The 230686-nt window shown below is 34.3% G+C and carries 189 protein-coding genes (2 of these 189 only partly in view); 65 read left to right on the forward strand and 124 right to left on the reverse strand.

All coding sequences use genetic code 11. The features are described from left to right. Nucleotides 1–680 carry the 3' portion of a LytR/AlgR family response regulator transcription factor gene (locus H2O64_RS11005; protein ID WP_187562255.1) on the forward strand. The gene continues 76 nt to the left of window position 1, outside the view, so the window shows 680 of its 756 coding nt (coding positions 77–756); the start codon falls outside the window, past its left edge; the stop codon is at nt 678–680. 286 nt (nt 681–966) lie between these two features. Next, complete coding sequence (locus H2O64_RS11010) at nt 967–1146, forward strand: hypothetical protein (protein ID WP_187562256.1); 180 nt, start codon at nt 967–969, stop codon at nt 1144–1146. A 141-nt stretch (nt 1147–1287) separates the two neighbouring features. On the opposite strand, the gene H2O64_RS11015 is transcribed toward H2O64_RS11010, so the two are convergent. The 6 genes from H2O64_RS11015 to hemH form a co-directional block, all read right to left on the reverse strand. After that, a complete protein-coding gene (locus tag H2O64_RS11015) occupies nt 1288–2070 on the reverse strand; it encodes an enoyl-CoA hydratase/isomerase family protein (protein WP_187562257.1) in 783 nt (260 codons plus the stop codon). Between the two features lie 4 nt (nt 2071–2074). Further along, nucleotides 2075–3529 (reverse strand): sensor histidine kinase, encoded by a 1455-nt coding sequence (locus tag H2O64_RS11020; protein WP_235982852.1) that lies wholly within the window; start codon nt 3527–3529, stop codon nt 2075–2077. A gap of 45 nt (nt 3530–3574) precedes the next feature. Next, entirely contained in the window at nt 3575–4120 is a 546-nt protein-coding gene (locus H2O64_RS11025; protein ID WP_187562258.1) for a CopD family protein, read from the reverse strand. Then, nucleotides 4121–7228: a VPS10 domain-containing protein gene (locus tag H2O64_RS11030; RefSeq protein ID WP_187562259.1), complete on the reverse strand. Its 3108-nt coding sequence runs from the start codon at nt 7226–7228 to the stop codon at nt 4121–4123. It lies immediately after the preceding gene. A gap of 300 nt (nt 7229–7528) precedes the next feature. After that, nucleotides 7529–8878 carry an MATE family efflux transporter gene (locus tag H2O64_RS11035; RefSeq protein WP_187562260.1) on the reverse strand — a complete coding sequence of 450 codons (1350 nt, stop codon included), beginning with the start codon at nt 8876–8878 and terminating at the stop codon, nt 7529–7531. Next, nucleotides 8878–9915, reverse strand: coding sequence for a ferrochelatase (gene hemH / locus H2O64_RS11040; RefSeq protein ID WP_187562261.1), 1038 nt, complete (start codon nt 9913–9915; stop codon nt 8878–8880). Before hemH ends, H2O64_RS11035 begins: the two co-directional genes overlap by 1 nt. 371 nt (nt 9916–10286) lie before the next feature. Between hemH and H2O64_RS11045 the strand changes: the two genes are divergently transcribed. Together H2O64_RS11045 and H2O64_RS11050 are read left to right on the forward strand one after the other, a co-directional pair. Continuing rightward, nucleotides 10287–13736, forward strand: coding sequence for a TraB/GumN family protein (locus H2O64_RS11045; protein WP_187562262.1), 3450 nt, complete (start codon nt 10287–10289; stop codon nt 13734–13736). A 527-nt stretch (nt 13737–14263) separates the two neighbouring features. After that, the gene (locus H2O64_RS11050; RefSeq protein WP_187562263.1) at nt 14264–15031 is read left to right on the forward strand and encodes a carbonic anhydrase family protein; all 768 of its coding nucleotides are present in this window, start codon (nt 14264–14266) and stop codon (nt 15029–15031) included. Nucleotides 15032–15290: 259 nt separating this feature from the next. Here H2O64_RS11050 and H2O64_RS11055 read toward each other — a convergent pair whose 3' ends face one another. Then, complete coding sequence (locus tag H2O64_RS11055; RefSeq protein ID WP_187562264.1) at nt 15291–16178, reverse strand: helix-turn-helix transcriptional regulator; 888 nt, start codon at nt 16176–16178, stop codon at nt 15291–15293. A 204-nt stretch (nt 16179–16382) separates the two neighbouring features. Between H2O64_RS11055 and hemA the strand changes: the two genes are divergently transcribed. The 11 genes from hemA (at nt 16383) to H2O64_RS11110 (ending at nt 25864) form a co-directional block, all read left to right on the forward strand. Then, the gene (gene hemA / locus H2O64_RS11060; protein ID WP_187562265.1) at nt 16383–17642 is read left to right on the forward strand and encodes a glutamyl-tRNA reductase; all 1260 of its coding nucleotides are present in this window, start codon (nt 16383–16385) and stop codon (nt 17640–17642) included. Continuing rightward, nucleotides 17639–19216 carry a hydroxymethylbilane synthase gene (gene hemC, locus H2O64_RS11065; protein ID WP_187562266.1) on the forward strand — a complete coding sequence of 526 codons (1578 nt, stop codon included), beginning with the start codon at nt 17639–17641 and terminating at the stop codon, nt 19214–19216. Before hemA ends, hemC begins: the two co-directional genes overlap by 4 nt. A gap of 186 nt (nt 19217–19402) precedes the next feature. Continuing rightward, nucleotides 19403–19918 carry an alpha-ketoglutarate-dependent dioxygenase AlkB gene (locus H2O64_RS11070; protein ID WP_187562267.1) on the forward strand — a complete coding sequence of 172 codons (516 nt, stop codon included), beginning with the start codon at nt 19403–19405 and terminating at the stop codon, nt 19916–19918. Between the two features lie 80 nt (nt 19919–19998). Then, on the forward strand, nt 19999–21024 hold the full coding sequence (gene hemE / locus H2O64_RS11075; protein ID WP_187562268.1) for a uroporphyrinogen decarboxylase: 1026 nt from the start codon (nt 19999–20001) through the stop codon (nt 21022–21024). Between the two features lie 91 nt (nt 21025–21115). Beyond that, nucleotides 21116–21649 (forward strand): GNAT family N-acetyltransferase, encoded by a 534-nt coding sequence (locus tag H2O64_RS11080; protein WP_187562269.1) that lies wholly within the window; start codon nt 21116–21118, stop codon nt 21647–21649. A 23-nt stretch (nt 21650–21672) separates the two neighbouring features. Beyond that, nucleotides 21673–22500, forward strand: coding sequence for a hypothetical protein (locus H2O64_RS11085; protein WP_187562270.1), 828 nt, complete (start codon nt 21673–21675; stop codon nt 22498–22500). A 15-nt stretch (nt 22501–22515) separates the two neighbouring features. Continuing rightward, entirely contained in the window at nt 22516–23286 is a 771-nt protein-coding gene (locus tag H2O64_RS11090; protein WP_187562271.1) for an EI24 domain-containing protein, read from the forward strand. A gap of 67 nt (nt 23287–23353) precedes the next feature. Continuing rightward, nucleotides 23354–23512 (forward strand): hypothetical protein, encoded by a 159-nt coding sequence (locus H2O64_RS11095; protein WP_187562272.1) that lies wholly within the window; start codon nt 23354–23356, stop codon nt 23510–23512. A 140-nt stretch (nt 23513–23652) separates the two neighbouring features. Beyond that, entirely contained in the window at nt 23653–24558 is a 906-nt protein-coding gene (gene hemF / locus H2O64_RS11100) for an oxygen-dependent coproporphyrinogen oxidase (protein ID WP_187562273.1), read from the forward strand. Next, nucleotides 24546–25340: a site-2 protease family protein gene (locus H2O64_RS11105; RefSeq protein WP_187562274.1), complete on the forward strand. Its 795-nt coding sequence runs from the start codon at nt 24546–24548 to the stop codon at nt 25338–25340. Before hemF ends, H2O64_RS11105 begins: the two co-directional genes overlap by 13 nt. A 92-nt stretch (nt 25341–25432) precedes the next feature. Continuing rightward, nucleotides 25433–25864 (forward strand): PaaI family thioesterase, encoded by a 432-nt coding sequence (locus H2O64_RS11110; protein ID WP_187562275.1) that lies wholly within the window; start codon nt 25433–25435, stop codon nt 25862–25864. A gap of 62 nt (nt 25865–25926) precedes the next feature. On the opposite strand, the gene H2O64_RS11115 is transcribed toward H2O64_RS11110, so the two are convergent. Further along, nucleotides 25927–26187, reverse strand: coding sequence for a hypothetical protein (locus tag H2O64_RS11115; protein WP_187562276.1), 261 nt, complete (start codon nt 26185–26187; stop codon nt 25927–25929). Nucleotides 26188–26420: 233 nt separating this feature from the next. Between H2O64_RS11115 and H2O64_RS11120 the strand changes: the two genes are divergently transcribed. Genes H2O64_RS11120 through H2O64_RS11140 form a run of 5 tightly spaced genes read left to right on the forward strand, consistent with a single transcriptional unit; the run spans nt 26421 to nt 31949 of the window. Further along, nucleotides 26421–26891, forward strand: coding sequence for a hypothetical protein (locus H2O64_RS11120; protein ID WP_187562277.1), 471 nt, complete (start codon nt 26421–26423; stop codon nt 26889–26891). A 32-nt stretch (nt 26892–26923) separates the two neighbouring features. Further along, nucleotides 26924–28657: a tetratricopeptide repeat-containing sensor histidine kinase gene (locus H2O64_RS11125; protein ID WP_187562278.1), complete on the forward strand. Its 1734-nt coding sequence runs from the start codon at nt 26924–26926 to the stop codon at nt 28655–28657. Beyond that, on the forward strand, nt 28654–29388 hold the full coding sequence (locus H2O64_RS11130; RefSeq protein WP_187562279.1) for a LytR/AlgR family response regulator transcription factor: 735 nt from the start codon (nt 28654–28656) through the stop codon (nt 29386–29388). The genes H2O64_RS11125 and H2O64_RS11130 overlap by 4 nt, the downstream gene beginning before the upstream one ends. Before the next feature lie 42 nt (nt 29389–29430). Beyond that, nucleotides 29431–30723: an ATP-binding protein gene (locus H2O64_RS11135; RefSeq protein WP_187562280.1), complete on the forward strand. Its 1293-nt coding sequence runs from the start codon at nt 29431–29433 to the stop codon at nt 30721–30723. Beyond that, nucleotides 30720–31949 carry a tetratricopeptide repeat protein gene (locus H2O64_RS11140; protein WP_215907155.1) on the forward strand — a complete coding sequence of 410 codons (1230 nt, stop codon included), beginning with the start codon at nt 30720–30722 and terminating at the stop codon, nt 31947–31949. Before H2O64_RS11135 ends, H2O64_RS11140 begins: the two co-directional genes overlap by 4 nt. A 14-nt stretch (nt 31950–31963) precedes the next feature. Here the strand turns inward: H2O64_RS11140 and H2O64_RS11145 are convergent, their stop codons facing one another. From H2O64_RS11145 to H2O64_RS11155, 3 genes are all read right to left on the reverse strand, one after another. Beyond that, nucleotides 31964–32461, reverse strand: a complete 498-nt coding sequence (locus H2O64_RS11145) for a hypothetical protein (RefSeq protein ID WP_187562281.1) — start codon at nt 32459–32461, stop codon at nt 31964–31966. A gap of 140 nt (nt 32462–32601) precedes the next feature. Next, on the reverse strand, nt 32602–35979 hold the full coding sequence (locus tag H2O64_RS11150; RefSeq protein ID WP_187562282.1) for a beta strand repeat-containing protein: 3378 nt from the start codon (nt 35977–35979) through the stop codon (nt 32602–32604). A gap of 96 nt (nt 35980–36075) precedes the next feature. Then, a complete protein-coding gene (locus H2O64_RS11155) occupies nt 36076–38736 on the reverse strand; it encodes a DEAD/DEAH box helicase family protein (RefSeq protein ID WP_187562283.1) in 2661 nt (886 codons plus the stop codon). A gap of 222 nt (nt 38737–38958) precedes the next feature. Between H2O64_RS11155 and hemB the strand changes: the two genes are divergently transcribed. From hemB to H2O64_RS11170, 3 genes are read left to right on the forward strand one after another with little or no spacing between them, the layout of a single operon-like run. After that, nucleotides 38959–39933, forward strand: a complete 975-nt coding sequence (hemB, locus tag H2O64_RS11160; RefSeq protein ID WP_187562284.1) for a porphobilinogen synthase — start codon at nt 38959–38961, stop codon at nt 39931–39933. 9 nt (nt 39934–39942) lie between these two features. After that, nucleotides 39943–40338, forward strand: coding sequence for a c-type cytochrome (locus H2O64_RS11165; protein ID WP_187562285.1), 396 nt, complete (start codon nt 39943–39945; stop codon nt 40336–40338). A 6-nt stretch (nt 40339–40344) separates the two neighbouring features. After that, nucleotides 40345–40854, forward strand: a complete 510-nt coding sequence (locus H2O64_RS11170; protein ID WP_187562286.1) for a DinB family protein — start codon at nt 40345–40347, stop codon at nt 40852–40854. Nucleotides 40855–40910: 56 nt separating this feature from the next. Here H2O64_RS11170 and H2O64_RS11175 read toward each other — a convergent pair whose 3' ends face one another. After that, complete coding sequence (locus H2O64_RS11175) at nt 40911–42818, reverse strand: T9SS type A sorting domain-containing protein (protein WP_187562287.1); 1908 nt, start codon at nt 42816–42818, stop codon at nt 40911–40913. Between the two features lie 245 nt (nt 42819–43063). Between H2O64_RS11175 and H2O64_RS11180 the strand changes: the two genes are divergently transcribed. The 4 genes from H2O64_RS11180 to H2O64_RS11195 all read left to right on the forward strand — a co-directional run bounded on the left by H2O64_RS11180 (nt 43064) and on the right by H2O64_RS11195 (nt 46208). Continuing rightward, nucleotides 43064–44143 carry a CNNM domain-containing protein gene (locus H2O64_RS11180; RefSeq protein WP_187562288.1) on the forward strand — a complete coding sequence of 360 codons (1080 nt, stop codon included), beginning with the start codon at nt 43064–43066 and terminating at the stop codon, nt 44141–44143. 204 nt (nt 44144–44347) lie between these two features. Then, nucleotides 44348–44833: a methylated-DNA--[protein]-cysteine S-methyltransferase gene (locus tag H2O64_RS11185; RefSeq protein WP_187562289.1), complete on the forward strand. Its 486-nt coding sequence runs from the start codon at nt 44348–44350 to the stop codon at nt 44831–44833. Nucleotides 44834–44918: 85 nt separating this feature from the next. Then, on the forward strand, nt 44919–45443 hold the full coding sequence (locus H2O64_RS11190; protein WP_187562290.1) for a DUF4442 domain-containing protein: 525 nt from the start codon (nt 44919–44921) through the stop codon (nt 45441–45443). 51 nt (nt 45444–45494) lie between these two features. Beyond that, nucleotides 45495–46208: a 3'-5' exonuclease gene (locus H2O64_RS11195; RefSeq protein WP_187562291.1), complete on the forward strand. Its 714-nt coding sequence runs from the start codon at nt 45495–45497 to the stop codon at nt 46206–46208. A gap of 67 nt (nt 46209–46275) precedes the next feature. Here the strand turns inward: H2O64_RS11195 and H2O64_RS11200 are convergent, their stop codons facing one another. Together H2O64_RS11200 and H2O64_RS11205 are read right to left on the reverse strand one after the other, a co-directional pair. Next, nucleotides 46276–46686 carry a DUF1761 domain-containing protein gene (locus tag H2O64_RS11200; RefSeq protein ID WP_187562292.1) on the reverse strand — a complete coding sequence of 137 codons (411 nt, stop codon included), beginning with the start codon at nt 46684–46686 and terminating at the stop codon, nt 46276–46278. 64 nt (nt 46687–46750) lie between these two features. After that, on the reverse strand, nt 46751–47581 hold the full coding sequence (locus H2O64_RS11205) for a helix-turn-helix domain-containing protein (RefSeq protein ID WP_187562293.1): 831 nt from the start codon (nt 47579–47581) through the stop codon (nt 46751–46753). A gap of 303 nt (nt 47582–47884) precedes the next feature. On the opposite strand from H2O64_RS11205, the gene H2O64_RS11210 reads away from it, so the two are divergent. After that, nucleotides 47885–49468 carry a family 16 glycosylhydrolase gene (locus H2O64_RS11210; protein ID WP_187562294.1) on the forward strand — a complete coding sequence of 528 codons (1584 nt, stop codon included), beginning with the start codon at nt 47885–47887 and terminating at the stop codon, nt 49466–49468. Between the two features lie 195 nt (nt 49469–49663). Here H2O64_RS11210 and H2O64_RS11215 read toward each other — a convergent pair whose 3' ends face one another. The 3 genes from H2O64_RS11215 to H2O64_RS11225 form a co-directional block, all read right to left on the reverse strand. Continuing rightward, the gene (locus H2O64_RS11215) at nt 49664–50113 is read right to left on the reverse strand and encodes a hypothetical protein (RefSeq protein ID WP_187562295.1); all 450 of its coding nucleotides are present in this window, start codon (nt 50111–50113) and stop codon (nt 49664–49666) included. Nucleotides 50114–50322: 209 nt separating this feature from the next. After that, nucleotides 50323–51381 carry a ligand-gated ion channel gene (locus H2O64_RS11220; RefSeq protein ID WP_187562296.1) on the reverse strand — a complete coding sequence of 353 codons (1059 nt, stop codon included), beginning with the start codon at nt 51379–51381 and terminating at the stop codon, nt 50323–50325. A 290-nt stretch (nt 51382–51671) separates the two neighbouring features. Further along, a complete protein-coding gene (locus tag H2O64_RS11225; protein WP_187562297.1) occupies nt 51672–55661 on the reverse strand; it encodes an immunoglobulin-like domain-containing protein in 3990 nt (1329 codons plus the stop codon). Nucleotides 55662–56183: 522 nt separating this feature from the next. On the opposite strand from H2O64_RS11225, the gene H2O64_RS11230 reads away from it, so the two are divergent. The 3 genes from H2O64_RS11230 to H2O64_RS11240 all read left to right on the forward strand — a co-directional run bounded on the left by H2O64_RS11230 (nt 56184) and on the right by H2O64_RS11240 (nt 59823). Continuing rightward, entirely contained in the window at nt 56184–57854 is a 1671-nt protein-coding gene (locus tag H2O64_RS11230; protein ID WP_187562298.1) for an ABC transporter ATP-binding protein, read from the forward strand. A 94-nt stretch (nt 57855–57948) separates the two neighbouring features. Beyond that, complete coding sequence (locus H2O64_RS11235) at nt 57949–58173, forward strand: hypothetical protein (RefSeq protein ID WP_187562299.1); 225 nt, start codon at nt 57949–57951, stop codon at nt 58171–58173. A gap of 90 nt (nt 58174–58263) precedes the next feature. Beyond that, nucleotides 58264–59823 (forward strand): class I SAM-dependent methyltransferase, encoded by a 1560-nt coding sequence (locus tag H2O64_RS11240; RefSeq protein WP_187562300.1) that lies wholly within the window; start codon nt 58264–58266, stop codon nt 59821–59823. Between the two features lie 389 nt (nt 59824–60212). Here the strand turns inward: H2O64_RS11240 and H2O64_RS11245 are convergent, their stop codons facing one another. From H2O64_RS11245 to H2O64_RS11275, 7 genes are all read right to left on the reverse strand, one after another. Then, nucleotides 60213–61931 (reverse strand): helix-turn-helix domain-containing protein, encoded by a 1719-nt coding sequence (locus H2O64_RS11245; RefSeq protein WP_187562301.1) that lies wholly within the window; start codon nt 61929–61931, stop codon nt 60213–60215. Nucleotides 61932–62060: 129 nt separating this feature from the next. Continuing rightward, the gene (locus tag H2O64_RS11250; RefSeq protein ID WP_187562302.1) at nt 62061–63734 is read right to left on the reverse strand and encodes a S8 family serine peptidase; all 1674 of its coding nucleotides are present in this window, start codon (nt 63732–63734) and stop codon (nt 62061–62063) included. A gap of 2 nt (nt 63735–63736) precedes the next feature. Beyond that, on the reverse strand, nt 63737–65422 hold the full coding sequence (locus H2O64_RS11255; protein ID WP_187562303.1) for a S8 family serine peptidase: 1686 nt from the start codon (nt 65420–65422) through the stop codon (nt 63737–63739). Between the two features lie 38 nt (nt 65423–65460). After that, on the reverse strand, nt 65461–65961 hold the full coding sequence (locus H2O64_RS11260) for a hypothetical protein (protein ID WP_187562304.1): 501 nt from the start codon (nt 65959–65961) through the stop codon (nt 65461–65463). A gap of 8 nt (nt 65962–65969) precedes the next feature. Beyond that, nucleotides 65970–67661, reverse strand: coding sequence for a S8 family serine peptidase (locus H2O64_RS11265; protein ID WP_187562305.1), 1692 nt, complete (start codon nt 67659–67661; stop codon nt 65970–65972). A 13-nt stretch (nt 67662–67674) separates the two neighbouring features. Next, on the reverse strand, nt 67675–67899 hold the full coding sequence (locus tag H2O64_RS11270; protein WP_187562306.1) for a hypothetical protein: 225 nt from the start codon (nt 67897–67899) through the stop codon (nt 67675–67677). A gap of 115 nt (nt 67900–68014) precedes the next feature. Beyond that, nucleotides 68015–69694, reverse strand: a complete 1680-nt coding sequence (locus H2O64_RS11275) for an AraC family transcriptional regulator (protein WP_187562307.1) — start codon at nt 69692–69694, stop codon at nt 68015–68017. 253 nt (nt 69695–69947) lie between these two features. Here H2O64_RS11275 and H2O64_RS11280 point away from each other — a divergent pair, with 253 nt between their 5' ends. From H2O64_RS11280 to H2O64_RS11310, 7 genes are all read left to right on the forward strand, one after another. Continuing rightward, a complete protein-coding gene (locus tag H2O64_RS11280) occupies nt 69948–70436 on the forward strand; it encodes a hypothetical protein (RefSeq protein WP_187562308.1) in 489 nt (162 codons plus the stop codon). Continuing rightward, a complete protein-coding gene (locus H2O64_RS11285; protein WP_187562309.1) occupies nt 70433–70717 on the forward strand; it encodes a hypothetical protein in 285 nt (94 codons plus the stop codon). Before H2O64_RS11280 ends, H2O64_RS11285 begins: the two co-directional genes overlap by 4 nt. Before the next feature lie 781 nt (nt 70718–71498). After that, nucleotides 71499–72911, forward strand: coding sequence for a hypothetical protein (locus tag H2O64_RS11290; RefSeq protein ID WP_187562310.1), 1413 nt, complete (start codon nt 71499–71501; stop codon nt 72909–72911). Between the two features lie 23 nt (nt 72912–72934). Further along, nucleotides 72935–73435, forward strand: a complete 501-nt coding sequence (locus H2O64_RS11295; RefSeq protein ID WP_187562311.1) for a hypothetical protein — start codon at nt 72935–72937, stop codon at nt 73433–73435. A 158-nt stretch (nt 73436–73593) separates the two neighbouring features. After that, entirely contained in the window at nt 73594–73761 is a 168-nt protein-coding gene (locus H2O64_RS11300) for a hypothetical protein (protein ID WP_187562312.1), read from the forward strand. A 50-nt stretch (nt 73762–73811) separates the two neighbouring features. Then, nucleotides 73812–74513, forward strand: coding sequence for a helix-turn-helix domain-containing protein (locus H2O64_RS11305; protein ID WP_187562313.1), 702 nt, complete (start codon nt 73812–73814; stop codon nt 74511–74513). A 31-nt stretch (nt 74514–74544) separates the two neighbouring features. Then, a complete protein-coding gene (locus H2O64_RS11310) occupies nt 74545–74703 on the forward strand; it encodes a hypothetical protein (RefSeq protein ID WP_187562314.1) in 159 nt (52 codons plus the stop codon). A gap of 174 nt (nt 74704–74877) precedes the next feature. Here H2O64_RS11310 and H2O64_RS11315 read toward each other — a convergent pair whose 3' ends face one another. The 8 genes from H2O64_RS11315 to trhO form a co-directional block, all read right to left on the reverse strand. Next, nucleotides 74878–77109, reverse strand: coding sequence for a M43 family zinc metalloprotease (locus tag H2O64_RS11315; RefSeq protein WP_187562315.1), 2232 nt, complete (start codon nt 77107–77109; stop codon nt 74878–74880). Nucleotides 77110–77406: 297 nt separating this feature from the next. Then, nucleotides 77407–78063 (reverse strand): CoA transferase subunit B, encoded by a 657-nt coding sequence (locus H2O64_RS11320; protein ID WP_187562316.1) that lies wholly within the window; start codon nt 78061–78063, stop codon nt 77407–77409. A 270-nt stretch (nt 78064–78333) separates the two neighbouring features. Beyond that, nucleotides 78334–78687 carry a four helix bundle protein gene (locus tag H2O64_RS11325; RefSeq protein ID WP_187562317.1) on the reverse strand — a complete coding sequence of 118 codons (354 nt, stop codon included), beginning with the start codon at nt 78685–78687 and terminating at the stop codon, nt 78334–78336. A gap of 174 nt (nt 78688–78861) precedes the next feature. After that, on the reverse strand, nt 78862–79563 hold the full coding sequence (locus H2O64_RS11330; protein ID WP_187562318.1) for a CoA transferase subunit A: 702 nt from the start codon (nt 79561–79563) through the stop codon (nt 78862–78864). A gap of 111 nt (nt 79564–79674) precedes the next feature. Further along, nucleotides 79675–82023: a penicillin-binding protein 1A gene (locus tag H2O64_RS11335; RefSeq protein ID WP_187562319.1), complete on the reverse strand. Its 2349-nt coding sequence runs from the start codon at nt 82021–82023 to the stop codon at nt 79675–79677. An 18-nt stretch (nt 82024–82041) separates the two neighbouring features. Then, nucleotides 82042–82530, reverse strand: coding sequence for a gliding motility lipoprotein GldH (locus H2O64_RS11340; RefSeq protein ID WP_187562320.1), 489 nt, complete (start codon nt 82528–82530; stop codon nt 82042–82044). Further along, nucleotides 82514–83809 (reverse strand): PSP1 domain-containing protein, encoded by a 1296-nt coding sequence (locus H2O64_RS11345; RefSeq protein ID WP_187562321.1) that lies wholly within the window; start codon nt 83807–83809, stop codon nt 82514–82516. The genes H2O64_RS11340 and H2O64_RS11345 overlap by 17 nt, the downstream gene beginning before the upstream one ends. A gap of 100 nt (nt 83810–83909) precedes the next feature. After that, a complete protein-coding gene (gene trhO, locus H2O64_RS11350) occupies nt 83910–84941 on the reverse strand; it encodes an oxygen-dependent tRNA uridine(34) hydroxylase TrhO (protein WP_187562322.1) in 1032 nt (343 codons plus the stop codon). Between the two features lie 832 nt (nt 84942–85773). Here trhO and recA point away from each other — a divergent pair. The 4 genes from recA (at nt 85774) to H2O64_RS11370 (ending at nt 89621) form a co-directional block, all read left to right on the forward strand. Next, nucleotides 85774–86775, forward strand: a complete 1002-nt coding sequence (gene recA, locus H2O64_RS11355) for a recombinase RecA (protein WP_187562323.1) — start codon at nt 85774–85776, stop codon at nt 86773–86775. Nucleotides 86776–86869: 94 nt separating this feature from the next. Then, complete coding sequence (locus H2O64_RS11360; protein ID WP_187562324.1) at nt 86870–87289, forward strand: hypothetical protein; 420 nt, start codon at nt 86870–86872, stop codon at nt 87287–87289. Nucleotides 87290–87316: 27 nt separating this feature from the next. Then, on the forward strand, nt 87317–87859 hold the full coding sequence (locus H2O64_RS11365) for an RNA polymerase sigma factor (RefSeq protein WP_187562325.1): 543 nt from the start codon (nt 87317–87319) through the stop codon (nt 87857–87859). Then, nucleotides 87852–89621 (forward strand): hypothetical protein, encoded by a 1770-nt coding sequence (locus H2O64_RS11370; RefSeq protein WP_187562326.1) that lies wholly within the window; start codon nt 87852–87854, stop codon nt 89619–89621. Before H2O64_RS11365 ends, H2O64_RS11370 begins: the two co-directional genes overlap by 8 nt. A 90-nt stretch (nt 89622–89711) precedes the next feature. On the opposite strand, the gene H2O64_RS11375 is transcribed toward H2O64_RS11370, so the two are convergent. Continuing rightward, nucleotides 89712–90458, reverse strand: coding sequence for a lysophospholipid acyltransferase family protein (locus tag H2O64_RS11375; protein ID WP_187562327.1), 747 nt, complete (start codon nt 90456–90458; stop codon nt 89712–89714). A gap of 116 nt (nt 90459–90574) precedes the next feature. On the opposite strand from H2O64_RS11375, the gene trpS reads away from it, so the two are divergent. Further along, entirely contained in the window at nt 90575–91543 is a 969-nt protein-coding gene (gene trpS, locus H2O64_RS11380; protein ID WP_187562328.1) for a tryptophan--tRNA ligase, read from the forward strand. Between the two features lie 113 nt (nt 91544–91656). On the opposite strand, the gene H2O64_RS11385 is transcribed toward trpS, so the two are convergent. Further along, nucleotides 91657–92595 carry a C1 family peptidase gene (locus H2O64_RS11385; protein WP_187562329.1) on the reverse strand — a complete coding sequence of 313 codons (939 nt, stop codon included), beginning with the start codon at nt 92593–92595 and terminating at the stop codon, nt 91657–91659. 71 nt (nt 92596–92666) lie between these two features. Next, nucleotides 92667–93773, reverse strand: a complete 1107-nt coding sequence (dprA, locus tag H2O64_RS11390; RefSeq protein WP_187562330.1) for a DNA-processing protein DprA — start codon at nt 93771–93773, stop codon at nt 92667–92669. Between the two features lie 102 nt (nt 93774–93875). Here dprA and H2O64_RS11395 point away from each other — a divergent pair, with 102 nt between their 5' ends. Both H2O64_RS11395 and H2O64_RS11400 read left to right on the forward strand, forming a co-directional pair. After that, nucleotides 93876–94823 (forward strand): HU domain-containing protein, encoded by a 948-nt coding sequence (locus H2O64_RS11395; protein ID WP_187562331.1) that lies wholly within the window; start codon nt 93876–93878, stop codon nt 94821–94823. Between the two features lie 460 nt (nt 94824–95283). Beyond that, nucleotides 95284–95793: an acyl-CoA thioesterase gene (locus H2O64_RS11400; RefSeq protein ID WP_187562332.1), complete on the forward strand. Its 510-nt coding sequence runs from the start codon at nt 95284–95286 to the stop codon at nt 95791–95793. Between the two features lie 176 nt (nt 95794–95969). Here H2O64_RS11400 and H2O64_RS11405 read toward each other — a convergent pair whose 3' ends face one another. The 3 genes from H2O64_RS11405 to H2O64_RS11415 all read right to left on the reverse strand — a co-directional run bounded on the left by H2O64_RS11405 (nt 95970) and on the right by H2O64_RS11415 (nt 99023). Beyond that, entirely contained in the window at nt 95970–96149 is a 180-nt protein-coding gene (locus H2O64_RS11405; RefSeq protein ID WP_187562333.1) for a hypothetical protein, read from the reverse strand. A 128-nt stretch (nt 96150–96277) separates the two neighbouring features. Then, complete coding sequence (locus tag H2O64_RS11410; protein WP_187562334.1) at nt 96278–98257, reverse strand: tetratricopeptide repeat-containing sensor histidine kinase; 1980 nt, start codon at nt 98255–98257, stop codon at nt 96278–96280. Between the two features lie 31 nt (nt 98258–98288). After that, nucleotides 98289–99023, reverse strand: coding sequence for a LytR/AlgR family response regulator transcription factor (locus H2O64_RS11415; protein ID WP_187562335.1), 735 nt, complete (start codon nt 99021–99023; stop codon nt 98289–98291). A 204-nt stretch (nt 99024–99227) separates the two neighbouring features. Between H2O64_RS11415 and H2O64_RS11420 the strand changes: the two genes are divergently transcribed. Beyond that, nucleotides 99228–99365 carry a hypothetical protein gene (locus H2O64_RS11420; protein WP_187562336.1) on the forward strand — a complete coding sequence of 46 codons (138 nt, stop codon included), beginning with the start codon at nt 99228–99230 and terminating at the stop codon, nt 99363–99365. A 111-nt stretch (nt 99366–99476) separates the two neighbouring features. On the opposite strand, the gene H2O64_RS11425 is transcribed toward H2O64_RS11420, so the two are convergent. The 21 genes from H2O64_RS11425 to porW all read right to left on the reverse strand — a co-directional run bounded on the left by H2O64_RS11425 (nt 99477) and on the right by porW (nt 120074). Continuing rightward, entirely contained in the window at nt 99477–100670 is a 1194-nt protein-coding gene (locus H2O64_RS11425; protein WP_215907156.1) for a murein hydrolase activator EnvC family protein, read from the reverse strand. 38 nt (nt 100671–100708) lie between these two features. Then, a complete protein-coding gene (locus H2O64_RS11430) occupies nt 100709–101479 on the reverse strand; it encodes a DUF4292 domain-containing protein (RefSeq protein ID WP_235982857.1) in 771 nt (256 codons plus the stop codon). A 29-nt stretch (nt 101480–101508) separates the two neighbouring features. Continuing rightward, on the reverse strand, nt 101509–102438 hold the full coding sequence (locus H2O64_RS11435; protein WP_187562338.1) for a tetratricopeptide repeat protein: 930 nt from the start codon (nt 102436–102438) through the stop codon (nt 101509–101511). After that, nucleotides 102435–103070: a hypothetical protein gene (locus H2O64_RS11440; RefSeq protein WP_187562339.1), complete on the reverse strand. Its 636-nt coding sequence runs from the start codon at nt 103068–103070 to the stop codon at nt 102435–102437. Before H2O64_RS11440 ends, H2O64_RS11435 begins: the two co-directional genes overlap by 4 nt. A gap of 19 nt (nt 103071–103089) precedes the next feature. Next, nucleotides 103090–104106, reverse strand: a complete 1017-nt coding sequence (locus H2O64_RS11445) for a sugar phosphate nucleotidyltransferase (RefSeq protein WP_187562340.1) — start codon at nt 104104–104106, stop codon at nt 103090–103092. 216 nt (nt 104107–104322) lie between these two features. Next, complete coding sequence (locus H2O64_RS11450; RefSeq protein WP_187562341.1) at nt 104323–105294, reverse strand: tetratricopeptide repeat protein; 972 nt, start codon at nt 105292–105294, stop codon at nt 104323–104325. A 255-nt stretch (nt 105295–105549) separates the two neighbouring features. Then, on the reverse strand, nt 105550–105984 hold the full coding sequence (gene dut, locus H2O64_RS11455) for a dUTP diphosphatase (protein WP_187562342.1): 435 nt from the start codon (nt 105982–105984) through the stop codon (nt 105550–105552). A gap of 123 nt (nt 105985–106107) precedes the next feature. Then, the gene (locus H2O64_RS11460; protein ID WP_187562343.1) at nt 106108–107571 is read right to left on the reverse strand and encodes an MATE family efflux transporter; all 1464 of its coding nucleotides are present in this window, start codon (nt 107569–107571) and stop codon (nt 106108–106110) included. 517 nt (nt 107572–108088) lie between these two features. After that, nucleotides 108089–108601 carry a hypothetical protein gene (locus H2O64_RS11465; RefSeq protein WP_187562344.1) on the reverse strand — a complete coding sequence of 171 codons (513 nt, stop codon included), beginning with the start codon at nt 108599–108601 and terminating at the stop codon, nt 108089–108091. A gap of 210 nt (nt 108602–108811) precedes the next feature. Then, nucleotides 108812–110533 carry a helix-turn-helix domain-containing protein gene (locus tag H2O64_RS11470; protein WP_187562345.1) on the reverse strand — a complete coding sequence of 574 codons (1722 nt, stop codon included), beginning with the start codon at nt 110531–110533 and terminating at the stop codon, nt 108812–108814. Nucleotides 110534–110915: 382 nt separating this feature from the next. Beyond that, nucleotides 110916–111776, reverse strand: coding sequence for an ATP synthase F1 subunit gamma (atpG, locus tag H2O64_RS11475; RefSeq protein ID WP_187562346.1), 861 nt, complete (start codon nt 111774–111776; stop codon nt 110916–110918). A 30-nt stretch (nt 111777–111806) separates the two neighbouring features. Beyond that, the gene (locus tag H2O64_RS11480; protein WP_187562347.1) at nt 111807–112148 is read right to left on the reverse strand and encodes a four helix bundle protein; all 342 of its coding nucleotides are present in this window, start codon (nt 112146–112148) and stop codon (nt 111807–111809) included. A gap of 36 nt (nt 112149–112184) precedes the next feature. Then, nucleotides 112185–113762 (reverse strand): F0F1 ATP synthase subunit alpha, encoded by a 1578-nt coding sequence (atpA, locus tag H2O64_RS11485; RefSeq protein ID WP_187562348.1) that lies wholly within the window; start codon nt 113760–113762, stop codon nt 112185–112187. Nucleotides 113763–113774: 12 nt separating this feature from the next. Then, complete coding sequence (gene atpH / locus H2O64_RS11490; protein ID WP_187562349.1) at nt 113775–114311, reverse strand: ATP synthase F1 subunit delta; 537 nt, start codon at nt 114309–114311, stop codon at nt 113775–113777. 10 nt (nt 114312–114321) lie between these two features. Beyond that, nucleotides 114322–114822 carry a F0F1 ATP synthase subunit B gene (locus tag H2O64_RS11495; protein ID WP_187562350.1) on the reverse strand — a complete coding sequence of 167 codons (501 nt, stop codon included), beginning with the start codon at nt 114820–114822 and terminating at the stop codon, nt 114322–114324. Between the two features lie 93 nt (nt 114823–114915). Then, nucleotides 114916–115104: an ATP synthase F0 subunit C gene (atpE, locus tag H2O64_RS11500; protein ID WP_013993139.1), complete on the reverse strand. Its 189-nt coding sequence runs from the start codon at nt 115102–115104 to the stop codon at nt 114916–114918. 35 nt (nt 115105–115139) lie between these two features. Next, entirely contained in the window at nt 115140–116264 is a 1125-nt protein-coding gene (gene atpB, locus H2O64_RS11505) for a F0F1 ATP synthase subunit A (protein ID WP_187562351.1), read from the reverse strand. Between the two features lie 82 nt (nt 116265–116346). Continuing rightward, the gene (locus H2O64_RS11510) at nt 116347–116745 is read right to left on the reverse strand and encodes a DUF6168 family protein (protein ID WP_187562352.1); all 399 of its coding nucleotides are present in this window, start codon (nt 116743–116745) and stop codon (nt 116347–116349) included. Next, a complete protein-coding gene (locus H2O64_RS11515) occupies nt 116738–116959 on the reverse strand; it encodes an AtpZ/AtpI family protein (protein ID WP_317173826.1) in 222 nt (73 codons plus the stop codon). The genes H2O64_RS11510 and H2O64_RS11515 overlap by 8 nt, the downstream gene beginning before the upstream one ends. Nucleotides 116960–117108: 149 nt before the next feature. Next, entirely contained in the window at nt 117109–117516 is a 408-nt protein-coding gene (locus H2O64_RS11520; RefSeq protein WP_187562353.1) for a bactofilin family protein, read from the reverse strand. A gap of 38 nt (nt 117517–117554) precedes the next feature. Continuing rightward, nucleotides 117555–120074, reverse strand: a complete 2520-nt coding sequence (gene porW, locus H2O64_RS11525; RefSeq protein ID WP_235982859.1) for a type IX secretion system periplasmic lipoprotein PorW/SprE — start codon at nt 120072–120074, stop codon at nt 117555–117557. A gap of 187 nt (nt 120075–120261) precedes the next feature. On the opposite strand from porW, the gene H2O64_RS11530 reads away from it, so the two are divergent. The 3 genes from H2O64_RS11530 (at nt 120262) to H2O64_RS11540 (ending at nt 122989) form a co-directional block, all read left to right on the forward strand. Beyond that, on the forward strand, nt 120262–121149 hold the full coding sequence (locus tag H2O64_RS11530) for a LytTR family transcriptional regulator DNA-binding domain-containing protein (RefSeq protein WP_187562355.1): 888 nt from the start codon (nt 120262–120264) through the stop codon (nt 121147–121149). A gap of 114 nt (nt 121150–121263) precedes the next feature. Beyond that, nucleotides 121264–122421 carry an aspartyl protease family protein gene (locus H2O64_RS11535; protein WP_187562356.1) on the forward strand — a complete coding sequence of 386 codons (1158 nt, stop codon included), beginning with the start codon at nt 121264–121266 and terminating at the stop codon, nt 122419–122421. A 103-nt stretch (nt 122422–122524) separates the two neighbouring features. Next, nucleotides 122525–122989 carry a hypothetical protein gene (locus H2O64_RS11540; RefSeq protein WP_187562357.1) on the forward strand — a complete coding sequence of 155 codons (465 nt, stop codon included), beginning with the start codon at nt 122525–122527 and terminating at the stop codon, nt 122987–122989. Between the two features lie 250 nt (nt 122990–123239). On the opposite strand, the gene H2O64_RS11545 is transcribed toward H2O64_RS11540, so the two are convergent. Further along, nucleotides 123240–123962 carry an ABC transporter ATP-binding protein gene (locus tag H2O64_RS11545; protein ID WP_187562358.1) on the reverse strand — a complete coding sequence of 241 codons (723 nt, stop codon included), beginning with the start codon at nt 123960–123962 and terminating at the stop codon, nt 123240–123242. A gap of 18 nt (nt 123963–123980) precedes the next feature. Continuing rightward, nucleotides 123981–125459: a DUF5687 family protein gene (locus H2O64_RS11550; RefSeq protein WP_187562359.1), complete on the reverse strand. Its 1479-nt coding sequence runs from the start codon at nt 125457–125459 to the stop codon at nt 123981–123983. A 383-nt stretch (nt 125460–125842) separates the two neighbouring features. On the opposite strand from H2O64_RS11550, the gene H2O64_RS11555 reads away from it, so the two are divergent. Continuing rightward, nucleotides 125843–126883, forward strand: coding sequence for a ferredoxin--NADP reductase (locus tag H2O64_RS11555; protein ID WP_187562360.1), 1041 nt, complete (start codon nt 125843–125845; stop codon nt 126881–126883). A 59-nt stretch (nt 126884–126942) separates the two neighbouring features. On the opposite strand, the gene H2O64_RS11560 is transcribed toward H2O64_RS11555, so the two are convergent. From H2O64_RS11560 to H2O64_RS11580, 5 genes are all read right to left on the reverse strand, one after another. Beyond that, nucleotides 126943–127980 carry a glycosyltransferase family 9 protein gene (locus H2O64_RS11560; protein ID WP_235982860.1) on the reverse strand — a complete coding sequence of 346 codons (1038 nt, stop codon included), beginning with the start codon at nt 127978–127980 and terminating at the stop codon, nt 126943–126945. 32 nt (nt 127981–128012) lie between these two features. Continuing rightward, nucleotides 128013–128618: a DUF4254 domain-containing protein gene (locus H2O64_RS11565; RefSeq protein WP_187562361.1), complete on the reverse strand. Its 606-nt coding sequence runs from the start codon at nt 128616–128618 to the stop codon at nt 128013–128015. Nucleotides 128619–128730: 112 nt separating this feature from the next. After that, on the reverse strand, nt 128731–132312 hold the full coding sequence (locus H2O64_RS11570) for an SdrD B-like domain-containing protein (RefSeq protein WP_187562362.1): 3582 nt from the start codon (nt 132310–132312) through the stop codon (nt 128731–128733). Nucleotides 132313–132768: 456 nt separating this feature from the next. Further along, nucleotides 132769–138225, reverse strand: a complete 5457-nt coding sequence (locus H2O64_RS11575; protein WP_187562363.1) for an SdrD B-like domain-containing protein — start codon at nt 138223–138225, stop codon at nt 132769–132771. 242 nt (nt 138226–138467) lie between these two features. After that, nucleotides 138468–139391, reverse strand: coding sequence for a DUF6427 family protein (locus H2O64_RS11580; RefSeq protein WP_187562364.1), 924 nt, complete (start codon nt 139389–139391; stop codon nt 138468–138470). A gap of 46 nt (nt 139392–139437) precedes the next feature. On the opposite strand from H2O64_RS11580, the gene H2O64_RS11585 reads away from it, so the two are divergent. After that, nucleotides 139438–139665: a DUF6341 family protein gene (locus tag H2O64_RS11585; RefSeq protein ID WP_187562365.1), complete on the forward strand. Its 228-nt coding sequence runs from the start codon at nt 139438–139440 to the stop codon at nt 139663–139665. On the opposite strand, the gene purD is transcribed toward H2O64_RS11585, so the two are convergent. From purD to H2O64_RS11785, 40 genes are all read right to left on the reverse strand, one after another. Then, on the reverse strand, nt 139660–140931 hold the full coding sequence (purD, locus tag H2O64_RS11590) for a phosphoribosylamine--glycine ligase (protein WP_187562366.1): 1272 nt from the start codon (nt 140929–140931) through the stop codon (nt 139660–139662). The two genes, H2O64_RS11585 and purD, sit on opposite strands and share 6 nt — an antisense overlap. Then, on the reverse strand, nt 140928–141698 hold the full coding sequence (locus tag H2O64_RS11595; protein WP_187562367.1) for a glycosyltransferase family 2 protein: 771 nt from the start codon (nt 141696–141698) through the stop codon (nt 140928–140930). The genes purD and H2O64_RS11595 overlap by 4 nt, the downstream gene beginning before the upstream one ends. A gap of 2 nt (nt 141699–141700) precedes the next feature. Next, nucleotides 141701–143107 carry an exopolysaccharide biosynthesis polyprenyl glycosylphosphotransferase gene (locus tag H2O64_RS11600; RefSeq protein WP_187562368.1) on the reverse strand — a complete coding sequence of 469 codons (1407 nt, stop codon included), beginning with the start codon at nt 143105–143107 and terminating at the stop codon, nt 141701–141703. A 3-nt stretch (nt 143108–143110) separates the two neighbouring features. After that, nucleotides 143111–144097, reverse strand: a complete 987-nt coding sequence (locus tag H2O64_RS11605; RefSeq protein WP_187562369.1) for a UDP-glucuronic acid decarboxylase family protein — start codon at nt 144095–144097, stop codon at nt 143111–143113. A gap of 22 nt (nt 144098–144119) precedes the next feature. Further along, nucleotides 144120–145430, reverse strand: coding sequence for a UDP-glucose dehydrogenase family protein (locus H2O64_RS11610; RefSeq protein ID WP_187562370.1), 1311 nt, complete (start codon nt 145428–145430; stop codon nt 144120–144122). Between the two features lie 75 nt (nt 145431–145505). Then, nucleotides 145506–147515, reverse strand: a complete 2010-nt coding sequence (locus H2O64_RS11615; protein ID WP_187562371.1) for a nucleoside-diphosphate sugar epimerase/dehydratase — start codon at nt 147513–147515, stop codon at nt 145506–145508. 57 nt (nt 147516–147572) lie between these two features. Further along, entirely contained in the window at nt 147573–148706 is a 1134-nt protein-coding gene (locus H2O64_RS11620; protein ID WP_187562372.1) for a DegT/DnrJ/EryC1/StrS family aminotransferase, read from the reverse strand. A gap of 2 nt (nt 148707–148708) precedes the next feature. Beyond that, nucleotides 148709–149320 (reverse strand): acetyltransferase, encoded by a 612-nt coding sequence (locus H2O64_RS11625; RefSeq protein ID WP_187562373.1) that lies wholly within the window; start codon nt 149318–149320, stop codon nt 148709–148711. Then, entirely contained in the window at nt 149313–149918 is a 606-nt protein-coding gene (locus H2O64_RS11630) for a sugar transferase (protein ID WP_187562374.1), read from the reverse strand. The genes H2O64_RS11625 and H2O64_RS11630 overlap by 8 nt, the downstream gene beginning before the upstream one ends. After that, a complete protein-coding gene (locus tag H2O64_RS11635) occupies nt 149918–151162 on the reverse strand; it encodes a glycosyltransferase family 4 protein (RefSeq protein WP_187562375.1) in 1245 nt (414 codons plus the stop codon). The genes H2O64_RS11630 and H2O64_RS11635 overlap by 1 nt, the downstream gene beginning before the upstream one ends. A 3-nt stretch (nt 151163–151165) precedes the next feature. Further along, nucleotides 151166–153043 carry an alginate lyase family protein gene (locus tag H2O64_RS11640; RefSeq protein WP_187562376.1) on the reverse strand — a complete coding sequence of 626 codons (1878 nt, stop codon included), beginning with the start codon at nt 153041–153043 and terminating at the stop codon, nt 151166–151168. Between the two features lie 34 nt (nt 153044–153077). Then, on the reverse strand, nt 153078–155189 hold the full coding sequence (locus tag H2O64_RS11645) for a bi-domain-containing oxidoreductase (protein ID WP_187562377.1): 2112 nt from the start codon (nt 155187–155189) through the stop codon (nt 153078–153080). 72 nt (nt 155190–155261) lie between these two features. Continuing rightward, nucleotides 155262–156455 carry a hypothetical protein gene (locus tag H2O64_RS11650; RefSeq protein ID WP_187562378.1) on the reverse strand — a complete coding sequence of 398 codons (1194 nt, stop codon included), beginning with the start codon at nt 156453–156455 and terminating at the stop codon, nt 155262–155264. Further along, nucleotides 156452–157807: an O-antigen polymerase gene (locus tag H2O64_RS11655; protein ID WP_187562379.1), complete on the reverse strand. Its 1356-nt coding sequence runs from the start codon at nt 157805–157807 to the stop codon at nt 156452–156454. Before H2O64_RS11655 ends, H2O64_RS11650 begins: the two co-directional genes overlap by 4 nt. After that, on the reverse strand, nt 157808–159040 hold the full coding sequence (locus tag H2O64_RS11660) for an O-antigen ligase family protein (RefSeq protein ID WP_187562380.1): 1233 nt from the start codon (nt 159038–159040) through the stop codon (nt 157808–157810). It abuts the gene before it with no gap. Beyond that, nucleotides 159041–160159 (reverse strand): glycosyltransferase, encoded by a 1119-nt coding sequence (locus H2O64_RS11665; RefSeq protein WP_187562381.1) that lies wholly within the window; start codon nt 160157–160159, stop codon nt 159041–159043. It abuts the gene before it with no gap. A 15-nt stretch (nt 160160–160174) separates the two neighbouring features. Beyond that, a complete protein-coding gene (gene asnB / locus H2O64_RS11670) occupies nt 160175–162019 on the reverse strand; it encodes an asparagine synthase (glutamine-hydrolyzing) (RefSeq protein WP_187562382.1) in 1845 nt (614 codons plus the stop codon). A gap of 156 nt (nt 162020–162175) precedes the next feature. Further along, nucleotides 162176–163627, reverse strand: a complete 1452-nt coding sequence (locus H2O64_RS11675) for a hypothetical protein (protein WP_187562383.1) — start codon at nt 163625–163627, stop codon at nt 162176–162178. Between the two features lie 15 nt (nt 163628–163642). Then, nucleotides 163643–165148 carry an MATE family efflux transporter gene (locus H2O64_RS11680; RefSeq protein WP_187562384.1) on the reverse strand — a complete coding sequence of 502 codons (1506 nt, stop codon included), beginning with the start codon at nt 165146–165148 and terminating at the stop codon, nt 163643–163645. A 135-nt stretch (nt 165149–165283) separates the two neighbouring features. Continuing rightward, nucleotides 165284–166111, reverse strand: coding sequence for a hypothetical protein (locus H2O64_RS11685; RefSeq protein WP_187562385.1), 828 nt, complete (start codon nt 166109–166111; stop codon nt 165284–165286). Between the two features lie 11 nt (nt 166112–166122). Further along, nucleotides 166123–168066, reverse strand: coding sequence for a heparinase II/III family protein (locus H2O64_RS11690; RefSeq protein ID WP_187562386.1), 1944 nt, complete (start codon nt 168064–168066; stop codon nt 166123–166125). Nucleotides 168067–168199: 133 nt separating this feature from the next. Then, nucleotides 168200–169651, reverse strand: coding sequence for a glycosyl hydrolase family 28-related protein (locus tag H2O64_RS11695; protein WP_187562387.1), 1452 nt, complete (start codon nt 169649–169651; stop codon nt 168200–168202). A gap of 89 nt (nt 169652–169740) precedes the next feature. Then, nucleotides 169741–171339, reverse strand: coding sequence for an SGNH/GDSL hydrolase family protein (locus H2O64_RS11700; protein ID WP_187562388.1), 1599 nt, complete (start codon nt 171337–171339; stop codon nt 169741–169743). After that, nucleotides 171339–172778, reverse strand: coding sequence for an MBOAT family O-acyltransferase (locus H2O64_RS11705; RefSeq protein WP_187562389.1), 1440 nt, complete (start codon nt 172776–172778; stop codon nt 171339–171341). The genes H2O64_RS11700 and H2O64_RS11705 overlap by 1 nt, the downstream gene beginning before the upstream one ends. Nucleotides 172779–172795: 17 nt before the next feature. Beyond that, nucleotides 172796–173347, reverse strand: a complete 552-nt coding sequence (locus tag H2O64_RS11710; protein ID WP_187562390.1) for a hypothetical protein — start codon at nt 173345–173347, stop codon at nt 172796–172798. A 19-nt stretch (nt 173348–173366) separates the two neighbouring features. Then, on the reverse strand, nt 173367–174566 hold the full coding sequence (wecC, locus tag H2O64_RS11715; RefSeq protein WP_187562391.1) for a UDP-N-acetyl-D-mannosamine dehydrogenase: 1200 nt from the start codon (nt 174564–174566) through the stop codon (nt 173367–173369). 8 nt (nt 174567–174574) lie between these two features. Then, nucleotides 174575–175699 (reverse strand): non-hydrolyzing UDP-N-acetylglucosamine 2-epimerase, encoded by a 1125-nt coding sequence (gene wecB, locus H2O64_RS11720; protein WP_187562392.1) that lies wholly within the window; start codon nt 175697–175699, stop codon nt 174575–174577. Nucleotides 175700–175817: 118 nt separating this feature from the next. Beyond that, the gene (locus H2O64_RS11725; protein WP_187562393.1) at nt 175818–177077 is read right to left on the reverse strand and encodes a nucleotide sugar dehydrogenase; all 1260 of its coding nucleotides are present in this window, start codon (nt 177075–177077) and stop codon (nt 175818–175820) included. Continuing rightward, on the reverse strand, nt 177067–178062 hold the full coding sequence (locus tag H2O64_RS11730) for an SDR family oxidoreductase (RefSeq protein WP_187562446.1): 996 nt from the start codon (nt 178060–178062) through the stop codon (nt 177067–177069). Before H2O64_RS11730 ends, H2O64_RS11725 begins: the two co-directional genes overlap by 11 nt. 282 nt (nt 178063–178344) lie before the next feature. Next, nucleotides 178345–179751 (reverse strand): hypothetical protein, encoded by a 1407-nt coding sequence (locus H2O64_RS11735; protein ID WP_187562394.1) that lies wholly within the window; start codon nt 179749–179751, stop codon nt 178345–178347. Nucleotide 179752: 1 nt separating this feature from the next. Then, nucleotides 179753–181216: an MBOAT family O-acyltransferase gene (locus H2O64_RS11740; protein ID WP_187562395.1), complete on the reverse strand. Its 1464-nt coding sequence runs from the start codon at nt 181214–181216 to the stop codon at nt 179753–179755. 173 nt (nt 181217–181389) lie between these two features. Beyond that, nucleotides 181390–182187: a 3'(2'),5'-bisphosphate nucleotidase CysQ gene (cysQ, locus tag H2O64_RS11745; protein WP_187562396.1), complete on the reverse strand. Its 798-nt coding sequence runs from the start codon at nt 182185–182187 to the stop codon at nt 181390–181392. A 343-nt stretch (nt 182188–182530) separates the two neighbouring features. Beyond that, the gene (gene rfbD, locus H2O64_RS11750) at nt 182531–183376 is read right to left on the reverse strand and encodes a dTDP-4-dehydrorhamnose reductase (RefSeq protein WP_187562397.1); all 846 of its coding nucleotides are present in this window, start codon (nt 183374–183376) and stop codon (nt 182531–182533) included. 87 nt (nt 183377–183463) lie between these two features. Continuing rightward, nucleotides 183464–183997: a dTDP-4-dehydrorhamnose 3,5-epimerase gene (rfbC, locus tag H2O64_RS11755; RefSeq protein WP_187562398.1), complete on the reverse strand. Its 534-nt coding sequence runs from the start codon at nt 183995–183997 to the stop codon at nt 183464–183466. A gap of 8 nt (nt 183998–184005) precedes the next feature. Further along, nucleotides 184006–184863 (reverse strand): glucose-1-phosphate thymidylyltransferase RfbA, encoded by an 858-nt coding sequence (gene rfbA / locus H2O64_RS11760; RefSeq protein WP_187562399.1) that lies wholly within the window; start codon nt 184861–184863, stop codon nt 184006–184008. Between the two features lies 1 nt (nt 184864). Beyond that, nucleotides 184865–185887: a dTDP-glucose 4,6-dehydratase gene (rfbB, locus tag H2O64_RS11765; RefSeq protein ID WP_187562400.1), complete on the reverse strand. Its 1023-nt coding sequence runs from the start codon at nt 185885–185887 to the stop codon at nt 184865–184867. Beyond that, nucleotides 185880–186947 (reverse strand): hypothetical protein, encoded by a 1068-nt coding sequence (locus tag H2O64_RS11770; protein ID WP_187562401.1) that lies wholly within the window; start codon nt 186945–186947, stop codon nt 185880–185882. Before H2O64_RS11770 ends, rfbB begins: the two co-directional genes overlap by 8 nt. 5 nt (nt 186948–186952) lie before the next feature. Next, a complete protein-coding gene (locus H2O64_RS11775; RefSeq protein WP_187562402.1) occupies nt 186953–188650 on the reverse strand; it encodes a DUF6909 family protein in 1698 nt (565 codons plus the stop codon). A gap of 42 nt (nt 188651–188692) precedes the next feature. Then, nucleotides 188693–190192 carry a GH3 auxin-responsive promoter family protein gene (locus tag H2O64_RS11780; RefSeq protein ID WP_187562403.1) on the reverse strand — a complete coding sequence of 500 codons (1500 nt, stop codon included), beginning with the start codon at nt 190190–190192 and terminating at the stop codon, nt 188693–188695. Nucleotides 190193–190261: 69 nt separating this feature from the next. Then, complete coding sequence (locus tag H2O64_RS11785) at nt 190262–191134, reverse strand: M23 family metallopeptidase (protein WP_187562404.1); 873 nt, start codon at nt 191132–191134, stop codon at nt 190262–190264. 128 nt (nt 191135–191262) lie between these two features. Here H2O64_RS11785 and tatA point away from each other — a divergent pair, with 128 nt between their 5' ends. From tatA to H2O64_RS11815, 6 genes are all read left to right on the forward strand, one after another. Further along, on the forward strand, nt 191263–191448 hold the full coding sequence (tatA, locus tag H2O64_RS11790; protein WP_187562405.1) for a twin-arginine translocase TatA/TatE family subunit: 186 nt from the start codon (nt 191263–191265) through the stop codon (nt 191446–191448). Nucleotides 191449–191617: 169 nt separating this feature from the next. Further along, nucleotides 191618–192742 (forward strand): Fic family protein, encoded by a 1125-nt coding sequence (locus H2O64_RS11795; RefSeq protein WP_187562406.1) that lies wholly within the window; start codon nt 191618–191620, stop codon nt 192740–192742. A 108-nt stretch (nt 192743–192850) separates the two neighbouring features. Beyond that, nucleotides 192851–193351: a Crp/Fnr family transcriptional regulator gene (locus tag H2O64_RS11800; protein ID WP_187562407.1), complete on the forward strand. Its 501-nt coding sequence runs from the start codon at nt 192851–192853 to the stop codon at nt 193349–193351. A 66-nt stretch (nt 193352–193417) separates the two neighbouring features. Continuing rightward, nucleotides 193418–194272 carry an acyl-CoA thioester hydrolase/BAAT C-terminal domain-containing protein gene (locus H2O64_RS11805; RefSeq protein WP_187562408.1) on the forward strand — a complete coding sequence of 285 codons (855 nt, stop codon included), beginning with the start codon at nt 193418–193420 and terminating at the stop codon, nt 194270–194272. Between the two features lie 74 nt (nt 194273–194346). Further along, nucleotides 194347–195600, forward strand: coding sequence for an alpha/beta hydrolase-fold protein (locus H2O64_RS11810; RefSeq protein ID WP_187562409.1), 1254 nt, complete (start codon nt 194347–194349; stop codon nt 195598–195600). A 25-nt stretch (nt 195601–195625) separates the two neighbouring features. Then, nucleotides 195626–196273: a hypothetical protein gene (locus tag H2O64_RS11815; RefSeq protein ID WP_187562410.1), complete on the forward strand. Its 648-nt coding sequence runs from the start codon at nt 195626–195628 to the stop codon at nt 196271–196273. A 49-nt stretch (nt 196274–196322) separates the two neighbouring features. Here the strand turns inward: H2O64_RS11815 and H2O64_RS11820 are convergent, their stop codons facing one another. The 6 genes from H2O64_RS11820 to H2O64_RS11845 form a co-directional block, all read right to left on the reverse strand. After that, nucleotides 196323–196583: a hypothetical protein gene (locus H2O64_RS11820; protein ID WP_187562411.1), complete on the reverse strand. Its 261-nt coding sequence runs from the start codon at nt 196581–196583 to the stop codon at nt 196323–196325. 93 nt (nt 196584–196676) lie between these two features. Further along, the gene (locus tag H2O64_RS11825; RefSeq protein ID WP_187562412.1) at nt 196677–198803 is read right to left on the reverse strand and encodes a Tex family protein; all 2127 of its coding nucleotides are present in this window, start codon (nt 198801–198803) and stop codon (nt 196677–196679) included. 349 nt (nt 198804–199152) lie between these two features. Further along, nucleotides 199153–200139: a DUF4837 family protein gene (locus H2O64_RS11830; RefSeq protein ID WP_187562413.1), complete on the reverse strand. Its 987-nt coding sequence runs from the start codon at nt 200137–200139 to the stop codon at nt 199153–199155. Between the two features lie 26 nt (nt 200140–200165). Continuing rightward, on the reverse strand, nt 200166–201821 hold the full coding sequence (locus H2O64_RS11835) for a LysM peptidoglycan-binding domain-containing protein (RefSeq protein ID WP_187562414.1): 1656 nt from the start codon (nt 201819–201821) through the stop codon (nt 200166–200168). A gap of 208 nt (nt 201822–202029) precedes the next feature. After that, entirely contained in the window at nt 202030–203217 is a 1188-nt protein-coding gene (locus H2O64_RS11840; protein ID WP_187562415.1) for a phosphoglycerate kinase, read from the reverse strand. A gap of 17 nt (nt 203218–203234) precedes the next feature. Next, nucleotides 203235–204296: a DUF2652 domain-containing protein gene (locus H2O64_RS11845; protein WP_187562416.1), complete on the reverse strand. Its 1062-nt coding sequence runs from the start codon at nt 204294–204296 to the stop codon at nt 203235–203237. 406 nt (nt 204297–204702) lie between these two features. On the opposite strand from H2O64_RS11845, the gene H2O64_RS11850 reads away from it, so the two are divergent. Beyond that, nucleotides 204703–205863, forward strand: a complete 1161-nt coding sequence (locus tag H2O64_RS11850; protein ID WP_187562417.1) for a DNA polymerase III subunit — start codon at nt 204703–204705, stop codon at nt 205861–205863. A 172-nt stretch (nt 205864–206035) separates the two neighbouring features. On the opposite strand, the gene H2O64_RS11855 is transcribed toward H2O64_RS11850, so the two are convergent. The 5 genes from H2O64_RS11855 to H2O64_RS11875 form a co-directional block, all read right to left on the reverse strand. Next, nucleotides 206036–208636: a carboxypeptidase-like regulatory domain-containing protein gene (locus H2O64_RS11855; protein WP_187562418.1), complete on the reverse strand. Its 2601-nt coding sequence runs from the start codon at nt 208634–208636 to the stop codon at nt 206036–206038. 59 nt (nt 208637–208695) lie between these two features. After that, nucleotides 208696–209613, reverse strand: a complete 918-nt coding sequence (locus H2O64_RS11860; RefSeq protein ID WP_187562419.1) for a FecR family protein — start codon at nt 209611–209613, stop codon at nt 208696–208698. A 53-nt stretch (nt 209614–209666) separates the two neighbouring features. Next, nucleotides 209667–210179 (reverse strand): RNA polymerase sigma factor, encoded by a 513-nt coding sequence (locus tag H2O64_RS11865; protein WP_187562420.1) that lies wholly within the window; start codon nt 210177–210179, stop codon nt 209667–209669. Between the two features lie 905 nt (nt 210180–211084). After that, nucleotides 211085–211933 (reverse strand): DUF4249 family protein, encoded by an 849-nt coding sequence (locus H2O64_RS11870; protein WP_187562421.1) that lies wholly within the window; start codon nt 211931–211933, stop codon nt 211085–211087. Nucleotides 211934–211937: 4 nt separating this feature from the next. Further along, nucleotides 211938–214316, reverse strand: a complete 2379-nt coding sequence (locus H2O64_RS11875; protein WP_187562422.1) for a TonB-dependent receptor — start codon at nt 214314–214316, stop codon at nt 211938–211940. Nucleotides 214317–214770: 454 nt separating this feature from the next. Between H2O64_RS11875 and H2O64_RS11880 the strand changes: the two genes are divergently transcribed. Genes H2O64_RS11880 through H2O64_RS11895 form a run of 4 tightly spaced genes read left to right on the forward strand, consistent with a single transcriptional unit; the run spans nt 214771 to nt 217493 of the window. Continuing rightward, a complete protein-coding gene (locus H2O64_RS11880; protein ID WP_187562423.1) occupies nt 214771–215313 on the forward strand; it encodes a hypothetical protein in 543 nt (180 codons plus the stop codon). Between the two features lie 23 nt (nt 215314–215336). Further along, nucleotides 215337–215954 (forward strand): hypothetical protein, encoded by a 618-nt coding sequence (locus H2O64_RS11885; RefSeq protein WP_187562424.1) that lies wholly within the window; start codon nt 215337–215339, stop codon nt 215952–215954. Then, complete coding sequence (locus tag H2O64_RS11890) at nt 215933–216745, forward strand: sensor histidine kinase (protein ID WP_187562425.1); 813 nt, start codon at nt 215933–215935, stop codon at nt 216743–216745. The genes H2O64_RS11885 and H2O64_RS11890 overlap by 22 nt, the downstream gene beginning before the upstream one ends. 1 nt (nt 216746) lies before the next feature. Next, nucleotides 216747–217493, forward strand: a complete 747-nt coding sequence (locus H2O64_RS11895; protein ID WP_187562426.1) for a LytR/AlgR family response regulator transcription factor — start codon at nt 216747–216749, stop codon at nt 217491–217493. 269 nt (nt 217494–217762) lie between these two features. Here the strand turns inward: H2O64_RS11895 and H2O64_RS11900 are convergent, their stop codons facing one another. The 7 genes from H2O64_RS11900 to H2O64_RS11930 form a co-directional block, all read right to left on the reverse strand. Beyond that, nucleotides 217763–218287, reverse strand: a complete 525-nt coding sequence (locus H2O64_RS11900) for an OmpH family outer membrane protein (protein ID WP_187562427.1) — start codon at nt 218285–218287, stop codon at nt 217763–217765. Nucleotides 218288–218550: 263 nt separating this feature from the next. Further along, nucleotides 218551–219393: a class I SAM-dependent methyltransferase gene (locus tag H2O64_RS11905; protein WP_187562428.1), complete on the reverse strand. Its 843-nt coding sequence runs from the start codon at nt 219391–219393 to the stop codon at nt 218551–218553. Nucleotides 219394–219441: 48 nt separating this feature from the next. Continuing rightward, complete coding sequence (locus tag H2O64_RS11910) at nt 219442–219999, reverse strand: hypothetical protein (protein WP_187562429.1); 558 nt, start codon at nt 219997–219999, stop codon at nt 219442–219444. 40 nt (nt 220000–220039) lie between these two features. Next, nucleotides 220040–220867: a GNAT family N-acetyltransferase gene (locus H2O64_RS11915; protein ID WP_187562430.1), complete on the reverse strand. Its 828-nt coding sequence runs from the start codon at nt 220865–220867 to the stop codon at nt 220040–220042. Nucleotides 220868–220900: 33 nt separating this feature from the next. Then, nucleotides 220901–222772: a tRNA uridine-5-carboxymethylaminomethyl(34) synthesis enzyme MnmG gene (gene mnmG / locus H2O64_RS11920; RefSeq protein WP_187562431.1), complete on the reverse strand. Its 1872-nt coding sequence runs from the start codon at nt 222770–222772 to the stop codon at nt 220901–220903. A gap of 50 nt (nt 222773–222822) precedes the next feature. Further along, nucleotides 222823–223245: an rRNA maturation RNase YbeY gene (gene ybeY / locus H2O64_RS11925; RefSeq protein ID WP_187562432.1), complete on the reverse strand. Its 423-nt coding sequence runs from the start codon at nt 223243–223245 to the stop codon at nt 222823–222825. Then, the gene (locus tag H2O64_RS11930) at nt 223238–226663 is read right to left on the reverse strand and encodes a DUF4175 family protein (RefSeq protein ID WP_187562433.1); all 3426 of its coding nucleotides are present in this window, start codon (nt 226661–226663) and stop codon (nt 223238–223240) included. The genes ybeY and H2O64_RS11930 overlap by 8 nt, the downstream gene beginning before the upstream one ends. Before the next feature lie 110 nt (nt 226664–226773). Between H2O64_RS11930 and H2O64_RS11935 the strand changes: the two genes are divergently transcribed. From H2O64_RS11935 to H2O64_RS11945, 3 genes are all read left to right on the forward strand, one after another. Continuing rightward, entirely contained in the window at nt 226774–227601 is an 828-nt protein-coding gene (locus tag H2O64_RS11935; protein WP_187562434.1) for a transporter, read from the forward strand. An 83-nt stretch (nt 227602–227684) separates the two neighbouring features. Further along, the gene (locus tag H2O64_RS11940) at nt 227685–228734 is read left to right on the forward strand and encodes an alkane 1-monooxygenase (RefSeq protein ID WP_187562435.1); all 1050 of its coding nucleotides are present in this window, start codon (nt 227685–227687) and stop codon (nt 228732–228734) included. 226 nt (nt 228735–228960) lie between these two features. Then, on the forward strand, nt 228961–230686 hold the 5' portion of the coding sequence (locus H2O64_RS11945; protein WP_187562436.1) for a T9SS type A sorting domain-containing protein. It continues 293 nt past the right edge of the window; the window shows 1726 of its 2019 coding nt (coding positions 1–1726); its start codon is at nt 228961–228963; its stop codon lies beyond the right edge, outside the window.

The following is a 230686-nucleotide window of genomic DNA, read 5'->3' on the forward strand; positions in this document are numbered from 1 at the left end:
ATGGAATCAACATTGTAGGAACTGCCGAAAAAGTACAGGATGCAATTACGCTGATAAAAAAAGTAAAACCCAAATTAGTTTTTTTAGATATTGAATTAACGGATGGCAAAGGTTTTGACGTTTTAGATCACTTTTCTCCAACCGAATTTGTGACTATTTTTATTACTGGTTATGATAATTATGGTATTGAAGCCATGAAAAGAGAAGCACTAGATTATATCCTAAAACCACTTTCTTTAAAAGAATTGCTTAGCGCCATTAAAAAAGCAAAAAAGAGAATTAAAGAACAAGGAATTCTTTCAAAAATATATCATACCAAAGACATTGACACTTTACAAAATGAAGTACTTATTGTAAAAGATGGAAAACAGCATAAAGTACTACCGTTTCATACGATACTTTATTTGGAAGCGTACGGGAAATATACCAAATGGCATACGTTAGATCATGAAGTATTTATTACCAGAAATGCACTTAGCTATTATATGAATTTTTTATCAGATGATTTTTTTCAAATTCACCGATCGTACATTATAAATCTTCAACACCTTATTTCTTGGGAAGAAGGTGCTCACAGTACTGTAACTATTTATCCTAATCACCAACTTTCCATTTCTACCAGGAAGAAAACTGCTTTTCTAAAACATCTTCAAAAAGTAGCACGCTTACACCAAAAATAAGAACGCTTGTTCCCTTTCCTGTTGTCTTTTTTTTCTTTTAAATAATGGATGCTTATTATCGTATCTATAAACTTTAAATATTTTAATTATGAAAGAAAAAAAGAATCTCAAAAGCTTAAAGCTTAACAAAAAAAGAATCTCAAAAACACACAATTTTTTTGGAGGAAAAGAACACAGTAATCATTGTCATACAAGAGCCGAAACCTTAGATTATTGTAATTCCTAATTGTAAACCAATAACAAAACCTTAAAAAACTATATTATTTTAATCTTAAAGCTTAAAACCATGAAAACAAAAAAATCTAGACTTTCGTTGCAACAAAATGTGATTTCACAATTGCAACAAAACATTAAAAATCAAATTATTGGTGGGCAAAGTGGTTCAGCTTGTGACTGCCCTCCACCAGACGAAACTTTTGAAACCACCTGTGCATATTCAGGTCGTGGACTTGGATGTCCTAAATAAGTTTATGAAAAGACGACTGCCTAAAAAGTAGTCATTAAAACCTAAATGAGGTAATCTGTTAAATTCAAGTTGTTGATTTAACAGATTACCTCAAAATTAAAATTCTTCTTAATAATATTAAAAGCTTTTAAAAAGACTTTTTTACTTTCCAGGAAAATCAGCTTTGCGCTTCTCTAAGAAAGCTGTGGTTCCTTCTTTAAAATCTTCGGTGCCAAAACAGTTTCCAAATTCCTCAATTTCAGTTTCATAACCGTTTACGCCATCTTCAAAGTTTGCATTAATCGCTTTGATTGCACCACGAATGGCAACTAACGAATTTCGCATGATTTTGCTTGCTAATTTATGTGCTAATGGCAATAATTCTTCTGGTGTTGTCACATGATTGACCAATCCACATTGCTGTGCTTCTTCTGCGCCAATCATTCCTGCGGTCATAATCATTTCCATGGCTTTTCCTTTGCCAACTAATTGTGGCAAACGTTGTGTTCCGCCATATCCTGGAATCACGCCCAAAGAAACTTCTGGCAAGCCCATTTTTGCGTTATCACTGGCAATTCTAAAGTGTGAAGCCATCGCCAATTCCAATCCGCCACCAAGCGCAAATCCGTTTACGGCAGCTATCACTGGCGTTCCTAAATTTTGGACGAAATCGAACAACAACTCTTGTCCTTTTGCAGCTAATTTTCCACCATTTTCTACTGAGAAATGAGCAAATTCACTAATATCAGCACCCGCAACAAATGCTTTTTCGCCACTTCCTGTTAAGATAATTACTTTTACATTTTCATTCGCGTTTAACGCTTCAAAAGCATCGTGTAATTCTTCAATAGTAGCACGGTTTAATGCATTTAATTTTTTTGGACGATTAATCGTAATCGTTGCAATTCCGTTTTCCTGCTGTACAAGTATGTTTTCGTAATTCATGATCCTAGTTTTTTGGGAACGTTACTATAAATGTGGTTCCTTTATTTTCTTCTGATGTAAAAGTAATACTTCCGTTATAAGTTTCTACTATATTTTTTACCATTCCAAGCCCAAGTCCCATTCCACTTGTTTTAGTTGTAAATTTTGGTTCAAATATTTTAGGTGTATTCTCTTTCGTGATTCCGATTCCGTTGTCTTTTACGGTAATCACCACATTTTCATTTTGTTCAAATACGCGTACATCAATATGTGGTGTACGATCATTTGGAATGGCTTGAATAGCATTTTTGACCAAGTTTGTAATGACACGGATTAATTGTGTACGATCAAACTTTGCAATAATTTCTTCTTCTTCGCTTGAAAAATTGATGTAATCTTCATTAAAAATATCCATTGCCAAACGCGTAATTTTTACCACGTTCAACATTTCGTTTTGCTGTGCAGGCATTTTTGCAAAGTTTGAAAACGCAGAAGCAATACTACTCATGGTATCAATTTGCTGAATCAATGTTTTTGTGTATTCATCTACTTTTTGATGAATGTTTGGATCTTCTGGATCAAATTTTCGTTGAAAACTTTGTACGGTCAAACGCATTGGAGTCAACGGATTTTTAATTTCATGCGCCACTTGTTTTGCCATTTCGCGCCAAGCTTGTTCACGTTCGCTCATGGCTAGTTTTACAGCACTTTCATCAAGTTCATCAATCATTCCGTTATAGGCTGTTATTAAGTTGTAAATTTCTTCTCCTGCACCATCAATGATGATTTTTTCATTTCGTTTATTAAATCGGGTTTGATCGAGTTTTTCTCCAATACTTTTCAGCGAACGCGTAATGTATCTAGAAATAAAGTATGCGAAAACAATCGCGATTAAAAGCATTAAAATATACGTATATCCTAAACGCTTCAAGAATTCTCTCAATTCCATGTCACTGAACGAGTTATCTCGCTCGTATTGCAAATTCAAAATTCCTAGCGGTTTAGATTTTGCGTCGGTAATAATGATGTAAGAAGATTGAAAATCTCCTTTATCCGTCACAATTTCTTCCACGTAACGTTTGTCAACTGTTGCCCGTAAATTATTAAGAATTTCAGCTGATAAACATTCTGTGATATTGTCGTTTCGAATAGAAGTATCTGAAGTAATAATAAAGTCTCCTTCCGGATCGTACAAGTTGAAAGCTACATTGTGAATGTCGGCAATTTTATAAATTTCATCTTTAAAAATTAAGCCTAAATTCTCCGTACTCACCACATACGTAGTTTCTTTGTTGATCAAATATTCTACGTTTGATCGTACTTGATTTTCTTTTCGTTCGAGTCGTTGTTTGTGATAATCGTTGGATTGATCACGGTATTGATAAATACTCACCAAAGCAATTAAAATAGAAGCTACTAAAATTAGTAGAATCATATAGGCAAATATTCGGGAACGTAATGAAAGTCTTGTAGGCTTCATAAATGTTTATTTATCTTCTGTGCTTGGATCAATAATCAAGCCAAGTTATGCTTCCGGATTTTTCTCTCGGACTCGTTTATATAACTTAAATCCTAGCATGAGTACAATTCCTAATACTAAAATTCCGATCACACCAAAAATCCAATTGATTGCACTTTTTAGAATGACTAAAAATACAACTGCAAAGAGAATAAACGTAGCGCCTTCATTCCAAATTCGCATAAAATTTGAGGTATACTTTACTTCATCACGCTGCAATTGCTTAAACATTTGATGGGTTTTAAATTGATACAGAAATAGCAAAAATACGAACGCAAGTTTTACATGCATCCAACCTTGATCTAACCAACTTGGAATTAAAATAAGTAACCAAATCGCGAAAATAGTTGCCAAAATAGCCGAAGGCCACGTGATGATAAACCACAAGCGTTTTGCCATTAATTTGAGTTGTTTTCCTAAGATTTCTTTCTCTGGCGAAGGTTTATGAAACGCTTCAATTTGATATACAAATAGTCGTGGAATGTAAAACAATCCTGCAAACCACGTCACAACAAATATGAGGTGTAATGATTTTATATAGTTGTACTCCATTTAGTCTTCTATAAATAGATAGTTTAGTTTTTTCGCGTTAAATGCATCATTAAACGCTTTAATTTCGGTGTCAACCAAGGTATTGAAGGTATTCAATTCTTTATTAATTTCTTGCGATAATTCATTTTTCACAGCAATATCTTGTTCGGTTGGTGCAAAATCGCCCATACTTACCAATGAATTTAAGTGCCCTAATTTGTTCGTCAGACGAATTGGGAAATTCAACGGGTCTTGTCCACTACGGTTTTTTGTTTGATATAATGCTTCTTCAATCGTTGTGAACTTTTTCTTTAATTCTTTGGCTTGTTCTACCAAATCTTTCACGTTCTCGTCGTCTTTATATTGCGCTGCAAAAGAAGTTAATTTTGCATTAATCTTTCTAATTTTCTTGATGGATTTGTGTGCGTTGTCCATTGTAGCATTGACATCTTTGATAAAATCGAACTGCTTTTGCATATCAAGCAAGGTGCTTTCGGCTCTTGGATCTGCTAAAATGGTTAACGGTTTTGTAATTTCAACTGCATCAACACCTTCTTTTTTTACCGTCAATTTCACTTTGTATTGACCTGGAACTGCTTTTGGACCTTCTAAACTTGCCCACCATAAAATCATTCCTTCTAGCTTTTCAGTTCCTTTATAGCTCATGTTCCACACAAACTGATTTGCTCCTTTTTTAACTTCAAGCTTGTCTTTCTTTTTATTTTTTGTGCTGAATGTTTTAATAACTTCTCCACTAGCGTCAGAATAAGTCAACGAAACCTCATCTTTTTCATCGTAATCATTCAGATAGAAATACGTCATGACACCATTTGGATGATTTGTTCCTTCTGTTTTGCTTCCTTTTTCGGAGCCACCACGCATTCTGTATGTATCTTTTGGTGTGTAAAGAATATTCTTATTTTTCTCAATGTTATATTGTTGATGAATCACGGTTAAATCGTCAATAATCCACAAACTTCTCCCTTGTGTTGCCACAATTAAATTGTTGTCTTTGATGGTTAAATCTGTAATGGGAACGATTGGAAGATTCAACTGAAATGGTTGCCAATTTTTTCCATCGTTAAACGAAATATACATGCCTGTTTCCGTTCCTGCGTATAACAATCCTTTACGTTTTGGGTCTTCACGAACCACTCGTGTAAAATGTTCTGCGTTGATTCCATTCGTGATTTTTGTCCACGATTTTCCGTAATCAGTTGTTTTGTATAAATACGGCGCAAAATCGCCCGTTTTGTATTTTGTTCCTGCTATATAACACGTTCCTGCGTCAAACGTACTTGGTTCTACCGTGTTGATCATCATCCATTCAGGCATTCCATTTGGCGTGACATTGTTCCACGTTTTTCCACCATCTTGCGTAATATGAAGCAATCCATCATCACTTCCAACCCACAAAAGACCTTCTTTCACAGGTGATTCTTGCGCAGCAAAAATAGTACAGTAATATTCTACGGAAGTATTATCCTGTGTGATCGGTCCACCAGAAGATTTTAGTTTTTCTGGATCGTTTCTGGTTAAATCTGGACTGATAATGTTCCACGATTGCCCTTCATTTTCTGTGACATGCACACGATTTGAAAATGTATATAATCTATTCGGATTGTGTTTTGAAAAGATAATTGGAAAATTCCATTGAAAACGATATTTCATGCCTTCTGCGCCATGTCCCATCGGATTGTCTGGCCACACATTGATTGCTCTAACGGTTCCTGTTTTGTGATTTTTTCTTGTGAGGAAACCATCATAACTTCCACCATATACAATGTCATTATCTTTTGGATCTACCGCAATATGAGCCGATTCGCCACCTGCTGTGCTTTCCCAATCGTCATCCGAAATAGAACGTCCGTCAGTTCTGTGTGGAATTCGTATGGTAGAATTATCTTGTTGTGCCACATAAATTCTATATGGAAAACTATTATCAGTTGTCACTCTATAAAACTGCGAAGTTGGTTGATTGTGATAGGTACTCCACGTTTCGCCACCATCATAAGTAACTTGCGCGCCACCATCATCACCAATAATCATACGTTTCGGGTTTTCGGGTGCAATCCATAAATCATGATGATCGCCATGTGGTGCATTGTATGTACTAAATGTTTTTCCACCATCAGTACTTTTATGATAGCGAACATTTAATACATACACAACATCTACGTTTTCTGTATCTGCATACAAACGTGTGTAATACCAAGCACGCTGACGCAATTTACGTTCGCTATTGACTTGACTCCACGTTTCACCGCCATCATCACTTCGGTATAAACCACCTTTTTCTTTGTTTTCAACAATTGCCCAAACACGTTGATTGTTTAATGGAGAAACTGTCACACCAATGATTCCTAACGTATCAGTTGGAAACCCTTTCTTTTTTGAAATTTCTGTCCATGTTTCACCGCTATCGGTACTTTTCCATAAGGCTGAACCATCACCACCAGAACTTAAACTATATGGAGTTCTGCGTATTCGCCATGTTGAAGCATATAATATTCTCGGATTTGTTGGATCTATTAATAAATCGACAACACCAGCATCTGCATTCGCAAATAAGGTTTTTTTCCATGTTTTTCCGCCATCGATACTTTTATAAACACCTCTTTCGTCTGTTGATTTGTATAGATTTCCCATCACGCCAGCGTATACTATATCTGGATTTGTTGGATGAATCGCCATTCGAGGAATGTGTCTTGAATTTTTTAAACCAGAAGCTGTCCATGTTTTTCCTGCATCGACACTTTTCCATACGCCATATCCTGAAGATACATTTCCACGCACGGTTTTTTCGCCGCCGCCAACATACATTACATTCGGATCACTTTTGGAAACGGTAATGGAACCGATACTTCCACCAAAATATCCGTCAGAAATGTTTTCCCAACTACGTCCGCCATTGGTTGTTTTCCAAACGCCACCGCCTGTTGCGCCAAAGTAGAAAAGGTTTGGTTTGTTTGGAACACCAGTTACTGCGGCACTTCGTCCGCCACGAAATGGCCCGACCAATCGGTATTCTACATTTTTGTAATACGCTTCATCAAAGGTTTGTGCTTGTGTGTCAAAAGTGCTTCCTACGGTAAGTAGCAACACGGCTAGTAAGGTAAAAATTCGCATTTTTTAGGTTGGTTTGGTTTCAGGTATTAAAAATAAGGATATTCTTTTTTGCTTGCTAGCTTTTGAAGGTTTTTATGCGTATTAGGTATTAGGTTGTTGGTCGCTTTGCTCCTGTTCTTTGTTGATTTGTTTGTTCGTAGGTTTGTTTTCACTCTTAACTTGTTTGTTTTGGTCGCTTTGCTACCGTTGTCTGTTGTAAGTTCGAGTGCAGTCGAGAACCTTTTATAACCTTGGGTCTTGGGTCTTGGGTCTTGGCAAAAATACTTTTCAATTTAAAATTTTACATTCAACATTTAGAATTTATAATGCTGTTTTTAAATTTTGTCGAATTTCCCTGTTGAGATAAACGCCTGTGAGAAGGGTTGATAGCAAATCGGCAATTGGAAATGAAACCCAAACACCAAAGATTCCGTAGTAATTTGGTAATATCAAAATTAACGGAATGAGGAAGAATCCTTGTTTTGTGAGTGTGAGTAATAATGCAGGAACCGCTTTTCCAATGGCTTGAAAATATCCTGAACCAATCATCTGAACCGCAATTAATGGTGTGACTAAGAAAACCCAACGCAAGGCACTTGGCGTTTCGCGCAGAATGACTTCATCATCTGTAAATACAGAAACAATTTGCTCTGGGAAAAACATAATAATTGCAAAGATCGCAAGCGCTAATCCTGTTCCGTATTTTATAGAAATATTGATACTTTCGCGAACGCGCTGATATTTTTTTGCACCGTAATTGAACCCAGCAATTGGTAAAAATCCTTGTGAAATTCCCATGACAGGAAATAAGGCAAACATCAACATGCGACTAATGATTCCGTAAATCGTCACAGAAGTTTCACCGCCATACGTAAATAGTGTATGATTTAGAATGATAGATAGAATACTCACCATTCCTTGTCGCGCAAGCGTTACGCCACCAAGTTCTGTAATTTCTTTTACGATTTTATGTTCTAGTTTGAAACATTTCAAGCGTATTTTGAGTTCACTGTGTTTTGAAAAGAAAAACCAATAGATAAATACAAAGCAGATAAAGTATGAAATACACGTTGCCCAAGCCGCGCCCGCCATTCCATAATCCAACACATTGATAAATAAATAATCAAAAAATATGTTTCCTATTGCGGGAAGAATCAAGGCAATCATCGCAAATTTTGGTTTTCCTTCCGCACGCACCACAGGATTTCCGGTCATGCACAAGGCTAAAAACGGAATGCAATACATGATGATTTCATAGTAAATTTCGGCTGGACCGAGAATTTTACCATTCGCACCAAAAAGTGCTAACGCTTCTTCTTTAAAAATGAGGCCGATAATGACAAAAAAGACCGACAAACCAAAAGACATCACAATTTGATTTCCAAATGTGCGCTGTGCTTTGTCGTGATCTTCAGAACCTAAAGCTCTGGAAATGATGGACGCGCCACCAACTCCAATTGCCATTCCAATGGAAGCAATTAAAAATGTAAGCGGAACTACTACCGTAATTGCGGCAATTGCCATAGGACCAATCCATTGCCCAACAAATATGGTATCTACCACCATATTCAAAGACATCACAAGAATTCCTATAGAAGCAGGAAGTGCTTGTGAGATCAATAATTTACCTATGGGCGCATTACCGAGTTCGGCAGAAGCTTTGTGAGCCATTAAGCCGTTACTTCCTCTTTAGAAGTTACACTCCATTCGTTGATCCAGCGTGTCATTACTTTTACCCAATCGTCACTGTCGTTTAAACAAGGAATATGTTTGTAGTGTTCGCCACCAGCTTCTTCAAATTGTTCTTCACCTTCCATGGCAATTTCTTCCAACGTTTCTAAACAATCTGATACAAAGGCAGGTGTAATAACCACTAAGTTCTTTTTTCCTTCTGTTGGAAAACGCTCAAATTCTTTGTCTGTATACGGTTTTAACCAAGGATCACCACCTAAACGTGATTGGAATGAATCACTATATTTTCCTTCAGGTAAATCTAAATATTTTGCGATTTCTTTCGTCGTTTCAAAACATTGATGTCTGTAACAGGTTGCATGTGCTTTGGATGCGGTTTCACAACAACTTCCATCTATTTTACAGTGTGATTTTGTTGGATCGCTTTTGCGGATGTGTCTTTCAGGAATTCCGTGATATGAAAATAAGATATGATCATAATCAACACCTTCTAGATGTGATTTTATATTTTCGGACATTGCACGAATGTAGTCTGGATGATTGTAAAACGAAGGAACAATCGTTAATTCCATGTTTGGAAAATGCTTTTTTTGTTCTTCTTTCGTTTTTTCGATCACTGTTTCGGTAGAAGACATTGCATAATGCGGATATAAAGGTACTACCAATACGTCATCAACTCCTTGATCGTGTAATTCTTTTAATCCTTTTTGAATGCTCATAGAACCGTAACGCATTCCTAAAGCCACAGGAACTTTAGCGCGCTCTTGTACTTTTTTGTGAAAACGTTCAGAAATGACAATAAGCGGAGAACCTTCTTCCCACCAGATTTTTTGGTAGGCTGCTGCCGATTTTTTTGGTCGTGTGTTCAAAATAATTCCTTTGACTAAAAATGTACGAAGCCATTTTGGAACGTCAATCACGCGTTCGTCCATTAAAAATTCACCTAAATATCTTTTTACGTCTTTAGGGTTTGGGCTATCTGGTGAGCCCAGATTAATCAGTAATACACCTTTCATAGTATGCTTTTTTTGTCTTCTTTTTCAGGAATAACAAAATTACAATTCTATCTTCAATAAATGAATATGCTTTCATAGGAAATCTTTATACACTCATTCAAAAGGCATTTTTACGTGCATACCATCTCTACATTGAAATCAATATAGTAAACTGTCCTTTTTTCCTTTCTCCTTCAACATAAAAAGAAAACGTAACTAAGGCTATGCTTTATTTTTCTATTTTGTATAAAGAAAAAAAGATTCACTTTCTTTATGCCGATTTCAAAACAGAAATGGTATTATGATTCTGTTAACATGAAAGAATTCATATCTTTAGTACATTGTTACACAAATTACCGATTATAGTTACCATTTAATTTTCACCCGTTTTTATGAAATTTTATCTATCATTCTTGTTCCTGTTTTGCACGTCTATACTTTTATCTCAAGAAAATAAACAAAGTCTTCTTTGGGAAATTTCCGGAAACGGCATGGAAAAACCGTCTTTTTTATACGGAACCATGCACGTGAGTAAAAAAGTAGCTTTTCGCTTAGATGATGTGTTTTTTAAAGCATTGGCAGAAGCAGAAACTGTAGCCTTAGAATCCGATCCGACAACGTGGTTGGCACACAATTATGAAAGTATGAGCAGTTCGTCGACACGAGCTTCTGGCAATGGAAAAAACTTTTACGATAAGAGTTTTAATACGCAGTTTTCTAAGAAAGAAATTGTGCGACGTATTATTCGTTTTGACAACAGAATTATCAACGGATATTTATACAGAAAGCAAGCTGGCGCAGATGATTTTGAGGAAGAAACGTATTTGGATATGTTTATTTATCAGGCAGGGAAAAAGAATAATAAGCAAATTATTAGTTTGGAAGATATTGAAGAATCACAGTATTTGACATCGCGTGCGGCTTTTAATATGCTAAAGAAGAAGCCCGATGAATGGGTTCAAAAAATGTTCAAAAACGAAAATCGATATACCTTACAAGAAGATGTCTACCGAGATCGAAAAATTGATTTGCTCGATTCTATTGGAGCCGCTGTAAATACAGAATTTTACCGTGAACACATGTTGTTTAAACGCAATGAAAATATGGTCATTGTGATGGATTCTTTAATGCAGCATAAAACGGTTTTTGCAGGCGTTGGTGCCGCACATTTGGCAGGCGAAAAAGGCATGTTGCAAATGTTGGAAGAAAGAGGTTATACTGTAAAACCATTAACTTCCGAACAGACTGATTTTGCGCTAAAATCAAAAACAACCTTAGAAGATTTACACGTAAAGCCCTATTTAAACACGTACAGTACGCCCGATGGTTTTATTACGATAAAAACCTTTGATGAACTTCGCGAATTTGTATATAAAGATCAAAAATTTTACTTAGCGCCCGATATGACAAACGGTGCTTATTTGACAATTACACGTTTGAATACGTACGATCAGTTTCCGAATGAAGAAAAAATTACGCTCGAAGAAATTGATCCGTTATTGTATGAAGATATTCCGGGTGATATTATTTCAAAAACAGCGTTGACAAGTCCGTTTCCGGGATTTAGCATTGTGAATAAAACCAAAAAAGGCGATTACCAAAAATATCATATTTACAAAACGCCGTTGGAAATGATCATTATCAAATTTGGTGGAAAGAAAGATTTTGTATTGCAGTATGAAAAAGAAATTTTTGATTCTATAACGTTTCGTTCCACATCGGAAGACATGAAAACATATACTTCTGAATATAATAAGTATGAATTTTTATTTCCTGCGAATTTCATTTCAGACAACACAAAAAACGTTGGAAATAAGTTGTTACAAGCCGAAGTAAACGATCAGTATTATTTCTTTAAAGAAGTGTTTAATAACGATATTTCATATATTGAAGAAGATGCTTTTGAAGCAGAATATATTCACGATAATTTCTATAAAAATTTAGACATTGAAAAGATTGATGGCAAGTTTGCAGATTACAAATACACAAGTTATGAATCGTCTGCAATTATTGATAGCAGCACGAAAAAGCGAATTTATCTAAAAACAATTATCAAAGATGAAAGCTATTATTTGCTCGGTTATATTGGCGATCACGAAGCAAAAGCAACAACTTATTTTAATTCATTCAAACTAAAAACACCAAAATATAAAAAGTTTAAAACGGTTGTTGATACGTCGTTACATTTTTCAGTATTGACAAATACCAAACAACCTTTTACACGTTCGTACAGTTCGTATCGACGCTACAAAGCGGATAAAAAAGCATACAACCAAGAGAAAAAATACATTGTATATACGTCAAAAAGTAATGAAAAAATCTATGTGCGCCGTTTAAAGTATCATGATTTGCAAATGTTTCATAATGTAGACAGTTTGTGGAGTGCTATGGAAAAAGATTATACTTTTAATTTTGTGATTGAAGATAAAAAATACACTCAAAAAGACGACACATTCATCAGTACTTATGTTCTTAAAGATACCGCAAGCACGAAGCGAATTTACACAAAAAACATCTTAAAAAAAGGCGTTTTATTTGGCTTAAGTACCTTAGAAGATTCTATAGCATCACCTTCTAAATTTGTACAGAATTTTTACGAAACTTTTACACCCTTAGACACATTACTTGGAAAAGATGTGTTTGTTGATAAAACGGATATTTTCTTTGATGGAATCAAGAATAATGACAGCATTGTGTTGAAATCGTACGCAAAAATAAAGTTTGCAGACAAGCACGCAAATACGATTATTTCCATCTTGAAAGAACACGATTTTCCAGACGATCGGAAAAACATCAAAAACTATTTGATTACGTCACTTGGAAAGCTCAAAAACAACCGAATTCATCCGTTTTTTGAAGAATTGTATGTAGCAGCTTACGACAAGCCAAAAACGCAAACAACCATCTTAAAATCGTTATTACAACAGAAAGACAAAGCTTCGTATGCATTGGTGCTTTCCTTGTTGGAAAAAGATTTCCCGTTAGATTCAAGAAACACCAGCAGATTATTTAGAACTGGCATCAATAACTTATCGTTGAAGAAAGATTTATTTCCAGAATTGCTGAAATATTCGAGCATTCAAGAATATAAAACACCTATTTATTCGTTGTTAACACAACTCAGCGATAGCAGTCTCATCAAGCCAAAAATCTATAAAAAGTATAAAGGTCAGTTATTGAATGACGCCAAAATAGAAATCAAGCGAAACTTAGGAAAATCATCGTCCTATAATTATAGCAGTAGCCGAGCGTTGGACAATTATGTAAAATTATTATTTCCGTTCCGTAACGATAAAAAGGTTCAAGATTTCTTCCATAAATTAATTAAAACGGAAGCGCGAAATGCGTTAACAACGTATATCACATTGTTGGCAGAACACAACGAGCCGATTTCACCAGCATTAAAAGAGAAAACGATTTATAATGAGGAATCATTGGCTGCGACCTTGGAGAAATTAGCTGCAAAAGACTTGCTTTCCATCATTCCTGATCCGTTGAAAACACAACAACGGTATGCAAAAGCAAAACTACTCAGTCGTGTAAGTTTTGACGAAGAAGAAGATACAATTTCGTTTCTAAAAGCGGAAGATGTCACAAATGAAGATGGTACAATTACAATTTACTTTTTCAAGATTAAAGAAGAAAACCGCTATAGAAGCAGCGCAAAATTATACTATATCACGTTTTTAAAAACGCCTACATTAAACACAAAAACGTATTTGGTGACCAAAAACTTTAGTAGTGAACGAATTTACGGTGAAGAAATTGACGATGAATTGTTTGAAGATGCTATTGAATTGGTTAAGTATAAAAAGCGGAAACGAATTAGCGGGAGAAGATAGACTTCTTAGACTGGCTTAGAATTTTAGACTGCTTGGATTGTTGGACTTTCAGACTGACTTAGAGTACTGAACGTCAGGTCGAGTGATTTTTTTATAAAGTGAAACGATATAAAAAATTGTATCGAGAATCTTTAGATGTAAAAAATACATTTATGTTCCGAAGTACTTCTCGATACAATTTTCTTGAGAAAATCACTCGAAGTGACGGTTTGGATTGTCATTCCTTGCTTGACACGGAATCTATAACTCGTGGCAAAAAACTACAAATAAGACTATCAACTACACGCTTCCTTTAAAATTTTCAACATTACATTTTATAGAAATTACATGCAACGCACATTAATGATTTAAGTTATATGTGTAGTGACTTTAGGTTGGTTTATATCTCCAATTGAGAAACTATATTTGATAAAAAGCATTACTTTCATATTTTAATAGTAATGCTATTAAATATTTGTTAATAACGAATATGCTGATCGTTGTTTTTCTTATTTTTGCTTAAGAAATAACAAATAAAACGAAACAGTATGAAAAAGCTTTCATTACAATTATTAGCAGTATCAGTAACACTACTTTTAACATCGTGTCAAGAAACAAAAAAGACTACACCAGTTGCTAAGGAAACTAAGAAAGAACTCGTAGAAGAAAGAGTTGTTGGAAGTATTTTAACAGCAGAAGAACAAGCAAATATGACTCCTGAGGAAATTATTGGGAGACTGAAAAAAGGAAATGAGAACTTCATCAATAATAATTTAACACAACGTGATCACTCTATGCAGCGTAGAAAAGCAATGATTGGTCAGTTTCCTAAAGCAATCGTACTTTCCTGTGTGGATAGCCGCGTACCCGTTGAAGATGTGTTCGACTTAGGAATTGGTGATATTTTTGTTGCGCGTGTAGCTGGAAATATTGAAAATGCTGACATTGTGGGGTCTATGGAATTTGCTACTGCGGTTGCAGGTTCTAAAGTCGTAATTGTAATGGGACATACTGCTTGTGGCGCTGTAAAATCTACCATTGATAATGTGGATGCAAAAGCACTTGGAATGAATTCACTTGCTGATTTGATCAACGAAATTCAGCCAGCTGTTACAGAGACAAAATCAGAAGGTGATCGAACTTCAAAAAATGAAGAATTTACCAATACGGTAATTACAAATAACGCAATGCGCACGGTAAAAAACATTAGAGAAGTTTCGCCTACAATGGCTAAAATGGAAGATGAAGGGAAAATCATGATTGTATCAGCAGTGTACGATATGGAAAGCGGGAAAGTAACTTTTAACAAAGACTAATTCAGTAAAAATAAAATAAGTAACAAATCCTCACAAGCGATCGTTTGTGGGGTTTTTTTGATTATTACACTGCTTGGATTATTGGACTTTCAGACTGACTTAAATTACAAAACGTCAGGTCGAGTGAAATCTTGAAAAGATTTTGTATCGAGACCTTATGGCAGCAGAGGTTTTTAATTCGTGGCAAAAAAAGGGAAACCGCAAAACATCAAATTTTAAATGTAAAAGTCAAAAGTAATTTTCAATCTTTGAATTAAGACTAATTCACACTTGCCTGAGTATACTTTTTCGGTGTAGTTCCGTATTTCTTTTTAAATGCTGCAATAAAATGACTTGCCGTGCTGTAGCCAACTTTGTGTCCAACTTCGTTTACATTGTAACTTCCCGATTCTAGGAGTTTGCGTGCGTATTCCATTTTATAATCAAACAAAAAGCTAAATACCGAATCACCATAAATTTGCTTAAAGCCTTCTTTCAGTTTTTTAATATTCAATCCAACTTCATTTGCCAACTCTTGCAATCCTGGCGGCTCTGCCATATTTGCGATAACAATATCTTTTGCACGACGAATTTTTAGCACATTTTCTTCATCCACCAAAAACGGACATTGCTCAATATCGGCATCTTCACTTCGATTAAAATACAAACTCAACAGTTCATACGCTTTTCCTTTTAAGTATAATTTTTTGATAGATTCGTGCATGTTGTAATTAATCATCTGATTCAACACAACTGCCATCATCGGCGTAATTTCTTTATTATCGTAATACTTTTTATCTTTCTTATCCGCATTCAAAAAGTGAATATAATTCGCTTCAAGCGAAAACAAGGAATGGAATTTTTTAATAGGAATCAACAAAGAAATCAACCATGTTTTTGATTTCAACTCAACATTAATTGGTAAATCGGTTTGCGGATTGTACAACAATAAGGCATGTTCATCCAACACATCAAACGAATAGCGTCCATTATTAAAATTAAACTTGCATTCTCCTTTAATACAAAAATGAAATTGTATAAAACTACTATCAATTTCTCGCACAAGTTGTTGAGTATCATTGCTCTCATTTTGAAGCTTCAAAATATAAAAGCCTTCTTCCACTTGAGTCTCTTGTAAAGTTCTTTGAGCGTTGTTTTTTTCTTCCATAAGTAGAAATACCTGTTTTCACTTTATTTAGAATGATTCTACGTTAAACCACCTAAAAAGCCTTCATTTGCTGTAAAATTACAACATTTCACTAGTTTTTTAAATGAAATGCAAATAAAAAACTTAGAGCGATACTAAAAGTCCTTTGAGCGTTATTTTTATTAATCCTTGAATGATACTTTTGTTAACGATTTAAGAATCTCCATGAAGCAATATAATATATCAAAACAAAATTCTTTCTACTGTGTAGGTATGAGCTATCAGAAAGCGGATGCTCATATTCGTGGAAAGTTTAGTTTGCCCGATACCGCGAAAGCTTCTATTCTCAATACAATCAATGTTGAAAATATTGGAGATGGTGCCTTAATCATCTCTACGTGTAACCGAACCGAAATATACGGTTTTGCACAACATCCGTGTCAATTCATTAAATTATTATGTGACAACTCTAACGGAACTGCGGAAGAATTTGAACAAGTAGCATACATTCATAAAAACAAAGATGCCATTTCACACCTATTTAAAGTAGGTACAGGATTGGATAGTCAGATATTAGGTGATTTTGAAATCATCTCACAATTAAAAAAAGGATTCAAAGCTTCGCAAAAAGCTGGATTGATCAACGGTTTTATGGAACGTATGGTCAATGCAGTAATTACAGCAAGCAAACGCATCAAAAACGAAACGGAAATTTCTTCTGGGGCGACTTCAGTTGCTTTTGCATCTGTACAATATATCTTAAAAAATGTAATCAATATTTCTGAAAAGAACATTCTATTATTTGGAACAGGAAAAATTGGAAGAAATACGTGTGAAAATTTAGTGAAACACACGAAAAATGATCAAATCACATTGATCAATCGTACCAAAGACAAAGCAGAAAGAATTGCAGGAAAGTTTGATTTAATCGTAAAAGATTATGAAGACATCACTTCTGAGATTCAAAAAACAGATGTGTTAATTGTGGCTACAGGCGCGCAATTGCCAACTGTTTCTAAAAAAGACATTCATACAAACAAAGAACTGCTCATTTTAGATTTATCAATTCCGGAAAACGTTTCTAAAGATGTAACGGAATTAGCGAATGTAACCTTAGTACATTTAGATGCTTTATCGCAAATTACAGATGATACGCTTGAAAGAAGAAAATTACACATTCCAAAAGCGGAAGCAATCATTAACGAAGTAAAAGCAGAATTCATTGCGTGGTTAGAAACTCGAAAATTTGCACCAACAATCAAAGCGTTAAAGCAAAAATTGACGGCAATGAAAAATGCTGAAATCAACTTTCAGCGCAAAAAAATAAGTGATTTCGACGAATCTCAAGCAGAAATCATCAGCAACAGAATCATTCAAAAAATAACTACACATTTCGCCAATCATCTCAAAGATGAAAGCACAACTTCAGAAGAAAGTGTAGCATTGATACAAAAAGTATTTCAATTGGAAAATAACTCAATATGAGTAAAATCATCAGAATCGGGACTAGAGATAGTGAACTCGCATTGTGGCAAGCTAAAGTAGTACAAGACATCTTAGGAAGTCTTGGTCACAAATCTGTATTAGTTCCTGTAAAAGCTACTGGAGATTTAGTACTAGACAAACCACTATACGAACTCGGAATTACCGGCATTTTTACACGAACGCTAGACATTGCCATGCTCAATAATGACATTGACATTGCGGTGCATTCACTAAAAGATGTTCCTACGGCATTGCCAAAAGGTATTGTACAAGCTGCAGTTTTAAAACGTGGAAATGTACGTGATACATTAGTTTTTAAAGACAATGAAGAATTTTTATCGCAACGCGATGCAGTCATTGCCACTGGAAGCTTACGCCGAAAAGCACAATGGCTCAACAGATATCCAACGCACACCATTGAAGATTTACGTGGAAATGTAAACACGCGTTTAGAAAAATTAGAAACTACCAAACATTGGAATGGTGCTATTTTCGCTGCCGCTGGATTGGGACGAATTGATCTTCGACCTGATGATGCTGTCAACCTAGAATGGATGGTTCCTGCGCCCGGACAAGGTGCAATTATGATTACAGCACTTGAAGAAGATGAAGAAGTAAGAGCAGTCTGCGCTGAAATCAATCATGAAGAAACAGAAATTTGCACAACGATTGAGCGTACCTTTTTACGATTACTAGAAGGCGGTTGTACGGCTCCAATTGGCGCAATTGCCTACATAAAAGAAGAAGTAGTTACACTTGAAGGTGTATTGTTGAGTGTTGATGGAACGAAGAAAATTTCCATAAGTCGCTATGACAAACTTGGCGAGCATCACGAATTGGCAAAATACTGTGCAGATTTCATCATAGAACGTGGTGGAAAACGCTTGATGGAAGAAATCAAAACTTCAGGAAAACAAACCAATGTATATTCTACGAAGTTATTGACTGAACCGCAACGCCAACTATTTAATGAAGGAATTGTGGCCGAAAGTAGCGATTTCATCAAAATTAGCTTGAATAGAATCAAACCGCAAGTAGTTCGTAAACCGATTAAAAATGTAGTCATTACGAGTAAAAATGCTGTAGCTGCATTATTGCAAAATTTCTCGGCTGCCGAATTGCAATTTCAGAATATTTATTGTGTCGGAAGACGTACCAAAAAACTCATTGAGAAAAAAATTGGTCCAGTTGCAAAAGCTGCACGAAACTCAAAAGAACTAGCGGAATATTTAGTTGAATATATCAGTGGAACTTCGGTAACCTATTTTTGTAGCGACATTCGTTTGGATGCCTTGCCAACAATTTTAGAAGACAATCACATCGAAGTCACAGAAGTTCACGCATACAAAACCATGTTGGATGCTGAGAAGCTTCAAGATGGTGTAGAAGGCATTATGTTTTACAGTCCATCAACCGTGCAAAGTTACATTTCAGGAAACAAAGCCAACGGAATTGCCTTTTGTATTGGAGAAACAACAGCGAAAGAAGCTTCACAATATTTTGAAGATGTCCGCATCGCAAAAGTACCAACCGTAGAAAGCGTGATTGAATTGGTGAATGAGCATTATATCTAGCTTTTGGGTATTGGGTATTAGGTATTAGGTATTAGGTATTAGGTAAAATAAACAAATCGTCACTTCGAGTGATTTTTGATAAAAATTGTATCGAGAAGTGCTTTGAAATAAAAATAGACTTGAGATATTAGTAGTGAGCAGTGAGATTTCTCTCAATCCTAAATACTAACAACTCAATACTGAAAAATGAACGGAATAACATACATAGCGGATTTTATCACAACTCCTGACGTGTTGTTTAAATTTTTAAAAAACAATGTCGTTTGGGATGAACGCATGTCAGCCAGAAAAACAGCTAGTTATGGAGAAGCGTATAATTACTCTCAAATCAGTTATCCGTATCAAGCATTCACAAAAGAATTAGAAGAAATTATTGATCTAATTGAAAAAACGTTGAATTTTGCACCTAATAATTGTTTGATTAACTATTATTTAGATGGAAAATCTAGTATGGGATTTCATTCTGATCAAACAGATATATTAGTAGAAAACACAGGCGTTGGAATTGTTTCTATTGGAGAAACAAGAATATTACGATTTCGAAACATAAAAGATAAAACCATTATAAAAGATTTTGAATTACCTTCTGGATCTTTTATTTATATGACAAACGAAGTACAAGACGAATGGCAACATGCAATTCCAAAATCGGACACCGAAAACGGAAGAATGAGTTTGACGTTTCGTATGATGACAAAATGATCAACGGATTAATAAATAGAATAAAAAACGGCTAAAAGCAAGAAGCCAACAGCTAATAGCTAATAGCAAAAAGCCAGAACATGCTAAAAAACGATTTATTTTTAAGAGCTTTAAAAGGAGAAGTAGTCGAACGTCCACCAGTATGGATGATGCGACAAGCAGGAAGATATTTACCTGAATTCATGGAAATAAAAAAGAAGTATGACTTCTTTACACGTTGCCGAACACCAGAGTTGGCAAGTGAAATTACAGTGCAACCCATTCGTCGTTACGGAATGGACGCGGCAATTCTATTTTGCGATATTTTGGTCATCCCGCAAGCGATGAATATTGAAGTGCAAATGAAGCCAAACTTTGGACCCTATTTGCCAAATCCTGTGCGAACTCAAAAAGATGTCGACAACGTAATTGTTCCTGATGTTACGGTGGAATTGGATTATGTATACAAAGCCATCAAAGCAACGAAAGAATTGTTGAATGATGAAATTCCATTAATTGGTTTTGCAGGTTCGCCATGGACAATTTTATGTTACTGTGTGCAAGGTCAAGGAAGTAAAAACTTTGACAAAGCAAAGGAATTCTGTTTCACAAACCCGATTGCTGCACATCAATTACTACAGAAAATTACAGACACAACAATTGCATATTTAAAAGAAAAAGTAAAAGCTGGCGTCAATGCGGTTCAAGTATTTGATTCTTGGGGCGGCATGTTATCTCCAACGGATTATCAAGAATTTTCTTGGCAATATATCAATCAAATTATTGAAGCCTTAAAAGATGACGCACCCGTAATTGCCTTTGGAAAAGGATGCTGGTTTGCATTGCAAAATATGGCTCAGTCAAACGCTTCTGCATTAGGAATCGATTGGACATGTTCGGCACGAAATGCACGCTATTTAACAGGAGGAAATATCACACTTCAAGGAAACTTTGATCCAACACGTTTATTCTCGCCACCAGCGGAAATAAAGAAAATGGTGCATCAAATGATCAACGAATTCGGAAAAGACAAATACATCGTTAATTTAGGTCACGGAATCTTACCAAACATTCCATTAGACAATGCAAAAGCATTTATTGACGCAGTAAAAGAGTATAAAGCGTAAACAGTTTTATTCAAAATATATCAAACCAATCCGTTACTTAGATAAGTAACGGATTTTTTTATTGAAATGGATTTTAGATTACATTTACAATATGATACACATTAAAGGTCAATTTGTAATATCATTATTGGAAGAAAAAGACGCAGGTCCACTTTTTGAGTTAATTCAAGCGAATGCGAAACGATTGCATCAATACTTTCCCATCACAGCAAAAGAAAATTGCTCGTTAACCGCAACAGAATATTACGTTCAGAAGAAAATTCGCGAAGCAAAACAAAAAGAAAATTACACCTTTAAAATTGTAACAACAACTTCACAATTGCCCATTGGTTTAGTAATCATTAAAAATATTCATTGGACAACAAAAGAATGTGAACTTGCCTATTTTATTGACAGCACACATGAAGGAAAAGGAATTACCTCAACCGGAATTGGGCAATTAATAAACTATTGTAAAGAAGAATTACACCTACAAAAAGCGATCCTAAGAATTGGAGAAGACAATCCTGGCAGTCTTCGCATTGCAGAAAAACACGATTTTATCTTAACAAAACGCGTCAAAGATGGACACGAAGATTTTCACGGAAACATTATGGATGTCTTACATTTTGAACGTACTTTATAGCCTAACAATCGTTTTGACCGTTCATGAATATTGATACCATTGCAAATATAAAATTCGACAAAAAAATAATCAATTATTTATCGGTTTTAAAACCCGCAGCTACGGCTATTTTATTAGCGCCAACAGAAACCGATCTTAAAGACATTATACAATATACTACAATGGATTTGACGTTGAAGAAAGTACTTTCAATTCAACATAAAAACATCAGATTACATCCAAGTGATCCATACGAAAGAGCGCGAACTATTGTTGAAACAGATAAAAATTTTGCAACGTACCGTAAAAGTATTTACGAGAGTTATTTTTTGGGGATTATTAATGAGCAAAGTTACTTTCAACTATATTCGTATCTACTCCGAATTTACCACGAGCTGCCTTTAGACAATAAGGTGAAAAAAAGTATTTTGAAAGAACACAAAATCCTAAATCTATTTTCTTTTTCATTTACATTTGATTCCTTTAGTATATTTCGATTAAACAGAAACGGTGAAAAAGTTAGGAATGAAATACAACGTTATTTTGTGACAATTGAAGAAAATTTGCCGCACATTATTGAAAATTCGCCATTGCAGGTATTGCATTTATTATCTTTTTTAAAAGGAAATTTTTTCTTGTTGAAAAATATATCTGTTGAACTCTTAGAAAAAATAAACGCATTAATTAAGCTCCACAAAGAGGAGGTAAGAGATGAATACTTTGATTTGTTTGATCTCTTTGAGTTTTCGGATATATTTTTATCGGGTATTTCTGAAGAAATAGGAGAATCGATGCAAACTATTGAACGAACATACAACAGAGGCAACCCAAGTACTGATAATGTGTATGACCCTACAGATTTCTCAGATTAATTGTAACTTGCAGATATGATTAAAGATATTTTTAACGGAATTCAAGCGTATTTTTCAGCGTATACATTGCTGAACAAGCTCAATTTGTGGCGATTTTTTGTGGTTCCTATCGGGATTAGTTTTTTGTTGGGTATTTTCATCATTTTTACTGCATACGGATTGTCGGATGATCTTGGAAATTACATTGCGAGTATTTGGGGATTTACCTGGGGAAAACAAACGGTTACGACCATCAGTCATTTCATTGGTGGCTTGATTGTTCTCGCAATAGGAATTGTTATTTTCAAACATGTACTCATGGCAATTGTTTCGCCTTTTATGGGTCCAATTTCAGAAAAAATAGAACAACACTTTTTAGGAACTATTCACAAAAGAGGAAAAGGTTTAAAGGCACAAACTTCAGCATTTGCAAGAGGAATCAGGCTTAACATTCGAAATTTGATTGTAGAAATCTTGTGGATCATTCCGTTTTTTATCTTCAGTTTCATTCCCGTTATTGGAATCGTTTTCTTGTTTCTTATCTTTTTTATACAAGCCTATTATGCAGGTTTTGGAAACATGGATTATACCTTAGAACGTTACTTTCCATACAAAAAAAGTGTTGAATTTGTTCGAAATCACAGAGGAATTGCCATTGGAAACGGCATTGTTTTCATGCTCATTTTACTCATCCCAATTGTTGGAATTTTGATCGTTTTGCCATTATCCGTAGTTGCTTCAACCATCACAACTTTAAAAGCTTTACATCCTGAAAAATTCAATAAAAAAAAGACAACGCTGCAATAACTTAAACACGGATTTTTAGCTATCTGTTTTTACTTATATTTACTACTTAACCAAAATTATAAGTATTATGAAAAAAAGTAAAGCAAAATTAACATTAAGCAAAAGTACCATTGTCTCTTTAGAAAATATCCGTGGAGGACGTTCTGAAACTTCTTATAGTTGTCCAGGAGATCATTGTCCGACTGACGCGAAAACCTGTGCCAACGGACCTTGTGAAAATCAATAACGCTAAGTATTCTATAAAAAGAAGAAGTCTATAATGGCTTCTTCTTTTTGCTTAAAACTTAGGCTATATTATTTCTAATATAAAAAGTACATTTGCATAACTTAAAAAAACACAGCGTTATTTACGCAAAAAAGAAAACAATGAAAGACCTTTTCCTCAACTATATCCATCAATTACAAGACACCATTACATCAAAAATAGAAGAAATTGACGGAAAAGCAAGGTTTCAAGAAGACTTGTGGAAACGTCCAGAAGGCGGTGGCGGACGCACGCGCGTGATTGAAAAAGGAGCAATTTTTGAAAAAGGTGGCGTAAATATTTCGGCGGTTCATGGAGAACTTCCTGAAGCATTGCGCAAAAACTTCAAGGTGGAACAAGGCGATTTTTTCGCTTGCGGATTGAGTTTGGTTTTACACCCAAAAAATCCTTTTATTCCAACAGTGCATGCCAATTGGCGCTATTTTGAAATGTACGACGCAGTAGGAAATGTGGTGACACAATGGTTTGGTGGCGGACAAGATTTAACGCCGTATTATCTGTTTAAAGAAGACGCAACACACTTTCATCAAATATGTAAAAATGCTTGCGACAAACATCATCCAGAATTCTATCCAACACATAAAAAAACCTGTGATAATTACTTTTGGAATGCACATCGTGATGAAGCGCGTGGCGTTGGCGGATTGTTCTTTGATTACTTAAAAGAAACCGACGAATTCTCAATGCAAGATCGATTTAACTTTGTCACCGAAGTTGGAAATAGCTTCTTAGAGAGTTATGTTCCTATTGTAGAACGTCGCAAAGAAATAGAATACACACAAGCGCACAAAGATTGGCAAGAAGTTCGTCGCGGGCGTTATGTAGAATTCAATTTGGTACATGATAGAGGAACTTTATTTGGCTTAAAAACCAACGGACGCATTGAAAGTATTTTAATGAGTTTGCCACCAACGGTTCAGTGGAAATATAATCATCATCCTGAAGTTGGAAGTGAAGAAGCAAAATTGATTGAAGTTTTAAAAAACCCGAAAGAATGGATCTCCTAACAATACCTGTATATTTCGGAATTGCCGCAGTTATTATCATGTTTCTGTTTAATATTTTTCATTACTCATTCGCAAGTATATTTGGCGTACGTGTGGAAACTTTTGGCATGTTCATCACCATAGGTAATACCTATTTTTTAAAATTTAAACGTAATCATACGGATTATACGTTAGGTTGGATTCCGACTACTGGTTTTGTGAAAATCTCAGGAATGTTTGATGACAATATAGACGGTGAACCTGTAAAAGAGGAAGACTATATGTTGTCTTCCAAAACACCTTTTGTACGTTTTATTTGTACGGTTGGCGCACCATTATTATTATTGATCCCTTTTGTTGTGAGTGCAATGTTTATTGACCCAAATGGTTCGCTTAATGCAAATTTCAACGTATTAAACGACGTAATTTACAATCTATATCAATTAGTCATTGGTACTATTGAAAGTGTAGAAGCCCACGAAAACTGGAATGCAATTGCAAACACATATGCTGTTTTTCCGATCATTTTATGCATCATGTCTTTATTCACGGCATTTGTAAGTATTACAACATTGCTCACCAATAGCATTGGCCAAAAAATAGAGGCGTTTAATGTAATAGGATCTATAGGATTATTAATTCTATACCTTTATATTTTGTACAAAATAGGTTCACTTTATTTTAGCGTACACAACTTTACGGATGCTTTATTTTCCTTTGTTCAGTTTATAATTACAACATATATCATTTCGTTTGTGTTGATGTTATTGATTAAAATTTTACCGAAGAATAAATATATCTAGCTTTATGATTCGGTTTTCATTTTAGTGCTTTTCAGAATTGTTATTTCGTAAAATCACACTTGTTGACACGAAAAATTCACTAATTTTATACAATGGAACACTACCGAAAGTTAGAGCGGATGTATTTGGCGGCAAATATGAATACGCAATTGTATGAAACGACAGAAATACGCATTGATGATGAAGTTGCAGAAATCAAGTTGACCATTGATCCAAAATATTTTCATGCGCTTGGCGCGATTCATGGCTCGGTATATTTCAAACTCTTGGATGATGCGGCTTTCTTTGCTGTAAGTTCTATTATAAAAGATGCATTTGTCCTAACAACTTCATACAACATCAACATTACACGACCTGTAAGCAAAGGCGTGATTACCGCAATTGGAAAACTAAAATTCAAGTCGCGAAATCTATTTGTTGCTGAAAGCAGTTTGGTAGATGAAAAAGGCAGGGAGATTGCTTTCGGAACTGGAAATTTTGCCAAAAGTAAAATTCCGTTGACGGAAGAAATAGGGTATAAATAAAGTTTCCACCAACATGTCTATTTCATTATATGCTGGTGAAAATTTTAAAATAAGTTCTGCAATTAACTTTTTGTTTTTGTAATTGTAAACGTACACGTTTTTCCTGCTTTAAATGAAGGTCCATTTCTAGGATCAGAAATCCAAACGCCTCCATTTTGAGCTTGTACTCCAACACCTACACGTGAAAAATTACCAATTTTCATCGATTGTGAACTTCCTCCTTTAATCCAATCGGCATAAAATGGGATGCCCGCACCTCCTTGTTTAAAAATTGAAAATAATAATGTGGCTTCGCTGTCGTTTTTTACGGTGATTGTACTCATAATACATTGTTTTAAGTTGATTAGCTACTCTCTTTAGGCTTTTCGCTTTCTGCCTTTTGTTGATACAAAGATGGATTGAGAAAAGCGCTTTTTGAGAAAAACTTATACAAGTGGTTATTTCTGTATCACAAGAGGCTTACAATGTATTACAAGCTGCATTTTCCCCTAAAAAAGTAAAAAACAACCTCTTTTTTTGTTAAATTGTAGTACTAACTTTAACAAACCATATGAAAATGAGTACCAAAAAAAACAAATACGTCGAATACTGGTGTGAAACAGATAATATAGCTCCGTACATACTCAGAAACCGAGGTGTACGTCCGCACAATCCAATGGTAGAGTTTTATAAAGACCCAGAACAAAATCTCTACTTTATCAGAATTTTAGCCATTATTCCTGATTGTGTTGACAAAATAGATGCAACAGCTCCAGAAGCAAGAGAAGCTATCACTACGAATCTTGGAGAAATTGAAACACGCACTATTATCATAAAGTGGGAAGAAGATGTACCACCTGACGCTTCATCACCGTTTAACTTGTGGTCTATTGATTTAGAGTACAAACTTTTAAATGAAAAAGATGGAGAAGATAAAGCCATTAAGGTTGATTTTGAATACGGAGATCCAAAATTATCACGCGGAACCGTGACTACTTCTGGAACGCCTGCTTCTGTAGATATAAATAGCGAAACAAAATGTTCTTAATTTTATAAAACCATCACAAAAATTCAAAGAATATGTTTTTGAATTCATCCAAATGGATATATGTATATTGTTGCTGTTTTTTAATTTCTATTACTGTTGTTTTTGCGCAAAAGCAAGAATATTCAGAGGAATTCAAAAAAGAAATACTAGAAACTTGTCCACAATGCGCTCAAGATACTAGTGTATTTCAAAAAGCAAGAAAAGATAAATTTCATCAATCTCACTATTTGTTTTCTAAAAATGAAATCGATTCTTCTTATACGATACTCACGGAACTTTTAAGTAATACACATAATAAAGAAGTTCGAAAATTATACATTCTAAATACGATAAGAGGACGTGTTTTATTAAGGAAAAAATTATTTGATGAAGCAAAACAAAGCTTTGAAACAGCTATTAAAATTGGAAAACAATATCAAAGTCCATCCATTAATAATCAATATGCGTTGTTGGGGCAGATTTATTTTGAACAACTAAAGTTTTCGAAAGCTGCCGAAGTGTTTGAAACTTGGAAAGCTTCTTATGTAAAAAATGAACACAACAACCGTATCAATCTACACAATCTTGGTTTGTGCTATTTACATTTGGAACAATATGATAAAGCACAAGAAAACTTACTTGAAAGTTATCGCCTAAACCAAAAATATAAAGATACGCTTGGCTTGGCGCGATCAAGTTTAGACATTGCCAATTTATACTATCAACAATACAAAGATGAATTGGCTATTGATTATTTTGAAAAAGGACTCGGGTATGCTAAAAAGGCTCATGATTTAGAAATATTGCAAAACGCACTCCTAAATCTTGCCGTTGTAGAAGAAAATCGGAAAGACTTTTCCAAAGCATTGAAGTATCGAAAAGAATATGAAAAAATTAAAGATAGTATCTGGAATAAAGACCAAATATGGAAATTTGCGCAAAACGATAAAGAAACCGCAAGGCAACTAAATGAAGAGCAATTAAAAGCCGAAAAAAAAGAAAAAATATTCTTCATCGTTATCGCACTATTAGCATTGATTTTACTATCATTCTTGAGTTATTTTTATCTAAAAATTCGGAAACAACATACGATCATCAGAGAATTAAATACTACCAAAAATAAACTCTTCTCCATTCTCACACACGATCTGAAAACGCCAATTCATACACTAAAAGCAAAGCTTTACACCATTTTACATCAACCAGGAAAAAATAAATTACACGAAAAACAACGCACTTCGATTTCAGAAAGTTACGATTTGGCAAAAAACACTTCTTTATTGATTGACAACACATTACACTGGACATTACAAAGTCAGAACAAACTTTTATTTCATCAACAGAAACTAAACCTTTCTTCTATTGTAGCGCAAGTTGAATATGATTACATTCCCATCATAGAAGAAAACAAACTAGCATTACATACAGATATTGACGCAACTATTTTTGTGTTTGCGGATGGAAATTCGCTGAAAATTGCATTACGAAATGTGCTCGATAATGCCATTAAATTTTCCTTTACAGAAGGAATCATCAACATAAAAGCAACAACAGAAAATAATAGCTGTACATTAAAAATTATTGATGAAGGCGTCGGATTTGATACCAATAATTTTTCCCGACAAAACTTTTCTTCCACACCAGATACCAAAGGAAGTACAAGTACAGGTTTGGGAATACAATTGAGTCATGAACTCATTGAAAAAAACGGCGGAAGTTTTGAAATTTCTAGCGTTCCCAACAAAGGAACTACCGTTTCTATTACGTTACAAACGAACAAAACATGACGACAAAAATCAAAGTACTCATTTTTGAAGATCGCGCAGAAGATGCGTTAATATTAAAAGAAACGCTTTCGCAACAACACATAGAAATTGCAGGAATTGCTTCTTCCTATACAGAAGGAATTGCATTGTTGAATTCGGTCGATTTCGATATTGCATTGCTTGATATTTTCGTCAAAGGAAAACCTGAAGGCATTCAGTTTGCGAACGAAATCGAAGACGATAAACCTTTTATATTTATCACAAGTTCCATTGAAGCTACTGTTTTTGAAGAAGCAAAAGACACGAATCCGCACAACTACCTCATCAAACCGTACAATCCGTTAGAATTATTGTTTGCCATTGAACTCGCCATTGAAAAAAGTGCTGCGCAAGAAGGTGCATTTTCTCAAAAAATTCCGGTGCATCACAACGATGCTATTTTTATCAAAAAAAATAAAGCACTTGTAAAAATCGATCTGAAAAACATTAATTATATTTCAGTAGACGGACAATATTGCAATATGTACACCGACGAACAACCATTTTTACTTCACACTTCATTAACCCAACTTATCAAGGAATTTCCAGAAACTCAATTTATAAGAGCGAATAGAAACTTAATTGTTAATACGGACAAAATCAAAATCGTTTACCCTGATGATAATTTAATTGTGTTGACCAATGGAGAAAAAGTATCACTTAGTAGAAGATATAAAGCTGCTTTTTTTAAAAACTATCGTATTTTTAAATAATTTTGAAGAATACAAGTTTTATCTTGATAAAAAATTAAGCTAATGTTAGAAAGTTTACTAGAAGCCTTACGGTTTTCTCCCAATAATATTCCACTCAAATTTCAAATTGCCAAACTATACATGCAAGAAGGAAGTTTTGCAGAAGCAGAACAACATTTCATTCAAATTATTGATTTAGATGGAAATCACTTAGAAGCAAAATACGAATTAGCCAGTTGTTTTTACAAACAGCAAAAAATTACCGCAGCCGAAGTGTTGTTGGAAGAAATTATAAAAACAAACTCCGATCCGAAGTATTTAGAATTGTTGTGTTACTGTCAAATCAATCAAGAAAATTACAGCGATGCGCAGCAAACCTATAAAGAACTCCTGAATCTTGATCCATCATACAAAAATGAAGATTTTGACAATGTGTTAAAAGTAAATACCACGCGTGAACCCGATTTTATAGATGAAGATGGTTTGTCATTCCTAAAAAAACCAAATACAAATTTTGCAAGTATTGGCGGCATGGAAAACATCAAAAAGGAAATTGATCTGAAAATCATCAAGCCATTAGCACATCAAGATTTGTACAAAGCATACGGTAAAAAAATTGGTGGTGGAATTCTTTTATACGGTCCGCCAGGATGTGGAAAAACACATATTGCACGTGCAACTGCTGGCGAAATCAACGCGAATTTCATTAGTATTGGAATCAATGATATTTTGGACATGTGGATTGGAAGTTCTGAGAAAAACTTGCACGAAATCTTTGAAACTGCCCGCGCAAATAAACCGTGTGTTGTTTTTATTGATGAGATTGATGCGCTTGGCGCGAATCGGAATGATGTAAATAAAACCTCTGGCAGATCGGTGATTAATCAGTTTTTAGCCGAACTCGACGGAATTGACGCTGACAACGATGGAATTTTAGTGTTGGGTGCTACGAATGCTCCTTGGCATTTAGATCCCGCATTTCGCCGTCCAGGACGTTTTGATCGCATTATATTTGTGTCGCCACCAGACGTAGCAGCAAAAGCGGAAATATTTACAATTCATCTCAAAGAAAAACCAACAGAAACCATTGATTATACAGCGTTGGCGAAAGCTTCCAAAGAATTTTCGGGCGCAGACATTCAAGCAGCGATTGATGTTGCTATTGAGGAAAAATTAGAAGCTTCTTTCAAAGATGGCATTCCAAAACCACTAAGCACGAAAGACATCCTAAAAGCCATCAAAAAAGTAAAACCAAGTACAAAAGAATGGTTTGTATCTTCCAAAAACTATGCGTTGTACGCAAATGATAGCGGATTGTACGATGATATTTTAGCGTATTTAAAAATCAAAAAATGATCGAATCAAAAAATCATCTCAGAGGTGTACAACTGTTTGAATTAGGACGTTTTAAAGAAGCTATTCCGTTGCTTCAAAAAGCAGTTACGGAAAGTGTAGATAATTATGTGAGCAAATATTATTTAGCACTTTGTTTTTTTAATGTGGATGCATATGACAAATCATCAATAATTATTGACGAATTACTTCAAAATACGCCAAATGAAGGAAATTTATTTTTCCTAAAAGCACAAATTGCATCGCGTTTGGATAAAATCCCAGAAGCCTTAAACTTAGTGAATCAAAGTATTGCACTCGATCCATATCAAGCAGATTATTTTGGGTTTAAAGGTGCATTATTGATGGACAAGAAAAAGTTTGAACCAGCCTTAGAATTTGTGAATGAAGGTTTAAAACTCGATCCGAAAAATACGGCATGTTTGAACATTCGCGCACGCTTATTAACCAAACTAAATCGAAAAGAAGAAGCCGAAGAAACGGTGGAACATATTTTATACGATAACGCAGAAGACGATTATGCACACGCCAATGTTGGTTGGGTTGCCTTAGAAAGTGGCGATACACAAAAAGCATTGCATCATTTTAGACAAGCATTGCAAATTAATCCCAACATGCAATATGCGCGTGAAGGAATGTCAACGGCGTTAAAATCGAAGAATTTCTTTTACAAATGGTATTTAAAATATGCCTTTTGGATGAGCAATCAATCATCTCGAAATCAGTGGATTTTTATCATCGGATTGTATCTTGTGTATCGTTTTGGAATTAGGTTATTGCAAGCGTCCGATTTAACATTTTTAATCATTCCATTGGTCATTGCCTACTTATTGTTTGTACTTGGCGGCTGGATTATGGAACCATTATCCAACACCATTTTATTAGCCGATTCGTATGGAAAATATTTATTAAAAGACCGAGAAAAGTATAGTGGGTACGCTTTTGGCGGATTGGCCTTAGCGGGATTATTATCCGTTGGTGCCTATTTTGCGCTCGGAAACGAATTGTTCATGTTATGGGGATTTACGTTTTTCTGTGCGTTATTACCATTGCCAGGATCATTTTTAAAAGAAAAGAAAAATGCACGAATGATTGGACTTTTCTACGGAATTGCGATGATTTGCGTGGGACTTTTGGGTGTTTTCTTTACTGACGATATTATGCTCAATGGCGGAATCGTTTTAGGAATGATGGTGGTGTACACGTGGGTTTCTAATTTTATTTCTTGAGGAATATATTTCTTTTATATTCCTCCATTTTGAGTTTCCGCACACTTCAATTTTCCGTTTTTAAATTCAAAAAATACAATTGTCCAATCACTCAATGCTAAATCCAAGTGCTTTCTACTCTTTAATTTTGCAAAATAAGGTGTCAGCCTAACTTGGAATCGTCCATCTTTTAATGTTAATGGTGTCATTATAACTAACCTTAATCGGTTCTTATTCTTTCTGAAATGTTTTTTTCTATTTGCCAAACCTAACTTTATTATTTCATATCCACTTATTTTATACGGTAACTTAAAAAGGTAGTCTTCGTATTGAATATAAATTTTTTTAGGCTGTTCATTTTGAGAATATGTATTGTAAAAAGAGTCAAGTTCAATTATATATTTTTCTACTGCTTTTAAGTAAATAGAATCAGTTTCTGTTAGCTGTAAATATTTAAGAATTGATTCTTTTTCTTGTGAATACATAAAAAATGTGGCGAAAAGAGAAAGCATTGAAATTGTATACCTGTTCATTTTAATGAATTTTTATACCTCGAAAATACTTCAGTTATTGTAACCAAAAAAACGGCAATGAGTCAATACTCCTTTTGATTGAGTGAAGATGATCACTTCCAAATCACTTCTTTCTTCGTGCTCTTTCCTTAGCTTTTTTTTTAATTCTCTGGCAGTTGTTCTATAATTTGATGCGTACTTAAGTTTAAGAAGTTTCCAGGATCACTTAGTATGTTTTGTAAGATGAAAGGTGTATCCGGATTGGTTCCTGTGTATTGTGTATTTCCATCCATGTTTATATCATTAGTACTGTAGCCAGTAATATTAAATGTTGGCAGGTTTAAAAAGTTCCCTATATCATTCAAAGCTTGTGATAAAATAGAAGGCGAATCGGGCGTTGTCCCTGTATATTGTATTACCGTATCGCCATTTACATTTCCAGACCATAATGCCATGATTCCTGTTTCCATGTCTTTTTGAGCATTGGTTCCAAAGGTTATTTGGCTTGCACTATCTGTAAAATCTATTGTAGTTGTTTGACCTGTTAATGAGAAGACAGCAGCAGCCATTACTGCTAAATGATTTCTATGATAAATAGAAATATAATAATCAGTAAAAGGAACTACCAGTTCTAATACTGAAATTCCATCTAAAGCAACAACATCGCCATCTTTTTGAAGCAAAGCAGCTGAACCTTTAATCATATTGGTATTATCATTGGCGTCTCTTAATTCTACCCAAATCCAATCTACAATATCATCATTTATATTACCTGTTCCACTGGTACCGCCAGTATTAAAAACAGAAGCATCACAAGAAATTCCATCACCATACGGAGATGTTGTTGGTAAATATCCAGAAGCTCTTAAATCGTCTCGCATTAAACTCGTATTTCCACTAGATACTAAAGCGCCTTGAAGAAATACTTTAGGGCTAATTTTAATAAAACTTACTGCTGTGACTTCTAGTGTCACTGCTGTTGCGGTATAGTTTATAGACCAAGTATACCCTACTGGTAAATTGGTAGTATCAAACGTTCCTGTAACAGTTGCTGCTGTTAGTATAGTAAACATATCTCCAACACTTGCTATATAACCGTTTAGTAAACTTAGCTCTAGTGTGCCGCTTAAAGTTGCCGTGCCAGTTACTGCTACTTTATCAAAACTTGTAGCACTTTCCAATTCTATGGTTAAATTTGCTGTATTTTCATGCGTATAATTATCATCAAAAGTATATGTGCCAGAAGAGTTCCCTGGGCTTAGTATCCCTAGATTGCTAAAATTTTCCGCATGAGTCGTATTTGTTCCAGATAAAGTCCCAGCATTCGTAATCGTTCCTCCTACATTGGCTAAAGACCCATTATTAATTAGCGTTTCATTATTCGTTAGGATTCCTCCAAGACTAATCGCTATTGTTCCAGAATTGTCTAGAAGTCCATTATTAATTAAAAGTTTATTGTAAGTTAACGTTCCAGAATTAGTTAATGCTCCTAAGTTATTTAGGGTTCCGACATTAATTATTGAAGAAAAATTATTTAATGTACCAGCATTAGTTATCGTTCCTATATAATTACTCAATACATCAAAATTATTTATGATTCCTTCATTCGTTAGGATTCCTGATCCTTGCGTCTGTATTTCTCCAGAATTATTTAGGGTTCCATCAATAGTGTTCGTAAGTATTCCTCTATTTATAACAGGTCCGTTCATATTTAGCAGGTTCCTATTCGTTAGGGTTCCAGTACTATTATTCATTAATGTATTGGTGGTTGTTAGTATCCCTTCATTAATTATAGTACTGAAATTAATTATTGTATAAGTACTAGTGATCGTTCCGCCAGCCTTATTTTCTATGATTTCATTATTCGTTAGCGTCTTGGAATTACTCAGTATTGCACCTGCTTTATTTTCTATTGTTCCATTATTAGTGAGTGTTTCGAAATTACTTAGGGTTCCTCCAAGGTTATTACTTAGGGTTCCTCCAAAATTGTTAGTTAGGATAGCTCCAATGTTGTTAGTTAACATTCCGTCATTAGTTAGGATTCCATTAGTAGTCAGTGTAGCTCCACTATTACTTTCTAATATCCCGTGATTAGTTAGGGTTCCACCATTAACGATAGTTTTTAAATTCGTTAACGTTGCGACACTTGTATTTTCTAGTGTTCCATGATTGGTTAGTGTTTCATAATTAGTAAATGTTCCAGCATTTGTGAGTGTTCCTCCACTATTATTAGTTAAGGTTGCTCCAAGATTGTTATTTAGAAATCCAAAACTAGTTAAAGTGCCATTTGTATTTAAAATTCCATAATTAGTTATTCTTTCTTGACTAATTAACGTTGCTCCAAGATTGTTTTCTATGGTTCCGTTATTATAGAGTGTTTGGAAATTATTTAGAGTTCCATTATTAGTTAGAAGCCCATCAGCATAATTATTTATCTGTGTATAAGAAACAATACTAGTGATCGTTCCTAAATTTGTGAGCGTTCCTAAATTAGCTATACGAAAATTAATTGTGAGCGTTCCATCTAAATTATTAATTAGATTTCCTCCAGGATTGTTAACTATAGAACTAATAGTAGTGAGTGCCGAATTATTAGTGAATGTACCTCCAGTATTATTTTCTATGGATCCATAACCAGTTGTAGTTGCTCCTATATTATTAGTTAAGGCTCCACGGTTATTTAGTAAGTTGGAATTATCTAAGACTCCTCCGCTATTGTTATTTAAAGTTCCTCCACTTGTATTAATTAACGTTGATAAATAACTAATGTTTAATATTCCTGAGTTATTTAGTGTTGCATAATTATTTAGGATTCCACTAAGATAATTAGTTAACGTTGCTCCATTATTATTTGTTAGAAGTCCATAATTATCTAGCGTTATATTGTTAGTTAGGGTTGCTCCACTAGTATTCGTTAAAGTTCCATTAGTAGTATTTGTTAGCGTTCCATCATTAGTTAGAATTCCTGAACTATTTAAAATTCCATCATTAGTTAATGTGTCTATATTAGTTAAAGTTCCGTTATTAGTTAGAGTTCCTCCACTAGAATTAGTTAGGGTGCTTATATTATTTAGGGTTCCGTCATTCGTTAGAATTCCTCCGCTAGAATTAGTTAGGATGTTTATATTAGTTAGGATTCCTCCATTAGAATTAGTGAATATTCCAGCATTTGTGAGAGTTCCGTCATTATCTAGTGATCCGTAATTAGTGAAGGTTCCTCCAGTATTATTATTTAGGGTTCCAAAAAAATTAGTGATCGTTGCTCCAGTAAAATTAATGAGGATTCCAGAATTATTTATGGTTGCATTATTATTTATGGTTCCGTTATTATTTAGGGTTCCAGTAATAGTAACCTGATCATTTATCTCAATAATATCTCCAGAAATTATAGTTGTACCTGGATAAGTATCCCAATTAGCGACATCTGTCCAATCACCAGGTCCTGTAAACGTATACGTGGTTTGTGCAGTGGCATAAAAAGTACTAAATACCGTTAATAGTACTATAATAATAGTTGTTTTCAGGGGAGAAAAGTTCATAATATGATTTTAATTCGATCGAAGGTAAGTTATTAATGAGTAACAAAATAATGAAGAATACTTTTTGATTTTATCAAACAGTAATACAGCATACCATTACTTCCAAATCACTTCTTTTTTAGTGCTCTTTTTTAGCACATTTGTCACATGAAATAAGCGTGCTTTGATAAGTATTTTTCGCCCTTCTACTGTTCTGGTAAAATGTAGTTTTCCTTGGCTAACATACATCTTCCAATAGGCAAGAAAAACAGTCGCATCTTTCTTTTTTGCACCAAAAATAGTAGGAACAGTAACGTAATTTTGCCAATCGGATGTGGAACCAAAAATGCTTGACTTCTCAATTAAATACCGTGGATTTTCTATCGGGTTTAAGATTTCTTCCATAGCTTTCACAAACAGTGAACTTTCCACACGCGTAGCTCCGTAAATATTACAAACAGTGTCGCCAACGAATTGTTCTGATCTTATTTCAATTTCGGAAACATCCGTTGTCAAATACCCAAGTCTGTCTAACGTTAGCAAAACGGCTTCGCCAATCGTATTCATATTTTTATGAATAAATCGCGATTGTGCATGCGCTCGAATTCTGTTAAAAATCTTAAACCCAACCGCAATTCCAATCACAGATAATACACTATATGCAAAATACAAGAAGCCAAATTGTGCCATTTTAAATGCACTTTGCAGGTAAATTTCAGAAAATACAATCGCCAATCCAATAGAAGCTTCTGCGGAAATATACTTTACCAAATCACGGTGGTATATTTTCTTTTGCTTGGCTTCTATGCGTGGATTATCGGTGAAATATTGAATTTCGGTTGCTAAGGAATTTCCTTTTGCAATAGCAGTTTCCCACTTGGTTTTTATATTCTTTCTATTCGTTGCTAACGCGAATGTTTGTTCGTTTATATTTTGAATAATTTCACGATCAAACGATGCTGGTAGCGCCAATCGACCAATTCCTGTACTGATGTAAACAGGTTCCGTATTTGAAACACCCACAAACGCATGAAAACGGCGTTCTAACATTTCTATATCGCTTCCGCCATCATCTACGGTTGGATCAATGCATGCTAAATGCCAAATATTACTGACTTTCGTCGGATTTCCTTCTTGCGATCGAATGGCACGTCCACGCATTTGATTCGACGAAACATACGAACCAACAAAAGATGCTAACACCAAACTATTGATAGCTGGCGAATCCCAGCCTTCGCCAAGTAATGATTTTGTTCCAACCAATACATTAATATGTCCGAGTTCAAAAAGCTTGGTAATATCCGATACCAAATCAGATTTCACTTTTGTAGTAATGGATATGCTTACATAGTTATCATCGCAAAGTAACGATGTATGTGAATATTTTTTGTTTGGATTTAATTCTTCTAAAATTAGCAAACAATCTTTTGGAATAATTACCATCGTTCCCGAAAGTACTCCGATGGAATTCATGCGCTTCAAAGACGTTCGTACATGCTGAAAAATTGGCAATACACCTAGTTGATTTACGTCATCAATATGTGAATAGCTTAGAAATTCTTTCCGAATATAATCAGTCAAAATTACAGCGCGAAGTTTGGTGTCTAAACTTCTATATTCATGTTGAATAATGTCTACAATACTTTCCAGTTTGCTTGGACTATTTGCTAAAGTTGTATACAGTTTTCGATTGCCAAAAACAGAAACCCGTTTCTGATTGATCATTCCGTATTTCCGCAATCGATTCTCCAACTTTTGCAAAAATTCTTCATGCGCAAGTAATTCTTCTCGATCGGTAAATAGTATAAATTGCAGTAATTTCTCTGTCCATTCATACGTTAAGTTCGGGAAGTTTACTTTTTTGTTTCTTTCAAAACCTAATACTTCAAACAGATACGGATCAATGATTTCTCCAACCGATCTTAAAAAGATTAGAATGCTCGAAAAACAACTTGGATCTTTATAAATTTCTTCTAAAACCTCGTCTGTATTTGTCAAAAAACGATGCGACTTTAGCAATGCAATAAACGGTTCATTTTGTTGCAAACTAGTTACAAAATCTGCTATCTTTTTTCGATACGAAGCAATGGATTCTATTTCTTCTTGATTGGGTTCAGAGAAATGTATAAAATCTTGATGTGGACATAAATCGCCTTCTTTCACTAAATCGGGCACGGCAATTTCTTCATCAATCGGACCGCACAATTCAAAATATCGCGACAATTCTTGATCTGTACTATCAATCGGCGGCGTTGCGGTCAACGCAATTGTGGTGAGTTTTCGAGCGTCTTTTAGTGCAAACAAACATTTCCACCATTCGTTTTTCAAATGATGTGCTTCATCTAACACAATGGCTTCAATTCCATAGGTTTTAAAAAAAGCTAAGAAAGCTTCTTTCGTGTCAAACGATTTGTAAAACGCATGCAAAGATTGATAGGTGACAAACGTAAGCGCAGCAGGTTTTTTAATGTCAAAAGAAAAATCTGCGAAAGCATTATCTTCCGTAAAAAACGTCAACAAGCGATCTTTCCATTGATTCCGAATCGTCAAAGTTGGCGCAAATACAATGGTTTTCTTCTGAACTCTGCGCAGCATTTCCAGTCCTAAAATGGTTTTTCCAGAACCTGGCGGTGCCACTACATGCAAATGATTGTCATTCAAATGTGTTTCAAAATGGTTGAGAAATTTCTCTTGATAGTTTCGCCAAGAAAATTGAAATCGCAATGATTCAAATGGCGTGTTCGATATGACTTTTGGTGTATTATGTATTGAACTCATTTTAACTTTTTCTATTTCCTAAAAAATGGCTAAAATTCGCCCATATTTCAGCTATTTTCTCATGCGTAGCGATGCTATGCTTTTTAAAAATAGTTTTATCTGAACAAATTTTTGACTCATTTTAGGTTAAAAACAAAAAGTCAAGATGAGTTCATTATCTTTGTGAGGTCTAAAATATAAAAGATATTTTAGCTATTGTAATTTATCTTTAAATAAGAATTTATGTTTCCACTTCGAAGAAATAGACGTTTACGCTCCAATGTTGCCATTCGTGGTTTGGTGAGAGAAAATATAATTACTGCCAACGATTTTTTAGTGCCGCTTTTTGTCGTAGAAGGCAAAGGAATTAAGGAAGAAATTCCGTCCATGCCAAATTATTATCGACATAGTTTGGATACCTTGGTGACTGAAATTAAATTGCTTTGGAGTTTAGGATTAAAATCAGTTTTACTATTTGTAAAAGTACCCGATAATTTGAAAGATAATAAAGGAACAGAAGCGTTAAATCCGGCTGGTTTGATGCAACGTGCTATTAAAACCGTTAAAGATACGTGTCCGCACATGCTAGTGATGACGGACGTTGCGCTTGATCCTTTTTCTTCGTACGGACATGACGGAATTGTAGAAAATGGAATTATTGTGAATGACGATACCGTAGAAGTGTTGGCTGAAATGAGCGTTTCGCACGCCGAAGCTGGCGCCGATTTTGTAGCGCCAAGCGATATGATGGACGGACGTATTTTGAGCATCAGAGAAGCCTTGGAAGATGAAGGTTTTGTAGATGTTGGTATTATGAGTTACAGCGCAAAGTATGCGTCTGCATTTTACGGACCCTTTAGAGATGCGCTAGATTCTGCACCTGGATTTGGCGATAAGAAAACCTATCAAATGGATCCTGCAAACCGACATGAAGCGATGCGTGAAACCGAAATGGACATTGACGAAGGCGCAGATATTGTGATGGTAAAACCTGGAATGGCATATTTAGATATTGTTCGGGAAGTGAAAAACGAATTTGATGTGCCTGTTGCGGTGTATCAAGTGAGTGGCGAATATGCGATGATTAAAGCTGCGGCTGAAAAAGGTTGGCTCAATCATGATGAAGTCATGCTAGAATCAATTATGGCGTTTAAACGCGCTGGCGCAGATGTGATTGCGAGTTATTTTGCCAAAGATGTGATTAAATTGTTGTCCTAAAATAAACAAATGAAAATTGCGGTTTCCATATTCATATTTATAATTTCTGCTGGAATGGCTATATTATTTCTTGTGAATGTGAAAGAGCAAAAAGAGATATACGCGCAGCAACCCGTTTTTGTCTGTGGGAATGCTTTTTTTGATACTGAAACTTCAGAAGAAGCAAGACAAGGTAAAAGTTTGTTTAATGCAAATTGCGCTGCTTGCCATAAATTAGATACTCAATCTACTGGTCCGCCATTGCGAAATATTAACGAGCGTTATACTTCAGAAGCTATTATTAAGTTTATTAGAAATGATTTTTCTGGAGAAATTAAATATACTAATGAGCGTGGTTATAAATGCACTTCGTTTCCAGATTTATCAGATGATGCTATTAAAAATATTCTCTCATATACAAATTAAACTTTCATGAAAAAATACATCCTTTTTATTGTTATTCTCGCGAGTGCATTCGCGAAAGCACAAGACACACCAATTTCAGCTTTTTTAGAGAAATGGGAGAATTCTAAAAATTATTTGTTAGAAATGGCAGCTGCCATGCCCGAAGATAAGTACGATTATAAACCTACCGAACGTCAAAAGACATTCCGAGATCAATTGCTGCATATTAAAAGTAATATGGATTGGTTGAGCGGGCGGTATTTTGAAAAAGATGAAACGAAAGAACGTAAGGAGGAAACATATACTACAAAAGCTGAAGTGATGAAAGCTATTACAGAAGGTTTTGATAATACGGCAAAGATCATCAAAACGGCTACTCCAGAAGAATTGAAAGATATGGTTCCGTTTTTTGCAGGTCAAAAAACGAAGCTTCAAATCTTAAATTTATTGCAAGATCATGTCACGCATCACAGAGGACAACTGATTGTGTATTTGAACCTCAACGGTATTAAACCGCCAAAGTATCGTGGTTGGTAATGAAAAAGAGCCTATAAAAATTATAGACTCTTTTTTGATTGTAATAAACTTATTCGTTATTCTTTAATTAATTGCTTGACTCCCACGTGTTCTCCATCTGTTATTTTGCAGAAGTAAATTCCCGTTGGCCATCTTTGAACGTTTACTGTGTGAAGACCATCTCTTATTTCACCGTTGTAATAAGAAAGTCCTCTAACGTCAGTTATCTCTACTTGTAATGTTCTAAATTCTCTATAGTTTTCTACTTGAATTTCTACATCTACTCTTCCTGGATTTGGTGACATACTGAATCGAACAGGATCTGCAACTGCATATAATTCATTTACAGTGAAGTTAAAAACACCTGAAAGCATTGATGTTCCGTTTTCACAAATAGCACGAACCGTGAAGGTATAATCTCCAGGTGCTAAGTTTACTGTAAAGTTGGTATCTGTAGTCGAAAAAGTATGTATTAGTACTCCTGAACTATTGTATACTTTTACTTCATAGCTAGATACATACATTTGTCCATCCCATGATAAGTGTGCTGGTCGTGTATTTGTACCTAAGTTAAGTCCTGTAGCGCTTACACTTAAACCTGTAATTGGGTCAATTCCACAAATAATACATTGGTCAGCTTTTATTGCATATCCAATATTTGTGGTCACATTCACATTTCCATCACCAGTTGTATCTGTTAAGTTGTCCCATGGTGCCCATAATGTTTGGTGAGCTCCAATTGAATTTCTTAATCCGGTTGTTCCTTGCACTCCTAAAGATCCTGAAACCCATTTTCCGTACTTTTCCATACAACATTCAGGATTAGAATCGTCAAAAGGTAATACTGCTGATATGAAGTAATCACTTTTATGTTCTGAATCACTTACAAATTTTCCATCTCCTTTTCCATAGATATATCCTTTAGAAATCATTGAAACCGTTAAAATATGGTTTGGCTCTAAGGTAATTCCACCATCATAACTCACCGAATAACTTCCGTTCTCTGAACCATCTTCTTCTTCTTGATAGTGAATATCAACAGGTGTTTGCAGAACAGTTACAATTTGTCCTCCTACATCAGTAATTGTATCACTCCAATCAATTCCGCCATCAAAATCTTCTACAACTCCTGCAATTGATGAAGCTAAATCAACAATGTTCATCCAAAATTCTGGATTCCAAGTATCATCTTGTGCTCTTGATAATTGAAATTGTCCAGCTTTCAAAACCGTCACTTGTGTATCTGTCAAATATTGATCAATTGTAAACAATGCTACATCATCTTCAACCGCAGCAAAACATGAATGTGTTCCCCATCCACCACTCGCAGAGGTAGAAACCCACGAAGAACTATAGTATTTAGCTCTTAGGTAAATATTTTTAGAACATCCACAATCTTCTGGTAATAAACTTCCATTTGTACAGATATAGTTGAATGACATTCTTGCATAACTATCCGATGAAACTTCATCTCCACTAACCGATTTCCCATATTCGTATTGGTTATTGGTATCAGGTGAATTCAATTTTAATCGTTGACGCGTAGCCGTACCTAGTATAGATTCTGCATACCATGTAGTAAGTCCACCTTGATTTTCTGGTGGCGAAAATTGATTGTATAAGCTTGGTGCAACGTCGTACGATGAATTTACAGTAACTACCGAACAGTTACAATCAGTTTCTCTGTCGCCACCGTTGCTTCCACGTAATTCTTTTAAAAGTCTCGTTACTTTTTCTTGCATGTTTTTCGCAACATTTTTTGTTGCTAGAAATTCATTTAAAGGCAATTGCTTTTCTCTGTTATTTTGCCAATCTTTTAATTGGTCAAATAGTTCTTGTGAGACTTCTATATAGTCTCCTTCAACACTTGTTCTTTGTATCTCCTGCGCTGAAAGCTTGAAAGTTGCAAGATTCAACAGATTTAGAACAACCAACATAACAAAATATTTTGTTAGTAGTTTCATTTTAAAGTTACTTTTTTTCATGATATTTTTGTTTTTGTTCAATACAAACTTAGTACGTCAAATCGCCTAAACAAAGTGTATATACTGACGTTTTATAAAGGATAAGGTGACGTTTTATAAAATATCACTTGCTTTTTTGAACAAGAAAATAAGCCATCTCACAAATAAATAAACCCAAAGAACAGAAACTTGAAGGATTCGACACACATATTACAATATTGAGCAAAATATTCTCTAAATTCGCTGTACACAATTCTTAAAAAGCCATGACACTATTAATACTTTACGGAGTAGTTTCTATTTTCTTTTCATTTTTATGTTCTATTTTAGAAGCTGTTTTACTGAGCGTTACACCAACATTTGTAAATATCAAGAAGAATGAAGGGAAACCGTATGCAGATGCTTTAAAAGCATTAAAACAAGATGTTGATAAACCGTTAATCGCGATTCTTACCTTAAACACAATTGCACACACAGTTGGTGCTATTTTAGTAGGTACAGAAGCAAAAAAACTATATAGCGACGGAGATAGTTACGGTGTATTTATTATTTCTGTTGTAATGACCATTTTAATTTTAGTTGCTTCAGAAATTATTCCAAAAACGATTGGTGCTAAATATTGGAAAGAACTTGCAAGTTTTACCACTAAAACACTTGGAATTATGGTAACGATTTTAAAATACACAGGGATTTTGTGGGTTTTACAATTGTTCACAAAAATTATTGGAAGTAAAGGACATGGTGAAAGCATTTTAAGTCGTGAAGATTTTAGCGCCATGACGGAAATTGCTACGGACAAAGGTGTTTTTCAAGAATCAGAAAGTAAAGTGATTCGTAATTTATTAGGCTTTAAAGACATTTTAGTAAAAGATGTGATGACGCCACGATCTGTGTTAAAGATTGTTGCTTCCAATAAAACCATTCAAGAATTTTTTGATGAAAATCCAAATTTAAAATTCTCTCGAATTCCCATTCATGGGGAAAAAGAAGATGATATTTCTGGATATGTCTTAAAAGATAAAATAATGGAAGCCATTATTCATGGACGCGGCAAAGAACCGTTGGAAGCTATTAAAAGAGAATTGTTGGTAACTGATCGTAATTTACCAATTCCTGAATTATTTGAAAAACTGATAGAACAACGCGAACATATTGCGTTGGTTGTCGATGAATACGGTTCGGTAAGTGGTTTGGTAAGTCAGGAAGATGTTATTGAAACGCTTCTTGGTTTAGAAATTATGGATGAAAGTGATAACGTTGCCGACTTGCAACAATTGGCGCGTAAAAGCTGGGAAAATAGAGCAAAAAAATTAGGATTGATTGAAAAAAATAACCCAGAAGAATAAAATCTTCCGGGTATATTTATCGTTGATATATGTACCAACTACTAACAACTTTCTTAATGCTGATCTATACCATAAACTGAGATTAGTAAATAGGATTAAATAATTAAGTTCATAGTGATATTTCGGGCGTGACAAATCTATAAAAAAAATGCATTTCAACTGTGTTTTTATACTTTTAATCGATGAAACACCCCTTTTAGTTCGATGAATACACATACAGCACATATAAAAACGCCTTTGGGCATTGCTAAGGTAGTTTCTGATGATCAAGGAATTCTTGAAATTTCTGTTTTAGACGATACAACTCCTTTTTCTAATGCTGAAAAAATACCCGAAATACTTCAAAAGTGCATCACGCAACTTCAAGAATATTTTGAGGGAACACGTACAACGTTTGATTTGCCATTAACACCAAAAGGAACACCTTTTCAACAAAAAGTATGGAATGAACTGAATCAAATTCCTTATGGAAAAACACGTTCGTATTTGGAACAGTCTAAACGCTTGGGCGATGTAAAAGCAATTAGAGCCGTAGCTTCCGCGAATGGTAAAAACCCATTGTCGATTGTTATACCTTGTCATCGCGTTATTGGAAGTGATGGTTCGTTAACTGGCTACGCTAGTGGATTGTGGCGAAAAAAGTGGTTGTTAGAACACGAAAGCCCTGTCAAACAACAATCGTTATTTTAGTGAAACTCAATTTTGAGAAGCTTGTGCTGGACTAGATTCAGTATCTTAGATGCACTCAAATTTGACACATTATATTTGAAAAATCATGTACAAAACTGCTACCAACTTCTTGAAAAAATTCATGTCAATTTCGACAATTTACAAGCATGGATTTAATATTTCGCCAATGTATCGTCGGACAACGGCGCGTATCATTCATATTAGCAAAGATTTAAAAGAAATCAAGATTAAAATCGCGTTAAGCTATAAAAACAAAAATTATGTAGGCGCTATTTTTGGCGGAAGTATGTTTGCAGCAACCGATCCGATTTATATGACACAACTCATGCAAATTTTGGGCGATGAGTATGTGGTTTGGGACAAAGCAGCAACGATCAACTATAAACGTCCGGCAAAAGAAACCTTGTTTTGCGAATTTACCTTTACAGATGAAGAAATAAAAATCATTAAAAAACGCATTCAAGACGAACACGAAATTACCATTGAAAAGACAACGCATTTAACCAATACCGAAAACAAAATTTTTGCAGAAGTCATCAAAATCGTATATATTGCTGAGAAGTCGTTTTATAAAGAGAAACTTAGAAAACGCGCAAAAGCAATGTCTTAACTGAACACTTATTGAAATTTTACCCTTTTTAACGTGCTAAAGTAAAGACTTATGTTACAAAAAATGAACCTGGAACATGTTTTATTTCTTGATATAGAAACAGTTCCTGAGCATCCTAATTTTAATGATTTGGATGCAGAAGAAAAAGCGCTTTGGGAACAAAAAACTAAATACCAACGCAAAGACGAGTTTACACCTGAAGAATTTTACGATCGGGCTGGCATTTGGGCAGAATTTGGAAAAATTATCTGTATTTCTGTTGGGTATTTTGCCAATAAAGGCGATCTCAGAAATTTTAGAACGACTTCTTTTTTCGGTGAAGAAGAACAGTTACTACAAGAGTTTAAAACCTTATTAGAAACACATTTCAACAGACCGCATCATGTGTTGTGCGCGCATAACGGAAAAGAATTTGATTTTCCATACATCGCACGCAGAATGATTATTAATGGAATGACATTGCCCTTTAAACTGAATTTATTCGGGAAGAAACCTTGGGAAATTGCACATTTAGACACGATGGAATTGTGGAAATTTGGCGATTATAAACATTATACTTCCTTAAAGTTAATGACTAAAGTTTTGGGCATTCCGTCGCCAAAAGATGATATTGACGGAAGTCAGGTTCGGAATGTTTTTTATGAAGAAAACAACATCGATCGGATTATTGTGTATTGTGAAAAAGATGTAATTGCCGTTGCGCAAGTGCTACTCAGATTGCGCAATGAACGTTTGTTAGATGATGATGAGATTTTGCATGTGTAGGTGATTCTAGTTGTAAGGATACAAAAGTAATAAAGCCCATTTAAGGGCTTTATTACTTTTTTTATTTTTACCAAGCACCCAAAATGATGCCCATTATTGTTAATGATACAATACAGTATCCTGCATTTATTATATATGCTTTGAGTGATCTCATTTCAAATAAGTATAGAATCCCTAACATGGTTGCAACCCATCCAAATCCTGCGAAAAAACCTGCACTCGCGCCAACTATTAAATTAGCTTCTGCACCAATAAACATTTCTAATACGAATGCGGCGACGAATGCCAAAAAGAAGGAAAGTCCAAAAGTTTTAGACATGCTTCTTTTTTTTAAATCTTCTTCGGTGAAACCAAATTCGGTCATCCAACTTTTACCGAAAATTGGTCCATACCAAATTCCTCCTAGTATGAATGCAGAGACTGCTGCTATCAATACTGAGAGCCAATTAATGCTTTGAAATGCTGTTGCTAAGTCCATATTTTATTGCGTTTAAATTACAACACAATAGTATCTTAATAAAAATTCTCAGGATAGTAAAAAATTAACCTTTCCTATCTAGCGGGAAAAAATTAGGTTCGTCTTTATGGAAATTTTGTTTGATAAATTTTTGCGGATTTAGCCCAGAAAAATGTTTGAATTCTTTTATGAAATGTGATTGGTCTGCATATTCACATTGATAGGCAACTTGCGACCATTCAATTTTTTCTGATTGATGTATTTGCTGCAAGATTTCATTAAACCTCAAGATTCTTTGATAGTATTTAGGCGTTAAACCAATATATTTTTTGAATTGATCAATTAAGTGTTTTTGTGTTTTAGAATAGCTGTCAATAATTTTACCGTAATTAGCGACTGATTCCGTTTGTAGTTTTTCTAAAATCCCTAATAATTCAACTGATGGTATTTTGTCTTTGTGAAATTTATCTAGCAACCATTGTTCAACAATTTTAAACTTTTCTTTGGAAGTTTTCTTGGTTAAAATTTCTTCTCTTAATTCAATAATTTTGTTTTCAAATAGTTGCACAGCAGCAACTACTTTTTCATTTAATTCCTGAATGGGAAAGTGGAAAAATGGATGTGCTCCATAAGGCTTAAATTGAATAACCAACATTTCCGATTTCTGATGCGCTGAAATTGAAATGTAATTTTTGTGCATTCCCGAAACCCAAACTTTTGTAAATGTGTTGTTTGGTTTTAATGTTTCATTATCAAAAGTGTTTCGAGTAAAACCATCTAACTCAAAAATAATAAAGATATGACCTGTTGGAACAACACGCTCAATTGAATGGTCTGGCATAAAATCTTTAAAATGAAATATTGATTCAACGTATTGATGTAATACTCCTTCTAGTTTGTGTGTTTCAAAAATCATCTGCGTTTTTTTCGTATTAGCTACAATGTCCATAGCGTTTGCATGACTGCCCACTCTAATTTTATTACTTTAAATCTATAAGAATTTTAATTAAGATCAAAATCACCCTAAGGGTTTTCAATATTTTGTAAAAGATATAAGCGATGTACTATTTTTGGATTAAAGTGTTGTATCTGCTGATGTTGTACTAAAACAGTTAAAATATTCGCTTATTTATTGTTGTGTATAGGTCATGTATAGTTTGAAAAGAGCATTATGGAAGTAAGAAGCTTTATTTTTATGGACTTGAAAATATATATCCCTATGAAGAATCTCTACGCGAATCTATTTATTGTCTTTTTGTTTGTATCACAACTCTCTTTCTCTCAGCAAATGCCGATAGATTTTTCAGATTCCTCAGACAATTTTACTGCTTTTTCAGGAAGTGGCTTTTCGTTTAATACAGATCCTATGGATGCTGGAAATGATGTCGGGCAATTTTTTAATGATGGATCTAATGCGTGGCAAGGTTTTTCACTTGATTTGATAAGGGCTATTGATTTAGATTTTCAACAGACAATTTCTTTATCATTTTACGGATTTGATCCGAATGCACATACCATCGTTTTAAAGTTAGAGAATGGTACAAACCCTGATGTTGAAGTGACTCAAAATGTACCTTCTGGCGGTGGATGGACACATAATATTATCTTCGATTTTTCAAATGCAGTATTAAGTTCAGATGGCGTAACAGCAGTGAATGCGAGTGGCATGTATGACAGGTTAACCATTTTCATTGATGGAGGCGTTACAACTCCCGGAACGTATTTGCTAGATACTATTGACGATGGTTCAGTAGGAACCGATCCAAATGCAATTGATGTAGAATACACCTATTTAGTTTGGGAAGATGAGTTTAACACGCCAGGAGTTGTAGATCCAACCAAATGGCATCATCAAACGCAAGTTATTATTCCCGGAGTTGGTTGGGCTAATGGCGAAGCACAACATTACACAGATCGCATTGATAATTCATTTGTAGATAACTCAGGCTTTTTAAACATTGTAGCAAAAAGTGAAACCTACACAGATCAAGGTTTGACAAAAAATTATACCTCAGCGCGTTTAAATTCTAAGTTTGCCTTTACGTATGGTAGAATAGATGTAAGAGCAAAATTACCTTTAGAATCTGGAACTTGGCCAGCAATTTGGACGCTGGGGAAGAATATTAATGAAGATGGTGCTTTTTTCGATTCCAGCTTTGGAACGACCAATTGGCCTGCTTGCGGCGAAATAGATATTATGGAACACGGAATTTTCCCTGGTGAAGACATCAATTATATTAACAGTGCGCTTCATACGACTTGTTGTCATGGTGGCAATCCAAATCAGGGAGGAATTATTGCAAATGATCTTGCCAATGAATTTCATGTGTATTCTATAAATTGGTCTCCTGATCAAATCACATTTTTGTTAGATGGAGTTGGTTTTTACACTTATAATCCAGCAGTTAAAAATGTGAGTACATGGCCATTTTTTGAAGATCAGTTTCTATTGTTAAATGTTGCCATGGGCGGACTTGCAGGAAATGTAGATTCAGGATTTACGCAAAGTGCTATGCTTATAGATTACGTTAAAGTATATCAAGAAAATCCATTAAGTGTGGAAGACAATTCTAATTTAGACAGTGCAATAAGTATCTATCCTAATCCAACAAGTGATACGGTTTATATAAATGCTAAAGTGGCGCTAAGTAGCTTAACATTGTATGATGTCTATGGAAATCTTATCCTTCAAAAAGAAAAAGATACAAGAAGTATAGATGTGCGTAGTTTAAAATCGGGTGTTTATTTTCTTGAGCTATATTCAAACACTCAAAAAGTAGTGAAAAAAGTGATTGTTAATTAATGTAAGTTTGATAAAAAATCAAGTATTTCTTGAAAACTTCGAACTAAGTATTTCATTTTTTTCTTTTTTATTCAAGTTCATTTTTTAGAATTTTGATTTTTTCAGCGTGTTCGTGTATGGTTGATTACACTGTTTTGAACTAAGCTAGCAAAAGAAAACAAAGTAAAGTCCTGCGAATTTTCACACTATGCAATGTTAATGTTCGTTATTTTTTTCCAACTCAAATACTATTCCTATAAAGTCTAAATAAATTTTTCCATTCAGGTATTTAATGAGTATTCTTTTTAGCACAGTATTGCTTGATATTTCGATAATTTCAATTTTTTTTTCATTAGTAATAGCCCAAGTATAATCATATAATCCAATAAAAGGAATTGTGTTTTTTTCGTCTTCTAGTCGATTTTTTTTGTCTCGATAAAGTAATTTTTTGGTTTTTAAAAATTCAATGGATGCGCCTATATAATTTTGTTTCAATTTAGCTTCTGTTTCAGATTTTGATTCCGCATTTGGCCCACAGATTGAAACTATAGCCTTATTTGTGACATCTGTAATAATCCATTTTCCAATTATTTTGGATTCAGTAGGTTGTGAATATCCTATTCTAGTAAAGAGCAATAAACAAAATAATACTAATCTTGACTTCATATAGTAATGACGACTTGCATTTTATTTTGTTACAAATAGTAGTTCAGGAACGCTAAAATTCGGATTAGTTTTTTACCACATATGCATAACAGAAATTTTTGCTGTTTCTATTACAACTCAACCTTGAGCATTCATTAAAGCTTATGATTGTTAAAACTATACGGTTATGAATTAAATATAAAATCATTAAGATATATCCAGCAAGCTACCTAAAATATCAACGATATATAAAGCACAATCATAATGATCGTATACACAAGCGGAAATCCGTACCTGAAGTGTCTTAGTAACCGAATCCTGTCTTTCTTATCTTCTTCCCCATTAATTCGATGATTGATAATCACGGCTAAGATGCCTAAAAAGATAAAAATATAGCCTACAATGATTACGTATTCAATGAAGGTATTATACGGAAGTTTTGGTAGAATGGATGCCGAATAGAAGTTAAACGCAACCACCGTCAGCATTAACGTAAATCCAACACCAATTTGAGATCCAAATTCTTTGATCCAAAAAATAGAGAACGATGCCAAGATGATAATGAGCAATGGAAATAGTACCTGCCACTCGTAATATCCGGATAAGCGTTTTGCTTTGACTTCAAAAATGACTCTAGAATATAAATTCTTTTCAGAATTCACATTTTCATCCATAAATTCATATTTTTTTGTGATCACGCGTGCATCGCTATTTACAAACTCCCAATCTTCTCCAAGATAGTCGCTGTGATCATGTTCTAGAAATAACTTCGGATTCTTAAAAGTAATTTTCTTGCTCCCATACGAAAACGCCTCAACTTCTATTTTGTACACTTGTGTATCGAAAGGAAATTTTGTGAAATCCATATTCGTGCTGCAAGTTGCGAAAAAACGTTCTTCATATTCAACCGTGCCATCCGAGTAGATTTCAATGCGAATATTGGGTCTTTCTCTACTGCCTTGTACATTTATAAGCTCAAATGCAGGAATCCATAGTTTGCCATTTATGATTTCGCGTGCTTTATCATTTTCAAAAATGATGGAATTAGCCAGAGAATCTTTAAGGTATGATATGGCGCGTTCATTTTTCCAGGTATACATAAAATAACCATCAATTTGATAGGTTTCCTGTACGGAATTGATATTGTATATTTTATTAATCCGCAAATTCACAGAAACTTCTAGCGGTTTTGTTTCTGTTGAAATATTCTGATGTTGCTGCTGACCTACAACTGATTGTACAGATAGTAACAAAATAAAGATGTATAGGATACTAGTTGGGAATTTCATTTTGTACTTATTGAGGATTTTAAAACACTAAATTTAGTAAATACAAACTTAATAGAAAACACTTGCGGGTTTTTCTATGAAGCTTTTAAATATTTAAACCGAAAACGAAGTTATAAAACAGCAAGCGAAAATGAGAATCTACTATGAAACAATATGAATTCGTGCCTGCATCTCGACTGCGCTCGATGTGACAAGTATGAATGAAAAACTATCTTTTTATACATAAAAAAGCCCAAACACGTTATGTGTTTGGGCTTTTAAGCACTCATTATTTACTAGTTATCTGGGTATTATTCTTTGATAAATTTCTTAGTCACAGTTTTTGATCCAGCTTCTATTTGAATCATATACACGCCACTTTGTAATCTTTCAACATTAATAGCTCCCGAAGTAATTTTTCCTTTTGCTACTTGTTGTCCCATGATATTCATGATGGTATAATTTGCATTGTTCTCCAACGTTCTTACATTTAATACGCCTCCTTTTACAGGATTAGGATAAATCTGAACTTCAAAAGATCCGCCAATAGTATCATCATTTGTTGTTACATACCGTGTATCACTCGTAGAAGTTGTAGCCGTCAAACAGAAGTTTGTTGTGTCTGATGTTGTAAATGAACCTCCAGAAGCTAACGTTGCTCCTGTCTCATTGTTTGTAAGTGTGAATGAACCATTACCATAAGCACAGCAAATTCCATCGCCATACGCATCTGTAATTGTAAAGTCATAACATCCATCGTCTAAACATCCAACAGCAATGTTTAATGTTGATCCGTCAGCTTGAGAAGCATACGTTCCGCCTGAAGCAACAACACTTCCTCCACTATTAGTAATTTGCCAGCTTGTTTCTTCTGGGTAATTATCAAACGTAATTGATAATGAAACATCAGAACATGATGGTCCACTTCCACCACCTGTAGTAAGACTTACATCATCTACAGCAATATCTGCTTGCCAAGTAGCACCTGTAGTTCTATTGAACCTTAGTTGTACGTTTCCACCAACATAAGCTGCTAAATCTACACTCGCAGATAACCAAGAATTTCCTTTATTTCCTGTTTCACTCCATAATGTTGACCATGAAGCTCCGTTGTCATCACTTGCTTGTAATAGAATACTTCCCATATCAGCTGCTCCATACATGTGGTATTGGAAACCGAATGTAGCCTGCGTTTCTCCACTTAAATCAAAACAAGGAGAGTTTAAAATCGCTTGTTTCGTTGGATACCCTGTTCCGCTTCCTGATGCTTCAACATATACATAATATGTTCCTTGAGAAGCACTAGATGGTCCTGTACTACCAGAAGGTGTTCCAGAAGCATCAACTGTCCAGTCAATATCATCTGCACTAGATTGTGTCCATCCACCTAACGTATTTTCAAATCCTTCACTATATGGATATGATGTAATTCCGCCTGAACAACCTCCAGTACTTGGTGCTGTAACAATTACGGTTCTTGATACTTGTGTTGCTGCATTTCCTGCTGCATCACTTACATTATAATTTAAAGTATAGCTTCCTGCTGTTCCTGTATTTACCGAACCTGTTACAACAATACTTGATGTTAAGTTTCCATCTACGTTGTCAGTTGCAGTTGCTCCAGCATCTGTATACGAATCTCCAACTGTTAAGTTTACTGTAGCCGAACCAGTTAAGGTAATTACTGGCGCTGTGCCATCCGTTACATTTACTGTTCTGCTCACTTGTGTTGCTGCATTTCCTGCTGCATCACTTACATTATAATTTAAAGTATACGTTCCAACGGCGTTTGTATTTACCGAACCTGTTACGGCAATACTTGAAGTTAAGTTTCCATCTACATTATCAGTTGCAGTTGCTCCAGCATCTGTATACGAATCTCCAACATTTAAGTTAATCGTTGCTGAACCAGTTAAGGTAATTACAGGTGCTACTGTATCAGCAGCTCCGCTTGTAATATTTACAGTATAGTCTTCAACTTCTCCATAAGGGAAAGATTCACATGCTGTTGGTATTGCATTATATTTTAAAGATACACGCATACGTGTTGCTCCATTTGTTGCAGAAGAAGGTACTGTAAAAGAACCACTTACAGGAGTTGTTTGCGTTGCAGCTTGCGTCCAAACTTGTTCTCCAGCATCGCTAAAGTCTCCATCTTGATTGTAATCAATCCAAACACTATATCCTTCACTGTATACAGTTCCTGTCCAAGTTGGTGTAACTGTAATGGTATGTGCTACACTTTTCGCTAAAGAAGTTGATTCTGATGTATGATCTGCATAACCACCTGCTGTAGCGCCTGTGCTATTGTCTATACTTCCAAGTTGTACTCTACTAATATATTCATCAGCTACACTGTTTCCATTGGAAGCACAGTAGTTTAATTGTACTTCTGTAGTTGTAAAGTTTACAGATGCACTGTATGATGAGTTTCCACTTGTACATTTGCTACGCACTTGCACTTCATATTGTGTAGTTACTGCCAATCCAGTTAATGTTGTTGATGCTCCAGCAACTGCATTTGTTGTCCAAGTAGAAGTTCCTGCTACACGATATCTTACATCATACGTAGCTGCAGGAACTGCCGTCCAAGAAACTGTTGCTTCTGAATCTGTTACTCCTGATGTTGAAACTCCTGTTGGAGTCGTTGCATTACAAACAACTGGTGTTCCTGTTAATCCAGTTACAACTAAAGAGAAGTTTTGGCTTCCTCCAACTAAAGAACCTTTGTTTGTTACCGTAATTGTATAGGTTCCAGATGCTCCTGAAACGTCTACTCTTTCATAAGGATCTACTGTATTATCTCCTGTTCCATTCGTTGTAACTCCTGTCAATCTCCATGGATTGTAAGTTGTTCCACCTTTAGAAACTCTAATATCTAAGTCATTTACTAAAACTGCTGTTGAAGAGTTTACTAATGTATTTGCTGTTCCTGCTCTATCTGTCCAAGAAATAGATGCTAGTAATGGATTTATTCCATCAGAATCAACTGTAATTGTATACGTTTGACCAGAAGTCAACGTTAATTCTTCAATTTTAGCTTCATTACTATTATTTGTAATCGCTTCTGCAGCTGCTTTTGTATTCATTAATCCCCATCCAAAAATTGCATCAGGTCCATTTGACCCTGCATCATCTGCAGTATGCAATGCCAACCCTTTTAAAGTTGCTGCACGCATAAATGAACCATTTGTATTATTAGCATGTTGTTGTAATAATAATAACGATCCTGCTACGTTTGGCGAAGCCATTGATGTTCCTGTAATTGAGTTGTATGCTGTATCACTACTTTCATACGTAGAGTATACACTTGTACCATTTCCAGTAATATCTGGTTTGATACGGAAATCATCCGTTGGTCCTTCACTACTACTACTATTAATAGATACGGAAACTAAGTTTCCACTTCCATCAATATTTGCATCTTGTGCATTGGCAACTACTAAGTTATTCTTTGATGTAGAATGTCCTGTTAATTTATCGTACGAACTATTTCCGCCTAAAGGACTTCCATTATATCCGTTTTGATTTCCATCATTTCCAGCAGCAACTACCATTAGATAGTTAGGTGCGTTGAACATCACATTATCCCAATCGCGAGAATCTGTAATGTATCCTCCAAAATAATGATCAGGAACTAAATCACCTCTAAAACCATACGAATGGTTAGAAATTAACATTCCGCCTGCAGCAGCACTTGTTGCTTCTGCAATATCACTATTCCAGTCATAACCTACCGCACTTGCGTGTGGCGCCATTCCTTTTGCATTCGCAACCACTCCAGAAGCCATAATGGTTCCGGTAACATGTGCAGAATGATAATTTAAAGCACCTGAATCTCCAGTAGAAAAACGATTGTTTCCTCCTGCTCCATCATATTCTTGGTGCGAAGCTCTTGCAACTCCTCCATCCCAAACATAGGCTGTCATGTTTTGTCCCATAAGGTTTAATCCTAAAGAACCTCCATTATTCAAATGGTCTGCTCTTGTAGATCGTGCCGCCGCTACATTAAATGTCGTGTAATATATTGGTGTTCCGTCTGGAGTTACTTTTTGGAGCTCAATGAGTGTTCCATCTGGTAATGTTTGTCGAATTTCCCAACCGTTTTGTTGTGCAAGTCGAACTGCTCTTTGCTTTTCTAAGGCTTGTGCAGCTGTAAATTTGTTTTGTAATGTTTCAAGCTTTTGAACATCATATTGACTCACAATTTGTTGCTTTTCAGCAGTTGTTTGTCCAAATGACGTTTGCGCAAAAAACATTCCGAAGGCTAATAAGCCCATTGAAAGGTATTTGTTTTTCATGTGTTAATTGGTTAATTAGGTTAGTAACAATGTTTTAGCGAAAACGTTTTCGTAAAAATCATTTAAAATTTGAAGAAAATTTATCTTTTTAACTTCTAACAGGTGTACTATTTTATTCAAATGACTTTTTGAAATATTTTCACTAAAGCGGAGCAAAAATGTTAATTTTAAGTTAACTTTCTATGTAATTATTGATTTATTCGATGAATTACACGTTTTTTTCTAAAATTATTACATTTTCCACATTGCAAGCAAAGAGTATTAAATTGCTTCAAAACACTAAATCTGAAAAAACACATGCGTTTTAAAATGGCTGTCTAAAAAGTTTCAACAACTTCATCCCGAAGATTTTTTAATTTTTAAATGCGCTGTAAATCAATGACTTCATTTTAAAAGAATGCTTCATTATATTCGAAATGACTACTTTTTAAACAACCCTTCACTTACAAGTTTGAGTGCGCCTTTGTATGCTTCTCAACGTTGAGTTTCACTAAATTCATTTCGTTTGTGTATTTTTGAGTGATGAATACATTATTAGACATACAAAACTTAACCATCTCCTTTAAAGGAAACGAAGTGATTCACGGAATTTCTTATGCACTTGCTGCGAATGAAATTTTAGGAATTGTTGGTGAGTCTGGTAGTGGAAAATCGGTTTCTTCGTTAGCTATATTAGGCTTATTGCCGAAAAAGAATGCAGAAATTACGGGTACGATTTTATATGAAGATCAAAATTTAGTTTCACTTCGTGCGAAAGATTTTCAACGCTTGCGCGGGAATGAAATTTCGATGATTTTTCAAGAGCCTATGAGTTCCTTGAATCCGTCAATGACCTGCGGAAAACAGGTGGAAGAAGTATTGTTGCAACATAAATACTGCACAAAGAAAGCAGTGAAAGCAGAAGTATTGGGGTTGTTTGAAAAGGTAAAACTCCCAAGAGTCGCACAAATGTATAGTTCCTATCCGCATCAATTGAGTGGCGGACAAAAGCAACGTGTGGTTATTGCCATGGCAATTGCTTGCAAACCGAAGGTATTGATTGCCGACGAACCTACAACAGCATTGGATGTAACCGTTCAGAAAGAAATTATATTGTTGTTGAAAGAATTACAGCAAGAGAACCAAATGGGCATTATTTTTATTTCGCATGATTTGTCATTGGTGAGTGAAATTGCCGATCAGATTGTGGTGATGTATCAAGGAAATATTGTAGAACGTGGAGAAACGGCTACCCTATTTTCAAATCCTCAGCATGAATATACCAAAGCATTGTTGAAGTCAAAACCTTCTTTGGATGTTCGATTGAAGAAGTTACCAACCATTCAAGATGTGCTTGCAGGTACCGTTTCGGATGTAGTTGTCACAACAGCCGAACGGCAACTTCGCCACGAGAACATGTACACGAAAGCGCCATTATTAGAGGTAAAAAACGTATCCAAATCATTTTATAGCAACGCCAGTTTGTTTGGAAAATCTACGGAAGTGAAAGCCGTAGACGATGTGAGTTTTTCGTTATACGAAGGTGAAACTTTAGGTTTGGTGGGCGAATCAGGTTGTGGAAAATCTACTTTGGGAAATGTTATTTTGCAATTGCACAAAGCTACTGAAGGGCAAATTTTATATAAAGGTGTAGATATTACTAAGATCTCTAAGTATGAAGTGCGCGCCTTGCGGAAAGAGATTCAGATTATTTTTCAAGATCCTTTTGCGTCATTGAATCCTAGAATTCCTGTTGGAGCTGCTATTTTGGAACCGATGAAAGTACACGGATTGCACGCTAATGATGCCGAACGAAAAGAGAAAGTTATTGAATTGCTAGAACGTGTCAGACTCGATGCTTCTTACTACGGACGCTATCCGCATGAGTTTTCGGGTGGACAACGCCAACGAATTGGAATTGCGCGTACGATTGCGTTGCAACCAAAGTTGATTATTTGTGACGAATCAGTTTCTGCATTGGATATTTCGGTGCAGGCACAAGTGTTGAATTTGTTGAACGAACTGAAAGATAATTTTGGTTTTACCTATATTTTTATTTCTCACGATTTGGCAGTTGTTAAGTATATAGCAGATCAATTGTTGGTTATGAATGATGGACGCATTGAAGAATTGGGTGAAGCCGATGCTATTTACGCCAATCCGAAATCATCCTATACACAAACTTTGATTGATGCCATTCCAAAGGGGATTTAATTCCCGTTAATTTCTTCTTATGAATTAGTGTTTTCACGCTACACCATGTTTTTCTATCACTGCATCTTTGCAACGAACAAAAAATAGAAATATCATGAGAAAAAAGACTTTAAAAAATTTAGCATTGAACAAAAAAGTGATTTCAAACTTAAAAAATATCACAAGTATTGAAGGAGGAAGAAAAAATCATAGTGTACTTACCGATATTGGCTTCATTTGTGAGCCAGCAGCGCCACAACCACTACCGCAAGAACCGATACCAGCTTCAGATCCTGCTATTTGCACAGGAGGTTTTGGAGATTGTCCAATTAATCTTTAGAAATTTAAAAAATCATGCAGAAGGAACGTGGCAAATTCCTTCTGTTATTTTTCTTTGCAACTACATTTGAAAAATCTGTATCTTACGGATATGAATTTAACCAAAGAAGAAAGAAGAGCATTCCGATCGTTGTTGTTTAAGCATCAAGACGGAATTGCCATTACCGCAATTATTGCCATATTAGACCGTCATAGTATTTTTGATTTTTTAGCGACAAAGAAAACTACTTCTGTTGCTGAGATTCTTCAAGAACATCCACAGTTTCATGCAGGTTATTTGAATATTGCCTTGCGCAGTTTGGCTTCGCAAGGAATTTTAACTTATACAGTTACCGACACAGAAACGCACTTAGAAACCACTTCAAAGTTTATCGCATTTCAGCGTCATATTACGCATTACGCTACCTTCAATCAGTTGTTTGCCTATTATTATGAGTTGTTTCAACAGCCTTTTCAGTTTCCATTACCAAATCCAAGAAAATTGTATGAGTTGGCTTCTTATTTGACAAATGCTCGAAAAGCATTGAGTACAGACGCGTATTTTCAGGTAGAGATTGCTACACATTTGGAAGGTGTTTTGTTAGCGCCATTGTTAGTGTATTTAGGCTATAATGCAGATTTAGAAAGTGTAGAAGAAGCTACTTTTTTAGAAGATCCTTCTATTCAAAAGTTGTTTAGTTTGCTTGAATTGTATGATGGAAATTCATTGACGAAGAAAGGTTCGTTTTTGTTTACTAAGAGTTATGCTTACGGAGTTACGGTTTCGTACACACCAATTATGTGTCATATAGAAACGTATTTGACAGGAGATTTTCTTCCGTTTTTTCAGCAAGATCATTTGGGCAACGAACAACATGTGTTTAGAGGTGTGAATGTTTGGGGAAGTGGCGGAAGTCATGCAACGTATTTTAATAAGTTTGATGCTGTCCTTGTTGATATTTTTAATAAACCACTTGCGGAGCAACCCAAAGGGATTATTGATGTGGGTTGTGGAAATGGTGCATTGCTAGAACATATTTTTGATTTGATTTGGAATCAGACACAGCGACGAGACGATTTGGGCGCCAATAAACTTATTTTGGTTGGTGCCGATTATAATAAGGAAGCCTTGTTGAGCACGAAACGAAATTTGGAGAAAGCCAATGTATGGGCGGAAGTCGTTTGGGGCGATATTGGAAATCCTGCTGAGATTGACCAAAAGCTTCAAGAATTGTATGGTGTAAAACTAGAAGAGTTACTGAATGTGCGTTCTTTCTTAGATCATAATCGACCATTTAATGCGCCTCATGGCGATTATAAAGGCGAGTTGCTTTCTACAGGTGCATTTTCACATCGCGGGAAGCAATTACATAATAAAGACGTTGCACAGAGCTTGGTAGAACATTTCCAGAAATGGAAACCTTATATTAAAAACCATGGATTGTTGTTTATAGAGTTGCATACCGTTGCGCCAAATGTTGTTGCCGAAAATTTAGGCAATACACCGTGTACTGCGTATGATGTGACACATGGTTTTTCTGATCAGTATATTGTAGAGTTGGATGTGTTTTTGGAAGCCATAGCCAAAGCCGGAAGTACTATTGATCCAACACATTCGTATCGTTTTCCGAGTTCGGAAATTTCAACGATTAGTATTAATCTGATTCGGTAGTTTTTATTGTTTAAAGTAACGTGAGTTCAACATAAGTTTCATTTAAATAAAATTTAGTAAACACTTAGGCTTTAAAATTCTGAAAATCAATTTTTTATTTTAGTTCGTGTCATTTTTATTTCAAATTGCAGAACTCCTGAATCTTCGTTTTCGTTTTCTTTGCTCGCACAAAGAAAAGAAACAAAAGAAAGTGCGCTTTTCCAGAGGTATTTTTAGTTTTTTCTTATTAAAAAACTAAAACCGCATGAATTTTTCTAAATTTTTTCCAAGGCTTCAAAAATTTTTAACGAAAAATCCCTGCTATACTGCGGAAAAGAAGAAAGTGGCTTTTAGATTTTATATCGAACTCAGGTTAAAGTAATGCTGAATAGCCATTTTGAATTATGCACTTAGTTTTTTGATTCATTTATCTTCTTTATAAAATATGAAGGATAGATTCCGGTTTCCTTATGAAAAGCATTTGAGAACGATTGCGAATTGCTGAACCCAACATCATAGGCGATCGCTTTTATGGTATACTTTCTAAACGTTTCATCAATTTTTAATCTTGCTATTGCATGATTGATTCGCAAGTCACTTAAGTAGTTTGAAAAGTTTTTATTTTTATACTCGTTCACAACTTGAGAAATATATCTAGGGTTTGTCTCGAAGTCTTTTGCTAGTGACGCTAGTGTTATTTTACGTGCGATATAGTCTTTGTTTTCTTCAAAACGCTGTAATGAATTTAGAATTTTTTTTAGAATTTTTTCATCTATGTTCATAGACTTATTTTCTGGTTTCTTATTTTCAATTTTGATTGGTTTGTCTGTATTGATTAGTTTTTGAAATCGTTTTTTGTGTAATTGTTGTCTTCGGTAATAAAACCAAATTACAATTCCAGAAAAGAGTAATAAAAGGCTTAGTGTTAGTAAACCGTTGAAGGATTTTTTCCTGTATTCACGAAGTTTAGAAATTATTTCTTCTTTTTCCTTCAAAAGATTCGGTACATCAAACTTTTTATTCATAGATGCATTTAACATCTTATAATCACCTTGAAGCAAGCTGTCTACAATTAGTAATTTTTCTATGTAAAGTAATTGCTTTTCCGTGTTTTTTTCCTCTTTGTAGTTTTCTATTAATAGTTCATACGCTCTTTTGACTTCCGTGCTTGGTAACTTGTTTGCTTCAAAGCAGGAATCTATTTTCTTTGCATACTGAATCATATTTTCTTTGTCATTTATTTTATGGTAGTTTTCAGCTAGGTAATAATAGGCTTCTGGGAGAAATTCTTCATTAGTATATAGTATCAAATTACCATTCTTTGTAAAACGAATACATTCATTTAGTATGTCAATTGACAAACCATAATTCCGTTTGTGGTATTCATTAAGCGCTTTATTAAATTTCGATAGATAAAAAACTCCCTCTTTCTTTTTGGATAAAAAAGGCATGACTTTTTCTGTATAATATTCTGATGAATCTATTTGACCTTTTAACGTGTATGTTTTTGCGAGTTCAACAGCTGTCATTGCATAACTTAAAGAATCTATATACTTTTTTTCCTTTTTTGCATCATCAAATTCCATACATTCTTTGAGGATTTTGATTGCTTCTTCATACTCTCCTAGTCTTCGTTTGAGCAAACCTACATTGTGTAAAGTAATATAGGCGAAGTTTTCATTGTTATTCTTCTTTGAATGACGAATGGATTCCAAATAATTCGTTAAGGCTTCTTTGTATTTCCCCTTTTCATTTAGTTCAACACCTTTATTTGTATATAGAATTGCAGGATATCTATAATGTTTTAAATCTTTACTAATGGCAATTCCGCTATCAAGATATTTTAATCCTTTTTCATAGTCAGTTTCAACAATAGAAAGCAATCTATACCCTCTGGCTATATGTATTTTTACAGTATCTTCTTTTCCTTTTTGCAAATATACTTTGGCATATAATTTATATAGTTCCTTATTACTTGTGTTGCTATTGAACTTTGTTATAAGTTCTCTGTATGTTGCATTTTTGAGCGAATCGGGAATTGAAAAACCGCTTTCTTGAGCAAAAGAAAGAAGAGGGTAAAGCAATATGAATAAAGTCGAAAGAAGCTTAATAGGTTTAATTTTTTTCATTGAGTGGAAATAATTTACTTTCAAATAACGTACATATCCTAGAATCAAAAAATAATAGGTAGTCCATATTCTTGAATTTACACTTGTACTTTTAGTAAATTACAATATTTTTCTAACTATTTATAGCGGTTAATTGCGTTTCTTCTTTTTTGAAACTTCTGCTGCTAGTACTAATGCATTATACGCATTGACTATTTTGCCTGATTTGGAGAGTGAGCTGAAAGGTACCAATTTTTTTTCTTTACTTGTAGACGGCTTATTAACCATTATGTCATAAGAAACACCCGACTCCATAATGATTTGTTTTACTTCTGATGCTGATAGGTTTGGATAATAGGAACGGATTAATGATGCTATTCCAGCTACAATTGGCGCTGACATAGAAGTGCCACTTTCATATCCATATTCATTATTCCTGAGAGTTGTATAAATACTTTTTGCAGGTGCAAAAATATCAACATTACGTTTTCCATAATTAGAAAAGTCAGCAACTAATTCTTCATTTAAAGAAGAACTCGATCCACCTACAACAATTACATTATTTACATATTCATTATTTTGTTCATTAATGTCATTAGGATATGTAATTTCTAAATCTGAATCTTTTGCAGAGTTCCCCGCCGATAAGACGATTAGAACATCTTTACTTGAAGCATAATTTATAGCATCCATTAACCAATCTTCTCGCTGAACTATATATTTTGTAAATGTTATGATAATTATTTTTGCGCCATTATTAACTGCATATTTTATTCCTAGAGCTATATCTTTGTCTTGTTCATCTCCTGAAGGAGAAGTACAAACTGGCATAATCTTTAAAATGTTGGAAACACCCTTAATACCAAGCCCATTTACTCTGTTAGCGGCTAAAATTCCAGCAACTTTTATAGCATGATCATGGCTAGACGTTTTACTAGCAGTAATATTTCCATTACCATAGTCTGCATCTTCAATATTATCAACATTATCTCCAATTACAGAACGCTCCTTAGAATTTAATCCTAGGTAAATATCTAGATATCTACTCTGTACTTCCCGTGTACTTGAACTCCAACCCGAATGCTTAAGATAATAGCGATAACTCGCAATTTTAATATTGATTATGCTATCTTTTGAAAGTAGTTTTGCTATGCTCTTTTCAGATAATAAAGAATCATGATATATTTTAGAAAGATCATTATATAAATCTTTTTTTCTTTTATCAAATGAGTCAAGTGAAGCTATCCTTTTCTCTGTAAGATTCAAATAATCATCATAAATTCTTTTAGCTTTTCTATACAAGTCAAATTCTTTTTTCAATTGTTGGGGAATATCTTCAATTTCTTTTGATTCAAAAACATCCTTGTATTTACGAACTATTCTAGTTGCTTCAAAGTTAGCTCTATCAACATTTTCTCCTTTCCCATTACCCAGAAAATTCCAACCATTTACATCGTCTGTATAACCGTTCTTATCATCATCTATTCCATTATTTGGAATTTCTTTATTATTTACCCATATGTAATCTTTAATTTCTTCATGTTCAGAATCGATCCTGTTATCTAGCAATGCAACAATTATAGTATCTCCTAATTTTTCTTTTATGAGTTCATTATATGCCTTATCTAAACTTATTCCAGGAATGGTATCTTGAACAATATCTTTATGTATCCAGTTTCTCCATTGCGGTATGGTTAATTTACTTTTCTTAAGTGTAAGATTGGGAACTATTATTGGTTTAACAATTGTGCTTTTAAGTGAAGTACAGGCAATGATGCAACAGCAACTCAAGAATATGATGAGAAATGGTTTGAGAAATTTCATGTTTAGTTGCGGTTTTTCTTTTTCTTAGAAACTTTCTCTGCTAGTACTAACGCATTATACGCATTGGCTATTTTACCCGACTTAGACATGGAACTAAACGGAATTTTTTCAGCATACGGCTCATCTCCATACGGATAGGGTCGTTCTACATCAATTTCAAATGAAATACCCGATTTCATGATAATATCTTTTACCTCAACAGCAGATAAGTTTGGGTAGTACGAACGAATCAAAGCAGCAATACCAGCTACTATTGGTGAAGCATACGAAGTGCCTGAACCAAAAGAAGGCTTTCTTCTTGACAAGCTATAAATTTTATGTCCAGGCGCAAAAATGTCTACGTTTTTGTTACTGTAATTAGAAGAAAGCCACACCATTGTAGAATCTGCTGTAAAGGAACTAGCTCCTACTTTTATAAAATTATTGACATATTCACCATCTTCATTATAATCATCTGGATAATCAAATTCATTATCTAGGTTATAACTCTTATTTCCTGTAGAAGAAACAATCAACACATCATTTTGTTCCGCATATTTAATTACATCTTCAAGCCAATCAGGATGCATTGAAAACTCTTTACCTATACTCATATTGATAATTTGAGCACCATTATCAACTGCATAGCGAATTCCTAATGCAATATCTTTATCATGTTCATTTCCAAGAGGTGCAACACCCAAAAACATCACTTTCAATGAATTACTTATTCCATTTATTCCAATATCATTATTACGAGTAGCCCCAAGAACGGACATTACTCTTGTTCCATGGCTTCCTCTTAGCGTCCCTTGTACATTATTATTCCCATACGGAACATCGTTTAGATCATCTACATTATCTCTTTGGTTTTGTCGATCATCATACGTAAAACTTAACCATGTATTTAGTTTTTTATTCTCACCTTTTATACCTCTATCCGCCCATTCAGGATTCATATTATTTTTTAAATAATATTTCATAAATCTTATTTGAACCTTTGTTAAGGAATCATTTGTTATTTTAGACAAGGAATCTAACTGAGAAATAGTGTAATCTTTTCTAGAAAAATATTTGGTTAGCAAAGAATCTGCTTCAATAAACTTATTCTTTATTCTATTATACGTAGCAATATCTTTTTCTATTTCCTTTTTTTCTTTTTTATAAGTCTTGATAGCTCTGAGATACTCTTTAAATTCTTTCTTTTGACTTTCAGAAATTTGCTTCTCTTCCTTATCTTTAAAAAGCAAATCATATTTTTTCATGATTCTTATAAAGGAATGATTAGCATATAAAACAGGACCTTTTTTCGTTGTTTGTAAAAAATTCCAGCCATGAATATCATCTACATACCCATTGTTGTCATCATCAATATTATTATTAGGAATTTCCCCTTTGTTAATCCAAATCTGATCTTTTAAATCCTCATGATCTATATCTAATTCTGTATCTATAAGAGCAACAATAATCGTATCGCCTTTTTTTCCTTTTAAAAACTTATATGCTTTGTCAAGGCTCACCCCAGGAATAGAATCTTCGTAAATATCTTTAAAATGCCAATTCTGTTTTTCCGTTTCGGTCAATGCTTGCTTTTTAGCAAAAGCTGCGGTAACTATTGTTGGTTTTGTTGTTGTGCTTTTAAGTGAAGTACAGGCGATGATGCAACAGCAACTCAATACTGTGATGAGAAATGGTTTGAGAGATTTCAAGTGGTTTTATTTTTTAAGTAATATAAATGCTTTGTCGGTTATTCCAAAGTTCCTTTGAAAGTTTTACTTTGCGTGTATATTTTTATTCCGAATAGATACCAATGCATTGCACCGCTCATTTGGTAGGTATAGGTTCCATCTTCCTGTTTGTCAACATCAACATACGTAACTTCCCAATCGTGCCCATTTGTAAACCCTGACATATCACTGTGACTATCACTTGCAACCAACTCACCTTTATCATTTTTCTTAAACAATACGGTAAGGTGTAATATAAATGGAATCGTTTCTTCTACGTGTGCATCAAGTGATGTAACATTGTTCCCTTTTAAATTTTTAGCATTATGAAACGAATAGTGATTGTCAAAGTCTCTTTCTTCTGCGCCAAGCATTCCAATAACACCCAAAACAAACACCACAATGATTGCATTACCGTATTTGTTATTGAATAGTTGCTTTCCTTTTGTAAAAAGTGTTAGTACCAACCCGAAAAAAAGGATGACAAAAGCGGTGTTTATGAGTGCCCAGATGAGGTGCATAGTTTTGTTTAGCTACGTTTTTTCTTTTTCTTCTTTTTAGAAACTTCTTCTGCCATGAGTAGTGCGTTGTAGGCGTTGACTATTTTTCCTGATTTTGAGAGTGAGCTGAAAGGGACTAATTCTTTTTCTTTACTTGTAGAAGGTTTATTTACCATGATATTAAAAGAAGTTCCCGATTCCATGATGATTTGTTTTACTTCTGCTGGACTTAGGCATGGATAGTAGGAGAACAGTAAACTTGCTACACCAGTTGCTACAGCAGAAGAGAAAGAAGTTCCAGAATCTGTCGTTGTGCGTTTTCTACTTAAACATGAAATTCTTGTACCTGGCGCAAATATATCTACTTCCTCCTTTCCGTAGTTTGAAAAACTATTTATTAACTTTAAGTTTAATCTATATGATGTATTTCCTACCTTCATAAAGTTTTTGACAAATTCAATCCCATCATTCTTATTATCATTTGGGTAATTTTCAATTTTATCTAGATTATAACCATCATTCCCCGCTGAAGTTACAATTAAAACATTATGCTTTTCAGCATACTTGATTGCATCGTATACCCATTCCGGATGTAAAGAGAAATCCTTTCCAATACTCATATTGATAACTTTAGCTCCATTATCTACTGCATATCGAATAGCTAATGCAATATCTTTATCGTGTTCATTTCCTGCCACAGAAATACTTAAAGGCATTATTTTTACTTTATCATTTATTCCTTCTACTAAGGTATCATTTCTTTCAGCAGCAATTATTGAGGACATTTTAGTTGAATGGCTAAATTTTCTTATTCCTTGAACATCATTATTACCATATGGAAAATCATTTAAATCATCAGTATTGTCATTTGTCAGATAACGTTCATCAAAATCAAAATTCAATTTATACTCTATTATTTCTGAAAGCAACCTCCTTCTATTTCTTATGGAGCTTAGGGTATGATTATATTTTTTATAAATTATTAAATGTTGTAATTTCTCTATTTCTTCTTCATTTTTTAACATTTTTTTTAAAGAATCTAATCTTGTTTTATCGTATGGCTTCTTAATATTAGGGAGATAAAGTTTAACGACATTCACTCCTTCTATATAACGATTTATTGCAACATCAAATCTTTCAATATCACCACTAACGGTTTTTAATTTCTCATTATATTCAGAATATGCTTTTTGGTATAAGTTAAATTCTTCTTTCTTATTTATAGGAACATCAATAGTAGAAGTAATATTTTTAAAAAGAGCATCATATTTCTTAATAATTCTAACATATTCAAAATGACTGTAAGGAACTTTATCTCCTTTTTTTGTTCCCACATAATTCCAGCCATGAATATCATCTATATATCCATTGTTATCATCGTCTATGTTATTATTAGGTATTTCATCTTTGTTAATCCAAATTTGATTTTTTAAATCTTCTTGAGCAATGTCTAATTCTGTGTCAATAACAGCTACAATAACTGTATCTCCTTTTTTATCTTTTAAAAAATCATATGCCATGTGAAGGTTAATACCAGGGATGGAATCCTCAAAAACATCTTTAAAATGCCAATTCTTTTTTTCTGATTCAGTAAGGTTTTTTTTTCTCTTGAAGGAAACTGTATCTTTCTGTATTGCAACTACTATGCAATTACAAGACATAATCAAAAAAAGACTTGAAAATAATAAAATGCATGCTTGTGCTTTTCCTCTAAATGACATATGATTTTATTTGTTAACAGTTTTGGTTGTTCATACTTGTACATTGTAAAATACTTCCTGTACAGACATCCTCATTATTGGATGTTGTGTTACCTTGTGTTACCTCTGGAATACATTGTGCTTCGTCACAACTATCTGTATCGCAGAAATCTGATTCAGCTCCTCCAAACATTCTATTTAGAATGTTTACGTTTGCAATTTTCACTTTTCCCAGTTTTAAAAATTTGATTTTTTTCATTTGATTTCTATATTTAAATTTGATTCAAATATACCTTCTTCTTAATTCAAAATAAAGAAACATATTTCTCATTTCACTGAAAAGAGAAATATTAAACAGATTAAATAAATGATTATCAGTCATTTATTTTTTTTAAAAAATATGACACATTTAATCCAGTTTTCTTAAAAAACGCTCTAGTAAAAGATTCTGTACTAGAAAATCCTGCCTCTATAGCTATAGCATTTATTGTATAATTTCGTAAAATATTATTATTGTATAGTTCTTCAACTATATATACTATTCTCAAATTATTAACATAATTTTTAAAAGTTTGAGATTTATAGTCATTAATTACTATTGACAAATACTTAGTATTTGTTTCTAATTTCTTTGCAAATAAATTTAATGTAAGTTTAGGAGTTAGAAAAGTTTTATTTTTTTCAAACTCATCAAGACCATCTAGTATTTGATTAAGTGTTTTATTGTCAATTGGAAACACTCGCTTTTTTTCCTTGTCCTTATTTACTTCTTGATTAACAGATTTAGTTTTTAAAGATGAAATTATTTCTTTAAACTTTTGCTCATTTATTTTTTTTCTCCTGTAAAGAGAAATTAATATTATTAAAACTAATATTAAAATAACTAGTAAAATATAAATTCCATATTTAAAGTCTTTATTTTTTTTATTTAATTCTGAAATTAATACTTCTTTACTTGCAACTAATCTTGGGGTATCATATTCATAATGAAAAGTTCTTGAAACATTACGATATTCTTTGTTAATAACAGTATCAACTACTAGCAATCTATCTGTGTAATAAAGTTGATTTTTTAAATCTCCCTTACTCTTGTAGTAATTAATTAAACCTTCGTAAGCTTTTCTTGGTTGAGGAATAATATATTTTTTAAATTTGAATATACTATCAACTTTCTTATAATATTCAATTTTAGTTTCCTCTACTTTAGAAATTGAACCAAGATAAAAATATGATATAGCTAAATTTGGATAATCTTTACTGGCTTTTAAAAAAGGTACTGATTTCAACAAACTATCTTTTGCGATAATAAAATTACCTTTAGTATATTGTAAAGCTCCCTCAGCTTGAGTAAAATATAAATGACTAAAGCCTTTTGTTTTTTTTGCTAATTTATAGCCTCTCTTATTAATAATTGAAGCTGAGTCTTTCTTATTATTTGAGATATACGCAATACTCAAACCATAAAGTGTATTCAAATATAGATCACCAAAATTTTCTTGTCTTTCAAAATATTTTAAATTTTTCTTAAAAATACTTAATGCCTCTCTACTAGAACCAATTTTTAATTTGAGTAAAGCTATATTATGGTTTAAAACATAACTCGTTTCATTATTTTTATCGTGATAATATTTATTAGCTTCTAAATAACTTTTTAAAGAATAACCATATTTACCTGAATTAAATAAAACTATTCCTCTATAAAAATGACCTTCAGCTAGTAGTTTTTCTAACTTATATTCTGTTGCATATAAAATACTACTATCTGTATACTTCAATGCTAATTCAGGGTTATCATATGAAACTCTACATAATCTAATAAAACTATTTACAATAGCTTTTTTATTTCCTTCAGCTCTAGCCTTAGATAATGTGTATAAAGCTACTCTTTTTCCTGCTTTAGTCTTTCCTAAATTCTTATTGTGGTAAAAAATTTTCTTTAGTTCATCAAAACTCTTTTCGTCTAATGTATCTTTTAGAATAGTTTGTGCATGCAAGCGTGAAGAAAATGAAAAACATATTATAATTACATAGCAAACCCTAATTATAGTATTCATTTTCAATAAATTAAATTTATTTTTAAAAAAAGTATTCATTCTCATTTCGCGGAAAATAGATTCTCAGTTCACGGAAAGTAGAAATACACTGTTTGATTTACTGTATTTTCAAACTTACATTTACACTATCAAAAAAATCTGACTACTAAAATAACAGTTTTAATTTTAACAAGCGAAATCTTAAATTAAAAATTGCTACTGACTACAAAACTCAGATTTGTAAAACAAAGTATAATTCTTAATAAAAAACAGTATGGCATTAGAAAATTTAATCAGCATCGAATTCACCTCTGAAGAACTCACCGCACTAGACGGACATTTAGACGGCATACAACAAGTGCTCGCAGGAAAAACCGTAAACCTCACTCCCGACCAACGCCAACAATACGGAAGCATCGGCAACCAAAACAAACTCATTGTAGATAAGGCAAAAAACTACATGGAACAACATCCTAACTGGATTCCTAACTTTTTAGATAAAACAGAGTTTGACAAAGACTACACCGCACGGCAACAAATGGAGCAACGTACACAACGCTTACAAAACCTCACACAGCAATTGCTCGACACTAAAACACTCCTAGACCACGACAACTATACCAATTCACTCAGTTTTTACAGAATGATGCGCTACTTGGCGGGCGAAAACGAGCCAGGTTCTAAAACCGTATATGAAGATATGAAGGTACTCTTTAGTAAAAGTGCTAGGACAGCTAGCACCGACGAACAAACGAGCGCATGATACACAAGGAGCAACGCAAAAAGCTCAAAGAAGTTTTAGGATATCATTATACAAAAGATGTTCTAAAAATTTTAAAAGCTAAAAACATAACCACTAGGAGAGGCACAGTGTACGGAGCATCCATGATTCGGAATGTATTTACGGGGCTTAATGAAAATAAGGAGATTGAAGATGCTATTATGGAACTTTTTATTCAAACCCAAGAGGACACTAAAAAAACCTTTGAAAAAAGAAATCAAATACTAGGTTTAGCGGGTTCCGAAAACAATACTAGCGGTTAATTTTAGTTGATTTGGGGTTGTACAAACAATATTTCGGGTTGATTATAGCATGTTTTAGGTTGCACAAAGAATGTTTATGGTTATCTAAAGAATAGTTTGGGTTGATTATAGAAATTATCAGGTTCGGTAAGGGGTATCACCCCCTAAACAACCCCAAATATTGGTTAAACAACCAAATATAAGCTTTAATGAACCGAAACAAATGATTTACAAAAGGGCTGACAATGATAAATGAACCTAAATTAACGATGAATCAACCTCAACGAAATATTTGTGAACCGAATTTTAATGCTGAATTCAGAATTAGAAGTACAAAACGTCACTTCGAGTGATTTTGTAAAACAAAAAAACTCCCACCAAAGCGGGAGTCCATAAGTAAACAAATAAATAGTTGCCTACGATCTGCAAATCAAAGATACGTATTTTTTTAATACACCATTTGGTGTTTGAATTTGCTGTAAAGAAAATGAAGATTTTTTTCTTTATACAAAATTTAAAAATAAAGCATAGCCTTAGTTACGGTTTCTTTTTCAATTGAAGAAGAAAGGAAAAAAGGGCGTTTTATCACAGTAAATTCAAATGATAAATGGTGTTCGTATCGCGGCAACTGTTTTTTTTGTAAAGGAATGCTTCCTATGAAAGTGAAAATATAAAATACAAAACGCTAAATGTAAAAGTTAAGATTGAAATTTTACATTTAAAATTTAGCATTTAAACTTTCAAAAAACGCCGTGGAAGCCGAAAAACGTATGAGTAGGTGTATTAAAAAATAATAACAATAATGAAAATAGTAAGAAATTTAATTCGAGTTTTGTGTATCTTAACCATTGGATCGTCATTGACCAATTGTCAAAACGATACCATAACAGAAATGCAAGAAGAAGCAACTGTACAAAAAGAGTTTCCTTTTAAATCAACCTTATTAACAAGGCAAGATTTGGAAGCCAACTCAAAACTAAGTAATCAAATGAGAAGTTTAGCAACTATACAAAATAGCAGTATTGCGGAAAGCACGTATAATGAAACGTATAACTTTACCGTGCATACAAACATTGTAAAGTTTGTGGAAAGCACCGAAAATAACTCACATTCGTACACCTTTCCTATTGATCGCGATAATAGCACTGGAAGTACATTAGAAAATTTAGTGTTTTCATACAATGTTACTACGGATGATTACGAGGCAAGTTTGGTAACCTATCATTTTAGTGCTGCTCAACAACAAGAGTTTGTATTAACACAACATGTAGCTACACCTCATGAAATAACATACATGCCTATTGCTGTTAATTTATCGGATATAGTAGCAGAAGATATAGTAGGAATGCCATGTACTACTATCTATACAGTATATCATATAACACCTGGACCAGATTCAGGAACTTTTTTATATTCAACAAATGGAAACGTACAAAACACGTGTGAGCATGAATTTGATGATGATCCATGTGACACGTATACTGTTATAGAAATTAATTGTCCAGATGGTGGAAGTGGATCGGGAAGCGGAACTGATGATAACACGAGTACAGATCCATACAGCAGTCCAAATAATACACCAAGCGGCGGAAGTACAGCAAGTGACGACAACACCACACCACCAAATGATGATGACAATAATGATATAGTGACCTCGCCAATAAGTAAAGAGGAATACTTAGAAATTACTCAACAACTTGATGATGCATTCGGGGAAGATGGTTGGGAACTTGCTGAAGAACCATTAGTAGGAGAAGAGAGTTTTGATAGTGTTGAAGAACTTGAAGCCTATATGGATTCAATGCCTACTAATATCAGTGCATCACAAACATCAACCCAAGCTTTGCAAAACGGTGATGTAATAACAAGGTTTACGTTTCCAACAACTCAATATGTTAACTTAGCAGACCTTAATGTTGAAATAGTATCTAAAACTGAAAATTTTCAAACAGGACAAGAATTTGAAGTAGTTGGAGTAAATTCATATCTAAGTGGCTTAACGGTTGTGAAGGATTGGGAAGCAAATGAAAATTATAGTGTTTCTACAAGTAGTAGTAATGGAAATTACAAGGTAGTAATTATGACAGGTATTATTAAAACTGGTACTAGTGTTGGCGGTATTGAAATTCATGTTAAACAAACTGCTACAATACGAATGGAAATCAATAAATACAATGGGGATGAAGGCTACTCAAATATGACATTAGTTTTCTAATTATACACACTAAATTTAACAAAATGAAATATAGAATTTTAAACATTGTCGTAACGTTTACAGTACTTATGCTTGTTTACAATTGTGGTGCTCAAAATAAAGTTGATACAATTAACAAATTGCCACGTACAGGAAAAATTAAGTTGTTAAAATCAAAATTGAACCTAACGGATATTCAAATCAATAAAATTATTGACAATGATTCTATAATGGATCAAGTGGTTTTATCGCTTAAAGATTCTATTGTTTCTAAGTCAGTTAAAGTAAAGTTAGATTCTTTTTATGCTGGAAAATATGATACAAAAAAAACGTGGCTATTTTTAAAACTGCAATTACGATACAAAAATGCTTCTTTTGAATCTGCCAGTAAAAAAGAGAGTGTCCATTTTCCTAAATTTAAAACTGTCGAAGAGTTTGAAAAATATTATGATAAAATAGATTCTCTTCTCAGTAAGCCTGTAGAAATGGTAAGAGTTGATTCCATTAAAAACGATTCCACCAAGAAAAAGAAGCAAAAGCAATGATCTTTTTCTCCACTAAAAAGCAATACTAAACAGTTCACTTTTTTTCATGATTACCCTTAAAAAGCCATGCCGTAAAAAGCATAGCCTGCTATACACATGGCTTTTTTTAAACCAATTTTATTGCTGTTAATAGCCATTAACATTGATAACAATATGTAATGGATAGTAATAGAACATTTCTAACAGGAATCATTATTGTAGAGCTTATACTGATTATCATTTTCGTAATTGTATTTGTAAAGATGCTTTTGAAATTGAAAACGAAACCGAAATTGAAAAATGAAGTAGATGATGAAATTGAAAACGAGTTGAAAAATAATACGTAGTAGATTCCTGCCTTCGCAGGAATGACAATAGACAATAAATATATTTTACAATGAAATTTATATATAATAGCATTCTTATAGTATGTGTATGTGCTTCAAGTTTACTCCAAGTACATGCTACCGAACAGCATAGCACAAAGTCACTTGAAGTAGCTTTGGTAACAACAACTAATCAAAATACGGATACTATTCAAGCACGAGAAACACACGAAAATTTAGTGGCTGCATTGCAAGAAAAGCAACGAGCGTTTGAAACTCGATATTATGTGTTGGCAGGAATTACCTTGTTGTTGGTATTAGTTTTTGGTTTGTTGTGTTTTTTGAATAAACGAGGCGATAAACGACTTGAAAAAATTGTTTCACTACTAGAAAAAAACAGGGAAGAAAAACATCCTAAATCTGAAATTGATGAAGCAGTTGTTGCCACTATTTTAGAAAATCTGCAAGCATTTGAGAAAGAAAGAGGGTTTTTGGTGTCAAAGATAACACTGCATGAATTTGCGAAGCAACTGCAAACGAATACCAAATATTTATCGAGAGTGATTAATACGCATAAGTTAAAATCGTTTCGGAATTATATCAACGATTTGCGCGTTCAATACAGCATTCAGAAATTAGAGAATAATGCGAGTTACCGGAAATACACGGTAAAAGCCATGGCAAAAGAAGCTGGTTTCGCAACCGCCGAATCGTTCACAAAAGCATTTCAGAAGAAAACAGGCGAGACTGTTTCTGGTTTTTTAAGGCAGTAGAATCAAATCCTAAGCAAATAAAATTGATACAATGACAAACACCATAGATGATTTTAGTTGGCTATTCATACTAGCACAATTATTTATAATCCTAAAAATTATTTTTTGGATAGTAGTTGGATATTATACTATTAAACTCTACAAAGCTATTTTACGGTATGTAACACGTTTTGATAATGGAGTTGAATAAAGAAAAGCTACTATTATTCAAAGGTTTTATTGCAGGGTTTTTAACTGCAATTATATGCATCATCCTTTTTGTAATGGCAGGTTTGTATATAATCAATAAATGAACAACATAAAAAACTCCCAAGCTTTTACACTTGGGAGTTTTCATTTTATAAAATTATATAGGAGTTGCGGCTTATTGCTTTACAAACTTCCCAATGATTTTTTCTTCTTCATCGGTTACTTCTAGTAAGTAAACACCCGCTTTTAATTCACCTACATTCAGTCTTCCATCTTTCAATGTTCCTGTTTTCACAGTCTGACCTAATAGGTTCAAAATTCTGTATGATGAATTTACATTATAGCTAGCTAAGTTCACCGTAATATCTCCACGTGTTACCGTTGGTGACATTAAGAAATCTCCCGTATCTGATCCTGGAGGACCTGTACGTAATTGCTGGATTCTATTTCCAGATTCCGTTCTTGCACCTCCATTGATACCAGTAATTGTTACTTGGTCAATGTATACTTGATCTGAGTTTGTACTCGCATCACACTGCACTCTAAATTGTGAGTTTGCAGCGAAATTAACAGCCGAACTATCAAGCGTTACTGTTGCTGTGTAGAAGCTACCATTTGTAAAGCTACTTCCACTAGCGTATGTTGCTACCGTACTCCAAGATGATCCGTTGTAATATCTAACCCAGAAATCTTCACCATTTTCCATTGAATTTGGATAGAAGAAGAATGTAAATTCTACTTGATCAAATCCACGTAAGTCAAATGTTTCAGAAGTCATTGCCGAAGCAGTTCCTGAGTTATCTCTTAATCGAATAGAATAGTTTCCTTCAAATGAACGACCTCCGTTATAACGGAAACAATCGCTTCCACCATCAGCCCATCCGTCTAATCCAGTTTCGAAGAATCCTTCGTGTAATACCGTAGTTCCTCCTGTTTGACATGGTGCGCATGATGAACCTCCACAGTCAATTCCTGTTTCGTCTCCATTTTGAACTCCATCTGTACACGTTGGTGTTGGTGGCGGTGTGCTTCCTAAGCAGAAGTCAGTTGCTTCAGAACTTGTAAAGCTACCTCCAGATACGATTTGTCCACCTGGACCTGTTAATGTATATGATCCGCTTCCATACGTACAGCAAATACCGTCTCCATACGCATCATTGATTGTAAATGTATAACAGTCATCTGGTAAACAGAATTCTTCTGTAACTGTAGAACCATCAGGATTTGCCGTAGAATAGCTTGCAGAAGCTACCGTAGTTCCTCCATCTGTAACTAAAGACCAAGAAGTTTCTTCTGGATATTGATCAAATGTAATTGTTAAGGTTACTTCATTTTCTGAACAACCTGATTGACATGGTGCACATGATGAACCTCCACAATCGATACCAGTTTCATCTCCATTTTGAATTCCGTCATTACATGTTGGTGCTGGCGGTGGTGTAGAACTACACTTGTCTGATAATGCTAAACTTCTTCTTGAACCTCCAACGTCTAATATAGCTCTCATACGTGCTTTTTGCCCAGCAGTATACAAGTTCATACATCCATCATCAGAGTAATCCATATAGTTTTGTACCATATCTGTACTTGAACAAGAAACATGTGTTGTAGCACATCCGTAGTTTGGAGCATCAGAAGTTGGTGTATCAGATACGAAATCATCCGCATTACAGTTTCCATCACCCCAAATATGGCGTAAGTTTAAAAAGTGACCTACTTCATGTGTTGTAGTTCTTCCTAAATCAAAAGGAGCCGATAAGTAAAAACCTGTTCCTTTTTGACTACTTCCAAAGTATTGAGGTCCCATTACAACTCCATCCGTAGCTGCGCTTCCTCCAGGAAATTGTGCATATCCTAAGATTCCTCCTCCGATATTACAAACCCACATATTTAGGTATTGAGATGTATCCCAAGCATCTACTCCACCAGAAGAAGATCTTTTCATTGCATCGTTTGTTCCCCAAGCTGTCGTTGATGAAGATTTTCTTGTGATCCCTGTTGTTGGGTTTCCATTATCGTCAACAGATGCTAAACAGAATTGAATTTCTGTATCAATAGCTTGCGACCAACGGTTGTCAGCATCAGCATTTGTTCTTCTAAAATCTTCGTTTAATACATCTAATTGTGATTGAATTTGTGCATCACTAATATTTTCTTGAGCAGTTCTATATATCACATGTACTACCACAGGAATTGTAATTATATTTCCTGAAATACTTTCTTGTGGCCCCATTTCTTGAATTCGCTGCCTTGTAAATTCTTCAATTTGCTGCATGCGTGCTTCCAATTGCGGATCTTGCTGTTTTCTGTATTCTAAGTTATCCATGGTAGAGCAATCGCGCTGTTGCGCTGATAACATTCCCACAAATAAGAAACTCAGTAAGAGTAAAGTAATTTGTTTTTTCATAAAAAAGTTTATTTAGGTTGATTAGAATAAAGTCTTTGTGTACTAACAAAAACCTATCAAATATGTTAATTTTTTATCAATTACACGTCAAAAGGGTGTTTTTTTCGATGAAATACACGAAAGTTTTCGGACATTGTTACATTTATAACAAAAACTAAATTATTGATTTCCTGATTACTACCCCACAAATTCTACTTCTTTACTAGGTTGCTAAAAAATTTACAAAACCGCACAAAAAAAGCGTCATATCTGTGAAATATGACGCTTTTTTAAATGTTTTTATATTTCCCTGAATGCTTATATGAGTTGCATTTCTGGAATATCGCCTTCTATGAGTAAGTTTCCTTCTGTTGCCTTTTTGATTTCAGCTACAGAAACACCTGGTGCTCTTTCTAATAGTTTGAAACCTTCAGGCGTTACTTCTAATACTGCTAAGTTGGTTACGATCTTTTTTACACAGCCAACACCTGTTAGTGGTAAAGAACATTTTTTTAATAGTTTAGATTCTCCTCGCTTGTTGGTATGCATCATGGCAACAATGATGTTTTCTGCGGAAGCAACTAAATCCATAGCGCCGCCCATTCCTTTGACCATTTTTCCTGGAATTTTCCAATTGGCAATATCTCCTTCTTCGGAAACTTCCATGGCACCCAAAATAGTTAAATCGACATGTTTTCCTCTAATCATTGCAAAACTAGTTGCAGAATCAAAAAAACTAGCACCCGGTAAGGTGGTTATGGTTTGTTTTCCAGCGTTGATAATGTCTGCATCTTCTTCGCCTTCAAAGGGAAATGGTCCCATACCTAATACACCGTTTTCACTCTGAAATTCTACTTCTATATCATCTCTTACAAAGTTAGCAACTAGCGTTGGTATTCCGATTCCTAAATTTACGTAGTAACCATCTTGTACTTCTTTTGCGATTCTTTTCGCGATTCCATTTTTATCCAACATAGTTTTTTTTATTTCTGTTTGATGATATTTCTCTGTGTAATAACCATCTTTCTAATTGACTTATTTTTGAACCTTTAAATACTTTTTCTATTTGACAATGAGGCAATTTGAAAATTTGATAATAGTTCTCTATATGATAACCTTCTTTCTAATTCACTCACTTTTGAACCCTTGAACACCTTTTCTATTTCACAATGAGGCGATTTGAAAATGGTTCTTACATACAACATTTACAAATTGAGTCATCTTCAAATTATCAAATTAAATAAATCATCTCCTTTTTGATGTAGCAATAATTTTACTTATAATTTTTATAATCGATTTTAAATCTGGAATGAGTTCTTTCGTTGGATTCGGATAAAATTCTGATTCTTGACATAACAATAACCAATATTCTACTTCGTCCGCTTCTTTGGCTGAAATTTTAAATTTATGAATAAAATCAGCTTTACTTTCTGCATTTTGTGCTTCCCTAATATTAGCTCCAATTGAAGTACCACTTCTGAAAATTTGAGAAGACATTTCGTATTTATGTAATTTTCTTAATTCCTCTGAAAATTTAATAATCTTGATAGAGAAATCGAAAGTTAATTTTACAATTATATTTTCTTTGTCACTCCGCATTTACTTTTTTATTTGATCCTTATTTTAGAATTAATATTCTCATTTATAATTAATCCACTTTTGAACCTTTAAAACTTTTTTTTATTTGATAATGAGTTGATTTCATAATTCACTAAATTTTCTACAACAGCTAATTTTCAAATCGAACCATTATCGAATTTTCAAATTAAATTATTATTCCCGTGAGCGCACCGTGCGTTGTTCAATACGTTTTTCATATTTCTCGCCTTGGAAAATTCGTTGTACAAAAATCCCCGGAATGTGTACTTGATTTGGATCTAATTCGCCTGCGGGCACTAATTCTTCAACCTCAGCCACTGTGATTTTAGCGGCACCACACATACATGGATTAAAGTTTCGGGCAGTTCCTTTGAAGATTAAGTTTCCTGCTTCATCACCTTTCCAAGCTTTTACAAATGCAAAATCTGCTTCGTAGGCTTTTTCTAAGATGTACATTTTTCCGTTAAATTCTCTTGATTCTTTTCCTTCCGCAACTTCGGTTCCGTATCCTGCGGGTGTATAAAATGCTGGAAATCCTGCTTGTGCAGCTCTGCATTTTTCAGCCAATGTTCCTTGCGGTGTAAGTTCCACATCGAGTTCACCTGAAAGCATTTGTCGTTCAAATTCATCATTTTCTCCTACATAAGAAGAAATCATTTTTTTGATTTGACGTTCTTGCAATAACAAACCTAGTCCAAAATCGTCTACGCCAGCATTATTAGAAATACAAGTAAGATTCTTTACACCAAGTTTTACCAATTCGGCAATGGCATTTTCAGGAATTCCGCACAAACCAAAACCACCAAGCATTAATGTCATATTATCTGTGACACCTGCAACTGCTTGTTGTACTGTATTTATCTTTTTGTTAATCATCAATCAATATTTTGATTGAAAATTACGAAATTTTCAAAAGATGTTTCCTGTTTTTCAGAATAATTTAAACTTCATTACGAAGTTCTAGTGTATAATGTGAGTTAAAGTTAATTAAAAGTCAATACCATCCAACTTGTCATCCTCATCAGGATCTTTAGGGTCGTTAGGATCTTTAGTAGTTGTTTTAGAACAATCTACATTTATGGTCATGTCCTTTGGTTTTGGAAATTTACCATCAGAAACTGACAATGATGGATCCGCATAACATTTTTTCATGAACAATCCCCAAATTGGTAATGCCATCGCAGCTCCTTGTCCGTAAGTTGTCGATGCAAAACGCACTTGACGATCTTCTCCGCCAACCCAAGCACCAGAAATTAAGTTTGGTACCATTCCAATAAACCAACCATCACTATTGTTTTGTGTAGTTCCTGTTTTTCCTGCTATCGGGTTTTTGAATTCATACGGATATCCTGTAATGATTTCTTTGTATACAGCCACTTTTTCTAATCCTTTGTGACGCAATCTTCTTCCTGAACCACTTTGTGTGACACCTTCCATTAAGTTGACTACTGTATAGGCAGTTTCTTCACTGAGTACGTCTCTCGTTTCTGGAACAAATTCATATAAAACAGTTCCGTTTTTGTCTTCTATACGCGTTACAATTACTGGTTTTACATACACACCTTTATTGACAAAGGTTCCGTAAGCACCGAGCATTTCATACAGTGTAATATCTGGTGTTCCTAGTCCAATTGATGGTGACTCTGGTATTTCAGATTCTACACCCAATCGTTGTGCTAACGCTCTAACATTAGCAGGTCCAACTTTATCCATCAAACGAGCTGTAACGGTGTTTACAGAATTTGCCAATGCGCCTCTCAATGTTCGCATACCTTCATATTTTCCGTCAGAGTTTTTAGGACACCAAGGTTCTAGCAATCCATATTTTCCTTCTTCTATACAAAAAGGTCCATTTGGCATGGAATCACACGGCGATAAGTGCAATTGATCTATCGCGGTAGCATATACAAATGGCTTGAATGTTGAGCCTATTTGACGTTTTCCTTGCTTTACCATGTCGTATTTAAAGTTTCGGTAATTGATCCCGCCAACCCAAGCTTTTACTTGTCCTGATTGTGGTTCTAATGACATGAAACTCGCACGTAAGTAGAATTTTGAGTATAAGATAGAATCACGTGGTGTCATGATCGTATCGATGCGGTTGTTTTTTTCCGTCCACGAGAATAAAGTCATCGGCGTTTTTCTATCAAATGAAGCGACGATGTCTTTTTCAGATTTTCCTTCTTCATTCATAACGCGCCAACGCTCTGATTGTCGCATGGCTCTGTCTAATGCATTTACGATAGATTTTTCTTCTACATCTTTAGCAAATGGTGCATTTTTGTTTCTCTTTTTTGTATTTTGATGAAAAAACTCAGCTTGTAATTTTTTCATGTGTTCTTCTACTGCTTCTTCTGCATACGATTGCATGCGCGAATCAATTGTAGTGTATATTTTTAATCCATCAAGATAGATATTGTATTTGTCACCATTTTCTTTTGGATTGTCTTTTACCCATGTTTTTAAGAAGCCTTTTAGGTGTTCTCTAAAATAGGTTCCTAAACCTTCATTGTGTGATTCTGGATTGTAATCTATTTTGAAAGGTAGTTTTTGCAGTGAATCTTTTGCTTCTTTTGTAATGTAGTCATATTTGTGCATTTGAGCCAATACTACATTTCTTCGGTTTAAAACACCTTCAGGATTTCTTCGAGGATTGTATAGTGATGAGTTTTTAAACATTCCGACCAACATTGCAGATTCTTCTATTTGCAAGTCTTTTGGTTCTTTTCCAAAGTAGATACGCGCCGCAGAACGAATTCCGTCCGCATTGTTTCCGTAATCATAAATATTGAAATACATCGTAATGATTTCTTCTTTGGTATATTGACGCTCTAAACGCGTTGCAATGACCCATTCTTTTATTTTTTGGGTACCTGCTTGAAATATATTCCTTGATCGGACACCTACAAATAATTGTCGAGCCAACTGTTGCGAAATGGTACTTGCACCACCTTTGCTTCCCAAGAAAGCAAATGCTCTAATTGTTCCGCGCACATCAATTCCTGAATGGTCGTGAAAACGTGCATCTTCAGTAGCAACTAATGCATTTACTAAATCTTTTGGTAATTCTTTGTAATCAACAGGTGTTCTATTGTCTTTTAAATAGTATTTACCGAGTATTTTTCCATCGGATGATAGTACTTGACTCGCCAAATTTGTTTGCGGATTTTCTAAGATTTCAAAGGAAGGCATTTCTCCTAATGCTCCCCATGATGCTAGTAAGAATAATAAGAAGATACTTGCTATTCCACCCGCGAATATGATCCAAAACCACTTTACGATTTTTTTAAAAGTGGTCGTGTTGTCTTGTTCTTTTTTGACTTGCTTTTTTGCCATTTCAATACGTTGTTTGCACTATTTTTTTTCGATTCTAAAGCCAACCTCTGAAATTCCCTTTAAGCTTTGGACTCCGTTAGGTTCATTAATTTTTCGCATGGCTTGTTGGATGGTTACTTCGTATGTTCCTTCATACGGAAAACGTTTGTTCTCTTTGTACCAAAGTTTACTTTCTTTAGTTGTCATACCTGTACCAAGCCATTCTCCATTTGGCGCTGCCATTTCATACTCTAAGGTATCTGAAACCACATTTCCATTTGGAAAGTTCATGTTGACAATGAGAAATAGGTTACGAAATTCGTATTCGTTTGTATTTCTCACATTCACAAACAAATCATAGCTGTTTGTGCTGTCTGGCTGTTGAAATTTGAACGTTAAAGAGGTATCTTTATCCCAAGTTTTCCCAACGGTTGCGTATTCGTCAAAAATACGATTACCGTCACAAGAAATGAATAGTATTACACTAAGAATACAGCTGAAAAATGCGATTTTATTTTGGGTTTGCATTTTTATTAGGTCTTTTACGTCTATTGTTATTCTTGTTTGTTGTATTCGTATTTCTAGTATTGCTATTACTTTTGGCAGCATCGTTGCTTTTAGCAGGCGTACTACTTTTGGTTCTAGCATTAGGATTGTTAGCTGGACGCTTTTTTTTGTTTTGCGTACCTCTCTTTTTTCGGTTTCGAGTGGGTTTTTTATCAAACCGTGTAAGACTATCTTGCCCTACAACGTTTTCAAAGTCTGTTTTAGTATCTTCTTCTACAAGTTCTATAGCATATTCTTCTAAACTAACGACTTTTTCTTTTTTCGCGTTTAGCGCGATGATTTCATTTGCCTGATCAGTCGTAAGTTTGTGCCAATTCATCCATTCGCCTTCATACGCATACCAAATATGCCCTTTGAAGATGTCTGTTTTTTGGCAAACTGCCGTTCCTTTTTGAGTATAAAGTTTTACATCACTTTTTGGAAATTGCTGTAATGCTTCCAAATATGCATCTAATTCAAAGTTTAGACAGCATTTTAATTTTCCACATTGTCCTGCTAGTTTTTGAGGATTTAACGAAAGTTGCTGATATCTGGCTGCAGCCGTATTTACAGATCTAAAATCGGTTAACCAAGTTGAGCAACATAATTCTCTTCCACAAGAACCTATTCCGCCTAAACGTGCAGCTTCTTGACGGAAACCTATTTGGCGCATTTCTATACGAATGCTAAAGGCTTTCGCCATATCTTTGATTAACTGACGGAAATCTACACGATCTTCTGCAGTGTAATAAAACGTAGCTTTTGACGCATCGCCTTGAAATTCTACATCCGAGATTTTCATTTGTAAATCCAATGCAATTGCCAATTCGCGGGCACGCTTTTTTATTTCTTCTTCTCTATCTCTAGCACGTGACCAAACATCGATATCTTTTTGTGAAGCTTTTCGGTATACTTTTTTGACATCTTCACTCGTAATACTGACTTTTTTCTTCTTCATTTGCACTCTTACGAGTTCGCCAGTAAGCGTTACAATTCCAACATCATGTCCTGGAGAAGCTTCTGTAGCTACAATATCTCCAATGCTTAATGATAGTTTTTCTGTATTTCTATAAAAATGTTTTCTGCTGTTTTTAAAACGCACCTCAATACAATCAAAAGGTTCTTGATTACTAGGTAACGACATGTTAGACAACCAGTTAAATACAGTTAGCTTGTTACAACTATCCGTACCGCAAGTACCATTGCTCTTACAGCCTCTGGGTTGACCATCTTTACCAGTTGAACAACTGTTACAACTCATAATTTATATATATAGAATCTGCAATTCGGGTATGCAGATGTGGGGTTCGTATTCTTTTCTAAAGATGTAAAGATAGGATTATTTCCGTAGCATCGAAAATCTACTTTTTATACTTTAATACTTCCGATCTTCCTTTTTTGAAAATTTTGTTACTTACTTCTTTCCCTTTGCGTAATTCTTTTTGAATATCGAGGGGTAAATTGTGTACTTCTTTACATTCATCAGAACAACAATTGTCCATTTTTTCGCCACACGATTCGCATTGAATAAAGAGTAAATGACAGGCTTCATTGGCACAGTTTACATGCTCATCACACGAGTTTCCACATTGATGACAATTGGCAATAACATCTTCTGAAATACGTTCGCCTCTTCGGTGATCGAATACAAAGTTTTTACCAATGAATTTGTTTTCTAGGTTTTGCGCTTCTACTTGACGTGCGTAGTTGATAATTCCACCTTCTAGCTGATATACTTTTTGAAAACCTTTATGTTTAAAGTACGCACTTGCTTTTTCACAACGAATTCCACCTGTACAATACATCACTAGGTTTTTATCTTCTTTGTGTTCTGATAAATCATCTTCAATAATTGGTAATGATTCTCTAAATGTATCTACATCTGGTGTCATGGCTCCTTGAAAATGACCAATTTCACTTTCGTAATGATTCCGCATATCAACCAAGATGGTGTTTTCATCGTCTAACAATTTATTAAATTGATCTGCGCCCACATGTACACCTTTTTGCGTAACATCAAAACTATCATCTTCCAGTCCGTCTGCAACAATTTTGTCTCTAACTTTCACTTTTAGCTTAAGGAAAGACATATTATCTTGTTCTATTGCCACATTGAGTCGCACATTTTCTAGAAATGAAATGGTGTCTAAGTGTTCTTTAAACGCATTAAAATTTTCGGCTGGAACTGAAAGTTGGGCATTGATACCTTCGTATGACACATAAATTCTTCCCAAGACGTCTATACTGTCCCAGTTGATAAATAAGTGATTTCGTAAAATTTCAGGATTTCCGATGTTGGCGTACTTGTAGAAAGATATTGTCATACGTTCCTTACCAGCTTTTTCGATAAGTTCCGCTCTTTCTTTAGCACTTAATTTATTGTACAGTTGCATGCTATATCAATTTTTAAGTTAAACTCAAATTATATACTAGAAAATCTATTACATCTTTAAACTACTGTAAATACTAACGCTTTGCTGTATTTTTTAATTTAACCATAGCTATTGCTATGCTGAAATTAATAAAAGACCAGTATTTATGGTATTTTAAATCTTCATTACGAAGTTCTAACACATAATTTGAGTTGAAGTGTATGATTTTTGGCAAAAATACATTTTTTACAGCAACTATCGAATTTTGGCACAAAAAACAACGCTTATACAAAAAAGTTAACGCTTATACATTTTGTAGCGCAATATTGAAAAGTATCTTGTACATTTAGCTTTACACTATATGTAAAAAGAAAAATATATTAGCTTGATTAATGGTCTATTGAGAAGAAAAATATAGTGGAGAAAAATCAAAATGAAGACTGAAAATGTACTTTTGAGGACGTAAAAAATAGTTTTTACTGCAACTACGGGAAAAATAAAAGTGCCTCTATTTGTATAGAAGCACTTTTACTAGCTAATTCATTGTTAATATTAAAATTTTTCTATTGAAAAATAGAATTAACAATGAAGCTAGCCACCGTCAAGCTTGCAGTTCCCGTAAACTGGGACCGAAGCTTTATTCCTTTTTTGGAATATAATTTTGTTTAAAGTTCTCATATTTTTATGCCTTTTTAATAGACTATTTTACAGAATAGATACACAGTTTTTAAAAAGGTTGCGTTGAATATGTAATTATTTTATTCAAAATTGATCAAAATCAGCAAAGGCGAATTGTTTTCAGTGAAAAGAAATAGTAATTTAGCAGTGTTTTAATTAATAGATAATTGATATAATGAGTTCAGAAAAAGAAGCAAAATTAAAAGCATTAAAACTTACATTAGATAAGTTAGATAAAACTTATGGAAAAGGTGCTGTCATGAAATTAGGTGATAGTGTTGTACAAGAAGTGGAGTTCATTTCTTCTGGTTCACTTGGTTTAGACATCGCTTTAGGAGTTGGTGGATATCCACGTGGAAGAGTTGTTGAAATTTTTGGCCCTGAATCTTCTGGTAAAACAACCTTAACATTACACGCAATGGCGGAAGCGCAAAAGAAAGGTGGAATTGCTGCCTTTATTGATGCCGAACACGCTTTTGATCGTTTTTATGCTGAAAATTTAGGAGTTGATATTGATAATTTAATTATTTCTCAACCAGATAATGGAGAACAAGCATTAGAAATTGCAGATAATTTGATTCGTTCAGGTGCTATTGATATTGTGGTAATTGACTCGGTTGCGGCGTTAACGCCAAAAAGTGAGATTGAAGGAGAAATGGGAGATTCCAAAATGGGATTACATGCGCGTTTGATGTCGCAAGCACTTCGTAAATTAACGGCTTCTATTAGTAAAACCAATTGTACGGTGATTTTCATTAACCAATTGCGTGAAAAAATTGGAGTAATGTTCGGAAATCCTGAAACAACTACGGGTGGAAACGCATTAAAATTTTATGCTTCTGTACGTTTAGATATTAGACGTTCTACACAAATAAAAACGACTGACGGCGAAGTAAAAGGAAATAAAACACGTGTGAAGGTTGTTAAAAACAAAGTTGCGCCTCCATTTAAAATGGTCGAATTTGATATTATGTACGGACAAGGAATTTCTAAAGTTGGAGAAATTTTAGATATTGGTGTCAATTATGAAATTATAAAAAAGAGTGGATCTTGGTTTAGCTACGGCGACTCCAAACTTGGGCAAGGACGAGACGCAGTAAAAATATTACTGCAAGATAATCCAGAATTGCTTGAAGAACTCGAAATAAAAATAAAAGAAGCAATTGCAAATAGTTAACATAAAAAAATCCCTTCGCGGGATTTTTTTTATTTTTAGACGCAACCATTTAGACATTTTACCATCTACTTGGCAAAGTAGTTTATTTTTGATTATGAAAAAGATATTATTTTTAGCTTTATTGGTGAGTTTTACACTATTTAATTCATGTTCAGTTGACGATAATACGGCTGACTTTCAAGTAGAGTTTCTTCCAATAGAAACTGTAGAAATACCTGCAGAATTTAATTTTGGAGAAACACACGAAATTACCGTGACGTATAAACGTCCAACAACATGTCATTCATTTAGTAGCTTTCAATATGTCCCAGAAGAAAACAACGTACGAAATGTGGCTGTTATTAATTTTGTGACTTTAGGAAACGACTGTGAAACGCTTGAAGATGATTTACAATCAGAATCATTCAGTTTTAGCGTGCTAGATACAGAACCCTATACATTTAAGTTCTGGCAAGGCAAAGATGCTAGTGGACAAGATATGTACTTAATATATGAAGTGCCTGTAAACAACTAATTTAAGCTACTAAAACCAATAAACCGAGTGAGTTTAGAACAACTCATACATAAATGTAAGAATAACGACCGTGATGCTCAAGCAGATTTATATAGTATATATGCTAAAAAACTATATGCTACTAGCTTAAAGTACTCCCGGAACAAACTAGAAGCGGAAGATAATTTGCAAGATAGTTTTATGGTTATTTTTGAAAAAATAGGGCAGTACAACTTTAAAGGTTCCTTTGAAGGTTGGCTTAGAAGAATTACCGTAAACACCGTGCTTCAAAAATATAGAAGTAAAGGTGCTTTTGAAGTTATAAATGATCGGGTATTGGAAGAAGAAAGACCAGTAACCGTTTATGAAGAAGATGTTTCATTAGATTTTCTATTGGGCATCGTTCAAGAATTACCCGATCGGTATCGATTGGTATTTAATTTATATGTACTTGATGATTATTCGCATCAAGAAATTGCGGATATGTTAGGTATTTCGCAAGGTACTTCAAAATCAAACTTGGCAAGAGCTAGAATGATTTTGAAGGGCAAGGTAGAATCGTTTAAAAAAAAAATCGCCATCAATGAGTGATCAAAAAAATATAGATAATCTGTTTCGGGAAACCTTCAAAGATTTTGAAGCATCGCCCGATCCTGAGTTATGGGATCAAATTTCCGATAAGTTAGACGCAAAAGAATCGAAGAAAAAAAGAGAAGGTATTGTATTTCTTCCATGGCTGTATAAAGGCGCTGGAATTGCGGCTGCATTGTTACTTTTATTCTTTGTGGGAAATGAGTTTCTGAATACGAATGACAACAAAATTGGTTCGGATGAACAAACTACGTCAACAGTTAAGAAAGATTCAAACAGTAACGAAACAAATTCAAATACGCAATTAACCGACACAGATACTGAGAAGGATTCATCAAATGATGCAAATTCTTCTTCTAATGAAATTGTGAACGACCAAGAACGTATTGCGAATGAAAATGGTGTTGACAACAACAACATTCAACAGAAAAAAGGATCTGACACTACTGTAGAAAAAGGAAACGCATTACAAAATGCAGTGGCACAAGAAAACGGAACCAATACTAACACAAATACTGCGTCGCAAAAAGCATCAAACAGTGCTACAAATGTTGTTACCAACAACAAGCTGATTGATAAAGAAAATGCAGTTGTTCAGAATTCAAACAACAAAACAGATACTTCTAAAAACGGTATTGAAAACGGTGTGAATTCGGCAACAACAAACACAAATGCAGTTGCGCAAAATTCAAATAACAAAACAGATACTTCTAAAAATGGTATTGAAAACAGTGTGAATTTGGCAACAACAAACACAAATGCAGTTGCGCAGAATTCAAACAGCAAAACAGATACTTCTAAAAATGGTATTGAAAACGGTGTGAATTCGGCAGCAACAAATACAAATGCAGTTGCGCAAAATGATTCTAACAAATCAGGAAATACAGACACAACAACCAATTCTGAAACTACAACTACAGAAACAGCCGTTGCAGAAGTAAAGAAAGACGATATAATTAAAAAATCATTATTAGACGTAATTAACGATCTACACGATTTAGAAAAAGATACGGAAGTTGCAGAAGCGAAACGTAAAAAATGGACGATTTCGCCAAATGCATCACCAATATATTACAACAGTATTAGCAATGGTTCGCCTATTGATGAAACCTTTGCAGATAACGGCAAAACTGGGAATGTAAACCTAAGTTATGGTGTGAATGTTGGTTATGATGTTTCCAAAAGATTAACGGTTCGTTCAGGAATTCACAAAGTAGATTATAGTTACAGCACACAAGATATTGCGTTAGTTCCATCTATTAACGGAAATGATTTAACAACGATTGCTTTTAGAACTGATGCTGCTTCATTTGACATTAAAGACAGGCAAGCGCCATCAAATATTGTGTATTCACAGTATCAATTACCAACGAGTGAATCTTCTATTGAAGAAAAGCAGATTGAAGGAAACTTAAATCAACGCATGAGTTATATTGAAGTTCCAGTGGAATTGAAATATGCTGTACTCGATAAGAAATTAGGAATAAATGTTATTGGTGGTGTTAGTACATTACTCTTAACAGAAAATAGTATCATATTAGATTCTCCAGAATTATACACAGAATTAGGAGAAGCTACCAATATAAATAATGTAAGTTTTAGCACAAATATTGGTGTCGGAATCGATTATAAGGTTTCGGAACAAATAGAGCTCAATGTAGAGCCAATGCTAAAATATCAGTTAAATACATTTTCAGGAAATACTGGCAACTTTAAACCTTACTCAGTAGGTGTTTACACAGGAGTCAGTTTTAGGTTTTAGTTTTTTAGTTGGTTAGGTATGCCATATACCTTAAAAGCAGTGATGTTTGCCATAAAACCGTTTTCTTATCTATTTAAGAAGACGGTTTTTTTATGAAGCGTCGTATGCAGTCAATTCTGCTAAAATAATCTCTCTAGCCGTTTTACTTATTTCCTTTTTATCTTCTACTTTTAATCCTTCCGTAGATAAAAATTTATGAATAGTTACACGCATGCGCCCTGGTGAACCACTAAAAAATGTATACGAAAATCGTTTTTTATTATCGGCAAATGACATCGGCACTACAGGAATTTGGTGTTCTATTGCCAATCGAAATGCACCATCTTTAAACTCGTCCAATAAAATGTGTTCTTCTGGCACTTTCCCTTCCGGGAAGATACAAATACTCATTCCTTGACTGAGACGTTTCTGTGCGCTGTCATAGACTCCTTTTCGGCTTCTTGCGCTTCCTCTATCTACCAAAATACAGGTGCGTTTATAGAAAAATCCAAAAATTGGAATCTTCGCAAGTTCTTTCTTCCCAACAAAAACAAACGGATTTTTAGAAGCTGCCAACATGAGCATAATGTCCGTCATACTGGTATGATTTGCGATCAACATATAACTTTTCCCTTTTACAATTTCCTCTTCACGCTTAAACTTAGGAAAAAAGCCCATTCCGTATAAAATAGGACGTGCCCAAAGGTTTCTTGCAATCCAAAAAAACTGTGGATATAGTTTTTCGCTTGCCGTAAACAACAACAAAAGAGGGAAAAATATAAGTATCGGAATCAATACTAAAAGGTAAAACCAAATGCGCCAAATAAGTATTCCTATGTTTCTAAAAAAAGTGATCATAAGAACCAAAAATACACTAAAGTTTCGAAAATGTGTTCAAAAATTATTTTTATGAAATTTTCAGTAGTGATTTCAAAAGAAGTACATTTGCTTAAATTCAATAATTACGATTACTCATGGCAAGAATACTTACTGGAATTCAAAGCACAGGAACACCACATTTAGGGAATATTTTAGGTGCCATTGTTCCTGCGATAGATATGGCACAAAATGCAGCAAATGACTCATTTTTGTTTATTGCTGATATGCATTCGCTTACGCAGATAAAAGATGGAGAAACACTCCGAGAAAACACATACAGAACTGCCGCAACTTGGTTGGCTTTTGGTTTAGATGTGAATAAAACCGTGTTTTACCGCCAGAGCGATATCCCACAAGTAACCGAACTTTCATGGTATTTGAGTTGTTTTTTTCCATTCAATCGATTGAAATTAGCGCATAGTTTTAAAGACAAAGCCGATCGTTTGGAAGATGTAAATGCTGGATTATTTTCGTACCCAATGTTGATGGCAGCTGATATTTTATTATATGATGCTGAAATTGTCCCCGTAGGGAAAGACCAAGAGCAACATATAGAAATTACACGTAATGTAGCGACGCGTTTTCATGAAAAATTAGGTGAAACTTTTGTCTTGCCTGAAGCTAAAATTCAAGAAGACACAAAACTGATTCCTGGAACCGATGGTGCTAAGATGAGCAAGAGTAAAAATAACGTCATTGATATTTTTCAAACAGATAAAAAACTGCGCAAGCAAATTATGAATATCCAAACGGATAGCACACCGATGGAAGATCCAAAAGATCCTGATACGGATAATGTATTTGCATTGTATAAATTGTTAGCTAGCGAAGCTCAAATCGCAGAAATGCGTCAAAATTATGAAGGTGGAAACTACGGTTATGGACATGCAAAGCAAGCCTTATACGAAGTCGTAGTCGAAAAATTTGCTACAGCACGCGAGCGTTTTAACCATTATATGGAAAACAAAAACGAAATAGACGAAGCTTTAACTATTGGTGCTGAAAAAGCAACAAAAATTGCCAATGAAGTTTTAGCAAGAGTTCGTAAAAAGGTTGGTTATTAATTTCACCTAGAAATATAGCAGAAACGAATTATTTATATAAAAAATGTCATATCGAGTGCAATTGAGCGTTTGTTTTATCTCAATAATACTCGATATGACAAATTGAAAATTAGTTATCTTTTATAGCTTACTTTACTCAAAATCAATGCTTCATAGGCAAATAGTTCATGGAAGTCATAACTTACACGTTCGTATCCAAAAAATCGCCAACCTTTTCCCCACGAATTTTTGATAATAAACCCTTCTGAATCATACCCAATAATGGTAACCACATGACCGCCATAATTATTCGGGTCTTTATCAAGTCTATGATAAGTAAAGTTTTGTGATAGAATTCGTTGATTAATATCTGGATATTCTTTTTTTACTTCTGAATAAAACGCATACGAATTATCTTTCATTAAAACACCATAACCAAAATTGGGTGTAATTGTGGTGTACTTCATGGTTGAATAGTTATTCCAAGCTGGTCTGTATATAGTATAAGAGACTGGAATGGCTTTAATTCCGTTATCTAATAAATATTTTAAGTACCCAACATTTTTACTTTCTTGCAGTCCTAAATATTGATAAGCATCTAACGTAATATATTTTGCAAGTGATTTATATTTATATTCAAAAGATAATGGCCCTGTTGTAGATTCTTTTAACGCTTTAAATAATTCTGAATCGTATTGATCCCACTTTGTAGCTGGCACTTTTGGATATGGTAATTGTCCTTCGGTCAGAATACCGTATTTTGGCAATGAAATAATATATGATTTTAAAAAATTTCCTATCGTAATTTCTCTCTCATTTTTATACTCATCAAATTTATGAGCCGAATACAAAAAATTTTCGCTAATATCTTTTGGCATATTCGGCAACGTTTCTAAAGCTGCTGCTACACCAAACGCACTACAATTATTTCCGTTTCCTTGATCTTTTACTGGAGATTGCGAACTAAGATGAATCGTGCTTACATTTTGACTTGCAGGACTGATCATTGGTTCATTTTGACTCCAAAGGATGTTGATACTTAAAAAAAGTATACAAAAAGAAAGTGATTTCATATTGTTTATTATTAGTTGTTTCCCACTTTAAATATAGCTTTTATTTACTAAACATCAACACTTTACACTTTTTAAACCGCTTCAAATAGCTTTCCAGGCAATGGTTTTACAACTCCTTTCATCTCCATTTGTAATAGCAATGGCGCTACTTTATGAATGGGCAATTTACAAGCCAATGCGATGCTATCTAACACCGTTTGTCCTTTTTCTTGTAAGAAGGAATGAATTGTGGCTTCTTCAGGATTTAAGTCTACAAACAATTGTTTTTGCACAGGTTTAGTTGGCTCAGTTTCCAATTCCCAACCTAATAGATATACAATATCTGCGGCTGATGTTAAGATATGTGCACGTTGCTGTTTAATGAGATTGTTGCAACCAATACTTTGCGTATCGCCAACTCTTCCTGGCACTGCAAATACGTCTCTGTTGTATGAATTGGCAATATGTGCCGTGACCAAACTTCCTCCTTTTTCAGCAGATTCTATGACTATTGTGGCTTGTGTCATTCCAGCAATTAAGCGATTTCGTTTTAAGAAATTTTCACGATCAGGATTGGAAGTGCTCCAAAAATCAGTCACAAAACCACCGTTTTCTTGTATGGAACGTACATATTTTTCATGTACTTTTGGATATATTTGATTCAAGCCGTGCGCTAAACAGCCAACAGTTGGAATGTTATTTTTTAAAGCCGTGCGTTGCGCTACAATATCAATTCCGTAGGCAAAACCAGAAACAATTGTCGGTTGTATTGGCGATAAATCTTCGATTAATTGTTCGCAAAACTTTGTTCCATAGGTTGTTGCTTTTCGTGTACCGACAATGCTAATCATTTTAGAAGCATTCAAATCTACATTGCCTTTTTGAAAGAGTAAAATTGGACTGTCTATGCAATGTTGCAGTCGATTCGGATACGTTTCATCCAAAAAATAATGAACCGTAATTTTTTCTTTTTGAACGAACGCCAGTTCTTTTTCTGCTAATTTTAAATTTTTAGAATTCCGTATGTCCGATAAAGCATACGTACCAATTCCGTCTATTTTGAGTAAATTTTCTTTTGTTTCTTTCAATACAGCTTCTGCACTTCCGCAGTGTCTAATGAGTTTTTTTGCAATTACATCGCCAACTTTCGCTGTTTTTTGAAGTGCTAGCGTGTACAACAATTCTTGTTCAGAATTCATATCAATTTGATTTTCAAAACTAAAGTTACTAGATTTTTTTAATGTTAATAAAAAGTTAGGTAGATATTTTATCCGCGTTATATTTTTTCTAACTTTGTTTCAATGAGATTAGATACATACATAAGCGACCTTTTATATAGATATGAATGTGTAACGGTTCCTAATTTCGGTGCTTTTTTAACGCAGCGAAAAGGAGCGCAAGTACATCATACTACCAATGCATTTTATCCACCTTCAAAAGTAGTTTCGTTCAATGCCCAACTTTCATCAAATGATGGTTTGTTGGTAAAATACATTGCCGACATTACTGGAGAAGAATATGAAAATACCTTGCAAAAAGTATTGGCAACTGTAGCTGAATGGAAACAAACACTGCAAAATGCTGCCATTGTTTCGTTAGAAAATATTGGTGATTTATCATTCAATGTAGAAGGAAATATTCAATTTGAACCTTCGTACCATCTAAATTATTTAACGGCATCATTTGGATTGTCTTCGTTTGTTTCTTCAGAAATTAGCAGAGTTATTACTAAACCAGAAGAAGTTGCGCCTGTAATTGCACAAGAAGAAACAGCCGTAATTCCTTTAGTAGTCACTGAAGAACGCAGCAGGTTTCGTTTTCCATGGAAATATGCAGCGGCAGCAGTCGTTGTTTTTAGTATTGTAGGTGTTTTTGGTCTTAGAGAATACCAATCGCAACAACAAATTGTAGAGCAAAGCAAAGCGCAAGAATCTATCAATGCATACATTCAACAAGCGACGTTTTTCAATAGTAATCCTGTAGAATTGCCTTCTATTACATTACAAGTAGCAAAAGAAGTAAAGAATTATCATGTAGTTGCTGGTGCTTTTAGAATTGAAGAAAACGCACATACCAAAGTAGCGCAATTACAAGCAAATGGTTTTGAAGCGGAATTACTAGGTCAAAACAAATACGGATTACATCAAGTTTCGTATGCAAGTTTTGCAAGTCGTAATGAAGCGACAAATGCTTTAATCAAAATTAAAAAAACGGAAGCTCCAGAAGCTTGGTTGTTAGTAACTGAATAAAAAAATTACACTATATAGTTAGAAAGACTGCTTTTATAGCGGTCTTTTTTTTGCGCTTACGCGAGATAAAACAAATGGTACGACTTTTATAGTTTCTTTATAATTTATTTGAATTAATGTTCAATTTTATAATTACTAGATCAATTTTGGAGTTTATTTTTTCCGCAATATAGCAGATGTTTTTCGTTAAGAATTTTCGAAGCCTTGGAGAAAATTTAGAAAAACATCTGCGGTTTTAGCTTTTTCAGCTAAAAATACCTCTGGAAAAAACGCACTTTCTTTTGTTTCTGTTTTCTTTGTGCGAACAAAGAAAATGAAAATGAGAAATTAAATATTCTCTGGTATATTTAATTATTTTTCTTAGAATCTAAAAATATTAGTAAATAGAATTTAAGTTAATTATTCTCCTTTTTTAATGTCCTAGAAAACGAATCTACGTAACTTTGCAAAAAATTTATTGATGGAAGCAAGACATCCAAAATCATCCACAACTACTATGACCGACTTGGTATTGCCAAGTGAAACAAATCCGTTGAATAATTTATTTGGTGGCGAATTGTTAGCACGTATGGACCGAGCAGCAAGTATTGCAGCACGTAGACATTCGAGAAGAATTGTGGTTACTGCGTCTGTGAATCACGTGGCGTTCAATCGCTCCATTCCTGTGGGAAGTGTGGTTACCGTAGAAGCTAATATTTCACGAGCGTTTAAATCTTCTATGGAGATTTATATTGATGTTTGGATTGAAGATCGCGAATCTGGACTGCGCGATAAAGCCAATGAAGCTATTTATACATTTGTGGCTGTTGATGATACAGGAAGACCTGTAAAAATTCCTGAATTAATTCCTGAAACTAATTTGGAAAAAGAACGCTTTGAAGGCGCTTTGCGCAGACGTCAATTGAGTTTGGTGTTGGCTGGGAAAATGAACCCTAGCGAAGCAACCGAATTGAAAGCGTTGTTTTCTTGATTAGATTCGCTATCGCTCTTGGAGTGTTTTTCTGTTAGACTCTAGCTTTTTCCTGTTAAAAAAATTCGCACTAAGGCAAATATATAGAAGTAAAAAAAAACGAGTTTCTATTCAGTAATCACCAAATAAAAACTCGTTTTAAATATTATCAAATCTAATCTTGTGTAGTAGGTTTATTAAAACAAAGTACATCCTGGACAATTAGATTCTATATAGCAAGAACCTGAAACTGGCTCATCTTGACATGTTTCTTTACATGTGCGACGCCTAGATGGTGGCTCTATACCTCCATTAATATCTGTAAAGTTTGAAATAACTTTTTTACTTAACGATAATTTTTTTAATTGTTTTTTCATGAGTTTTTTAGTTTAAGTTAATACTCAAACTTATCTTTTTATTTTTAGTCATGAAAAAGCATTGAGTCGGAAAGTTGTTCTGATGATCTTTAGTGTTTATTTTATGAGTTTAAGCGAAAAAACGATCATTATTTTATATCGAAATTTCCATATTTTAAAGGAATTGTAAATACTACTGTAGTATTTTCTTCGGTAAGAATTTTGTATTGAATGTCCATTCCATGAACTTTTTGAATGTTTTCAATACGCTGTTTTATAATATCCGTACTCATAGAACGATGCAACATTCCTGATTTTTTTAGCGCAGTGGTGATTCCTTTTCCGTTGTCACTAATTTGGATTCGTAAAAATGCATCTTGTTGATCATACACAATGGTAATGTGTCCGTTTTCAACTTCGGAAATACCATGTAAAATGGCGTTTTCTACAAAAGGTTGAATCAACATCGGTGGAATCATAATTTTTGAAGGGTTCAATTCCTTTGCCAAGGATATCTTGTAAGTGAAATTCGCATTATGATTTAATGATTGCAACGCTAGGTATTTTTCAATAAAATCAACGTCGGCTTCCAACGGAATGAAATCAATATCCGAAGATTCCAAAATGTTTCGCATGAGCGCGCCAAATTTTTGCAGAAATGTAGCAGCAACTTCTTTTTCCTCTTTATAAATATGTCCTTCTATTGCTGTTAATGCGTGAAAGAAAAAGTGTGGATTGAGTTGTGTACGCAAAAATCGTTGTTGTAGTTTTTCTTGATCTAAATTGATGATTGCTTCTTTTAATTTTTGCTTTTGTTGTCGTGTTTTATACCATACAATTCCTAAAATAAGCAAGAGTATGATGAGTCCGGCAATTCCATAAATAATATACGATTGTTGGTGTATTTTTAATTGTTGTAATTCAGATTCTGTATTGAGAAATGTGATTTCTTTTTGTTTTTTATCATTCTCATATTTTTCGGTGATTTCTGCAATTGCTTTTTCTTGAGCTTGATTGTATACAGTATCTTTTAATTTGTTGTGAAGAATTAATAGTTCGTTCGCTTTTTCATAATTTTTTAATTCTTGGTAGGCTTTCGCCAGATCATTCAATACAGGTACTTTTGCCGTTTCCACATTGGTTTCTTCCAGCGCTTTTTCTAAATACGGAATTGCTTTTTTATAGTCTTCAAGCCCTAAATACCCTATTCCTACTGCATGTAAAAATGTGTCTTTAAACTCTGGATAGTTATATAGTTTTTCGAGTTCTAATGCTTTTAAACCATTTTGCACGGCATTTTCGTAGTCTTTTGCTTCTATATAAATATTACCTAACATCGCATGTGTTTTTGGAAGCAAATGATGCTGTTTTTCAACGATACTTAAAGCTTCTGCTTTTTTAGCATATAGAATCGCTTTTGGCAATTCATTTATCTTTTTATAGGTTAATGCTTTGTTGATATCATTATGCACACTTAAGTATATCAATCCAGGGTAATTCCTGTATGTTTTATCAACCAAAGCAATTTTTTCAGCTAAGAGAGTTTCCAGTTTATCTCCGTATTCCAAAGCTCTTTCATAATATCCTAAAGTTGTTAAGAGTCCGCTAATACTGTATAAATTTACATAGTAATTAATTTCGTCTTCTACACCTTCATTTTCATAAATTGCTGTACTCTTATAATAGATTTCTAATGCTTTTTCATACGCTCTTTTGTCTGTGTAGATTTCAGCTAAAGCGGAATAAAATTTAAGCAACGCAAATTTGTTTTCTGGTGTATTTAGTTCTTTTGAATGTTGTTGTATTGTTTCTTCTATAAGTACAACGGCTTCTTCGTATTTTTTTTCGAGTTGAAGTATGTATATTTTTCTACTGATTGCATCAAAATGCATTCTAGAACCTTCCGTGAGCTTCGCATATTTTGCAACATATATTTTACTGCTATCAATATTTCTTCGCGCGTAGAAAGTGATCACACGAATGTAGTACATTCTGTTTTTACTAGTATTAACGTCTGTTAATAGTGTTTTTATACTATCTATTTCACGATATTCTTTAGCCACATTTATTTCTTGACTGCAAAGTAGTATCGGAATTAGAAGGCCAATAATGGCAATGTATATTCGCATTTGGTTATTTTAGAGAAGTAATTAATAATTGTCACATGATGTTCAATTTTTTATACAAGTCTTCTTTAAATGTACGTCCTATGGGAATGTGTATCCGTTCTTGGAGACATAACATTTGTTCTTTTTCATCAATATGTAAAATGTAATTGAGGTTGATTCCGTATAGTCTGTGTACTTGTATAAAGTGAGAATTCAAAGTTTTCATCAATGCTTTTAAAGAGTTTCTTAATTGAAATTCTTTATCGTCTTTATCAACCAATGTGACATAGTTTTTTGAAGTGATTTTTAAAAATTTGATTTCTTTCAGGTTTATTTTTCGCAATTTATAGCCAACTCTTACCGTTAAAAATGTAGTGTTTTCTTGCGTTATAACTTCCTCTTTTGCATTCGAAATTGATTGGCTTTGTTGTTGTAATGCCAATTCAATCGTTGCTTTTAATGTTTCTTTTTCAATTGGTTTTACTAAATACCCTGAAGGATGAATTTGTACTGCTTTTTCTATGATATCACTCGCGATTAATGCGGTAGTATAAATAATTGGTATTGTGGAAAAACTTTTAATGGCATGCGCTAATTGAATTCCATCATTCTCATTTTTCAGGTTGATGTCTAGAAGAATAACATCAGGTTTGTTTGTTTTGATAGCGAGCAATGCTTCTTCAAACGTAGCAGAAATTTTTAGCACTGTATGTCCAATCGCTTTCACCTTTTCTTGCAACGCATACGCATGATTTTGATCGTCTTCAACAATACAGATATTCGCCATTTGTAAACATTTTTTCTGTTTAAATATAGCGTTTTATTTCGGAAAGCTATTTTTTATATGTTTAATGAAATAAACAAAAATCATCCATTTTGCACGATGTGTCCTTTTATTCTGAGTTTTAACTTTGGTATCAAACATAAATCGATAACATTATGAAAAACCAAATTTAAAAGAATTAAGATTAAACAAAAAAGCATCTCTAATTTGAGCTACGAAGCACTTGGCGGGAAAACGTATGAAACTATTGAAACGTATGATGGTTTACTAAGTACAATGGGACCATGTCAAGGAGGTACCAAATGCTGTAATTATGACAATACTTGGCATCCTATGCCAATTTAGTGGTACAACATGCAGAGGTTTTTCAGCCTAAATTGAAGAATAATTATCATAGAAGATCCTGAATTGATCCTGAATCAAGTTCAGCACATGGTTCAGGATGACACGCTAGCGTCACATTCTATACAACCAAGTTTCCGGATTTAAGCGTGTGGTATTTTTGAAGACTGAGAATTTGAGTTCGGTTTTTCCAGTACTTTTGCTGGTATGCATCTTACCAATGGTTTGTTTTTTTGATACTTTATCGCCCGTTTTTACAGAAACCGATTGGAGTCCAAAATAGGTTGTAATGTAACTTCCATGTCTAATTACCACACATTTTACGCCTTCGTTTGTCGTAAACATATAGGTAACTTCTCCGCCATATACAGCTCTAACCGTTTCACCTTTGTTCGTAGCAATGATAACACCATTACTATTTTTAGTCACATTTGGATTGAGTACATCTCGGTACTTTCCGTAACCTCTCGTTTTTGTTCCTTCCGCAACTGGCCAAATATGTTTTCCTTTGTTTGCCGCAAAATTGTTTCCAATAGCTTTGGCTTCTGGTGTTAAAGAGAACGTTTTACTCGATGTTGTTTTTCCTGCTTTTTTGTTAGAACTCGCAATGGCATCACGGATAATTTTATCAATTTGACGATCAATTTCGTCTGCTTGTTGTTGTTTCTTTTTGACTTGCGCCGTGTATTTGCTTGTATCTTTTCGCAACGCGGCTAACATATCACTTTGCATTTTTTTCTCGCCTTCAAGCTCTTTTTGCAAGTTTCTATTTTCTTTAATAAGTGCTTCTTTTTCCTTTTTTTGTGCAGAATAGGTGGTGTTTAATTCTTGTAATTCTTGCGTACGCACCACAATAGCTTCTCCTTGTTTTTTGCGATAGTCCGTGTATTGTTTCATGTATTGCACACGTTTGTAAGCTTGCAAAAAACTTTCTGACGAGAGCAGAAACATCAATCTACTGTTCTCAGATTTGCTTTTGTACGACTTCCGGATCATTGCAGCATAATCCGCTTTTAGCTTCGTTAAATCGCTTCGTAGCTGTCCAATCTTTTTAATGTTGGTATTGATTTGATTTGTCAACAAGTTCGTTTGCTGATTCATCACTTTAATCAAGTCTCTTTTGACACGAATTTTATGATTAATACTTTGCACATCGTCTACAATAAACTTCGTTTTAGACGTGTTTTTGTTAATGAGTTTGTTGATGAGTCGAATTTCTTTCTGCAAACGCAAACGCAAGGCTTCCAATTCTTTCTTTTTGTCTTGCGCCATGCTCATACTGCTTACGAAAAGAAGTAAGAGTACCATGATTTTTGTACAGGTATGTTTGCTAATTATTGACTTCACTAGATTTTGATTTCTTTGTATCCACTTGGGATTTTAAATGGAAAACGCACATTTTCGTTGAATGTTATTTTTCTGTATTCAATTTGAATGGTCGTTTTTTTGTTGACTTCTTCCGCCTTAATTTCAACATTTTTAGGAAATGCTTGTCCTGTTATTTCTTGATATGCTGGATAGTCAATAGTCAACAATCTATTTTTTCCCGATTGTTCTAAACGTTGTTGTTTTACTTTGAAATGAAACGGATCTAGTAGAAATAATCGTTTGAAAAGTTCAAAATCGCGCTTTGGTGTTAACGCGTAGTTTTTGTTTTGTATTACAGAATTGAATCGTTCATTTTTCAAATCAAATAATGCATTTCCAATCAACAAGTTTTGCACTTTTTCAAAATCGAGTTCCGTTCCCAAAAATTTACTGATTAGGCTAAAATCTCCTTCAAAATAGGTATTATCAAGTTTGTTATAGAAACTTACTTTTTGAGGTGTAATGTATACTTTTACTAACGAAAGTGTTGCGCTTAACCAAATTGCTTCGTCCTTTTTCATGCGTAAGCTTAGCGTAAAACTTTCTTGCCTTTTTCCATCATCAAACATTACTTTTAGTTTGCCGCGAATCGTTTTAAATTTTAATGTATTTCTGTAATGATTTTTGATGATATTTTTTGTAGACAAATTGGCTACTTCACCAGAAGACGTAACTATTTTGGAAGATTTACAACCTATTAGAAAAAGCAGTACAATGCTTGTAATGATGATTTGAATTCCGTTTTTCAAGTGCTTGAATTTAGTTCGCGTACGTACGTTTATTGTATTTTTTTACGGTAATATTTTTCCTTTTTTGAATTGCCCATTTGTTTGTAAGCAGTTATAAAGGTTTGATAGAATTCTTTTTCAAGTGTAGTATCATCAATGATATAATCTAAACCAATTTCGAGCATTTCTATCGCTTTCTTGTATTCTTTTAACGCATTTAATGCCTTTGCATTGTATAGGTATAGTTTTGGTTGCGATGGAAAGTCGCTTAAACCTATCTTTACCAATCGTATTGCGTCTGAATATGCTTGGGTTTCCAATGCTTCTTCTATTTGCTCTAAAATTTTACTATTGGCATCAGCTCTTGGTTTTGGTGTTTGATCAATTATTGCTGCAACTTTACCTGAAGGTTGTTTTTTCTTGTTTAATTGCTGCTCTAACACATTTTTCATGTTGGCTGCCGTAAGTGTTAGTCCTCCATTTTTTTCGAGTTTTTCAAGCTCCTTTAATGCTTTTTTATATTCTTGCATTCCTAAGTATACTTTTGCAACTTCTTCTCTAAATTTTGGATTGAGATAGATGACTTTTCTTCCCGTAATTATTGCTTCTTCTCGCTCATTTAATTTGAGTTGCGTATTGAATAACCCAACGAGATACCACTGATTTTGTGGTTTTTTGGTCACAGCTCTTTGAAATGATTCTTTGGCTAGATCATATTCTTTTTGTGAATAATAATTTTTACCCAATTCAAAAGAAATACTCGCATTATCATCTATTTTTTTACATTTTAAAAGTGCATCAATCGCGCGATCATAGTTTTCAATACCACGCTGTTTGAGGGCTTCAAAGAAGTGTTCTTGAAACTCGTCAATGTTTTCTTCTAATGAAATTTCTGCGCTTTCTTCTTCTTGCGCATGTACACACTCAGGAATTGCAAAGAGCATTCCTGAGAGTAAAAGTATGTACATGTATGTTTTCATCTGTTATTAATTTGTTTACAATAATTATACGCTCTTACAACTGTTCTTACATCTTGTTCTCTGTATGATTTGTCTTTTAATTTGGCTACAACTCTTGGACAATCAGCAAAGTATTCTAGCGCTCTTTTTTTAAACGATCTGGAAATCCGCATCGTGATTAAAGGTAGTGCTATTTTTTCACCTTTTTTTAATATATAAAATTCATCAAAATCATTAAAATCATACGTTACTGGTTGTAGCGTTCCTGGAAAAAATACCGCTGACGATGTAGTATAACTTACAGTTCTGGCATATAAGGTTATGTTTCCTTCTGTAATTACTTTAAAAAGCTGGTACATTTTTTCGGAAACAGCAATGTATTGGTAAATAGCAGTTTCTGAATCAGCATAAGTAAAGACAATTTTAGCTACTTGCGTATGATCAAATTTTTCTTTTTTTTCCTTTTTACTTTTTTTGAATCTTACTTTTTGTTTGCCATTAAAAGCAATTAAATCTTTAGAAACTTTTGGAAACTTGATGAGTCCTTCTTTTACGGTTCCATCTTTTAGATAGAGTGTTCCTTCTGTCCAATCGTATTGCGCAAAGGTTTGTAAGCTAAAACACAGACATAAAATAAAAAGTATGTTTTTCATATATTCTACAACTTAATTATTATTCTAACGTAGAATAATCGCCAATGCTGATTTTGGTAAATTTACCATCAAATTTTGCATGGTTTCCAATCATTGCTTCCTCTAAATTAGCGTTTTTTACCGTAGTATTGGTTTGTATTAAGCTATTTTTAAGAGTTACGTTTTCCAATTGTGTGTTATCGCCAATAGAAACATCTGGTCCGACCGTAGAATTTTTGATGATTACATTTTCGCCGATGTAACATGGTGGAATGATTTCTGAGTTGATAATTTGTGCAGAATCTGCCACTAATTTTTCATTATCGGCTTGTAAAAACCCTAGCATTCTTCCGTTGGTTTCAATCGTTACATTTTTGTTTCCGCAGTCCATCCATTCGGCAACTTTTCCAGTAACAAAACGACGTCCTTTACGCATCATTCCTTTGATTCCGTCATTAATTTGGTATTCACCTCCGTGAATTATATTGTTGTCTAATACATGTTGCAATTCTTCTTTTAAAACCGCAACATCTTTGAAGTAATAGATTCCGATTACGGCTAAATCCGATACAAATTCTGCTGGTTTTTCTACCAATTCTACAATTTCGTTGTTGTCATTTAATTTGACAACTCCATACGCTTCTGGCTGGTCTACTTGTTTTACCCAAATAGCTGCATCTGCATCTTTGTCTAAGTTGAAGTCTGCGCGAATTAAGGTATCCGCGTACGCAATCACTGCTGGGCCTGATAGTGAGTCTTTTGCGCACATGATTGCATGACCAGTTCCTAATGGTTGATCTTGACGATAAATACTTGCTTTTGCGCCTAAACTTTCAGCCAATTCCGTTAAACTTGAAACTACATCGTCTCCAAAAAAAGCTGGATCACCTAGTATGAAGGCTACTTCTTCTATTGGCTCGCCTAATACTTTGGCAATGTCAGAGACCAATCTGTGTACAATAGGTTTTCCTGCAATTGGAATTAATGGTTTTGGAACCGTAAGTGAATGTGGACGAAGTCTTGAACCTCTTCCAGCCATAGGGACAATTATTTTCATAGGATGTATGTTTCTTTGTTTATTCTGTTGTGTGTTGTGTGTTGATTTGTTTTTTTACTCTTAACGCTGCACTTTTAACTCTTAACTTTTTTGTTATTTGTTATTTGTTTTCTGTTGATTTGCTTGTTTGTCAATTCGTTTGTTTGTTCCTTCATGTACACTCATAAACTTTTCAACTTATAAACACTTTTTATTTAAGATTTGCTTGTGAATTGTTTATTCTTGTATGTTTATATTATATTTTTTGGCAACTTTTGAAAATGTATCCATCATGTCTTCTTTTTTCATGATACCATATAACATAACGATGATACTTTGTGCGTCTTTGTGGTATGGCGATTTTAGTTCCTTATACATTACATAGGATTTCATCACATTATCTAACGCTTCTTCGTATTGTTTTGTTTCCATGTACATTCTACTGATTCCGTAATATCCTTCAGGATCTTCTGGGTAGATTTCTATGAGTTTTTGATAGCTTTTAATAGCGTCATCATATTTTTTTAGATAGGATTGTGCAATTGGTAAGTTCATCAATGGCACTCTTCCTTTTGGATCTAATTTTAACGATTTTTTGTACGCTTTGATGGAAGCTTTGTAGTTTTCTAACTTGCGATAGGTCAATCCTAAGTTGTCCCAAGCAAACGCAAATTTTTTATCTTTTTTGACCGCTTTTCTATACGCTACAACTGCATTTTCATATTCTCCCTTTTGAGAATATTCTACACCTTCATTGTAATATTCTAAGGCTTTTTCTTTGTCTGATACTGAGTTTTTGTGTTTTGCATCAGATGTCATCAGTAATTTTTTTAATGCATCGCAATTTCGAAGTAAGTATTCTTCTATTTCGTCGTAGTTTTCATCAATGACGATTGTAATGTCTTTGTCACCTCCAACACTTAGCGAATCAATTTTTTTGATGTCTTCCATTTTTTCTAAACTGTCTTTGACTTGTTCGAGCTGTTTTAGAAGTGAATTGGAAACTTGATCTGCTAAAATTCCTGCTGTAATGCAACTTTTTATTTCTTCGTTCTTTTTTGCTTCCTCAAGATATACATCTATTTTGGCGATACATCCGCACGCGTCTTTTGAAATTTCTTTCACCTTTTTTTCAAGTGCTTTATCGTCTTGTGCATGCAGTGCAACACTAGCCAATAAGAATAGACTGAATAGTATTTTTAGTTTCATGTGATGTTTGTTTTTATTTTGTTTTTAGCGACTTGCCTTTAGCTGTTAGCTTTTCTATATTTTTTTGTTGATTTGTTGATTTGTTGTTCGTTGTTCGTTGTTTTGTTATTTGTTAGTTTGAAAAATATCTTTCTCCGTTTAACATTCAACATTTATAGTTTCATAGTACTTCTCGATATTATTTTTATCGAAAATTACTCGAAGTGACGTTGAATAAATCTAACAACTCAATTCTTATATCTCAATACCAACTTCTTATTTCGTTCCTGTACTTCCAAATCCGCCTGCGCCTCTGTCTGTTGTTGAAAGTTCGCTTACTTCTTGCCATTCCGCACGTTCATGTTTTGCAATAACTAATTGCGCAATACGTTCGCCATTTTCAATTGTAAATGCTTCTTTGGATAGGTTTACAAGAATCACGCCAATTTCGCCTCTGTAATCCGCATCAACCGTTCCTGGGGCATTGAGTACTGTTATTCCTTTTTTCGCAGCTAATCCGCTTCTAGGACGTACTTGTGCTTCGTAACCAATAGGTAATTCTATGAACAATCCTGTTTTGATGATCGCTCTGTCCATTGGTTCAAGTGTTACTGATTCCGATAGGTTTGCACGTAAGTCCATTCCGGCGGAAGCCAAAGTTTCATAATGTGGTAACGCGTGTTGCGATTTGTTGATGATTTTTATGTCCATTGTTTTAGCTTTTATTAGCTGTTGGGGCTTTTTGTTCTTTTTGTTATCTGTTAATTTGTTCTTCGTTGATTTGTTTTTTGTCAAAAAAATCTAAAAATCCAAATATCTAACACGTCTAATAATCTAACTGCCTTTTTTTAAGAGTCGTTTGAGTTCTTTTCGTTCGGATAGATAGACGATTGCCAAAAATACTAAAAGTAATGCAGTTGTGATGATATAATTTCCTCGAAACGCATCATAGAACGCTAAGGCTGATAATATTGCCGCAATGATGATGTAACCGCCAATTTGTTTTAGATTGTAGGGAACAGGATAATATTTTTGTCCCAATATGTACGAAATAATCATCATGCTTCCATACGCCACTAAGGTTGCCCAAGCTGACGCCATGAATCCTATTTTGTCAATCATAACTAGGTTAAAAACGATGGTGACAACAGCTCCAAAGATAGAAATGTACATTCCGTAACTGGTTTTGTCTGTGAGTTTGTACCAAATAGAAAGGTTGTTGTAAATTCCCAAACATAGATTCGCCAATAGAATGATCGGTACAATTGCCAACGCGTCTAAAAATTCAGGTTTACTGATGAGCATTTTTGCAAATAGATCAATGTACGCAACCACAATTAACATAAAGATGGCACCTAGTATCGTAAACCATTTGAGAATGGTAGCATAGTTGTTTTTAGCATTCTTTTCTTTGGCATGATTGAAAAAGAACGGTTCAGCTCCTAATCGAAATGCCATGATGTATAACGTCATAAAAACACCAAGTTTGTAACACCCTGAGTATTTCCCCATTTCGGCATCACCAATTATTTCTCCTAAGAATAGTTTGTCAATGTTTTCGTTGGTTACATACGCCAAACTTCCTATCATGATCGGCATTCCGTAAATTAAGAGTCTTTGGAGTACTTTTTTATCAAATTGCCATTTGATTTTTAGAATGTTTGGAACTAGAAGAATCAAGGTGAGCAGACTTGCAAATACATTAGCCAAGAAAATGTAGATGACTTGCGGTTCTCCTTGTATGTAAAAGTTGAGTGCATCTGGCAGTATTCCTTCCGAAAGGAATCCATTTGGTATCAACCATAAAAAGACAATGTTTAAAACAGCTAAGAATAGAATGTTTAGTATTTTGATTCCTGCAAAGCGAATGGGTCTGTTTGTCACACGCAAATACGCAAATGGTATGACGACAATGGTGTCGAGAAATACAGTCCAAACGAGTATTTTAACGTACATCACTTTTTCAAAACCAAGTGATGTTGTGATTTCGGGTGCAAAACTCAATCCTAAGATTAAGAATATAATCGTTGTAAAAAGCAATGTGATGAACGATGTAGAAATGATTTTTCCTTTTTCTTGTTCTTTACTGAAGAATCGGAAAAACGCTGTTTCCATTCCGTAAGTTAAGAGTGCATTTAAGTATGCTGCGTACACATAGTATTCCGTATTTACCGCATATTTTTCTGTTCCGAAAGCTGCCGTGTGCAATCTTACCAAACCAATATTAATTGCTCGTGGCAAAATTGCCGCAATTCCATAGATGATGGTGTCTTTGAAGAACTTTTTTAGTGCGCTCAAGAAATGTTTTGTTTAAGCGTTAAAAGTATTGATTTCTGCGGGCTTTGCCAAAATGATTTCTTTAATTGTATTTATCTTGAATTCGATGTAGACTTTATTAAAATGAAATATCAGAAAAACTCATTGAAATATGCTCAACATAATGAAATTCATTTTTTTATTTTCGTTTTCTTTGCTTGCCCAAAGAATACTGAATCAAGTTCAGCACAGGCTTCAACAAAAGAAAAGGCACTTTTAGTTCATTCATTTATATTTTAAATTAAGGTATTCATGAATGTAAACATTTCCAGAGGTATTTTTAGTTTTTCTTTTTGTAAAAAACTAAAACCGCATGAATTTTTCTAAATTTTTTAGTTCACGATTTTCTTATTTTAAATCAAGGAGTTCATGAATCTTCGATTTCCAAGGCTTCAAAAATTTTTAACGAAAAACCCCTGCTATACTGCGGAAAAGCAGAAAACCACTCTTGACATTTATATCGAATTTACATTAATTAGTAAACTTATTTCAAGGTAGTTTATTGTTTGTTTTCGGGCGCACTTGGATAGTATACTGGAAATTTGTCTACAATGTTTTTTACTTTGTAATATTTTAATGTTCCGTTTTCTGTGTAACTGATTACACCTTCGTCATTTTCTAAGGTAAATGGAAATTTTCCTTTTAAATGTGGCGGTTCATTTCCGGCTTCGTGTTTGTGATCTTTATGAAGAATGATGTCTTTTTCTGGAGAATTGATAAAGTGTGCCACATATAAACCGTTGTTGTTTGTTGAAGCATCTTCTAGCGTTGTTTTTCTTCCACGGAAGTAGAAATCATTTAGTGTAATTGAGTCTTTGTTTAGATTTTGAATTGTGATATGCACATTGAGCCCGCTACCGCCCTCTTTTTGTCCGGCAGTCCATTCTTGCGCAAAGGCAGAAACGATTTTGAATGGTATTTTTTCTTGCAAAGCGATTTTTTGTGAGGTAGAACAGTTTGTAAAACCTATTAGTAAAAGTATGAAAAGTATCTTTTTGAGGTGTTTGTTCATGGTTTCTTTTTCATTTTTATAACACTTAGACTTGGCTCAGTGTTCTTTATCTATTGTTCAAAAATACTTTTTTAATTTAAGATTTAGCATTCAACATTTATAATTAACACCTTTCTTTTGCCACAAATTCACGAATGTTTATTTGTCATTCCTGCGAAGGCAGGAATCTATTTTGACTCAAAGTGGATTCCGCAACAAGTGCGGAATGAATTATGAACTTTCTAAGCGCTTACTCAACTGTTTTACAAAATACGAAGGAGAAATACCTGTGTTTTTGTAGAACGCTTTGGAAAACGATTCTGTATTGCCAAAACCAGCTTCTTCGGCAATGGCTTTGATGGTATAGTTTCTGAATTTTGAATCTGATTTGAGTTTTGTAATTATATATTGAACGCGCAATTCGTTTAGGTAAGAACTAAAGTTTTTCTCGTAGTGTTTGTTTATGACCTTTGAAAGGTATTTTGGATTCGTTTTTAGCTTTTTTGCCAACGTTCCTAGTGTTGTTTGTTTTGTATATCCTTCTGAAGCTTCAAATTTTGATAATCCTTTTAAAATGTTTTCTACCGTAGACGCTGGAATTTCTAGGTCGTTTTTTACATTGAGTGGAGTCGAAATGTGCTTTTCGAGAATCTCAGAACGCGGCTTTTGATTATTCAGTGAAGCTGAATTATTCATGACAGCTTCAAAACGTTTTTTATAGTATTTCTGACGACGAAACGCGTATACCAACACACCTGAGATGATTAACAATACTGCACTTATGATTCCAAAACTGTATTTCCACGAGCTTTCTTTGGCTTGTGCTTCTTCTAGTAACCGATTGCGTTCAGCAATGATTTGTGGCGTTTCGTATTTCTTTTGAATGGTTTCAGTAACGTACGTATATGTTGAATCTATGATCTTATCTGTTTCTATCAATCGATCATAATATTTGATTTGATTTTCAACATCATTTTTACTTTTGTAATAATCGATGATGTGTTCATACGCAATCCGCATTTCTGGAAAGATATCTTTGGTAGCTTGGTATATAGAGTCTGTTTTTAAGAAATGAAATTGTGCTTTTTCTGGTTGTTTGAGTTTGTCATAGCTTTTTGCTAAATAGTAATTATTCACGGCTTTTCCATGATCATCTTCATAGGGTAATGCTTTTTGTAAGCTATCTAGAACTGCATCGTAATTTCCTAAATAATAATGAGCACTTCCTGCATTAGAAACAAATTTATAATATTCTAAAGTGTCTTTAGTATGAATTGTTTCCAGTATTCCTTTTTTAGTATATAATAAACTTTTATTATAATTTTTAATTCTGATATGTGTCAAAGACAAATTACTTAAAGCGTTAAGATATCTATTTCTGTAATGAATGTTTTTTTTCTTTAAAGGATATAAAAAAGATACTAGTGATTCTTTATATTTCAAGATTTCATCATCTTCTTTCCAATTAGATTTCAATGTTATTATTGCCATTCTTGTATCTAACTCTAATCTATCATTTTTATTAGTTTCTAGATATTTTAGTGCTTTTAGATAATTATCTAACGCTTCTTGATTTTTTCCAAATGTATACAAACAATAACCTTTAAAATAATAGCCTATGGCTGGAAACTTCTTGTGTCCCTTTATATTTTTAGTAATGCTGATAATACTATCAGAATACTTTAAGGCTAAGCTATCATTGTTAAATACTGCTAAAAGATAGTAAGCATCTGCCATTCGTAATCGATTAGCTTCTTTTTTCGCCTTTAACAAGTAGCCTAAAGTATAAATTTTAGAGGATTCAATATTCTCATTCTCGTTATTATCAATTAACTCTTTCAACTCCTCATAACTATACTTCGCTAAAGAATCGTTTTGTTGTTGTTCTTGTGCGTTTAGGAATGCTGTGAAACATAGGAAAAGGAAGAAGAAATAGGAGAATTTTTGTGTCATGAAAATGTATAGCAATTTTTACAAAGATATAGAATGGGGTTTTAGCAAAACGTAACTTTGCTTTTTAACGTATCTTTTTCGATGAAAATTGTGATTCGAAATACATTTTCTTATTCTTGAGTAGATCTCGATACAACAAATCATGGATTTGCCACTCGATCTGACGACGTTTGGAGTTTGATAGAAAGCAAAAAACCTCACGTTTCCGAGAGGTTTTAAATATTGTTAGATTCCTATTGCATCTCGACTGCGCTCGATGTGACATTGGAATGAAAAATTTAGTTGTTTAACGCTTCTGCTGTGTTGAAATTTGACTTCGCTACGCTACGTCTAATTGTTCAACGCTTCCGCTATTTTGTAATTTGACTTCGCTACGCTACGTCTAATTGTTTAACGCTTCCGCTCCACCAACGATTTCTAAGATTTCGTTTGTAATAGCTGCTTGACGTGCTTTGTTGTACGTTAGTGTTAATGAGTCTCTTAGTTCTCCTGCATTGTCCGTTGCTTTGTGCATCGCTGTCATACGCGCACCGTGCTCACTTGCGAAAGAGTCTCTGATTCCTTTGTACAATTGTGTTTTTAATGATTTTGGAATTAATTCTTCAACGATTTCTACTTTTGATGGCTCAAAAACATAATCCGATTGAACGTTTGCATCAGATTCCATCGGTACAATTGGTAAGAATTGTTCCGTCATTACGATTTGTGTCGCTGCATTTTTGAATTTGTTGTATACAATCTCGATTTTATCGTAAGATCCATCTACAAATAAACTCATTAGTTTTTCAGCAATTTCAGCTACATTATCAAAGGTTAACGCATCAAAAACATCACTACGATTTTCAATGATCGTGTTTGTTTTAGATAAGATATCGTTTCCTTTTTTACCAATCGCTAATACATCTACTTGCTTACCTGCGTAAACGTTATTGATTAGATTGTTTGATTGTTTGATAATGTTAGAGTTGAATGCTCCACACAATCCTCTGTTAGATGTAATAGCTACAATAAGTACTTTGTTTACCTCACGTTGATCCGCAAATTTGCTTCCGCTGTCTACATCAAGTGTTGCACTTAAGCTTTGTAGTAATTCTGTAAGTTTGTTAGCATACGGACGCATCGCAGTGATGGCATCTTGTGCTTTTTTCAACTTTGCCGCCGATACCATTTTCATAGCACTCGTGATCTGCATTGTTGATTTTACAGAACTAATTCTATTACGTATTTCTTTTAAGTTTGCCATTTTTGTTAATTATGAATTCAAAATTATGAATTATGAATTTTTAATTATTGTAACTAAAAGCCTTATAAGTTCTTCACATTTAGCTTTTAAATTATTCGGAACTTTCATGGTGGTTTCTTCAATAATGTCTAACCAGTATAAAGTTTCGTCAGCTTCTTTGAGTGCAATTCCTAATTTGTTTTTAAAATCTTTAGTACTTACACCACGTTGTGATTCTCTTATGTTTGCACCTATACTTGTACCACTTCTAATTAATTGACTCGCAATTTCGTAGTCATGGTTTCCTTTTAATTCTTTACAGAAATTAACAATGTCGCAGCCAAAATAAAAGCTTTTATCAACAACGACATTGTTCTTTTCTTTATATGCCATAACCTAATTCTGAATTTAGAATTCTGAATTCAAGATTTAGTTATATTTAGCAGACATTTCTTTACAAACAGTTGTTAATGTGTCTGTAACTTCGTCTGTTAGTTTCCCTGCTTTTAATGTATCTAAAACACCTCTGTGCTTTGCGTTTAAGAATTCAATGAAATCTCTTTCAAATTCTTTCACTTTGTTTACAGGAACGTCTTTTAATAAGTTTTTAGATCCAGCATAGATAATAGCAACTTGGTCTTCTACTGCAAACGGATCATTCTGTGCTTGCTTTAAGATTTCCACGTTACGCTTACCTTTGTTAATTACGTTTAACGTAACCGCATCTAAGTCAGAACCAAACTTTGCGAATGCTTCTAATTCACGGTACTGTGCTTGATCTAGTTTTAACGTACCAGATACTTTTTTCATTGATTTAATCTGTGCGTTTCCTCCAACACGAGATACCGAAATACCTACGTTAATTGCTGGACGAACACCAGAGTTAAATAAATCACCATCTAAGAAAATCTGTCCATCAGTAATCGAAATTACGTTTGTTGGAATATAAGCAGATACATCTCCTGCTTGTGTTTCAATGATTGGTAATGCTGTTAACGATCCACCACCTTTTACGATTGGCTTCAATGAGTCTGGAAGGTCATTCATTTCCTGAGCAATAGCATCATTGTTGATCACTTTTGCCGAACGCTCTAATAAACGAGAGTGAAGGTAGAATACATCTCCAGGATATGCTTCACGTCCTGGTGGACGACGAAGTAATAAAGATACTTCACGGTAAGCAACTGCTTGCTTAGATAAATCATCATACACAATTAATGCTGGACGACCTGTATCTCTAAAAAATTCTCCAATAGATGCTCCAGTAAATGGTGCATATACTTGCATTGCAGCAGGATCTGATGCGTTTGCAGCTACTATGGTTGTGTATGCTAATGCTCCTTTTTCTTCAAGAGTCTTCGCAATAAGTGCTACTGTTGATGCTTTTTGTCCAACGGCAACATATATACAATATACAGGCTCACCTGCATCGTAAAATTCTTTTTGATTTAGAATTGCGTCAATACAAACGGCTGTTTTTCCAGTTTGTCTATCTCCAATTACCAATTCACGTTGTCCTCTACCAACTGGAATCATTGCATCAATTGCTTTAATTCCTGTTTGTAATGGTTCTGTAACTGGCTCACGATAAATAACTCCAGGTGCTTTACGCTCTAAAGGCATTTCGTATGTTGTTCCTTCAATAGGACCTTTTCCATCAATTGGATTTCCTAATGTATCTACAACACGTCCAACAATACCTTCTCCTACTTGGATAGATGCAATTCGTTGTGTACGTTTTACGATTCCACCTTCTTTAATGTCTTGTGAAGGTCCTAATAAAACTACACCAACGTTATCTTCTTCAAGGTTTAATACAATTCCCTCAAGTCCGTTATCAAATTCAACTAATTCTCCGTATTGAGCGTTAGCTAATCCGTAAACACGAGCGATCCCATCACCTACTTGTAGTACAGTTCCAACTTCGTCTAATGAAGCAGTTGCTTCAAATCCTGATAGTTGTTTTTTTAATATTGCTGATACCTCAGCAGCTTTAACTTCTGCCATTCTATTTAGTATTTAATTTTGAGAGAAAGATCGTTTTAGATTATTTAATTGGTTTGCGATGCTTGCATTGTATTGCAAATCACCTAAACGTAAAATAAATCCACCAATGATACTTTCGTCGATTTTGTTTTCTATGATTACTTCGTTTTTAGTAAGATCATTGACCTTAGCTAATACTTTACTTCTTAATTCGTCTGTTAAAGGAATTGCTGTGGTAACCACTGCAAGTTGTTTCCCTTGTGATTCATCAAACAAGATAGCGTATTGTTCCGCGATATTATCTAGCAAGTTAATTCGCTTATTAGCAATTAACGCATCTATCAATCCGTCAGATACAGCATTCATTCCTGTAAAGATTTCATGCAAAGCTGATTTTTTAGTTTCAGGCTTTACAATTGGACTGCTTAGCATAGATCGTAATTCTTTGCTATTCGTCATCGTTTTCACGATTCCGTCCATATCTTTCGCTACAGCTGCTCCTGCTTTTTGATCTTGTGCCAATGCTAAGACCGCTTTTGCATAACGTATTGCTGCTCTAGATCCTGCCATAGTATTGTTATTAGTTTAGTGTAACGTCTTCAAGCATTTTATCTACTAACGATAATTGCTTCTTTTTATCTGCTAATTCACCACGTACCACTTTTTCTGCAATTTCTACAGAGATGTTTGCTACTTGATTTTTTAGTTCTGCTAATGCTGCATGCTTTTCACTACGGATGCTTTCTTGCGCTTGTGCAATCATTTTGTTTGCTTGCTCTTGCGCTTCACCTTTAGCGTCTGCGATCATTTTTTCTTTGATCTCACGTGCTTCTTTTAGCATTCCTTCTCTTTCTGCACGTGCTTCTTTTAAAAGCTTCTCGTTGTCAGATTGAAGATTTTGCATTTCTTTTTTTGCGTTTTCAGCAGCATCTAAAGCTCCTTGAATACCTTCTTCTCTTTCATTTAATGAATTTAAAATAGGCTTCCAAGCATATTTTACCATTATGAAAATTAATAGTAAAAGTAATACTGTTTGGACTAGAAACAATCCTGGTGAAAAATCATTTAATAACTTATCCATTATATAAGGTAATTATAGTGTTATTTCTGTTTAATTTTTAAGTATTTCCTGCAACCAACCGTTGCAGGAGAATACTTAATGTTTTGCTGGTGCTTATTTTCCTAAGAATAAAGCTCCAAATGCTAAACCTTCTAAAAGTGCAGCGATAATAATCATTGCTGTTTGAATTTTTCCTGTTGCTTCTGGTTGACGCGCAATACCTTCCATTGCTTTTCCACCGATTTGCCCAAGACCTATTCCTGCTCCGATTACGATTAATCCTGCTCCGATCAAATTGTACATAATAATTGATTTAAATAATTAAACAAACTCTTTATTTAGTGATGTGCCTCTTCTACAGACATCCCTATAAATAATGCTGATAGCATTGTAAATATATATGCTTGTAAGAAGGCAACTAGCACTTCTATTAATGTGATAAAAAATGATAATACTAATGACAATCCTGTTGCTCCAACAACTCCTAATGATTGTTTTAGTGTAAACATAATCGCAATTAAACTCATCACAACAATGTGTCCTGCTGAGATGTTTGCGAATAAACGAACTAGTAATGAGAACGGCTTAATAACCAATGCTCCTGCCAATTCGATAATTGCCAATACTGGACGTATTAATATAGGAACTCCTGGCATCCATAAGATGTGTCCCCAATAATGTTTGTTTCCACTAGCTGTATAAATAACTAAAGTGAATATTGCCAAACATGCTGTAACTGCTAATTGACCTGTAACGTTGAATCCTAATGGAGTTAATCCTAATAAGTTCAATATCCAGATAAAGAAGAATACTGTCATTAAATATCCTGTAAATCTTCTGTAATGTTTTTCACCAATGTTTGGTCGTGCAATTTCGTCTCTAACATAAATTACTAAAGGCTCTAATACGCGTCCAAATCCTGTTGGCACTTGTCTTTTCTTATATTGACGTGCTAAAGAAGAAAACCACCATAATAATAGCAATCCAACTAACAACACTCCCATTACACTTTTCGTGATAGAAAAATCTAATACTTTGTGTGCATTTGTTGGGTGATGATCTACAAATTCAACTTCATCGCCTGCTTCTATTTCGTAGATTTTACCGTGAAGTTTTACCAATTTCACATTTCCTTTAGTAACTACATACGTTCCATCATCATTGTGATGAAATTCCGATGACATAAATGTTTTGATTCCTCCACTTGTACTTACAATTACGGGCAACGGAAAACCAAAGTGTTTTCTTTCGCCTGCATCATTTGTGTAAGAGAATAGGTTGAAATCGTGTGAATCTTGAATGTGGTGAAGAATGTATTCTTCTACTTCTTTTTTGGTATCTATGATACCACCATCATTCTGATCGTTATTTTTTTTATCGGAATCACTAGCAAATCCATGGAAAGAACATAGTGCTATTGCTAATACTGTAAGAAACTTGATAGATTTTTGTACTATCTTCATAATTGATTTATTCAAAAATTACCCTTCGTAAATTCTGCGCAAAATTAAACAATTAATTAGAAATACCCCTTTTTTTTCAACTTTATTTCGGAGAATGCTTTTTGTTCAAGATTTTGACAATAATATACGCTTCTAAGATTAGAAATAGTGCCATAGGAATGACCATTGAAACTTGCTGTATTTTTGATAGTTTTTCCGCCGTAAATATTGGATTGTAGAAAATAGCACAAAAAACTATTATTTTTAAAACGAAAGATGCTAAGTATATGAAGCCCAATTGCGGACTGATTTTTTCGTTCGTTGCTAACAATGCAAACACAATACATATTTGTAATGAAAAGAATGCGTGAAATGCATACATGCCTCGCAATGAAAAACCTAATACAATTTCGTGACTTTCAATGTAGTAATTGTGAATGTATTCTCCTAAGAAGAATAACAGTCCAAACGCTAACATAAAGATGAAGATTTGCCTAATCATCATTTGTGATTTTTAATACTTGTTTAATGATGAGATACATGGACATGAAAATACCAAAAAGTGTCAGACTTGTTTCCCAAAATGCTTGATCGTATTTCACATCCAGCCAATTTCCTAAATAGTTACAGGCATAAATGGTGAGTCCCATTTGTAATCCTGCGCCACTAAGTCGCATCGCTTTATTCGCTGTTGATTTTGGTTTTTTTTCTTTCACTATGAATTTATTGATATGCAAACATACAAATACATTGTGAAAGGATTTCGGGTCCTATCAATTAAAAAAAAGTTGTAAAATGTTATTGTGATATATACTAAGGTACGTCTATATAAAAATTATAAGACGACAATAAGCTGGAATCAGTATTAGGCCGTTCTATCGGTTTTTTTTCCTTCACTTGATTTGAGTTCTTTGACTCCTGTTTTCATAGCGCAGGTTGCATTAAAAGTTGCTCCTGGCTCTATTGAAAGTTTACTTACTGTTACATTGCCTTCAATAACAGCTGTGCTTTTTAAGGTAAGTAAGTTAGATACTATTAATTCTCCTTCAAAACGTCCTTCAATATCTGCATTCGCACAAATTACTTTGCCCGTAATTACACCACTAGTGCCAATTACTATTTTTCCAGAAGTTTCTACGCTTCCTTCCAAAGTTCCATCAATTCTAAAATCAGCTTCTGAGACGACATCGCCTTTTATGTTGGTTGATTTTCCAATTCGATTTGATTGTCCACGTGTTGATTCGCTATTGCGTTTTTTAGATTCTGAAAACATTGTCTTGTTAATTTGAGGGATTACTAAGTTGTGCTTTGTTACTTTACTTCGTCTAAGTTTTTATGAATTTGTACGATTTGATAGTTCTCAGAAGACATAATTACGTTTTCTTTTTCAACAAGATATTTTTCTCCTGTTTCTAACATATATTCAAAAGTATAGGCTGCTGCTTTTGAATTGAATCCGTGGATTACGATAAATCGTTGACTTCTGTTGTATACATCTTGCGATATGGAAAGCGAATTGTACCCTTTATCTTCAAATGCTTGCGCAATTGTTTTTTCGAGTGCTTCCATAGCTTCAGTTTCGTTTTTCTCAAACGTGTAAATGACTTTAAAGTTGGTTGATTTGTCATCTTTAACCATTACTTTACTGTTCAATTTTGGTAATGACGTTGCTATGATTTCCTGCGCACGTTTTCCTTCTTCATCATTCGGATAGTTCAGTGCTACATAGTTTAATGCTTCTTTGTATGCAACATAACCATCTAATCGAGCAATGATGATTGCTTTCAACATTTCAAATTTTGGCACAATTTCTTCGCCTGTAAATTGCAAAATGTACTTGTCACTCGCTACCAATGCTTGTTCAAATTCCTGATTGACAAATTTCTTATAGGTGTTTGCATATAAACTTTCAGGACTGTTTTCATCTGTAGCTAGAACATCTTGCGGATTGCGTAAGATTTGCGCATAACGACTGTCACCATGATTGCTGAGGATATCATTTTTATATTGATCCGCTTTACTTGGTTGCTCTAAAAGGACATAAATTTTATACAGATTGTATTTTGATGGCAAGATCAATTTTTCCTCCGGATTGTTTTCCAATAGTTGCTCCAATCGGTTTGCAGCCAATTCATATTCTTTAAATTTTTCCTTGTAGATTAATCCTAATTGATAGTAAGCAAAGTTTCGTTCTTTCCCTATACTGTCAATTACTTTTTCTTCTGTTGGAATTTTGTCTGTATAAAAAGCTACCGAATAGATATCTTTTGTTCCTGCATCAGCCGTTGCATTGTCTTCAGCTTTGGTTGTTTTTACAACCGTATTCTTGTCAAATAAACGCCAATTATCTTCTAAAGCACGATCGCCCCATCTTTTTCGGAATTCGTTTTTACCATACGCAACCGTCGTTTGATTGTAAAAGTAAAATTCATCTCCTCCTGTTTTTGGACCAATATCTCGACTTGAAGCAAATTCGTTTGCTGCAAAATTTTGTTTTTGTTCTTCGGCTTCTAATTGAGCCGCTTCTTCAGCTTTTAAGACATCTATATATTCTTGAAAGTATGTGGTTCGTTCTTCTTCAGAGAAATTGACTAATTTTAGAATACTATCGTTTTGCTTCGCAACATCTTCATACGCAATTACATCTTCGAGGTTTGCTCTTTTCTTTTCAATTCTTCTAAATTTTCGCGTATTTTTTTTCAGATTTAACAATGTACTATCGTAATACATTCCTGCATCTTTATATTGCGCTTCATCAAAACGTAAGGCAGCAATATTTTCGTAATCTAATGCTTTTAATTGTTTGTCCGTTTTTGCTTTACGAACTGATTGATTGAAATAGCTTTCTGCCAATACTAATGAATCTTGTGCTAAATGGTATTCTGCCAATTGGCGGTAAATTCTACCCAAAAACGGTCTGTTTTCGCGATCTTCTGCCAAGTCATTGAGCATTTCTAAAAATTCTTCTTTGTTTCCGTTTTCCAGATCAAAATTTCTAGCTTTTTCAACATGTGCGTTAATCATGTATATTCTTGGCGATTTTCTATTGAGCGCAATCACTTTGTCAAACGCCATATTCGCACTGTCTTTGTGTCCTAATTCATTGAATAATTGTCCAATGATATAATTGTAACGACCTTCTTCTTCATGAATTTCCGTTGAAGAAGCGGCGCGTTTCATCACTTGCACGGCGCTGTCTTTATGTTTTAGATTGATGTATGCCTGACCTAATACAGCATTTGCATCAGCATATTCTTGATCGTCTAATTTTTCAAAACGAATGAGTTCTTTCAAATTCGCAATGGCAAATTCTTCATTTTCCAATCGAAGATGTGTTTTTTCGCGCCAAATACGTGTCTGATTTATTTTATCACTATCTGGATATTGTGCTAAGGTATAATTCAAAGCTTCCAATGCAGGAATAAATCGCTGATCGAAGTAACGTGCTTTTCCAAGTAATAAGTAGGCTTCGTCCATTTGCGGATTGCGTTGACGTCCTTTGATATCCATGGAATGCTTCTGAATTGCTTTTACGGCTTTTTCTTCCGCTTTTTTGAAACTTGGATTTCTTCCACCTTGTCCAGGAATGGCTAATTCGTCTTGCACTTCCATGCGTTCTACAGGCAATACTTCCCAATAATTATCAATGAATGAATTCATTAATGCTTCGCGTCCTTCTTCAAATGCTACGTTTCCGTTGAATAATACATTGTATTTTGTAGTGACAGAATGGAAGTTTCTGTTGATAAATGAATTCTTTTTGGTGGAGCAACTAAAGAGTAAAATCCCTAATACTGATAGTGTTACCGATATATATACTGTTTTCTTCAAAGTAGATCTATTTTGTAATTGTAAAACTAAATTCTTAATCATTTAGTATACAGAAGGGTAAAAATACATTTCTTTTTGAAAAATTGCATAAAATGCCACGATAAACTGAGGATTTTTGTCGATTCTAGGTCAGCTAACGCGCTTTTTGTTTTAAAAAATCGTTTTGTTGCCTAACTTTACACGAATCATGTTCAAGATTTTCAACAAACCACATCCGTTTATTTTCAATACATATAGTATTGTAATTCCTGGTATGGCTGCTTTTTTGATTATTCTGTTGTTAGCTCCATTCCAGTTTCAAGAAATAGAAATACTGCAACGAAGTTTGTATGCGCTTTTAATTGCACTTTTTGTGTCTGCCAGTATTTTTTTCACGGTAAAATTGTTACAAAAGTTGTTTCCAGCATTCATGAAAGAAGACAATTGGACGATTGGACGTGAAGTTTTACTTTTTTTAATGGTTATTTTTTTAATCGTTCTTGGAATTTTTGCAAGTATCTTTTTTACGTATACAGGAAACGAATCAATCGTGCAACTGTTTCTGAAAACTACTTTTTTTACAGTATGCATTAGCTTTTTTCCTATTGTAATTTTAGTATTGTTTGAACAGTATCGACAACAAAAAATACAGTTCAATCGTGCGCAAAAATTAACGGAAACACTAAAAGCAGAAAACGAGAAATTACAATCTGAAACTATTCAGTATGCTATTTCTGCAAATCAAATTCAACTAAAAGCGGAAAATGGAAAAGTAGCATTGCAATTATTTCCTTCTGAAATTATCTGTTTACAATCTGATGGAAATTATGTCGATGTTTTTTATGAAGTTGATAAAGTTGTAACCAAAAAACTCATTCGAAATCGACTTAAAAATTTAGAAGAAACCTTGACAACTTCTAACTTTTTTAGGTGTCATCATCGTTTTATGGTGAATGGAAATTACATTACAAAAGTAGAAGGAAACGCACGAAATTTAGAACTTACTCTACGCGGAATTGAGTTTAAAATTCCCGTTTCGCGTGCAAAAGTCAAAGATGTTTCAAGCTTTTTACAAACGCTCAAAAAATCTTCCTGACCGTTTATCACAAATACGTCCCAACAACCCCAAAATCATACTATATAGGTGCTTATCACAAGTTTTATGTACATTTTTGCAGTGTTCAATTAATATGTATTTAAACTATAATCATTGAAAAAGTATCTTATTTTTAGCATTGTTTTCGTGTTGGTGAGTTGCGACACTGTAAAACAATTACGATTGGAAGCTGACGCTGACGCAAAAATTTCAAACAATACACATCACATTCCTTTTAAATATAAAAAGGACTTGATTATTGTACACGCGCAATTACAAGGAAACGTTTCCAAAAACACGTTTATTTTTGACACAGGCGCTTTTAATAGTAAGGTTGAATATAATTTGGCGGAAACGCTGCAACTTAAAACTGCATCGAAACAATCTAACGGAACGGCGCAAGGAATTCGCAGAACTATTGAAATGACCGTAGTTGATTCTGTTCGGTTTGATGATTTACTATTTTATGGAATTGCCGCTGGAAAACTAAAATACGATGCCAAATCGTACAGTCCGTGTGTGGCTCCTGATGGAATTATTGGCGCAAACCTCATCAAGTTGGCGAATTGGAAAATTGATTATCAACGCAAGGAACTTGTCGTTTCACAAGAAGGTTTTGAGTTTGACGAAAATTTACCGAAACATACCGTTAACTTTTATACTTCATTTTTATCGGGAATTCCAAAAATTGATATTGAAATTGAAGGCGTTCTTATTGAAAATGTATTGTTTGATTTAGGCTATAATGGCGGATTGGTAATTCCTGAAAAGTATGCTTCCAAATTTTCAAATAGTGCTTCAAGAACGTTTATAGATCAATCTACTTCGGGAATTTACGGAAGCAATAGAGATACATTGATTGTAAAGGATTTGAACGTGACTATTTCAGATTTTAATGCTAAGATTCCTGTGCAATTTTCGTCCCTAAATAAAGCATTGTTAGGAAACGACTTTTTGGAGCATTTTACTGTTTTTTTAGATTACACCAACGAAAAAATCATTTTGCAACCTACTCAGAGCGTTCATATTGCAAAAGAAAAACCTTTTATTCCGGGTATTTTAAACGATTCTCTTTGGATTGTAAATCGTTGTATTTCTGATAGAAATGTTCAAATAGGCGATACATTGCGAAGTATTAATGGTTTCAAACCTAAAGACATTTTTACTTCACATTGTGATTATTTCCTGAATTTGACGACTTTTTTACAGAAAGACACGCTTGTGCTGGAAAAAAAAATCGTCAAAAAATTCAACTTACTTTGGAATAAATGAAAAAAACATACTAGTTTTTAAACTTTTAAAGTGTACGGATTTCCCGTAAGTTATTGATTTTTAGATTCTTTATCTTGTTTAGCTAATCTAAAAACCAAAAACCATGAAAAAAATAACCTTTATTTTGATGTTATCGCTGTTTGCGTTTATTGCGTGTCAGACAGATAATGTAAACACAGAAACGGAAACTTTTGAACTGAAAAGTTACGGAACAACTATAAACCCTGGAGCGTTTAATGCTATTCCTGCAAAGTTTGCTGCAAACCCTGACGCCTATGTTCAATCACTGTTAAGTACAATCGCTAAAGGTGATGGAGTGCGATACGGTTGTGTTACTTTTATTGATGGTTTTGCAATTATTGATGATGACTGCTCCATTACAAGTGGCGTTCCAAGAGATTTTAGAGATTGCGATTTGGTTGGTGTGCGGTATTTAGCATGTGCTCCAAATTTCTACAATCAGGATTGTATTATTTGTGCAGTAGCCTATATTATTGAATGTGATGGACGCTTAGGTTGGGTTCTTGGATATAATATTATTTGTGATATAAGTCCACAACCTTTTTAGATACACTTTGATTTAACTCCTGTACTTGATTGTTTTTTTGCGTTAAGGATAGGAGCAATTGTTTGAGCTCTTTGTATTTTGGATTCCTGCCTACACAGGAATGACAATATGCAAAAGCGAGTGCGGATAGCCTGACCGCACTAAAAAAGACTGTTTAAAAAATGTACAAATCGTGATGAGAAACTGAATCAAGTTCAGTTTGACGAAATAGTATTTTTAAACAGTCTTTTTTAGTGTGGGAACGCCCAAATTATTCTTCTTCGAAAGCTTCCACAGCAGTTCCAGCAAAGAAAGTTTCGAGTTCTTTGAGGGTTTGTTCAGATTTTACAATGTCTTTTACGACTTCGCCTTTGTTGAGCACAACAATTCGGTCAGAGACTTCCGTAACGTGCATTAAATCGTGACTGGAAACTAATACCGTCACTTGATGATCTTCCGCTAGTTTTTTGATGATGCCTTTGAGTCGAATTTGCGTTGTTGGATCTAAGTTTGCAAACGGTTCATCTAAGATGATAACATCCGGATTTCCGATGAATGAAGCTACTATTCCAGCTTTTTTCTGGTTTCCTTTACTTAAGTCGCGCAAGTATTTTTTTTGGTTTAGAATTTCTCCATGAAAGAAATCTTGAAATTCTGTTAGTAATGTATCAACAGCTGCTTTGCTTTGTCCTCTGAGTTCGCCAATAAAGTAGAAGTATTCTTCTGGTGTTAGATATCCAATGAGGAAACTTTCGTCAATGAATGACGATGTAAATGGTTTCCAGTCTTCACTTTCGTGCACTTTGATTCCGTTGTTGCTTATGTGGCCTGTTGTTGGTTCTATAAGATCGAGCAGCAAACTAAATAGCGTTGTTTTTCCGGCACCATTATTTCCTACCAACCCAAAACTTTGTCCTTTAGGAATGTCTAGCGTATCTATTTTTAAAACCGTGTTTTGTCCGTATTTTTTTGATATATTTTGTATTGTGATCATTGTCGTTGTTTTAGGGAATTATTTTTTCTCTGCGAAAGCTTCAATTGTTTTGTATTTTCCTTTTTGATATACTTTTTCTATTTGACTTAGGAAGAAGTTTCTGAATACCAATCCGAGAACACCACTTAGCGCCAATGTAATGATTCCTGCGTTTAAGTTGTAATCTGTAAGGAAGTATGGAATGTAAAATAACAATACTGGCAATAGCATTTTTGGCAATGCGATGAGCAATTGTGTTGGATTGAATCCGTTTGTATTGCTAAATGCTTTTGCTTTTTCGTTGAGTTGAATCGGAACTCTATTGAGCGCGCCACCAAATAGTGTGACAAACGTATTGATTCCGATATTGAACGATGCGCCTGCGGCAATCATGGCAAATTTGTCCCAACCAAAGTAAATGTATGGCGTACTGAGAATGAATGATATTACCACTGCCAATACCATGAGATACCATTTTGATTCTAGATATTTTCGGTATGGAATGTTTTGGCTCATGAGCATTTTGTAGTGTTCACTATCCCAAGAAGGCACCAATTGCCCAAACGAGAATAGAAATCCTGCGGTGATAAATATAGACGCAAATGCTACCATTGCTGGCATGTCATCATACGCTTTTTGTGTAAAGAAGAATAATCCGTAGAAGAGAAAGAAACCTGACATCATGAGTACTTGTCGTGGTCGCTTGTTTCTCCAAATCATGCGTACATCATTTTTTAGGAATGTTGCCAGTTTTCCAAAACGATCCATCCATGAAAGATCGGATGCGTTTACTTCTTTTATTTCTTTGGAAATTGCACCATCTAAGTAGAAACGTTTGTTTAGATAGTCAAAGTTTAAATAGTATAAGAAAGCTGCTAATACAATTGGAAGTACTACTAAGTACGGATGATTGTATAATCCGTTGAATAGAACTCCAAAGAATTCTGATATTTTGTAGATATCAAAGAATTCCAACGCAGCAAAAGTAGCTAGTAATCCGAGTGTGATGTAAAAAACCGTATTGCTTTTGTTTACTAGTATATTTAAGAAATTTAATGCTTGCGTAATTGCCATTACTGAGATAAACCATGCAATTACATGTAACGGAGCATATCCTTGTGCTAGCAATACAATGGAATATGGAATGAAGATGAGTAGTGGTATAATGTTGAAAAACGAAATGATTGTTTTTCCGAGTAAGAAGTGAATGATTGTTCCCTTTTTGATGGGAATTATCATGAGTGGTTTGATATTCATGACAGGCATTTGTTGCATGAAATATCGAATTACCAAATCGATGAGAAACCAAAAGATAATGAAATTGTTGACAATTACCATTGGATCTTCATTTGGAAACATTTCTTCAATACCGAAGAATAAAAATATTCCTGCAAATAATGCTATAGCACCAAAGTACAAAGCAGCAAAAATTAGTAATATTTTTATGGCGATTCCTTTTTGAAAAGCGGAAGATCGGGTAAATTCTTTCCACTGTAAGCTTAGAAATTTTTTAATCATTGTGTTCGTTACGTTAGTTGCTAGTGTTAGTATTCCTTTTTAGGATTTGTTACAGATTGGGTTTGTTTTTTTGTTTATTCGTTTTGGGTTTTGCATCTCGATAACTTCGATCGGTAGTTTCAATCTAAATTTCTTTTGATCTCAATAATACTCGATGTGACAGGTTTTGGGTTAAATTATGAAAAATCTAATTAATCCAAAAGTCTAAAGTTCTAATTGTCTAATTGTCTAATAATCTAACGATCTAAAACACGTAATTTTCTAATGTATGTGTTATTTAGTTATAATTAATGGTGAAATCTTTTTAAAAGACTTCCTCGATTGTTTATTTTTGCAAAATTATTCGCGCGTAGCGATCATTTTTATTTTAAACAAATTGCACAATGTCAGATTTCCGTCAGTTAGAAGTACGTCATATTCATAGAGAAACTCCAAGCGCTGTAAGCGTTGAATTTAATGTTCCAGAAGCGTTACAACCTTCGTTTTCGTTTAAAGCAGGACAATATATTACAATTAAAACCACGTTAAACGGTGAAGAGGTACGTAGAGCGTATTCGTTATGCACAACTCCAAAAGAGAATCAGTTAAAGGTTGCCATTAAGGAAGTTGTGGACGGAACGTTTTCTACCTATGCAAATCGTGAGTTGACCGAAGGAACGTTGTTAGAAGTGCATCCACCAGAAGGAAAGTTTGTGTATACACCTTCTTCCCATAAAGGAAATGTTGCGCTTTTTGCTGCTGGTAGCGGAATTACGCCGATTATGAGTATTTTGAAAACAGCATTGGATTATGGAAATACAGTGGCATTATTGTATGGAAATAAGTCTGTCGAAGAAACCATTTTTTATGACGAATTGATCGCTTTGGCTGAAAAGTATCCTAATTTTTATTTGAAGTTTATCTACAGTCAGGCACGCGCAGAGAATGCGTTGGCAGGACGTATTGATGGAACTTCAGTGAATTATGTGGTAAAGAATCAATTGAGAGATGTTGATTTTAGTCATCATTATATTTGTGGCCCAGAAGCGATGATTGAGTTAGTTTCTGATACGTTGGTAAGCAATGGTGTTGCTAAAGATTCTATTCATTTTGAATTGTTTACTGCATCAACTGAAACTAACGCGGAAGCCGAAGCTGTTTCTGGAAAGACAACGATTTCTATTACCGTTGATGATGAATATTTTACGTTTGATATGGATGCCAGCGAAACCATTTTGGATGCTGCATTGAAGCAAAAGATTGATGCGCCTTATTCGTGTCAGGGTGGAATTTGTAGTAGTTGTATTTGTAGAGTTACCGAAGGAAAAGCGGTGATGGAGAAGAATCAGATTTTAACCGATACTGAATTGGCAGACGGAATGATTTTAGCGTGTCAAGCACATCCGACTACGGCTACGATTGCTATTGATTTTGATGATATTTAATGGTTGTGAGTTGTGAGTTGTGAGTTGTGAGTTGTGAGTTGTGAGTTGAAAAGTAAAAATTATTCATCAATCACCTCAACAATTTTATCAAAAACGGCTTGTGGCGTAATGGTTTGCATGACATTTTCATACCCTTCTGGATATTTGTTTCCGTAGATAGATGTTGGTAGTAATGGATATTGCTCTTTGTCGGCAAGCAAAGCATTTTCAGGCGGTTGCCCAAACGGATAGAATCCTGCATACGGATGCGTTATTCCCCAAATAGTGACTACTTTTTTACCATACATTGCCGCTAAATGCGCGTTTCCAGAATCCATAGAAAGCATTATATCTAAGTTCGCTATTAGAATAAGTTCTTCTTCAAACGAGAATACACCTGCACAGTTAATTACATGTTCGTAGTTGTTTTGCCAAGAAGCCAATTGTTTTTTCTCGGCGGGTCCGCCAAAGAGGATTATTTTGTATTGATTGGTTTTACTCAACTTTGAAATGACAGCTTCCATTTGCGTTGCCGGATAGGTTTTTCCAGCGAAAGCGGCAAAAGGCGCAATGCCAATCCATTTTTTTTGATCTTCTCCTATGAATACTCCCACTTTTTTGGTTAGTTGCAATTGCGGTAACACATCTTCTTTGGTAAGTGTTACGTTGTAACCAAGTTTGTTAAAAACATCAGCATAACGCTCGTGTGTGGTTTTGAGTTGTTTAAAGTTTCTGTTTTGTGTGAGCGCTTTTTTTTCGGCTCTTCCTTTGTCTATTTTACAGACTTTATATCCGCCGAGTTTGAAAAAGAATCCTAGAATTTTTGATCGCAATACATTGTGAAGATCTGCAACAACATCTATTTGCAATGTTTTTAATTCTTTGTAAAGTTTGTAGAGTCCAAAGATGCCTTTGTGTTTTCCTTTTACGTCTGCAGTAACGAAAGATACATTTGGAATGTTGTGAAAGATTGGTTTTAGAAATGCTCTTGAAACGATTGTAATTTTTACATTCGGATAGCTACGAATCATTGCGTTTATGACAGGTATAGTCATAGCAACGTCTCCCATAGCAGAGAGACGTATGACTAGAATGTGTTTCGAAGATTGTTCCATCATCTTGTGGATGCTGTGTTTCTTTGAGACTGTATTTATTTGTTTTTTTTGTAGAGTACTGGGTTTAAGTCGTCATCGTTGTACATTTTCATTTGCTTGTACACTTTCATGTATTTGTCGCCATTTTCAATGTCTGCAATGAGTTGGTCTATTGCCGAAGAAAGGTCTACACGCTGTTCTAATAAGGTGTTTAGTTTTTCTTGACATTTCGCTCTATGCGCTTCGGAAGCATCTTCTCTGTCTGCTTCTTCTTGCATGTGATATATTTTTAATGCAAGTATTGATAATCTATCTAGTGCCCATGCTGGACTTTCTGAGTTGATCGTTGCCCCATCTTTTACCTGAACATCTTTGTATTTTTGAAGAAAGTAGCTATCTACATATTCTACCGTATCTGTCCTGTCTTGGTTTGAAGCATCAATTAATCGTTTTAATTTTAGTGCTTCTACAGGATCAATGTTTGGATCTCTAATGATATCTTCATAATGCCATTGTACGGTATCAATCCAGTTTTTTCTATACAATAGATGTTCTACTTTATCTTTTGCATACGGATTCTCGAATGGCTGGTTTACATCATCAATGATGTGATATTTTTCAATGCTTTCTTGAAATGTTTTATTTGCTATGTCACTAAACATACTTCTATTATTTTGATGCAAATATACGCTAATATTTGTTTTGTGTACGGGAAACAAAAAAAGCCGCTTTACAGCGGCTTTTTTTTAAAATTATAAGGATTATTTTAATCCATTATTGTTTGATAAATTTCTTGCTAGCAACTTTATTATTTGAACTAAATTTAGCATAGTACATTCCTGGCGCTAACCTTTGAACGTCTACTCTATATTCGTTTCCAAATGAACTTGTTGTTGTTGTCATTACTTTATATCCTCTGTCGTTATAAACTTCAACAGTTACATCTCCTGTAAACTCCTCAGCGTTGATAGCGATTTGTCTAACAGTTGGGTTTGGATATAATCTTAATCTTTCAGATACATCTTCTGTAACACTTCCGTTTGTGAATAATACATCATCTGTATTTGCAACTCTAGATGTAGAGTTTAGATCTACAAAGTTCATTCCGTAGTTAATTTGTGCTAAAGATGTTGTCATCAGTGTTGTGAAAACTCCATCAGGATTTACTGTTCCTGAATCTGGATCATACGTTGGTGTGTAAGATGTAAATGTTGTTGGAGCTGGTATTACCACTACGACATGTACAAGTCCTGGATTTATATCTACTACTATATAGTTAGGATCATTTACTAGGAATCCTCCATTGTTTGTTTGTGTAAATGCAATTAATGCATCGAAGTTAGGGTCAAAAAGTCCATCTCCGTCTGTATCTGCATAAATCTCTACAGTTAATCCATCTATTGATCCTTCTCCTGCATCAAATAAACCATTTTCATTATCATCATCAAATACAACACCTGTTATTTCAAATAACACTGGTATGATATCAATTCCGAAATCTATATTGTTTGCATCTGTGTTAATACTTGAGATTGCTCTGTTTCCTGGAGTTGTAAAGGTTCCGTTTGACGGCAATGCTGCTTCTACGATTACATTTCTAATGTTCACTCCTGTAAACTCATACGTTCCATCAGCTAACGTAGAAATTACATTTAATACAGTATCTGCTGCATCAAGAGCTCCGTTTGCATTTACATCATTGTAAAGCGTAATTCCGATTCCGTCTAATCTTTCTTCAACTCCATCAATAATTCCGTTTGCATTGTCATCATCCCAAACTGTTCCTCTTACATTGTATAAGATCACTAAGGTTCTTGTGATACCAAAATCTACACTTGTAGTGATTCCTGAACTTAATGGAACACTTACTGGCGTTGTAGAAATATATGTGAATTGTGCAGTGTTAGCAGGCACAATTACTTGTACAACAACAAATACAGTTGATAATCCAGTGAATTGGTAGTTACCATTTCTATCTGTAACTGTGGTAGCTATTTGTGGCTCACCTCTATCTACTACTCCATTTTGATTTAGATCATCAAATAATCTTACTGTTACACCTGTTAAACCTCCATCACCAGTTCCATCACCATCTCCGTTTACATCATTGAATACATTTCCTGAGATTGCATATAGTGTACTTTGTTGATTGATTCCAAAGTTAACATTTAGTACATCATTGACTGTTGAGCTTGTAACTCTTCTTTCAGAGGTAGTTAATGTATACGTGAAATCAACGGTGTTCGTTGGTACTGTAACGACAACTAATGTGCTTTGCACTGTTACATTTGAGAAATTAAATGTTCCGTCTGTAGCAGTAGTAGCAGTCGTAATTATTGTATCACCTGCTCCAACTCTTCCGTTGCCATCGTTATCAGCATATAATGTAAGTATTACATTGTTTAATCTTCCTGTTTCAGCTGCATCAATAGTTCCGTTTGCATTGTCATCATCAAATACAGTTCCTGAGATATCATAGTTGATAACTTCTATTTCATTCACTCCGAAATCTAATCCAGTTACATCTGTAATTGCTGAACTAGCCGCTTGTGTATTAGAAGTTGTCAATACATACGTAAATGTTGCAGTGTTTCCTGGTACAGTAACTACTGCTAATACATCTGGTGATGTAATGTTAGCGAAGCTATACGTTCCGTCAACTCCAGTTGTAGTACTCGTTAATGTTGTATCAGCTACATCAAGGTTTCCGTCAGCATTGTTATCAGCATATAGAGTAACAGTGATGTTATTTAATCCTGCTTCTCCAGCATCTATAACTCCATTTTCGTTGTCGTCATCAAATACAGTTCCTGAGATATTATAGTTTACAGCTTCTACTCTGTCAATTCCAAAGTTAATATTTAGAACATCCGTTATTGTTGAGCTTACTGCTCTTTCAACCGAAGTTGTTGCTGTGTATATAAAAACTGCTGTGTCTCCTGGTACTGTTATAACTACTATTGTGTTTCTAACTGTTACTCCTGTGAAATTATAGTTTCCAGACATTGTATCGGTTGTCGTAGTATTAATTACTGTATCACCAGCATCTAATATTCCGTCATTGTTTGTATCCGCATACAACGTAATAACAGTTGCTCCAATAAATCCTTCTCCCATGTCTCTTGCACCGTTTCCGTTGTTGTCATCAAATGCAGTTCCTGAGATATTGTAATTGATAATTTCTTGAGCGTTAATTCCAAAATCTGCATCAAAAATATCTTGACTTAGCATTGTAATTGCTTCTTGTAAATCTGTTGTTGCTGTGTAATTAAAGTTAGCTGTATTTGCAGGTACAACTGCTTCAATAATTACGTGATTGAACATTATTTGTGAGAATGTATATGCTCCATTGTCTGTTGTTGTTGTAGCAATTAATGCTTCTCCTAATTCTAGAATTCCGTTAGCATTGGCGTCATCATACATTTTTACTTCCACACCATTTAGTAATGCTTCACCTTCATTTAATCCGTTTGCGTTGTCATCATCAAACACAACTCCTGAAACACTATAAAAGATTAATTGTGTTCTTTTGATTCCAAAGTTAATATCTACTATATCATTAGCTGTTAATATTATTGGTGTTTTCAGTGCTGTTGTCCCTTGATAAGAATACTCAGGTGTATTAGCAGGTAATACCGCTTCTACAACGACATTTAACGAAGCTACATTAAAAAATGTGTATGCACCTAATCCATCTGTAGTTTGAGTTTCTAGTAATACTTCACTTGCATCTACTAAACCGTTAGCATTTGCGTCATCATATAAATTAACTTGAACATTTTCAAGAAAACTTTCTACACCATCTATACTTCCATTGGCATTGATGTCATTAAATACAGTTCCTGAAATAGAGTTTGTAGTAGGAATTGATGGCCCCTCAATTGTACCATGAAATAATTTTCTTCCAGATTTATATCCGAAATCTATATCACCAACATCATACCTACCATTTAAGGTAAATGAGAACGTTTTTGTTCCTCCGTTTTTTCTAACTTTAGAATCCCATTTTATACCGTAGTAATGAAAATGAGGATCTACATGTACTTCCCATGTACTTGGAGAAGATGAAGTAACGTTATGGTTGTTAAATAATTTAAGTTTCCAATGTGATAAATCTCTTCTTGCTCCAACACCAGTGACTCTGTAAGTCCATGTTGAAGTTCCATTTAAATTGTACTGCACACCTAAAAACTCAAATAAGAAACCGTTTAAATCTACCGTTCCTGTGGAGTTTTCTACGATGGTACTTTCTACCGTTAAGTTTTCGGGGTTTTCATTGATCGGGGAATTAAATGCATTTAAAGTAAGGCATGCTAAGAATAGCACTAATGCACTGAGCGTAATTTTTGTCTTCATTGATTTGCTGTTTAGCTAAAACTACTATGCCTCTCGTTTACACATAGCAGAAATATATTAATAAAATAAGTTCGGGGTGAGTGGCTTAATTCTCGCTTACAAAAGTATTTAGGTTTTTTTTAACAAGTAGATTACTGGATTTTTTTTAGATAAACGGTCATTAAAATCGAGAAAAAGCACGTTTTGTAGTTAATATAATTTTTAAACGTAAGTTAAAACCTTAGTTTAGTTACGGTTTTAGAAGTACTTTGAAAGAATGTTCATTACAAAACTGACAATCATTCGTAAAAAAAGCCTGTTTTTTTATTTCCTTTTTCAATATTTTTTTTTAAGAATTTGATGTAGAAATCTTTATATGAATTGACTATAAATCCTGTTTTAGAGAACACTCATTGGAAACAAAAAAAGCCGCTTTACAGCGGCTTTTATTCAGGTTCTGGGGATTGCTATAATCAATTATCGTTTGATAAATTTCTTGCTAGCAACTTTATTATTTGAACTAAATTTAGCATAGTACATTCCTGGCGCTAACCTTTGAACGTCTACCCTATATTCGTTTCCAAATGAACTTGTTGTTGTTGTCATTACTTTATATCCTCTGTCGTTATAAACTTCAACAGTTACATCTCCTGTAAACTCCTCAGCGTTGATAGCGATTTGTCTAACAGTTGGGTTTGGATATAATCTTAATCTTTCAGATACATCTTCTGTAACACTTCCGTTTGTGAATAATACATCATCTGTATTTGCAACTCTAGATGTAGAGTTTAGATCTACAAAGTTAATTCCGTAGTTAATTTGCGATAAAGATGTTGTCATCAGTGTTGTGAAAACTCCATCAGGATTTACTGTTCCTGAATCTGGATCATACGTTGGTGTGTAAGATATAAATGTTGTTGGAGCTGGTATTACCACTACGACATGTACAAGTCCTGGATTTATATCTACTACTATATAGTTAGGATCATTTACTAGGAATCCTCCATTGTTTGTTTGTGTAAATGCAATTAATGCATCGAAGTTAGGGTCAAAAAGTCCATCTCCGTCTGTATCTGCATAAATCTCTACAGTTAATCCATCTATTGATCCTTCTCCTGCATCAAATAAACCATTTTCATTATCATCATCAAATACAACACCAGTTATTTCGAATAATTCTGGTACGATATCAATTCCGAAATCTATATTGTTTGCATCTGTGTTAATACTTGAGATTGCTCTGTTTCCTGGGGTTGTAAAGGTTCCGTTTGACGGCAATGCTGCTTCTACGATTACATTTCTAATGTTCACTCCTGTAAACTCATACGTTCCATCAGCTAACGTAGAAATTACATTTAATACAGTATCTGCTGCATCAAGAGCTCCGTTTGCATTTACATCATTGTAAAGCGTAATTCCGATTCCTTCTAGTCTTGGTTCAACTCCATCAATAATTCCGTTTGCATTGTCATCATCCCAAACTGTTCCTCTTACATTGTATAAGATCACTAAGGTTCTTGTGATACCAAAATCTACACTTGTAGTGATTCCTGAACTTAATGGAACACTTACTGGCGTTGTAGAAGTATATAAGAATTGTGCAGTGTTAGCAGGCACAATTACTTGTACAACAACAAATACAGTTGATAATCCAGTGAATTGGTAGTTACCATTTCTGTCTGTAACTGTGGTAGCTATTTGTGGCTCTGATCTATCTACTACTCCATTTTGATTTAGATCATCAAATAATCTTACTGTTACACCTGTTAAACCTCCATCACCAGTTCTATTACCATCTCCGTTTATATCATTGAATACATTTCCTGAGATTGCATATAGTGTACTTTGTTGATTGATTCCAAAGTTAACATTTAGTACATCATTGACTGTTGAGCTTGTAACTCTTCTTTCAGAGGTAGTTAATGTATACGTGAAATCAACGGTGTTCGTTGGTACTGTAACGACAACTAATGTGTTTTGCACTGTTACATTTGAGAAATTAAATGTTCCGTCTGTAGCAGTAGTAGCAGTCGTAATTATTGTATCACCTGCTCCAACTCTTCCGTTGCCATCGTTATCAGCATATAATGTAAGTATTACATTGTTTAATCTTCCTGTTTCAGCTGCATCAATAGTTCCGTTTGCATTGTCATCATCAAATACAGTTCCTGAGATATCATAGTTGATAACTTGTACTCTATCAATTCCAAAGTTAACGTTTGGAACATTTGTGATTGTTGAACTTACTGCACGCTCAGTTGAAGTCGTTGGTACATACGTAAAGCTTGCCGTGTTTCCTGGTACAGAAACAACTACGAGTGTATTTCTAACTGTTACTCCTGTGAAATTATAGTTTCCAGTCATTGTATTGGTAGTCGTAGTACTGATTACTGTATCACCAGCGTCTAAGATTCCGTCATTGTTTGTATCTGCATACAAAGTAACAACCGTTGCTCCAATAAAGCCTTCGCCCATGTCTCTTACACCGTTTCCGTTGTTATCATCAAATACAGTTCCTGAGATATCGTAGTTGATAACTTCTATTTCATTCACTCCGAAATCTAATCCAGTTACATCTGTAATTGCTGAACTAGCCGCTTGTGTATTAGAAGTTGTCAATACATACGTAAATGTTGCAGTGTTTCCTGGTACAGTAACTACTGCTAATACATCTGGTGATGTAATGTTAGCGAAGCTATACGTTCCGTCAACTCCAGTTATAGTACTCGTTAATGTTGTATCAGCTACATCAAGGTTTCCGTCAGCATTGTTATCAGCATATAGAGTAACAGTGATGTTATTTAGTCCTGCTTCTCCAGCATCTATAACTGCATTTTCGTTGTCATCATCAAATACAGTTCCTGAGATATTGTAATCAATAATTTGCTCTGCAAAAATTCCAAAGTTAACATCTGTTACATTAGAAGTTCTATTCAATAAAGAAACTACGTCAGCTGTTGTTGCTCTGTAATTAAAGTTTGGATTGTTAGAAGGTAACGTAAATTTAACTAGTGTGTTTTTAACACTTACATTATCAAATTGATAAGTACCACTAGCACTTGAAGGATTTGTTCCGATTAAAACATCTGATGCATCTAAATTACCATCTACGTTTACATCTTCATATAATCTTACAACTACGTTTACAAATGGACCATCAGCACTACCGGTATTAGTATCATAATTTCCATCATCGTCTGCATCTAAAAAGGTATTTCCAGAAATGCTATAATCGATCACTTCAATTTCATTGATTCCGAAGTTTACATTTGTTACATTAATCGTTGTAGAGCTTGTGTTTTGCTCTCCAGGCGTTGTTAATGTATATGTAAAGTCTCCAGTGTTTGATGGTACTGTTACAGTTACTAATGTATTTTCTACTGTTACATTTAAGAAGCTGTATGTTCCATCTACTCCAGTTACTGCGCTTGTAATTACAGTATCTCCAGCGTCAACAGTTCCGTTTACATTATTATCAGCATATAAAGTTACTGTGATAGCATCTAAGTCATCTTCACCAGCATCTTGTGCTCCGCTTTCGTCATTATCATCATACACATTTCCTGAAATGCTGTAATCAATAACTTGTACTTTATTGATTCCAAAATCCAATCCTGTCACATCAGTTGTTCCTGAACTAGAATCTAATGAAGCCGCAGTTGTTAATGTGTATGTGAAGTTTGCAGTATTTGTTGGTACTGTTACCGACACTACTGTGTTAGCTACAGCTACATTTGCGAAGTTATAAGCTCCTGTTATACCTGTATTTACTGATGTAATTACTGTATCTCCAGCATCTAAAGCACCATCACTGTTATTATCTGAATATAATGTTACAGTAACTGCTTCTAATGTTCCTTCTAGTGTATCAAAAACAGCATTTTCATTATCGTCATCATATACAGTTCCTGAAATACTATAATCAATAACTGGCTCCTCATTGATTCCAAAATCAACTCCTGTTACATTTGTATTGATTGAATCAATTGCTTGTGTTCCTGGCGTTGTTAATGTATATGTGAAGTTTCCTGTGTCTGATGGTACTGTTACTGCAACTATTGTATTTTGAATACATACATGTAAGAAGCTGTAAGAACCGTCAGTTCCAGAAGTAGTTGTAGTGATTACTGTATCACCAGCATCCAAAATTCCGTCAGCGTTTGTATCAGCATATAATGTTAATGCTACATTGTTCAATCCTGGTTCTCCAGTTTCTAATGTTGCATTTTCGTTGTTGTCATCGTATACAGTTCCGAAAACATCATACGCTACATTTACAACAACTGGTTGTTTGTTGATACCAAATTTAATTCCTGTAATATCAGAAGTAGCTCCTGTTACAGAAACAGTTGCTGGCGTTGTTAGTGTATATGTAAAATCGTTATCGTCATTTGGTACAGTTACTTCAACTACTGTTTTTTGTACTTGTACATCATTAAATGTGTAGTCTCCTGAAGTATTTGTGTTTTGGCTTTCAATTACTGTATCACCAGCATCTAAAACACCATCTTCATTGTTATCAGCGTATAATTTTACTTGAACACCAGCTAATTTAGTTTCTCCTTGACCTGAATCATAGTTTCCATTTTCGTTGTTATCATCAAAAACAAAACCTTTAATCTTGTAAGATACTGGAGGCGTTAATCTGATGTAATCAGAAGCATCTGTAATTTTACCAACATCATTTGCTTGTAATCCAGTAATTTCGTTTAAACCTCCTAATTGAATGTTATTGTATGTTCTTAAGTGTGAAGGTGCTGTATATCCTTGCACAAAACTCTTTGTTGTACAGTATGTATGTGGACATCCGTTGTAGTAGGTAGTACTACATTGTCTTTTGTTCTTTAATAATTGAAGTTCGCTGTGCTTATCTTTTGCCATTTGAGCATAAACATCTTCATTGTTAGCCCAGTCATATCTTTTACTACCAAAGTTAAAAGCTTGCACTTGGTAAGAAGTAGCCGCGTAAAGTTGACCATTGTCGTCAACTACGATATCTCCAAGTTCTCCTCTATATAAGAAACTAGAATATCCCCAGTTGTCATATACTGGTGTTCCATCAGATACAGCAGCTGTACTTCCTGAAGCATCCGATAATCCTGAGAAAGAAATTTCTAGTAAGTAGATATAATTGTTGTATGAACTATAAGTATAGTATGATTCAGCATTTGATGTTCCTCTTTGTGCTAAACCACCATCAGCAGTTTCATCCGCTGGTAAGTCTCCTTCAGGGATATAATCACTAACAAGATCATTTAATGCGTTTGCTGCATCAGCATCTATAATTTCGAAGTCAGCTGGAGTTTCTCCATTACCTCTAGCACTATCATCAACTGTGTCGTCTTCTGTAGCTGTGTTTGTAGCAGTTCTTTCATTCGTAAACATTGTGTTTGACACTGTTCCTGTCGATCTCACATTGTTTGGAAGTTCATCTTTTGGGTTTTGATTTCCAGTAGCACTTCTACCATAAGTATTGCAATATGCAGGATATTCCATTGCGATAATTAATTTCCCGTTGTAAAAAGTTGCTCCACCAGAACCTAATCCTCTAGAAGAGTACGCGTGACCTGTAGACGTAAAAAAGTGTCTCACTGATCCAAAATTTTTGTGTGTATTTGTATACACATTGTAACCGTAAATCGTCCAGTTGTATGTAGAGATGTGGTTAGAAAAGTAAAAAATCCATCCTGATTGATTGTCACTAGCGATGGAGTTAATTTCAGTTACGTAAGGTGATGTTGCCAACAACGTAGCTTGGTACGTGTTCATGTCGAGCGTGTAAATTCGCTTTCCTGCTGAAATGATAATAGAATTATCACCCGTAGTCATAATTTCATTTTCGACACTGTTTTCGCTTCCTGGCATGGAGTTTGCGAAAACATTCGTCAGTCCTAATAAGGCTGTTAGGACTAAAAGAGTAATTTTAGTCTTCATTGATTTGCTGTTTAGTTAACTATTATATATATGTGTCATATACATGAATAGAAAAAATTAATAATAAGTTTGGGGTGAGCGGCTTAATTCTCATTCACAAAAATATTTGGAATTCTTTTAATAAACAGACAACGGGATTTCTTTTAGATAAAACGTCATAAAAATCGAGAAAAAGCATATTTTGTAATTAATTTATTACAATTATGTACGTAAATACCTTCTGATTTTTACGGTTTCTAAGCCTATTTTAGATAAATGTTAAATATAAAACTAACAATCATTAGTAAAAACAGTAAAATATCACTAATCCTTTTGTTTTCAATATTCTCTAGAAGATTTGCCATAGAAATTGCTAATGGAAATAAGAGTAATATCTCCGTATTATGCGTATTATTTTTAACAAATAGCACATACGTAACCCCTATAAAAAACAGTATTATATTAAGTAAAAAAGATAGTTTTTTTTGAGAAGAATACGTTTTGAATTTTAAAAAAAAGATTACAAAATTTATACTAAAAAGTGAAATAATTAACAGATGTAGCATTATTCGTCTATAATCTGTCATTGAATAGGTAATTTTTACATCATACTCGAATAGCGGATTTGTAAGAATGCTTTCATCCGTAAGGTATAGGTATAATACATACATACATACTGTCCCCAAAAAACCAACCATCGGCACCAACCAATTTCTATAATCATTAGATACATATATAAGGATAGCTACATATATAATGAATAGATATAAAATCATCCATGAATCTAATAGTATGGCAAGGGTTATATATAAGGATGCATCAAAAAGTTTCTGTTTTACACTATGTAATGATCGCAAGCTAATGATTCGCCTAAAGGCAAGTAATACCAAAACTAGCATACACACTATTTCTATGTGCGCAAAAATAGTTGGAAACAATCCAATGAAAATTGTAAAAATTAAGAGTGCAAAATCATTTTGTTGGGTGAAATCGTTCTTTTTTACGATAAAATCTACCATAAATAGTGAAAATAGCAGTAAAAACACACTAGGAACCTCTACTGTTAACATTGACACACCAAGCTCCTTATCTTCTGAAAATAAGTGCATTACAAAGTACGCGAGCAGGATTCCCACGCACAGCATAAAATTTATTGGTTTAGATTTGCCAAAAACGCTTGTTATCATTTTAGGTTTTTATATTTTTGTACTGTAAATATAATATGATTTATCGATGAAAAACTTTTTTGAAGGAATCGCTTATTTGTGTGAAGAAGTATTATTTGCTCCTTTTAACACATTGCGTGAAATGGAATTAGAAAACTGGACAGCTGCCAATGTATTAAACTGGATTTTTATGATCATCGCAGCTTCTGCTATGGTATACTGGATTTTACAGTTAAAAAAATTCGACAAAAACAACGAAGAACGCAAAGACATATCGTCACATTCTTATTTATAAGTCAAAACCGATATCTTTTCTATAATACATCTTATCAAAATGTAACTTGTTTATGTTTTGATAAGATTTTTTTATGGCCGCTTCGTACGTAGTTGCTTGTGATGTAATTGCAATTACTCTTCCTCCATTGGTCACTACTTTTTCTCCTTCTAGCTTTGTTCCTGCGTGAAATACGATGGAATCTTCAATAGTTTCTATGCCCGTAATTTCTTTTCCTTTTTCGTATGCTTCTGGATATCCACCAGAAACCACCATAATGGTTGTTGCCGCTTCCTCCTTTATTTTTAATGAAATTGTATCTAAGGTTTGATTTCCTACGGCCTGAAACAACTCCACTAAATCATTTTCTAATCGAGGAATGACAACTTCCGTTTCCGGATCGCCCATTCGTACATTGTATTCTATCACAAGCGGATCGTTTCCAACTTTGATTAATCCGATAAAAACAAATCCTTTATAGGGTAAGTTATCTTTTTGAAAACCTTCAATGGTTGGTTTGATGACGCGCGTTTCAATTTTTTCCATAAATTCCGCATCCGCAAAAGGAACTGGAGATATTGCGCCCATTCCACCAGTATTCAATCCTGTATCGCCTTCACCAATTCGTTTATAATCTTTCGCTGTTGGCAAGGTTACATAGTTTTTTCCATCTGTCAATACAAAACAACTCAATTCAATTCCGTCTAAGAATTCTTCAATGACAACCTTTGTACTTGCGTCTCCAAATTTAGCCTCTACCAACATTTCGCGTAATGAATTTTGCGCTTCTTGTAAGTCTTTAATGATTAGCACACCTTTTCCAGCCGCCAATCCGTCTGCTTTTAATACATAAGGCGATTGTAATGTGGTTAAAAATTCGCAACCAGCTTCAACAGTTTCTTTGGTAAAACTTTCATACGCTGCGGTCGGAATGTTGTGACGCATCATAAATTCTTTGGCAAATTCTTTACTTCCTTCCAATTCGGCAGCTTCTTGTTGCGGGCCAATAACATGAATGTGCTTCAACGCTTCATCATTTAGGAAATAATCGTGAATTCCGTTTACCAATGGATCTTCTGGTCCAACAACAACTATTTCAATGTTATTTTCGATCGAAAATGTACCAATTGCTTCAAAATCGTTCACAGACATTGCTACATTTTCAGCAATTGCTGCAGTTCCTGCATTTCCTGGCGCTACAAAAAGCTTGGTAAGTAATGGACTTTGTGCCAATTTCCAAGCAAATGTATGTTCTCTTCCTCCTGATCCTAAAACAAGAATGTTCATAGTTGTGTTGTTTGTTGTGGTTTTATAAAGAAATGTTCTATTAAAAATCGAATTAAATATAAACTCGATTTGAAAGCCCCAAATTTAAGTGCCTTTCTGTAAATAGCATAGTTGTATTTTAATAAATTTAGTTTATTGGACGAAATTGAGTCGTCACGCACCCGATATGTTGCCAACGGTTCTTCCAAACTGTACGCAAAACCTGCTTTTTTGATCAATTTGAGCCACAAAGCCCAATCTTGTCGCTTGCGAATATTTGGCATGTATACTTTACCGAGTTTTTCCGCATTATACATTCCCGTAAGATTGCCCACATAATTGCTTTTGAGCATTTTGGAATAGCTTACTTTTGGTAAGGCTTTGACCATTTTGCTTAATGAGTTTCCTTTTTCATCCATCAATTCGTAACTCGAAAAGCTGACTGCAATGTCTTTTGTTTGCATGAAGGAAAGCTGTTTGGTGAGCTTTTCAGGTTTCCATAGATCATCTGCGTCCAAGAACGCAATAAAGCTCCCTGAAGCCTTTTCAATGGCTGTATTTCGTGCAATGGCTGCGCCCGAATTTGTTTTTAGTACGTGATATGTAATTCGTGTGTCTGAAGCGGCGTATTTTTTGAGAATTTCAACAGTAGTATCAGAAGAAGCATCATCCACTAGAATAAGTTCCCAGTTGGTATAAGTTTGCGAACGCACCGAATCAATAGTTTCCGATATAAAGAATTCGGAATTGTAGGTTGGTGTAATTACTGAAACTAACGGTTCGCGCATGATTAATATGCCTTTTTTTCTCCTTTTAGAATATTAGCGATCGTATCAAAGATAATTTTTATATCTAAAAATAATGACCAGTTTTCTATGTAAAAGATGTCGTATTTGATACGATTAATAATGTCTTCATCATTTTTAATTTCACCGCGATAGCCTTTTACTTGTGCCAAACCAGAAATACCTGGTTTTACGCTGTGGCGGAATACAAAGTTGTATTTATCAATCTTTTTGGCGTATTGTTTTGTATACGGAATCATGTGTGGTCGTGGACCAATTACTGACATGTCACCTTTTAACACATTGAAAAATTGTGGCAATTCGTCAATACTTGTTTTTCGGATGAAACGCCCAATTTTTGTCACACGTGAATCTTGCTCTTCTACTTGTTTTAAGTCTGAATTTTTATCATAACTCAACGAACGGAATTTGTAACAGGTAAATTCTTTATAGTTCATTCCATTCCGAATGTGTCTGTAAAATACAGGTCCTTTTGATTCTAACTTGATCAGTATTGCCATTAATGGAACCAACCATGAGAGAATAAAAATGATAATTAGTAACGAAAAGCTAATGTCAAAGGCACGCTTAATGAATCGGTTTAAACTGTTATTGAGCGCAACTTCTTGAATGGATAATACAGGCAAATAATTGTAATAATCTGTTTTGAGTCTTTTGGTAACAAGCTTTCGTGTGTTTGGAATAAATTTGATGTTGATCATTTTCATACTCGCATATTTCACATAATCGTTTACGTGTTTTTCGGTAAGATCGTCAATAGCGCAGTAAATTTCGTCAATACCTTGTTCTTCTTCTATAAAGTCAAAACTCTCCTCAATAGTTCCTGTAATGCTATCACCTTTTTTATCGCTAAAAATTCCTAAAAGTTTGTATCCAAGTTCTTTATTATTTTTAAATAAACGCTCAAGTTCTTGTGCGCCTGAACTGTCGCCAATAATAATCACTCTCCGTATATTTCCATCTAATACAGCGCGGTATTTTTTTAAACCATAATACCCAATTATTTTACCCAATCCAATAGTTCCAAAACTCAACATTAGGTACTTAAACGTCACAAATGCCTGAACATCAATACTTCTAAAGATTCCTATAAACGCATACATAATGAGTGTATACGCTAATAATTGTTTGATAAGTAAGGATAAAATATGTGGAACCGACGTAAATCGGTATACGTTATAAAATTTTAAAAAGTAGGTGGACAACGGCCAAAAAATGATCGTGTATAGTATAAATAGTAAGTGTTTATTATTCCAAAATGAAGAATCAAAAAAGTATAAATCTTGATCGTTGAAGTCAAAAAAGTAAAAGACAAGAATATTTATGACGCACAAATCGAACACCACAAAAAATGGTCTCAACAGCCAAGAATATCTTCCTTTTATGTGCATGACTTACATTCTTGTATACGTTGAAAAATCTTTGTGTTCTTTTTTGAATAATTCTTTTTCTGGCAACGATTTAAAGTAATCATAGGTTTTTTTCATTCCTTCACTACGACCTACTTTTGGTTCCCAATTTAGAATTTCTTTGGCTTTGCTAATGTCTGGCTTTCGCTGTAATGGATCATCAACAGGCAATTCTTTATAAATTACTTTTTGTGAAGTTCCCGTCAGTTTTATAATTTCTTCTGCAAAGTCTCCGATAGTGATTTCATGCGGATTTCCAATATTAATTGGTGCTGCATAATCACTCATTAACAATCTAAAAATTCCTTCTACTTGATCAGTAATATAACAAAAAGAACGCGTTTGTTTTCCATCTCCAAATACGGTCAAATCTTCGCCACGTAATGCCTGACCAATAAAAGCCGGAATTACACGTCCGTCATTCAATCGCATGCGCGGTCCGTAGGTATTAAATATACGAACAATGCGTGTTTCTAATCCGTGAAATCTATGATACGCCATTGTAATAGATTCTTGGAATCTTTTGGCTTCATCATACACGCCACGTGGACCAATGGTGTTTACGTTTCCGTAATAATCTTCATGTTGCGGATGTACTAATGGATCTCCATATACTTCTGAAGTAGACGCAATTAAGATCCGTGCGTTTTTTTCTTTGGCTAAGCCTAATAAATTATGGGTTCCTAACGATCCTACTTTTAAAGTTTGAATCGGAATTTTTAAATAATCTATGGGACTCGCTGGCGAAGCAAAGTGTAAAATATAATCTAGTTTACCAGGTACGTGTACAAATTTTGTAACATCGTGATGGTAAAACTCAAAGTGTTCTAAGTGAAATAAATGTTCAATGTTACGAATGTCTCCCGTAATGAGATTATCCATTCCAATGACGTGATATCCTTCTTTTATAAAGCGATCGCATAGGTGTGAACCTATAAATCCAGCGGCTCCCGTAATTAGAATTCGTTTCATTGTGGTTGTTGGTTATTTGGGGTTATAAAACTTCTTTTCTTCCAATAGAAAAATAGGTAAATCCTTCTTTTTCCATATCAGCTACATCGTATAAGTTTCTACCGTCAAAAATGATCGGTTGGTTTAGGTTTTCTCTTAGTTTTGTGAAATTTGGTGTTCTAAAAATACTCCATTCTGTACAAATAATTAAAGCATCTGTGTTTGCTATTGCTCCGTACATACTGTCTGCGTATTCCAATTTATCGCCTAGTTTTGCTTTTACATTGTCCATCGCTTCTGGGTCAAACACACTAATTTTTGCGCCTCTGCCTAATAATTCATCAATAATATATAATGATGGTGCTTCACGAATATCGTCAGTTTCTGGCTTAAATGCCAATCCCCAAATTGAAATTGTTTTTCCTGTTAAATCGTCTCCTAAGTGCTTGACAAGTTTTGGAATTAACGCCGTTTTTTGTTTATCATTTACATTGATAACCGCATCCAATATTTGGAAATTGTAATTGTTGTCTTTTCCAGATTTGTGCAATGCTTTTACATCTTTTGGAAAGCATGAACCTCCGTATCCAATTCCTGGAAATAGGAATCGTTTTCCAATACGCGAGTCTGTTCCCATTCCGATGCGTACTTTATCAACGTCTGCACCTACTCTTTCACAGAAATTCGCAATCTCGTTCATGAACGTAATTTTCGCAGCTAAGAACGAGTTGGAAGCGTATTTTGTCAATTCCGCAGATTTTTCATCCATGATTAGTATTGGATTTCCCGAACGCACGAATGGTTTGTACAAACGTTGCATCAATTCCGTAGCTCTATCCGAACTCGAACCAATAACAATACGTTCTGGTTTCATGAAATCGTCTACTGCAAATCCTTCACGTAAAAATTCTGGGTTCGAAACTACATCAAAATCAACCGTTGCATGTTCTGCAATTACAGCGGTTACTTTTTCGGCAGTTCCTACTGGCACAGTACTTTTGTCTACAATAACACGGTATTCTGTCATCAGTTTCCCAATGTTTCTGGCAACGCCAACTACATAGGATAAATCGGCAGAACCATCTTCATCTTCTGGTGTTGGTAATGCTAAAAATATAATTTGCCCGTGTGCTAATCCTTCTTCTAGTGAGGTTGTAAATTTTAAACGTCCTGCGTTTATGTTTCTTTCGAAAAGTATGTCTAAATGTGGCTCATAAATAGGAACTTCTCTGTTTTGCATTCGTGTTACTTTATGCTTGTCTATATCGACACAAAGTACGTCATTTCCAGTTTCAGCTAAGCACGTTCCCGTAACTAGTCCTACATATCCTGTTCCAACAACAGTTATTTTCATCTATCTCTTTTTTATGTTGCAATCTTTTGGGTTTTTACTTTTTTAGCAAAAGAAAACCCTTTGGATTTGATATTTTTATTTGATGACTTCTTCCTTTTGTTTTTTGTCTAATTTTTCATAGCAAGAATTCATACTCTTGTATTCAGGAACCAATGCTTTCATTTTTTTCACGACTTCTTCTTTGTCAAAAAGTGAAGCAGAAGTAATTAATTCGGCAATCTTATTCTTAATTTCTTCAAAATCGTACATTTCTCCACGCGCAATCATAATTTTATCATTGTACGTTGGCAACGTCGTTGATTTGTCATTGAGCAATTCCTCGTATAATTTTTCTCCCGGACGCAATCCAATGATTTTTATTTCAATGTCTTTATCAGGAACAAATCCTGCTAGTTTGATGATTTTCTTCGCTAAATCGATAATTTTCACGGCTTCTCCCATGTCAAAAATATAGATTTCGCCACCATGTCCCATCGCGCCAGCTTCTAATACTAATTGGCACGCTTCTGGAATGGTCATGAAATATCGTATAATATCTGGATGCGTAATGGTCAATGGACCGCCTTCCGCAATTTGTCGTTTGAATAATGGCACTACCGAACCATTGGAACCTAATACGTTTCCAAAACGTGTAGTAACGTAGTTTGTGGTATACCGCGTATCTTTTTTGAAAGCTTCCTGTAATGTTTGTACATATATTTCTGCAATTCGCTTAGAAGCGCCCATTACATTACTTGGGTTTACCGCTTTGTCCGTAGAGACTAATACAAATTTTTCAACTTTGTGCTTTAAGGAACAATCTGCCACATTTTTAGTTCCCATCACGTTTACAAAAATTGCTTGTGACGGATTGTCTTCCATCAACGGAACATGTTTGTACGCTGCCGCGTGATATACAACTTGTGGTTTGTGTATTGCAAAAATATTATCGAGTTTATCTTTGTCACGAACATCTGCAATGACAGCTTCAAAATTTAAGTCTGGAAAGTTCGATTTGATTTCCATTTGTATTTGATACAATGGTGTTTCAGCCTGATCAACAATGATGAGTTTTTCTGGATTGTAGTTTGCTACTTGTCGTGCAATTTCACTTCCAATAGAACCTGCGCCACCTGTGACTAAAATTCTACGGTTGTATAATTCTTTTGCGATTAGCTTATTGTTCAGGACAATTGGTTCTCTTTCGAGTAAATCTTCAATTTGAACGTTTTGAATTTGTTGCGCCAAGTTCACATTTTCTTTGTCTTCCATATCGGAAACAATTGGCGCTCTAAATACTTTAAAGTTGTGTTCTAGACATTCGTCTACAATTTTGATACGTTCTTCTTGCGTAATGGATTTGTCTGCCAAAATGATGGCATTTGCTCCATGCGCTCGCAAGATGACAGAAAGTTTTCTTTTGAGGTGAATGATGGGCAATCCTAAGATTTCCTTACTTTGATTTTTTCCTTTTTTATCAATGAAACCAATCAATTTGTAACGCATTGGGCGTTCTACCTTGAGTGCATTAGAGATTGCAATGGCATTGGAATCAATTCCGTAAATCATTACATTGATTTGGTCTTCTTTGGTAGCGTAATCAAAATAGGCTTCAAAGACTTGTTTTACTAAAACTCGAAAGAGTAGTAGAAACGAGAACGACATTGCAAAGTAGATAAATAGTCCTGGAATTAGAAACAGATTGCTTCCTCTAAACATTAAGTGTGAAGAGTTTACAATGAGTAACGTAATTAAGGTTGCTAATGATGCTAGGAAAAATTTAATCGCATCAATAAACGTTGAGTGGCGAATTAATCCTGCGTAGGTTCTAAAGAATATAAAGAATAATAAGTTTGTGATTAGGATTAATCCTGAAGTTGGAGAGATTCCAAAGTATGATACTGATGATGGATTGATATCACTGATGTTGATGTTTTTGACAATGACACTTGTAAGTATCACAGCAACACAACAAATAAACATATCGAAACATAAGATAAGCCATCGGGGTAAGTACCCGATATTTTTAAAATCAATGCGTTTTTTGCTTGATTTTAAAACCTGCTTTAGCGCTTCTTTTATTCTTCTTGAATTCAATACCTTCATCTTCTAAAAAAAACTGATTCTTTGTTTAACGATACAAATTACTTAATTTATTTCTTTCTATGCTAGAAAAGCAGCTATAACTTGTGTAATACGTTCTTTTTCCTGTGTAGTTAAGTTTGATCCTGATGGTAAACAAAGTCCGTTGTTGAATAGGTCTTCACATATATTTGTGCCATAATAAGCGTATTTTTCAAATATTGGTTGTAAATGCATTGGTTTCCAAAGTGGTCTGGATTCAATGTTTTCTTCCCAAAGTGCTAAACGTAAGTCTTCACGTTTGAAGCTCGCTTTGCTTTCATCAACTTTGATACAACTTAACCAATGGTTAGAGAAGTAATCGTCATTTGGTTCTTCAAATACTGTAACTCCTGCTACATCTTTAAAAATATTTTTGTAGAATTGCTGCATGTCTCTACGCAACGAAATGTGCTTGTCTAAGACTTCCATTTGTCCACGACCAATTCCTGCTACAATGTTACTCATTCGGTAGTTGTAGCCTATTTCCGAGTGTTGGTAATGTGCAGCATCATCTCTAGCTTGTGTTGCTAAGAAAATTGCTTTCTTTTTCGATGCTGAAGTATTACACACTATAGCACCTCCACCAGAAGTGGTAATAATTTTATTTCCGTTAAACGATAAAGCGGCATAGCTTCCAAACGTTCCACAGTTTTTTCCTTTGTAGGTAGATCCTAATGCTTCCGCAGCATCTTCTATGAGTGCGATTTCATATTTGTTGGCAATGGCTACAATTTGATCAATTTTTGCTGGCATTCCGTACAAATGCACTAGAATGATTGCTTTTGGCTTTTTTCCGTTGGCAATTCTATCTTTAATTGCTGCTTCTAGATGAATTGGACACATGTTCCAAGTTACTTCTTCACTATCTACAAATACCGGAATTGCTCCTTGGTATAAGATTGGATTCGCGGAAGCGGAAAATGTCATACTTTGACAGATTACCTCATCGCCAGCGACGACTCCAGATAAAATAAGTCCTAAGTGAATTGCGGCGGTTCCTGAGGATAAAGCGCCAACTTCTTTGTCCGTGTTTAGAAACTGTTTTAAGTCTGCTTCAAATCCTGTTACATTTGGTCCTAATGGAGCAATCCAGTTGGTGTCAAATGCTTCTTGAATGTATTTTAATTCGTTTCCGCCCATGTGCGGAGATGAAAGCCAAATTCTTGATTTCATAGTTATTCGTTGTTGTACTTTTTTATTGTTCCTGGATTCCCTACTACGACCGCATAGTCTGGAACGTCAGTAATAATTACCGCGCCAGCACCAATGGTTGCCCATTTTCCAATGGTAATGTTTGGAATGATAATCGCGCCTGCGCCAATGTGTGAACCTTCGCCAATGGTTACATTTCCAGTTACCGTAGCGTTTGGTGAAATGTGCACATAATCAGCAATCGTACAATCGTGTTCAATAACGGCTGCTGTGTTGATGATGACATGTTTTCCAATGCTTGTATCTGCATTGATCGTAGTTCCTGGCATAACCACAGTTCCTTCTGCTATGTTAACAGTTGGTGAAATGATCGCGGTTTTGTGAATGAGCGTTGCAAACTCGTTTGTTACTTTTTTACTGATGACTTTACGAATGTTGTTGTTACCAATACTTATTACAAATTTATTGGCTTTGTAGGCTGCTATTTCTTGCGATGTTACTACTGGAATTTCATGTAGAAATTCACTTTTAGGATTGTCATCGATGAACGCTTCAACCACAATGTTTGTGCTGATCGCTATATCTTTAACGACTTTTCCGTGTCCGCTTGCGCCAAATAGACAAATTTTACTCATTCCCTGTAAATTTTACAGTAGTAGCTTGGTTTTCTGTATTGATATCTTCCGATCGAACTACTTTTATTATTGTTTTAAATATAATTTTTATGTCTAGGATAAAGCTGAGATTTTCAACATACCAAATATCATATTCAAATTTTTTCTTCCAGCTAATTGCATTTCTTCCATTGACTTGTGCCCAACCTGTGATTCCTGGTTTTACATCGTGTCTCTTTTTTTGAATTTCGCTGTATAAAGGTAAGTATTCTGGTAATAATGGTCTTGGACCTATTAAACTCATATCACCTTTTAGCACATTGAGCAATTGTGGAATTTCGTCTAAGGATGTTTTTCTGACAAAGATTCCAAGTTTCGTTAAGCGATCTACATCCGGAAGTAATTCTCCGTTTGCACCTTTTTTGTCATTCATCGTTTTGAACTTGATCACTTTAAAGATTTTTTCACCTTTTCCAGGTCGTTTTTGAAAGAAAAACGGTTTTCCTTGATTGTTAATCATGAGTAAGATTAACACAATGAAAAATATGGGACTTAAGAGGATGAAACCTATGAGTCCAAGGATAAAATCAATGATTCTTTTTAGAAAGTGACGATACATTATTTTAGGATTCCTTGTATTTTGTTTGTGTATTCTTTTGCTAATTTGTCTCTGTCAAAGTGTGCTTTCGCGAAAGCATACCCATCTTCGCCCATTTGCTGAATTTCCGCAGCACTTTTGTTGGCGAGTTCTTTTGCACCTTTTACGATGGCATCACTGTTTTCTGGCTCTACGTATACACCACATTTTGCATTGTGTACCAATTCTCGTGAAACGCCATCAATAGCGAGTAAGATTGGTCGTTTGCAGGACATATAGTCAAACGTTTTGTTTGAGTAAATTGTTTTAAAGGTATCTACTTTTTTTAGTACAGATGCACCAACATCCGAAGCCAATATGTATTTGAATACTTCTTGCTTTGATACAGGATCTCTGAATATGACGTTTGATAGGTTTCGTTTTTTTGCTTCTTCTATCAATGCTTCTTTGCGCATTCCGGCTCCAATGAGTTGAAATACAATGTTTGTGTCTGTTAGTTTTTCCGCAGCGTCTATTAGTTGAATTAAGTGATTGGCAACTCCGTGCGCACCAACATACGTAATGACAAATTTGTCGCTTAATCCTAATTCTTTTTTGAATGCTTCTGCATCAAAATCTTCTTGTATTTTTTCCGCCAAGCTAAAGTCGGCTGCATTTGGAATGAAAATTATTTTTTCCGCAGGTACTTTTTTGTCTTGAATTAGTTTGTCTCTAAATGCTGGCGTTAATACGTTGATCAGTTTTGCTCTTTTGTAGATGAATTTTTCAAACCAAAACGCAAATTTTATGATCATTCCATTTTTTAAAACTCCAGTATCAATTGCCGATTCTGGCCATAAATCTCTGATTTCAAATACAAATGGAACACGTTTTATTTTTGATAATACATATGCCGTAATTCCCACAAATAATGGTGGAGACGTTACAACAATAACGTCATATTTACCTTTTGTTTTGAAAAGTCCTGCATAGATACTTGAAAATACGAATGAAAAATACGCCCAAAGTCTTCCAATGAAACTTACATTGTAACTTTCGGATACGTGACAACGCAACACATCTACTTTGTCATAGAATTGTTCATCTTTAAATGTAAGTTTGCCTTTGTATCTGTCCGCTTTTTTTCCGGTGGTATAATGCACCATTCCTGCGAGTACGGTGATATCATGTCCTTGATTAGCCCATACTTGCGTCATTTCGTTAAAACGCGATCCGCCGCCATCTCCTTTTTCTAAGAAATATTGATGAATTAGTAATATTCTCATGTATTATTTTATCCGTATTGTGGTATTAAAAACTTTCTTTTCGGTTGCAAATGTAAGCCTTATTGCCTTTTCTTTTACACCATAATACCCAGAAAACCACTTTTCTTCGAGTAACGGTTCTATTTTTGCGCCATCTTCATCTGTTGTGATGATTTCTATTGCATCTAAATGATCTGGATGCAAGTGCCAATATTGGTAGATTTTTCTGTTTCCTTTGTTTTGAATTACGTCCGTAACTTCCCAATGGTTTTGTGCCTGTTGTTTTGTTACTTTTCGCGTATGCTGAATGTTGTTTCCAAGTTGTTTGAACGCTTTGATTGTTCCTTCAAATTTGAACGTATTTTTTTCTTTTGTCAGACTTGCTTTGGCTTTGTTTATCCAGTAATACCAAATGAATCGTCCGCCTTTTTGCATTTGATCTGCTTTGTCAACACTTACTGTATTGTGTCCTTCTGCACCATTGAAATAGTTGACATCGTGCAGTTCTGCATTGTATTTGTATGAACCTGTATCGCGTAAGTAGTTGATTCCGTTTGCCCAAATGTCTATGTGTAAGTTATCGGACTGAAAAGGTCTGTCTTTGTAAGCACCACAACGAATGAACGTTTTGGTAGTTCCATCTTGTGAAATGTAGTAACCACTTTTTTCAAACGTGCTGATTTCAGGTAATTTTGCAGGTGTTTTTTGTGTTGCTTCCACTCCATACCAAAGGAAACTTTCCGCCTCAGCGTTTGTATGACCATTTAACACCGCGCGCAAATCGTCTAGTTGTGATCGGTATATTCTGTAATCGTCATTGGTAAGTTTGAAGAATAATGCGCCATCATTGGAACCGTAGTTTGGTAATTTTCCTGTGACAGGATCTGTACATGCATCTAAGAAATCGAGTGATTTTTGTGCGCGTTCGTAGACAACATTACTGAATTTATCATTGTTGAGTTTTGCCAGTTGAATTCCCCAAGTGAATAATTGTATGACAACTCTGTGATAGTTCATTGAGAATTGCAAGAAGGTACCATCTTCATAGATTTGATAGGCAATTTCTTGTTCAAACCACTTCTTCCCTTTTTTACTCCATGTAGCAACATTTGGGAAAAACGGAAATAGTTTTCCCGAAAGGTATAAGAGCAAGGTTTCTGTAATTGCGTGATTGTTCCGAACCGTGATTCGAGAGAAATGAATGTTGTGATATACGTGATGAATTTGCCAATAGATACTGTGCATTATTTTTTGAAATAACGCTTCTGTCAAGTTTGACGAATCTTTGTAATAGTATAAAGCAAATGTCCAATTTAGGACACGCAAACTAGTTTCCTGACTGCATTTGTAGTTAGGACCTTGATTGATTGGGTTTTTTGTGATGAAGTCTTCTATTTCCTGAAAAACATACGCAGATTGATCATCGTTGAAGTGATAGTCATACCGAATGACATCGTATAGAAATGAAAATCGTGCTTTTTCCCAAACGTATTTGATGTCGCCCGCTTCTTTGGATAAGTCCTGAACTTCTGACCAATGTTTGTTAATGTTGTATCGATATCCTGTTGATGGATTGACTAACCAATTGTATTCTGTTCCAAGTTTTATTTTTGTTTTGTTGAAAAAGGTAAAGATTCCTTTTTGAATTTCTTGAAACGTTTCTGCTAAGATTTCTTTTTCTTGTTTGGGCAGATTTGGAATGTTTTTTCCGTAAAAGAAAAATGGTGGCACGTTGTTTTTCCAGTTTTCTAATGTTGTGTATGCTGAAGCTTTCGGTTGTGATGGAAATGTTTTTTTCTGCCAACCAAGCTTGGTTTTTATCGTGTAGAAGATTCTAAAAAAAAGATAGCGCAATCCCATGTTTGAGATAAGATTGGCTATCCTTTTTATTTTTTGAATCATAATTTTGCACTGTTATTTTGAACGTGTATTGCTGTTAAATTTCAATCCACTTTCCTTCTTTTAAACTTTGGATTGCAGCAAAACTTGCTTTGGTTACGTTGATTAATTCCTCATACGGAATGAGCGCAACGTTTCCGTCTTTTATTTTTTCTAGGATTAAGCCAAATTGTGCTTTGTGTCCTTTGTTTAGTTTGGTTTTGAGCTTAGAGAAGCCTTTTGTTCCGTAACCAGACGTTTTGATAAAGTTGTCCATGATTAATGTTTTCTCTTGCGAGAAGACTTCTAAACGTTCTTTAGCGTACGATTTTGAACCGTTTGCAAAGTAGTTTACAACACCCGTAGAACCGTTTTCCATTTTTACCAAGATAGAGGCATTGTCTGTGTTTTCCGCAGGATTTTCTCCTAAGGCATTCATACAAACCGCTTTTATTTTACTTCCAGTTAAGAAAACCATTAAGTCTAAGTAGTGACACGCTTCTCCGATGATTCTTCCGCCACCAACTTCCATATCGTGTACCCAAACTTCTGGTGGAATGGCTCCAGCATTCATGGTTGCGATGATATTCATTGGTGCATCACCAACTAATGATTTTATTTTTTGTGTATGTGGAGAGAAACGTCGGTTGAAACCAATCATTAATGTTCCGTTACTTTTTTGGTAGCTTTCTTCTATTGCTTCTAGCTCTTCATGATTTAGTGCTAATGGCTTTTCTACAAAGACATGTTTTCCTTTGTCTAATGCTTTAATGACCATGTTTGCGTGTAAGTTGTGACGCGTTGTAATCATGATTAAGTCTACATCTTTGTCATCTAATACTAAATCGTAATCTGTTGTACTTTGTGCAATGTTGTGTTTGCGCGCAAGCGCAGTTCCGTTTACACCTCCAGAAGATACAATGTGCTTTATGTTTGCATTGGTTCCTTTTAAGGCAGGAAGCAAGGTCATTTTTGTGAAGTTTCCAGCACCAATGAGTCCAATGGTTCCTTTTGTTGATTGTTGTTCTTTTTTGTTAACAACAATCGTGTTTTCAGGTTTGGTATCTTCATTATATTTTATAATCGATGCAATCGATTTGGAGTTTCCTATGTCTCCGTAAATTTTTTCAAATTCGTCTAATGCAACTACTTCTGAGATTAGATTTTGTACTTGTAGTTTTCCTGTTGAGATAAGTTGTAAAACTGTTTCAAAGTTTCGTTTTTCTGTCCAACGTACAAATGGTAGTGGATAGTCGATTCCTTTGAATTCGTAATCGTCATCATATCTTCCTGGTCCGTACGAACACGATACTTGGAAGCTTAGTTCTTTTTCGTAGAATTCTGCTCTTGATATGTTTAATCCAATGACACCAACTAAGGTAATTCGACCACGTTTTCTACTCATTTGAGCCGCTTGCGAAATGATATCGTTGCTTTTTGCAGAAGCCGTGATTAATACACCATCTGCGCCAATATTGTTGGTTTGATCTAATACAAATTTTACAGGATCGTTTCCTTTTAAAGGATTGAACGCGATGATTCCTTTTTCTTTTGCAATCGCTACTTTATTATCGTCTAAGTCATATCCAATAACAGTACAACCATTTGCAATGAGCATTTCTGCTGATAGTAATCCGATGAGTCCTAAACCAATGACTACAATTGTTTCTCCCATTGTAGGATTGATCAAACGGATTCCTTGCAGTCCAATAGAGCCAATGACAGTAAACGCAGCTTCTTCATCTGAAATGTTATCAGGAATGTGTGCGACTAAGTTTTGTGGAATGGAAACAAATTCGGCGTGCTGTCCGTTAGAAGCAACTCTATCACCTACTTTAAAATCAGTTACACCTTTTCCAACCTCAACTACTTTTCCAACATTACAGTATCCTAATGGAAGTGGTTGTTCAAGTTTGTTAAAGACAGTTTCTATAGTAGGCATTAAACCTTCAGTCTTTATTTTGTCCAACACCATTTTTACTTTGTCTGGTTGTTGTCTGGCTTTTTGGATTAATGAAGCTTTTCCAAATTCGACTAACATACGTTCCGTTCCTAGTGAAACTAAACTTCTTGTCGTTTGAATAAGTACTTGTCCAGCTTTGACGCGAGGAGAAGGTAATTCAGCTAATTCGGTTACTCCAGTTTTAAAAGACTGTAATATTTGTTTCATCTGCTTTTCTGATTTTACAAAATTTGTGCAAACTTACTTTTTAATTTCACACAATCCCAAGAAAATACCCAATTATCGGTCTTCTGACGGATTATTCGGCAACATAATATATTTTGCTGCGATGTAGAGGAATATAGCAGCGGTTACATTTAAGATTAATCCACCCGAAAGTAGACTTGATAGAAAGGTGATCACTATTAAATTTCGTTTTAAAAAGTTTCCTCCATTGAGGCAACTTGAAACTACATATAGGTAATATACAATTCCAGATACTCCTAAGAATATATATAAATCTATGAATTCAAATTCTACTTTGAAGTGGTTAAAATCTAATCCTCCAAAAATGTAATTGAGAAACGTCCAGTTTTCTTCAATGTGTGTTATTGCATTCACGAATAGTTGATCTCTGTATGAAAAAATAGCAGACATCAATCCACTTTCCTCATAAATGACTTTCCAAAATGGAGATCGACTTAGTACTGCTTGTATGATAGATTCTTTAAAAAATAGAAAAACTGCAAGCGATACTGGAAGTAGTATTCGAAATACTTTTTTGAATCGATTGTAATGTATAAGATGTACGACACCTAATAATCCTAAGAATAGTAACATTTTCTTTTGCCCTAAACAAAGCGAGCATGCAATAAAGAATAAGAGTTTGTAAAAGTCTTTTTTGCTCTTTTTTTCAATCCAGAAATAATAGCTTACGATGACTGCAATCATATACATGTAACTCGCTTCCCCTGGTTTGGAGAAGAAGCCCGAAACGCCAAATCGTGTTGTGTATTCGTAGGATCGGAAGATTTCAACATGAAATAGATAGCCTACAAGTAAGGCAATGGCATTTATGTATAGGAAATATTCAAAGTAACGGTATATTTTTTCGTAGGTTTCTTCCTTTAGCAATACTGTTTTAATGAATAGTATGAATATGAGCAAGTAGATGTATCTGTTGAAAAAGTAAATATTTCCACTCAGAAGTTGTGTTTTAAAGTCATACGCGCCTGGTTCATTGAGTAAAAACTGACTGATGATAAACGATATTGTAAATGCTAGGATAAACCAAAACGTTCGAATCGATTTTTTAAAATTGGTAATAATCATACCCACCATCAATACTTCAAAAACTAGTTTTATAGCGCCTGAATATCTGTAAAATGAATTCGGCATTAATTTGTATGCAACGCTCGTTAGAAAATCGCTAATGAGAAATGTCATTAAAAAAACGATTGCAATAGTGTCTATGTTTTTTTTAAGATAACTCATGGGCGAAATTTTATTCTAAAGTTTTTCTGTAAAAACAGCCATGCAATCATAAAGAAGAAGAAACCATATCCAAGTAATGATCTTGCCAAACTTGCCTGTGATAGGTAATATGCAAATACAAAGCAGAAAACAATGAAAATGATGTTGATATTATTTTTTTCTAACCTGTTTAAAAAAGCATCTAATGCACTTAGCAATAATCCCATGATTGTATTTCCAATAATGAAACCGGTATAACCAAAAGCTCCATAAAAATCCAATACACTGTTGATTGCTAATGATCCTTCTTTGTTATTTCTGGTAAAATATTCATACAATACTTTACTATCTGGATAGAGTTCGAAGCGGAATATTTTACTAAACATTCCAATGTTTGTAAGTGCGTAATGATCATCTACCGCAGGAAAATAGTGTACATAACAGAATGCCGGAATTGATAAACGTCCAAATACACGTGTCAATACAACTTCTGTTAGTTTCCAAACTCCTTCAAATATGTTATCAAATTTATAGGTCGTTGCCGAATAGTATAATAGCAATAGAATCGAAAATAGTGATGCACCAATGATCATAGTACGCCGCCTGAGTTTCTTTTTTTCTTTCGCCGTACGTACGCGTTTTTCTCTGATATTAATATATTTTTTGAATACAAAAGCAGAAAGAAATAACGAAAGTAAGAATAAGATCAGCGGTCGCTTTTGAAATAATAATAGTATTAGTAAAAACGATACTGAAAACAAGCCGATAAATAATAATCTTGAAGCAAGCGTTTTTTTCTTCATCATTAGAAACAATCCTACGATTGTTAGAAACGGAAGTAAGTTGTAGGTAATGACAACGTATAGATAGTTTGACGTGATTCCACGTCGAGAAATCAGCAAGGCTTCGGGTTTTCGTCCTATGAGTCCGTCAAAGAAACCTGAAATTAAAATGTTTCTTTTGATTAAAAGATATATTAACAGAAAACATGAAATAAAGATGAGTATAAAGTAGAAGTTTACTTTACTCAAATTATTTTTTATGGGTGATTCAATTTTGAAATGATCAATACATTCAACACGCTTATACATTAACAATAACCCAAAAACATAAGCATAGAGCACTATGAGTACTCCACCAACAGCAAGCATTTGTGTCCGAAACACATCTTGATCGGTTATCATTTCCAACTTAAATGTCATGAACGTACGCATTGCATAGAGTTTCATGAATGGAAACATCATAATTCCAACAATTGAAAAAATACAGGTTGCGATGAAGAAAATACCAAAGGCATTCCATCTAAAGATCATCTTTCTGAATAGAATGATGTGAAACAGTAAAACAAATATAAGCACGTACGTAGCTGTCATTTATTCTTTTTGGTATTGATAGTAAAGTAAATAATTAAAGGCAGCATAGAATGTAATTCCCCATTGCCTGCTTAATATGTTTTCTGTAAAACAACAGATCATTATGATTATTGTGAAGCAAAAATATATATAATTATTCGTTTTAATTGCGTGAATAAGCGAATATGCAAAAACTGCTAAGAATAGTACTAAACCAAAGATTCCAAATCGCATGAGATAATCAATGTATTGGTTATGCACATTGCTTCTTATGTTGATTCCTCGCTTTCTATATTCGGCATGTAATTCACGTTTCACATCGCCTGTTCCTGTACCAATAATGTAATTATCTTTTACCACAGGAATTGACGCACTCCACATGCGTGGACGTGTTTCTTGTTCCGAATTATCGCCTTTTTGTAATTCCGTCAATCGGTCTGAAATTCTGCTTACTGTTATGTTTAGGTGTTGCACAGAGAACCATCCCGCGAAAGCGAGCAAACCAATAGAAAATAATAAGGTTTTGTAGAGTTTTCTTTTGATAAGAATGTAGGCTAACGAACATACAATAAGTACTATATTGAGAATTATTGCCGTTTTTGCCACCATTTGCAATAGAAATAACGATTGAAACGCAATTAATAGTAGCAATAGTATGATGATATAGTTTTTTCTGGCACGACTGAGATAGTCCAAAATGATCACATGCGCAAACATAATGTACATTCCAAAGTATGCATTGTGCATTTCTAAAAGCTTCGTTAACTCGCCGCCTGTATATCTGTATGAAAAGAATAATTCTAAGTCTAGCGGAAAAATATCACTTTTATAAAAGAAAAGATACAGCGTGTGCAACTCAAATGTTAGCACAAAACCAAAAACTGAAATGACAAATAGTTTTAGCAGTAATCCTATGTTTTGGACACGGTAAACCGAATAAAACAGCGGGAAAAGCACAAAACTGATTTGACGCGTGATGGTGTTGAATCCTCTAGAAATATCTTCCGTATACAACATTCCCACAATGTTCAAACCGTATAAAGCCATTAATAGCCAGAAATAAGGTGTTGTTTTGAATTTAATTTTTTCATCGGGTCTAAAAAGCGTAATTCCTTGTATAATCATCAATGAAAAGATGAAGATAGGATTTATCTTATCTAGTGTAAACGTTGTTACTACGCCTATTAGCAGTACAAAAACAAAATCAATATTGTTTTTTTGAAGGTATTCGGTTGCGTGCGTTTTTAGTTGCATTTAGTTGGCTAAAAAAGATTCTAATTCTTCATAATCTTGATCACCAAAATACGTATTTTGAGGTAATGATGAAAAATTATTTTGTAAACGGTCAGAATTCGATGATAAATAGCTCAAAGCGTCTTCTAAAGCGTTCGGTTCTTTGTAATTTACAGAGATTCCAATGCCTAAATCCATGACAATTTCTTCCAAATAGGTTTCCTTGCTACAAATTAATGGCACTTTATAGTACATACATTCGTATAATTTGTTTGGTAACGCCAATCGGTTGTTTAGTGAAACCTGATCAATGTCGTATACTAAGTAAATGATATCGATAGAATTGTATATACGTTGTGCATCTGTAAACGTGTTGTACGGTCCAAAATAGGTAATGTTGTTGTGTTTGGCTGCATATTCTTCTACCACATGTTGGTAATGTCCTTTTCCATGAATATGAATGTCTACTTCCGGATGATCTTTGTAGGTTTCAAAGAGTTTTACGTATTCGTCTTTTCTTAGGAGTAAACCTACGATTCCGATGACTGTTTTTCCACCTTGTTTTTTCTGGATTGCTGGATCATTTTTTTGTTCTACAGAAAGCATTTTGTTTTCTAGAATGAAAACACCTTTCTTAAAGAATTTCTCAAAATGATAGCTATAGTATTTTTTTGAAGTGACAATGAGTTTGTCAATGTGCTTTTTGTATAAGTAATTTTCTAACGAACGCATTCGTTTGCTTACAAAGCTGTCGTTGAATACAAATTCGCGTAAGTCTGAAATTTCAATGGTAAGTTTTGGTTTGTGTTTCTTTTTACCAAATTTGAAACTTGCCATTAAGAATAGAATGATGACATCAATATTATTCACCAATGCGACATCAAATTTTGAGCTTGCAATGACTTTTCTGATTTCCTTGATCGCTTTTATGTACACCCAAATTCGCTTGAATGGTTGCGAAGCATTTGGTACGCCGCCTAAATTGTAACGAATGACATTTTTTTCGATAGAATCATCAAGTGTAGCTAAAGTTGTTCTGTGAAAGTACACAAGACTTACATTGTGTTTTCTGGCTAAGAAATTGATTTGCTTTACAAAACGTGGATTTGGTTGATGCGATATAAAAAATAGTATGTTCATGACGTTCGCGCGCTGTTATTTTTTTTGGTTACTTAACCATATATTTAGTGAGTACATAATCCATAATCTGTATCCTTTTTTGGGAGAAAATGTTTTACTCGACATTAATTTTTTTAAATATTTTTCATCAATAAATTCTTTCACAGGAGCTTCAGGATTTTCGATGATCTCTTTTTGGAACATTTTTGGTAATGATATTGTTAAAAATGGGTGTAATAGCATTCCAAAACCTACTTTTTTACCATTCACAATATAATCTGGCAATATGTTTTTAGCCACATCTTTTATAATTGACTTCGCTCCATTTTTCATTTTTAATTCAAACGGCAAGCTTGCACAATATTCTATGAGTTTATAGTCCATATATGGTGACCTAGCTTCAATACTTGCTGCCATCGTGGAATAATCAACTTTAGCTAATATTAGTTCTGGCAACCTTAATTTATATTCAATATTTAGTACTTTTTTAAGAAATGCATCTTTAGTTTCTATAGTAACCTCATCCATTAATTTTCCTAAAATTTCATAGGAGTTATACGTTCCTTTTTTCCAAAATTTCTTCTTTTCATGTTCAGTAAATCCATGTACTTGTCTTCGACTTATTATTTTATTATCATAAAAAAAATCGAAAGGCTTGGCTAAAGGTATGTATTTTAAGTATTTTCTTAAAAATTTCGGAATCAATTTTAAAATGTTGTATTCTTTCTGAATTTTTATATACACAGGGTAACCACCTAATTCATCTCCACCTTCACCAACTAATAAAACTTTAGAACCTATTGCTTTTACTTTTTTTGAAATATAGTATAATAATACAGAACTTGCATCTCCAAAAGGTGCATCCGTTTGAATAGCCTGCAAATCTAGCAATTGTTTTTCATACTCTTCTGCATTAATTTGCATTTGATGGTATTCTAACCCTAATGTATTTGCATATTTCCTAGCATTATCAGATTCATTAAATTCATGATTCGTTTGATATTCTAGGTTAATTGCATTTATGCTAGGGTTTTTTTGAGCGCTATAATATAGGTTTAAAGAACTGTCAACGCCGCCGCTTAAAGCTATCGAAATTGGCACATCAGAGATATTTCGCAACTGCATTGAGACTTCTAGTTTTTCTTTAAACTTTTCTTGTGCTTTTTCATAAGAATCTAACGAAGTTGTGTTTATAGCATTTGTTATTGACCAATATTCCTTTTGTTCTATTTCTTTTTTTGCAGTTATTTTTAAATAGTTTCCTGCTTCCAATTTTTTTATGTGCTTGTAGAAGGTGTTTGGAGCATTTACGGTTAGGAATGTAAGGTAATGATAGATTGATTCTTCGTTTATAGCTGCATCAATTTCATCAGCTTTTAGTAATGGCTTTGTTTCTGAAGAAAAGTATATTTTATTTGCTACTGTTGCGTAGTAAAGCGGTTTTTTTCCTAACCTATCTCTTACTAAAAAGGTTGTTGCTGTTTTTTTGTCATAAAGTGCAAAAGCAAACATTCCGCGGAGCCTTTTTAAAAGACCATCAATTCCCCATTCTTTGTATGCATTTATGATGACTTCTGTATCAGAATGATCTGTTTTGAATTCTTGTTTTCCGATGAGGTCTTTTTTTATTTCTTCATAGTTATAAACTTCTCCATTATAGGAAATAACTACCGAATCATCTGAAGCAATCATTGGTTGATTTGCCTGGTCGGAAAGATCAATAATTGATAATCTATTGTGAGCAAAAACAACCGAATCATCATTCCAAACAGATTGATTATCGGGACCTCTATGCACTATTTCTTGTTGCATTAAGGCAATTACTTCTTTGTCCTTTTCTACAATCTTGTTGTATGCTATAACTCCTAATATTCCGCACATTCTTTTCTTTCCGTTATTATTGTTTTAATAAGTATTTTCTAGTACTCTTATTAAAACTTTAGTGATTTTTAGAAACGCTTCAAAACTAATCACAAAAACAGTTTTTGACATAATAAGAAATATACGAATTTAAAAGTATTTTTTTCTTACAAATTTTTATCTTTTTCTAAATATTTTTAGCGTTTCTTGTAAAAAAGCACTTTTTATTGTTTTACAGTATATCAAAAACAAAATTCCTGATATAAAACCACTCAATAAAAACCCTTCAATAGTAGGATACCATGAATGTGCAGTGAAATTTATTATAAATAATATCACGTTTAGTATTAATAGGGGAAATAGGCTGAAATATTTATGTGAATATAAATATTTTCGGTTCCAGTATAATGAAAAAGTGCCTAATAAAATGAAACTGATCATTAATGATAGCGATACTGATTTTATCGTATCAAACCATACACTGAATACATAGTATAGAACTACATGACTGCAAATTCCGATGAGTAGTGTATATAAGTTTAACGGTTTTAAATATTTTATTTCAATGATTCCTTTTAACGCCTGAAACAACGCATACGGAACCAATCCTAAAGCTAGTAATTTAAAAATATACGTAACAAGTTTGATGGTTTCTTCATTTTTTAACCAATAAGGAAGCAATACATCAATCCAATTATACATAAGTATTGCAGCTATAATTGCGATATAAATTGTGCCTCCAACCAATAAATTTACTATTTGTGTATGTTTTTCTTCTGAATTTCCGTGACCAGATATTACTGCCGAAAGTAATGACACTGGCTGCAATATTATTAATATGGCTCTTGACAGGGTTATTGCAACTAAAAAACCTCCTATAATATCTTCGTTTCCTTGTATCAACATCGCTCCTATAGTCAAAAGAAGCATGTCCGAAAAAGGAATTGTTGCTCTAGGCAATCCGTATTTTAAAAACTGTTTCCCTTCACTTTTTATGTCATCGAACTTTGGAAAAATATATAATTTTAGTTTGAAAATTAGATAGATTAATAACAGAAATAATAATAGAAATATAATGGAAAGTGAATAGTGAAACAACAGCAATATTGTGATCGATACACCAACATATTTAAACACTAAAAGCATTACAAGGCTTGCAGCGAGCAATTGTATTAGATTGTAAATGAAAATTTTTCTAAGGTTTAAAAAATAAGGAACAACAACATAGCTAAGATGCAACATACTAATGTATACAAAAGTGATCTTTAAATAGCTTATTGCATGTATACTATTGGGAAAGAAATACGAACTTAGAAAAGGATGAAATGTTGTGTAAATACCAACTAATGCACCAAGCACCATCAACCAAATAGCAATAGAAATAATATGATAAATTTTTATTTTTTGGGCATTATCTTTTTCAATACTTGTGAAACGAATTAAAGCCTGAGAAGTTCCTAATTGTACAAAGTTAGAAAAGGTAGATGCAATTCTTCTCACGTACAAAAAAATACCTAGATGCGCCAAAGAAAACACATACTCTGCTTCTTTGATAAGCCAAAAATTAAAAAGCACATTCAATAATGAAAAAACAGTGCTAATAATTACATCTTTGCTCAGTTTATTCATGATGTTCGCGCGCTGTTATTTTCCTCTTTTTAAAAGAATATTGATGGTTTCACTAATGAATTTTACTTTGCTAAAGAATAAAACTCCTCCGTATATAACTGTACTTACCAATATACAAATAATACAAGCCAATACATTTGGATATAATGAATTGATGTAGAAATTTAATGCAAAAAGTAATATTCCCAAAACAATTAATATTTCTAAACGAAAGTATTTGTAACCGTTAAAATCTTTTCTACACCAATATAATGTTGTAATTCCGAGTGATACAAAACCAATCATTAACGAGAATGATAATGCATATAGGTTTCCATAAGCATCTTTTAAAGCATAAAATAATATCACGTGAAATGCAATTGCTGTTAAGATACTAAATAAATTATATGGCTTGAAAAACTTGATTTCTATAATACCTTTTAATCCATGAAATATAGAATATGGAATGAGTCCGAAAGCTAATATTTTGAAAGCGTATAATACATTTACAATACGATCGGGATCTGAAAGCCAATATTGAATGAATATATCGAGCCAATTGTACATAATTATTACCAATAGGAATGTAGAATACAAAATGGTTCCTGTCATTAAGTTAACCGCTGTTTTTTGACGTTCTTCTGAGTTGTTGTTTCCAACGACTACTGACGATAGTTTAGAGATTGGTTGCAATACAATCAATACCGTTCGCGCAAGCGTTAATGCAAGTAAGAAAGCTGTAATATCTTCGGTTCCTGTAGTTACCATAAAGGCACTTACCGCTAATAAAAATAAATCAGAAAATGTCATTGCGGCACGTGGTAATCCGTACTGAATGAATTCTTTTCCGTAGGCTTTTATTTTTGCGATTGATGGGTAATTGTACAGTTTAAGCTGAAAGACGATATAGAAGAAAAACAGTAATTGTATTGTACTCATTATGGTAAGCGCGTACATCAAATACTGACTTAAATCAACTTTCACCATCACAAGATTCACTATTTCTCCAGCATTCGTAGTACTTGTTATATACTTTATTACTAATAAGAGAATGAAACTTGCATTCATCATATTAATAAGATTGTATAGCAATACTTTTCGTTGTGCTAAGAAATATGGTTGTACCAAATAACTTAAGTGAAGCGTAGCCATGTACCAAATTGTGAGTAAAAAGTAAGGCTTAAAGTTATTTACACCTTCAACCTCATCGTAAATAAAGCTTCCTAAACTTGAGCCAAACCCAAAGTATAATATGGTTAATAGTATACAAGTGGCAATCCAAATAGTAAAGGAAATTGCCATGTACGTTCGTATTTTGTCTTTGTCGTCTCTAAAGATGCTTCCGTAACGAAGTATGGCCAACGATGTTCCTAATTGCGTTAAGTTGGCAAATGTTGGTACAATACGTCGCATGACTAAGAATACACTCAACGCCAAAGCTGATAATAAATACTCTGCTTCTTTCATGAGCCAAAAATTTAGCAATACGTTTAATACTGCAAATCCTGTACTAAAGAATAAGTCTTTACCGAGTTTGTTCATTGTCAACTATAATTAATTAGGAGTTTTCCAACTGCAAAACTAATTTATTAAAACAAAACCACAATTATTAAGTGGATTAATAATTGTGGTTTTATATTTTAGAAAAGATATGTTCCTAAATAATTGGTTTAATTTTTAGTATTCTATATGAACTCTGCGTGAAATTATTCCATTCCCAGGTTGTAATTCTATTGGATATCCTTGTTCGTTATAGATGATTGTGAATGTAGCAATAACAGAATTATTAGAATTTCTAATTTCTGTAAAATTATTATTAAATGATTGTACTTGGCGTAAATCAGAGAAAATTTCAAAATCATAGTAAGTATCGTTTGGCGTCACCTCATTTGGTAACTTTAAAAACAAACTAACACGTGAATCAATATTTTTAAAAGGATGATTTTGATCGTCATAAATATATTTTAGAAAGTAATCATATTGAGAGTTACTAGGCATATTAATTCTTTCAAACTTACTAAGGTTATTATTGGAATCGTATGTGTATTGATTTTCGTAAGTTTCATTCCATAACGATGAATGATAATCTGTATACCATAGGCTATTTTGACTTTCAATGAGTCGATTTTGATTATCGTACACATACGCTCTTTCATTTACATAGGAATCATTCCAAGAAAAAGGGTTTACATTTTTTTCAATAGCCAAACCGTTTTGAAAAGTAAATCTCAAATCATCGTTACCATTTCTTAAAATTGAAATCAAGTTGTTTGCAGTATCATAATTGAATTCATATATTTCTTGAGGCATTATGTTATCAATGTCATACTCTTCTATTTTTGTAACTCTATCATCTTCATATTCGTAAAGCCAATAGGTGTCGCCTTTAGAGATTTTTGAAGGCCGCAATACTGTGTTTTCCAGTTCTTCTTGTGTAACAGCATCATCACTGCTACACGAAATTATAAATGTCATTAGTAAACAAAGTGCAATCAGTTTTTTCATCATCATTTTTTTTAAAATTGTTTTTCTTCTTCAATCGTAAATTGTACGGTAGTTGTTCCTTTTATTTCTGTTTCTAAAATTACTTTTTTAGCCGTCGTTTTGCTTCCGTAATTGGCGCTAAACGTATATTCTGCTATACGAATCGTTGTGAAATCGTCAACCGTGAGTTTGGAGGAGGTATTGTTAGTTTTTATAAAGATCGTGTTCTCTTTTATTTCTAACCCTATTTTTTCGTCAAAGTGTAGATTTCGAGCGATTTTATGTGGGGATTCGCAAGTAATCACGTCCGTACACGTCAGTTTGAAGCTGTTTTTCTCAATTTCAAACGTCCGTTGATGTGTTACGGCATCTTCTAAGCGTTGATATCCAGGATGTTTTCCAGAAATAATTGCTTTTGTAGTTGTATGTTCCGCAGTTACATCAAAAGGTTGCGCAATGTTACTTATTCCCCAATTTCCAATCATCGGCGCCATTTCTTCTCCATCAACTTCCAATCCGTTGTGATATGCCGTAGATTTCATTTTTGTTTTTAGCGCTAAATCGCCAGTATATGTATAACAACCCGGATCTACAATAATATCGTTTCCATCGAGCATGAGCTCAAAACTATATAAATCATTGTGTCCGTGTCCACCGCGACCTTTCATTCCAACTTCGCCAACATCGGTAATGAAATAGTTTTGTGCATCTTTTACCGTGACAAATCCACCTTCTTTATAGTAATAGGATGCAAAAGTATTTTGTGTGGTAACGCCTAAATTTTCCGTTGCTTTTGTTCCGAAAACTTCATACGCTGAATGGTATTTTTCGTTGACAGTGTTTAATTTTTCATCTTGAAAGAACAAACTCGCCAGTTGCAACATGTTGGTATGATCGTTTAAGGAAACTTGATCATTTAGAAATACCGAAGCACTGTCGTTATCGCCAATTATTGGTGTTAGCTGATTTGGTTTTGTGACGTCGCGCGTGAATTCGCAAGCATTTTTTAAGACTTTTAGTGTTTTTTCCTCAAGTTTCAAACCTGCGCGTTGCATCACCAAGAAAGAAATTAAGTAAAATTCTACGACTAATCGGTGATATGAAATTGATTTTTCAAAGTTTACTCCATCCGGAATGAATTGTAAATGAAATTCTTTTTCCATGCGTTTCACGGCATAATTATACCACGTTTTTGCTTCCGCATAAAAACCTTTAAATGCGCTTCCAAGCAATAGTAAAGCGGTTAGGTTTGCTGAATAATGATTCCCGCGAATGTCTGTAAATTCTACATTTCGCCACAAAAAGATTCCGTGAAGTAGTAAGATTTCGTTTAATAGATTTACAACTTCGTCCGTATCGATAGCTTCAAGTAGAATCTCTCTTAATTGAATTAGATTGATGGTTCTCACCGAAACTTCCATCGGATACCAATTGACTGAAAAACCTATTGGATTGCTCGTTTTCCAATCGGATAGTATTTCTTGAATGTACGCCAATTGATCCTTTTTGGCTTCTAGTTGATACGCACGCGCCACAGGAATTAAGAAGCTTAATCGAGATAATTCCCAAGGAAATTTTACATCAAATTCTTTGGCTTTGTTTTTTTCATAAAATGAATAGCCTTTGAAATATTTGTTTTTCCATGAATAATCAGCTCTCCAATCTGTATTCCAAGAAATTGGTTGCGCAAATTTATACGTTACATCAAATACCGAAATAGTTCCATTGATGATATTGTTTGCCTCCGAAATGGTTTGTTGTTGAAGCATTTCTGGAATGTCTGTCGCAGAAAAATCATTGGTAAAGAGCAAACTTTTTGCGTTCCAAGTCTTTTTAGATTTACTTACTTTTTGATGAACTTTTGGTTCAATTTTTTGCCAAAACTTCGTTTTAAAATAGACTTTCAACTTTACAAGTTGCACAAATCGGTACCAAACCACTGGAAGTGGTTTTGATAGAATGGTTTTTATGTTCATATTAGAAAACTGTCAATACTTCTTAAAATCTTACAAATGTATTATTTTGATTTTTGATACATGGTTTTTATACCTAAAAAGAGTGTTGACATAAAAAAACGCATCAACTTTTAAAGTTAATGCGTTTGGTTTGTTAAGTATTTAGTGGTTTATGAAGCCATGTTGTGTCTTGTTCTATTTCATGAGTATTATTATAACACTTATATCCACTTGGAGCATTCTTCCGATCTAAGTAATCTGGAAGTTTTCGTGGATTTAACACATATCTTTTTGACACTTGTAAATCTATGTGTTCTTTTTCGACTCCGTCATAAATGAGTAATCTTCCAAATCGGCAATCAATATTAATATGACGACTCCTCTTGTGAATATAGATTTCTCCATGTGTTAAATCAACGCCATTCAAATGTATGTTGGCACAATCAGACAAGAAAATTCCTGGTAATACCGTTGGTGGTGGAAGATTCGGATTTTCATCATTTACGGCACCTAAGCCAGAAGAAAAGAATCCTCCAATAATATGCAATCCAGAAGCTTGCGTAGCACGTACAGTTTCACCGTCCACACTTGCGCCTGCAAACCAACAATTGATAAGTGAAGCATCTCTAATTCTTCTTCGTCCACTATACTCACCATTTTGATCATTTTGATTACTCTCCATAATGATCGCTCTTTTTGCTTTTGCATTTAATGTAAACACTAAATTTTCTCCTTTCCATTTTGATACAGATGGACAGTATACAATATTTCCATTACTATCAACACATGATGTTTCCTCGGATATTAGTGAAACAATATTGGCATCAAAGTCATTTACACCATTTAAATCAGGGATATCAATACTCAAATCTTTCAATCCGCCACCTGAATTGTTAGAACCATTTGCATAAAATCTAAAAAAGGCTCCTTTTTCATTTGCTACTGGTAATACATTAATAGTAGCAGGATTATTATATTCATGCGCAATTAATAAACGTGTTCCGTGTGGTGAAGTACCCATGTTTCCTTCACCTTCAATCACAACTCCATATTTAATAGTACTAATAAATGTTCTAAAATAATACCTTCCTGAAGGAATAAAAATCGTTTTCCCTGGTCGTGTGTAAGCACTGTTATTATAGGTATTTATTGGAGGAAAAAATTGAGGTGGTTGTAAATATGTACCTTTGGAATCCCTTTGTCTGATAGCAATATCAAATTGCGCATATTTTAGCGCTGCGTTTAATGCTGGTGAAACATCAGATCCGCTAGGTCGTGCTCCAAACCAACGCAAATTGAGTTTCCCTCTATCCCATTGACGTGTCCAATTACCATTTGGGTTTGTTTGTGATTTACAAACCATTCCGTCATAATTGGCGTTGTATCCAATTTTTAGCATTGCTTCAAAAGATGCATACGGGCTTTTTGGGTTGCGCGAATCAGGAGCAATGTTTTGATAGAAAGGTTCAAGTTTAGAAACGGCATCAAATATAAAAAAACCGCCACCGCCATCTTCATCATTTAGATACCCTCTTACATACACCATTTCTTTGTCAGATGGTGAAGTATAGTTATATAATTCTTCTAAACTTTCTACTACTGTCATTGTATTGTGTTTTGATGTTACCAAAATACTATAAATATTTGACAGCAATACGCGAAACTGCTTTTGTATTTGTGTTGTAGTGTCTTAAATTAAAGCTTTAATTCTTTAATAATATATGTTGCGAGTTTTTCGTGTCCATCTGCATTGAAATGCAATACATCTATTTTGTCTCTTACACTTCCTTTAGTATAAATTCCAAAGTTCTCTTTTGATAAGAGATAAGAAGCGTCTACAAAGGCTACATTCTTTTCTTTACAATAGTGTTTCACACTTTCTTGTAAAGCTTTGTATTTTGCTTTTTGCGGATACGCAGTTTTATCTTTATTGTGCCAAAATGGTGTAAATAGTAACACATTTTGTGCTTTAGTTTCTTGTTTTGATAGAAAATCAATTAGTGAAAACATATTTTCTTGGATACGTTTCCATTCAGCAGCATCGTACGTGTACGAAACGTGCAGACGCTCTTTAAGTGCTGCTTCAAAATCCGGGTTTGGTAGTATGTTCTCTCCTATTTTTCCATCGTATACAGGTTTTGCCGCTATATCATCAAACCAAACCGTTCCTGAAGCATTGTAGAATAGTATGTGTGGCTTTATAGAGGTTACTTTTTTATCAAACCGAACACGTGTTTTTACTTTTTCCCAGTCGTGTGTACCTTTATTAAATTGTAATCCTTTGAAATGCCATTTGCTTGTACCATCTTCAAAGAATACTTGAAAATTTAAACAGTATAGTTTTGCCTTTGAGACATTTTTAGCTTTACTCCATCCTGAAAATTCAAAAGTATCTGTGGGTTCTTCTAAAACAATATCATCTCCTAACCATCTTGCGCTTGTCGTTTCTTCATTAATTATTTTTAAAGAACCTCTTCCTGTTTTAGCTTCAGTTTTATCCCAACCTTTACTATTGTCTAATTTTTGATTTAATGTTCTCCAATATTCAGGAATTGCTGTTGGTTTCTCTTCGTTTATCAGTGCTGAAAATCCAGTAATTTCATTATATAACCAATATTTAATAGCACCTCTGTTATTGTAAATATCAATGTTATTTTCAACAATTTTATCAACACTAGTTCTTATTTTATCATTTAAACTTAATGGGAATAATTTTTTAAATATTTTAGGATTGAATACTTCATAATCTTCATTTTCAACAGATTTAACGGTTGGTCTTACTTCATCTTTTACACAATCCCAAGGCGTTGCCGAAATTAATATTCGGGTTGGTTGTATCACTTGAATTCCTTTTTCTGCAATAATTAATTTCTCTGAGGTTTTCATTCCTCCAAGAGATAAATTGTATGTGTTATAATTTGTATAGGTAGTTATTTTTCTTGAAACTAGTTTTTGATATTCAATATTTATATTTTCACCTTGCAATACCCGTAATTGAGAGGAACCTATCATTAATAATTTATTTCCTTCAGCGTATTTTAAATTCTTAAGAACTTTATGTATTTGAGTTCCTTTAGTTGGTTCAAAAGTTAAATCGCCCTTTGCTATTAATGCATCTAATAACCGTGTTGAAGATACTGACATTTCTTTTACATCTTTATCCAATTTGAGATATAATTCCGCTTTTAGACTGCTTGAAAAAATGTTTATTACAGTAACAGATAATCCTAAAAATAGCACTATTGCTATTATGGCCTGAATGAGAAATATACGATGTTCTTTTTTTATAGCCATTAGAATTGAAAGTAGATAAATGCTTGATTATTGTCACTACCAAATAAGAGTATTAAGAATATTGCCAAACCAAATAATGCGCCTTGCAAATATGGGTTCGAAAACATGTGCTGTTGTTGTTCTTCCACTTCTTTGTAATATTTGATTCCTAAGAAATGTCCTATTACAGTAATTCCTAGTAAAGCAATAAATACTATTGGAATTGTATCGTTGATCGATTCTGTTGGTATAAACATATTTTGTAATACTTGTGTAGCATCACCAAATGTTTGTGCTCTAAAAAATACCCAAGTAACCATTACAAATATCATAGTTAAAACCCACGCAAATACAGTATATGCCGATGCGCCTAGTTTTGAGAATTTGAAATTGTCTGCGTATTTTGTTTTGTATAGTTTGTGTATGATTAATGCTCCTCCGTGCAATCCGCCCCAAACGACAAAGTTCCAGCTTGCGCCGTGCCAAAGTCCTCCAAGAAGCATGGTAAGCATTAAGTTTCTGTAATAGAATATTTTTTTAGATACTCTACTTCCACCTAGCGGAATGAACAGATAATCGCGCAACCATGTTGATAGACTGATATGCCATTTTCTCCAAAAAACAGTAATATCAGTAGCATTATACGGCATGTTGAAGTTTTCCATTAACTTAAAACCTAACAATGCTGCTACACCAATTGCCATATCTGAATATCCTGAGAAATCACAATAAATTTGAATACTGTACGCCATGACACCAACCCAAGTAGTAATGATTCCAAATTGATCTGGATTTGCAAATAGCGGATCCGAAAATTGCGCAATATTATCTGCTATGACTACTTTTTTGACCAATCCTAAGATGATATAATTCGCGGCAAGTTGAAAGTTAATATCTCTAAAGTATTGATTTATTTTTAATTGCGGAATGAAATCAATAGCTCTTACAATAGGTCCTGCGACTAATTGCGGAAAGAATGTTACGTATAATGAAAATTCAAAGAAGTCTTTGGAAGGTTTTATTTTTCCATAATAAATATCTATCGTATAACACATGGATTGAAATGTGTAAAACGAAATTCCCACGGGCAATACTACGTCTACAAAAAAGTTAGACCCAGAGATGTCGTTTACCGTTCCTAGAAAGAAATTGACATATTTGAAATACGCCAAAAATCCTAAGTTGGTAATTAAACTAAGAACTAAGAATAGTTTTTTTCGTTTTTGCGAGGTACTAGCGTGAATTTTTTTACTGGCAATATAATCGACCACGGTAGAGAATAGTATCAATAGAATAAATAAAGGATTCCATGACATATAAAAGTAATAAGAAGCTAAAAGCAAGAATACAATTCTTGCTTTTAGCTTCTTATCATCGTCTTTTATACTTCCTAGTATAAACCAATATACTATAAATACTATCGTAAAGAATACTAGAAATAGAGATGTTGAAAAAATCATCTAGTGATAAATATGTATTACTTAGGCAACGTAATTTTTCTTACCGTTAGCATTTTTTTATTTATAACACCTTGATCATTATAGAAATAAAATTTAGCTTGAAGAAATTCTTTTGGAATCATTTCAAAGTCCTGAACTACAACAACACCATCATCTAAACTAAATAATTTGCATACTGAAGGTACTTGTTTTGATTTTCTTTTTCTGTAAATAGCATCTTTAAATTTAGAAGGATCTTCTGCATAGAATACCGCAGAAACTTTTAAATCTTGTACTTTAGCGAAGTCTGTACCTTCTTCTAATCCGTAGATTAATTGGTATTTGTCTCCACCTTTGCTTTCTAATGCAATAAAATCAAGTTTTAAGTCTTCAGCAAACTCATATCCGCTATCAAAAATATAGTTTAATTGTTGCGGAACATCCGTTAATTTAGGGTATGTTGGCGTTGTTACTTCTGGTGTTACTACGTCTGTTTTCTTGTCATCCTGTGCAGGTTCTGTTTTCTTTTTTTCATCCGATCCACATGCGATCAGAAAAAGACCAAGAACTAATACGAATACTTTTTTCATTGTGTTTTGTTTTTACTAATTAACTTACGTTACAAAAATCGATAACAGTTTTATCAACTGTTAAATCTTTAAATTCATTATGCGCTACTAAATATACAATAATATCTGCTTGTGCCACAGCTTCTTGCATATCGTGAATTTCAAATGCTTTGTGTGAGTTTACGTTTGGCTCTACCGCCAATACATGGAAACCGTCGTTTACTAACGTATTGGTTACCAATAATGCTGGCGATTCACGTAAATCATCAATATTTGGTTTAAATGCCAATCCCATACATGCGATTTTAGCATCTCTTCCGTTGTCTATTTTAAATTGTAACGCTGTATTTTTTACTTTTTCAATAGCCCATTCTGTTTTGTAATTATTGATTTCTCTTGCTGCGCGAATGATTTTTGCTTGCTTTGGAAATTCAGATACAATAAACCATGGATCAACAGCGATACAATGTCCACCAACGCCTGTTCCTGGTTGTAGAATGTTTACTCTTGGATGTTTGTTTGCTAAGTTGATTAATTCCCAAACATCGATTCCAGCTTCATCACAAATCATAGAAAGTTCGTTTGCAAATGCAATTTGAACATCTCTTGATGAGTTTTCAACCAACTTACACATTTCTGCTGTTTTTGCATTGGTTTTGTGCAATTCTCCTTTTACAAAATGCTTATAGAATGCTACAGCTCTGTCTGTTGATGCTGCATCAATTCCACCGATAGCTCTATCATTATGCTCTAATTCATAGATTACATTTCCTGGTAATACACGTTCTGGACAATATGCCATGTGTATTTTACCGTTCAATTCTGGACGTTCTGCCTGAATTACTGCTTGCATTTTTTCTGTAGTTCCAACCGGACTTGTAGATTCTACAATAACCAAAGCGCCTTCTTTTAAAGTTGGCAATAAAGCTCTTGTTGCTGCTTCTACATACGAGATATCTGGCTCATGATCACCTTTAAAAGGTGTTGGAACTGCAATTAAATATACATCTGCTTCTGCAGGTGTTGTACTTGCTGTTAAATATCCTTCTTTTACTACGTGATGTACCAAACCATCTAAATCTGGCTCAACAATGTGGATTTCTCCTTTATTAATAGTATCTACAACATGTTGATGAATATCAACTCCTGTTACTTTTATTCCTTTACTTGCAATTAACGCTGCGGTAGGAAGTCCAATATATCCTAGACCTACCATAACAACACTTGGTTTATTCCCCATGATTCTTATTATAATTTTGACATGTATTTTACGATCTTATCACAAGCAGTTCCATCTCCATACGGATTGTGTAGTTTACTCATTTTGTGATACGCTGATTCGTCTGTTAGTAATTTTGTAGCTTCTTCAATTATTCTTTCTGTATTTGTTCCTACTAATAATACCGTTCCTGCATCAACTGCTTCAGGTCTTTCGGTAGTATCACGCATTACTAATACAGGTTTTCCTAAACTTGGTGCTTCTTCTTGTACGCCGCCACTATCTGTAATGATTAAGCTAGACTTATCCATTAACCAAACAAATGCAGGATATGATAACGGTTTGATTAGGTTTACATTGTTGATATCGCCTAATAATTCGTAAACTGGCTTTTGTACGTTTGGATTTAAGTGTACAGGATATATAATTTGTGTGTCAGGATGATCGGTTGCAATTTGCTTTAACGCGCTGCATATATTGATAAATCCTTGTCCGTGATTTTCTCTACGGTGACCAGTAACTAAGATTAATCGTTTAGAAGTATCTAAAACTCCTTTTAAATCTTCAATTTCTTGATCTTCAAAACCAGTAGATTTTACTTTGTTTGCACTAAAGTGTAATGCATCAATTACCGTATTTCCAGTAATCAGTATGTTTTCGTCTGCTACGTTTTCGTTTAACAGATTTTTCTTTGATGTTTCCGTTGGAGAAAAGTGATAGTCACAAATACTTCCTGTAACACATCTGTTCATTTCTTCTGGAAACGGTGATCTTGTGTTGAATGTACGCAATCCTGCTTCCACATGACACACTTTTGCACCTGAATAGAACGCTGCAATACTCGTTGCCATGGTTGTGGTAGTATCTCCGTGAACGTAAACAAAATCTGGTTGGAATTCTTCCAAAACAGGTTTTAGATTCGTAATAATATCCGCCGTTAAGCCATATAAATTTTGATTAGGCTTCATTAAGTCTAAATCATAATCGGGAGTTATTTCAAAAAATGAAAGTACTTGGTCCAACATTTCTCTGTGCTGTGCCGTGATACAAACTCTTGTTTCAAAAGTGTCTTGGTGTTTTAAAAATTCCTTTACCAAAGGTGCCATTTTGATAGCTTCTGGTCGTGTACCAAATACAATTAGATTTTTTTTCATCAGTTTGTTTTTATTCTTTTAATTCTGTCAGATGTAATTCGCAGTAAACATATTGGTTTGGGTGAACTAATTGTTTGTGCTCATTGCATTGATTCTTATCTATTTATTATTCTAACGGCTATAATCTTTCGGTTACAATTGGTTTTGGAAGGAAATTTTTCGCGTCAAAAATAATACATCCTTCTTTAAAAAAGGGAGTTACGTCAATTTTATTGAAACTTTTATGCGCAACTGCCAAAATAATCGCTCTAGTGTCTTTTGAAATCGACGAAACGAGGTCAATATTATATTCCTTTTTTACTTCTGAAGCGTTTACATTATCGTCAAATACCTCAACTTCAATTCCATACTCTGTGAGTTCATGTACAATATCAATCACTCGTGTGTTTCTAATATCAGGGCAATTTTCCTTAAAAGTGATTCCCAAAATGGTCACTTTAGCGCCTTTGATTAGTTTTCCTTGTTTAATCATGAGTTTTACAACGCGTTCTGCAATGTATTTGCCCATATTATCGTTTATTTTTCTTCCTGCAAGAATGACTTGCGGAATGTATCCTACGCTTTTTGCTTTGTACGTTAGGTAATACGGATCAACGCCGATGCAATGTCCGCCAACCAAACCTGGCGTAAATGGTAAAAAGTTCCACTTTGTGCCTGCGGCTTCTAATACTTCATGCGTGTCAATCCCTAGTTTTCCAAATATGAGCGCCAATTCGTTTACAAACGCAATGTTGATATCACGTTGCGAATTTTCAATCACTTTTGCTGCTTCTGCTACTTTTATAGAAGATGCTTTAAACGTTCCGACCGTGATGATGCTTTTATAGATTTCATCAATCGTATCTGCAATTTCAGGCGTACTTCCCGAAGTTACTTTTACAATGTTGCTGACTCTGTGTGTTTTATCGCCTGGATTGATTCTTTCTGGAGAATATCCACAATAAAAATCTGTATTAAATTTTAATTGACTTTTTGCTTCCAGAATTGGCACACAAACTTCTTCTGTACAACCCGGAAACACCGTAGATTCATAAATTACAATATCATCTTTCTTCAATACCGAACCAACCAATTTTGAAGCTGATTCTAATGGAAATAAATCTGGAAATTTATGATCGGTAATTGGTGTTGGTACCGTAACAATGTACACATTTGCTTTCGCGATGTCCTCCGCTTTGTTTGTGTACTGTAAACTTGAAGCTTCTTGCATTTCTTCATTGCTTACTTCCAACGTATGATCTTTTCCTTGCTGCAATTCTTGAATTCGTTGCAGATTGATATCAAATCCAATGACTTGAAATCCCTTTTTACTGAATTCAACAGCCAAAGGCAACCCAACATATCCTAAACCTATTATGGAAATTACCTTATTTTTCATTTGCTACAGCTTGCTTTTTAAAAAAGTCGTACGTAATAGCCAAACCGTCACGCACATTGTATTTTGGATTGTAACTTAAGAGTGTTTTTGCTTTTGTAATGTCTGCCAGTGAATCTCGCACATCGCCAATTCTGCTTTCACCATAAGTAACTTCCACCGTGCTTTTTGTAAATTCTTTGATGTTGTTCCACAAATCGTTTACACTAATACGATCGCCAACCGCTACATTTACTACTTCATGTTGTGTAATTTCTGCAAATAATGACTTGATATTTGCCTGTACTACATTTTCGACAAAAGTAAAGTCTCTTGTTTGATTTCCGTCACCATTGATTGTTACTTTTGTGTTATGTATTCCTGCATTGAAAAACAACGGAATTACTGCCGCATACGCGCCTTTTACATTCTGTTTTGGTCCAAATACGTTGAAATAACGCAATCCAATGGTATGAAAACCAAAATGTTTAGAGATATTGTCTGCGTATAATTCGTTTACATATTTTGTAATTGCATACGGAGATAACGGTTTCCCGATGATTTCTTCTTGCTTTGGCAATGCTTTGCTATCGCCATACGTACTTGAAGAAGCTGCATACACCATACGTTTTACGCCTGCATCGCGTGAAGCAACTAAGATGTTTAAAAAACCCGAAATGTTTACAGCGTTTGTTGAAATTGGGTCATCAAATGATCGTGGCACCGAACCTAACGCCGCTTGATGCAATACGTAGTCTATTCCATCCACTGCTTTTTTGCAAGTTTCTACGTCTCTGATATCACCAAGCATGAATTCGAAATTCGGATTTGACTCAAATTCCTCAATATTGTGTTTGAAACCCGTAGCCAAGTTATCTAATACACGTACTTTTTTGGCATTGTGTTTTAGTAGATATTCGACCAAATTAGATCCAATAAATCCTGCGCCACCTGTGATTAAAAAACTGTTGGTTTCTATACTTTCGTGATGATATGCTTCTTGATACATGGTGCTATAATTCGCTGCAAAACTAGCCATAAATTTTAACACTAGGAAATAAATGATCTTTCTGGGGAAATACCCTTTTTTACAAGGGTTTTATCACCCTTTTTTTTATGTTATTTTTCTAACAATAAACCAAGGATTTAGCAGATTTTCCTTGTTGTATTTTAGGGTTTTGTCGGTTTTGATAATTTAGGTTTCTAACCTAGGAGTATTATTGCTGCTAATATTTTTTTGATCCAAAAACTCTTATTTCTAAATATGAAGATTTGTTTTTAGCCTGAGATTCTACTTTTGCTTTAGTTTAAAGTTTGTTACGCGCTTCATTTCACTAACATCATTACCGTCATACAAATATGTTGTAAAACGTTTTATATCTGTCATTGGAATTTCTTTTGAACTAACAAATCTTACATAATAATCGGAAGTCTCAATTAATGGAGTTCCAGTAGCACCAATAACCATTTTTCCTCTCTTTCTTTCTGCTTCACTTAACAATTTATCTTTCTGAGCATCAATTGGCTCAAAATGTAAACTGAATTTATAATCTTCAATCTTTTTAATATTAGATTTTTTATCAATAAAGATTACGATATTATAAATATCATCCTCACGGTGTTGTATGTAAATCTTATTTATAGTAATGTCTTCAAAAGGACTAAAAGGTTCATCTAATAGCTGCTTAGAATTATCCGAAGCGATGTTTTTAATTAAATACTCTGGAGTTGTTTTTGCAATTTCTGCATTTTTTTCTAGATCTAAGTTATTTTCTATTACTTCAATTAAAAGATCTGTTGCCTTCACTGCTCCTCTACGGTTTAGGTGTAATGCATCGTAAAAGTCCGATTTAACAAAGTTGTTTTTTGCATAGTCTTTATCAAAGTCAATATACGTAACATCTAGTCCTTTGATCAATTCGTTTGTCACAGTATGTATTTCTTCAACATATTGAGGATTTGATTGGTGTTTGAATTGTGGCGCTCTAGCAAGCACTAATTTGATGTCATTTTCTTTACAAAGCGCAACTATTTTTTTGAAATAGTCTTTATTGTCTTCTGTAATTTCATACGATGTTGGTAGTTTGCCTAAAGTTTTAGCAATTCTTGCGTCAGTACCTTCTACATTTAAATTTCTGAATCCTAAAAAAGGATTTTCTTTATATGTGTATTTCGAATTTTTTTCTATAAATTCAAAATTAGACCATTCGCTGTGATTTCGCACCGTAGGAAACATAGCTTCTATCATTTGCGTTTTGGTTTCAAAAACGTTATAAATACTAACCATTTTATTAAAAGATAGCTTCTGTCCGTCGATATTTTTATAATTAAATTTTCGTCTTTTCCCAACATTAGAATTTTTAACATCTAATGCATACGCTTCCACTACTAATAATTGAGGTTTACTATATTTTAACATCTCTATTAAGTTAAAATATACTTGTTGTACAGATATACTCGCACTCGATAAGTTAAATGATTTTAGTGAGGATTTTGAATTGATAATTCTTGGGTCAAAAGTAGAATACGCTACTGAGTTTCCCATAATCACCACGTCGTAATCTGTTCCAGTATTGGAGTAAAACTGAGTCCACGTTTTGACAGAGTGTTCTTTGGTTTTGAAGTATTTATTTCCCAGAAAAAGGAAAAGAACAACAATCGTTGTTAGTACAAATAGTTTTAGGAATAGCTTTTTCATATTAAAACTGGAAATAAATAAATTCTGATTCTTTGAATGAGCCGTATACTCCAAATATAATCATCACAACAGCGGCAGCAATATAAAATCCCCATCGGACAGTAAAATGTTGACGTGCTAATTTTGTTGCCATATTAATTCTGTAATGAAACCATTCAAAACCTAACATTAATATGATAAATATAAATGATGCATAGAATTCTACTGCATTTATACCTAAGTCGGATGCTATGTTTATATCTCCCATTTGAAAGGAGAATATTTTTTCAATAATAATCCATGAATCTTTTGCCGAATTTGCTCTAAAAAATATCCACGCAAAGCATACAATTGTAAATGTAATAGTGATGAAAAACAGCTTTCCAATTATACTTTTTTTAGTCAGCTTGATAGATTCAAAAAAGCGTTTTCGTTGTTTGCTAGTCACTTTTTCTAACACAATAATAATTCCGTGAATTGCTCCCCATATTACGAATGTCATTGCGGCGCCGTGCCATATTCCGCTAATAAAAAATACCATGAACAAGTTAAAGTAGGTTCTGTATTCTCCTTTTCTACTTCCACCTAAAGGAATATACACATAATCTCTAAACCAAGTGGATAATGAAATGTGCCATCTTCTCCAAAATTCTGTAATTGATTTAGAGAAATACGGCCTTTCAAAGTTTTTCATAAGATCAAAGCCCATGGTTCTTGATATTCCAATAGCAATGTCAGAGTATCCTGAGAAGTCACAGTAAATTTGAAAAGCAAAAAAGATGGTTCCTATGATAAACTCTACTCCCATGTAACTATCTACATTGTTGAAAGTTTCGTTTACCACAATTGCCAAGCGATCTGCAATAACCATTTTTTTAAAAAGTCCCCATAATATCAACAATATTCCGCTTTTTACTTGCGCATAGTTGAACGTATATTTTTTTGAAAATTGCGGTAAAAGGTGTGAAGCTCTTTCAATTGGTCCAGCAACTAATTGAGGGAAAAAGGCAACAAACGTAAAAAAGGCAATGATATCATTTGTCGGTTGAAATTTTTTCTTGTAGATATCAATGGTGTAACTAAGTGTCTGAAACGTATAAAAACTAATTCCCACAGGGAGAATAATATTGAGCGTTTCTATATTCAATTGTGTACCAAATAAACTAAATGCGTCTACAAAGCTTTCAATAAAGAAGTTAAAGTATTTAAAATATACAAGGAAGCCCAAGTTTACCAGCAAACTACCGTATAATAGGAGTTTCCGCTTTTTTGGTGATTCTTCTTTACCTAGTTTTTGTCCAATATAATAATCGACAATTGAACTTATAATAATGAGCGAAAGAAACTTCCAATTCCAACTACCGTAAAAATAGTAACTAGCTGCTAAGATGAATAGATTTCTCAGACGTACGTTTTTTGCCAACGACCAATATATTACAAACACTATCGGTAAAAAGATGGCAAAGTCTAATGAATTAAAAAGCATTTTTTATTGTAAGTGTTTAGTCGATTATGAAAATTGCAAATAAATCTAAGCTTGATATAATAGCTTTATTTTTAGGCATTAATAAGTTTTAACTCCTTATGAACACGGCGCGAATATAAGAAAAAATGCTTATATATCAACTTTGAACTTACCAATAGCTTCGTAAATAAAAACTACTTTTTTCGAACAAGAAACCAAGGATTTAAAAGATTTTCCTTATTGTATTTTAATGGTTTATTGGTTTCTAAATCGTAAGCTTCGAGTCCGACAGCATTACAAATAGCGTGTCCCGCGGCTGTGTCCCATTCCATTGTTGGTGCGTACCGCGGATAGTAGGACGCTTTTCCTTCTGCCATGAGACAGAATTTTAACGAACTTCCTGCTTTGATGAGTTTTGTCTGTTTTTGTTCGCCTTCAAACTTTGCAATTAAGTCGAATATTTGCTGATTGGTATAGGAACGACTTGATGTAATGGTGATAACGTCACTTTCATTCGCTGGAAATATTTCAACTGCATGTTGTAACATATCCGCCGTAATGTTATGTTCGGCTAATTCTATTTTAAATGCTTTTTGTTCCGCAGTAATTGCATAATACAATGCTTTTTGTGCTGGAATGTAAATAACACCTAAGATTGGTTTTCCATTTTCAACTAATGCAATGTTTACGGTAAATTCTCCATTTCGTTTTATGAATTCTTTGGTGCCATCAAGTGGATCAACGATCCAACATTGGTTCCAGTTTTTGCGAACTTCAAATTTTGCATGTTCTCCTTCTTCACTCATAACAGGAATTCCTGTGCTTTGTAATGCTTCTTCAATGTAATCGTTTGCCTTTTGATCTGCAATGGTTACAGGAGAATTGTCTGCTTTGGTTTCTACCTCAACGATTTGATTTTCGTAGATATCCATAATTAGCGCGCCTGCGTTTACAGAAGCTTCAATGGCGTTGTATAGATAGGTTTGTATCAATTTAGGAATGATTTTTACTGTTTATTTTTATTTTATAATATGTGTTCTACACTAGTATTACTTGAGGGTTTTTTGCTTTTTTAATACTGTTTTAAACTAAGTGCCTAATTTTTAGATTCTTATTTTCATTTTCTTTGCTCGCACAATAGATACTGAATCAAGTTCAGCACAGGCGTCAACAAAAGAAAATGCGCTTTTTCCAGAGGTATTTTTGACTGAAAAAGTCAAAATCGTATCTGTTTTTCTAAATTTTCTCCAAGGCTTCAAAAATTCTTAACGAAAAACAGCTACTATACTTCGGAAAAAGAAAGATGCAAATTGTTTTATATGAGCCTTTATAGTATTATTTCATAAGATTACGCAGGCTTTCTTGCCATGAAATCGTTTGAATGATTGTGCGCACTTTCGTTTTGTCGAGAACGCTGTTTTCTGGGCGAGCGGCTTTGGTTTTGTAACTAGCTACAGATTGCAACGTAGGTTTTTCGGCGGAAGCCAAATTTAAGTTTTTAATAATTTCTTTCGTGAAATCGTACCAAGTCGCTTCACCTTCATTGCTAAAGTGATAAATTCCGTAATCGGTATTTTCTGTGTTGATAATTTCCAGAATGAGTTCCGCAAGATCATTTGCGTTGGTGGGCGTTCCTTTTTGCTCCGTTGTTATGGTTAGGTTTGCCTTTTCTTTTGCTTTTTGCAAGATGGTTTTGTAGAAATTCTTGCCAAATTCAGCATATAACCAAGACGTCCGAATGATGAAATGATTCTGTATTGCTTCTTGAATGTTTTGTTCGCCTTTTAGCTTAGATGCGCCATATACACTAATCGGATTGGTTTGATCAGTTTCTAGATACGGTTCCGTTTTTGTTCCATCAAATACATAATCTGTAGAAATATGAATCAACGTTGTGTTGTGTTTTGCACAGGCTTCCGCCAGATGTTTCGCGGCTTCCGCATTTACTAAATACGCTTTGTCTGTTTCGCTTTCAGCTAATTCTACATTGGTGTACGCAGCACAATTCACACAATAATCAATTGCATGAGTTGAAAAGTAATCGTTTATAGCTTCACGATTGGTAATGTCTAATTCGCTTGACGATTTGAAGTGGAAGTTAATTCCTGAGTGTTGGTTTTGTATTTTTTGAATACACTGTCCTAATTGACCATTTGCGCCAGTTACTAAAACCGTTTTCATGTGTTTATATTATTTGTTTTTTTATTGGTCACATGTTGTTCGCTATTAATCATTCCCTTGGGTGATAATCTTTTTAACATGCTCGTTTCATAGCGATAATGATTTCAGGTATGGAAGTTCTTTGTCTTTGTCAGATAGCATGATTTCTTCTTCAGAAAGCATCCAATCAATGGCAATTTCAGGATCGTTGTACATAATGCCCGATTCTGCTTCTTTGTTATAAAAATTGTCACATTTGTATGCAAAAATTGTATCGTCTTTTAAGACGATGAAACCATGTGCAAATCCTCTCGGCACAAAGAGTTGTTTGTTGTTTTGATCGTTTAAAACTACGGAAAAATGTTGTCCAAAGGTTTTAGAATTTGGTCTGATATCAACCGCAACATCTAGTACTTCGCCACGAATGACACGTACTAATTTTGCTTGTGCATGTTCGCCTGTTTGAAAGTGCAATCCGCGCAATACGCCTTTTTGCGAAGTAGATTGATTGTCTTGTACAAAGTGTACGTCCGCTGGAAATTTTTGTTCGTTATAACTTTCCATAAAGCTTCCTCTAGCATCTCCAAATATTTGAGGTTCTATGATAAAACAGTCCGCTAATGGTGTATGTGTAATGTTCAAGACTTAGTTTATTGTATTTCTAATAGATGTTTTCCGTAACCACTTTTTAATAATGGTGTTGCCAATGCTGCTAATTGTTCTTTGGTAATGAATCCCATTCGATATGCCGCTTCTTCTATGGCTCCAATTTTGAGTCCTTGACGTTCTTCAATGACTTGTACAAATTGTGAAGCTTGCATTAATGAGTTGAATGTTCCGGTGTCGAGCCAAGCGGTTCCTCTATCGAGAATGCTGACGCTGAGTTTTCCTTTTTCAAGATATACGCGATTCACGTCTGTTATTTCGAGTTCGCCACGTTTGCTTGGTTGAATGTTTTTGGCAATTTCTACCACGTCATTGTCATAGAAATAGATGCCTGGAACTGCATAGTTTGATTTTGGTTCTGCAGGTTTTTCTTCAATAGAAATTGCATTGCCATTTTCATCAAATTCAACAACTCCGTAACGTTCTGGATCGTGTACATGATATGCGTAAATGATACCGCCATCCGGATCGTTATTTGCTTGTAATAGTGCTGCCAAACCTGAACCGTAAAATATGTTGTCCCCTAAAATTAACGCAACTTTGTCGTTTCCGATAAATGTTGAGCCAATAATAAATGCTTCTGCCAATCCGTTTGGTAATGCTTGTTCTGCATAGTGAAATTCACATCCGAATTTTTTCCCGTCGCCGAGTAATTTTTGGAATAATGGTAAGTCTTGCGGCGTAGATATGATGAGTATTTCACGAATTCCAGCACTGATGAGTGTAGATACTGGATAGTAAATCATCGGTTTGTCATATACAGGCATTAATTGCTTACTTACGGCTAAGGTAAGTGGATGCAATCGTGTTCCTGATCCGCCTGCTAATACGATTCCCTTCATGCTACTCGTTTGTTGTGTATTTTTGTAAATACCATTCGATCGTTTTCAAAATTCCAGATTCAAAATTTTCTTCCGCTTTCCAACCCAATTCATTTTCTATTTTGCTTGCATCAATTGCATAGCGAAAATCATGTCCTGGCCTGTCAGACACAAAGGTGATTTGTTCTTTGTAAGAAGCTTCTTTTGGCTGTAATTTGTCTAATAATTCACATATTGTTGTCGCAATATAAACATTATTACGTTCGTTTCTTCCACCAATGTTATAGGTTTCACCTGTTTTTCCTGTTTGATATACTAAGTGAATTCCTTTGCAATGATCTAATACGTATAACCAATCGCGGATATTTGTTCCATCGCCATAGATAGGAATGTTTTCACCCGAAATTGCTTTTCGGATAATGGTTGGAATTAACTTTTCATCATGTTGCTTTGGTCCGTAATTGTTGGAACAATTCGTCGTGATAACGTTCATTCCATAGGTATGAAAATAACTGCGCACAATAAAGTCTGACGATGCTTTGGAAGCACTGTACGGACTGTTTGGTGCGTACGAGGTATCTTCTGTAAATAAACCTGTTTCTCCTAACGTTCCGTAAACCTCATCGGTTGATATGTGATGAAATCTACAGGTTTCGTATCCTTCTTTGACTTGATTTGGACCATTCATCCAAAACTTTTTGGCAACATCTATTAAATTAAATGTACCAAAGATGTTTGTTTGAATAAACGCATCGGGGTTTTTGATAGAGTTATCTACATGCGATTCCGCAGCAAAATGAATGACTGCTTTAAAATCGTACGTTGTAAATAATTTTTCAATGATCCCTCTATTACAAATATCGCCTTCCACAAAGATGTAATTTTCATGATTTGCAACTTCTGCAAGATTTTCTAAATTTCCTGCATAAGTAAGTTTATCAAGGTTTACAAGGATTGTGTCCTGGTGTTGTTCCAAGAAATATGGAATATAGTTTGATCCTATAAATCCGGCTCCTCCTGTAATAAGTACAGCGTTTTTAGGCATTCGATCGTCTGTTTTCTGCGTATGTGTTTAAGTATTTGTTTAGTTCTCTTAATAAGATAAATACAAATAATAGTAATGATGTAATGATTGGAATTCTAAACAAGTAACTGTCATAGAAGTGTCGTATTTGTGCTCCATCAGAAAAATTACTCAACACATTGATTGTTTCTTTCTTAAATTCTTTGTCTTCAGCAATTTTTAACAAACGAGCTGCGATCTCTTCATCTAAGCTAAAAAGCTCTAATTCGCTTGTTTTTATAGTACTTGATGCCATTTGAATGCTTGTTTGTGATTGGCTCGTTTTTCCAGCTTCACTTCTTATGGCTTTGTTGTAGACATCACGTAACGTATCAATTTTTATTAAACGTTTATTTAATGCTGCTTCTTCAGAATTCAAATTACGAAGCGTGATTTCTTTTTGCTTCTTGATGTAATCATTCTCTAGATTTACCTTGATAAGTTTGTCTTGCAATAGACTAAAAATATTTATCTCTCCAGAAGCTACACCAATTTCATGTCTTTCAAAATTTAGTGGGTCTACGCTTCTTTTAAATTTTTCATAGTCTATTTCGCCAGCAACATTGATACTATCTGTTTCCTTCATGAACCTATCATACGCCTTTAACATATCTATTTCAGATACATTAGGCTCAATAGAAACACCTTTTATAGCTCTTGCTTGGGTTTCTGTAATCCCAAAAAGAGTTGATAATTGGACACTATCTCCACGTTGAACTAATCCATTATAATATTTAATGTTTGAATATAATTGTCTCGCACTTCCATAATTGGTTTGTACAATCATATCTGAACCAAATACAATTGGTTGTCTAGAATCAATAAACCATCCAATAGCAACACTCAGTATTCCTACTATGACAAATTTTATGACATGAACTCTAACAATAATTAAAGCTCTAATAATTAAATCTAAAATAAATAAAAGAGCATTCCTTATAAATGCAAAGAATCGGTTCATTGCTCTACCCATCATTCTAAATAAGTCTCCTAAGTCTACTTCCGTAGATTTTTGAGGGGTATTTTGCATATTTTCACTCATATTTTTTAGTTGTTAAATAGTTGTTCTAAAATTTTTCTTGTAATTAAATATGTTGGTTTTACGCCTGTTGTTCCCAATCCGCCAGAAGCTAAGGTGCTTCCTGTTTCTAATGGATTATCTGAAGCATAATAGGCATAACGCACTTTTACCTCTTCTATAATACTTTTTCTAATTTTTGAAGCAGATTGAATTGCTTTTTGATAATGTGCTCCTTCCATTTCTAGTCCAATCACATTCCAAGTAGAATCATGAAAGAATTTTAAGATGTCTTTGTTTTGTAATGACGTTCCTAAAACGGTAATCATGGAGCCTTCAAAAACTTCCAATCCATGACCTTCCAAGTCTTCTTTTTGCAATTCGTTTTTAAAAGGATAATTGTCTGCTGTTCCTTCAAATATGTGTGCAGAAGGAATCATAATATCTCCTTTTCCACCTTCTAATATACCAGCTTTTCCCATAATGGAAATAGACGCTACATTTAAGTACTCTTTCTGCGTTTTGTCTTTGCTTGTGTATGGTTTTAAAAACTCATCTATCGTTTCGTACGCTTGTTCTCCAAATGCATAATCCATGACAAATAAAACCGGTTTTTCATCATCATTTTTAGCTGAACACGTATAGGTTGTTTTGCTAAAATCAATTTTTGCGGTATCAAAAACTTGTACATTAATGTTGGTTCCTGATTCATCTTCAATGTAAATCATTCCTCTTTTCAACGCTTCCTTTTCTACTTTATTTCGAAGCGCATCATTTCCGGATGTACTTAATGCTTCAAAAACATCAAATTCATCATCATTCACCTTAAGTTGTTTTTCTAATAATTTTGGCGCAAATATAGAATTCATCACACTGTGCATATTGGCACTAATGATGTGAATTGGTCTGTGTAATAAGTTATTTTCCTTTAGTACTTTTTTGATATTGTTTGCCCAAATTTCTCCATGAATGTGATGTCCTAATCGTTCTCGCAATACAGGACTAAACGTAATGGTTCTTTTTTCTCCTTTGGTCACTTCCGTAATGGCTAATTTTCCTAACCAATAAATAATGTTCAGAAAACGCTCAGGATGTTCTTTAGTTGAAAATGTTTTGTGTGCATCTAAGATTTCCTCAAAAGTTCTTCCTAGAATATTTGCTGTGTGTGTAATTGCAATTTCGCGTTCCGCAAGTGTTAGCTTTTTCTTTTTACAAACTGCTGCTTCCAGTTTTACCCAATCGCGCGTAGTTTCTCCATCTTCTCCGATCAATACACGGTTGCTAATTTTGTGCGATTCTATAAATAAAAACGTCAAATGCGTTAAAATATCATAGATTTCTGAGCGTCCACGCGTAATTTCAATGTTCATCTGTTCCTCATCAATTCGGTAACAGTTTCTTCTTCTTTTGGGTGGAATGATAACTTTAAAGTGCGAATTTTTGTAGCCTTCATCCGAAGTTAGGTTGATAAAACGACATTCTTCAATACCAATTGGCAAACGATCAATTACATATAACAAACCGTTTATTTCTGCCTTCTGTTCTGCTACAGAGCCATATATTTCGGGACGTAACAACAATAACGCTTGTCGTAATGTTTCTCCAGAAACGCCCATTGGTTTGTAAAATCCACGATTAAATAAATGTCTCATGGTTATGTACAAACGTTCAATAGCTCCTGATGATTCTTGCGCTCTTGTTCTTTCGTGTATTTTAATGTTACTCATATATGGTTTTTCCGCACAAAAATACAAGTTAATTTGATATTTCTAAGCTTTTTCGTAATTCGTTAGTGTTTCTGCAATTTTTCTATCGTTAGACAATCTAGGAATTTTATTTTGTCCACCCAATTTTCCAATCGATTTCATGTAATTTTGAAATCCATCTTTCTGAATTTTAGTCACTTGCAAAGGTTGTAATATTTTCCCTTTAATCAAATCCAAATAGTAACTGTTTTGTGCTTGTAATGAAGCGTCTATTGTTTTGGAAAACACTTCCATGTTTTCAGGTTCTTTTTCAAATTCTATAAACCATTCATGATACGGTAATCCTACTGCAGGATCAATTTGTGGCGCTACTGTAAATTCATTAATGCTTGCACCAGAATCTTGCAATGCGTCATTTAATGCGTGCTCTACTTCTTTTCCGATGACGTGTTCTCCAAATGCCGATATAAAATGTTTGATGCGTCCCGAAACGATTACTTTATACGGTTTTAGCGATGTAAACTCAACAGTATCGCCAATATTGTAGCCCCAAAGTCCTGCGTTTGTGGAAATAATCATAACGTAATTTACACCAAGTTCTACATCTTTTAGTGTGATTCGTGTTGGATTTTCATCAAAAAAAGTATCTGCTTTGATAAATTCATAAAAAATTCCCGATTTCAGTTGCAACAACATTCCTTTGTCGTTTTGTTGATCTTGAAATGCAAAAAACCCTTCACTGGCTGGATATAATTCTATGCTATCTACTTTTCTTCCAATGAGATTTTCAAACTTATTTCGGTACGGTTCATAATTAACACCTCCAAAAATGAACAATTTAAAGTCTGGGAAAACGTCGCCAACTTTTTTGCCTGTTCGTTCTTGAATGCGTTCAAAATACATTTGTACCCAGGAAGGAATTCCGCTGATGATCGCCATTTTTTCAGGCAACGTTTCGTCTACAATGGCTTCTACTTTTGTTTCCCAATCGTCAATACAATTGGTTTCCCAACTTGGCATTCTGTTTTTTTGCAAATAACCCGGCACATAATGTGCTACAATTCCTGAGAGTCGTCCGAGTTTTACGCCGTTTTCTTCTTTTAATATTGGACTTCCTTGTAAAAAGATCATTTTTCCGTTGACAAAATCTGTGTTTCCTGTTTCAGCGATGTAGAGTAAAATAGCGTTTCGAGCTGCTTCTACATGTGTTGGCATAGATTCTTTGGTAATCGGAATGTATTTTGAACCGGAAGTTGTTCCAGAAGTTTTGGCAAAGTATACAGGTTTTCCTTTCCAGAGAATGTCTGCTTCACCCGCGACAACTTTGTCTACATACGGTTTTAGTCCTTCATAATCTCGTATGGGAACACGTTTTACAAAATCTGCATGCGAATGTATATTTTCAAAATCGTGATCTTTTCCAAACTGTGTTTTCGTTGCTTGCTTGATCAATTTTTTAAATACCTTTTCTTGCGTTTTAATAGGATTGTTTGCCCATTTCAAAACTTTCTTTTGAATGCGCTTAGCAAAAGGTTTAGCAAGTAAGGCTTTTAGTGATTTCATCTGCTTTTCTTTATTTCTCTGATTGGATCAGATGCAACGTATTCATATTCAGAATCGTTAGAACTCATTTTATCGTTTAAAATCAATAAATGTTGTCGGATTAATTGGATATCCTTCACTCCACAATTCAAAATGCAAGTGCGGACCTGTCGTTAATTCGCCAGTGTTTCCAACCGTAGCAATAACTTCGCCTGCTCTCACCAATTCGCCTTGTTGTTTGGTTAAGGTTGCGTTGTGTTTGTATATCGAGATTAAATTATTAGGATGTTCTATAATCATTACATATCCGGTAGAAGCTGTCCATTCGGAAAAAATCACGGTTCCGTCAGCCGTAGCTTTCACAGGTGTTCCTTTGGGCACAACAACGTCAATGGCAAAGTGTTTTTCTTTCGGATTGTATTCTTGTGTAATTTCTCCTTTTACGGGCGGAAATAGCACAAAATTTACTTTGGACGTTGCCGTTTCAAACAAATTATATTTGTCTTCTTGGGCAACTTCTTCTCGTAGTAACGAATCTTGTTTATTTGCTGTTAATTTGAGTTCTTCAGCGTCCAATTCAAACGATTTGTATAACGAATCTTTATTAATGTTTTCGCTTTTTATTTCTCCCGTAAGGACATTACGAATAGACATTAAATATACAGAATCTCTTATTTTAGCTTGTTCTAAAGAATCTATTTTTTCGTTCAATTCAATTGCTTTTTGTTTTAAAGCTGTCGATGAATAACCCGGAATGTATTCTCGTAATGAAGTAAAGGCAATTAAAAATGTGGTCAATACAATCAGAAGAATCACGGAAAACGTGACCAACACAAAAACATTTAAGCGTGTGAGTTTAAAAGAAATACGCTCTTCAAAAGTATCTTCGTTCAAAATGACCAAACGATACTTGTGCAAAAGCTTGTTTCTTAATCGCTGTTTTTTCTGTTTATCTTTTGCCATAAGTCTATTATACACTACAAACTTAAAAGAAAATTATTAGGAATAAATTGTATCGAAGTGTTTTTTTTGATGTTCTTTACAGCTAGGTGTGTATTTATTTTTACCTTTGTAGCTTAAATTTAACGATTATGATGTCATTAAGTATGTTTTTAGCAATTCCTGGTGGATATTCAATTATCTTAATTGTTGTGGTAGTATTGCTTTTATTCGGAGGAAGAAAGATTCCTGAATTAATGCGCGGATTAGGTAGCGGAATTAAAGAATTTAAGGATGCCACTAAGGAAGATGAATCTAAAAAAGTAGAAAAAGAATAGATTTCTATTTTATATAAAAATATAAATCCACACTGTACTAGTGTGGATTTTTTTGTTTAAAAAGTTTAAGAATTTGTTATTTAAATTAATTTATAAAAACTTAAATAATGATTCTGTTATTTAAGTTTTTTTGTTTTTTATTAATTAAGGGTTATCTTTAATTAAAAAAATGAAAGATTTTGATTCTGGAGATTATATAAATCAAGGTACATATAAAAGCTTTTTTCCTAATAAAATTAATAGGCAATGGTCATTAGATAATATAGAGGTTATAGATCTATTAAGTAAGGCTGATCGACAATTAGGTCGATTAGATATGTATTCTGATTACATTCCTAATATTGACTTATTCATAAGTATGCATGTTTTAAAAGAAGCTACCCAATCTAGTAAAATAGAAGGTACAAAAACTAATATTGAGGAAGTATTACAGGATAAAATAGATATAGCTGAAGAAAAAAGAGATGATTGGGAAGAAGTTCAAAACTATATTTCAGCACTTCAGTCTGCTATTGAAAGCTTAAATAAAATACCTTTTTCTTCTAAGTTAATAAAACAAACTCATAAAATACTACTTAAAGGTGTTCGTGGAAAATATAAAGTTCCTGGAGAATTCAGAACTAGTCAAAATTGGATAGGTGGAGCTTCAATATCAGATGCTATATTCATTCCTCCTATACAATCCGAGATAAATAATCTAATGAGTGATTTAGAAAAATTTACTCATAATGAAAAGATACTATTTCCTGATCTTTTGAAAATTGCTCTTATTCACTATCAATTTGAAACTATACACCCTTTTTTAGATGGTAACGGCAGAGTCGGAAGATTAATGATTACCTTATATCTTGTCGAAAAGATGATATTAAAAAAACCAATTCTCTATTTATCAGATTTTTTTGAGAGAAATAGAAGTCTTTATTATGATAACTTGATGAGAGTTAGAGAAAAGAATGATATTCAACAATGGTTCAAGTTTTTTTTAGTTGGTGTGATAGAAACTGCAAAAAGTAGCATTGAAACTTTTGATAAAATTCTTAAGCTACAAAAAGAAGTTGACGAAAAACTGCAAAAATTAGGAAGTAGGACGAATAATGGAAGAGCAATAATGAATCATATGTATCAACATCCTATTATTGATGCACAAAAAGTACAAAAAATAATAGATTCTTCTATGCCAACAGTTTATAAATTAATATCAGAGCTAGAAACATTAAATATTCTACAAGAATTTACAGGAGCTAAAAGGGGGAAACAATATTGGTTTCCAGAATATATTAAAATATTTAGTTAATTATCATGTAAATTAATAAGCAACAAAACGCAAATTATCGAAACTACAGAAAACATATTTGAACATTTTGAGCAGTATATCACGCTTTCGGATCAACTTAAAGCCGAATTGAAAGATAGATTGCAGCTGGTTACGTTTACAAAAGGCGAATTGGTATTAGATGCAAATCAGGTTTCTACGAAAAGCTATTTTATCCGAAAAGGAATATTACGCACGTATTTTTTAAAAGATGGAAAAGAAATTAGCGAGTATTTTTGTAGCAAAGATGAATGGATCAATTCACCCAAAAGCTTCATGCAGCGCAAAACAGATATCTACTATATTGACGCTATTGAAACAACCGAAGCATTCTCTTTACATGTAAATGATTTGGTGTATTTGTTTGATCATTTTCCAGAAATGGAACGCTATTCGCGACTTTCTATGGGAACTATTTTTGGACATTTGATGGAACGTATTGCGTCCATGCGTTTTGCTTCTGCCAAAGAAAAATACATTCATTTTTGTGAAAGTTATCATGAAATTTACCATCGCATTCCATTGGGAATGATTGCTTCGTATATTGGAATTACACAAGAAACGTTAAGCCGAATTCGCGCTGAAAAGTGATTATTTGATCTAAGTCAAAAGTTTTGAAGTTGTAATGGAGTTACTTTGGATAAAAAGTAAATAACTATGGTTTCATCAAAAAATATACAACGTGTATTGCTCCTTTTCTTCTTCATTTCTGCAACGTCGTTTTACGCACAAGAAACAATTTCATCAAAAAATACAGAAGCTATTCTGTATCTTGGAAAAGGCGAAAAACAACCACTAATTGTTGGACTTGGCGGTTCAGAAGGCGGAAATGCTTGGACAAGTGATTACTGGAAAAAAGCGAGAGATCAATTTATTGAAAAAGGCTATGCGTTTTTAGCAATTGGCTATTTTAACGCGCCCGGAACTCCGAAACTTTTAGAAAAAATAGCGATTGAAGATGTGCATAACGCCATTGTAAAAGCAACTCAAAACAAGCAAGTTGATGGAGAACGAATTGCCATTGTTGGCGGTTCTCGTGGTGGAGATTTGGCATTACTCATTGCGAGTTACTATGACGATATTGATTGTGTGGTTGGACTCGTCGCAAGTCATGCTGTTTTTCCAGGAAATACCAATCATTTTACCACCACAACTTGGACACAGAATGGTGTTGAATTGCCTTTTATTCCTGTAAATGAAGCTTCCGTACCATTTATTATGAAACGCGATTTACGCGGCGCTTTTACAGCCATGTTACAAGATACTGTTGCCGAACAAAAAGCCTTGATTAAAGTTGAAAATATAAAAGCGCCTATTCTATTAATTTCTGCAACCGAAGATGAAATTGCGCCCACAACACCAATGGGCAACAAAATTATGAATAGATTGAAGCAACACAAGTTTCAATACTACACAGAGCACATTACGATTGTTGGTTCGCATGGAGCGCCGTTAAAACATTTTGAACTGGTTTTTAATTTTTTGAAACATAAATTTCCAATGGAGAAATAGTGCTTTCTTTTCATGCTATTTTTTGGCACTGTTTGTGTGGAATCCTACACAACACTAACAACCAAAACTTTATTATGAAAAACAAAGTACTATCTTTTGTAATCTGCATACTTGCATACACAAGTTTTTTTTACTCCTCAGCACAATCAAATCAAGATAATTTATTTCAAATAGGAACTAAGGATAGTGTCTATTCTAACATTCTTAAGGAAAACAGAAAAATTTGGGTTCAAGTTCCAGAAAGTGCAAATGCTACTACAAATCATCCTAATACGTATCCAGTAGTATATGTTTTAGATGGTCGTGTCCATTTTTTATCTATATGCGCTATTCTTAATCAATTGGCTCCAGATACTGTTCCAGAAATGATTGTTGTTGGTATTGAAAATTCTGAAAACAGAACTCGTGATCTTACACCAACTAAAGTTAAAGAAGCCAGAGGCGCTTCCGATTGGGTAAAAGATTCTGGTGGTGGAGAAAAGTTTACCGATTTTATCGCAAAAGAATTAATTCCATATATAGACAAAAAATACCCAACAACTACTCATAAAACCTTAGTTGGTCATTCTTTTGGAGGATTGCTGGTTGTAAATACTGTTTTGAATCATCCCGAGTTATTTACCAATTATATTGCCATAGATCCTAGTTTATGGTGGGATAATGAAGTGCTGAGTTTACAACTATCTGAACGTTTATCAGATAAAAAATACGAAAGAAAATCATTGTTTCTTTCTATTGCAAACCCACTGCCACCAGATACTGAAAAAGACCTGAATGTACTTGTAAAAGACACAACTTATAGAACTGAAGGTTTGCGCGCAACCTATAAATTTTCTAAGATTGCTTCAAAAGCTACTCATAGTACATTACAATTTTCATACAAATACTATGAAAACGAAAACCACGGAACTGTGCCAATGATATCTATTTATGATGGACTGTATGCGCTGTATCCTTGGTATAAAATGAGTGGTAGTTTTGTTAATGTCTTAACAAACCCTGATACTGATGCTAAAGCAGTAACAAAGGCATTTAACGATCGTTATAAAACACTTTCCAATCATTTAGGATATACAATTCATCCAGAAGAAGATTTATTGAATAATTTAGGGTTTATGTTTATGTCTAATGATCCTAAAAAATCATTCGCTCTTTTCACAATGCTTATTGAAGCATATCCTAGAAATGCAAATGGATATGATTCTATGTCAGATTATTATATCTCACAAAAAGACATTAAAAATGCCATCAAATATGTGGAGATGGCTTATAAAATAAGTGGTGGAAATTATCACAAAGAAAAACTTGAAAAGTTAAAAAAGAAGTAATCTATTTTTATTGTAAATTCATAAGATGAAAACATTCACACCTTTCTTTCTAATTGCAATCTTGTTCACTTTTGTTTCTTGTAATCAGAAGACAAAAACGGTTCATAAGAAAACGCAAGAAAAAGAAACTACAACGAAATTAACAGATACAATTGTCCAACAAAAAGTGGTTTCTCACGAAAGTGAAACTATTAAAAAAGTAGATCTCAAGTCAAAATTAGAAGAAAAAGTAGCACGATTATCTCAGCTAGAACATAATTATCAAGTAAAAAGTATAGCAATTGTACACCCTGAAAAAACGCTTCTTTTAGGACGTTTGCAACATGCTTTAAAACTTAAAGATAGTTTGGCTAAAGAAATTGATCTTGCCAGTATTAAAAAAGAACTTCATGAAGCTCGGAAGTCGTTTTTAAAAGCAACGAAAAGCATGACTCCAAATGGAAATACCTATCCAAGAGTCACAATTGAAGAATACATTTTTAAAACTCAAGAAAGCGCAACAACAGCTTTTGAAACCCTGATGGATTCTAAAAAAAATGGAGGTTTGTGGACGTATGTTTCCAAAGAACCAAGTGTATTGTTTTTGGAAGAAAACAAAATGTATTTTGTGAACACAGGCGGTTATTATATGTTAGGAATGGAAAAAGATATTGCTGAAAAAATTAAAGACTAACAAACCAAAGTTCGTTAGCCTTTTTTAATACTGATTAAATATTTATTGCTTACCCTGCTGCATTTGCATAGTCTCCAGCTGGACTAGCTGGAAGAGGATTGGCTTGAACTGAATTGGCTTGTGGTTCACAATTTAAAGGATCGGGCGATGGAGATCCAATAATAATTCCTCCAGGAGGTATACAAAAACACACGGATTCACACGAAACAGCAGATGGACACGCATTGTCGGAATCTACCATTCCGCCAATTAAAAAGTTGCTGATGGTTGTTTTTTTTAGTGCTAACGAATTCAAATTTCTTTTTTTCATGATATATAGGTTTTGGTTATAGAAGTCGTTTTGACTTCTTTCTATAGCTATAACCTAAAGAAAATTAAAACGTGACATTTTATTTTGAAAGTATTAATCAATCATTGACAACTGAATTCGTTTCCGAGCTTCATCAACCTCAACAACAGTAACCGTAACATGTTGGTGTAGTTTTACCACCGAATTCACATCACTGATAAATTCATTGGCAAGTTTAGAAATGTGAACCAAACCACTTTCTTTGATTCCGATATCGACAAAACAACCAAAATTGGTAATATTATTCACAATTCCGGGCAAAGACATGCCTACTTTTACATCAGAAATCTTTTTTACATTCGGGTCGAATTCAAATAGTTTTGCCGCTTTCCGCGGATCAACGCCAGGTTTTTCCAATTCTTTGATAATATCAGAAAGTGTTGGCAATCCGATGGTTTCTGTACAATAGTTTGAAAGATTGATATTGCTTAAAACGGTCTTGTTTCCGATCAATTCATCAACAGAAATCTTCGCATCTTTCGCCATTTTTTCTACGATATAATAACTTTCTGGATGCACAGTAGAATTGTCCAACGGATGTTTTGCATCTGTAATTCGTAAAAAAGCGGCGGCTTGTTGAAACGCTTTTGGACCTAAACGTGGAACTTTTTTTAAATCGCTTCGCGAATCAATTTTTCCGTGTTCAGTTCTGTAATTCACTACATTTTCCGCCAAATTTGTGCCAATACCAGAAACATAACTCAGCAAGGCGCTACTTGCCGTATTTACATTAACGCCGACGGTATTTACACAACTCATCACAACAGTGTCGAGTTCTTCTTTGAGTTTTGTTTGATCTACATCGTGTTGGTATTGTCCAACGCCAATTGCTTTCGGATCAATCTTTACGAGTTCTGCCAACGGATCTGTCAAACGTCTTCCAATAGAAACCGCGCCACGAACTGTGACATCATAATTTGGAAACTCCGCACGCGCAATTTTTGACGCAGAATACACGGAAGCACCTGCTTCATTGACGATAAAAACTTGCAAATCGCGATCAAACTGAATCTTCTTAATGAAGAATTCGGTTTCACGCGAAGCAGTTCCGTTTCCAATAGCAATTGCTTCAATTTTATAGGCGTTTACCAACGATTTTATCTTTTTCATTGCCTGCGTTGTTTCACGCTGTGGCGGATGCGGATAAATGTTCTCGTTGTATAATAAATCGCCTGTTTCATCCAAACACACCACTTTACAACCTGACTTGAAGCCCGGATCGAGTGCTAAAACGCGTTTTTGACCCAATGGCGCGCCCAAAAGTAATTGTTTAAGGTTTTCTGCGAATACAGAAATTGCCGTCGTGTCCGCCTTTGATTTCACGTCGTTCATCACTTCGTTTACGATGGCTGGCGACAGTAAACGTTTGTAAGCATCTTCAATGGCAATTAATATTTGATCCGTGCATGATTTCAACGTTGTTTTGATAATCAATCGTTCAATGCTGTTTAATGCTTCTTCTTTGTCGACTTCCACTTTTAGTTTGATGAAACCTTCGTTTTCAGCGCGTAACATTGCCAACAATCGGTGTGAAGGTGTTCTGTGAAGCGATTCGCTCCAATCAAAATATTGCTTGTATTTTTGTGCTGTTTCGTCTGTAATTTTTGCTTTGACTACTTTGGTTGTAATCGTTGCTTTTCGTTGGTATAAACGTCGGATGTTGTTCCGAACATATTCGTTTTCATTGATCCATTCTGCTATAATATGTCGGGCACCTTCTAATGCTTTTTCTACAGAAGAAACTTCCCCTTTTACATATCGTTGTGCTGCATAATCTACATCATCGTGTTGTTGTTTCATGATGATTTTTGCCAACGGTTCCAATCCGTTTTCTTTGGCAATAGACGCTTTGGTTTTGCGTTTTTTCTTGTACGGTAAGTAAATATCTTCTAAAGCTGTTACTGTTTTTGCTTGCGCGATTTTTTCCTGCAATTGTGACGTTAGCGCGTCTTGTTCTGTAATTGCTTTTAGAATGGTTTCTCGTCGTTTTTCGAGTGCTGCGTATTCTGCTTTTAGTTTTACGATTTGACCAATTTGAACTTCATCCAAGTTTCCTGTCATTTCTTTTCGATACCTAGAAATAAAAGGAATCGTACAATCTTCATTCAGTAATTGAATGGTTTTTAGAATGCTTTTTTCGGGAAGTGAAAGGTGTGTTTGAATGTATTGAAGTTCCGTCATTGGATAATTTTTTGCTGTTGCAATTTAGTATTTTAGAATTGAAAGATTAAAAGATAATTAAGATTTATATGCATCTCGATAGCTTCGCTCGATATTATAAATCAAAATATATTTTGACATCAATAATGCTCGATGTGACATCCTAAAAGTAACATAAAAAACGTCATGCTGAACTTAATTCAACATCACATAGTCATAAGTTCAAGAAGTAAAGGATTGGAAAGAAGTGTGACTTTATTTCTAAAGCATTTTGTCAATCCGAGTACATTTTAGCGAAAGCGAAATTATACTAAATAAAAAGGCACATCCGAACGAACGAATGTGCTTTGATATTTTATTAAGAATGTAGTTATTCTTTAATTTTCATCGATTTTAAAATCGCTTCTATTTCAAACATAAAGTCTCTTTTGTCTTCAGAAGGCGCAAACGTGAATCCTTCTATAACAACTAATCTGTTGTGTTGTTTGTCCTCCACAATGTAATTGATGAACGGGCCAGCCATTTGGAAGTTTTTTACTTCCCACATTCCTTTGGTTTCAAACGCAGGTTTGTTGTTTACAATAGCATCGTATAGGTAAGGCGCATACGCTTTTTCGGTAATCATGTGCATTGTTTTCGGATCTCTTCCGGGCACATACGCTTTTCCGATAGAATCACGCATTTGAATGATGGCATCAATGGTTGTATCGCTTTTTGGGATGCTTCCTTCTGGCAATGTATACGCAATGATATTTGAAGTTCCTTTAGGCACTTTGCGTTCAAACCATACAAAATTGTCTTCTTTTTTTACATTTTTATATACCGATGGAATGTTCATGGTGATTCCGAATGTATCTTCTAACGATGTATCTCTGCTTAATGAACCTTCAATCATTTTTTGCTTGGCGCGTAATTCGTTCAGCTTAAGCGTAAGAATAGATTCTTTAGCATTTTCTTTTAGTTGTGAGATAATTTCATCGTCATTTCCTGAAACAAATACTATTTTTTGTGGTTTTGCATATAGGTTTTCGCGAATTTTAAATTGATTTTCTTCTGATGATTTTACCACTAAAACACTTCTACATTTCGTTAGTATACCATTGAAAACTTCAGGATTTACCTGATTTAGCGAGAATAATGGTTCTTCCATTGGTAAACCGTCTGTTGGCGCTCCGTAAATGTTTCGGATGCTGTCACCAACGGTTCCTTTCCACTGTTCAAGATCAATAACTACGGTTAGTAAGTTTGCTTTTCCGAAGGATTCTGGCAGATATCTCTCAGCTGTTGCTCTATCTTTTGGATCTTCACAAGAAGAAAATAAAGCCAAAACGAATAGTAATGCGTATAAATTTTTCACGTATAATGATATTTATTGATTGTTATTTATTTGTTGGAAACTCGTAAAGTCATTCCGGGTTTTAGTTTGTTACTGCTAATATCATTCCATTTTTTTATATTCTTCACAGAAACACCTGGAAATTTTTGCGAAATGCTCCACAAAGAGTCTCCAGACTTGACAACGTAGGTTTTTGCATTTCCTGTATTTTTTTTCTTTCCAGTTGGTTTTTTGACAGCAAATCCTGGTTTTTTGGGATAAATTGTCAAGCGTTGCCCAATTTTTAATTTATTAGATCGCAATCCGTTCCAGCGTTTTAAGTCGCTAACACGCACACCAAATTGTCGTGCAATTTTACCCAAATAATCACCGCTTCTTACACGATAACGCGTGCGTTTGTCCATTTGAAAGAGTTGCGGCAATGGTTTTTCTTTTTTTGCCAATTCTTCACGTGCCAAGGTATAAATGGCTTCTTCGTTGTTGACAAATTTTCCAACTTCTTGTACAGGCAATCGCAATGTATAGTTTCGTCCTTTTACAAAGGGAATAATATCTAATTTATAAGATGGATTGAAGAATTGTAAGTCTTCTACTTTGACGTTTAGTACTTCCGAAATTTGATCGAACGTAAGCACTTCTTTCACGCGAATGGTATCCGTGGCAAAGTATGGAATTTCTACTTTTTCTACTTGAAAACCGTGTTCGTCTGCATATTCAAAAATGTACATTGTTGCTAGAAATGCAGGTAAATAACCTGCGGTTTCGCGTGGTAAGTTTGAACGAATGTTCCAATAGTTTTGATATCCGCCAGAACGTCTAATAGCTTTGGAAACATTTCCTGGACCCGAATTGTAGGCTGCTAATGCTAAATCCCAATCGCCAAATATTTTGTATAAACTTGCTAGGTATTCGCAAGCCGCTTTGGTTGATTTTACAGGATCGCTGCGTTCGTCTACATACGAATTTACATCTAAATCAAATTGTTTTCCTGTTTGATACATAAATTGCCATAAGCCTGTGGCACCAACTCGCGAACGCGCTCTTGGATTTAATGCAGATTCTACAATGGCTAGGTATTTTATTTCTAATGGAATGTTATAATTAGCAAGTTCTTGCTCAAACATTGGAAAATAGTACTGACTTGTTTTCATCAAGCGTTCCATTGATTTTTTATGTCTTTTTAAGAATCTTCTAATTACACTTTCTAGTGACGGATTGTACTCAATGTTGAACGGTGTTTTGCTGTTGAGTCTTTCCAAACGTGCTTTTAGCGTATCGGTCGGTAAATCTTGATAGACAACTGGATCGTATTTGAGGTCGGTAATTTCATTGTTAATGGTATCAAATAAATCAGATCCGCCCAATTCACGCAACCATAAACTGTCAATTGTTGCCGCCATTTTATTGTCTTTCAACTGGAAAGTTTCATTGACTTTCGTCAAATCATGATTACGATTGGTTTCAATTTTGACGCTATCAATTGCTGGCAGCACATCATCTACATCGCGTTTGATCGTATTTTTTTTATCAAAGTAAATCGTATCAATCATAACCGTTTTTACACCATCCAAAATAATCGTGTCCTTTATGATTTTGAACCTTGGCTTCGTAGTTTCTTTGGTTTTTTCAGGCTTTTTTTCATCTTCCTGGGCATTTCCAATAGAAACAACAAATAAGAAAAGTATGCTAAAAAGGTATTTCATGTATCGTAAGTTGTTTTATCATTTTTGTAAGCTGTTCTCGACACAAAATTTTATACTAAAATTTCACTCGAACTGACGTAATTCGTATTATTGAAAACGCAATTGCTGCTAAATTCGTGTTTTTTATTCAAATTTTGAAATTCCTTTATACTAAAAAAGTCTAATTACGGGAATTAGACTTTTTTAGTATGCTATTTTTATTGATTTTTTACGATAGAATCGCTGCAATTCCAGGCAATGTTTTTCCTTCTAAGCTTTCTAACATTGCGCCGCCGCCTGTACTTACGTAACTTACTTTTGGTTCAAACCCAAATTGTTTTACAGCTGCTACAGAATCGCCACCGCCAACTAATGAAAAAGCGCCATTTTTAGTCGCTTCTGCAATTGCATGTCCTAAAGCAATCGTTCCTTTTGCAAAGTTTGGCATTTCAAAAACACCTAAAGGTCCATTCCAAAGTATGGTTTTGGATTGTGCAATTACCTCAGCAAATTTTGCTTGTGTCGCTGGTCCGGCATCTAAGCCCATCCAACCGTCAGGGATTTTTGTGACATCAATTACTTTCGTGGTTGCGTCATTGGAAAATGAATCTGCAATCACAGAATCTACTGGCAAATGAATGGTTACGTTTTTGGCTTTTGCCAATTCCATAATTTCTTTTGCCAATTCCATTTTATCATCTTCCACTAAGGAATCACCAATGCTTCCGCCTTGTGCTTTGATGAACGTAAATGTCATTCCGCCGCCAATAATTAAGTGATCTATTTTGTCTAAAATGTTATCTATAATCGTAATTTTTGAAGATACTTTCGCTCCACCCAGTACTGCAGTGACTGGTTTTTCGCCAACTTCCATTACTTTTGCAATACTTTCTATTTCTTTCGCTAGTAAGAGACCAAAACATTTTTTGTCTGTAAAGTTTTGTGCAATTACTGCTGTAGATGCGTGCGCTCTGTGTGCTGTACCAAACGCATCATTTACATAAATGTCTCCTAGTTTGGCAAGTTGTGCAGCAAATACTTCGTCGCCTAGCTTTTCTTCTTCGTGAAAACGTAAATTTTCAAGCAATAATACTTCGCCATCTTCTAATGTGGCAACTGCTTTTTCAGCTTCTTCACCAACACAGTTTCCTGCAAATTTTACTTGTACACCAATAACTTGTGAAACCGTTTCTACAATGTGACGTAATGAAAATTCTTCCTGAAAACCTTTTGGTCTTCCTAAGTGCGACATTAATACGCAACTTCCGCCATCTTCTAGTATTTTGATGATGGTTGGCTTTGCAGCTTTGATACGAGAATCATCTGTTACTTCAAATTGATCGTTTAATGGCACGTTAAAATCTACACGAATAAGTGCTTTTTTATCTTTAAAATTAAAATCGTTTAGCGTTCTCAATGGTGTTATATTTTAGGTTATTGTTGTGTTTTAAATCCTGAATCAGCAAGCAATATAAGTTCTTTTATATTTTCAGGAATGACTTTTTTGAAGTTTTTTTTCATCAAACGTTTTAGTAAGATGCCAAACGGCTTAAAATCGATAAATACTTCAATATTGAGTCGCGTTTTTTGATCATTTACAGCTTCTAATACATAATAGACATTCAATTTTTTAGTGAATGGAACTTCTGTGGTCGATTCGCCATAGACCAATTGATTTTGTTTCGCTTTTTTTGTTACGGTCGTCGGATTGATTGTCGTTTTATCAATCAAACATTTGTGCTTGTCTCCTAATCGGTTCACCCGATTTTTTTCATATTCAATTTTCGTAATTCCTTTGCTCCATAACAATCGATAATCAAAATTACTAATGACTTCATAGAGTTCTAAAATAGGCATATTGATCACAGCTTCTTCGCTGTATATATTGTGTTTTGGTACGTTTTGAGGTATCGGAGAAACTTCTGGAAGTTCCGATTTGTAGTGCGAAAGCGATTCATACGCGTATGCAATATTGCCAAAATCGTACTCAGTTTGCAGTTGATCTGTTGCTTTTTGAATCGTTTCTGAATCTACATCTTCCGTCAATAGTACATATTCTGAAATTGGCACCTCATTTTTGAGCAATCGATGTACTTTGATCACATTAGGTCCATACGGTTTGTTAGAATCTTTGATGGAAATAAATTCGATTTCACCAAAGTGAACAATAAATTTCAACGAAAGATTGTATACCGATGAACACGCGCCACAGTGACATATTTTTTCGTATTCATAGCGTTTTAAATACGTATGAAAAGCCATGTACATTCTTTTAATTTGCTCGCGAATTTGTTTGATATCCGTTGTATCTTCTAGCTTATAGAAAAATAGTGCATCGCCTTCTATTTCCGCCAATTGTAACCCTGTGATGTTGTTATCAATGAGCAGTTCCAGTAATTCTGAAATGATGTGACGACTGTGACGAATTGCCGTATGTTGTACAAATTCAGTAAAACCAGAGATATCGGGAATGAAAAGAAGCGCTTTGTCCGCCATATAGTAAGTACTTTTTTATCGAGATTGTAAAGATAAATGATTTTAGAAGGTTTGTCGTAATTATTAGGAAGTCCTTGGGAAGTAATTTTTGTTTTCGATATAGCCTATTTTTAAAATCTTAATCATTTTCACTTCTGATTTTCATTTTCTTTTCTTGCCCAAAGAAAACGAAACAAAAGAAAAGGCACTTTTTCTGGCAGGTATTTTTAATTTTCTCTTCGGAAAACTAAAACCGAAAAGCTTTTGCTAAATTTTTTCCAAGGCTTCAAAAATTCTTAACGCAAAAACTTTTCTATACTTCAGAAAAAGAATGAGTTCTAAGTCAAATTTGAGTAATTATTTTTTCTAAACTTAGGTTAATTTAAGTTTTAATGAAAAATTCAACAGTTACAACTATATTTGTGGCATGCTTTTCCAAGATATTTTAGGTTTAACACATATTAAAAAACATCTTACATTGAGTGCCGATAACGGACGTATTCCGCATGCGCAACTTTTTGTAGGTCCAGAAGGTTGTGGAACACTTCCCATGGCAATTGCGTACGCGCAATATGTATTGTGCCAAAATGCTGATGGCGAAAATACAGGCGAAAACGAAGCGTGTAATTTGAAATTCAATAACCTTTCACATCCCGATTTGCATTTTGCCTTTCCTGTAGCGGGAAATCACAAAGTGAAAAGTCATCCTGTATCTAAACATTTTTTAGAAGAATGGCGACAGTTTGTGAAAGAGCAACCGTATGGAAATTTATTCGATTGGTATAAGTTGCTTGGAATTGATAATAAGCAAGGGCAGATTGGTGTTGACGAAGCACTCGATATTGTAAAATCGTTGACACTGAAATCGTATGAAGGCGGTTATAAAGTGATGATTATTTGGATGGCGGAACGTTTGAATACTGCCGCAGCGAATAAGTTATTGAAATTGCTTGAAGAGCCACCAAATAAGACATTGTTTATTTTGATTGCGGAAGACGAAGAACAACTTATTAATACGATTCTTTCGCGTTGCCAAATTGTACATTTTCCGCCTTTGGGCGAACAAGCGATTAAAGAAGCTTTGATAGAAAAATTGCAGGTTTCAGAAGCTGAAGCGACTAAAATTGCGCATCAATCGAATGGAAATTACAACAAAGCCGTTGATTTGGTGTATCAAGATTCAGAAGATTTGATGTTTGAAACTTGGTTTGTAGCTTGGGTTCGTTCTGCTTTTAAAGCAAAAGGAAATAAAACAGCCATTCGCGATTTGATTGCTTGGAGCGAAGAAGTTGCCAAAACGGGTCGTGAAACACAGAAGAAATTTTTAGGATTTTGTCTGAATCTTTTTAGACAAGCATTATTACAAAATTATACCGCAACTGATTTGGTGTTTTTTGAACCACATACGAAAGGTTTCTTCTTAGAGAAATTTGCACCTTTTGTCCACGGAAATAATATTTTAGATATTTCTACCGAATTGCAAGACGCTATTTATCATATAGAGCGCAACGGAAATGCGAAGATTATTTTAACCGATTTATCTATTAAGTTGACACGATTGTTGCATCGGAAAGATTTGGCTTTGTAGTTTTTCTTCTTTGTTTCAAATAATAAGTTTGCGTTTCCAAATAATGCTCGATGTGACATTTAGAAAACTTAAAAAACGAATCAATATATCAAATTAGACTCCGCTCTTCAGCGGAGTTAGTTCAACTTACAATTTTGAGTACGCTTTGCAAGCTTCTCAAAATTGAGTTTCACTAAAAATCAACTCTAAAAACTAAATTTGGCGTCAAGCCTAACGAGAATTTGTCTACTGTTTGTAAACGGAATTGCACATTGTTATCGTCATTTAAGAAAGCTCTGATTTCGTAATAGCGTTCCAAAAGGTTTTTACGATCGTAGATATTGAGCAATGAAAATCCTATTTTTCCTTTCCAATTGTTCTTTTTGTCAAAGTTGAAGGTATAGGTTCCTGAGAAATCCAATCGATGATAGTCAGGAATGCGTGTGCTGTTGGTTTCTCCTATGAAGACAAACAAGTCACCATTGTCTTGCGTTTGCGATGTTACAGGCGTGTATGGCGTTCCTGTGCGGAAATTCCAGCCAAGCGAGAATTTAAAATTTTTGAGCGTATAGGAATGTGCCCAACGGAAATAGTGGCGAATGTCATAATTCCCAGGAAATGTAAGTCCGTTATTGATTTGTGAAAATTCAAATTTATTGTCTGTGTATGAATACCCCATCCAAGTTTGGTAATTGTTGATCTTTTTTTCAACGAGAATATCAACGCCGTAAATTTGACTGTTTCCTTCCGAGAATGTTTCCAACACGCTTGTATTTCCAAAACTTCTGTTGAATGAAGTCAATCCGCTAATGTTTTTGTAATAGCCGTCTACATCAACACGCCAACCTTTTTTGTTAAAAACCACTCCTGTAGAAATTTGCCTGCTTTTTATTACTGGAAAATCATCTCCATTGGCAATTGCCCAAACTTGATTTTCCAATCCAAAGTTCGCCGTATTAAATTCTAGTATTTGACTGACCGCTTGGTGTTTTAATTCTCCTGAAAAATTCACACTAAAATGATCATTCAGCTTTTTTTCAACGTACAATCTTGGTTCAAAAAAGATTTCTTTTGTCGTGCTAAAATAGTTTGCACGAAATCCTGCATTTATAATTAATTCGTTTTGATCGTTGTATTTATACGATGAGTATAACGCATGTGAGTTATTGATGCTTTCTTCTGCCGCTGCGTATGTTGAAACACCTTCTTCTGTTCCTCGAAAGCCAAAAAACCCAAATGATACATCGTTAGACGAGAATTGGTAACCCGATTGTAAACTGCGCTTTTCATTAATTTCCCATGTTGTGTCATACGAAAATCCAATGTCTTTTATTTTGTTGTGTTTCTGATCTTGTTCGGTAACAGATACAATATCGCCTCTGAATGTTCCTAAGTAATCAAAATCAAATCGAGAATAGTAAGCCTTTAATGTATGTGAAAAGTTTTTATTCCATTGGCGTTTCCAAAGTCCGCTAAAGCCTGAGTTTCGAATGCTGAGTTGATCGCGAGATGTTTCTTCAAAGAGTTCAATTTTAGACATAAAATCGAGTTCATTTTTAGTTCGCAAATTACTAATCATGATATCATCTTTATCCGAAAGTTTTCCAATGAGTTTTATGGTATAATCTGTAAAGTAGAATTTGTTTTCGGTTTCTGAAAATACATTTTCTATGATTTCTTCACTTTTTGTAATGTTCGTATTTTGAAAAACACGTTCCGAAAAGTTGTTATAGGTAAAGGTTTCCCAAACATCCGTAAATGCTCTACGCGCCGAAACCATCACGCCAAGTTTTTTGCCAATTGGTGCTTTGAGATATACATCGCCATGCGTCATATTGAATCCAAATCCACCAGATAATTTTTCAGGAATTTTGGTATCTGTTTGAATGTCAATTACACCCGAAATACGATCGCCATATTTTGTTTCAGTTCCACTTTTGTAGATCGAAACTTCTTCTATAACATACGGATTGAATGCTGAGATTAATCCGAAAAAATGACCTGAATGGTACATTTTTATTCCATCCCACAAAATTAGGTTTTGATCTGGCGTTCCACCACGAATGAATAAACCAGAAGCGGTTTCGTTGGGGCTTTGAATTCCTGGTAAGAGTTGTATGCTTTGCAATACGTCAGGTTCTGTAAGTCCTGGTAAAATTCCGAGTTTGGATGGAGAAAGCGATAGTGCGCCATCTGTTTTTTTGTTGATTCCTGAAGTCAGATAGTTGCTGATTAAAACGGTTCCTAAATCGTACTGATCTGCAACCATAGAAATAGGTGTACACGGTTTCGTTTGTAATTCTTTGGCTAGTAAGCGTTGTGTTTTGTATCCTAAAAAGCGGATTTCGATGGTATCTGACGGAAATGCTAAGAAAAGTTCAAAAGATCCGTTGGTGTTTGTAACGGTTCCTTTTGATTGCGTTTTATTAACAACCGAAGCTTCTATGATAGGTTGTTGACTCAGCGAATCAAGTAAAACACCGCAAAGCCGTATTTTCCCTTCTTGTAACTGATTTCGGATGATGTAATACCGATCGTTTACTTTTTCAAATACAATCGCTGCTTGTTGCTGTAAACGCTGAATAACGGTATTTAAGGAGGCATCTTTGAGTTGTAACGTAATTACTTTGCCTTCGGCTAATTCGGCTTTGTATGAAAATTTTATGTTGTATGCTTTTTCAACCGTTGTTAGAACGTTTTGTAGTGGTTCTTTTTCAAACGAAAGCGATACATTGTTTTGGGCTAACAATGCATGTGTGATGAACAGTAAGACAACACTTATGACACTTCTCATAGACGGTAACGGTAAAATTCCATTGTGTAAGTCCTTTTGGGACTTAAAAAAAGCTGTTTTTATTTCGCTTTTTTCAGGATAACTGTTTTTTTGTCCTTAAAAGTATATGAAATTTCCATAGGAACAAAGACTGTTCTTAAAGCAAGTTTTAAATTTGTGTGTGAAAAACTTCCCGTGAAGCGTTCTGCGGTATCTATATCTTCAATAATAAATTGTACTTCGTATTGATCTTGCAATGCTGTAATTACATGTTTTAAAGGCATTTCTCTGAAATTACTTTCACCTTCTCTCCACGTTGAATTGTGTATATCAAAGTTCCAAGAAGCTGTTTTTCCTTCAATGAACGAAAATGCATTTCCTTGTGTTAATATTGCTGTTTTTTGAGTTTTTGAAGAAACTTTCACTTTTCCTTCATGACATTTTACTTCAAGCATATCAGTATCCGTAAGCACATTAAATTGTGTTCCAAGGACTTCAATTGTTCCTGAACTAGTTGTTACGGTAAATTTTTCTCCTTTTTTTACTTTGAAATATGCTTCTCCATCTAAAGCAACTGTTCGGTCATCATCCCAAGATTTTTCATTGAATGTTAGCGATGATTTTGAATTTAAGATTGCTTCAGAACCATCTGGCAAGGTAACCGTGAGTTGATTTCCGTAACCAGTTTCAAATGTTTCTCCTGAATTAAGATACACATAAGATAATCCTACAAATAAGAGTACAACGGCAGCCGCGGCATACATCCACGAAGTATTGAGTTTTCTTGTTTTTGACGCAGTTGTTTGCTGTTTTTCTTGAATTGATTTTAGCATAACTTGCTTATCAAAAGAAGGTGCTTCTAATTGGTCAGCACTTTCAATGATTTGCAGATAGTCCTGATACTCAGCAGAATTTTCAAAACGCATTTTTTCTTCCGCATTGAGATCGTCAGCTAGCCATCTTGCTAAAAACGTATCATCATATTTTTCTTCCATCATTTTCACTTGATTCGATTATTAAACAGTTTTCAAATAAAATACCCTACCTTTTTTTAAATATTTCCTATTTCTTTTCGCAAAGTTAGTAATGCTTTGTGCATTCTTTTCTCCACTGCTTTTACAGAGAATCCAATGATTTCTGCAATTTCAGCGTATGTTTTTTTATCAATTCTATTGAGTAAAAAGACTTCGCGTTGTCCTTCGGGTAGTTTAGCAATGGTGCGTTGTAGCTTTTCTTGAAATTCTTTTTGTCGCAATACAAATTCGGGCGTTTCATGCGAAACTCTGCTCGGAGTTTGCTGTTTGTACTTTAAGACGACTTTTTCGTGCGCAACTTCATTTAGAAACATATTGTTGGCAACTGTGTATAGATACGATTTGGCTTTCGTAAAGATTACTTTTGCGCAATTTTTCCAAAGTTTCACAAATGCTTCCTGAACAATATCTTCTGCTTGTTGTTGACTTCCACATTTGTAATACACAAAATTCCGAAGTGTTTCGGCATGTGTATTAAAGATGCTTTCGTAGTGTTTAGATTCACAAACAGATTTCTCTTCTGGAGTCATTGACTGCTAATTGTTTATTTGAATTTCCAAAGCTACGTAATTTTATTTTTAACAAGAATTCAATATAATTAAACTATTAAGATTGTTTTATAATGATCTTTTTTTTTAGGTTAAAAACACCAAAATAAAAAATTGACGCATTTTTTTTCGTTAGAAATACTTGTTATCCTTCATAAAATAATGGTGTTGAGAGACAAATATTCATGGTTTTAACATATAAAACTCAGATTATTTAATTTTTTTTAAAATTAATGGTAGGGTATTTTCGGAGTAGCTTGTTTTATCATCAATTAAGGTTAAAAACAAAAAATCAATTAAGTCGGTTTTTTATTAGTTGAAAATAAAGTGGCAGCAAAGCTATTGAGATCGAGGCTAAAGTCTTTGTTGCCCTTTTTTTTTACTTAAAATATTAATAGGTTGGGAAAAGAATGCTATGAAAAAGAAAAGCAACTATTTCGATAGTTGTTTCAAAGAATTCGGGAAAAAGAAAATACATCTCAAAACCTATTTACTAGTTTTTCTTCCCTCGGTAATTTCTAAATTTACCGAGGTTTTTTTGTGCCTAATTTTTAGATTTTTCTCTTTATTTTTTATTGAAATATATAATCAACTTGATCGAATTCAGTGACTCTGAAATAACGGTAAACATTGATATTATTTTCACCATTTTAAGTTCTTATTTTCATTTTCTTTGCTCGCACAAAGAAAACAGAAACAAAAGAAAATGCGCTTTTTCTGGCAGGTATTTTTAGTTTTCTCTTTGGAAAACTAAAATTGAAAATATTTTGCTAAATTTTCTCCAAGGCTTCGAAAATTTTTAACGCAAAACCTTTTCTATACTTCAGAAAAAGAATCCATAGCATGTTATTTTTATATTGAAATTACTTTGAATAAAAGTATACTTTTTATTGAAATATATAATCAACTTGATCGAATTCGGTAACTCTGAAATACCCGAATGCGTAGTTTGCTGCGTTGGTTGTATTGATACAGTTTCCTCTGATTTCTGCGGGCGTTGTTGCAAACGGATTTCCTGCAGAATCGTATTGTTCTATGAGCAATGTAATGAAATTGTAATAGCGTTCTGAGATTCCGTATAGTTTGATGTTTACCTCATCGCCGGGATTGAATTGTTCCGTTGGATCTTCGTCGTCATCTTCTTTTTCAAAGAATTCTTCTTGTACATTTCCATTGGTAAATTCGTCCGAACGTGTTTCTATGATCGGAAATAAATCGCCTACTTCTTGCATGCGAATCATGTAAAAGTTTCCAAGTGGTGCAGGATCATTGTACGTAATGTTTACATCTAATAATTCTTCATCAAAACCACCTTCGAGCGATTGAAATACTTCGTTGATTCCTGTAATTGGAGTTAAGTTTTCAGTTGCTAAATATACTTCACCATCATACACAACTTCTAGTGTATACGAACCATTTAATACAGGCACAAAATTGTTGACCGTATACGTTCCATCATTTTGATCTACAAAGTTAAAAACCGCATTCGTATCGTTATTCGTCACTTTTACCATTGCGCCAATAACACTTGTGTTAAGTGTATTTTCAAAAAATGACGTAGAGGTGCTTAGTTTTATGGTTTGATCGTTTCCTAATGTTCCTTTTTCCCAATCTAAAGAAGCTTCAATTACTAAACGTGGCGACGCTTCTGGAACCTCTACATCTATTTTGTCATCACAAGAAATAAACGTGATGAAAATTGCTAAAATGGTTGCTAATTTTATGTTGTTTTTCATGATGTTAAAATTTAAAATTATAGGTTATTGATGGAATGAAACTTCCAAAAACCGAGATTCTACGGGCTTCGTTTTCGCCCGTGTCAAAATCTTGCACAAATGAGACTGAAGCAGCGTTTCTTCTCGCGTAAGCGTTATAAACACCAAAAACCCACTCACTTTGCCAGCGTCTGTTTTTATTTTTCGTTGGTGTAAATGTTGCAGAGAAATCTAAACGATGATACGCTGGCAAACGATTCGCATTTCTCGCATCAAAACTCGCAATCGATAAACCTTCATATTGATATTGTCCGTCCGGATACGTTACTGGGCGACCAGTTTGGTAGATAAAGTTGACACCAAATTTCCACTTTTCATTGAGTTCGTAGTTTCCTGTCACAGAAATATCGTGTGTTCTGTCGAATGGTGTGTTGTACCAATCACCATTATTGATTCCGGGTCCACCAACATTTCCGCCAAGCGCGCGTTGCTCTGATTTTGAAAGTGTGTACGCAAACCAACCTGTAAATTTACCTTTGCTTTTGCGAAATAGTATTTCTAAACCGTACGCTCTGGCTTCTCCGTTTAAGATTTCTGTTTCAATATTATTAGTTCCAATTAAGTCAGATCCGTCAATGTAATCGATTCTGTTGTCTACATTTTTGTAATACGCTTCAACTTCTAACGAATAGGTTTTGTCTTTGAAATTTCGGTAATATCCAGCTGCGTATTGATTCGATTTTTGTGGTTGAATGTACTTTCCACTTGGCGCCCAAACGTCTAAAGGTGTAACTGACGAAGTGTTTGATAGTAAGTGTAAGTATTGCACTGTGCGTGTGAAACTTGCTTTTACAGAGGAATCGTCATTGAGTTGATACGACAATCCTAATCGCGGTTCTAAGTTGGCAAATGTTTTGATGCTTTCGCTTCTTCCGTAATCTGTGGTTCCAATTTCTTCGCCTTCTTCGTAGATTCCAATTTCACTGTTATACACAACTGGCAAATCGTTTGCGTAATCGCTTAATATTTGTCCGCCAAGTCTATTGAATGTGCTTAATCGCAAACCGTATTGCGCCGAAAGTTTGTCTGTCAATTCGTGTTCGGCACTTACATATACGCCGCCTTCAAACGCTCTTTTTTTGTCTAGTTGTCGCGCGTTGATTGTTGATGTTGGATCTGAAGGTTTGATTTCTCCAGGATTGAAGTTATACGAAATTCCACTCACTCCAAAATCGAGTTTTAGTTTGTCGCTTGTATAGTAGCGCAAGTCGTATTTTATGTTAAAGTTTTGAATGTCCGAAACCCAATCGAGTTTTATGAAATCGAGCACTAATTCGTAATTGTATTTGCTATAAATTAACGAGAGATTCGAGAATAGTTTTTCACTGAAGATATGATTCCAACGTAAGTTTGCCGACGTATTTCCGTAACGGTTTTGAATGAATTGTGAGAGATCAAAAACATCGCGTCCAAAGTATCCTGAAAGATAGATTCGGTTGTTTTCGTTGATTTCATAGTTCGTTTTTAGGTTTAAATCGTAAAACGAGATTTTATCATCTTTTATTTCTTCTATTAAAGGCATGAAAAGGTGTGCATACGAAGTTCTTCCTGCCACTAAGAATGATCCTTTTTTGTTGAACATTGGTCCTTCTAGCGCCAAGCGACTTGAGATTAATCCAACTCCACCATTTACTTCAAAGTTTTTACTGTTTCCATCTTTCTGACGCACGTCTAATACAGAAGAAACGCGTCCGCCAAATTTCGCAGGAATATCGCCTTTATACAGTTTGATGTCTTTTATTGCATCTGCATTAAACACCGAGAAAAACCCGAAAAAGTGTGATGTGTTATAGATAATCGCTTCATCTAGTAATACCAAGTTTTGATCTGCCGCGCCACCACGAACGTTGAATCCGGCAGTTCCTTCTCCTCCACTGGTAACTCCTGGCAAGAGTTGAATGGATTTTATGATGTCAACTTCTCCCAAAACCACAGGCATTTGTTTGATCGTTGCAGCGTTGAGTTTGGAAACACTCATTTGCGGTTTCCGAATGTTTAGCCGTTCCGATTCTTCCGCTTCTATCACAACCGTTTCTAACGAAGTAGACGCTTCTTTGATTTCAAAATTTATCGTTTGGTCCACGTCTAGTGTGATTTCTTTGGTGATGTTTTCATAGCCTAAAAACGAAACTACGAGTGTGTATGTTCCTTTTTTTGCCGTTAGCGAGAAAAACCCATATTCGTTGGTGATGGCTCCGTTGGTAGTTCCTTTTAGATATACGGTTGCGCCAAATAAGGTTTCGCCATTTTTTTGATCTTTTATGGTTCCGCTTACGCTGAATTTTTCTTGCGCAACTAGGAATGTACTCATTAAAAGACAGATCCAGATGATCTTATTTTTCATTGTTTGATCTATTTTCTGATTGATAGTATGCAGTTATTAACGATTGAAAGATTGAAAAGTTACATCACTCCACAATTTTTCAATTGCAAAAATAACCTTCTTACAGCATAGCTTATGTTTTTTCATGCTTTTTAACAAAGTATTATAAAATGAAGGTTACCGATCATCGAGTCAACTAAACCGTTCCTAAAATTACGCTATGGAATTGATGGTGTGTGTTTCATATTTGCTTCATAATTACGTAATGACATACAACCGAGGCGGAAACCGAAAAGCCTTTTTTATAAAAGAGTAGGAAAAATTTAAACTAATAAATTATGAAACATACTAAAATCTTTGAGCAATCAAGATAATAAAGGAAAAACACTATTTCCTATTAAACTAATAAAGAGTTAATTAAAAAATTTAAAAAACGTTCCACTTGTTTGTTCAGGCAGAACATAAAAACACAATTATGAGAAAAAAAATGAATTATTTAACAATTTTATTCCTACTTTTAATGATGGTTTCATGCACTGATGAGGTCAAAGCCCCAGAAAATGCATTGTGTACCAAAGATGCACAAACACTTGAAGATAATTATATAAAGCATCAATGTAATGTAGATGATTACAGAGCAATTTCATTTACGTATTTACAAATGAAAGAATACATGGAATATTTAGCATTCAAAAGAAAGGGGTTACGTATTAATGAAGAAGACTTGGGAGTTCGTATATATTTTGGAGCAAAAGAGGAAAAAGAATTTGGACGAGACGTATCACCCAAAGGAAGTTTAAAAGGAATTGACGATGCTGATGAACTGCTCTACACCACCATCTTTTTTGCGCCTACTATTAAGAGAACGGATTCTGAAAACTCTGAGGATCCTGGAGATTATGAAAATATGTATGAAATAGCACCTTTTAATCATGGAAGTTCAAGAAGACCTCCAAATCCGTATTTCCCTACTGAGCCATGTCCGCTTATTGATGTAAATGGACATAGTAGACACTAATCTAACTATTATACTAAACACTTATGCTATTTTACCTTTTCTTAGTCTTTCAAATAGCTGCTTTAGCCGCAGCTATTTGGTATTGGGATGCTTACAAAAATACTACACAACGACACTTTTTATGGTTTTTAATATATGTGGTTTGTAATGAAGTTATAGGAATTGCCTATCAATTAATTTCTGATCATTATAATGATATAGTCCATAATATATTTATACTGGTTTGTTTTCCATTTTATTTTTCATGGTTTTATAAAATTTTGCAGAAGCGGAAATGGCTTACTCAGGTTTTATTCGTTGTTTTTATCATTGTGTTTCTGTATGATCTTTTTGATAAAAGTCCGTTTGATTATTTATACTTAAATCCAATCATTACAGGCGCTTTTTGCATCTTGGTTTTAACTATTAGTTATTTTGTAGAATTACTCAATACAGATTCTATCACAACATTTGCTACATCACAAAAGTTTTGGATTGTTACGGGCTTGTTTTGTTTTTACATTGGCTTACTTCCTTTGTTAATTTTTCATAGCAACCTAGATTATGGTGGTCATTTTTATAGTATTGTCATCACAGTATTGAACGCAGTTTTGTATGGTTGCATCTTTAAAAGCTTTCTATGTCTAAAGAAGAAAAGGTAGATAACATATTTTCAGAAGAAATTTTCTTCTTACTATCGGGTGCTGCTTTACTAATTGCAGTTGCCGTGGTAATTCTATTCTTCGTTTTTATTACACGTAAGAATAAATTATTGACAGAGAAAGCAATCTCTATCAATAGTTATGAAAAGAAAATGGTTGAACTCGAATTACACGCGTTGCGATCGCAAATGAATCCGCATTTTGTGCATAATTCGCTCAACGCGATTCAATATTATATTCAGTTGAACGATATTGATCAATCAGAGAATTATTTGACGCGCTTTTCAAAATTGGTGCGTCAGTTCTTTGAATATTCGCGAAAGCAAACGATTCGTATTGAAGAAGAAATAGACCTCATTTCAAATTATTTAGCACTTGAAAAATTGCGCTTTGAAGATAAACTCACCTACGAAATTTTATGTGATGAAACAGTGGATAAAGAAGCTGCTATTCCGTCGATGGTATTGCAACCTATTGTAGAAAACGCAGTAAATCACGGAATTTTTCACAAGAAAGCTACTGGAAAAGTGACCATTACATTTTCGCAACTTTCAGAAGATACGTTTTGTGTAGTCATAAAAGATGATGGAATTGGCATTAAAGAATCCCAAAAAAGAGCACAACATACACTTAAAAACCATGAATCGCATTCTTCTCAAGTTTTGGACGAACGACTTAAGTTGTTAGAACAAATAGATAATTGGAATGTGGAATATACCATAAAAGATCGTGCTGAATTTAGCGATGAAGAAGGAACGATTGTCACCCTAATTTTTAAACTACCAAACTGATATGACTGTAACTGCTATTCTTATTGACGACGAACATAAATCGTTAGCTATTCTGAAAAATAAACTAGAACGTTTGTGTCCAAATATAAAAGTTGTTGGCGAAACGCAAGATCCTGAAGAAGGAATTAAACTGATCACTGATTTAGAACCACAATTGGTGTTTTTGGATATTGCCATGCCTAGCATGAATGGTTTTGAAATGCTTCAAAAAATTCCACAACCGCAATTTGAAATCATCTTTGTAACCGCTTTTGATAGTTACGGCATTGAAGCCATCAAACATTGCGCTATTGGTTATATTGTAAAACCGATTGATAGTCAAGATTTAATACAAGCAGTTTCAATAGCGACACAGAATATTACTGATAAGACAGCTTTACAAAAGAATAAACAATTGATTGAAAATTTAGGCATTCAATCGTTTCAAAAAAAGAAAATTGTGATTCCTTGCCAAGAAGGTTTGGAGTTTGTAAAGATGGAAAATATTATTCATTGCGAAGGAACTGATGGCTATACAAAAATTCATTTTCAACAACAAAAACCGATCATGAGTTCGTACAGCATTGGACATTTTCATAAGCTGTTACCGCAACACGATTTTTACCTCATTCACAAATCGCATTTAATCAATGTCAATTATATTGAAAAGTATTTAAACGAAGGTTATGTTGTATTGCAAGACAATCATAAGTTGCCTGTTTCCAGGAATAAACGCACGGAGTTTTTGAATATGATTCGGAGTGTTTAACGATGTGTCAATTTGGAAATGTATTAATTTGAAGATTATATCTCGATAACTACGCTAGGTAGTTGAAATCAAAATGTATTTTGATTTCAATAATGCTCGATATGACATTATAAGAATTTGAAAGCACGTCATGCTGAACTTGATTCAGCATCTCATTACGATATTCTTACTGTTATGTGAAACTGAATCAAGTTCAGTTTGACGAAAAGTATATAAAACAAAAAAAGGCTCCCAAAATGGAAGCCTTTATGAATCTTGTAATGCGTGTATTATTTCTTTTCAGCTGCGTACTTTTCGTTTAGCTTTTCTAAAACTACTTTCGTAATATTGCTTTCTTCTTTTCCGTAATAAACCGTTCCAACATATTCGTTTTTACCAAAAATATAATCGTAGTTGTTTGTTTTTCCGTATTCAGAAACGAAGTCTTTAACTTTATTCAACAAAGAATCGTTTAACGTTTGACTTTCTTTAGAAATTGCGTTTTCTTCAATTTGAAACTGCTGCTGTAACATTTGTTGCTTTTGCCCAAGTTGATCGTATCTTTTTTGTGCATCTGCAGGTTTCATTTTATCAGCTTTCGATTGAAAATCTTGTGCTTCTAATTGAAACGCGCGTGTAATACTATCTTTTCTTTTTTGATAGATTCCTATTTTGGCTTGAAGTTTTACTTCTAAGTCTTTTTTCTCTTGATATTCATTTACCAATTCAGAATTATCAACAAAGGCTGTTTTTGCAGATTGCTGACATGAATATAATGCCAAAGCAACAATTCCTAAAGCGATGAGTTTTTTCATTTTGTATGCGTTTTATTTTTTTAGTGTCTTTTTTAGTTGGCGCAAAAATAGAAATTAAAGTTTACATGACAAGTTGTGAAGATTATAAGAATTTTCATGAAAATCACAACTATAATAAAAATTGATGTTAAATTATTAAACGATAATTTATACTTATTAAAAGTGACTGTTTTTCTACTGCTTTTTAAATCGTTTTTGAGAATGTTCAGCACAATATACAATCAAGTGCTTAAAACACGCTTAAAACGGCTCAAATTGCGTTTTTAGTCGTTCTTGATGACGTAAATCAAGGAAGAATACTCCGAAGTTGTGATCGCTTTAAAATTCGAGACAAATCCTCTGTAAAATCCTTTTACCGGATTCATTTTGCCCGTTTTGTGTTTTTCGGAAAGTAAACTCACATAATACGCGTCAAATTTCATTGGTAAGACTTTTACTACTTTTAAGTTTTCTTTTTGAAAGAGTCCTTTTATTGCGTTTTGCGAAAAATGCCATAAATGTCTTGGCACATCGTATGCTGCCCAAAACTCTTTGTAGTGACTTGCATCGTGACTGTTGAAATTTGGAACAGCAATAAAAATAGTTCCGTTGGGTTTGATGATTCTTTTCAAGGTTGCAATTTGTTCTTCCAAGTTTGGAACGTGTTCCAACACATGCCACATCGTAATTGCATCAAAACTATGATCGGGAATTTCAGCAAGCCAATCATTTGTATGAATTTCGGTAGTCGTTTTTTCAGCTGCAATTTTCCGCGCTTGAGCGTCGGGTTCAATTCCAGTAACTTCCCACTTGTATTTTTGAGCCATTGCTAAAAAGTCGCCGGTTCCACAACCAATATCTAGCACTTTTTTTCCATCGCTTTTTGTGTGCTGTAATACCAAAGTCATTTTTTTAGAAAGCATATACGAACGAACCCAATGATAGATTTTCTCAAATAGATTTCGTTGTGTATCCGTATGCGAAATATAATCTTCACTTTCATAATACGAAGGCAATTTGTCCAAGCTTGGTTGTGGTTCGGTTTTGTACATTTTCAAAACCTCATCAAAAACCAATTGAAATTCTTCGCCAGAAACGGAATGATCTTTTACCGTAAGATTGTTCATTTTTTTAATGCTTCTAAATTTTTAATGAAATTGTTCCACGTGGAACAATTAATTATTTCCTATTATAAAGTTTAATTCTTTTGACGAACCAATAAGTTGATACTCGTTCATAAAATCAATTAAATAATTTTCTGCAATTGCTCTGTGAATAGATCCTTCTTGTAACGAATCTGCTTCTGAATTACTTTCAACATACACCGCAATAAAAAAATGTGTCGTTTCTGTTGTTTTTACATTTTCATCAAAATCTGTTTTTAATGAATTATTTATTGCCCTATTTACAAACGGTGCTAAAAAGTTTGCTGTTTGTTCTGTACTTTCAACAATATGAAACGTCATTAAAAAATCTGTTCCTTTTATCTTTACAGGAAGGTTTTGTAAATAGCTATTTTCTTCTGCAGAAAATTTATATTCAGTAAATGCTGTAAAATCATCATCGTACAAATGATTGTAAAATATAAAGTAATTTGACTTCCCTAAAGACTTCTTTATTTTTTTTCCTTCAACAATTGAGTGCCCATAAACTTCAGGTACTTTTTTTATAGTGATGCAATTTGTAAAAAATAAAAACAATGAGAAACTTGCTACAATTTTAATATATTTCATAGTACATTTTTTCAGGGATCAGATACAATAATTAAGCCAATTAAAATTCAAAGCTCATATCATATTGATCAATGTAATTTTCAAAATTCATTTTTTCAAAAAACGCGTGTAAATTTTTATTTGCTGTGTCAATATTGATGACATTATATTTTCCAGTTTCCAATCCAGAAAATAAAATTTCTCCAAAAATAGTCCAGTTATTTTCTTTTGCGCCTACCCGATGAATTCTTTTTGAAATTTTATGAAAAAGTAAATATGCTACAATTTCATCTTTATCGAAAACAGAAATTGATACCAAGTTATTTTTATACTTTTCCAAACAATGATCTTGATTTTCTATAGATGGAAAATAGTTTTGTAACTGTTCAAAATCTGGGAATTGGAATTGCTCCTTTATTACTATTCTAAATTTTGTTTGAATGGCTTTTTGTTGCCAATCGAATCTATATAATTTATACTGTCGATCAATATTAAAACCAACTTTTTGATAGGCTAAAATAGCGCGTTCATTTTCCGTGATACATTCCAACGTGCTTTTTAGAATTCCGTTTTCTTTTAATGTTGGAATTGCCTTTGCGTACAACTTTGTCAACAAACCTTTTCTTCGATGTGTCGGAATAATTCCTGTAGAAGCATTGTACGCAACTTTGGTTTCGCCGTAGTAATTGATCGCATGAATAATGAATCCAACTAATTGATTATTATCAAAAACCCCAAAGGATAAATTGTAATCTACACCAGAAGCTTTCCAGCGTTCGTTGACGTATTCTAGCGTAAAATTGATCGGAATGATATAATCAGAAAACGCCAGATTCAAGGTCTTTATGATCTCTTCAACTGGCGTATTTTGTAATGATTTTATTTCCATGATTTGAAATGTTCCACGTGGAACACTTAAAATTTATCTATTCAAATAAACTAACATCACACTAATATCACTTGGAGAAACTCCACTAATTCGTGATGCTTGCGATAAGTTTACAGGACGAATTTTAGACAGCTTTTGGCGTGCTTCCAGAGATAAGTTTGTTAAGCTATTGTACTCAAAACTTGCTGGAATTTTTACGCGATCTAAGTTGTTTAATTTGTCTGCGTTGCTCTTTTCTTTGTTAATATATCCTGCGTATTTTATTTGAACTTCTGTCTGTTCTAATACGTCTTTATCTAATTTATGCTCTTCAATAAATTGTGAAACTGAAGCCACTTGCTTCATATCATCCATGCTAATATTTGGCCGTGAAAAGATCTTAAACATCTTATCTTGTTGCTTCACTTTCGCAGAATTTTTAGCTTCTAAAACAGGGTTTATTTCATCTGGTTTCACACTTGTTTCTTGAAAGAATCTGATAAAAGCATCCGAATTATTCTTCTTATGTTCCATCGCTTTTAGTCTTTCTAGCGAAGCCAAACCAAGTTTATGACCAACTGGAGTTAATCTAAAATCTGCATTATCTTGACGCAATAAGGTTCTATATTCTGCACGCGAGGTAAACATTCTGTATGGCTCTTCCGTTCCTTTTGTGATTAAATCATCAATCAAAACTCCGATATATGCTTCGTTTCTTTTCAGAATAAATTCGTCTCTTTCTTGTACTTTCAACGCTGCATTTATTCCTGCCATAAGTCCTTGCGAAGCCGCTTCTTCATATCCTGTGGTTCCATTAATTTGTCCTGCAAAAAAGAGTCCTTCTACAATTTTTGTTTCCAGCGTATGCTTTAATTGTGTTGGTGGAAAGTAATCGTATTCTATGGCATACCCAGGTCTAAAGAATTTTACATTTTCAAAACCAACTACTGAACGCAATGCTTTAAACTGAACATCTTCTGGCAACGAAGTAGAAAAACCATTTACATATACTTCACAGGTATTCCATCCTTCAGGTTCAACAAATAATTGGTGACGATCTTTGTCTGCAAAACGATTGATTTTATCTTCTATCGATGGACAATATCTTGGTCCTAACGATTGAATTCTTCCGTTAAACATTGGCGATCTGTCAAAACCTTCACGCAGTAAATCGTGCACTAACGTAGACGTATATGTCATGTGACATGCACGTTGTTCACTTAAAGGTTTCATCGCTTTTAGGTATGAAAACTTATCAGGATGTTCGTCTCCAGGTTGAATGATCATTTTAGAATAATCTAACGAACGTCCATCCACACGTGGTGGTGTTCCTGTTTTCATTCTCCCCGATTCAAAACCTAAGGCAACTAATTCTTCAGTGATTCCAGTTGCAGCACTTTCGCCAGCTCTTCCTCCACCGAAGTTTTTATCTCCAATATGAATCAATCCATTCAAGAAAGTTCCATTGGTTAAAACCACTGTTTTTGCTTTTATTTCTAATCCTAAAGAGGTTTTTACACCTTTTATTTTTCCGCCTTCAATGATGAGACCACGAACCATTTCTTGATAGAAATCTAGGTTTTCGGTTGCTTCTAGCATCAAACGCCATTCTTCTGCAAATCGCATGCGATCACTTTGCGCACGTGGCGACCACATTGCCGGACCTTTTGATTTGTTTAGCATTTTGAATTGAATCGCAGATTTGTCAGTAACAATTCCGCTATATCCACCAAGTGCATCAATTTCACGCACAATTTGTCCTTTAGCAATTCCGCCCATAGCGGGATTACAAGACATTTGCGCAATGTTTTGCAGGTTCATCGTAACGAGCAATGTTTTGCTTCCCATGTTGGCAGCGGCAGCGGCAGCTTCTGAACCTGCATGTCCTGCTCCAACAACTATTACATCATATTCATTTTCAAACATATCTTAACGATTGAATTTCGCTTTTTTTTTAAGCAATTTTAGAAAGTACTTTATGATTGTTCCACGTGGAACATGCTGAGTTTTTCATCTTCTTTAGCAGTCATTACAGCTTGATCGGCTTCGGTTTTATCATTGTATCCGCAGTAATGCAATACGCCATGAATCATCACTCTTCTGAGTTCTTCATCAAATGAAACAACAAAATCCTTAGCGTTTTCTTTAACGAGCTCAATGGAAATAAATATATCGCCATGTAGTTCATTTCCTACTGTATTGTCAAAACTGATAATGTCCGTTAACGTATCATGCTGGAGGAATTCTACATTGAGTTTATGCAAATATGCATCGTTACAGAATATATAATTGATTTCTCCTTCACGCTTGTTTTCGGAAGCAATAACCTTCCTAATCCATTCTTCAATTTTCGCTTCGTTTGGAAGTTCAAATTGCGTTTCATAATTAAAACTAATCATCCTTTTTCTTGAAATACTCTTGTACTTTCTTTTTGTAATTATTGCGCAAAGGTAATACTTGTCTGTTTAATATTTCAATTTGATTGAAATACTGTCTCACATCAGGCATTTTTTCGTTTGTAGTGTTTGTGAAATCTTTGCGATTGGAAGACGATTCACGCTTGTTTTCTTTTTGTTGTTCAAACGCTGCTTTGTCTAGTTTTTGTAGTTGGTATTTGAGTTCTACCATACGTTTCATGGTTTCGTCATTGAAACCTCTTTCTAACAATTCAGTTTCTACTTGCTCCATTTGTTTAAGCAATTTTCTAGCTTCTGGATTGCTTATTTTTTCTCCGTATTTGGCTTTTAATTGCTTTTCTAATTGACTGCGTAAGACTTGCTGTTGCTTGTAAATGTCGTAAAGTTTGCCTGAAGTATCTTCGTTGCCACTACCCGATCCGCCACCTTGCTCACCGTTTTCGCCGCTTTTTCCATCTTTTCCACCTTTGCCTTTTTCTCCTTCTTCTTTACCACCTTCTTTGCCGCCTTTACCATCTTTTCCTTGACCTTCTTGCTTGGTGCCTTTCTCCATTTGCTTGTTCAATTCTTCTTGCGATTGAATGATGTCTGGCAATTGAAATCCTTTTCCTTGACCTTGATTTTGTCCACTTTGTCCCATTCCCGATGAACCTTGTCCTTGCCCTTGTCCCATACTTTGTTGCATATTGTCCAAAGCGCCACTTAAAAAATCTGCAAGTTTGTTGGTTGACGTTAACGCATATTGTTGTGCCGCAACGCCTCTGTACACATTATTTTCAGCTAGTAATTCCAGCGATTTGTCAATATTGAAATAGATTTCTGTGATTTCTTTGTTGATTTGTTCCGAAATTTTTGGCTGACGCAACGACATTGCAAATAAACTATCGTCAACATGTTCAAACATTTTTCGGAGTTCATTTTGACGTTTTAGTTTGGAAGCATAGCTTGAATTAGTGTTGTCAATTTCTTCAAAACCTTTCATTAGTTTTTCTTCATCAAAAGAAAATAAGAGTAAATTATCTAAGATTTGACGCAACATTTCGGCATCTTCTTGAATGCTTTGTTCACCGCCCATTTGCATAGAACTTTGCATCGCCTTACTCATACGCTGCATTTTTTGAGCTGCTTTCTTTTGTTTGCTTTTCGCGCTACTTTGTTTATCTGTCTTTTCTTGTTCACTTGGCGATTCTTCACTTTTTTCTAAATCGTCCGTAGCGTCTTCTTGTTCTTTTTTGATGTCTTCTTCATCTTCTTTTTTACGATCAAGATCCATAGGCTTTTTGAGTTCGCTATTTTCTTTGTCTAAATCGTCCATTTGCTTTTGCAAATCTTCAAACTTTTTGTTCAGTTCTTCTTGCTTTTCTTTGGTATTTTCTTCACCGCTTTTTGTTGAGAGTTCTTTTTGCTCTTTGGCAAGTTCGCCCAATTCTTTTTGAATTTTCTCTGCTTTTTTGGTTACATAATAACGTTTCGTCAGCTCCACAATTTGTTGCAGATTCTTTTTGTTATTTTGTTGTTGCTTCCCAAGTTCTTCTAGTTTTTCTGAAAGTTCTTCTTCGCTAATTTTTTCAGCGAGTTTTTTGAGTTCTTCCATCAACTTTTCATTCTTCTCTAATTCTTTTTGCTGACGTTCTAATCGTTCTTTCAACAACTCTTTGTCTTCGTCTTCTTTCGTTTCATCTTCTTGAAATTCTTCTAAGTTTTTTTGCAATTGCTTAGAAAATTTCTCCATCATTTGATCATTTTGTTCTTGTCGCTGCAAGAATTTTTCCAACTTTTTACGATCGTTGAAATTGAGTTCACTTTTTTCTTTTTGATTTTTCGAAATCTTTTTGAGTTCTTCTTGTTGCTTTTGAAGCTTTTCTAAGGATTTATCTAAATCTTGAATCGTTTCGTTTTGTTGTTGAAGTTGTTCCGTTTCGAGTTCCGTATCTGTTAGCTTACGATAATTGAATACTTCACTTTTTACTTTTTTTCCTCCGCGAATTCCATCATTATCTGTCAATTCAAAGTAGAATTCGTAATTCACACCTTTGGTTAATTCTAAATTTCCAGGAAATGTATATTGAAATTGATCAATGTTTGAAGCACTAATCGGAATGTTTTCTTTTACTTTATTTTCCTGACTTTCCGAAGGATAATAAACCAATTGCAAACGTTTCAGACCATAATCATCTGAAACTTGTCCTAAGAAATATAGCGTACGTTGATCAACTGTATCACGCTTTGATTGCAATTCCATTTTTGGATATTCATCTTTAATCACGCTTAGGTTGAAACCTAAATTTTCATAGTTTTTAAGTTCTGTATTGCTTGTACTTATTTGATAATCAAGTTTTTTATAAATTCTTCTTTCAAGTTTGAAATCGTTCGCTTCTTTGTTGAAAACGTATGTACTATCACTCGAAATTAATTCTAATTGATTCGTTTGTTTTGCTTTCGCTTCCCACGTTACTTTTGTTCCTTCGGGAATGGTGGCATTTCCAGTACTTTTTAATACCTCATCTTTTCGTTTCGTATACGCAGGATAATCCAACACCATTTGAAAGTTCACTAACGACGGTACTTTTACTACGTTTAATGTGTATGATTTTGACGTGACTTCATTCGCGTTAAGCGTAAAAGTGATTGCTTCTTTTGGTTGTGCAAATGTATATTCGAACGTGCCAATTCCTTTATTTTGAAGGAAGTAGGTTTCATCACCTAAGGTTATTTGAACTTCTTCAGGAATGACATCGCCTAAGGTTTGTACTTGTAGTTTATATTCTTGATTTTCAATTGCTTGCAGCGAATCGTTCACCACTAAAAACTGAAAAGGCGCTGGCGGTTCATACGCAGTTTTGTAATTGATTACACGTTCGTAACTTTTACTAAATAGCGAACTGTTTCCGGAAATCCACACGAATAACACAATCGCTAATGGCAGAATTGCATATTTGACGTATTTGACATTTTTCTTGAAGTTAATCGCCACTTGAAACGGAATCGGTTGTAGCTCTTTCGATTTTTGTTCGATACTTGCCAACAACAATTCAGATTCCTGAGACGTTTCAGATAGTTGCAACACGTTCAATAGTTTGTCGTTTACTTCTGGGAAATGATTCCCGATAATTGTAGACGCTTCTTTGAAGCTGATTCCTTGCTGCAGTTTTAACAATTTTATCAATGGAAACACAATAAATTTAGCAAAAAGCGCCAATTCTACCAAGATAAAAATCCAGAATAAAGCGGTTCTTGCGGCTGTGTTTAGCCATAGAAAATGTTCCACCAATAAGGTGATTATGAAATATAAAAGCCCGATACTAAAAAATAGTATGGTGCCTTTGATGAGCTCGTTTGTGTAGTATTTGGTCACAAACTGCCCTAACTTTTTTTGTATTTGCTCGTATGCGTTCATCATATAACTGATAAAAATAACACATTTGCACAATTATTAGTGTATTACGGTTGTTAAACATTCTGTAAGATTTTGTAAAAAGATGCTACTAAGCATTCATTAAACAACCAATTATGAAAAAAATATTCGTTTTTATCGCTATTTTAAGTTCAAGTTTTACATTTAGTCAAAGTCCTTGGACACAGGAAAAAGGGAAGTTTTATACACAACTTTCGTTTAGTACGATTTCAAATTATGATGAAGTTTTTGGCGATCCAGAGTATCAAACCGATCGAGAGATTACCGATAATACACTACAATTTTATGGAGAATATGGCTTATCGTCTAAAACGACGTTGCTTTTAAATTTGCCAATAAAATTCATAAAAACGGGCGATGCTGTGAATGGAACTGCTTTTATTACAGAAGATTCTAAAAGTGCTTTTGGAAATATTTCACTTGGCGTGAAGCATCAATTTTATAATAAAAAATGGATTATTTCTGGACAGTTAAACTTAGAAGCAAATACGGGAAGTTTTGAAGCCGCTTCCGGAATTAGAACTGGACAAGATGCTTGGACGTTTACGCCTACGATCAATATTGGACGAAGTTTTGATAAATTTTATGTACAAGCGTTTACCGGAATTGACTTAAAAACAAATAATTACAGTAATAATTTTAAGATTGGTGGCGAAATTGGAACCAAAGTACATTCAAAAATTTGGCTCGTTGGTTTTGTAGATATCGTGAGTTCGTTTAATGATGGCGATGTGAATTTACCGCTGAGTAATTTAGGAACTGCTTTATATGTAAACAATCAGGAATATGGTGCTTTTGGTTTGAAAGCTATTGGAGAATTGAACAGTGCTTTTGGTGGAATTTTGAGTTTTGGCGGTGCATTTTCTGGAAATAATGTTGCCAAGCAAGCTGCGATTAGTGTTGGGGTTTATCATAAGTTTTAGAAAATCGTTTCGAATATTTTCTAAAATTTCATTTCAACAAAAAAAACAGTAAATTTAATGGCTTTGAATTTACGATGTAACTTATGAATGATTTAAAATATTTAGCGGCATTTTCTACACCATTTGTTGCTATGGTTGCTTTATACTTAGGTGGATATTATACATTTTTGACACCAATGTATGCTTTTGGAATAATTCCGATACTAGAATTGATGTTTTCTCAAAATACCGCAAATTTATCACCTGAAGAAGTTGAAAAGAAATCAGCTAATAGCCTTTTTGATTGGTTGCTATATTTGAATATTCCTATTGTTTTTGGATTGTTGATAGTTACGTTGATAAACGTTTCCACAGGAATGTATGAAACCTACGAATTGGTCGGATTGATTTTTTCCACAGGAATTGTCTTAGGTTCAAACGGAATTAATGTGGCTCACGAACTTGGGCACCGACAAACGAAAGTGGAACAAATTATGGCAAAAATATTACTATTGCCTTCACTTTATATGCACTTTTTTGTAGAGCATAATTTTGGACATCACTTACATGCGGCAACGAAAGAAGATCCTGCAACCGCACGATATAATCAAGTTTTGTATTCGTTTTGGTTTACCTCAACGGCACGACAATATATAAACGCATGGAAGATTCAGCAAAATTTACGGCAGCGTGAAAAATTTTCATTCTTTTCACCAAAAAATAACATGTTTTGGTTTACCATTTTGCAAATTGCGTATGTTGCTGCTACTTTTTATTTCTTTGGAACACTCGCGTTGATCTTTATTTTAGGAAGTGCTGTTGTTAGTTTCTTACTATTAGAAACCATCAATTATATAGAACATTACGGATTGCAGCGCAAAAAATTACCTTCTGGACGTTATGAACGTGTTCGCGAAATTCACTCTTGGAATTCAAATCACACCATCGGACGGATTGTATTATACGAACTCACACGTCACAGCGATCACCATTACAAAGCTTCAAAAAAATATCAATTGTTAGATTGTCATGAAGAAAGTCCACAAATGCCATTCGGATATCCTACATCCATGGTCATGGCGTTAATTCCACCTTTATGGTTTAAGGTGATGAATAAACGCATTCCTGCTGAAATGAATTCTGTTACCAAATAAGACCAACAATACTTAGTTTTTAACGCGCATATACTTCAAATTGCTTTGAATCTCATTTTGTAACCTATTTGGTAAAGGGTGTTTTTCCTGTAACAAGTACGGTTTTCACATAAAGCCTTAAGGCAAAACACTTCTACATTTTTAGTGCTTTGCTTCTACCCTGTTTTTTGTCACTGGCGCATCTTTGCCTTGAAACAAAAAAATAGAAACTTAAACATTTTACATTATGAAAAAAATTACAACTCTGTGTTTACTCCTGGTTTGTGGAGTGAGTTTTGGTCAATTTTGTGAGGAATTTGATCAATATTCAACAACTTCCTTGATTAACGGAACTAATGGAAACAACGGAACGATAGTGAGTCCAAATTTATTAGACAATTGGGGAACAATCTGTTCTAGTATTGCTTATTATGACACTAACAGCCAAAATGGTGCTGGAGATAATTATTTATATTTAGACGATGGCCCGTGTAGCAATGGTTCAAGTTGGGCTTTTAATTCTACGGACTATACAGGAAACTGGATGCAAATGGTTCAAGACGAAGGTTGTTTTTGTTATGATTTTAGAACATTTGAAGTAGCTTCTGGAACTATCGGCGGAAACTCATTGCGTATTTATGATGGTAGTGATCCAACAAATTCTACATTGGGCGCAACTTTTGTATTAAGTTCACCAATAGATGTTTCTAGAGGTTGGGTTCGCATTTGTGCACCAATTGGCTTTGCTGATGCCTCAGGAAACCTTCCAAGTAATAGTGACGGACAATGGGTAATTAACACAGGAAATGCAGGAGATTGGGATACCCTTATTCAAAGTGTAAATGGTATTGCATACTCAATTGACGTAGCTAGCGGAAACGAACTATTTGGAATAGATAATATATGTATCAGTCCAGATTGTGATAGTACATTTACAACAGGTGAACCAAATGACGAAGGCGCATTTTGCTGTGAAGGTGAAAACTTAGTTGAAAACGGAAATTTTGAAAATGGATCTGGCGGATTTGCTAGCGATTATACAGAAGACGCAAGTGTATATCCTGGTGCATATACCATTTCTGACGATGCAAGCATTTTTGGCGCAACTATTACAGATCATTCTGCATGTGTTGATCCAACACAATTTGGTGCTAATACAGATTTCTTATTGGTAAACGGAAGAACAACGCAACCATCTGGAACAACCGCAGTTATTTGGGAACAAAGTGTGCAAATTGATTCTGAAAAGAATTACAAATTCTGTGCAAACTTCAAAAACATGCCACAGTGTACGTTTGACATTAAGCCAGAAATTCGTTTGGAAGTAAACGGACAATTATCTGAATGGATTACAATTGATACAAATAGCGATGATCCGTGCGATTGGCAACAAATTTCAGAGTGTTTTGAAGGTGATCAAGATGTTTTAGATATTAAAATTCACTTAAAAGAAGATGGTTTAGGCGACGGAAACGACTTAGCTATTGATGATATTTCACTTCAAGCTAAATTAGATCAAAACTTAAGTATTAGTGTATTACATCAGGGAAATCCTCAACAATTAACAGGTTCTATCAACAGTATTGATACGACAGATGATACTTTATTAGTACAAGATATTTGTGTAGAACAAAACAACGGATATCAGTACAACTGGTTTGTATACGAGTTAGCAAGCTATCCAATAACACAGCCAATTGATTTTATAAATATGGTGCCAGATTCATTTGCTTGGTCAAGTAATATTGGTGGATTCAACAATCAATTACCAACTTCGGCAAATCCGGTTTGGGGATTAACAACTACGTTTCCAAATTACACCTTTGAAAATAACAGATTGTATGTAATTGGATTATATGTTCCTTCTTGTTGTGATAGCTGTTACGATGAAGCTTGGTCATACCAAATTACGTTTAGCAGTGAAAATGATGCGCCGCCAGCAATGAATGTCTTTACAGAAGAAATAAAAGATC

The sequence above is a fragment of the Kordia aestuariivivens genome (assembly GCF_014397005.1).
Classification (GTDB): domain Bacteria; phylum Bacteroidota; class Bacteroidia; order Flavobacteriales; family Flavobacteriaceae; genus Kordia; species Kordia aestuariivivens.

What these genes read in the sequence shown, in the direction of transcription:
- H2O64_RS11010 (WP_187562256.1), top strand. Translation starts at nt 967, where the DNA reads ATGAAAACAAAAAAATCTAGACTTTCGTTGCAACAAAATGTGATTTCA.
- H2O64_RS11015 (WP_187562257.1), bottom strand. Translation starts at nt 2,070, where the DNA reads ATGAATTACGAAAACATACTTGTACAGCAGGAAAACGGAATTGCAACG.
- H2O64_RS11020 (WP_235982852.1), bottom strand. Translation starts at nt 3,529, where the DNA reads ATGAAGCCTACAAGACTTTCATTACGTTCCCGAATATTTGCCTATATG.
- H2O64_RS11025 (WP_187562258.1), bottom strand. Translation starts at nt 4,120, where the DNA reads ATGGAGTACAACTATATAAAATCATTACACCTCATATTTGTTGTGACG.
- H2O64_RS11030 (WP_187562259.1), bottom strand. Translation starts at nt 7,228, where the DNA reads ATGCGAATTTTTACCTTACTAGCCGTGTTGCTACTTACCGTAGGAAGC.
- H2O64_RS11035 (WP_187562260.1), bottom strand. Translation starts at nt 8,878, where the DNA reads ATGGCTCACAAAGCTTCTGCCGAACTCGGTAATGCGCCCATAGGTAAA.
- hemH (WP_187562261.1), bottom strand. Translation starts at nt 9,915, where the DNA reads ATGAAAGGTGTATTACTGATTAATCTGGGCTCACCAGATAGCCCAAAC.
- H2O64_RS11045 (WP_187562262.1), top strand. Translation starts at nt 10,287, where the DNA reads ATGAAATTTTATCTATCATTCTTGTTCCTGTTTTGCACGTCTATACTT.
- H2O64_RS11050 (WP_187562263.1), top strand. Translation starts at nt 14,264, where the DNA reads ATGAAAAAGCTTTCATTACAATTATTAGCAGTATCAGTAACACTACTT.
- H2O64_RS11055 (WP_187562264.1), bottom strand. Translation starts at nt 16,178, where the DNA reads ATGGAAGAAAAAAACAACGCTCAAAGAACTTTACAAGAGACTCAAGTG.
- hemA (WP_187562265.1), top strand. Translation starts at nt 16,383, where the DNA reads ATGAAGCAATATAATATATCAAAACAAAATTCTTTCTACTGTGTAGGT.
- hemC (WP_187562266.1), top strand. Translation starts at nt 17,639, where the DNA reads ATGAGTAAAATCATCAGAATCGGGACTAGAGATAGTGAACTCGCATTG.
- H2O64_RS11070 (WP_187562267.1), top strand. Translation starts at nt 19,403, where the DNA reads ATGAACGGAATAACATACATAGCGGATTTTATCACAACTCCTGACGTG.
- hemE (WP_187562268.1), top strand. Translation starts at nt 19,999, where the DNA reads ATGCTAAAAAACGATTTATTTTTAAGAGCTTTAAAAGGAGAAGTAGTC.
- H2O64_RS11080 (WP_187562269.1), top strand. Translation starts at nt 21,116, where the DNA reads ATGATACACATTAAAGGTCAATTTGTAATATCATTATTGGAAGAAAAA.
- H2O64_RS11085 (WP_187562270.1), top strand. Translation starts at nt 21,673, where the DNA reads ATGAATATTGATACCATTGCAAATATAAAATTCGACAAAAAAATAATC.
- H2O64_RS11090 (WP_187562271.1), top strand. Translation starts at nt 22,516, where the DNA reads ATGATTAAAGATATTTTTAACGGAATTCAAGCGTATTTTTCAGCGTAT.
- H2O64_RS11095 (WP_187562272.1), top strand. Translation starts at nt 23,354, where the DNA reads ATGAAAAAAAGTAAAGCAAAATTAACATTAAGCAAAAGTACCATTGTC.
- hemF (WP_187562273.1), top strand. Translation starts at nt 23,653, where the DNA reads ATGAAAGACCTTTTCCTCAACTATATCCATCAATTACAAGACACCATT.
- H2O64_RS11105 (WP_187562274.1), top strand. Translation starts at nt 24,546, where the DNA reads ATGGATCTCCTAACAATACCTGTATATTTCGGAATTGCCGCAGTTATT.
- H2O64_RS11110 (WP_187562275.1), top strand. Translation starts at nt 25,433, where the DNA reads ATGGAACACTACCGAAAGTTAGAGCGGATGTATTTGGCGGCAAATATG.
- H2O64_RS11115 (WP_187562276.1), bottom strand. Translation starts at nt 26,187, where the DNA reads ATGAGTACAATCACCGTAAAAAACGACAGCGAAGCCACATTATTATTT.
- H2O64_RS11120 (WP_187562277.1), top strand. Translation starts at nt 26,421, where the DNA reads ATGAGTACCAAAAAAAACAAATACGTCGAATACTGGTGTGAAACAGAT.
- H2O64_RS11125 (WP_187562278.1), top strand. Translation starts at nt 26,924, where the DNA reads ATGTTTTTGAATTCATCCAAATGGATATATGTATATTGTTGCTGTTTT.
- H2O64_RS11130 (WP_187562279.1), top strand. Translation starts at nt 28,654, where the DNA reads ATGACGACAAAAATCAAAGTACTCATTTTTGAAGATCGCGCAGAAGAT.
- H2O64_RS11135 (WP_187562280.1), top strand. Translation starts at nt 29,431, where the DNA reads ATGTTAGAAAGTTTACTAGAAGCCTTACGGTTTTCTCCCAATAATATT.
- H2O64_RS11140 (WP_215907155.1), top strand. Translation starts at nt 30,720, where the DNA reads ATGATCGAATCAAAAAATCATCTCAGAGGTGTACAACTGTTTGAATTA.
- H2O64_RS11145 (WP_187562281.1), bottom strand. Translation starts at nt 32,461, where the DNA reads ATGAACAGGTATACAATTTCAATGCTTTCTCTTTTCGCCACATTTTTT.
- H2O64_RS11150 (WP_187562282.1), bottom strand. Translation starts at nt 35,979, where the DNA reads ATGAACTTTTCTCCCCTGAAAACAACTATTATTATAGTACTATTAACG.
- H2O64_RS11155 (WP_187562283.1), bottom strand. Translation starts at nt 38,736, where the DNA reads ATGAGTTCAATACATAATACACCAAAAGTCATATCGAACACGCCATTT.
- hemB (WP_187562284.1), top strand. Translation starts at nt 38,959, where the DNA reads ATGTTTCCACTTCGAAGAAATAGACGTTTACGCTCCAATGTTGCCATT.
- H2O64_RS11165 (WP_187562285.1), top strand. Translation starts at nt 39,943, where the DNA reads ATGAAAATTGCGGTTTCCATATTCATATTTATAATTTCTGCTGGAATG.
- H2O64_RS11170 (WP_187562286.1), top strand. Translation starts at nt 40,345, where the DNA reads ATGAAAAAATACATCCTTTTTATTGTTATTCTCGCGAGTGCATTCGCG.
- H2O64_RS11175 (WP_187562287.1), bottom strand. Translation starts at nt 42,818, where the DNA reads ATGAAAAAAAGTAACTTTAAAATGAAACTACTAACAAAATATTTTGTT.
- H2O64_RS11180 (WP_187562288.1), top strand. Translation starts at nt 43,064, where the DNA reads ATGACACTATTAATACTTTACGGAGTAGTTTCTATTTTCTTTTCATTT.
- H2O64_RS11185 (WP_187562289.1), top strand. Translation starts at nt 44,348, where the DNA reads ATGAATACACATACAGCACATATAAAAACGCCTTTGGGCATTGCTAAG.
- H2O64_RS11190 (WP_187562290.1), top strand. Translation starts at nt 44,919, where the DNA reads ATGTACAAAACTGCTACCAACTTCTTGAAAAAATTCATGTCAATTTCG.
- H2O64_RS11195 (WP_187562291.1), top strand. Translation starts at nt 45,495, where the DNA reads ATGTTACAAAAAATGAACCTGGAACATGTTTTATTTCTTGATATAGAA.
- H2O64_RS11200 (WP_187562292.1), bottom strand. Translation starts at nt 46,686, where the DNA reads ATGGACTTAGCAACAGCATTTCAAAGCATTAATTGGCTCTCAGTATTG.
- H2O64_RS11205 (WP_187562293.1), bottom strand. Translation starts at nt 47,581, where the DNA reads ATGATTTTTGAAACACACAAACTAGAAGGAGTATTACATCAATACGTT.
- H2O64_RS11210 (WP_187562294.1), top strand. Translation starts at nt 47,885, where the DNA reads ATGAAGAATCTCTACGCGAATCTATTTATTGTCTTTTTGTTTGTATCA.
- H2O64_RS11215 (WP_187562295.1), bottom strand. Translation starts at nt 50,113, where the DNA reads ATGAAGTCAAGATTAGTATTATTTTGTTTATTGCTCTTTACTAGAATA.
- H2O64_RS11220 (WP_187562296.1), bottom strand. Translation starts at nt 51,381, where the DNA reads ATGAAATTCCCAACTAGTATCCTATACATCTTTATTTTGTTACTATCT.
- H2O64_RS11225 (WP_187562297.1), bottom strand. Translation starts at nt 55,661, where the DNA reads ATGAAAAACAAATACCTTTCAATGGGCTTATTAGCCTTCGGAATGTTT.
- H2O64_RS11230 (WP_187562298.1), top strand. Translation starts at nt 56,184, where the DNA reads ATGAATACATTATTAGACATACAAAACTTAACCATCTCCTTTAAAGGA.
- H2O64_RS11235 (WP_187562299.1), top strand. Translation starts at nt 57,949, where the DNA reads ATGAGAAAAAAGACTTTAAAAAATTTAGCATTGAACAAAAAAGTGATT.
- H2O64_RS11240 (WP_187562300.1), top strand. Translation starts at nt 58,264, where the DNA reads ATGAATTTAACCAAAGAAGAAAGAAGAGCATTCCGATCGTTGTTGTTT.
- H2O64_RS11245 (WP_187562301.1), bottom strand. Translation starts at nt 61,931, where the DNA reads ATGAAAAAAATTAAACCTATTAAGCTTCTTTCGACTTTATTCATATTG.
- H2O64_RS11250 (WP_187562302.1), bottom strand. Translation starts at nt 63,734, where the DNA reads ATGAAATTTCTCAAACCATTTCTCATCATATTCTTGAGTTGCTGTTGC.
- H2O64_RS11260 (WP_187562304.1), bottom strand. Translation starts at nt 65,961, where the DNA reads ATGCACCTCATCTGGGCACTCATAAACACCGCTTTTGTCATCCTTTTT.
- H2O64_RS11265 (WP_187562305.1), bottom strand. Translation starts at nt 67,661, where the DNA reads ATGTCATTTAGAGGAAAAGCACAAGCATGCATTTTATTATTTTCAAGT.
- H2O64_RS11270 (WP_187562306.1), bottom strand. Translation starts at nt 67,899, where the DNA reads ATGAAAAAAATCAAATTTTTAAAACTGGGAAAAGTGAAAATTGCAAAC.
- H2O64_RS11275 (WP_187562307.1), bottom strand. Translation starts at nt 69,694, where the DNA reads ATGAATACTATAATTAGGGTTTGCTATGTAATTATAATATGTTTTTCA.
- H2O64_RS11280 (WP_187562308.1), top strand. Translation starts at nt 69,948, where the DNA reads ATGGCATTAGAAAATTTAATCAGCATCGAATTCACCTCTGAAGAACTC.
- H2O64_RS11285 (WP_187562309.1), top strand. Translation starts at nt 70,433, where the DNA reads ATGATACACAAGGAGCAACGCAAAAAGCTCAAAGAAGTTTTAGGATAT.
- H2O64_RS11290 (WP_187562310.1), top strand. Translation starts at nt 71,499, where the DNA reads ATGAAAATAGTAAGAAATTTAATTCGAGTTTTGTGTATCTTAACCATT.
- H2O64_RS11295 (WP_187562311.1), top strand. Translation starts at nt 72,935, where the DNA reads ATGAAATATAGAATTTTAAACATTGTCGTAACGTTTACAGTACTTATG.
- H2O64_RS11300 (WP_187562312.1), top strand. Translation starts at nt 73,594, where the DNA reads ATGGATAGTAATAGAACATTTCTAACAGGAATCATTATTGTAGAGCTT.
- H2O64_RS11305 (WP_187562313.1), top strand. Translation starts at nt 73,812, where the DNA reads ATGAAATTTATATATAATAGCATTCTTATAGTATGTGTATGTGCTTCA.
- H2O64_RS11310 (WP_187562314.1), top strand. Translation starts at nt 74,545, where the DNA reads ATGACAAACACCATAGATGATTTTAGTTGGCTATTCATACTAGCACAA.
- H2O64_RS11315 (WP_187562315.1), bottom strand. Translation starts at nt 77,109, where the DNA reads ATGAAAAAACAAATTACTTTACTCTTACTGAGTTTCTTATTTGTGGGA.
- H2O64_RS11320 (WP_187562316.1), bottom strand. Translation starts at nt 78,063, where the DNA reads ATGTTGGATAAAAATGGAATCGCGAAAAGAATCGCAAAAGAAGTACAA.
- H2O64_RS11325 (WP_187562317.1), bottom strand. Translation starts at nt 78,687, where the DNA reads ATGCGGAGTGACAAAGAAAATATAATTGTAAAATTAACTTTCGATTTC.
- H2O64_RS11330 (WP_187562318.1), bottom strand. Translation starts at nt 79,563, where the DNA reads ATGATTAACAAAAAGATAAATACAGTACAACAAGCAGTTGCAGGTGTC.
- H2O64_RS11335 (WP_187562319.1), bottom strand. Translation starts at nt 82,023, where the DNA reads ATGGCAAAAAAGCAAGTCAAAAAAGAACAAGACAACACGACCACTTTT.
- H2O64_RS11340 (WP_187562320.1), bottom strand. Translation starts at nt 82,530, where the DNA reads ATGCAAACCCAAAATAAAATCGCATTTTTCAGCTGTATTCTTAGTGTA.
- H2O64_RS11345 (WP_187562321.1), bottom strand. Translation starts at nt 83,809, where the DNA reads ATGAGTTGTAACAGTTGTTCAACTGGTAAAGATGGTCAACCCAGAGGC.
- trhO (WP_187562322.1), bottom strand. Translation starts at nt 84,941, where the DNA reads ATGCAACTGTACAATAAATTAAGTGCTAAAGAAAGAGCGGAACTTATC.
- recA (WP_187562323.1), top strand. Translation starts at nt 85,774, where the DNA reads ATGAGTTCAGAAAAAGAAGCAAAATTAAAAGCATTAAAACTTACATTA.
- H2O64_RS11360 (WP_187562324.1), top strand. Translation starts at nt 86,870, where the DNA reads ATGAAAAAGATATTATTTTTAGCTTTATTGGTGAGTTTTACACTATTT.
- H2O64_RS11370 (WP_187562326.1), top strand. Translation starts at nt 87,852, where the DNA reads ATGAGTGATCAAAAAAATATAGATAATCTGTTTCGGGAAACCTTCAAA.
- H2O64_RS11375 (WP_187562327.1), bottom strand. Translation starts at nt 90,458, where the DNA reads ATGATCACTTTTTTTAGAAACATAGGAATACTTATTTGGCGCATTTGG.
- trpS (WP_187562328.1), top strand. Translation starts at nt 90,575, where the DNA reads ATGGCAAGAATACTTACTGGAATTCAAAGCACAGGAACACCACATTTA.
- H2O64_RS11385 (WP_187562329.1), bottom strand. Translation starts at nt 92,595, where the DNA reads ATGAAATCACTTTCTTTTTGTATACTTTTTTTAAGTATCAACATCCTT.
- dprA (WP_187562330.1), bottom strand. Translation starts at nt 93,773, where the DNA reads ATGAATTCTGAACAAGAATTGTTGTACACGCTAGCACTTCAAAAAACA.
- H2O64_RS11395 (WP_187562331.1), top strand. Translation starts at nt 93,876, where the DNA reads ATGAGATTAGATACATACATAAGCGACCTTTTATATAGATATGAATGT.
- H2O64_RS11400 (WP_187562332.1), top strand. Translation starts at nt 95,284, where the DNA reads ATGGAAGCAAGACATCCAAAATCATCCACAACTACTATGACCGACTTG.
- H2O64_RS11405 (WP_187562333.1), bottom strand. Translation starts at nt 96,149, where the DNA reads ATGAAAAAACAATTAAAAAAATTATCGTTAAGTAAAAAAGTTATTTCA.
- H2O64_RS11410 (WP_187562334.1), bottom strand. Translation starts at nt 98,257, where the DNA reads ATGCGAATATACATTGCCATTATTGGCCTTCTAATTCCGATACTACTT.
- H2O64_RS11415 (WP_187562335.1), bottom strand. Translation starts at nt 99,023, where the DNA reads ATGGCGAATATCTGTATTGTTGAAGACGATCAAAATCATGCGTATGCG.
- H2O64_RS11425 (WP_215907156.1), bottom strand. Translation starts at nt 100,670, where the DNA reads ATGGTACTCTTACTTCTTTTCGTAAGCAGTATGAGCATGGCGCAAGAC.
- H2O64_RS11435 (WP_187562338.1), bottom strand. Translation starts at nt 102,438, where the DNA reads ATGAAAACATACATGTACATACTTTTACTCTCAGGAATGCTCTTTGCA.
- H2O64_RS11440 (WP_187562339.1), bottom strand. Translation starts at nt 103,070, where the DNA reads ATGAAAAACATACTTTTTATTTTATGTCTGTGTTTTAGCTTACAAACC.
- H2O64_RS11445 (WP_187562340.1), bottom strand. Translation starts at nt 104,106, where the DNA reads ATGAAAATAATTGTCCCTATGGCTGGAAGAGGTTCAAGACTTCGTCCA.
- H2O64_RS11450 (WP_187562341.1), bottom strand. Translation starts at nt 105,294, where the DNA reads ATGAAACTAAAAATACTATTCAGTCTATTCTTATTGGCTAGTGTTGCA.
- dut (WP_187562342.1), bottom strand. Translation starts at nt 105,984, where the DNA reads ATGGACATAAAAATCATCAACAAATCGCAACACGCGTTACCACATTAT.
- H2O64_RS11465 (WP_187562344.1), bottom strand. Translation starts at nt 108,601, where the DNA reads ATGAACAAACACCTCAAAAAGATACTTTTCATACTTTTACTAATAGGT.
- H2O64_RS11470 (WP_187562345.1), bottom strand. Translation starts at nt 110,533, where the DNA reads ATGACACAAAAATTCTCCTATTTCTTCTTCCTTTTCCTATGTTTCACA.
- atpG (WP_187562346.1), bottom strand. Translation starts at nt 111,776, where the DNA reads ATGGCAAACTTAAAAGAAATACGTAATAGAATTAGTTCTGTAAAATCA.
- H2O64_RS11480 (WP_187562347.1), bottom strand. Translation starts at nt 112,148, where the DNA reads ATGGCATATAAAGAAAAGAACAATGTCGTTGTTGATAAAAGCTTTTAT.
- atpA (WP_187562348.1), bottom strand. Translation starts at nt 113,762, where the DNA reads ATGGCAGAAGTTAAAGCTGCTGAGGTATCAGCAATATTAAAAAAACAA.
- atpH (WP_187562349.1), bottom strand. Translation starts at nt 114,311, where the DNA reads ATGGCAGGATCTAGAGCAGCAATACGTTATGCAAAAGCGGTCTTAGCA.
- H2O64_RS11495 (WP_187562350.1), bottom strand. Translation starts at nt 114,822, where the DNA reads ATGGATAAGTTATTAAATGATTTTTCACCAGGATTGTTTCTAGTCCAA.
- atpE (WP_013993139.1), bottom strand. Translation starts at nt 115,104, where the DNA reads ATGTACAATTTGATCGGAGCAGGATTAATCGTAATCGGAGCAGGAATA.
- atpB (WP_187562351.1), bottom strand. Translation starts at nt 116,264, where the DNA reads ATGAAGATAGTACAAAAATCTATCAAGTTTCTTACAGTATTAGCAATA.
- H2O64_RS11510 (WP_187562352.1), bottom strand. Translation starts at nt 116,745, where the DNA reads ATGATTAGGCAAATCTTCATCTTTATGTTAGCGTTTGGACTGTTATTC.
- H2O64_RS11520 (WP_187562353.1), bottom strand. Translation starts at nt 117,516, where the DNA reads ATGTTTTCAGAATCTAAAAAACGCAATAGCGAATCAACACGTGGACAA.
- H2O64_RS11530 (WP_187562355.1), top strand. Translation starts at nt 120,262, where the DNA reads ATGTTCAAGATTTTCAACAAACCACATCCGTTTATTTTCAATACATAT.
- H2O64_RS11540 (WP_187562357.1), top strand. Translation starts at nt 122,525, where the DNA reads ATGAAAAAAATAACCTTTATTTTGATGTTATCGCTGTTTGCGTTTATT.
- H2O64_RS11545 (WP_187562358.1), bottom strand. Translation starts at nt 123,962, where the DNA reads ATGATCACAATACAAAATATATCAAAAAAATACGGACAAAACACGGTT.
- H2O64_RS11550 (WP_187562359.1), bottom strand. Translation starts at nt 125,459, where the DNA reads ATGATTAAAAAATTTCTAAGCTTACAGTGGAAAGAATTTACCCGATCT.
- H2O64_RS11555 (WP_187562360.1), top strand. Translation starts at nt 125,843, where the DNA reads ATGTCAGATTTCCGTCAGTTAGAAGTACGTCATATTCATAGAGAAACT.
- H2O64_RS11560 (WP_235982860.1), bottom strand. Translation starts at nt 127,980, where the DNA reads ATGATGGAACAATCTTCGAAACACATTCTAGTCATACGTCTCTCTGCT.
- H2O64_RS11565 (WP_187562361.1), bottom strand. Translation starts at nt 128,618, where the DNA reads ATGTTTAGTGACATAGCAAATAAAACATTTCAAGAAAGCATTGAAAAA.
- H2O64_RS11570 (WP_187562362.1), bottom strand. Translation starts at nt 132,312, where the DNA reads ATGAAGACAAAAATTACGCTCAGTGCATTAGTGCTATTCTTAGCATGC.
- H2O64_RS11575 (WP_187562363.1), bottom strand. Translation starts at nt 138,225, where the DNA reads ATGAAGACTAAAATTACTCTTTTAGTCCTAACAGCCTTATTAGGACTG.
- H2O64_RS11580 (WP_187562364.1), bottom strand. Translation starts at nt 139,391, where the DNA reads ATGATAACAAGCGTTTTTGGCAAATCTAAACCAATAAATTTTATGCTG.
- H2O64_RS11585 (WP_187562365.1), top strand. Translation starts at nt 139,438, where the DNA reads ATGAAAAACTTTTTTGAAGGAATCGCTTATTTGTGTGAAGAAGTATTA.
- purD (WP_187562366.1), bottom strand. Translation starts at nt 140,931, where the DNA reads ATGAACATTCTTGTTTTAGGATCAGGAGGAAGAGAACATACATTTGCT.
- H2O64_RS11595 (WP_187562367.1), bottom strand. Translation starts at nt 141,698, where the DNA reads ATGCGCGAACCGTTAGTTTCAGTAATTACACCAACCTACAATTCCGAA.
- H2O64_RS11600 (WP_187562368.1), bottom strand. Translation starts at nt 143,107, where the DNA reads ATGCACATAAAAGGAAGATATTCTTGGCTGTTGAGACCATTTTTTGTG.
- H2O64_RS11605 (WP_187562369.1), bottom strand. Translation starts at nt 144,097, where the DNA reads ATGAAACGAATTCTAATTACGGGAGCCGCTGGATTTATAGGTTCACAC.
- H2O64_RS11610 (WP_187562370.1), bottom strand. Translation starts at nt 145,430, where the DNA reads ATGAAAATAACTGTTGTTGGAACAGGATATGTAGGACTAGTTACGGGA.
- H2O64_RS11615 (WP_187562371.1), bottom strand. Translation starts at nt 147,515, where the DNA reads ATGAAGGTATTGAATTCAAGAAGAATAAAAGAAGCGCTAAAGCAGGTT.
- H2O64_RS11620 (WP_187562372.1), bottom strand. Translation starts at nt 148,706, where the DNA reads ATGAAATCAAGAATTTGGCTTTCATCTCCGCACATGGGCGGAAACGAA.
- H2O64_RS11625 (WP_187562373.1), bottom strand. Translation starts at nt 149,320, where the DNA reads ATGAGTAAAATTTGTCTATTTGGCGCAAGCGGACACGGAAAAGTCGTT.
- H2O64_RS11630 (WP_187562374.1), bottom strand. Translation starts at nt 149,918, where the DNA reads ATGTATCGTCACTTTCTAAAAAGAATCATTGATTTTATCCTTGGACTC.
- H2O64_RS11635 (WP_187562375.1), bottom strand. Translation starts at nt 151,162, where the DNA reads ATGAGAATATTACTAATTCATCAATATTTCTTAGAAAAAGGAGATGGC.
- H2O64_RS11640 (WP_187562376.1), bottom strand. Translation starts at nt 153,043, where the DNA reads ATGATTCAAAAAATAAAAAGGATAGCCAATCTTATCTCAAACATGGGA.
- H2O64_RS11645 (WP_187562377.1), bottom strand. Translation starts at nt 155,189, where the DNA reads ATGAAACAAATATTACAGTCTTTTAAAACTGGAGTAACCGAATTAGCT.
- H2O64_RS11650 (WP_187562378.1), bottom strand. Translation starts at nt 156,455, where the DNA reads ATGAGTTATCTTAAAAAAAACATAGACACTATTGCAATCGTTTTTTTA.
- H2O64_RS11655 (WP_187562379.1), bottom strand. Translation starts at nt 157,807, where the DNA reads ATGACAGCTACGTACGTGCTTATATTTGTTTTACTGTTTCACATCATT.
- H2O64_RS11660 (WP_187562380.1), bottom strand. Translation starts at nt 159,040, where the DNA reads ATGCAACTAAAAACGCACGCAACCGAATACCTTCAAAAAAACAATATT.
- H2O64_RS11665 (WP_187562381.1), bottom strand. Translation starts at nt 160,159, where the DNA reads ATGAACATACTATTTTTTATATCGCATCAACCAAATCCACGTTTTGTA.
- asnB (WP_187562382.1), bottom strand. Translation starts at nt 162,019, where the DNA reads ATGTGCGGAATATTAGGAGTTATAGCATACAACAAGATTGTAGAAAAG.
- H2O64_RS11675 (WP_187562383.1), bottom strand. Translation starts at nt 163,627, where the DNA reads ATGAATAAACTGAGCAAAGATGTAATTATTAGCACTGTTTTTTCATTA.
- H2O64_RS11680 (WP_187562384.1), bottom strand. Translation starts at nt 165,148, where the DNA reads ATGAACAAACTCGGTAAAGACTTATTCTTTAGTACAGGATTTGCAGTA.
- H2O64_RS11685 (WP_187562385.1), bottom strand. Translation starts at nt 166,111, where the DNA reads ATGAAAAAACTGATTGCACTTTGTTTACTAATGACATTTATAATTTCG.
- H2O64_RS11690 (WP_187562386.1), bottom strand. Translation starts at nt 168,066, where the DNA reads ATGAACATAAAAACCATTCTATCAAAACCACTTCCAGTGGTTTGGTAC.
- H2O64_RS11695 (WP_187562387.1), bottom strand. Translation starts at nt 169,651, where the DNA reads ATGACAGTAGTAGAAAGTTTAGAAGAATTATATAACTATACTTCACCA.
- H2O64_RS11700 (WP_187562388.1), bottom strand. Translation starts at nt 171,339, where the DNA reads ATGGCTATAAAAAAAGAACATCGTATATTTCTCATTCAGGCCATAATA.
- H2O64_RS11705 (WP_187562389.1), bottom strand. Translation starts at nt 172,778, where the DNA reads ATGATTTTTTCAACATCTCTATTTCTAGTATTCTTTACGATAGTATTT.
- H2O64_RS11710 (WP_187562390.1), bottom strand. Translation starts at nt 173,347, where the DNA reads ATGAAAAAAGTATTCGTATTAGTTCTTGGTCTTTTTCTGATCGCATGT.
- wecC (WP_187562391.1), bottom strand. Translation starts at nt 174,566, where the DNA reads ATGGGGAATAAACCAAGTGTTGTTATGGTAGGTCTAGGATATATTGGA.
- wecB (WP_187562392.1), bottom strand. Translation starts at nt 175,699, where the DNA reads ATGAAAAAAAATCTAATTGTATTTGGTACACGACCAGAAGCTATCAAA.
- H2O64_RS11725 (WP_187562393.1), bottom strand. Translation starts at nt 177,077, where the DNA reads ATGAAAAATAAGGTAATTTCCATAATAGGTTTAGGATATGTTGGGTTG.
- H2O64_RS11730 (WP_187562446.1), bottom strand. Translation starts at nt 178,062, where the DNA reads ATGTATCAAGAAGCATATCATCACGAAAGTATAGAAACCAACAGTTTT.
- H2O64_RS11735 (WP_187562394.1), bottom strand. Translation starts at nt 179,751, where the DNA reads ATGAAAAAGCTATTCCTAAAACTATTTGTACTAACAACGATTGTTGTT.
- H2O64_RS11740 (WP_187562395.1), bottom strand. Translation starts at nt 181,216, where the DNA reads ATGCTTTTTAATTCATTAGACTTTGCCATCTTTTTACCGATAGTGTTT.
- rfbD (WP_187562397.1), bottom strand. Translation starts at nt 183,376, where the DNA reads ATGAAAACGGTTTTAGTAACTGGCGCAAATGGTCAATTAGGACAGTGT.
- rfbA (WP_187562399.1), bottom strand. Translation starts at nt 184,863, where the DNA reads ATGAAGGGAATCGTATTAGCAGGCGGATCAGGAACACGATTGCATCCA.
- rfbB (WP_187562400.1), bottom strand. Translation starts at nt 185,887, where the DNA reads ATGCCTAAAAACGCTGTACTTATTACAGGAGGAGCCGGATTTATAGGA.
- H2O64_RS11770 (WP_187562401.1), bottom strand. Translation starts at nt 186,947, where the DNA reads ATGAGTGAAAATATGCAAAATACCCCTCAAAAATCTACGGAAGTAGAC.
- H2O64_RS11775 (WP_187562402.1), bottom strand. Translation starts at nt 188,650, where the DNA reads ATGAGTAACATTAAAATACACGAAAGAACAAGAGCGCAAGAATCATCA.
- H2O64_RS11780 (WP_187562403.1), bottom strand. Translation starts at nt 190,192, where the DNA reads ATGAAATCACTAAAAGCCTTACTTGCTAAACCTTTTGCTAAGCGCATT.
- H2O64_RS11785 (WP_187562404.1), bottom strand. Translation starts at nt 191,134, where the DNA reads ATGGCAAAAGATAAACAGAAAAAACAGCGATTAAGAAACAAGCTTTTG.
- tatA (WP_187562405.1), top strand. Translation starts at nt 191,263, where the DNA reads ATGATGTCATTAAGTATGTTTTTAGCAATTCCTGGTGGATATTCAATT.
- H2O64_RS11795 (WP_187562406.1), top strand. Translation starts at nt 191,618, where the DNA reads ATGAAAGATTTTGATTCTGGAGATTATATAAATCAAGGTACATATAAA.
- H2O64_RS11805 (WP_187562408.1), top strand. Translation starts at nt 193,418, where the DNA reads ATGGTTTCATCAAAAAATATACAACGTGTATTGCTCCTTTTCTTCTTC.
- H2O64_RS11810 (WP_187562409.1), top strand. Translation starts at nt 194,347, where the DNA reads ATGAAAAACAAAGTACTATCTTTTGTAATCTGCATACTTGCATACACA.
- H2O64_RS11815 (WP_187562410.1), top strand. Translation starts at nt 195,626, where the DNA reads ATGAAAACATTCACACCTTTCTTTCTAATTGCAATCTTGTTCACTTTT.
- H2O64_RS11820 (WP_187562411.1), bottom strand. Translation starts at nt 196,583, where the DNA reads ATGAAAAAAAGAAATTTGAATTCGTTAGCACTAAAAAAAACAACCATC.
- H2O64_RS11825 (WP_187562412.1), bottom strand. Translation starts at nt 198,803, where the DNA reads ATGACGGAACTTCAATACATTCAAACACACCTTTCACTTCCCGAAAAA.
- H2O64_RS11835 (WP_187562414.1), bottom strand. Translation starts at nt 201,821, where the DNA reads ATGAAATACCTTTTTAGCATACTTTTCTTATTTGTTGTTTCTATTGGA.
- H2O64_RS11845 (WP_187562416.1), bottom strand. Translation starts at nt 204,296, where the DNA reads ATGGCGGACAAAGCGCTTCTTTTCATTCCCGATATCTCTGGTTTTACT.
- H2O64_RS11850 (WP_187562417.1), top strand. Translation starts at nt 204,703, where the DNA reads ATGCTTTTCCAAGATATTTTAGGTTTAACACATATTAAAAAACATCTT.
- H2O64_RS11855 (WP_187562418.1), bottom strand. Translation starts at nt 208,636, where the DNA reads ATGAGAAGTGTCATAAGTGTTGTCTTACTGTTCATCACACATGCATTG.
- H2O64_RS11860 (WP_187562419.1), bottom strand. Translation starts at nt 209,613, where the DNA reads ATGATGGAAGAAAAATATGATGATACGTTTTTAGCAAGATGGCTAGCT.
- H2O64_RS11865 (WP_187562420.1), bottom strand. Translation starts at nt 210,179, where the DNA reads ATGACTCCAGAAGAGAAATCTGTTTGTGAATCTAAACACTACGAAAGC.
- H2O64_RS11870 (WP_187562421.1), bottom strand. Translation starts at nt 211,933, where the DNA reads ATGAAAAACAACATAAAATTAGCAACCATTTTAGCAATTTTCATCACG.
- H2O64_RS11875 (WP_187562422.1), bottom strand. Translation starts at nt 214,316, where the DNA reads ATGAAAAATAAGATCATCTGGATCTGTCTTTTAATGAGTACATTCCTA.
- H2O64_RS11880 (WP_187562423.1), top strand. Translation starts at nt 214,771, where the DNA reads ATGAGAAAAAAAATGAATTATTTAACAATTTTATTCCTACTTTTAATG.
- H2O64_RS11885 (WP_187562424.1), top strand. Translation starts at nt 215,337, where the DNA reads ATGCTATTTTACCTTTTCTTAGTCTTTCAAATAGCTGCTTTAGCCGCA.
- H2O64_RS11890 (WP_187562425.1), top strand. Translation starts at nt 215,933, where the DNA reads ATGTCTAAAGAAGAAAAGGTAGATAACATATTTTCAGAAGAAATTTTC.
- H2O64_RS11895 (WP_187562426.1), top strand. Translation starts at nt 216,747, where the DNA reads ATGACTGTAACTGCTATTCTTATTGACGACGAACATAAATCGTTAGCT.
- H2O64_RS11900 (WP_187562427.1), bottom strand. Translation starts at nt 218,287, where the DNA reads ATGAAAAAACTCATCGCTTTAGGAATTGTTGCTTTGGCATTATATTCA.
- H2O64_RS11905 (WP_187562428.1), bottom strand. Translation starts at nt 219,393, where the DNA reads ATGAACAATCTTACGGTAAAAGATCATTCCGTTTCTGGCGAAGAATTT.
- H2O64_RS11910 (WP_187562429.1), bottom strand. Translation starts at nt 219,999, where the DNA reads ATGAAATATATTAAAATTGTAGCAAGTTTCTCATTGTTTTTATTTTTT.
- H2O64_RS11915 (WP_187562430.1), bottom strand. Translation starts at nt 220,867, where the DNA reads ATGGAAATAAAATCATTACAAAATACGCCAGTTGAAGAGATCATAAAG.
- mnmG (WP_187562431.1), bottom strand. Translation starts at nt 222,772, where the DNA reads ATGTTTGAAAATGAATATGATGTAATAGTTGTTGGAGCAGGACATGCA.
- ybeY (WP_187562432.1), bottom strand. Translation starts at nt 223,245, where the DNA reads ATGATTAGTTTTAATTATGAAACGCAATTTGAACTTCCAAACGAAGCG.
- H2O64_RS11930 (WP_187562433.1), bottom strand. Translation starts at nt 226,663, where the DNA reads ATGATGAACGCATACGAGCAAATACAAAAAAAGTTAGGGCAGTTTGTG.
- H2O64_RS11935 (WP_187562434.1), top strand. Translation starts at nt 226,774, where the DNA reads ATGAAAAAAATATTCGTTTTTATCGCTATTTTAAGTTCAAGTTTTACA.
- H2O64_RS11940 (WP_187562435.1), top strand. Translation starts at nt 227,685, where the DNA reads ATGAATGATTTAAAATATTTAGCGGCATTTTCTACACCATTTGTTGCT.